Below are 230,686 nucleotides of genomic sequence, written 5' to 3' on the forward strand. Positions count from 1 at the left end.
TGCTTTATTCATTGCTTTTAAAAAGCGATCAAAACCAAATGGCTTTACTAAATAGTCAACAATAGTATCTAGTTCAAAACTACTAACTGCATAATCCGGATATGCTGTTGTGATAATAATTGCTGGCGGATTTTTAATGGTTTTAATGAAATCGATTCCAGAAATGTCTGGCAGATTAATATCTAAAAAAACCAAATCTACCGTATTGTTATTCAGAAAAGTATTTGCTTCTATTGCAGCATTAAAAGCACCTTGTAATGCTACATTAGGAAGCTTACTCAAGTAATTCTTTAAAATTTTTTGAGCAGGTATTTCGTCTTCTATTATAATGCAAGTCATATGTTTTAATCTTCATGAATTGTCAGGTCGAGCGCAGTCGAGACCTCAATAAACCTATCGACCGCGCTCGAGGAGACATGCGTATTAATGTAATTTCAATTTTAAATACACTTTATATACTTCGCCTTTAAAAACCTCTAATTTATAATCTTCTTTATAAATAAGCTGCAAGCGTTTTTCTAAGTTTTGCAATCCAATTTTAAAATCTTCCGTAGATACTTTTTCTTTAGCATAGTCATTAGTACACACACATTCTAAAACGCCTTCTTTTTCGATAATGGAAACCGAAATATCACTTCCCAACGTACTATGTTTAAAAGCATTTTCAATAATACAAATTAGCAATAAAGGAGCAATTTTCTTTTCAGAAGAATCTATCGATTTTATATAATTAATCTGCTTCACACCTTCGGTTCTAATCCCTTGAAAAGTCATGTAATTATCTATATACTGCATTTCTTTTTCCAGCGAAACGGTTTTTGCATTACTTTCATATAACACATGTTTCAAATTATCGGACAACATTAAAATAAGGTCAGGAGTTTCCTTCGGTTTTTCTAAAGCATACGAATAAATGGTATTCAGATTATTAAATAACACATGCGGATTTATTTGCGATTTCAAGAACTTTAACTCCATTTCTAAGTGTTCTTTCTTTATTTGTTCTACTTCCTCTTGCTTCGCTAAAAAACGATATAACATCCATATAAAAGAAAAGAAAATAAGAGGTACTAAGGTTTGCCATAAATAGTCACTCAGGCATTTCATTATCGAACAACCACATTGCGCAAATACATTACAATATAGTTGGGTTGCAAAAAAGGAAATAGCTGCAAAAACGAAAACATATAAAATGTATAATCGCTTTTTTATAAAGAAAGGGAGCAGTAAAAAATTATTCACATAAACAATAACCACAAGAATAGATAAGTACTGTAAAAACGGATTTTCACGCCAATAATATTGCGAAAAAACAGAAAGAGACACAAACACAAAAAGCATCCAAAATAGAATGTGCACCAATATTTGCGAAGTATGTTTTTTAAGTGTAATCAATTTTTAATTTTAATTGTCACTTCGAGTGCTTTCGATTTTTATCGAAATAGTATCGAGAAGTGAATAAAGTATTCTCCATAAAAATTACAGAAAAGCAATTTCATTGAAACATACCTAAGTTTTGTTGAAAGTACTCAGAAATGCCTTAATCCTCAAAAATTAAGTACAAAAACCTCATTTAGTATTGCAAACGACCTAAAAATTGCTGTTTGTTGTTTTAAGTCTGCTGTTTGTACTATTTATTGAATAAAATTTATAAACTATCTTATGTTTGATTCACTAAAACATCAAAATCATGAATCGAACAGTATTATTATTAACCGCAATTTTAAGTTTCTCAACAACATTTTCACAAACTATAAACCAACAAGTTCTTGATGAAAAAGGCAAAGAAATGCTATTAGGCCCCATTAACAAAGAAGGTTTAACAAAAGCACCTTTTCGCGCATGGTTTAATAAAAATTATGAGGATTATGATGTAAATGAAAAAATAGCCAAAAAACTAAAAGACTCTTTAAAGGAGTACACCATTAAAGTATTTCTTGGTACTTGGTGCGGAGATAGTAAAAAGGAGGTTCCGCAATTTTATAACATTTTAGAAACGGCTAATTTCCCAGAAACTCAATTAGAAGTTATTGCATTAGACACAAAAAGTGATGCCTACAAACAAGGTCCGAATGGAGAAGAAAAAGGCATGAATATTCACCGAGTGCCAACTTTTATTTTTTATAAAAATGGAGAAGAAGTGAATAGAATTGTAGAACATCCACAAGAAACTATAGAACGCGATATGTTAAAAATTGTGACTGGAGAACGCTACTATCCTAAGTATTATGTAGCAAATGTGCTATTTAATAATTTAGAAAAATACAGCATGGATGAAATGCAAAAAAGCAAAAATTATTATCTAACCAATTTTCCTGAATATTCGGAAGGAAGTAAAGAATTAAACACATTAGGTTATGTATATAAAAAGGATAAACAATTTGAGAAAGCACTTTATGTATTTGATTTAAATACAAAGATTTTTCCAAACAACGCTAATGTTTACGATAGTTTAGGTGAAGCTTATTTTGAAACAGAAAACTATTCCGAAGCACTAAAAAACTACAATAAAGTTTTAGAGTTAAAGCCTGAAGACAAAAATGCTCTGGAAATGATGACTAAGGTTAAGTTGAAATTAGATGCTGTTAGTAAAGAGAATTAACGCCTCTTTCTTTCTGTTAAAAAAACAGAAATTCATTCTCTTCTTAAAATAAGAGGAGAGCGTCCAAATTAACAAAAACATAAGTAGTATGTGCACCTCTCTTTCGTTACAGAGAGGTGTATTTATCGAAAAAAATCAGAGCGTTTATAATAAAAAGAACGAAGTGATTTTTATTATCTATTTTTTAAAAAAGCAATTAAACTATTAGGAAGAAAAGGAGTCTAAATAAAAAATTCAATTTTCTAATAAACCAATGCCTTTATCCATATCTAAAAATGCTATTTATTTTATTCTAATAGCCCTTTTAACCTTTAGCTGTAAAGAAGAAAAAAAGACAACGAAAGCTACTTCTACCGCAAGTGAGGTTACTCCAACCAACAGCACAATTCCTATCTATGATTTTAATGCTTTAGAACCATTACTATATACCAACACGAATAAAACCTATATCGTCAATTTTTGGGCCATGTGGTGTGCTCCTTGCGTACAAGAGCTGCCGTATATTCAGGAATATGCAAACAAAAATCCGGACGTAGAAGTTTTACTGGTAAGTATGGATTTTATAAAAGATATAGAAACCAAACTCAAACCTTTTCTAAAAGAAAGAAATATTACTTCCAAAGTTATTTTATTAGATGATCCAGATGCCAATAGTTGGATTGATAAAGTGAATCCCGATTGGTCAGGAGCAATTCCTTTTACCATTATATTCAATACTAAAACCCGTAAATATTACGAACGAACTTTTGAAAACGTAGCGGATTTAGAAAATCAAATAACTACAAATTTTTATTAATAAATAAACCAAAATCAATAATGAAAAAAATTAGTATACTAATTGCAATCATCTGTTTATCTGCAGGTGTTTTAACGTCTTGTAAAAACGATAAAAGCGAAAAAACAGTAGAAAACAAAGAACATCATCAAGATGAAAAAGGACGTCATTTACATGGTGAAAAAGGGGAACATCCAGAGCACGGAGATAGAAAAGGACCACCACGTGGAGGTTCTCCAGAGCAAACTAAAACATTAGAAGAAATTGGAGGCTATAAAATTGGGGATACTGCTGAAGATTTTTCGCTTAAAAATGTAGATGGAACCATGGTTTCTTTAGCTAGTATTAAAGATGCAAAAGGATACGTTGTAACTTTTACTTGTAATGGGTGTCCGTTTTCTAAACTATATGAAGACCGTTTAATTGCATTAAACAATACCTATGCACCAAAAGGTTATCCTGTAATTGCAATTAATGGTAATAATCATTCGAATGAAAAAGAAGGTTATGAAGCAATGCAAAAACGCGCTGAAGAAAAAGGATTTACATTTCCTTATTTAATAGATGAAGGACAAAAAGTATATCCAAAATTTGGCGCAGTTAGAACGCCACACGTATTCCTATTAGATAAAGATTTAAAAGTACAATATATTGGTACTATTGATGATAATTCAAAATCTCCAGAAAGCGTAAAAGTGAAGTATGTTGAAAATGCAATTACGGCTTTAGAAAAAGGCGAAAAACCAAATCCTAATTTCACAAAAGCGATTGGTTGTCCGATAAAATAAATTACTTTTTTAGGTGAAACAAAAAAGCAAGAACGAATAATATATTTGTTCTTGCTTTTTTCATTTAAATAATCTCCATTTTCTTTAATAAGAAACTCGCATTCATATTTTGGCAGATACCGTGTTTTAATTTGTAATCAAAAAAGAGTTCGTCGTTAATAATTTCTGCATCAAAATAGTAATTTTTAACTTCCTCTAATTCCTTTTCAATTTCGCATAAACTTAAATCGTGGGTTGCAATAATTCCTGTGGCATTTTTAGAAACTAATTTTTCTACAAACTTTCGGGAGCCAATCGCTTTATCTGTGGAATTGGTTCCTTTTAAGATTTCGTCTAGAATAATAAAATAAGAATCATTTTCTAAAGCATCCACAATAAATTTTAAGCGTGTTAATTCACTAAAGAAATACGAACTATCATCTGTAAGCGAATCGCTTGTTCGCATGCTTGTAATCAGTTTTATAGGGTTGTATTTACTCGATGTCGCACAAACTGGCAAACCAACATTTGCCATAACCACATGTAAAGAAACCGTTCGTAAAAACGTACTTTTACCAGCCATATTAGCTCCTGTAACAATAAAAAACTGTTGATCTGTAATGGTTAGATCACTGTCTACACGTTTTGAAGCATCTAATAAAGGATGTCCTAAATTTTTTGCTTCAATAACAATATCATTTGTAACGATCTCTGGGAACACAAATGCTGGATGATTAAAAACATACGTACCTAAAGTGATGTACGCATCGAAAAAGGAAACTACTTCAAACCAATCCTCTACGGTAGTTTTGTATTGCGAAATCCATTGTTCAATATGATATGTATTCTTTATATCGGATAATAAAAAACCATTACCAAAAATGGCTGAAATAAGATTATGTCTATTATCTAAAGCATCTAAATGTTTTGAGAATTGTGAGAAAATTGCGGAAGCTTCCTTTTGTTCTTGCTTAATCTGATCTTGTTTCTCTTTTAATAAGGAAGCAGAAAAATCTTCCGTTTCTATTTGCTGTAATAAAGATGCATATTGTTTAAAAGTATCTTTAACCTGATCTGTATTTGCTGCTAAAACATTTATTTTCTTAAGATATACTCCTGAAATACCGGAACCTAAAATCATCCAAAAAACTAAAAACAAAAAAGAGATGACTTCGAAGATTGCTAAAAACAGGATTATTGCAGATCCAATAGTAAACGCCATTGGTAGAATACGCATAATTTTTGGCAAAAAAGATTGATGCTCTTTTAGCCATTCTGTAATTTTTGATGCTGGAGTTTCAATTTGAATCAAGCTTGCCACTGCCGAAAAATGTTGTCGCCATTTTGGTTTTTCGGCTAATTCCTTAATCGCATCTTGACGTGCATTTATCCCTTCAATATTATTAGCAGTAAGTTCATATACTAAAGCCTTAGTACCTTCTTCTGTTGTTGTTCGATTTATAAATTGAAAAAAAGAACCTTTCCCAAAAAGATCCACATCTAAGCTAAAAGCATGGTTTGGGTTTTGAAATCCTATACCTTCTTCCCTTTCTTTAAAATCACCAGAAGCAATTTTTAATTCTTCTTCATTAATTGCAACGAGTGCTTTTTTTAGGTTGTGTTGGTATTTTAAATCGGTGTATTTTGAAAGTAAATAGATAAAAGCAATAATACCTACTACGGCAATTCCTATCGCAATTTGCAGATTATTAAAAGTAAAATAAACAGCAATTCCTGTTGCTATAAAGACAGATATTCTCGCAAAACTTAAGCTGGTAAGTTTCTTATACAAGGTCTTAACTTCTAATTGATGGACTTCTAATTCTTGGGTATAAAAGGTATTTGGGTTTTTCATTTTTATAATGCTATGGTATCTAATTTTTCAAAAACAGCAATAATAGTGGTTACTGCATTTTGATAAAAATTAGGGTGGATATTTTCAAAATCGTCTGTTGGTTGATGATAATCTTTATGGTCTTCTACTCCAAAATAAATAAAAGGAATTTTCACTTTATGAAACGAAGCATGGTCGGAAGAGTTCGTCCAATCCTCCAATGTATCACTGCCATCATGACCAATACGCAGTGTTATATTTTCGGAAGCTTGTATACTTTTAATTGCTGGTTCTAATTGTTTATAATGAAAAGACCCCACAGCAAACAATTCATTTTTAGCACTACGGCTAATCATATCCATATTGATATTCAGTTTTATATTTTCTTGCGGAATAATAGCGTTTTCCACAAAATATTTAGAACCAACCAAACCTAGTTCTTCTGCATCAACAGCTGCTAAAATAACAGAATGCTTTGGTGGATTTTTCTGAAAGTATTCCGCGAAAGCGAACAATGCGGAAATACCTGAAGCATTATCATCTGCACCGTTATAAATTTTCCCGCCTTTTACACCTTCGTGATCATAATGTGCAGAAAGCACAATGTATTCTTCTGGTTTATCCGTTCCTTTTATTAGTCCGAGAACATTAATCCCTTTATATTCTTTACCTCTACGTGTAAAGGAAAAATGCTGTTCAAAATTTTTAATAAGTGGTATCACTTGTAAATCTTGAAATTTATTTACGATATAGTTTTTTGCTTTCTCTGCTCCAGCGGTTCCAGTGCGTCTCCCTTCATAAACATTAGAAGATAAAACTTGAACATGATGTAATAGAGAATCTGCGTTAAACCAATTTTGTTCTAATACTTCGACGGCAACTTTTGGCGTTTCCGTTTGACCTTTACAACTTGTTAACGCAAAAAACACTAAAAACAAACTGGAGATATATCTATAATTCATATTCAAAAATTAAAGGTTAAAGCTAAACAAAAAATCTCAAGATTGCTCTTGAGATTTTTTGGTTTTATATACAATTCTTTACTTCGTTAAAAAGGATATTATCCTTTTAAGCTAGCTGCTAAATATTCTCTATTCATACGCGCAATATTTTCTAAAGAAATTCCTTTAGGACATTCAACTTCGCAAGCTCCAGTGTTGGTACAGTTACCAAAACCTTCTTCATCCATTTGCTTCACCATGTTTAAAACACGATCTGTAGCTTCTATTTGTCCTTGTGGTAATAGTGCAAATTGTGAAACTTTAGCACCAACGAATAACATTGCTGAAGAGTTTTTACAAGAAGCAACACAAGCACCACAACCAATACAAGTTGCAGAATCAAAAGCGGTATCTGCATCGTGTTTATTAATTGGAATTGTGTTTGCATCAATAGTATTTCCAGAAGTATTTACAGAGATAAATCCTCCTGCATGTTGAATTCTATCAAAAGAAGTTCTATCTACAATTAAATCTTTTATTACAGGAAAAGCAGTTGCTCTAAATGGCTCGATTGTAATAGTATCGCCATCTTTAAACATACGCATGTGCAACTGACAGGTTGTTACACCACGATCTGGACCATGTGCTTCTCCATTAATATATAAAGAACACATCCCACAAATTCCTTCACGACAATCGTGATCGAAAGCTACAGGTTCTTCATCTTTATTAATTAGTTGTTCGTTTAAAACGTCTAACATTTCAAGGAAAGACATATCTGGTGAAATATCGCTGACTTTATAATCAACCATTTTCCCTTTATCACTTGCGTTTTTTTGACGCCAAATCTTAAGTGTTAAATTCATCATAGCTTTCCTTATTTATAACTTCTTTGTTTTAATTCTATATCCTTGAACTCTAATTCCTCTTTATGTAAAACAGCATCACTAGGTTCTCCTTTGTATTCCCAAGCAGAAACGTAAGCAAAGTTTTCATCGTCACGTTTTGCTTCTCCTTTTTGTTCCCCATCTAATTCTACAGCATCTTCTCTAAAGTGTCCTCCACAAGATTCCTCTCTATTTAAAGCATCTTTAGCGAATAATTCCCCTAATTCTAAGAAATCTGCAACACGACCAGCTTTCGCTAATTCTTCGTTGTATTCTTCGTTAGTTCCAGGAACTTTTACTTCTTTCCAGAATTGTGCTCTAAGTTCTTTAATTTCTGAAATAGCTTCCGTTAAACCTTTAACATTTCTAGACATTCCAACTTTGTTCCACATGATTTTTCCTAATTTCTTATGGAAATAATCTACAGAATGTTGTCCTTTATTAGTAATAAAGAAGTCTAATGTTTTTCTAACTTCATTTTCCGCATCTTCAAATTCTTTAGAATCTGTTGAAATGGTTCCAGTACGAATATCATTAGATAAATAATCACCAATAGTATAAGGTAATACAAAATAACCATCTGCTAAACCTTGCATTAAAGCCGAAGCTCCAAGTCTGTTTGCACCATGATCAGAGAAATTAGCTTCTCCAATACAGTATAAACCAGGAACGGTTGTCATTAAGTTATAATCTACCCAAACACCACCCATTGTGTAATGCACCGCTGGATAAATCATCATTGGTGTGTTGTATGGATCTTGATCTACGATCTTCTCATACATTTGGAATAAGTTTCCGTATTTATTTTTGATTACTTCTTGTCCTAATTTCTTAACAAGAACAGCATCATTTTCGTTTAATCCTTTAACGTGTGCTGTTTCTTTTCCGTAACGTTGAATTGCCGAAGCAAAATCTAAGAATACAGCTTCTCCAGTTGCATTAACACCAAAACCAGCATCACAACGCTCTTTTGCTGCACGAGAGGCAACATCACGAGGTACTAAGTTTCCGAATGCAGGATATCTACGTTCTAGGTAATAATCTCTATCTTCTTCTGCTAATTCTCTAGGTTTTAATGCCCCAGATTTAATAGCTTCCACATCTTTCATGTGTTTTGGTACCCAAATACGTCCGTCATTACGTAAAGACTCCGACATTAACGTTAGTTTAGACTGATGATCTCCAGAAACAGGAATACATGTTGGATGAATTTGTGTGTAACAAGGATTTGCAAAGTAAGCACCACGTTTGTGTGCTTTCCAAGCTGCGGTTACATTCGATCCCATCGCGTTAGTTGATAAGAAGAATACGTTACCATAACCACCAGTTCCTAAAACCACAGCATGTGCTGAATGTCTTTCGATTTCTCCAGTAATTAAGTTACGTGTTATAATTCCACGAGCTTTTCCACCAACTTTAACAACGTCTAACATTTCGTGACGGTTGTACATTTTGATTTTTCCACGACCGATTTGACGGTTCATGGCAGAATATGCTCCTAATAATAATTGTTGTCCTGTTTGTCCAGCTGCGTAAAAAGTACGAGATACTAATACACCACCAAATGAACGGTTATCTAATAATCCACCATATTCTCTTGCAAAAGGAACACCTTGAGCAACACATTGGTCAATAATATTTGCAGATACCTCAGCCAAACGATATACGTTAGCTTCACGAGAACGATAATCACCACCTTTTACAGTATCATAAAATAATCTGTAGGTAGAATCACCATCTCCTTGGTAATTTTTCGCTGCGTTAATTCCTCCTTGCGCTGCAATAGAGTGTGCACGTCTTGGAGAATCTTGAAAACAGAATGCTTTTACATTATATCCAAGCTCTGCTAAAGTAGCAGCAGCAGATCCACCAGCTAAACCAGTACCAACAATAATAACATCAATGTTACGCTTGTTTGCAGGATTTACTAAGTCGATATGATTTTTATAGTCTGTCCATTTATCTTTAATTGGACCTTTTGGTATTTTTGAATCTAAAGCCATATTAGATATTTTTTAGTGATTAAAATGATGAAATAATGCAATGAAAACGAATCCTAATGGAATGATAATCGCATATGCTTTTCCGAATCCTTTTAATCCTTTTGTGTATTTATTATTTGCTCCAACCGATTGGAATGCAGAATTAAAACCGTGTAATAAGTGTAATGCTAAGAATATAAAAGCAATACAGTATAATACGACTCTCCAGATATCTACAAATTTATGTTGTAGTTCTTCAAAATATCTAAACTCACCATTAGCAAGTAATCCAGACATATCGCCTTGAATGTATTTTGTACTTATTTCTGGCAACCAAAAATCGTAAAAGTGTAAACCAATAAATGCTAGAATAGCAGCGCCACTCCAAATCATGTTTCTACTCATCCATGTTGAATTAGCAGCACCATTATTTTTAGCATAACTAATTTGTCTTGCTTTATTGTTTTTAATTTCTAGTACAAATCCCATTATAAAATGGAAAATAACACCAAAAATTAATACCGGCTGCATCACATATTGAATTGCCCAAAAGGTCCCCATAAAATGAGAAACATTGTTAAATGCATCTGGACTGAATACCGATAATAGGTTGATTACAAAATGTTGTAATAAGAAAATCATTAGGAAGAGTGCCGAAAGTGCCATGGCAAACTTTCTTCCAATCGAAGAATTTAAAATTCCGCTCATTATTTTGTGTAGTTAGATTATATATACACAAATATAGTAAGCAACGCTAACGCAAGCAAGCTAAAATGAATTTTATAAATTTATTTAGAATGGATTTAAGTAAAACAGACTACTTCATTTCAAAATTCACACGCTCTAATCCTATTTGGATAAAATATTTTCCTTTTGGCAAATAATACTTTCCATTTTTAGCTGCCTCAATATCAATGCTTGTATTCTCTTTAAGCAGTGTTTTTCTTCCTTTTTCGGTTAATGACAAATCATAATCTACGTAGTTAAACCCTTTATCTGCTTCGACAGAAATAATCTTTAAAACGGATTGTTTTTCCGAAAGGATTTTAACTTCCTTTTTCCCTGCAGTATTTCCATAAAACTTAATGATTTCTAAAGGCGTATTTGCATCAAACCATTTGCTCCAAGAGCTTCCCCATCGTGGAGAATAGCGAATATCTTCAAAAGGAAAAAGCGTTACGCTCTTACTTAAAATATTCGTATTCATTTTTTGCAAAGGCGCAATATTGGTTTTATAGATACTTCTTCCGTGTGTACCTAAAAGCAAGTCTTTAGCTTCTGGCTGAATCACCAAATCATGCACAGCAACTGCTGGTAAATTTTTATGGAATGCTTCCCATTTCACACCTTTATTAAAAGACACATAGGCACCATTATCGGTTCCTAAATAGAGTAGGTTTTCATTTTCGGGATCTTCTTTTATAACATTTACTGGTGACATTGGAATATTAGAACTAATGCTTTTCCAGGTATTTCCATAGTCTTCGGAAACATAAACATAACTATTAAAATCATCCCAGCGATAGCCATTTAAAGTTACATAAACGCGTTCTTTTTTATGTTGCGAAGCGATAACGCGAGTCACCCAAAGATTTTTTGGCAAGTTGTCTGAAATATTCTCCCAGCTGCCGCCTGCATTTTTAGTGACCTGCACCAAACCATCATCACTTCCAGTGTAAATAAGTCCGAATGCAAAAGGAGATTCACTAATAGAAGTTAACGTCCCGTAAGCTACATTTCCTTTTTTTCCACCATTGGTTAAATCATGGCTAATGGCTTTCCAATCGTCTCCTTGATTCATAGAACGCATTAATTTATTTCCACCTAAATACAGAATATCTTGATTGTGCGGCGAAATTAAAATTGGTGTTTGCCAATTAAATCGATACGGGTTTTCACCCAATTCATGTTTTGGCTGTATGTATTTCTGTGCTTTGGTTTCGCGATTAATTCTATAATAATTCCCAAACTGATAACCTGTATACAACAGATTCGCATTTCTAGAATCTATTTGAATTTGCATCCCATCACCGCCCATTAAACTCTCCCAAGGATTATGACCACTTTGCTGCCAACTTTTATCTTGTCGTGCATTATTTGCACCAACCCAAACGCCATTATCTTGCAAACCGCCATATACATTATATGGTTTTTCGTTATCTACATTTATAGTATAAAACTGTCCCACCGAATTTACATTTAGCTTCTCCCAACTTTCACCAGCATCATAACTCATATTTAATCCGCCATCATTACCATTAATTAAATGGCCCGATTTATCAGGATTTACCCAAAGGGCCTGATGGTCTGCATGTACGTTTTCTTTACTAATAGAAACAAAGGTTTTTCCGCCATCTTTAGACTTTAAGATAGGAACACCCAATACATAAACACCATTTTCATCTTGTGGATCTACGCGTATTTCTCCAAAATAATACCCATAACTATAATATAAATCATCTAGATAGTCCTCATGTGTTTTGTTCCACGTTTTCCCTCCATCTGTACTTTTATACACCTCAGCTCCAATTACTGGCGTATCAAAAAGCATGGCATTTGCATCTTCTAGATAATGTGCTATATCTGCTGGTTTCACGTTTCCGCTACGCACCATTTGCTTTACATTTTCTGCACGATACTTTTCCTGAAAACCATTCATTTTCAAAAACCCATTCAATTTTTTATCTTCTAGATTTAAGAAATCTTCTGTAGTCATGGTTTTAAAATCTTCTTTTGTAAAACCACGCTTATCTGTTTTTTTATCTTCTGTTTCTTTTCTTCGGAATTGATTATCATGCAAAGCATAAATAGTAGTTTCATCGTAAATTGCCAATCCAATTCTACCTACACCATTTCCTATTGGGAAACCACTAGATTCCGTGGAAACTTTTACCCACGTTTCACCAGCATCTATACTTTTATATATCGCGGAGTTCTTTCCGTTTCCGTTAAAATTCCAAGCTTTTCTGTCTCGTTCCCAAGCAGCAGCAAACATGATATTATAATTATTTGGTGCATGCTGTAGATCTATGATTCCGCTAACCTCATTTACAAAAAGGGTTTGTTTCCATGTTTTCCCGCCATCTATTGTTTTATAAACACCGCGTTCTGCATTGGGAGAATATAAATGTCCAATAACACCAACTGTTACTTCTTCTGGGTTATTAGGATTGATTAAAATACGACCAATATGATGGGAATCGTGCAATCCAACATTAGTCCATGTTTTTCCGCTGTCTTTCGATTTTAAAATACCAATTCCAGAATACGAGGAACGAGAAGAATTATTTTCACCAGTACCAACCCAAAGGGTTTTGTTTTTCCAATCTACAGCAATATCCCCAATATTTTGTGTTTGCGCAGTATCTAAAACCGGCATAAAAGTAGACCCATTATTAAGGGTATACCATAATCCGCCAGACGCATACGCCACATAAAACTCTACAGTGTTTTCTGGATTCACTTCTACATCCACAACGCGACCACTCATGACCGTTGGACCAATGTTTTCAAAAGGAATATTTTTAACTAGCGAATTTTCTATTAATGCTTGCTTCTCTTTTAAAGCATTCTGAACAAAGCTGGAAGTTGTTGCAGGTTGTTGCGCTTCCGCAGAAAGAATAAAACACAATAAAAACGTAAAAAAGATACTGATTTTCATAACTAGGATTTAAAGTTTCAAGATACTTATAAATGTAAAAGGTACAAAGCAATTAGAAAAAGGAAGCATATTTTAAGACGCTTTTATAACAATTGTATTTTAAACTTCTTATTTTTGATATACTTAACGGAATTCAAAAATAAAATTTCTTTTCTAAAGGGAATTTAAAACAATTTTTCAATGAAATACCATCAAATAGACAGTCAACTTTTTATAAAAAACCGTAAAAATTTTGCTTCTCAAATGAAGTCAAAAAGTCTTGCAGTTTTCAATTCTAATGATATTTATCCGGTGAGTGCAGATAGCACTTTACCTTTTGCACAACATAGAGACATCTTTTTCTTAAGCGGTGTAGATCAAGAAGAAAGCATACTCGTTCTTTTTCCGGATTGCCCAAATCCGAAACATAGAGAAGTTCTTTTTTTAAAAGAAACCAATGCGCATATTGCGGTTTGGGAAGGTGAAAAACTCACCAAAGAAGCTGCATTTAAAACTGCAGGAATACAAACAGTCTATTGGTTACAAGACTTAGAAAAAGTCCTATTCGAAATGATGACGCAATGCGAAACAGTTTACATAAATACTAATGAGCATTATAGAGCGAATGTAGAAACAGAAACTCGCGAAGATCGTTTTACAAAATGGCTAAAAGAAAAATATCCTGCACATACTGTAGCAAAAAGCAATCCTATCTTACAGCGTTTACGTTCTGTAAAAGACCAGATAGAATTAGACTTAATACAACAAGCTTGTGATATTACCGAAAAAGGTTTTAGACGCGTTTTAGGATTTACTAAACCAGGCGTTTGGGAGTACAATATTGAAGCAGAATTCATGCATGAGTTTTTAAACAATCGATCTAAAGGATTTGCATACACGCCAATTGTAGGATCGGGAAACAACGCAAACGTATTACATTACATAGAGAATAACCAACAATGTAAAGCTGGCGATTTAATTTTAATTGATGCAGGAGCAGAATACGCGAATTACTCGAGTGATATGACACGAACTATTCCTGTCTCTGGAAAATTTAACGACAGACAAAAAGCAGTTTATAACGCCGTTTTAAGAGTAAAAAACGCAGCAACCAAACTATTAGTTCCTGGAACTATTTGGGCAGAATACCATGTAGAAGTTGGCAAAATAATGACCAGCGAATTATTAGGATTGGGCTTACTAGATAAAGCGGACGTACAAAATGAAAATCCGGATTGGCCAGCATATAAGAAATACTTTATGCATGGAACCAGTCATCATATGGGATTAGACACGCATGATTACGGTTTATTACACGAGCCAATGCAAGCTAATATGGTATTCACTGTAGAACCCGGAATTTATATTCCTGACGAAGGATTTGGTATTCGTTTAGAAGACGATGTAGTGATACAAAAAACTGGAGAACCTTTTAATTTAATGCGAAATATCCCTATTGAAGCAGAAGAGATTGAGGAGATTATGAATAAATAGAATATTATTATTTAATAAAAAAAAAGCGAGCTTCACGGTTCGCTTTTTTTTTTCGACATCTAACTATTACATTTGAAAAGCGCTATGATACGCCGTTTATAAATTTAAAAAAGACCTTCAAATGAAAACGAAAAAATTAAGAGGACACAATCGTATTTTTAAAGACATCGAAAAATGGAAAAACGATAGTCTTCCTTTAGATTTAGAATATATAGCACGTTACCAAAGAAATTACGAAAAAGTTTGGGTTCGTCCATTCGGGGAGATTTCTATTACAGGAGCAGCGATTCCGAAACCAAAAAGAAAAGCTCGAAAACTTATTTTACAAAGCTTAGTAGCCATTTTCAACCATTGGGAAACGCAACTAAAAACACTAGACAAACCTTATTATTTAACTATTTGGTTAAACGAACCTTTTATAGAAAACTCACAGGTTGTTTGTGCAATAGATGGATTTTTAAACTTTTATGATACTACGTATTATCGTCCAGAAAAACAAAAATCAATGCCTACGCAAAATTATGGAAAACTAAAAAATGAGTTAGATGCTTTTCAATGGATTTATGCTTTAGACGAACATAATTTCACCACTGAAGACATAGAAGAAACCGCAGAAGTATATGCCTCTAATAAAGATTCCTACGCAATGCAAAAATGGTATAAAAAGCAACTAAAAAGAAATCCTATACTTCGTGTCGACGATAAAATCACACATTATAGAACAACAAAAGGCACGGTTTGGATTGGCACAAAAAACCAATAGTAGCTAACACTAAACCACAACGCCACTATTCTCAAAAACATAGCGCTGTAACTTCTTTAACGTTTCCACTTTATCACTTGTATTAATTAATAAGGAGATATTGTTATTACTTCCTCCATAAGAAATCATACGCACGCTAACATCTTGCAAAATTTGAAATAAATTTGGCGTGTCTGCATGAAAAATAATTGCGTTACCAACCAAGCACACAATACTCATGTGATCATCTACTTCTACAACTGCAAATTTACTTAACTCGTCTACAATAGCTTCCAAATGCTTAGTATCATCAATAGTTAACGACACCGCAATTTCGGAAGTAGTAATCATATCGATAGACGTTTCATAGCGCTCAAAGATTTCGAATACTTTCTTTAAAAAACCATGTGCCAGTAGCATTCTAGCCGATTTAATCTTTATAGCCGTAATACCATCTTTAGCGGCAATTGCTTTAATTCCTTCGCCATGAATTTGGTTTGTAATTAAGGTTCCATAAGATGCTGGAGACATGGTGTTTTTTAATCGTACAGGAATATCCAATGCTCTAACAGGCATAACAGTTTGCGGATGTAAAATTTTTGCTCCGAAATAGGCCAACTCTGCAGATTCATCAAAAGACAGATTTGAAATGGCTTTGGTATTTTCTACAAATCGGGGATCGTTATTATGAAATCCGTCAATATCCGTCCAGATTTGTACTTCTTCCGCTTTTAAAACTGCGCCAATAATTGTTGCTGTATAATCGCTTCCGCCACGTTGTAAATTTGCAACATTACCTTCGGCATCCCGACTAATAAAACCTTGTGTGATGTAAATCTCAGCATCTGGAGTTTCCGAAATAATTCGGTTTAAATTCTGCTGTATATAATAGTTATCTGGCTCGTTGGTTTTATCTATTCGCATAAAATCTAAAGCAGGCAATAAAGATGCATTAATTCCTTCTTGCTGCAAGTAACGACTAAAAATAAAAGTAGACAACAATTCGCCTTGCGCCACAATTTGGTTATATAACAAAACATCATATCTCTTATTCACTAATGCTTCCAAAGCTGTAAACACATTATTTACATACCCAAGAACTTCTTGTTGTAACTGCGGTTTTGCAATTAAGGTTTCAATGGTTTTATGATAATTATTTCTAAGGGCATCTATAACAATTAATGCTTCGTCTACGTTTCCGTTTTTAATGTACTCTGAAATTTTAACTAAAGCATTTGTAGTTCCCGACATTGCCGATAAAACCACCACTTTTTGTTGTCCGTTATTAATAATATCTTTTACATGAATCATGTTTTCTACCGATCCGACAGAAGTTCCTCCAAATTTTAATACCAACATATTGCTTTCTATTTTATAAAGTAAAACTACAAAGCAAGCTCTTGATAGCCATAAAAATGAAAAAATTATACTATTTTTACACAAATTGTTAAATAATTAACAATCTATTTAATGGATTCCGTATCTAGTTCGGAATGACAGAAGAACACAAATAAATACCGTTCTGCTTATGAAAACTATTGCCTCTTGCGTGGAAGATATATTGATCACGCAGCCTTTTTTAGAAGAAGCTTTATCCAGAAGTATCATTAACTACTCTGCTTTAGCCGAAGAATTAAACGCGCCAATTGGAGTTATGTTAGGAAAACCGGTAAAGTCTGGAGCCATTATGATGGCTTTACGTAGATACAACACGCCGAATACCTTGCGTCATTCGTTAAAACTAAAAAGTACATTACAAAAATTAGGAGATATAACGGTACGTTCTAATTTGAGTGATTTTACGTTTCAGAATTCGGAAACCCTAATACAAAGTCATACCAAAATTTTAGACCAAGTAGAAACGAATAAAGATATTTTTTACGCCTTCACTCGAGGAATTTACGAAAGTAATATCATTATTTCTAGTTCGGAAAAAAAGGCAATTTTAAAATGTTTTGCAGACGAGAACCAACTAGGAATTCAAGAAGGTTTATCTGCAATTAGTGTGCGTTTACCAAAAGACAACTCTAAAATATCTGGTTTATACTATCAGATTTTTAAGCGTTTGGCCTGGGAAAACATTCCGATTTACGAAGTAGTTTCTACCACCAACGAATTTACAGTATTAGTAGAAGATCATGTGGTGGATAAGGCGTTTTCGGTAATTAAGAACTTGAAGAATTAATGGTTTTAAATGTTGGTGAAAAACACCAACATTGGCAAGAACAATATTAAAACCACCTATAATTTGTTTCGCCTTTGTTGGTGCTTTTTTCGCCAACAAATCCATAGAAACTATATTACTCTTTAGAATCACTCTACCCATTGACAATAAACTGTTGGTGAAAAACACCAACAGTGGCAAACACTGTAGCCAAAAAACATAATTTGACTCAACAAAACTTAAAAAACATTAATAATAAAATTATCTGTAATCTGTTAAAAAACCAAATTCATCTCCTAATTCTTTATAAAATTTTGCAGACGAATACTTATAATCTTCAGAGTTTTCGCATATTCCCGCTTTTACTGGATTTTGATGTATATAGTTTAATTTCTGTTCAATAATATGATTATTATAAAGATCAACACATAAAGGATTTCGTTTCCAAAACTGGTAATTCCTATCTTTTGCCTCCACTAAAAAAAAGCGCAAAACATTCGTATAATTTTCTTCTAAATCTCTTTTAATTCGCTGTGCAGTGAATTTCATAAAACTTAGCTGTGTATGTTTTAATGAATACAATAATGTTGGTTTCCAAACAATATGAATATGATTGTCCATAATTACATAACCAAATACAATGACTCGTTTTTGGCTAACTAAATACTTTAAGGATTCTATTAATACTTGCTTGTACTTTTCAGGCTTTAAAAGGTGTTTACTATTTAAAATAGAAGCAGTATAAAACTGCGGACAATCTTCTATTTTAATAGGTTTTAATTCCATTTTAGCTTAAAATTTATATTATATATGTTGGTGAAAAACACCAATTTTGTCATAAAAAAAACAACTAGATTGATTCCGTGAAATAGTAGTTTTAAATGCTGATGACACACACCAACATTGGGAATAATCTTAAAACCGCCTTTTATTTATTTCGCATTTGTTGGTGTTTTTCACCAACAAACTTATGGAAGATTAAACTACATCTCTTGAATTTCTCTTATAAATCTAGACATCACTGTTGGTAAAAAACACCAACAGTGGCAATAACACCAATGATGATAAACACCATTCGCCTTTGTTGGTGTTTTTCACCGACAAATCTATAGAAACTATATTACTCTTTAGAATTACTCTTTCCATTGACAATACACTGTTGGTAAAAAACACCAACAGCGGCAAGAAACTCATATTATACATGCTGGTGGAAAACATCAACACTAGCAATAACATTCCAAAAATCACTGTTGATGAAAAACACCAACAGTGGCAGTAAACAACATTGACCTAACACTAAGGCTTCAACAACTCCAACTCACCAAAATCCATAGCATTTTGGTAATTCGCTTTTACATCTATATACAGTCCGAAAAACTTGGTACCATCTTTCTTTTTTAAAACGACATAGGTTTTATCCTTTTTTGTAAACACTTCTTCTACCACAACTTCATTACCAATGACGGACTTATAGCTCGCTAGTTTACCACGTTTTACTAATATATTTAATTGCGGAAATGAGATATGATTATAAAACTGACTGGAAGGCGCTTTAACAATTAATACATCGCCAACTTTTGGTGTATGGCTCGCATAAGAAAGAAAACAAACACAAATAAAGAATACGTTTAAAATGATGTTTTTCATGACTTTAAATTTTAAATCAATATCGCAAAACCCGAAAAAGAAAACAAAAAAAAGCGAGCTTTACTAAAGCTCGCTTTTACACTAAAAACTATTAATCAAACCACTACTCTACGGTTAAAGTATATTGTGGTGTTTTATTAAAAGGACAAAAATATTGGTATGTTCCTTTGGTAAGTGTTACTTCTTTTGAAGATTCTGTTTTACCGTGTTTTACCATTTGAGAAACATAAGCATCTGCAATATGGTTTTTAGGATCTGCTCCATCTTTTCCTGCTTCTATTAAAACGAGACCAACTTCTGGTGCGGCATTATTATTAGAAACTTGAAATACATAGGTACCTTCTTTAAGTGTTAATTCTTTTTGGGTGAACTCCCCTAATGTTTGTTCTAACGCAACCGTTGTTGCTGTTGTACTTTTAGTCCTTTTGTCTTGCGCGGTAGCTGTGATTGAAAATGCTACTAAAAATACTGCGATAAATAAATTTTTCATGATTTTGTGCTTTCTAATTTGTTATTACTTTTTTGATTTATTAATTGCTTGTTACTGTGAATTTCCCTGTTTCTACACTTGGAAAATCTACTTCGGTTTCTGCTATATGGTTTACATAATTGGTAAGTGTATTAGAAACTACGTTTAACACGATTTCTAAAATATCACCATCATTATAACCTGCTTCTTTTACCGCCTGTATAGCCGCTGTAGAAACTTGTCCTCTATTTTTTGTTACGTCTTGTGCAAATTGTAAACCTGCCTGCGTTTTAGCATCTGCAGCAATACCTTGTCTGCTTAATTCTGTTTGCTCTTCGGTTAAACCGTTCATTTTACCAATTGCTGTGTGTGCAGATAAGCAATAGTTACATGCATTTTCTTCGGCAATTGCTAATGCTAATTGCTCTCTAAATTTGTTACTAAAATTTCCACTTCCTGTTAACTCGCCTAAACTTAAATAGGTTTGCAAGGTTGCTGGTGAATTACCAAATACTTTAATTAAGTTTGGAATAAATCCTAATTTGTTTTGTACTGCATTAAACAATTCTTTAGCTTTTCCTGTGGTTGTTTCTGGATTTAATGTTTCAATTCTTGTGCTCATAATATTTGTTTTATATTCCTGCGAAGGCAGGGTTCTTATTTATATTTACTTTAATTATTCTTGTTTTGTTTTACTCTGGTTTTGCGCAATCGCAAATTTTGTTATCGGGCTGCTTTTCATCATATTCTTGAAATCCCCAACAATTTGGACATTGTTTATTTTCTGTTGTTTTCATATTGGTTGCGTTTTTAATGTTACTAATTAATTACACTGCAAAGATGCAACAGCAATACGCTTGAAAAAATGGACAAAAGTTCCTTATGCTTGGACAACCCTGTTTTTGTTAGGTTTTATCGGGTTTCGAATCGGTAATTATTGCGTGAAGGATGGAAGTGGCATCCTTTTTTTGCTGCCATATATGGCAAAAAAAGATATAATGTACAGCCTGACCTTTATGGTCACGCCAAAAAAACTAATGTTCTTTTTTAAACTGAAGTGGTGATTTTAATACTGCTTTTTTGAAGAATCTTGTAAAATACGCGGCGTCGTTAAATCCCAAATCGTATGCAATTTGCTTCACGGATTCATTGGAATAAATCAATTGACGTTTGGCTTCTAAAATGATTCTATTTTTAATAAAATCGCTGGGTGTCTGGCTTCCCATTTTATTAAAATGTTTGGTTAAGGATTTTGGGGAAAGTCCTAATCTATTAGCATAATCGGTTACTGCATGCAACTTCTTGTAGTTTTGCTCAACCAATACGCTAAACTCTTTAAAAAGTTTGGTTTCTGTGTCTTCCTTAATAGTAAGGTGTTCTTTTTGAACGCGAACCGCATGAATAATGAATTGTTTTAAATAGGTTTGCAGCATATCATATTGCGCAGCTTCGTTGGTTTTAAACTCTTCGATTAAACCTTCTAGTATAAACTGAAGCTTTTGCGTATCGCTGGTACAAGGTTTTACAAAAGGGGTTTCGTATACATTATTAAAAAGAACGCCATTACAAGCGACTTCTTTATCATGTGTTTGAATGCAGTAGAAATCCTTAATAAAAGATATTTTATAGGCTTCTTGAATTTTTTCAGAATCTACGGAAAACACTTGTCCGGGAGATAAAAAGAACAGCACATTATCTTGAAAATTATAACTTTCAAAATCGATGTTATAGGTCCCTTTTCCTTTTTTTATCCAATAGATATTATAGGCATCGATTTGCTCTGGTTTATTAAAAACGCAGGCTTTTTCAAACTGTACAACACTTAAAGAAAATACATCTTTATAGGAATACTTTGTTATGTCTTGTTCTGCCATGCTTCGCCTATTAGTTAGATGTGGCTTTAGTCGTAAAAGTTTTGAGATTTAACAGAATGAATCCAATAAAAGCTGGCAACACCCAACCTAAACTATGATTTGCAAATGGAATACTTGAAATTACTTGGGTTAAATCGTCTGACGGACTTAAAAAATTAAGCACATCTGGAATACTAAAAATAAAGGTTACTAAAACGACTATTCGGAATACCGCCTTGGAAGCAAATTTATTTGGGATTGCATTTAATAAAATCAATACAATAGTTATTGGATAAATAAATAATAAGACTGGTAATGCAATAACAATAATGGAATTAAAATCTAACTGACCAACTACCACACCAATGACACAAGCAATTACTGCCGAAATTACATAAACCGTTTGCGAATTTTTAATTAAGCCTTTAAAATAATCTGCTGTTCCTGTTACAATTCCTACTGCAGTTGTAAAACATGCCAACGCAATTAGCACACTTAAAATAGTATTACCAAAAGTACCTAATGCTTTTTTACTAATTCCTGTTAACAGATTTGCACGTTGCATATCACTACTTAATGCACTATTTACATCTATTTCTGATCCATAAAATGCACCAACAGCAATTAGTCCCGCATAAATAACAAACAAGCCCAATCCTGCGAGGAGACCAGATTTTTTAATTAGATCTTTTTTAGCCTCAAAAGACGCATTGGTTCTTAAATTAATAGATATAATAATTACGGCACCAACCACTACTGCTCCAATAGCATCAAAGGTTTGATACCCTTCTAAAATCCCGTTAACAAGTGGTGCTTCAAATTGCGAAGGGTTCGGAATCATTTGTGCAGAAAACAAACCAATACCTATTACCAAAAGCAACATAAGAACTATAAATGGTGTCAGATATTTACCAATAAGGTTTAATATTTTAGAGCGGTTTAATGCAAAAAGTAATACCAAAATAAAATAAATACTACTGGTTAGTAATGGCGAAGTTCCAAAGTTTGGATGTATTGCAATTTCATGTGTTGCTGCTGCGGTACGTGGTGAAGGAATTGCGACGGCAATAATATATATAAGGACACAATAAATAAGACTAAAAGTAGGCGATACTTTTTTACCAAAATCATACAAAGTACCTTGCAATTTAGCATGTGCATAAATACCTATTATAGGAATTGCAACGGCTGTTATTATAAAACCTAGAGTTACCCAAAACCAATTTCCTCCTGCATTATAACCCAAAAGTGGAGGCAACAGTAAATTCCCTGCTCCAAAAAATAACGAAAACAAGGCGAAACTTGTAATTAATAATTCTTTAGTTTTATTCATTTTAGCTAATAATATTTGGTCTTTCTTGTTAACGGCAGCAATCTCTTTATCTTTGTCGAAGATAGTTTAAATATGATTTTAGAATACAAAGGTATTAATGTTTTTTACACAGATCAAGGAGAAGGCACTGCTATAATATTATTACATGGGTTTTTAGAAAACAGCACGATGTGGAATGGTCTATTACCCGAATTAACCAAAAGAAACCGAGTAATCTGCATCGATTTATTGGGTCACGGAAAAACACCTTGCTTAGGATATGTACATACTATGGAAGAAATGGCAGAAGCTGTTCTTACCGTTTTAAAACATTTAAGATTGCGCAAGTATTATATGATTGGTCATTCTATGGGTGGCTATGCTGCTTTGGCTTTCGCCGAAAAAAACCCAGAAAATCTAAAGGGTTTATGTTTAATGAATTCTACCTACGAAGCAGATGATGAAGAACGTAAACTACTTCGCGCTCGAGCCAACAAGATGATACAAACCAACTTTAATAATATGGTACGTATGTCTTTTGCTAATTTATTTAGTGAAAAAAGTAAAACATTATATAAAACGGAATTTGACGCTGCTTTGAAGGAAGCCCTAAAAACTCCAGTTCAAGGTTATATTGCTTGTCAAGAAGGTATGCGATTAAGACCAGACAGACAAGAGCTATTTCAATCTTTAAAAGGAAAAAGAAGTATCATTATAGGGAAAAATGATCCTGTAGTAAACGGAGAAAAGTTAATTAAAGAAACTAAAGACACCCAAATTAATACGATAGTTTTTAGCGAAGGACATATGAGTCATATAGAAAATCCAATCCTACTTTTGAATGAAATAATGCATTTCATCGAATAAATCATGCGTTTCACCGTTTATGTTATTTTTTTTATTACGTTTACTATAACCAAACGCTAATAAAATGAACACACCTACCATCAAACCAGCTTTTATTCCAAAATTAGTTTGCAACATTTTTGGACACAAATATGAAGTTTCCAAAAAAGTAACCTATCATGTAAAGGAATACCAATGTGCTAATTGCAAAAAACAATTAACGACTAACAGTAATGGTAATTTAATTCCGCTTACTCCTAAATTTGAACAAATTAATTCTGTCTTAGAACGTATTTACAACAGGAAAATATCACGTTTACAGGAAAAATCTTACGCTTCGTCGATTAACTAGTCACTTATTTAATAGACCGAATAAAATCTATTAGCTTAGTTAACTCTAAACTAGCTAATTAAATTCTATGAACACTATTCATTGTAGCGTTTTTGGTCATGATTTTAAAGTTTCAAAAGATATCACAGCGCATGTGAAAGAATATCAATGCAAACATTGTAAAAAACAAATGACCACCAGTGCTAATGGTAACTTAACACCACTTACACCTAAATTTAAAAAGATTAATTCTGTTTTAAAAAGTGTGCATTATAAAAAGGTAAAACGAAAAGAGACTTATTCTTGATCGTTAAGCGCGTTCCATCCTTGTGCTTTTAAAGGAATTTTAGTTTCTCCTCTAGTTACTAAATGCATTCCTACGTTTGGTTCTGTCATATAACCAATTACCGTAAAATTAGGATTTGCTTTAATTTTCGGGTAGTCTTCTTGCGAAAGTGTAAATAGCAATTCATAATCTTCACCTCCACTTAGTGCCACCGTTGTACTATCGATATTGAATTCTTCACAAGTAGAAATAACTTGAGGATCTAATGGTAATTTGTCTTCATACAAATCACAACCAACATTACTATGTTTACATAAATGCATAATTTCGGAAGATAAGCCATCACTTACATCTATCATAGCACTTGGTTTTACCTCTAAATCTTTAAAAAGTTTAATAATATCTTTTCTAGCTTCCGGTTTTAATTGTCTTTCCATAATATAGGAATACGCATCCATATCTGGTTGGCTATTAGGGTTTACCAAAAACACTTGTTTTTCGCGTTCTAAAACTTGTAATCCCATATAAGCACCACCAATATCACCAGTTACAACTAGCAAGTCATTAGGTTTAGCACCACTTCTATACACAACATCTTCTTTTTCTACTTCACCAATAGCAGTAATAGAAATTAATAATCCGGAGGTAGATGAAGTGGTATCTCCACCAACCACATCCACATCGTAAATTTTTGCTGCAGTTGCAATTCCCGCATATAATTCTTCCAATGCTTCTAATGGAAATCGGTTAGAAACAGCAATAGAAACTGTAATTTGCGTTGCATTTGCATTCATAGCAAAAACGTCCGATAAATTAACAACAACCGCTTTATACCCCAAGTGTTTTAAAGGTACATAGCTTAAATCAAAATGTACGCCTTCTACTAATAAATCAGTAGTAACCACTATTTGTTTATTTGTAAACTCTAAAACCGCAGCATCATCTCCAATAGATTTAATGGTGGATTTATGTGAAACTTCAAACTGCGAAGTTAAGTGGTCTATTAGTCCAAATTCTCCTAAATCACTTAATGCGGTACGTTGTTGATTTTTATCTTCTATCATGCTGCAAAAATAAGAAGCTTATTTTTAATGCGTAGTTATTTTTCAATGAAAAAAGAAACAATAAAATTAGCACAAGTTTCAAATCCATATAAAACCCAATTAATCATTTTCATTTATAGCTTTTAGATGCTTTATACGTTAACAAACTAGCCGATATCTAGCAATAGATTTTTCTTATAAAAACATCACTAATATAATGTAAGCTTATATGGAAATCCATGACTTATATTGTATATTTGCAGTCTATTTAGAAATAATCTATTTAATAATATGATAAAAGTTTCAGAAACAGCTAAAAAGAAAGTTATAGAACTTATGACGGACGAAGGCTATAATGCAGTAACAGACTACGTTCGTGTTGGTGTAAAAAGTGGAGGTTGCTCTGGTTTATCTTATGATTTAAAATTTGATAAAGAAAAGCAAGAAGAAGACAAAATGTTTGAAGACAACAATGTAAAAATCATTGTCGACAAAAAAAGCTTTTTGTACCTAATAGGAACAACACTAGAGTATTCGGGAGGATTAAACGGAACAGGTTTCGTATTTAATAATCCGAATGCGAATAGAACTTGTGGTTGTGGCGAATCTTTTTCGCTATAAGCCAATCTAAATCTTCCGGTAAGGAAGACTTTAAAATTAAATTTTTGATATGAGTAAATATACAGAAGACGATCTAAGAGAAGAGCTTAAAACCAAAGAATACGAATATGGTTTTTTTACAGATATTGAATCTGAAACATTTCCTATTGGATTAAATGAAGATATTGTTCGCGCTATTTCTAAAAAGAAAAATGAGCCACAATGGATGACAGATTGGAGATTAGAAGCCTTTAAGGTTTGGCAAGAAATGGAAGAGCCAGATTGGGCGAATGTAAATTATACAAAGCCAGATTTTCAAGCGATTGCATACTACTCGGCTCCTGTAGCTGTAGATCCTAATAAAACATTAGACGATGTAGATCCAGATCTATTAGCAATGTATAAAAAACTAGGAATCTCTGTAGACGAACAAAAAAAGATGAACAATGTCGCAATGGATATTGTTGTGGATTCTGTTTCGGTTGCGACGACTTTCAAAAAGACATTAGCAGAAAAAGGTATTATTTTTATGCCTATTTCGGAAGCAATACAAGAACACCCAGAATTAGTAAGAAAATATATTGGAACTATTGTACCAATAAAAGACAACTTTTATGCGGCTTTAAATTCAGCAGTATTTAGTGATGGTTCTTTTTGTTATATTCCGAAAGGTGTAAAATGCCCAATGGAATTATCTACTTATTTCAGAATTAATCAAGGTGGAACCGGACAATTTGAACGCACATTATTGGTTGCAGACGAAGGTAGTTACGTTTCGTACCTAGAAGGTTGTACCGCGCCAAGTCGTGACGAAAACCAATTGCACGCAGCAGTTGTAGAGCTTATTGCTTTAGACGATGCAGAAATTAAATACTCTACCGTGCAAAACTGGTACCCAGGAAATGATAAAGGTGTAGGTGGTGTTTACAACTTTGTAACTAAACGTGGTTTATGCGAGAAAAACGCAAAAATCTCTTGGACACAAGTAGAAACTGGATCTGCGGTAACATGGAAATATCCTTCTTGTATTTTAAAAGGGGACAATTCGGTTGGTGAGTTTTATTCTATTGCGGTAACTAATAATTATCAGCAAGCAGATACAGGGACCAAAATGATTCATTTAGGTAAAAACACAAAATCAACTATTATTTCTAAAGGTATTTCGGCTGGAAAATCACAAAACTCATATAGAGGTTTAGTGCAAGTAAGCGCTCGTGCAGAAAATGCGCGTAACTTTAGCCAATGTGATAGTTTATTAATGGGAAATGCATGTGGAGCACACACATTTCCATACATAGAAGTTAAAAATAAAACAGCACAAATAGAGCACGAAGCAACGACAAGTAAAATTGGTGAAGACCAATTATTTTACTGTAACCAACGTGGTATTGATACCGAAAAAGCCATCGCATTAATTGTAAACGGTTTTAGTAAAGATGTATTAAATAAATTACCGATGGAATTTGCTGTAGAAGCCCAAAAGCTTTTAGAAATTTCTCTAGAAGGTTCTGTAGGATAATATAACAGACTTGACAAGTCTAAATTATATATAACCAATGTTTAATTAAAATGAGATTTCCGTTTGCACGGAAAAATAATTATGAAAAAATTAGTATTCTTATTAGTATTAGCGGTAGCATTTACAAGCTGTAAAAACGAAGCAAAAAAGGAAAATGCAGAAACCACCGAAACAGAAGATGGTAGAACAGTAAAACAAAGTGACGGTTTAACCTTACTTAAAGGAGAGTTTGTATATTATGCAGATGCTGCAGTATTACAAACTAAAAATGAGATTTACGGCGTTATTTTAAATGATAAAGTTACCGAATTAAACAAAAAAGCCAAAGACTTTAAAAAAGAAGATACCGACTTCGTAATGGTAGAAGTTCGAGGAGCTATTAAATCCAAACCAGAAGGAAAAGAAGGCTGGGATAATCAAGTAGAAATTAAAGAAATATTAAATATTTCTGCTATTGAAATGCAAGCAGAAAACGTAGTTAAATTAGGAAACAAGTAAATAAATTCTAACCAACATGTTTGCGACAGTCCCAGTGATTTTTGTGAAAAAATCCATCGAGAAGACTGTCCGAACAAAATTAATTTAGAATTTTAAACGTTCAATTATATATGTTAAAAATTAACAACTTACACGCAAGTGTAGAAGACAAGGCAATTTTAAGAGGAATTAATCTAGAAGTAAAAGCTGGAGAAGTACACGCAATCATGGGACCAAACGGTTCTGGTAAAAGTACTTTAGCTTCGGTAATTGCAGGAAAAGAAGAATATGAAGTTACCGATGGAACCATTCTTTTAAATGGGGAAGACATCGAAGAACTTGCTGCAGAAGAACGCGCACACAAAGGTATTTTTCTTTCTTTTCAATATCCTGTAGAAATTCCTGGAGTTTCGGTAACCAACTTTATTAAAACGGCTATCAACGCAAATCGTAAAGCAAAAGGTTTAGATGACATGCCTGCAAAAGACATGTTAAAAATGATTCGTGAGAAATCAGAGTTATTAGAAATAGACCGAAAATTCTTATCTAGATCTTTAAACCAAGGTTTTTCTGGTGGTGAAAAGAAACGTAATGAGATTTTTCAAATGGCCATGTTAGAGCCTAAACTTGCTATTCTGGATGAAACAGATTCTGGTTTAGATATCGATGCATTACGTATTGTAGCAAATGGGGTAAATAAGTTAAAAAGCGAAGACAATGCTGTAATTTTAATTACACATTACCAACGTTTACTAGATTATATAAAACCGGACTTTGTACACGTTTTATACAATGGTAAAATTGTAAAATCTGGAACCGCTGCTCTAGCACATGAGTTAGAAGAAAAAGGTTACGACTGGATTAAAGAAGAAGTAAACGCATAATTAGTATTTAGTAATTCGTTGTTGGCTTTTAGTTAAGCTAGATATAGTAATTACTTAAGTTAAATTAGTTTACGGTTTCATGTCGACAGTGAAAACTAGCGACCATGAACTAATAACTAACAACTAAAAAAAAATGGATTTAAAAGAAAAATTAGTTTCCTCCTTTTTAGCTTTCGAAAATCATGCAGACTTAGATAGTCCAATACATGATATTCGTACCGAAGCTATAAAAACTTTTGAAACGGAAGGCTTTCCTTCCAAAAAAGAAGAAGCTTGGAAATATACCTCGTTAAACAATATTTTAAAACATGACTATAGTGTTTTCCCAAAACAAGAAAATGCCATAGAATATAGTGATGTTAAAAAGTATTTTATTAATGACATAGACACCTATAATATTGTATTTATAGATGGTAAATTCGCTTCGCATTTATCGCAAACTACACATGATGGACTAGACGTATGTTTGATGTCTGCTGCTTTAAGCAAACCAAAATATCGTCTAATTATTGAAAACTATTTTAATAAAGTAGCTACAAAAGATAGCATCACTTCATTAAATACAGCATTTGCACAAGAAGGAGCTTATATTCATATTCCTAAAAATAAATTGGTGAATAAGCCAATTCAAATCATACACTTCTCTACAGGAAGCGAAGTTGCTTTAATGCAACAACCACGTAACTTAATTGTTGTAGACGAAAATTCGCATGTTCAAATCATTGAACGTCACCAAAGTTTAACAGACAATCCTGTTTTAACCAATAGTGTCACCGAAATTTTTGGAAACAAACGTGCCATTGTAGATTATTATAAGATTCAAAACGACAATTCTAACGCATCTTTAATAGACAGCACTTTTGTGAATCAAAAACGCGAAAGTCATGTTGCAGTGCATACTTTTAGTTTTGGCGGAAAGTTAACACGTAACAATCTTAACTTTTACCAAAATGGAGAATATATGGATTCTACATTAAATGGTATCACTATTATTGGCGACAAACAACACGTAGATCACAACACATTAGTGCATCATATAGAACCTAATTGCGAAAGTCATCAAGACTACAAAGGTATTTTTAACGATAGCGCAACAGGAGTTTTTAATGGTAAAGTAGTGGTAAATAAAGAAGCGCAAAAAACCAATGCATTTCAGTCTAATAACAATATTTTGTTAAGCGACAAAGCAACGATAAACTCAAAGCCACAACTAGAAATTTTTGCAGATGATGTAAAATGTTCACATGGTTGTACTATTGGGCAGTTAGATGAAAGCGCTATGTTTTACTTGCGTTCTCGTGGTATTCCAGAAAAAGAAGCCAAAGCTTTATTAATGTATGCATTTGCAAATAACGTTTTAGAATCGGTGAAAATTCCGGAATTAAAGAAACGTATTAACAAACTTATCGCAACTAAATTAGGTGTAAATATTGGTTTTGATTTGTAAATATCATTCAGAGTGTCACACTGAGCGCAGTCGAAGTGCAAAGCGAAGAGTCTCATAATAAATAGCATTCTTTTTTGAAGCTATTTCCAGCTTTATTCGTGCGTTACTATTTTTAGTTTTGGTACTCATGAATAAAAATTATTTTGGCAGTCGCTCTCTTCGAGGAGCTCCAACAAAGCCGCAATCTGGGCTAAAAAACAAAAACGGCAAACATTATATGTTTGCCGTTTTTGTTTTTTAATACATCTAGAAACTAAATTTTCACTCCCTGATACTTCTGATAAAAATACATTGGTATAAAACCAAAATTCAAAAACAAGAATCCAATAAAAACAACAACACCTCGATACGGCCAAGTTAAAAATTCAAACATAGCGCCAATACCAAGTATAAAAAAAGTTAAAAAGCCAACAACATAAAATGATTTTTTCATAGTTTTTAGTTTAAGAAAATGGATAAAATTTATGGAATTAAAAAAACTCCAACAGACTAATTAGGATCGATTAATACTCGCTTCTTTTTTAAAAAAAATATCTTTTATAGTACCTTCACTATACAAAAGCATTCCTATTATATGATTTTCTTTATCTCTAGTAAAACGATAAAGTGTTCTGCTATTATTTCCAAATTCGTCTAACTGAATCGGATGCAAAGGTATATTTTCATTGTTTTTATAAGATAATTTAAAAACATTATCCGCTACAAAAAAACGATAGGTAACACCAAGTTCTTCCGAAAAATAAGAACCTACAAAATCAGTACTATTCACCGTTTCTGGATCTATTAACGTAGCACGTTTAAAATAAAAAGGCGTACCACCAAATAGAATAATCATATCATGATGGCTTGCAGGTGTAAAATCATATTTCACTTGTTGACTATCTTTTCTATGAAATTTATTAGCCGCGAATTGCAGTAACGAAGTTGCACTTCTACCTATCGACCCTTTAGCTTTTAGGGTATCATTCTCCACAAATAACTGCATAGTCATATCACTATTAATTTCCTTATAATCGCCAATATATTTATCTAATCTAGCTTGCTTAAAGACTTCTTCCTCTTTATGAACTACTATATTATTATTATCATCAGATAGCAGAATATCTAAAATTTGATACGCAATACTTGGCGCATCTATAGATTGCAAATTAGTGAGTACTACGATCCCTAATTGCTTTTCAGCAATAGTAATTAATTGCGTTCTACCTCCAAAAGCATATCCGCCATGACTTACAACAATATTATCTTTATAAGTATCTATCATAATACCGCGTGCATACTTTGCTTTTTCACCATCCCTTAAAATCTCGGTAGCTTTCAAGAATTGAGACAACCCTTTAAACTCCAAAATTTGTTCATTTAGCATCTGCATCCAAATCGCCATATCGTTGATAGAAGATCCCATGCTACCAGCACCATAGCTTAATTGATTACTAGAAGAATACACAAATTCATTATTTTGTTTTTGGTAACCAACCGCTTTATTCTTAATTGTTTTACCATTTGCTACGCGCACAAAAGTAGCATGCATTTTTAGCGGATTTAAAATATTAAATTTTAAAAATTCATTTAAATTTTGCCCAGAAATTCGCTCAATAAGGATTGCTAACAAAGTATAATTCGTATTAGAATACGCTACTTTTTCACCAGGAATATGACTCAAACCTTTTTGTTTACACGCTAAGGAAAATACCATATTATTATCGTAATATGTTTTATCATAATCAAATCCAGATAAAGCCATTAGTGCATGGTAATTTCGAATACCACTGGTATGATTTAATAAATGCTTAATTTTTATAGGTTGTTGGTATTCTGGAAATTCAGGCAAATATTTACGTATATCCTCTTCTAACCCAATCTTACCTTCGTTAACTAATACCCAAATAGCAGAAGCCGTAAATTGTTTTCCTATAGAAGCCAAACTAAAAATAGTAGTGTCCGAATTTTTAATGTTATAATCCAGATTAGCCAAACCAAAACCTTTAGCATATATACTTTCCTTTCCAGATATAACGCTAACACTGAAACCTGGAGCATCTGTACTTTGATATTTTTCAAAAAGTTTATCCAACGCTGCAGTGTACTTATTTTGAGCACTTAAAAAAGTACAAATCCATAAACAGAAAATAGTAGAATACCGTTTTAAATTTTGCATTGCTTATAATTTAGAATCGTTTTTAGTCTAAGAAAATTTGTGAATAGATTTTTTATATCGACCATATAAACTAACTGGAGCAAGAAACATTACTAAAACAGCACAACTCAAAAGCATAAATAAATTGGCATAGGGCCAATGCATGATTTTAAATGTAAAACCTAATACCAGAAGTATTATTAAAAGAAGACCTCCAATAAACTGAAGCTTACTTAAAACTGTCATTTGTTGTTCTATTTTCTGAAAATTGCTTTCTAATTGTAGATTTTGAAAACTAGCATAACCACCAAACTTTTGCAAAGCTTCTTGATACAAGGCGTTAAAATCATTAGCATCTTGGCTTTCTATATAGGTACAAATATGATCTACTAAATCTTCTCTTAAGCTTTCCGATTTTACACCGTAAAGCTTCAAACTCTTTTCAATAAAATCAATATGTTTGTCTTCTATTTGCATTCTATACTAGGTTTAGGGTTAAAAATTAAATTTAAGGTGCTTATAAAATTATTTATTTCTTGTGTCATTTCTTCTGCAACCTTTCTTCCTTCCGAAGTGACCGTGTAATATTTCCGAACACGTTTTCCTATATATACCTTTTCGGTTTCTAAAACGCCTTTAGCTTCCAACTTATGTAGAATAGGATATAATGCGCCTTCCGATATATCGATCTTACCAGAAGTCAATTTCTTCACTTCTTGTGTAATCTCATAACCATACATTTTTTTGCTTTCACTAATCAGCTTTAAAATGATAGGTTGTAAGGTTCCTTTTGTTAATTCTTTGCTATACATATTTCAAAGATACATTTTATTTAAATGCATTGTTATAAAACTACAATAAATTTTATCTTTTATATTTTCTTTATACTAGTTTTATGAAACAAAACGTAAATTTGTAGCATGTTAGATTTGAAGAAAATAAGAGCCGATTTCCCAATACTTAAAAGACAAGTAAACGGTAAACCGTTGGTGTATTTTGACAATGCAGCAACATCACAAACACCGCAACAAGTAATAGATGTTATTGTGGATTACTATAGTAATTACAATGCCAACATTCATCGTGGTGTACATACATTGAGTCAAGAAGCAACCGATAAATACGAAGCAGCAAGACATACCATTCAGAAACATTTTAATGCAGCACATGCGCACGAAATCATTTATACTTCTGGTACCACACACAGTATAAATTTAGTAGCTAGTGGTTTTGCTTCTTTACTAAAAAAAGGAGATGAAATTATTGTTTCTGCTTTAGAGCATCACAGTAATATAGTGCCTTGGCAAATGTTATGTGAAAAAACGGGTGCTATTTTAAAAGTGATTCCAATGAACCAAGATGGCGAATTGGTAATGTCTGAATACGACAAATTACTGAACGAAAACACGAAACTTGTTTTTGTAAATCATATTTCTAACGCTTTAGGAACCATAAATCCTATTGAAGAAATTATAGAAAAAGCACATCAAGTTGGTGCTGCTGTTCTAATTGATGGCGCACAAGCTTGTCCGCACGTAAAACCAGATGTACAAGCTCTAGATGTAGATTTTTATGTAGCATCTGCACATAAAATGTGTGGTCCAACCGGAGTTGGTATGCTTTACGGAAAAGAAGCATGGCTAAACAAATTACCTCCGTATCAAGGTGGTGGAGAAATGATTGCTGAAGTGAGTTTTACAAAAACTACTTACGCAGGATTACCGCATAAGTTTGAAGCAGGAACACCAAATATTTGCGGTGGAATCGCGTTTGGAGCAGCCATAGATTATATGAATGCTATTGGTTTTGATGCCATAGCAACCTATGAGCATGAACTTTTAGAATACGCAACTAAAGCACTTTTAGAGATTGAAGGCTTAAAAATTTATGGGACAGCAAAAAACAAAACTTCGGTTATTTCCTTTAATTTAGAAGGGATTCATCCTTATGATGTGGGAACCATTTTAGATAAATTAGGAATTGCCGTTAGAACTGGTCATCATTGTGCACAACCAATTATGGATTACTTTAAAATTCCGGGAACGGTTCGTGCTTCTTTCGCTTTTTATAATACCAAAGAAGAAATTGATGTTTTGGTTTCCGGAGTAAAGAAAGCGAAAATGATGCTTTCGTAAAGTTTGGCGCCCTTTTTGTATATTATACTTTAAATTTTAACCAATGAAAATTATGAAATTTATTACTATACTCTTAACTTTTTTAGCTCTTGAATCCTGCGGAAATACAAAAGCTACAGCAAATACAGAAGACAATATAAAAGCGAAACAAACGGAGACACTTTCTGGAAAATATATGATTTCGTCATTTATTGACAATAAAGAATTACCAGAGAACAGCCATTTAAATTTTGATGCAACCAACAACAAAGTTTCCGGGTTTGCAGGTTGCAATAACTTTTCTGCAACGTATTCTACGGAAGGAAACACTATAAAATTTGGAACTTTTATGTCTACAAGAATGCATTGCAAACGCTATATGGATATAGAACAAAACTTTCTAAAAATATTAGAAGGAACTACAAATTTTTCCGTTGACAATAATATTCTAACTTTAAGAAACAATAAAAAGGATTTTATCTTTGCTACTAAAAATTTAAACTCAAAAATAGCCCAAGGAGATGATTATTCTATAGAGTATATCTCGTCTACAAGAGGTAGTTTTTTTAAGGTAGAGATTAAAAACGATAGCATTATTTCTCAAAAACAAAGAGGTTCTGCAACAGAAGCAAGAAAGTTTAGTGCACAAGAAACGACAGATATATTTAACAAAGTCGAAGTTTTAAACTTAGAAGAATTAGAAAATCTAGAGTCACCTTCTGCAGCGCATCAATATGATGGAGCCGCAGCAGCAACACTAAAAATCACTAAAAATGGTACAACATATAGTACTAAAACTTTTGATGCTGGAAAACCAAATTCCAAAATTGAAGATTTAGTAAATACTATTTTTAGTCTGAGTGAAAAGCAATAATTATAATGCTGAAAATAATACTTAATTGTATTTTTGCATAAAATAAAATCACGTGAATATTCAAGAAATACAAAACGAAATAATTGAGGAGTTCGCCATGTTTGAAGACTGGGAAGAACGTTATCAGTACATGATAGATCTTGGAAAAGATTTACCTTTAATTAATGCACAATATAAAACCGAAGATAACATTATTAAAGGTTGCCAAAGTAAAGTTTGGGTACATGCAGAGTTAAAAGACGATAAAATAGATTTCACTGCAGATAGTGATGCCATAATTACAAAAGGAATTATAGCAATATTAATTCGTGTGTTTTCTAATCAACATCCAAAAGATATTTTAGAAGCTAACACCGATTTCATAGACCAAATCGGACTTAAAGAACATTTGTCTCCTACCAGAGCAAACGGTTTAGTTAGTATGATTAAACAATTAAAACTGTATGCTATTGCATACCAAACACAATTACAATAAAAATACTTCTTGTACATACCAGCACGTGTTTTTATAAAAATAGATTTCCGCTTTCGCGGAAATAAAAAATAAAGATTCTCATATACATGGGAACGAAAAAAATAAAATTTCGATGAGCGAAACTATAGATACAGCAGCATTAGGAGAAAAAATTGTAACCGTTATCAAAACGATTTACGATCCAGAAATTCCTGTAGACATTTACGAATTAGGATTAATTTACGATGTTTTTGTTAATGAAGATTACGAAGTAAAAATCTTAATGACCTTAACAACACCAAACTGTCCTGTTGCAGAAACACTTCCTTTAGAAGTAGAAGAAAAAATTAAATCTATAAACGAGGTAAAAGACGCAGAAGTAGAAATTACTTTCGATCCACCTTGGAATCAAGACCTAATGAGTGAAGAAGCCAAGTTAGAGCTTGGAATGCTTTAATTAAAAAATATAAATGGCTAGACAAGCACCTAAATCTCTTAAAGATGGTAAAAAAACCAGCTTAAGAAAATCTTTTAGCGCACTAGTTTTTATTCCTAGATTCTTTAAAGAGATTTGGAAAACCAACAAAAAGCTTTTCTTATTATCTGCTTTTTGTAGAGGAATTGGTGCCGTATTACCAGTAGTGATACTTTGGTTTGGTAAAATAATTATTGATGAAATAATTCTTCAAACCAAAGTAGATGCATCCGATTTAACGTTACTTTGGACCTATGTGGCCATAGAATTTGGTTTAATTATTCTATCCGATTTAGTCAGCAGAGCCATTTCATTAACCGATAGTTTACTAGGTGATTCGTATTCCATAGATTCTTCCATAAGAATCATAAAAAAAACAAATCAAATAAACATCAGTCTTTTAGAAGATTCTGAGTTTTATGATAAGTTAGAACGCGCTAGAACACAAACCACAGGTCGCGTAGGATTAATGTCTAACGCATTAGGCGAAGTACAAAGCTTAATATCGATACTCACCTTAGTCGCTGGTTTAATTTATTTTGAACCGTATTTAATCCTCCTTTTAGTATTAAGTATTATTCCTTCGTTTATCAACGAAATTTGGTTTAGTCAACAACAATACTCTTTAGCAAGAGGTTGGACAGCAGAACGAAGAGAATTAGATTATTTACGATTTATTGGCGCAAACGATAAAACGGCAAAAGAAATAAAACTCTTTGGTTTAACCGATTTTGTAGTCGATCGTTTTAAAAACCTCTCCAATGAATATTATAATCTTAATAAAAAACTAGCGGTAAAACGTTCAGCTTTAGGATTCTTATTTAATGTCTTAGGGACTTTAAGTTATTATGGCGCATACGTTTTCATAATATATAGAGTGATTTCAGGAGTGATTACTTTAGGGGAATTGACCTTTTTATCTGGAGCATTTAACAGACTTACTAGAAACTTACAAGACTTCTTTTCTAAGTTTACAAGAATTACCGAAAGTTCTTTATACCTAAAAGATTATTTTGATTTTTTAGATATTTCTATAGCACCAGCACATAAAGAAGATATGCCACTTCCGGAAACGATTAAGGAAGGATTTGAATTTAAAAACGTACATTTTGCTTATCCAGGATCTGATAACGAAATACTAAAAGGTATTAGTTTTACTATGAAAGCTGGCGAAAAATTAGCCTTTGTAGGTCAGAATGGCGCAGGAAAAACCACATTAACCAAACTATTATTACGCTTTTACGAACCTACTTCTGGTGAAATATTATTAGATGGTATTAATATTAACAGATTTGACAAAGCAAAGTATCAAGAATATTTTGGTGTTATTTTTCAAGACTTTTTTAAGTACGAATTTACTGTTAGAGAAAATATAGCCATTGGTGATATTAGCGAGATTGACAACCAATCTAAAATTGAAAATGCAGCCGAACTTAGTTTAGCGAATGAAGTCGTGCAAGATTTAAAGTTTGGTTACGACCAACAACTTGGTAAACGTTTTTCAAAAGGACAAGAGCTTTCTGGCGGGCAATGGCAAAAAGTAGCATTAGCAAGAGCATATATGAAAGATGCTAAAGTTATGATTTTAGACGAACCAACTTCTGCACTAGATGCGAAAGCAGAAAGCGAAGTTTTTGACCGTTTTATTGGTTTAACCCAATTTAAAACGAGTGTCATTATTTCACACAGATTTAGCACCGTAAGACAAGCAGATAGAATTTTGGTTCTAGAAGAAGGACGTGTTTTAGAAATGGGAACACATGAAGAACTCATGAAAAACAAATCTTTGTATTCCGAATTATTCACACTGCAAGCAGAAGGTTACCAATAAGTTGCTAGTACTATGAAAAAACACATTCAAAACAGAAAGATTTCACTTCGATATTGTTGTTTCGTTTCCTTGATATCCATTAGTTTTTATTCTTGTATAATACAAAAACCTTATATAGCTAAAATAGCCAAATTCCAACCACTTTTTTATGGTGAGATTAAGGAAAATAATTTGAAAGGGATTGCAGACACGACAATTGTTTCTATTACCGGAAAGATGAGTAATTATGATGCACCTGTAGGAAAAGGCATGGAACTAATTTTTATTAATAAAGAAAACAACAAAGAATTTAAAACAATTACGGATTCTAATGGTGATTTTCAAAGAGAGATAGATAATGGCTTATACAAATTACAAATAATACCTTACGAATATGGTAGGACTCCAACTTTAAACTTTGAAAATTTAAATTTTAAACCTGGGGAAATACGCGAATTGAGAATTTATACGGAATCCTCTTCTGAGACTATAGCAATGGACACTATTTTTGAGAGTAAAAAAGCCTATAATAAATATCTTAAAAGCTAATAAAAAAAATTGGCTAATTGCTAATTCAATAGTTAAGCTCTATGCATTCCTTTACTAACCATAGTCAAGGCGTAATCGTTACAAAATTTATTAAATACATTTCACTCGAACAGACATAAAACTAATAATTTAAAACACGTATCTTCGTAGTATGGCTGAAGAAATTATAAATCGCGTAGCAACTAGTAAACTTGTTGTTTTTGATCTTGAGGATTATTATCCGCAAGGCAGACGCGTACTCTTTGATATTAAAGACTGGCTTTATGAAGGATTCGTTCTTCGTGAAAAAGATTTTAGAGCGATCGTTAAAAAGCACGACTGGTCGCAATACCAAGATGCGTTGGTAGCATTAACTTGCACTACAGATGCCATAGTACCAGATTGGGCATACATGCTTTTAACTATTCAGTTAGAACCATTTGCTAAAACTACTGTTTTAGGTAATTTAGAAACTTTAGAATCCTATTTATACCAAGACATTATTACCAATTTAGATATTACGACTTATAAAGACAAACCAATAATTATAAAAGGTTGTTCTAAAAAACCAGTACCTTCTAGCGCTTATATAATGATTACCAGCAAGTTAAAATCAGTTGCGAAATCCATTATGTTTGGCGAAGCTTGCTCTTCTGTACCTCTTTTTAAAAGTACTTCATCGATTAAATAAGCAGTTTCACCTATTTTAATAAGAAAAAGCAAATTCAGTTATACATTATTGTTGTCTTAATACTTATTTTTGCCCCTTCAAAAAACAAAACAAGATGAAAAAAATATTTTTATTAGCTGCATTATTTATTGGAGTAGCTTCAGTAAATGCACAGACAGATGAAAACACATTAACGAAAGAAGAATTACACGCACAAAAAGCAGAAAAGCAAGCAATCGCAGATGCGGCTCAAGCAGAAGCTAATGCTTTACAAGCTCAGATTAATGCTTTACCAGGATGGAGAAAAGGAGGTAATGTTTTAGTGACATTTAACCAATCTGCATTCAACAACGAATGGACTGGTGGAGGTATCGGTAATACTGCTGCTAACTTATTAATCAACTACGATGCAAACTTAGTTAAAGGAGATTATGTTTGGGATAACAAGTTAATTGTGGATTACGGAGTAAACAAAAACAAAGGAGCTGAAGATTTTACAAAATCGAATGACAGAATAGAATTCAACTCTATTGGTGGTAAAAAAGCAACTGGTAACTGGTATTACTCAGCATACTTTAACTTTAAAACACAAATGGATAAAGGATATTTATATGTAGACAACGCTCGTGTAGCTACTACTTCACATTTCTTCTCTCCTGCTTATTTTCAAGCTGGTCCTGGCATGTTTTGGAAAAAATCAGATAACTTAAATGTTATGATTTCTCCTGCTGCTGCTAAATTAATTTTGGTACATGATGAATTTGCTGGAAGCTTTGGTACAGATGCTGGTGATACTTCTCGATTTGAGTTAGGCGCTGCTTTAAGAGGGTACTACAAATTAAACATAGCAAAGAATATTTCTATGGAAAACATTGTAGCATTATACTCTAACTACTTAGAAGATCCTCAAAATGTAGATATCGATTACACAATGAATCTTTCTATGTCAGTTAACAAATATATTTCTGCTAACTTAGTGTTTCAAGCAATCTATGACGATAATACAAACCCTAATGGTTTTCAAATTAGAGAAGCATTTGGTGTAGGTTTTAACTACGGTTTCTAATCTATAGAAAAAGAGAATTAGTCTATTAAAAACGCGCTTCTATGAAGCGCGTTTTTTTTATTTATATGTTTCATTTTTTCTTCATGTAACTATGAAACAGTAAAAGAAGGAAACAAAAAACTAATCCTTTTTATTAAACTTACGTTCCTTCTTCTTTTTATTAAAGAGTCTCTTCAAAAAATCATCTCGTTTTTCTTCTTCACAATTTAATGCTTCAAGAACTTCATTGGAAGGATTTTCAAAACGACTTTTAGTTATAGAACTGTAATTGGAATCTGCATTTAATTTCTGGTAAAATTTAGCAAAAATTGGTAATGCAGAATTTGCACCTTGACCTAATCCGGTGGTTTTAAAACCTATATTATAATTATCGTTACCAACCCAATTGACAGTAACTAAGTTAGGAGTAATCCCAACAAACCAGCCATCCTTATTATCTTGCGTTGTTCCTGTTTTACCCGCAATATTGTTTTTTAGATTATAAGTCGATCTCAATCTAGCTGCCGTACCAGAATTAACAGTAGACTTCATCATTTGTAAGAGGACTTGCCTTGTATAATCACTATATGCTTTAGTTTCTTTTACTTCCGCTTTAAAAGACACAATTTCTACACCATTCTTATCTTCAATTTTAGTAATAAAATAAGGTTTAACAGGCTTGCTATTATTCACATAACTAGCATAAGCTCCGGCAAGTTCTTTTATATTAATTTCGGCTACACCTAAAGCTAAAGAGGGTTCTTTAGGAAGTTGTTTTGTGATTCCTAATTCTTTAGCTTGGGTTAAAACTTTATTTATACCTACTTCATTTAAAACTTTTACAGCAATAGTATTTATAGACTGACTTAATGCTTTTTCAAGATTGAAATTAATGTATGGATCTTCTTCGTTACTTCCAGAATTTGTTGGTGTCCAATTCTTATAATCGGTATAGGTAATTGCTTCTGGCGAAAAATAGGTACATGGTTTCATACCGTTTTCTATAGCTGCAGTATAAACAAAAGGTTTAAATGTGGAGCCTACCTGACGTTCACTTTGGGAAACGTGATCGTATTTAAAAAAACGATAATCTATACCTCCAATATAAGTTCTCACAGCGCCTGTTTTAGGTGCTAAAGCAATCATGCCAGTGTTTAAAAACTTTAAATAATGCTGTACACTATCTATGGTAGATATGTTTTGGGTTTTAGTTTCTTTCCAATCAAACACCTCGACTTCATGCTTCATAGAAAGTGAATCCATAATTTGTGATTCTTTTAAACCAAGTGCTTTATATTTTTTATATGAAGGAAGCTTTTTAATTACATTTTCAATTAGTTTCTTATTAACCTTCCATGGTGCATTTTTCCCATAAGAGGCTTCGAAAGCTTCTTGCAATTTTGCGAGATAGGATTGCATTGCTTCTTCTGCATATTTCTGCATTTGATAATCTAATGTCGTGTGTACAACTAGACCATCTTTATATAAATTATACGCTTCTCCATTTGGCTTTTTATAGTCTTTTAAAACAATAGCCAACTCTTTTTTTAATTCTGCTCTAAAGTAAGGCGCTACGCCCAAATCATGATTAAAAGATTGGTAATCTAAAGCTATAGATTCTTTTATAGTCGCTGTATATTGGGTTTCGGTTATGTAATTATACTTAAGCATTTGTTGCAGTACTACATCGCGTCTTTGCTTACTGTTTTCTAGATTACGTCTCGGATTATAAAAATTGTTTGCTTTTAAAGTCCCCACAAGAGTTGCTGCTTGAGATAAGTTTAAACTTGATGTAGGAACACTAAAAAATTTACGAGAAGCACTTTCTATGCCATAGGTATTATCTGGAAAAGGAACCGTGTTAAGGTACATTGTTAATATTTCTTTTTTAGAGTATATCTGTTCTATTCGTTTGGCAACTATAGATTCTTTTACCTTGTTTATTATAGTACTAAAAGCAAAGTGATTATCTCTTCCGTACAGGTTTTTAGCCAATTGTAGTGTTATTGTACTTCCACCTCCCGAAGATTTATCTTGAAATAAAATTGTTTTAAAAAAAACACGAAGCAAACTAATATTATCTACACCATCGTGCTCATAAAAACGAACATCTTCTGTAGCTATTAAAGCGCTTAAAAGGTGCTCTGGAAATTCCGGATAGGTTAATGGTTGTCTATCGTAAATATAATATTTACCAATAAGCTTACTATCTTTATCTAAAACTTGGGTTGCTTCCGCTTGTTTTAAATTACTTAATTCTCTTATGTTTGGTAATTTGCCAAATGCACCAAAATAAATACTAGCGAAAAAAATAAGGCATAAAACAAAGACTCCTGCAATTGCTATAATGGCTCTTTTTATCCATTTTCTTTTTAATAATGAAATTAATTTTTGCTTAATCATAAGTAGCTATAACGAGAAAAAACAGATTTATTTAGTTACAAAAGTATCTAATAATTATACGCCGTTAACTAACAAGTCACTATTTTAAATCGCTAAACTACAAAATAGGATTATTTGTCATGCCTCTTAAACGTATTAGCGTCCAAAAAATAAGTCATCTTCAACGATATCGTATTACTACTATTTTTTTAAGGTATTCCTAAATTATCAAAATAAGAAGAACGCACATCGCCATTAAAAAATAGTACTTCCTAATTTGCAACCTAAACTAATTTCATTAGCTGGAGCAAATAGCCATTTAGGAACTTAGCAAATGCGTAATTAAAAACGTAAAAAAAATAAATTTAACAAGTTAGCCTGCGATAACGATTGCAACCGTTCGACTATTCCTCAATAGTCTCACCCTTTTTTGAAGCATGAAAAAAAAGATACCGTGTAAAGCGTGGTTGTTTTTGGTTTTTTCTACCAAAAGCAAATTGCCCAACTTCTCGATACAATTTCTCATGCTTTGAAAGCACTCGAAGTAATGTTTTAATTACATTTTAAATTAAAATTTCGTTTGTCAAACCAAATAATTATAAACAGTAGATCTTGAAAAAATTAGACAAAAAAATCCCAAACATAAAGGCTTGGGATTTTTGATTTTGAAATTTCTATCTACACAGGAATTTACTCTTCTTCTTCGGTATAATCTGGATACAGAAAATGATTGTATGGAAAACGGGTGACATGAATTTCACGAACTTCATCATAAATTCGTTTTTTAAAGCCTTCTATGTTTTCTTTGTTTAACGCAGAAATAAACAACGCATTATCTTTACCAACTCTGTGCATCCAGGTTTTTTTCCACTCATCTAAAGAATAATGTTCTTCGGTACGTTCTGTAATTAAATCGGTTTCATCATAAGGTTCTGCTTTATAGGCATCGATCTTATTAAAAACCATAATCATTGGTTTGTCTGTACTATCTATTTCGCCCAGCGTTTTATTTACAGATTCTATGTGTTCCTCAAAATTAGGATGTGAAATATCCACAATATGCAACAGTAAATCTGCTTCTCTAACCTCGTCTAAAGTACTTTTAAAACTTTCTACCAATTGTGTTGGTAGCTTACGTATAAAACCTACGGTATCACTTAAAAGAAACGGTAAATTCTGGATTACTACTTTACGCACGGTGGTGTCTAGTGTTGCAAAAAGTTTGTTTTCGGCAAACACTTTACTTTTACTCACCACATTCATTAAAGTCGATTTCCCAACGTTTGTATACCCCACAAGCGCGACTCTTACCATTTGGCCGCGATTACCTCGCTGTACCGACATTTGTTTGTCTATGGTCTTAATTTTATCTTTCAGTAAGGTGATTCGATCTCTTACAATACGTCTATCTGTTTCAATTTCTGTTTCTCCAGGTCCGCGCATTCCAATTCCACCTTTTTGTCTTTCTAGATGCGTCCACATTCCTTTTAATCGCGGCAGTAAATATTCGCATTGTGCTAATTCTACTTGTGTTCTAGCGTAACTAGTTTGTGCTCTTTGAGCAAAAATATCTAAGATAAGATTGGTTCTGTCTAATACTTTACATTCTAATATTTTACTAATATTACGTTCTTGCGCAGAAGATAGTTCGTCATCAAAAATGGCTGTACCCACATTATTTTCTTCAATATATTTACGTACTTCTTCCATTTTCCCTTTACCAATAAAGGTTTTAGGATTAGGCATGTCCATTTTCTGGGTAAAGCGTTTTAAAACTTCTCCTCCAGCAGTAAATGTTAAAAACTCTAATTCGTCTAAATATTCTTGCGACTTGTCTTCGTTTTGACTTTTAGTTATTACTCCTATTAAAACAGCTTTTTCAAGCTCAATATCTTTCTTTTCTAGCATATGTATAATTAAAGTACAAAGTTATACCATTTCTACTTTTAAACCACTATAAAGTAAAATGATGATTTTTTTCTTTATACAAAATAGCTAAATAAAGCATAGCCTTCGTTATAATTTCTTTTTATGTTGAAGCAGAAAGGGAAAAAGAGCGTTTTATTATGGTTATTTGGAAGGAGATAGGACAATTGTAATTGTAAGCGGTTTAATTTTTATATTTTTGAGGAAAGACAAAAGACCCGTTTGCTGTTAATATGGAGCCTCAAGACTTACCTATTTGGCAAATGCCTAGTATAAAACAAATTATTTAATGATTGATTATTCCGAAATTCCTGTAAATCCTAGTGTTCATACTGTAGCTTTCTATAATGTGGAAAATTTGTTTGATGTTTTTGATGATAAACAAAAGCATGATAATGACTTTTTGCCAAAAGCAGATAAACGTTGGACCGCTAAACGTTATAAGAATAAAATCAGAAAACTAGCTTATGTAATTTCTAATATAGGAAGAAAGGAGAACGGAAAAAATCCTGCAATTATTGGTTTGGCTGAAGTGGAAAATGCAAAGGTTTTAAAAGATATCATTGCTTCAAAACATTTAGAAAACAGTAATTATAATTATGTGCATTACGACTCTAAAGATGAACGAGGCATTGATGTTGCTTTACTTTATGACAAAACCGTTTTTACTGTAGCCGCATCCGAAAATTTTTCATTAGAGTTATATAATGATGCAGGTTTACCAGATTACACAAGAGATGTTTTACTGGTTTCGGGTGTATTAGATGGTTTTAAAACACATGTTATTGTAAATCATTGGTCTTCGAGACGCGAAGGCGAAAGAGAGACAGAACACAAAAGAATGGCTGGATCGAATAAGGTTGGTGAAATTATTTCTAATTTAAAACTAAATGATCCGGAAGCTAAAATTATAGTTATTGGTGATTTTAATGATGATCCTTCCAGTAATAGTATAAAACGCTTGATTAGTGGTTTTGATTTATTTAATCCGATGGAAACCTTACGTTCTTTTACTAGAGGAACTTCAAAACATCGCAGACAATGGTTTTTGTTTGACCAAATATTTATAACAAAAAACTTTTCGGACACCACCGAAAACGGTTTAGTTTTTCAAAAAGCCAATATCTTTGATGAAGATTTTTTAAAACTCTCCACGGGGAAATACAAAGGTTCGCCTTTTAGAACTTACGTTGGCAAAAAATATCAAGGTGGTTATAGTGATCACTTTCCTGTGTACGTTACTTTGAAGAAGGTGTAAAAGAGTATTCCGTGTTCTATAAATTATACTAAAAAATTAAATCGCTTGATAAATAACTACAGATAAACCTATACAAGCAACGGGAATTAACCACAGCATAAAAATACTATATCCAGCGGATTTCTTATTTAGCATTTTAGCGTTTAGTACTTTTCGTTTTCTACCTGCATATTGCATCCAGTTTTTAAAAAATATAAATATACCTACTAATATAAATATGACAATTGCTTTGTCTTGAGACATTGTTGTCATATTCATTTGCTTGAAAAAACCAGCAAAAAACGTACCTAAAAGTAACAATAAAGCACATTGTAAAACCGAAATATAAACGGTTGCTAGCTGGTTTGCTTTTTTGCTTTTAGCATCTTTATAATGCTTAAATACGCTAAAGAATAAAGTATCGAAAAGTGTCATTTTTTAATAAATATATGGTTTAAAAAATAAAACCTGCTAATTTTTGGTTAGCAGGTTTTAAGACTAATTAGCCAATTTAATATTTTAATTAAGGAGCTAATATTTTAACATTACCTAAATCTCTTGTGGAAGAGATTGCTGCATCATTACTATCGTAAACAAAAGCAATAAAACCAGTTCCAGTTGCACCAGAAAGATCAATAAAATTAGTAGCATCATATACATTATCGAAGAATCCACCATTAATTGGTAACGCTTCAATTTGAGCTGCTCCTACTTCTACCCAAGTACCTGTAGAAGGATCACTTCCTGCAACATAATCTGTAGAATAGTAAGCTTTTAAAGGCTCTTCTCCTGCGTCACTGAAAGCATCCGCTATTTCTAATACCATTTTTTCATCCGCTTGCGCATCAAAATCAAAAGAAGGTGAGATTAACCAGCTAACCATTGTAACTGCATTAGAACCATCATAACCTGAACCTCTAACATAAGAAACTCCACCGAAAGATGCTGGATACCATTCCTGACTTCCATCCGTGTTAATAACATTCCATCCATTTAAACCACCAACAAAATCTTCTTCATAAACTACTTCAAACTCATCCAAATCTAAAGGACTACATCTTGTAGCTTCCATATCTACATCTTCCACAGCATTTAAAGCTAGAATACGTGTACTACCATCAAAAGTTTTGTTTACAATTGCTTTTATAGAACCATTACCTTCTGGTAATAAATGCTCTTTAAAATTAGCAAAAGAACTCGTTTCTAAAGACATATTTGAATAGGTAAATCCATCACAAGCTTGTAAAGTTCTTTGTGTATCATATACTTGAACCGCATCAAAATAACGCTCTCCAGCTAAGTTATCAGCAAACTGTACGCCATTAATTTGAACAAAAACACCTACCTGCTCATCTGTTAATGTAGCAAAAGTTACTTCTAAAGGAACCATTTCTTCTGTTACATCAGAACGTAAAATATTATCTCTAAATTGGTTTTCATTTACTCTGGTAACCGTACCACCATATTGATCGAATTCTGTACCTCCACCAATAGTAGTAATTCCGTTTCCAACTCTTTCTTCTCCAATATAAAGTCCTTTTAAGTAAATATATACTTCACGTCCTTGGTTATATTGGTTGTACGTATCTACTTGGTCAATAGTGATTTTTAAAGCTCCTGTTGGGTTAGAAGGCGCATCTTGAAGAAAAAATTCTTTAAAGAAGTTTCCTGATTTATCACTAGAAGACACATATCCTTTTACATACACATCATTCTCTACATGAAAAGGAACTGTTCCTTCTCCATCTTCGATATACAATGCTTTTACATAAGCCATATCTACTTCTGTAGCGGTAGCTAACATAGCAGTTAAAGCATCATTTTCATCTTGTCCTAAACTACTAGGAATTGTATAATCGTCATCTTGCACACAAGATGTGATAGCTATTGCAGCTACCATTGTTAGTATTAACGTTAAAAATTTATTCGTTCTTTTCATGGCGTATTTATTTTTAATTTTTGAATTCGTGAATGTTTTACATTTCATAATTCGTAATATTATTATAATTAATTTTTCTTTTTTTAGAATCTAAAGTACACATTTACAAAGTAGTTTGCACCACGACCATACCAATATTTTGCTCCAAACACACGTGATGGATTCGCATTATCGTCTCTTAACTCTCTGTAATTTGCATTTCTACCTTGTTCAAAACCACCAGTTTTGTACTCTTTATCCAATACATTACCTACACTAGCAAAAAAGCCAATATAGTACTGATCTATTTTCCAAGATTTACCACCAACAAGATTTACAACCATGTAGTTGTCAAATTCTTCTTGTTTTAATAACTCTGTAGCTACTTCTGGATCATAATCATTAAATGGTAATCCATCCGCATCTAAATAAAAGTTTTCTGTTCTTGTTAATGCATTCACATCTGTATATGCATTTGAGAAAAAGTTAGCTGTTGCACCAAACCACCAGTATTTAGGATCACGGTATTCAAAACCTACAGAAGCTGCACGTTGTGGGCCTCCTGCTACTTTATAATCTTTAAGATTTGCTTGTCCGTAAGAAATAGAACCATCTGCCGAATCAAAACCAGCTGAAGTTAAGTATAAATCTGGATTGTTATCATAAACATACTCACCAATAGAACCGGCAGCTTTTAATTTAATAGTAGGTGTTACTTGTGCTTCAATACCAAATTCTACACCAATATTTCTTTTATTAATTCCTGTTAAAACTTCTTGTACAAACGCTGAAGTTTCATTTTCTGCAATAGCATCACCACTTAATCCGTCTGCGTAGTAGAAACCTACTTCATTAGCATCTTTAATGGTAGAATAGAATCCTGTTAATCTCGCTTTTATAATTGGAGATCTAAAAATATAACTAGCATCAAAAGAAGTTACTTTTTCTTCTTCAATACCTCTTACCACATTATGATTCTCTCTTGAGTTAGAGAATGTATTACGTAAAGAAGGTGCTCTTTCAATATAACCAGCATTCGCATCGAATAAATGCTTTCCTGTTATTTTATACGTAAATCCTGCTTTAGCACCAAGACCATTAAAGGTAAGCTCTTTTCCTTTTCCATCTGAAGTATCTAGAAAATTACTGTGTTGCCATAAACCTTCTCTTTGGTATGTAGTACTAGAAAGGCTACCAGAAACGAAAAAGTCTATTTTATTATATTTAAACTGTGCTTGCGCATATCCAGAAAGTACATCTGCATATAAGTTATAGTTGTATCTATATTTATCACCTTCCCCAACTAAACGATCTGGGTTTTGGTTATCATATTGAAAGTTATCAAAAGAATCTACATTTAAAGCTCCTACATTAGAACCTAATAAGTCGATTATTTCTCCAAAATTTTCAGATTTTAATTTCTTATAATTAAGAGAAGCATTAATTAAAATGTTTTCATTAATTTCTGAACTTAAGATAGAATTTAAAGTAAGTTGCTTATCGTCTGCACGGTCTTCATATAATACATAAGCTGCAGGATCACTACCATTCGTTTCTATATTATTGTTTTGGTTTGCTGTAAGTATAGACTCCCAATCTATTTGACCATCATTTAAAAAGTTTTGTTCTGCTAAATATGCTCCTGCATTATCAGGACCATCATCATCTGCTAAATAATAACTTGGTAAGTTTTGGTAGTACGCTGGACTTGGATTAGAACCTCCAGAATAATCTAAACGACTATTTCCTAGTTTACCAAATTGGTAACCAACGTTGGTATTTAATGAAGTTTTAGAGCTAATATCCCAATAATGATTTAACATAATAATTGGTTCTTCTACTTCTTTGATACGTGAATTTCTTTTATCACCATCTAAATATCCCCAATACTCGTTATACTTAATACCTTTAAGGTCGTATACTTCTTGTGTATTTGGTGAAGATTTACCTCTTCTATTTGGTGCATAGATTGATGTAAAGTTTAAGCTATGTTTGTCTCCAAATTGCTTTTCAACAGATGCGAAAAAAGAATTAGAGTCATATAATGAAGCATCTTGATATCCTTCATTCCCCCAACGTCTTCCAGCCATAACTGTATATGCCCAACCACCTTCTAATGCTCCAGAAGCATAGCTAGCCATTAAACGATTTGTATAACTTCTATTAGAAGAAGAATACGTTACACGTCCACCTTCTCTATAACTAGATGCTCTTACGTTCACATTAGAAGTTCCTAAGATACCTCCAAAGTTATACGCTGACGGCGTTAAACCAGAAGTTAATTCTTGGTTACGCATTACATCGTTAAGTCCACCCCAATTGTTCCATTGTGGTCTTCCATTGTATAGCTTGTTCATTTCAATTCCATTAATTAAAACAGAACCGTTATCTGAATCTAAACCTCTTACTTTAAAGAAAGAAGAACTAAACTCGAAAGCCGCTGTACGTTGAAAAATGTCTTGTGACGAAGAAAGAAGACCAGAAATATTATCTGCTCCAGTAGTATCATCATTTAATTCATCATCAGAAAGCGTAATAGTAAACAAATCATTTCCTGATAAGTCTCTTTCCATAACCATATCATTTATGGTTAATGTTTTACCTTCATTAACTACAATAGGATAACGTTGTGGAACGAAAGCCTCTTTAGTTAATCTTAAAACTTGTTCGCCTAATGGCAAATCACTGCTAAACGTAAACACTCCTAGCTCGTTTGTAAACGTAGAAATGTTTGTTCCTTCAATAGTAACAGTAACATCTGAAATAGGCTCTAGAGAAATTGGTTGTTTCACACTTCCCGTTACCATGGTTTGCTGAGCAAATGTGGTAAAGCCTGTTAAAATTCCGAAGAAAAGAATTAGTAATCTTTTTTGCATACTTAAATTTATAGTTAGTAAACTCTTATTACATTAAATAATTATTATTTAAAGCAGACAAATTTACATTATTTATAATAAATATCTACATTTGGCAGGAGTTTTGTATTAACATAACTATAACATAACATTCACATTCATGAAAAATTTAAAATTCTGGCTTGTAGCCCTGTGTTTAACAGTCGTTTTCACCGCAGAAGCTCAAGAAAAGAAAAAATTCAAAATCCATACTGTCGGATTTTATAACCTTGAAAATTTATTTGACACTATTAATGACCCAAGTAAATTTGACGAAAGAAGTCCTATAATGGAAATGAAAACAAAGCAGTTTGAAGTTTACCAAAAGAAGATTAAAAATATGGCCCGTGTTATTTCTGAAATAGGAAAAGACGTCACCAATAACTCCCCTGTAATATTGGGTGTCTCTGAAGTGGAAAACAGAGAAGTCTTGGAAGATCTTGTTAATGACCCGGCATTAATCCATCAAGATTATGGCATTGTGCATTACAACTCACCAGATGTTAGAAGTATTGATGTTGCTCTTATATACCAAAAAAAATACTTCACTCCTTTATCTACAAGTAGTCATGAATTAAAAATTTATGATGATAAAACAAAGGAACGTAAATACTCTAGGGATCAATTACTAGTAAGTGGTAAATTAGATGATGAAATGATTCACATAATTGTAAATCACTGGCCTTCTCGTAGTGGTGGAGAAGCGCGTAGTAGACCTAAACGTGTTGCAGCGGCTAAGGTTACTAAGCGACTTTTAGACTCCTTACAATCTAATGATCCGTATGCTAAAGTATTTATCATGGGAGATTTAAATGATGATCCCACTAACGCAAGTGTTACCGATGTTTTAAAAGCACAAAATGATAAAGATAAAGTTGGCTTTAAAGGACTTTATAATCCGTATTATAATATGTTTAAAAAAGAAGGTTTAGGTACAACAGCATATAGAGATGCTTGGAGTTTATTTGACCAAATTATGGTAACAAAGCCATTAATTGAAAAAGATTATTCTTCTTTCACATTATATAAAGCTGGAATTTTTAATAAAAACTATTTAGTAAATAAAAAGGGAAGATATAAAGGATATCCAAAACGTAGCTTTGCAGATGGTGGATTTACGGACGGATTTAGCGATCACTTTCCGGTGTACACTTTTCTTGTTAAAGAAATTAAAGAATAGAAAACCACCTCGTCTCCTGTTTCTTTCCTGAAACAGAATCCACTCCTCCTTGAAAAAAGGAGAAGAGTTTTAAACTCGAGGGTTTTAATAAAATGAGAAACGACCTTAGAATACGTAATGTATTTTAAGGTCGTTTTTAGTTTCCATGCATGTGTTATAATTCGATGGACATTAAGAAAGTACCTCAATTTGACTATTATAAAAACCTATCATAATAAACCATTATTTACAGGAGATTAATAAACAAAACGCATCTTCTATTGCTTCGCTGAAGCTTTTGTAATACGTATGAAAAACGAGAAGTATTAAAAAAAACCACCTCGTCTTCTGTTTCTTTTCTGAAACAGAAGCCACTCCTCCTTGAAAAAAAGGAGGAGCGTTTTAAACTCGAGGCTTTTAATAGAATGAGAAACGACCTTAGAATACGTAATGTATTTTAAGGTCGTTTAATTATTATGTTCTGCTTACTGTTAAGCTAACCAAACACTCCAAGGAATTCTAGATAAAACCAACAATAGTGCTATGGTATAAAAGATAGCAATGGTTTTATTTTTAGGTTTAGAAGTAAGTTTCTTTTTATGTTTTGAATAACCAATAGTAATAAAAGCAACCGCTAAAATACCTACAAAAGGATGTTCTACTGCTAATAATCTAGCAAAAGGAGACAATCCGCCCATACCGTTTGCGGTAATACTTTGAAAGCCGTTTGGTGAAGTAAAGTATAACACCAACCCAATTAACAACTGAATATGTGAAACGATAAGCGTAAACAACGCAATTCTAAAATCTTTAGGTTCATACTCTTTATTAGAAAACGTCTTATATAGGCTGTTTGCTACTGCAATAATTAAAACAAGAAGCACTAAATAGGCCCAATAAGAATGGAGGTTTTTTACAATACTATACATATAATTTAAGTTTGAATTAGTTTGGTAACAAATGTACTAATTATTAGGCATAAAAAAACCTCTCCCAAAAATGGAAGAGGTTTTTAATTCTATTTTCTAATATGAATTAGAAATTAAAACGGATACTTGTGTTCCAAGTTCTTCCGTAACCAAATCTACCTGTGTTAGATTTGTTAATTCCTTTATAGTTTTCTGATCCAATTGCTGAAGCAGCAGTTGTTCCATTAACAGACTCTAAATACACTTCATCAAAAACGTTACTTACGTTTACTCTAAATTGTAATGAATTTGTTTTATTCTCACCAACTAACATTTTGTATGATAATCCAGTATCTACAGTATCATATGAAGGCATAGATAAAGGAGCTTCTCCTAATGATCCTGTTGAGAATACATCATTATACCAGTTCCATCCACCATCAATACTAAATCTTGGTAAAAACTCATAGCTACCATTAATACCAGCTGTTACTTGCGCAGCACCACCAACACTAAATCCATCAATAACAATCTCTTCATCCGCACCTACTTGGCTTCCGTCGTTATCAAAAGTTCTTTGTGTAGCATTGTCTTTAAACTGCCATTCTCCTAAAGAAACAAATCCGTTAAGTTTTACATTTTCCAAAGGACGAGTATTCACCTCTAACTCTACACCATAATGCACTTGCTTCACTCCTAATGTTTGGTAACTTAAGAAATCATCACCTGTTTCACCGTTACTGTTATACTTAGTTACGTTATCCCAAGTAGTATGGTATACGTTTAAGTTCGCAGAAATTTTTCTACCACCATTAAATTGGTAACCAGCTTCAAATCCTGTAATTTCTTCATTTTCAGCTTCAGGATCTAACAATGTATTCCCTCCTCTATTATCTTGAAATAAAGTATCATGGAAAGGTTGACGTGAATAGTAACCAGCGTTAACAAATACTTTATGCGTTTCATTAACTTCATAAGCAGCACCTAACTTTAAGTTATACCCAAGGTTATTTACTTTATCAGACTCTTCTGATTTCCCTTCAAATTCTGTGTTTAAGAATTCTGTTCTTACATGCGATTGGTTAGAAACCGCTCCTTGAAAGAATGCAGATAATTTATCTTTAGAATACTCTAATTGACCAAATACACCAGCGTAGTTAATTTGCTCTTCGTAATCATAACCAAAACGCTGTGAATGATCATCGTTTGGATTAAAGAATACATTCCATGGGTTAACACCACCATAAGAATCTGTTAATTCATAATCTCCAGAATACCCAGAAGAATTACTTACAGAATCTATAGTTATAAATTCTCTAACATCTCTAAAGTGGAAACCGTTATATAAACGTACATCTGCACCAAAGTTAAAGTTTAATGTTTCACTTAATTGGTTGTTATAGTTTGTTACTAAACCAAACCAGTCATGGTTATTATTAGAACCTCTTGCATAAGTTACATCATCTCCAGAAGTTCTTGCTTGTGCAAAACTACCACGACCCATTGAACCGTAAAGTACTGTAGACAATTCAGATTTTTCATTAATTGTCCAATCCCAGCTAATATTAGCTACTGGTTTGTGATAAATATTTCTTCCACCTGGATATTTCCCTCCATTTAAAGTATTAGGACTATCTACCCCACTAAAATTCCATGAGTTATATTTTCTTCCATTTTCTAAAAAGGATCCAATTGAACCACTTCCAGCTGCAGCATGCGATTGTGGCGCACCTGTTAATAAGAAGTTTAAGGAATGTTTTTCGTTAGGTTGGTAACCTACAGAAAAGAAATATGTTTGTCCTTCACCATCTGTATTATCTACATAACCATCACCTTGCCAGTGACCTAATAAACCTGAAAAAGACCATCCTTTTTCATTTACTCCTGTTGAGTAATATGCTGTAGTTTTTGTGTAATTATCATTACCTACCATTTGTTGTACAAAACCACCTTCTTTTCTATCAATAGTTTTAGTAACAATATTTACCGTACCACCAACAGAAGAAATCGCTAATTTAGAAGCTCCTAAACCACGTTGTACTTGAATTGCATTAGCAACATCCATTACACCAGACCAGTTAGACCAGTACATTTTACCGTCTTCCATACCATTAATTGGTTGTCCGTTTAATAAGAATGCAGTATTTGTTTGATCAAAACCACGAATAAACATTTGACCATCACCAAAACCACCAGATTTAAGGTTTTGTATAGAAGGAGTAGATTTCAATACTTCTGGTAAATCCCAGTTTCCAGCTTTTTGCTGAATCTCAGCAGCCTTAATAGTAGTAACAGCAACAGGTGTTTTTCTGTCTTCTGCTAAATCAATAACTCCAGAACCAATAATCACAACTTCCTCTAAAGAGTTATCACTAGTTAAAGTAATGTTTCCTAAATCTGTATTACCATCAAAAGATACTGTTACAGAAGTGTAACCTACATAAGAGATAACTATTTTACCAGCTTTCGCTTCTGTAGTAATAGTGAAATTACCATCAAAATCTGATGATGCTCCATTTGTAGTTCCTTTTTCAATGATGTTTGACGCAGGAAGTGGTGCGTTCATTTCGGAATCAATAACAGTACCTGTAACAGTACTTTGAGCTATTGCTCCTGTAGTAAGCACTAATGCCCCTACTAAAAATAAAAATTTTTTAATGTTTTTCATTTTATTGAATTTAATATTTGGTTTATTTTTTGGCAAAAATACATTGAATTAATGGTTTAACATTAACTTAACGTTAACAAATTTTCAATCTTAAAGATAACACAAATAAGCACGTTTTCAATAACTTAGTTAATAAAGCTATAAACAGACTTTTTAACAATTAATTTGTTAATTTTTTGTAATGATTCAATAAATTTAAGGTAGAAGTATCATGATTTGCGAAATCCTCATTTTCAAATTCTTTTAAAATTTTTCCTGCTAATTGCTTTCCAAGTTCCACACCAAACTGGTCGTAGCTAAAAATATTCCAGATAATTCCTTGTACAAATATTTTATGTTCATACATCGCAATTAGTTTTCCTAAGCTTTCTGGCGAGAGTTTATCTACAAAAATAGTGTTAGTTGGCTTATTTCCAGCGAACACTTTAAAAGGTATTAATGTTTTTTCTGTTCCTTCAGCAATAACTTCGCTTTTATCTTTTCCGTTTAAAAGCGCTTCTGTTTGTGCAAAGAAGTTAGACATAAGTTTGTCTTGATGGTCTTTATTACCATGTAACGATTTAGCAAATCCGATAAAATCTGCTGGAATAATTTTTGTTCCTTGATGAATTAGTTGAAAAAAGGCATGTTGTGCATTTGTTCCTGGTTCTCCCCAAATAATGGTTCCGGTTTGGTAATTTACTAGATTGCCATTTCTATCGACACTTTTCCCATTGCTTTCCATAATACCTTGTTGTAAATAGGTAGCAAATTGATTTAGGTATTGTGAATACGGAATTACAGCTTCACTTTCGGCTTTAAAAAAGTTATTATACCATACACTAATTAGCGCAAGCACTACTGGAATATTGCTTTTAAAATCTTCGTTTTTAAAATGGGTATCCATTTTATTTGCTCCTAGAAGTAAGTTTTCAAAATTCTCATTTCCTACCGACAAACTAATGGTTAAGCCTACAGCACTCCAAAGAGAAAAACGTCCGCCAACCCAATTCCACATTGGAAAAATATTATTTGCGTCTACACCAAAGTCTTTTACTTTTTCAATATTAGTAGAAACAGCCACAAAGTGTTTTGCGATATCTTCTTGTTTCCCACTTTTTAAAAACCAATCTTTTAATGTCGTTGCATTCGATAGGGTTTCTTGTGTTGTAAATGTTTTAGAAACAATTACGAATAGTGTAGTTTCTGGATTTAGTTTTTTTATGACTTCGTTTACATGATCGCCATCTACATTACTTACAAAATGTGTGGTTAAATGATTTTTGTAATACTGAAGCGAATCTACCACCATTGCAGGACCAAGGTCTGAACCTCCAATACCAATATTTACTATATCTGTAAATGCTTTGTTGGTATATCCTTTTTTATTTCCAGAAATAATAGTTTCCGAAAAATCTTTTATTTTTTGTTTTACCGAAAATATTTCCGGCATGACATTAACACCTTCGACTTTAATATTGGCGTCTTTCGGCGCTCTTAAAGCCGTGTGTAAAACTTCTCTTTTTTCCGTTTCGTTTATTACTTCACCAGAAAAATAAGATTGCATTGCTTCTTTTAGCTTCACCTCATCTGCTAATTTTAATAGCAGTTCGAAAGTTTCTTCGGTGATTCTGTTTTTCGAAAAGTCGACATAAAAATCTTCCCACGAAATGGTAAATTTGTCTGCTCTTTTTTCATCTTGAGCAAATAAATTTTTCATTTCAACATCTTGCACATTTTTAAAATGTTTTTCAAGATTTTTCCAAGCTGTAGTGGTGGTTGGGTTAATTTTTGGTAATGCCATAGAGTTACTTATTAACTTGCGTAATTGCATTTGTATTATCAAACACTTCTTCTAATTTCTCTTCTATTTCTGGAATTTTATATTGAATATTATCCAGTTGCAATTTTAGAGGTTTAATAAACTCTAGATATTTTACTTTTAAGCTATCTGAAATTGGTTCGGCTTCCGGAAGCTTTTGTTTAAAAGGATCTACTTCTTTTCCGTTTTTCCAGAAACGATAACACACGTGAGGTCCTCCAGTATTTCCCGTCATACCGATCCAGCCAATAACATCTCCTTGTTTTACAAACTGTCCTTTTTTAACCTTTTGGGCTTTCATGTGAAGGTATTGCGTTTCATAAGTGGCATTATGTCTTATTTTCACAAATTTCCCATTTCCTCCACGTCTGGTTGACTCTATCACTGTTCCGTTTGCGGTTGCAAGAATTGGCGTTCCAATAGCTGCTGCAAAATCGGTTCCTCTATGCGGACGTAATTTATTACCGTAATATGCAATACGACGTTTTAAATTATAACGGGATGAAATTCGGCTAAATTGAACTGGTGCTTGTAAAAAAGCACGACGTAAGTTCTTTGCTTCTTCATTAAAATAATCGGAAACTCCTGTTACGCTATCCGTTTCAAATTCAAAAGCATAAAAAGGCTCGTTATTATGCTTAAAATATGCAGCTTTAACATCTGCAATTCCAGCATAAATAGTATCATCTATATATTTATCGGTATAAATTACTTTAAAAGCATCCCCTTTTTGAAGACGTCTAAAATCTATAGTCCAAGGATAAATTTCATCTGCTAGTTTGTAGGCTAAACGCACGCTGATATCTTGATCACTTAATGCTTCGGAAATATTAGAAGTAATGACTCCTGCAACTTCTTTTTCTACATACTTTATAGGTTTCCTGCTAGTATATGCATGAATCGAATCTTGAAAGTTTATAACTACGTATTCTTCTTTATTCGGTTGGTAAATAAAGCAGTTTGGCTTTTGCAGCGAATCTCCTTTGGTACATAAAAGGGTATATGGTTTACCAACTTGTAGTTTTCGGATATCGAAAGTATCTTTAGTTTTTTCTGCTATTTGAAAGATATGCGAAAAGCTGATGCTATTTCTTTGTAATATTTCACCAAAACTATCTCCTTTCTGTATCGTATCTCTTTTAACAATATAATCATTAAGATTGAACCCAAACTCTAACGTTTGTTCTGGCTCTTCTACTATTGCTATTTCTTCTGATATTATCTCTTTTGGTTCTTGTTTACAGCTGTAAAATAAACTAATAGTTGCAAAAGCAATTATACATCTGTTCCCCAATCTTTTAATTCTTGCTCGCTCCATAGTTCCGGAAAAAATATTCTTCTTTGGTATTTAGGATGCATATACTTAACCCATTCACTTCCACCTGTTGCTTCCGCAGTTTTACCACCAATATTTAGGTAGTGATTTGCTGTATTATAATGAGCCATAACCCATTTAATATTCACAGTATGGTCATAATGACGCATTGCATCTATTAATTGTTTGTCTTCTTTAACACTTTGCGGTAATGCTTTAAACTTTGTGTAAAGATTATGTGTGTTATAAAATTTTGTAAATCTAATAAATTCGTCTTTATATCTATCTTCAAAAACTGTTAATAAATAGCTTTTCTTCCCAGTTTTATAGTCTTTTCCTGCTGCTTGCCAATATAAATGGTCAAAAGCATGTTCATACGGTGTATTTCTATCGATTGTATCTCGAAATCTATTATCGATTAGATTGATAAGTTCTGTAGAAGCGAATTCAATTTTTCTGTATTGTGCACTTTGAAATCCGCTAGCCGGTGTTAAGGTATTTCTGAATTTATTATACTGCTCGACATCCATTCCATCTTTCATAATTACAAAAGAAGAAGTAAGCATATCGAAATAACGACTTACCCGCATTAATTTGTCTGTAAAAAAAACAGCATCAAGATCTTCTTTATTTGCTACTTGATCAATCTCCCAAAGTATCATTTTAAATAACAGCTCATTAATTTGATGATACATAATAAACACCATTTCATCTGGTAAAACAGAACGTTGGGTTTGTAGATCTAATAATGCGTCTGTTTGTATATAATCCCAATAATTTATAGGCTTACTATATAACAAGCCTTGTAAATGCACGTCTAAGTCTTGGCCTATATTATCGAATTTTTCTTTAAGTTGGCTAGTTATATCTTTTTCCATCAATTATTTAGTTATCTGCAATAATTTTAAAAGGGTGTTTTAGGCCTTTAAAAGCATCTAGATCTGCTCTTAGTGAACCTACTGCTAAATCTGCCTGAATACGTAAAGGTAATTTATTTTTGTCTTTTGAAACCCAAAGCGTTAAACTTTCTTCTTCTTTAAAAACACGTCCTGCCAATACATAAGGTCTAAATTTGAGTGTTTTTACTTTCCCAAATTCTGTGTCTAAAATTTCCTCGCCCAAATACTTTATTTTAAAACCATAGTTTTCATCGTCAAAAAACATATCTGTTTTTATTTCGTCTCCCGGTTTTAGCGTCGCAATTTCTATTTTATTTCTTAAATAATAATACATAGAAACCATGTCTTGTATATTTGGTTTTGTATCTACTACCGTTTTTCTATTCTTCCTTTTATTATGTACATGTGCTTTTCTGTTTACCTGATCAAAGTCTATTTCAATGTCTTTTTTATGACCACCTTCATCGATATCTCTAATAAACTTATACGGTAATAAAGTCGTTTTATCAAAATAACTCTCATACCTATCTTTTACTTTAAAAAACCATTTAATAGCTCCTGTGGTCCAACCTTTACCAACCACGTGATACACAGGCTTTCCATCTATAGTGTCGTCTTTGACGGTTAGCGTTGCATTTCCTGCCTTTAGGAAACCACTGTAGCTCATTTCAAAACGAAACCATTCTCCTGCTTGAAAAGCGCTATCTTCTTGCGCTTGAGTAGTACCGATAGTAACCACTGCAAGTACTATTATTATTAATTTTTTCATATCCATATTGGTTGTAAATGTAACTTGCTATCTTACATTATATTGTTATGGTTTGATAATTACAATTACTATTCCAAAAGTAAAAAAACAAAAAACTCTAACGATATAAATGTTAGAGTTTTTAATGAACCGTATGTTAAATATTTGTTACAACGTTCCTCTTTTTTCTTGTTCTCTTTCAATAGACTCAAAAAGCGCTTTAAAATTTCCTGCTCCAAATCCGCGAGCTCCCATTCTTTGAATAATTTCAAAAAACAAGGTTGGTCTATCTTCTATTGGTTTTGTAAATATTTGCAATAAGTATCCTTCTTCATCTGCATCAATCATAATACCTAAACCTTTTAGTTTTTCGATATCTTCTCTTAACTCGTGACTAAACTCTTCTAATCTTCCAGGAACCGATCTATAGTATTCTTCTGGTGGCGTGGATAAAAACTCTACACCGTTTGCTTTTAACTGAGAAACGGTTTTTATAATATCGTCGGTTGCAACTGCAATATGCTGCACTCCTGCACCTTCATAAAAATCTAAATACTCTTCAATTTGAGAGCGTTTTGCTGCTTTTGCTGGCTCGTTTATTGGAAATTTTATTCTACCGTTTCCGTTAGACATTACTTTACTCATTAATGCGGAATATTCGGTGTGAATTTGCTTGTCGTCAAAGGATAAGAAATTTTCAAATCCCATAACATCTTCATACCATTTTACCCAAACATCCATTTGATTCCAACCTACATTACCAACCATATGGTCAATATATTTTAAGCCTGCACTTGGCGGATTATAATCGGATTCCCATTTTTGAAAACCAGGTAAAAAGGCTCCGTTGTAGTTTTTACGTTCTACAAACATGTGTACTGTTTCTCCGTAGGTATAAATTCCTGCTCGCACCACTTCGCCATGTTCGTCTGTTTCTACTGTTGGCTCCATGTATGATTTTGCACCTCTTGATGTTGTTTCTTTATATGCTTGTCTAGCATCTTCTACCCAAAGTGCAACTATTTTTACACCATCTCCATGTTTTACAATATGATCGTTTATTGGAGATTTGCTATTTAAAGGTGTGGTTAGCATCAACTTGATTTTGTCTTGTGTTAACACATAACTCACCGAATCTTTAGACCCCGTTTCTAAACCTTTGTATGCATGGGATTGAAAACCGAATGCTGTCTTGTAAAAATGTGCTGCTTGTTTTGCATTACCAACGTAAAACTCTACGTAGTCTGTTCCTAAAAGCGGAAGGAAATCTTGTGCTCCTTCAAATATTTTTTCTAAACCGTAGTTTACTGATTTTATTTCTTTTTTACTCATCTGTATGTTTTTTAGAGGACAGAAAAAAGAGACAAGAAAAAAGACTTTTAGAGCTTATTTTGAAAGCCCATTGTCATTTTTTGAAATTCTTGAATTTTCATCTCCATCTTTGTTAATTCTTCTTTTGTAATGTATTTTCTTTTACTTTATTATTAACTCATAAACATTGCTTCTTTACGGATGCGTTTACTTGTTTTTAGCCCTGATTGCAGTGACATCCTTTTTTATTTTCAAAAAAGATATAACGAAAAGCAGGAAATAGCTTCTAATACTTATTTTTAGTTTTCTGCTTTGACTATTTCTTTATACTTTTTTATGGAAACGGAATCTATAATAATCGAATCACTTTCTATTTCAAACAGATCCTCTTCTGGATAATATAAGGAATCGTTTTCCCATTCGTAATACGAATCATTTTCGTTATTATTATAAGTATCCATGAGTATGGTAGAGATAAGCACGCCATAAATCATAAAATATGTTATATATAACATGGTAATAAGTCCGCTTACCGCCAAAGCCACAATATTTAAAACTTTAGCGTTGTTTACATTGGTGTAACTGAAGCTGGAGTATACGTCTGGGTTTTCTTTAAATAACCTAATACTTTTGTTCGCCGAAACTAAACCTATGATGCTTAAAATTACGGAGACTATGGAAAACAAACCACAACAGCAACCTAAAAACAAAATTACTAAAGCTATAATTCCTAATGTCATTGCAGATGAATCTGCGGGTAATTTATTTTGATTCATTTTTATACTAGTCTTCCTAAAAGGAAGGAGAATTATTTTATAATTTATTCGTTTTAAAAGAAGGAAGAAAAAAGAGGTGAGAAAAAAGATATATGTACTTTTTTAAATACATTAATTAGCATTGTTCTCGTTCTATTTTCTATATTCTTACCTCTTGATTCTATTTTATTCTAACCAAGATTTAAGGTATTCTTCGTCTGCAATTTCCATCGCTTCTTGGGTAACCATTAAAGGTTTAAAAGTATCTACCATTACCGCCAACTCATCTGTTTTGGTTTTGCCAATACTGCGCTCTGTAGCTCCTGGGTGCGGACCGTGGGGTATTCCTGCAGGATGTAAACTTATGTGTCCGGCATCAATATCATTTCGACTCATAAAATCGCCATCTACATAGTATAAAACCTCATCACTATCTATATTACTATGGTTGTAAGGTGCTGGAATGGAATCTGGATGATAATCATATAATCTTGGTACAAAACTACAAACTACAAATGCATCTGTTTCAAAAGTTTGATGCACTGGAGGCGGTTGATGAATTCGTCCGGTAATAGGTTCAAAGTCATGAATAGAAAGCGCATACGGATAATTATAACCGTCATAACCTACCACATCAAAAGGATGTGTTGCGTAGACCATTTCGAAAATATCGTCTTGTTTTTTTACTTTAATGATAAAATCTCCTTTTTCATTATGCGTTTCTAGTTCTTGTGGCTGGCGAATATCACGCTCACAAAACGGGGAATGCTCTAGTAGTTGTCCGAACCAATTTCTATACCTCTTTGGTGTATAGATTGGTCTTTTAGACTCTACAATAAACAATCTATTATCTTCGGTATCGAAGTCCATTTTATAAATAACGCCTCTTGGAACTAACAGATAATCTCCATATTTAAAATCTAGATTACCAAGATGTGTTCTTAGTTTCCCGGATCCTTTATGAATAAAGATAAGTTCGTCTGCATCTGTATTTTTATAAAAATAATCTTGAGTAGCTTGTTTTGGTGCAGCAAGAATTATGGTACAATCACTATTGGTAAGTACTGCTTTCCGGCTTTCTAAATAGTCCATTTCTGGTTTTATTTGAAACCCTCTAAAACGATACGATTGTATATGATTTGCTTTTGCTATTTTTGGAGCAACGCTGTATTGCTTTCTTATTTCTTTTACCTGTGTTGGTCTATGTTCGTGGTATGAATTTGTAGACATACCGTCAAAACCGATGGTGCCAAATAATTGTTCGGCATATAAAGTTCCGTCAGGTTTTCTAAATTGCGTGTGTCTTTTAGGTGGAATTTTCCCTAGTTTATGATAAAATGGCATTCTTTTAAAATTTAAAGTTATTACTACTTCTTTTAAAATGGAATAAAATAATGCGCTATCATTCTGGATTTCTTTTCTGAAGAAACTTTAAAAAAATTAATATGTCTTGCCAAAATGGTTTCATTATTTAATTTATTGTTTTTCAATGCGCACATGTGACATCCATTGCATTCTTATTCTTTGCCATCAAGCCTTATCTATGGATGTTACCTATATTACAAATATCGTGAAAATTTTTGAGACTTTTTAAAACCAAAAACCAACGTTAAAAAACCACATTCTTTCTTTGATTTCTGGGGACCAAGAGTACTTTGCTTCTATTGGTCCGAAAAAGGTATCTAAAGAGTAACCTACTGCATAACCAGAATAATCTGGAGACGAAAACCAATTACCAGAATCAAAAAGGCCATCACCAATATTAGCATAGTTTGCCGCTAAGTTGATATGATTATTTTTAAAAATTTCATAATCTACATTTAATGTTCCTTTTACAAAACTATCTCCTACTAACGATAAAAAATCATAGCCATAGAACGATTTATAGTTATTAATGAAGTTATTTCCATAACCTCCAATTACAAAATCTAAAGACCTATTATCGTTTTCACCAATTTTAAAACCGCCTTCGGCTGTAATATTTGTGGTAATCTTATTATTAAAACTCTTTGTGTACCCAATGGTTGCTTTTCCGATAGAAAATTCTGAAAAATCGCTATTAAAATCAGAAGAATACAAGTATAAATGAAAATCACCCTCAAAGAATACACCTTCATTTGGAAAATACTTATTATCAAAAGTATCTAGTTTTAAGTTTCCGAAGAGACTAAAATAGCTACTATTATCAAAAACAGTTTCCTCCTGATTCGCATTGGTAAGTATGGTTTCTGTTTTTATTTTTAAGTGTTTATGTTCTGCACCTAATGTCAATGAGAAATCTTTTCTAAATAAGGTTTGCAAATAAAACTGATTGGTTAAATCCACTAGCTTAACATCCAGTTTATTTACATTAACAGCTAGCAGTTGCTCGTCTGTTAAAATAGTTTGTGCTTGAATATTTTGTTTAAATTGGTTGTATCTAGAATGCACACCAACACTCCAATAAAAACCTTTATCTACATAATAGTCAAAATTATATCTAATATTATCTCCAACTACAAAATCCAACGAAGCTACATCACTATTAAAAAGAATCTTTTTTTGAGTTACGTTAACTAGAACACCACTTTTATATAAGTCGTCATAATGAAGCCCTAATTTTAGCAAGGTATTTAAATTGCTTTCTTTTAGGTTCACATCCATCATATATCCATCTTTGTCTAAAGATGGTGTTAGCTTATAACTTACATTCTCAAAATTATTAGTTGCTGCAAGGTTATTTACGCCTTCTTGAAATGTGTTATAACTGATTTCTTCGTCGGGTTTAAATTTTAATTTACCCAGCACATAAGCTCTGGAGTATTTATCTATTCCATTAACATTTATTCCTTTAATTTTTAAACTGTCTATTGGTGTTATTTTGGCTAATTGCGGTTTCTTTTTTACTTGTTTGGCAACAATCTCTTTAAGCGCTTCTATATGTTTGTTTGTTTCTACTACGCCATTATCTATAATCGTTCTGCCCTCACTAAAAGACACAACACTAAAATTTGTTATATCTGGTTTAATATAAATATCTGTCTTTTTAGACTTGATTTTCATATCATTTATGGTTCTATAATTATTTATTTGAAGTAATATTTTAGTTGCAGATTGCAGTTGATCTCTCGTTGCCAAATCATCTTGCACATCTACTCCAATAATAATATCTACGCCTTTGGCTTTTAGTTCATCTATTGGATAGTTGTTTACAACACCACCATCTATTAAAACCTTATCGTCTATTCGTACTGGTTGAAACAAAGAAGGAAAAGCACCACTTGCCAGAATAGATTGCGGCAAACTGCCAGACTCTAAATACACAGCTTCTCCGTTTTCAATATTAGTGGCAACGCAGAAAAATGGAATTGGTAGTTTACTAAAATCATCAATATCACTTACATGCAAAGTTAACTTGGTAAGTAAGCTTAATGTATTTTGCCCTCGAGATAATGCTCTAGGTAATTTTACTTTAAACTTTTTAAACGGAAGTGTTATTGCATATTTTTCTGAATTATCGCGTTCATAAAACGTTTTTGCTTTACGTGGTAAGTTGTCACTAATAATATCATCAAAGTTTACACCTTTAAAAATGGAATCTATTTCTATACCAGAATAACCGGAAGCATACAAAGAACCTATAATTGCTCCCATACTTGTACCAGCAACATAATCTATTCTAATACCTAAACTATCAATAACTTTAAGCGTACCAATATGCGCAAGACCTTTTGCACCACCACCACTCAATACCAGACCTACTTTTAGATCCTCTTGTTCTAATTCTTGTGAAAAACTAAAAAGACTATAAAAAAGAAATATGAAGACTAATGCTTTGTTCATTTATTTATTATGATAATAATTATATATTTTTTCTGCTCGAGATACTCCAATAACAGCTTCCAATTCATCCAATTTCGCATTGGCAATTCGCTTTACAGATTTGAATACTTTCAATAGCTCTACTATTGTTTTGTCTCCAATTCCTGGAATACCTTCCAATTCTGTATTTAAAGCTGTTTTACTTCTTTTATTCCTGTGATGTTCTATTCCAAAACGATGTGCTTCATTACGCAACTGTTGTATAATTTTAAGCGTTTCGCTTTTTTTATCTAAATATAGTGGAATTGGATCATCTGGGTAAAATAATTCTTCCAAACGCTTCGCAATTCCGATGATCGCAATTGTTCCTCTTAAATTTAATGCATCTAAACTTTTTAAAGCCGATGAAAGTTGTCCTTTTCCACCATCAATAATAATCAGTTGTGGCAAAGGTTCTTTTTCGTCTAACAAACGTTTGTAACGTCTGTAAACCACTTCTTCCATAGAAGCAAAATCATCTGGACCAACTACCGTTTTAATATTAAAATGTCTGTAATCCTTTTTACTTGGTTTCCCATTTTTAAAAACAACACACGCAGCAACAGGATGTGTCCCTTGAATGTTGGAGTTATCAAAACATTCAATATGTCTTGGTTCTTCACTCAAGTGCAAATCGGCCTTCATTTGCGCCATGATCCTTTTCACATGTCTATCTGGATCTGTTATTTTAATTTGTTTAAAACGATCCATTCTAAAATACTTGGCATTACGAATAGACAAGTCTAGAATATGTTTTTTATCGCCTAGTTGTGGTACCGTGATTTTAAGGTTCTCGCCAACATGTACCTCAAAAGGTACATAAAGTTCTCTGGAGTTAGAGTTAAAACGTTGTCTTATCTCTGTAATTGCTAATTCTAAAAGTTGCTGATCAGACTCATCCAACTTTTTCTTAATTTCTAAAGTGTGCGAACGTATTATAGAACCATAAGAAATTTGCAAAAAATTCACATACCCAAAACTTTCATCGCTTACAATACTAAAAACATCTACATTGCTGATTTTTGGATTAATAATGGTAGATTTCGCTTGGTAATTTTCAAGCACTTCGACTTTCTCTTTTATTTTTTGCGCTTCTTCAAATTGCATTTCTTCAGCAAATTGTTTCATTTGCTGTTTAAATTGCGAAAGTGAATCTTTAAAGTTTCCTTTTAAAATTTCTCGAATTGCTATAATTTTCTCGTTATAAGCTCCTGTAGTTTCCAAACCCTCACAGGCACCTTTACAGTTTCCTAAATGATATTCTAAGCAAACTTTATATTTTCCTGTTGCAATTTTTTCCGGAGATAAATCGTATTTACAAGTCCGCAATTGGTACAACCCTTTTATTAAATCTAAAAGTGTGTACACGGTTTTCATACTGGTATAAGGCCCAAAGTACTCACTACCATCTTTAAAAACCCTTCTAGTAGTAAACACTCTAGGAAAACGTTCTTTTTTTATGCAAATCCAAGGATAGGTTTTATCATCCTTTAATAACACGTTATAGCGTGGTTTATTCTTTTTAATTAAGTTGTTTTCTAACAGTAACGCATCTGTTTCTGTCTCCACCACAATATGTTTAATGCTTGCAATTTTTTTTACAAGCACTCGCGTTTTACCGTTTTCATGTGTTTTGGTAAAGTAGGAGCTTACCCTTTTTTTTAAATTCTTAGCCTTACCAACATAAATAAGAGTATCTTCTACATCAAAGTATTGGTATACTCCTGGTGCATTTGGTAAGGTTTTAAGTTGTATTTTTAAAGCAGGTTCGCCCATCTTGTAAATGTACTTATTTTAATTTTTTATAAAGAAAAAATACCCTGATTTTAACGTATAATTTTTTAATAAAAAAGAAGGTTTTTACAAATACTTAATTATTACATTGCGCCACTTTTTGAAATAGAATAAATGATTAGAAAAACAATAGGAAGAGTAGACAAAATAGACTTTCCTAAACTAGATCTATACAACATAGATGTTAAGATAGATACAGGCGCTTATACGTCTGCAATACACTGTTCGCAAATTATTGTGGATGGTGAAAATTTAAAATGCACCTTTTACAGTAAAGGACATCCTAACTTTAGCGGTAAGGAAGTAATTTTTGAAAACTTTACAAAAACCAATGTAAAAAGCAGCAATGGTTTTAAGGAAAATAGATTTAAAGTGAAATCTGAAGTCGTTTTTTTTGGAAAAACATATAAGATTAACTTAACTTTAAGCACTAGAGAGGAAATGAGATTCCCAGTACTTATTGGTAGACAATTTTTAAAACGAAAATTTTTGGTTGATGTAGACCAAGAAAACATATCATACAATTTAAAAACATTATGAACATAGTTATTTTATCGCGTAACGCAAATTTATATTCTACAAACAGATTAGTAGAAGAAGGAGAAAAACGCGGTCACCAAGTAGAGGTTATAGATCCTTTAAAGTGTGATATTATTATTGAGCAACACAAACCAACCATTTTCTACAAAGACAGATACCTAGATTATGTAGATGCTATTATTCCTAGAATTGGAGCATCTATAACTTTCTATGGTTGTGCTGTGGTTAGACAATTTGAAGAAATGGGTGTTTTCACTATTGTAACCTCCGATGCTATACAACGCTCAAGAGACAAATTACGTAGTTTACAGCGTTTAAGTAAAGCTGGAATTGGTATGCCAAAAACCGTTTTCACTAATTATTCTAGAGATGTAGAAGAAGTTATAGAACATGTTGGTGGCGTTCCTGTAATTATTAAATTACTAGAAGGAACACAAGGACTTGGAGTGGTTTTAGCAGAAACTAAAAACGCTGCTGAATCTGTACTAGAAGCTTTTAACGGACTAGAAGCTAGAGTCATTGTTCAAGAATTTATTGGCGAAGCAAAAGGAGCAGATTTACGTGCTTTAATTGTAGACGGACAAGTGGTTGGTGCAATGAAAAGACAAGGAAAAGAAGGTGAGTTTAGATCTAATTTACACAGAGGTGGAAGCGCAAACGTGATTCAACTTAGTGAGCCAGAATTAAAATTAGCGCTCAATGCCTCTCGCGCATTAAAACTTCCAGTTTGTGGTGTAGATATGCTACAATCTAGTAGAGGTCCATTAATTTTAGAAGTCAACTCGACTCCTGGATTAGAAGGAATTGAAAGAGCTACCGAAAAAAATATTGCAAAAAGCATTATTACTTATATAGAAAAAAATAGCTAGTTAATTTATGATAAACCATAATGAAACCATTACCATTCTTGGTGAAAGTATAAAACTAGGAGAAAGTAAAGAGCTTTCTTTTGAGGTTGCAAAACTACACACTTCCAACTCTGTAGATGTTCCCGTGCTTATTTCACGTGCAAAAAAGCCAGGGCCAACGGTTTTACTAACCGCTGGAATTCATGGTGACGAAGTAAATGGTGTTGAAATTATACGTCAAGTTATTGCGAAGGGAATTAACATTCCTAAAAAAGGAACTATTATATGTATTCCAATTATTAATGTTTTTGGGTTTATAAATCTTTCTAGAGATTTTCCTGACGGAAGAGATTTAAATCGTGTTTTTCCTGGCACTTTAAAAGGGTCTTTAGCAAGTAGAGTTGCTTACAAATTGATACATGAAATTGTACAAGAAGTAGACTTTATAATGGATTTCCATACCGGTGGTTCCGGACGTTTTAATGCGCCACAAATTAGAATCATTAAAGAAGATAAAGTCTTAGATGACCTGTCTAAAAAATTTGGTGCTCCCTTTATTATATACTCTAAAAACATCAATAAATCTTTCAGAAGTACTTGTCAGAAATTAGGAAAACCAATACTTCTTTTCGAAGGCGGAAAATCTTCTCATATAGATACAACCATCACTAATCACGGTGTAAATGGTATTAAAAGAGTACTGCACAGTTTAGGAATGCTCTCTGCTAAGTTTAAAGTTTCTAAACCTAAAACAGACTGTGTTTTTATTAACGAAAGCAGATGGATTAGAGCGAAATATTCTGGGATGTTTAAAGCAACCGTAGAAATAAACAGCATGGTTAAAAAGGGAGATGTTATTGGAAACATCACAGATCCATATGGCAAGTCTAACCACTTTGTGAAAGCTGATAATGCAGGGTATATCATTAACGTAAACGAATTACCAATTGTGTATCAAGGAGATGCATTGTTTCATATATCCACAGAGTTATTATGACAAAAGCCGAGTTACGAATAGCCTATAGATTACAACGCAGAAATCTAACCGAAGCGCAATTAGACGATGCCAGTTTAGAAATTGCGAATCAACTATTGCAACTAGATATTTGGAACTTTTCTTTTTACCATATTTTTTTAAGCATTACAGAACAACACGAAGTAAACACCGATTATATTTTAAACATTTTATCTGGAAAAGATAAAAACATTATACTTTCTAAAAGCGATTTCAAAACCGGTTTGCTGAAGCACTTTTTACTAACCGATAATACCATCATTAAAAAGAATACCTACAACATACCAGAGCCCGTAGATGGAATCCCTATTCCTGCCGAAAGCATGGAAGTTGTATTTGTACCTCTTTTAGCTTTTGATACTAAAGGAAATAGAGTTGGTTATGGAAAAGGTTTTTATGATACATTCTTAGCTTCTTGCAAACCAGAAACCATAAAAATCGGACTTTCCTTTTTTGAGGCAGATGCTAAAATTTCAGATGTTTTTGAAGGAGATATCGCCTTAGATTACTGTGTTACACCAAAGCAGGTGTATCGGTTTTAGTTATAATTTCTGGTATACTTTTCTTTTTCCACCAAGTAACCAGATTTCAACCCATCCTCTAATTTAAACTTTGTTTTAACAGATTCTCTTTTTCCATCTATTCTTTGCAGATATACTGAAAAATGTAAGTGCGGACCAGAAGACCAACCAATGTTACCACTTTCGGCAATGAACTGTCCTTGTTCAATTATATCTCCAGCTTTAACTTTTGCCCCTTTTGTATTAATGTGAGCGTATTCAGAAAAAGTACCATCCTTATGATATATGATAATATAGTTATTAAACTTTTCACATTCTTGTGTACTACAGTTTTTAGTATTACTATCTACCACTTTTACAACAACACCATCACGTACCGCTAGAATTTTAGTTCCAATTGGCATAGTAAAATCTAATTGATTCTTATTTTGATGCGAAAAATGACCATTATAACCTTGAGACAAACTATGGCTTCCACCTTTTTCAAACGGCAAGTTATACTCATAATCTTTGTCGTATTCGGTTAAAAAATGATCTCCATGATTATACCAGGTTTCAGAACTAACACCATATTTTCCATTTTTAATAGTAGAAAGTGTTGTTAGCTTAATATTTTTTGTATTTGCTGGTAAAAGAAATATTTTATCATTGCCTTCCGATGATTTTAAATTTTTTAATGTAAAAGAAACTTTAATAGACACAGGAACTACCTCATTATTATCTGCATAAAACTCATAACCATTTTCAATGTTTTTAAGATGGGTTTTTACGTCCATTTGAGAAAACGTATGTAATGAAATAAAAAAAACAATGAAACTTATTCGTTTTTTCATACTTTAGAATTTGAGGTATTTATTTAATCTTCTTCTTTAGAAAAAGCTTTCTTATTAAACACAATAAGCATAATAAACCCTGCGCTTATTGCCATATCGGCCACATTAAAAACAGGCTCGAAAAAAGTAAAATACTTTCCACCATAAAACGGTAGCCATTCTGGCAAGTACCCTTTCCATAATGGAAAATAAAGCATATCTACTACTTTACCATGTAATATACCATCATAACCTCCTGCTTCTGGTAAAAAGGAAGCTACTTGGTGGTAACTATCGCTAAACAATAAACTATAAAAAGTAGAATCTATAATATTACCTAAAGCACCTGCAAAAATTAAAGCAATAGCAAGAACAAGCACGTTTGGACTTTGTTTTTTAATTGCAGAAACCAACCAATAACCAATACCTACAATGGCAACAATTCTAAAAAGGGTAAGTGCTACTTTTCCTGTTCTGTCGTTAATAAAAGAAACAAAATCGCTAATCTTGGTTCCCCAAGCCATTCCGTCATTTTCTATAAAATAGATTTTAAACCAGTCAAAAACTTCCACACTTTCTCCTAATAGGAAATGTGTTTTTATATACACTTTACTAATTTGATCTATTAGCAGAATGAGGATGATAAGTATTATCGATTTTTTTAGATTCATAGTATTCCCCATGAAAATGGGAATCTTTTTAAGTTAACTCCTATTAAAAGACCTTTTGATTGCGCTCAAGGTACCATTTTAGATAAGAAACGGTTTCTACAAAAATAGGAATATTATTGACTTTTAGTTATAGTTACATTCCCATTTATAGTTTTAATTAGCACTTCATGGCTCCCTACATCTATTTCTTCTTTTGAAATAGCACCATTTTTTGAGGTAATGCTAAGTTTTGCTTGGTTTGTTTGCAAGGCAATATTTCCATCTATGGTATATATTTTTGCATCCCCTTTATATTCCTGAAAAAAGCAATTCCCACTGGAAAGACTTAAGGTTACATTTTTATATTGTCCTTTTACGATAACAGTAGCAATATTAGAATTAATTAAAAGCTCTTTGTTTTCAGGAATCACAATAACAAGTTCTATTGAAATTACTTTATGTGCACTTAATTTATCATTTGCATCCTTAAAAAGGGGTTGTATTTTTGCAGCTATGTACAGATTTCTGTTTTTATTTTCAGCAACTAAAACAATGTCTTCGTTATTTTCGCCTTCTACTCTAGAATGTATTCTAATGGTATCTACAGGTTTCGCCTCGACAACAATTTTAAACACATTTTCACCATCCACAATAATGTTTGCTATGCCATTAGCCGCAAATGATTTTTCTGTAATATGTTGCGCTTGTAGTAAGTTTGTAAAACAAAAGAGAAATATGTAAACACTGTTTTTCATTATATTAAGATGCTTCCTTTAGACTACGCTCTGTGCAGGCTATTTTGAAAGGATAAAAAGGTTATATAAATAAAAACGCTTCAAAGAAATTGAAGCGTTTTACTATTTATTTATAATAAGATCCCTGTTTTCACAGGAATTTGTTATTGCATGTTTTTCGCTTCAATACTTAAAGTAGCATGAGGCACTAATTTTAAACGTTCTTTAGCAATAAGTTTTTTAGTTACACGACAAACACCATAGGTTTTATTTTCTATTCTAATCAAAGCATTCTTTAAATCACGAATAAACTTTTCTTGTCTAATCGCTAGTTGCGAGTTGGACTCTTTACTCATCACAGCACTACCTTCATCAAAGGCTTTAAATGTTGGCGAAGTATCTTCTGTACCATTGGTATGGTTATTCATATACGCACTTTTAATAAGCTCTAAATCGTGTTGTGATTTTTGTATTTTCTCCAAAATTAGCGCTTTAAATTCTGCTAAATCTTTATCTGGGAATCTTACGTTAATATCTGTTGCCATAATTTTAATGTTTTGTAATAAATAATTTGGTATTTATAGTGTCAAAAGCAATTTCTATACCAGTATCTATTTGTTCTACAATCTCTAACGTTTCGGTTAAGGTTTCGGTTTTAATATACTCGATATTCGCTTCCACAGCCTTAACAATTTGGTCGTCTTTTTGAATTTTTACATCTATTCTATCTGTAACTTCAAATCCGGAATCTTTACGTAAGTTTTGAATCCTATTTACTAACTCACGAGCAATTCCTTCTTCACGTAATTCTTCCGATATGGTAACATCTAAGGCAACGGTTAAATTACCTTCATTTGCTACAAGCCAACCTTCTATATCCTGCGATGTTATCTCTACATCACTTAGTTCCAAAGTAATACTTTTTCCGTTAACTTCAACATCTAAAACACCATTTTGCTCGATTTTTTTAATATCTACTGCAGTAAACTTCTGAATTTCTCCTGCAATCGCTTTCATATCCTTACCAAAACGCGGTCCTAATGTTTTAAAATTAGGCTTTATTTGTTTTACTAATATATCGGAAGCATCTTCTAAAAGTTCAATCTCTTTAATGTTTACTTCGTGTTTTATTAAATCTGCTACTGCTAAAATATCTTCCTTTTGCGTCGCTGAATCCACAGGAATCATAATTTTTTGTAATGGCTGACGTACTTTAATTTTTTCTTTAGCTCGTAACGATAAAACCAACGATGATATCGTTTGCGCTGCTTCCATTTTACGTTCTAAGGCTTTATCTATAAAAGCGGTATCACTCTTTGGAAACTCTGCCAAATGTACACTTTCAAACGTTTCTGTTTGTGTTGTTTTTGTTAAGTCTAGGTAAAGTTTATCCATAAAAAATGGTGCAATTGGCGCGCCAAGTTTCGCTATGGTTAACATACACGTATATAAAGTTTGGTATGCTGAAATTTTATCGGTTTGGTAATCGCCTTTCCAGAAACGTCTTCTGCTTAAACGTACGTACCAGTTACTTAAATATTCTTGTGTAAATTCTGAAATTGCTCTTGCTGCCTTTGTTGGCTCATATTCTGCATAAAAATCGTCTACTTTCTGAATTAAAGTGTTTAATTCGGAAAGAATCCAACGATCAATTTCAGGTCTTTCGTTTAACGGAATATCGGCTTCCGCATAACTAAACTTATCAATATTTGTATATAAAGTAAAGAAAGAATAGGTGTTATAAAGTGTTCCGAAGAACTTACGTTTCACCTCTTCAATACCATCGACATCAAACTTTAAATTATCCCACGGATTTGCATTCGCAATCATATACCAACGCGTAGCATCTGCTCCGTACGTAGATAATGTTTCAAAAGGATCTGTTGCGTTTCCTAGACGCTTCGACATTTTTTGTCCGTTTTTATCTAAAACCAATCCGTTAGAAACTACATTTTTATAGGCTACAGAATCGAAAACCATCGATGCAATTGCATGCAATGTATAAAACCAACCACGTGTTTGATCCACACCTTCGGCAATAAAATCTGCTGGAAATGCTTTATTCTCGTCTATTAATTCTTTATTTTCAAAAGGGTAATGCCATTGTGCATACGGCATAGAACCAGAATCGAACCAAACATCTATTAAATCACTTTCACGTTGCATAGGTTGTCCGCTTGGGGAAACTAATACAATTTCATCTACAATATTTTTATGTAAATCTATTTTAGCGTAGTTTTCTTCGGAGTTATTTCCAACTTCAAAATCTTCGTAAATGTCTTTCGCTAAAACGCCAGCGGTAACTGCTTTTGCCATTTCGGCTTTAAGCTCTTCCACAGAACCAATACAAATTTCTTCTTTACCATCTTCTGTTCTCCAGATTGGTAATGGAATTCCCCAATAGCGAGAACGCGATAAATTCCAATCGTTTGCATTTGCAATCCAATTTCCAAAACGTCCTTCTCCAGTGGATTTTGGTTTCCAGTTAATGGTAGTATTTAACTCATGCATTCTACCTTTTACATCGGTAATTTTAATAAACCAAGAATCTAACGGGTAATATAGAATTGGTTTATCTGTACGCCAGCAATGTGGATAGCTATGCTTATATTTTTCGACTTTAAAAGCTCTATTTTCTTCTTTTAACTTAATCGCTAACTCGACATCTATAGAACGTTCTGGAGCTTCGCCATCGTTATAATATTCGTTTTTCACATACTTACCACCAAACTCTTTCATTTCTGGTCTAAAACGACCTTGTAAATCTACCAGTGGTACTAAGTTTCCGTTTTCATCTTTCACCAATAATGGTGGTATTTCAGGAACTGCTTGCTTAGCAACTAATGCATCATCGGCTCCAAAAGTTGGTGCTGTGTGTACGATTCCTGTTCCGTCTTCGGTAGTAACAAAATCTCCAGCAATAATTCTAAAGGCATCTTGCGGATTATCATTTGGTAAAGCATACGGTAATAATTGTTCGTATTTAATGCCAACTAAATCCTTCCCTACAAACTCTTTTACTACAAAATATGGTATTTTTTTGTCTCCAGATGTATAGTCTAATAATTCTTGCTTCGTTTCAATGCGTTTAAACTTTCCATCAAACTGTTTATTAACCAAAGCTTTTGCTAAAACTACATTAATTGGCTCAAAGGTATACTGATTGTACGTTTCTACTAAAACATAATCTATTTTCGGACCAACAGTTAATGCGGTATTACTTGGTAATGTCCATGGTGTTGTAGTCCAAGCCATGAAATAAATATCGCCTTCGTTTTGTAAAAAGTCTGGCAATGTTTCTTCTAATGCTTTAAACTGTGCAACAATGGTTGTATCTGTTACATCTTGATATGCTCCAGGTTGGTTTACCTCATGCGAGCTAAGTCCTGTTCCTGCTTTTGGTGAATATGGCTGAATAGTATAGCCTTTATACATCAAATTTTTAGAATAAATCTCTTTAAGCAGCCACCAAACCGTTTCCATGTATTTAGGTTCATAGGTAATATATGGATCGTCCATATTTACCCAATACCCCATTTTATTGGTAAGGTCGTGCCAAATATCGGTATAACGCATTACTGCTTTTCTACATGCTGCATTATAATCTTCTACAGAAATAGTTTTACCAATATCTTCTTTAGTAATTCCTAGTTCTTTTTCTACGCCAAGTTCTATTGGTAAACCATGTGTATCCCAACCTGCTTTACGCTTTACTTGAAAACCTTTCATGGTTTTGTAACGCGGAAAAATATCTTTAATAGAACGAGCAAGTACGTGGTGCACTCCAGGTAATCCATTTGCTGAAGGAGGTCCTTCAAAAAACACATAAGGTTCTGCACCTTCTCTAGTAGTTACACTTTTTTCGAAGATGTTATTTTCTTGCCAATAGTTTAAGATTTCATCTGCAACTTTTGGTAAGTCAAGGCCTTTATACTCAGGAAATGTAGTGCTCATTATATCGTTTACTTTTAAGAGTTGCGAAATTAATGAATTTCGGCGAATTTGTTAAGTTTATAAAAAATAAAAGCCTCTGAAAATTTCAGAGGCTTTTTGTTTCGTATTTTAAAGTACTTATATTTTTATAAGCTTCTTTGAAATTAAAGTTTTAGTTCCTTCTGTAATACGCATAAAATAAACACCATTACTTAATTCTCCTAACCCTGTGAAATGTATTTCACTTTGGGAATTAGTTACGGTTTCACTACGAATAACTCTACCTTGCAAATCGAATAACAATACTGTTAATTCTTGATAATTAAAACCAGAAGGTAAACTAACAACCACATTATCTTTTAAAGGATTTGGATATACAGAAATATTAGTTAAAGTACTATTTGAAGTTGAAAGTGTATTATTAATAATGTTTACGGTGTAGTCTTCCACTTGACTATTATTATCATTATTAAGAATTAGACCACAAGATTCATGACCTCCATCACCACTAGGTATCCAATATTGTCTAGATGCAATACGCATTCTAGTATTTCCTGGAAAAGCACTTGCAGGAACAGCTATTGTTTTACTGTTTGGACTACTACCATATAAATTATTAGAAGCATGTTCCCAAACTTTTTCGTTTGCATCTTCAAAATCTCCATCTTGATTAAAATCTATCCAAACTGCTATTCCTATTTGATTGGTGTAGCTTGTAGAAATGGTTAAAGAATAACCACTACCAGCATTCATACTTATTGGAGAAACCCCAGTGAAATCGGTATAGCCTTCATTAGAAGAGGAAGCATTACTTATAAACGTCCCCATTTCTCCATTCATTTGCACATTACTTATTTGTCCGATGTTCTTTCCATAAGCATCACAATAAGTAACAGTTGAAGTAGTAAACAATACGGTATTACTATAAGCAGATTGTGAGGAACCACAATCGCTACGAACTTCTAATTCATAATTAGTAGACAATGTTAAACCTGTTATTGTAGTTGCATTAATTGCTGAATTAACGGTTGTCCAAGCACCAAATTCTTCACGGTATCTAATATGGAATGTTACATCGTCTATATTATCCCAAGATACATCTGCTGAAGTGGATCCAGGAGTTACAGAAACATTAGCTGGTACTGGCAATGCATTAACCATTACACTTTGTGTCGTTGAATCTGAATTTACACCATCATCAAAAAGCCATGTAATTGTTCCGCTTTGACCTGCGGCAAATGTAGTATTGTCTGATGTTGTCGCTGTTACTTCGACACACCCATTATTTATTAAAGTTGGTGTTGGCACTGTAACTTCACAATTACTTATTATATTATCTAGTGTTGGTGCCACAAATGGTGAAGGCGATGGATTAGGATTAATGGTTACTGTAGATGAACATCTACTTTCATTACCGTCATTATCTGTAACTGTTAACCAAACGGTTTGAGAAGCACCAACATGTGTACAATTAAAAGTATCTTTATCTATAACCACAGAATTTATTCCCGCAGCTCCTCCTGTGGAACCATTATCTATCTGACTAGCCATTATTGTTGCGTTTCCGTCTGGATCTAAAGTCACTGTTATGTCTTGACAATTAGCTACTGGTGGATTAGAAACTAATAAGCCAACATACTGAATTTTAACGATGGTTCCACCATTTTCGATAGAAACACCAGAACCAGAAGATGGACCAGAAGTTCCTCCGCTATTATCTGTAACGGCATAAATAGTTAATCCGTCTGGCGAAATTGCAATATCTCTATATCTATCATTGGAAGAGTGAAATTCTTCATAACCATCAATAGAACCTTGGTCATCATCGCCTACCACATCATTTCCATCTGGAGATAATTTAGCTCTATAAATAGTTCCTTTTTTTAAAGTTGGCACTAATAACGAACGTCCCCAACCTGGAATATTTCCAGCTTCATGTATATCGATACTTGAAGGTGCTACACTTGGCCATGTGAACCAACCTCCTGGAGGATCTGTTGCTACCGTACCACCATAAGTACCTATTGGCGGTTGAAAATTAGTAGGTACATCTCCTGCAGTAGGATAAGACTCATATTCTGTTGCTGTATCTGCTCCTGCTGGACAATTATGATCACTAAAATCTCCTGCGTTACAATCCACACCTAAAGAAGACCAGTTACAATAGCTATACGCCATATTATCATAGTATCCTGCAATTTCTGGCCAACCATAATTTTTACCAGTTTTAATAACATTTATTTCATCATCGACTTTTGCACCATGTTCGGAAGCATATAATGTTCCATCTTGAGAAAATATAATTCCTTGTGCATTTCTATGACCATACGTATTGACATGACTTTGTACACCATTTAAAACCGGGTTATCGGAAGGAATAGAACCATCTAAATTAATTCGTAATGTTTTCCCTGGATAATTATCATAATCTGTTGGAGATGTTGGTAACACCTGCGCTAAATTAGGATTACAAGAATAATCAAATTGATTTGCTCCTTGATCTCCAATAGTATAATATAATTTTGAATCTGGACCGAATATTAAACGTCCTGAATTATGATCTGCACTTGCAGGAAGCCCTTCTAAAATAGATCCGTTTGCATTTAGATTAATATCTTCAGATAAAGTACCTGAACTAACATCATAAACTAACCTCGCGATTCTTAATTTTAAACCATTATCTGCATAGGTATATGCTACATAGACATAATTATTAGAAGTTGCAGCAGGATTGGAATATAAAGCTGGATGAACAGCCATCCCCATTAATCCACCTTGCTTAGAATACTCTATTTTACTACTTAAATCTAGCATGGTAGTAATTGGTCCACCTGAAGTACTTATTCTAACGATTTTTTCTCCTACGCGCTCTGTTAACCATAAGTTTCCATCTGGCGCATATGTTATTTCCCAAGGAAAGTTAAAAGCCAGATCTGCTGTTAAGTTTGTAGTTGTCCAATCGGAGCCACTAGTTACCGAAGACGAAAGCGGCATCATTGGTCCTTGTGCATAAATAAAGGAAGCGCACAACATCATTAGAAAAAGTAAAGTTTTTTTCATTTAAAATATAAATTATGAGATTTATTGAATTATTATTTTTTTAGTTACAGTTAAATTACTCTTCATTTTCATAGTAACTAAATATACTCCAGTACTTGTGTTTTCAAGAGAAACACCATTCTCTAAGTCTGAAGTTTTTACATTTTCTTTAGTATATACATTTTGACCTAAAACATTATGCACAACTAATGATGCAACATCTTCTTTAAGTTGTTTTGCATAAAGTAAATTCTGATTTGAATTAAAGTAAATTATTGCATCATTATTTGCTGTTACTTCCTCTGTACTTAATCTTGCACCTTCGAAAACGATTTCAAATCTTTCATCAAATTGTCCAGCTTCGGATAAGAATGTATATGCTGCCTCTTCTCGTAAATCAAAGTACACATCTCTAAGGTTATCTTTTAAATAAACCTCTTGTTCATCAGCTATATTAATTACCTCTGTTAACTTAATACTATAGCTATTACTTCCTGATGTTTTTAATGCTAACGGCACTACTTTATCATTAGAAATTGCTGCGTATGCTTGTATTGTCATATACTCATCCTCTAACAACAGACTTAAATCATCATGATTTTCGTCCGTATTTTTAGATTCATATCCATAATCATATGCGTCTGTTGTAAAATCACTAAACCCTAATAACAATTCTCTTCGTGTTGCTTGACCGTCTAATGCATTAAACTCTAATCGTATTTTTCGCATGATATCTTCTTCCCTTTCTGAATCATCAGAACGATCCTGCGTTGCTTCTCTAAAAAACACAGAACCATTTTCTACAGTTCCATCTGCATCTGTTTCTTTAATAAATATACGTTGATTATTATTAAACTCTACAGAACCATCACTTGTTATTTCTACTACAAAACCTTGCCCGATTGGCAAGTACCAAGTAGGTCTTTTCGTACCATCTAGGGAGCCATTATTTCCACCTATACCGCCTTCAAATTGGTATGCCAGAACACTTCCTGTTTTATTAACTGTTGCATAACCTCCTTCATATTCTGTGGTAGTATGTGATGTTCCTGCCCATTGTTGCCATAAATGAATATCTCCTTGTAATACCGATTGATTATCGTCTATGAATTGCCGAACATCTAATGCCGATGGATACGGATTACCTAAAATATATTCTGTTTTGGATTCCCCTGCCACAGATCCTCCACCTCCTACATCAGACACGCTTACTTTTATGGTTCCATTGTTTGGTTTACCTTCAAAAATATATTCTTGTTCTGCTCCTTCTCCTGCTCCTTCTCCTGTTCCTTTATGAATATAACCTACACCAGAATTTATAGCTGTTGTTGTACTTAGGCTTTCATAATCATAATAGGTAACTCCGTTCTTATAAGTATACATCCAACGTGTACTTAAAGTCCCTATTTGGTTATTCGCATTTGTAAAACTTAGGCCATTGCCATCTCCATCTTTTAACATGTTGATTTTAAAAGGCGTATTATTTGTATTATTACTAGAGGTATTATTATCACTTAAAGTAGTAACTCCCGTTTCTCCTACTGGCGAACCCCAATAGTTATACCAATAATAATCTGACGTTCCTTCTTGACGTCTCAATATTTTCCCTGTTGCCGATGTTACTAAATCACTATTTGATTTTTGTATTAACTGAGAATCACTTTTTAAATCTAAAGTTCCATCTAATTGAAAGTACCAACTATTGTTTACTTCATTATCGCCATTAATTGTAAAAGTCTTATTGCTATCTATAAATAATCCGACATTTGCATGTGATGCTGTTGTTGAAATATTATTATGTAATTGAACAATACTCCAATCTTTATTATTTTCAACATCTGTAATATCCCAAACGTTTCCATGTTGCCAATTTGCTACGGTTGTCCATTCTCCATCTTGGATTGTTTTGTAAGGCAATGGTGCTGTTTGAAAATAAATTTTCTTAATATTATATAGCTTAGCGCCAGTAGATTGATCTATTGTAGGCGTTACTTTATTATCGGTTATATCATCTTTATAGCCATCCATTTTATAGTAACGCAATAGATTATTACCAATATCTGTTGTAGATATATCTTTAGGTACTATTTTTCCTTGGTTGAAGCTTTCATTTTCTTCTAGCTCTTGGTATACGGTTCTTTGTACTTCTTCTTCCGTTAAGGCAATATTAAATAATCTTACCTCATCTATTTCACCATGAAAGTAGTTTGCATCTGTATCTGGAAGTCTACCAATAGTAACTTTAGATGTAATATCATAAGGAACACCGTTAACTGAAGCGTTACCTGGTTGTGCTTCTCCATTAATATAAAGTACCGTTTCTGTATAATCTGTAGTAGCGGCAACATGTGTCCATATTGCATCTACAACCACATCTGTAGAAGTAATAACAGCAGTACCATTTAACATTATGGATACGCTATTATCTGCATCATTAACCACAATGTAAAACTTATCTTGACCTGCAATTACTCGATCTGTATTTAAGGTATTATCTCCTTCTGATTTTATCCAAGCCATTATAGTTGCTTTTCCGCTAGAAATCACATTTACATCTTCTACATAATCATTACGACCATCAAAGAAAAGGCTATACGAATCATCTAAATCTCTAGGCGAACCAAAGTTTACATCATCGGTATCAAAAGTATTTAATAAACCATCTTTATCATCATCTGTATTCCCATCAATAACACCATCACCATCGGCATCAAGGCCGGCATAAATAGTACCACTAATATCGGTACCATTGGCAGGATTATTAGTCGCATCATTACTATCTATATCTAAATAATCTGGGATACCATCACCATCACTATCTAGAGGGTCATTATAACTAAAAGTACCATGATCGGTATCAAAAACGCCATCGGTATCATCATCATTATCATCAATAGAAGGTAAAATACCATCTCCATCTGGATCATCTGTTGTATTACCTATTGATGCGTCCTGATAATCAAAACCTTCAGCTACACCATCTCCGCTAATATCTATATCTCCTAAACCATTATATTCTACATTATCAAAAATACCATCATTATCACTATCTAAATCAATATGATTAGGAACGCCATCTCCATCGGAATCTAAAGCAGTTAAACCTTCATAAGCATCATGCATACCATTACCATTTAGATCTACCCAAGGATTATCTGTATCATTATACACTGTAGCATCATAATTATTATCTACATACCCTAATTCTACGACATTGGGTATCCCGTCATTATCGTTATCTAAATCAATAACATCTGCAACACCATCTCCATCTAAATCACAAAGTGTTTGTTTTACAAAAATATCATCAATAGCTAAATCGTTTCCTGCACCTCCATCTTGCGCATTCGTTAACTCTACTGTAATTTGTGATACCGTACTTATAAAACTTGCCGAAACCTCTATCCAATCTCCAACAGAACTTGTTGCTGGAATTAAGTTAGATGATTCTGAAGCTAATACATTTCTTAAATCATCATAAATAGTAATAATAACCTCAGGTTTTTTTCTACCACCAATTCCTGGTGCATCTGTACGGTCAATATTTATAGCATAAAAACCAAACTGAATTGGCACACCAGGCGTAATACCTGTTATATCTTGGCTATAAAAAACGCCTGGATCATAACTGGCATTAAAAATTGCCATTCTACCGTTAGTATCTCCTGGAGTATGATCTAATCCATCATACCAAAATTCATTTGCCCAATTAGAAATATCGGTATCAATACCGTCTACATTACCATCATTATTGGTAATGGTATGGTGTACGGTATAATCTCCATCGTTTACACTTGTAGAATTAAATTCTGAAGGACATAAAGATCCTGAACCATCTTCATAACAATATGTTGTGGTTGCTCCTGCGTAATTTCCATTAATTTGAATACGGTTGGTACCTGCACCAAAGTTTTCATTTAAAAACACTAAATCTGTAGTAGAAGCATTAGGGTAACTCGCACAAGTAATAGACTCTTCGCTATCTGTTAATCCATCATTATCATCATCTATATCTATATTATCTGGCACGCCATCACCATCGGTATCTGGGAAGGTTTGTGCTCCTTCTCCTTCTACTGTAAAAGTAAATGGATTTTCGTCTACATCATTAGACAAGATAGAAACAACTCCAGAATAGCTTCCTATCATATCTGGATCGAAAGCAATAGTAAATATGGTAGATTCCCCTGGCATTAAAGTGGTTAATGCAGGTTGTGTCCCTACAGTAAATGCAGCAGATCCTGCCACAGTAACATAAGGCGCTTGTAATACTAAATCTGCAATACCTGAATTTTCTATAAGAAAAGATCTAGTAGTTGCACCAGAATTGATATCATAAATACCAAAATAGGTATAGTTATTTGTATCTGTAACTGTACTACCTGAAAGAATATTTATACCATTACCAGAAACTTCAATTTCTTGTGCGGTAGCGTCATTTTCTATGTTTATTATATAGTCTTCAAATTCTTCACGTTGAAAGTTTGTATTACCACAAGGGTTATCGGAATCATGATACCTTCTTACACCAACACGCATTAATACACTACCAATAACAGCTGTTCCAGGAATGGTTATATTACCATTAAAGGTATTGTCTGTATTAGATAAACTATTGTCTTCCCCATCAATAGTAGAAACTTGTTCTGCTATTGAAATTTGACCATCTCCATTTAAATCGACATACACCGTCCAACCAGATCTATTTTCACTAGCAGCAGCAGCAGACACTTCAATTTCTATTGGATATGTACTTCCTCTTATTACGTCTGCACTTGGCGTTGCTGTATAATCTGCATACCCATTATCATAAAAAGAAGCATTATTTATTCCTGGAGCATTTTCACCTGGTAAAGACACATTAGAAATATAATAATTTGCGTTTGCATTAGTAGCATTAGGCACACAAGCACTATTTACATATAATGTATTAAAAGTAGTACTTGCAGCATATGCTGAAACAACAGCACCACAAACGCTTGCTACTTGTACTTCGTAATCTGTAAAACTAGTTAAACCTGTAATCGTATACGTGTTTGTTGCTACAGCAACGGTAGTCCATACAGTATCTCCAACCGCTCTATATCTTATAGAGTAGGTTTCATTACCTAAAGCATCATCCCAAGAAACAGTTGCTTCTGTTTGTGTAATTGCAGAAACCACAATATTGGTTGGTGCTACAGAAGTTATGTTTACCGTTTGTGTTGCAGTATCTGTATTTCCGTTACCATCATCATATAACCAAGTAATAGTACCACTACTTGTTAAAGTAGTATTATCTGTTGTGGTTGGTGTAATAGTAACACAACTATAAGATATATCTGCAGGTGTTGGTACAGTATACGTACAAGCTGCATTTATAGTTGGTAAGGTTGGTGCTACTAAAGCACCTGTAAATGCTTCTACAGTAACCGTAGAAGTACAAGTCGCTGTTTGTCCTTCATCATCGGTTACGGTTAAAGTTACCGTATTAGCACCTAAATTAGTACAATCGAAAGTATCTATATCTATAGCTAAGCTTGGAGTTCCTCCATCGTCTGAAGAAGGCGTAGTAGTGTTATCAATATCTCCAGCTACTATGCTAGCATTTCCATCACTATCTAAAGTTACCGTTATATCTTGACAGTTTGCCACTGGTGGCGCAGAAGCTGGTGAAATATTCACGGTGTAATCTTCGTATTCTCCTGAAACATAATTTGCATAACAAGGAGTAGAATTAGTACCACTACTAACACCAATTCGCATTCTAGTATTACCAAAATAAGATGCTGTAGGCACAACAATACTAATAGGAATAACTACAGTATTTGATCCTGAAATATTATACTCAAACTCTTCTCCTGCATCATCTAAAACACCGTTATGGTTAAAATCTATCCAAATAAGTAACCTTCTATTATTTACATTATAAGTAGGAAGTGTTACGGTTATATTACCAGCAACTGTTGATCCAGCTGTAACATTTCCTGTTTGGCTTGTATAGTCTTGGTATTGTCCTTCAGTTCCTGTTGTTGGATAACTAATTCCTGCAAAATCTACATTAGAAATATAGTATCTATTATTATTTTGTAAATGACTCGCATCAGGCGTGCAATACACAACAGGATTTTCTTCATTTACAGTAACATTAACCGTTGCCGTTTCGCAAGTTACAATGGTAGAAAAATTACATAACTCATAAGTAAAGCTATCGGTACCAAAAAAACCAGCATTTGGTATATATTGAAAAACACCATCGCTTATTTCGGTTACGCCACCATTTACACCATTAGACACTAAACTATAATCATCTGCATCCCCACCTATGGTTCCTATATAATCGTTTGTAGATACATCTACTTGATTACTTGCACCTGCAGTACTGTTTTCTTCTACCGTTAAGGTATCATCTTCAGTTACTGGTGTTGCAGATGGTGGTGCAAAATTTAAAGTATAGTCTTCAACATCACCTCTGTATGTACCTGTAAAATCACAACCATCTGCAGATAAAATAGCTCCATTACCGCTACAAGAAGCACAAAAAGCGGCTTGTATTCTTAATTTAGAAGATGTTGATGTTACCGTATTTGCTATAGTAAAGCTACCTGTTATATTTTGTACAGCACTATTATTTGAGTTATAAGTCTGAGTGAATACTTGGGTGTAATTTTCATCATTATTATAATCGATCCAAATTCTTATTTGAGTATTCCCCCAAGTTAGACCTTGATTATTATTTTTAGTTATAGAAAAAGTATAGGTACTACCTGCAGTAGCATCTGCAGACATGCTTGTAAAATCGGAATATCTAGTATTGGTATTATCGTTATTAATTCCTGTTGCCACATTATCTCCTGCTATAGTTACATTAGAAATATAATGCCCATTCCAATCTACAAGGTCATTACCTCCTGGATTTGTTATATCATAACCACACTGCGCCGAAGCCACAACCGTATTAAGTAGAAATAGTATGGAAAATACTAGTTTAGCAAAAGAAATGCGATTCCCTTTAGTAGGTAAAGTAGAACGCTCACATAATGGGTGAACTAAAGAAGGAGTAAAATTTTTCATAACTATATGCGATTTGGGTATAATCTATTTAAACGCAAAAAAACACGCAAGATGCATTTAAGCCGCAAAGGTAGTTGAAAAATATAACATTAATAAATGTCGATTATCGATAAAAAGCACAAAAACAATACTGAAATACACAAATAATTAATATTATTTTTTTTTACCTTTTCACTACTAATCACTTTTTGTAGTCGTTACTTATTTCAATACATAACAGAAACATGCCCTTCATTTACTAAAAAAGAATATTGACACTCCAAACAATCTAAAAAACCCTATTAATAAATGATGCATATTTAAACACTATTTATTCCCTTAAAAAAAACATTCATTTAAAAGCATAAAAAAAGCCAAAACATACGTTTTGACTTTTTTTTAGTTACAGATTAATAGCACACTACTCAATAACTATCTTTTTATCTAGGATTTGATTTCCTTCTGTTTGCATGCTTACAATATAAATTCCGGTTGCTAGTTTATTTATAGCTATTCCGTTTTCTAAAGTAGTACTAGACACATTAGTTTTTGTATACACCGTTTGCCCTAACATATTAGTTAAAGCAATTTTACTTGCACTAGTGTTTAGTCCTTTTACATATAACAAGTCACTATTATTGTTATAATAAATTACGGTAGTATCATTTGCCAATACATCTTCTGTACTTAACCTTTGATTTTCTTCAAAGACTATTTCAAACCTTTCATTAAACTCTCCTGCTTCCGACGTGAATATATATGCTACCTCTTGACGTAAATCAAAATACGTATCTGTAAGATTATCTTTTAAATAAACCTCTTGGCCTTCCGCTAAATTACCTGTTTCGGTTAACTTAATACTGTAGCTATTATTTCCTGAAGTTTTTAAAGCTAACGGCACTACTTTATCATTAGTGATTGCTGCATAAGATTGAATAGTCATTGTTTCTCCATCTAATAACAGACTTAAATCGTCATGATTATCATCTGTATTTTTTGCTTCGTAACCATAATCATATCCATCTGTTGTTATATCACTAAAACCTAATAACAATTCTCTTCGTGTTGCTTGCCCATCTATAGCTTGAAACTCAATTCGCATTTTTTGTAGTACATCTTCTTCTCTTTCCGAATCTTCTGAATTACTAGAAGATGCTTCTCTAAAAAATACAGATCCCATATCATCATCTCCATTCGCATCTACTTCTTTAATAAAAACTCTTTGACTATTCTTAAATACTACAGAACCAGTACTCGCTATTTCGGCAATAAAACTCTGTCCTACAGGTAAATATTTTGTTGGTTTCATGGTACCATCTTGCGAACCATTATGTGCTCCGAGCGCTCCTACAAACTGATACGCCATAACGCTTCCTGTTTTGTTTATATGCGCATATCCTCCTTCGTACTCTGTGGTTGTGTGTGATGCACCAGCCCATTGTTGCCAAAGCTGAATACTTCCACCTCCACCTAAAACAGATTGATTATCATCTATAAATTTATGCACATCTATTGCAGATGCATACGGATTACCTAATAAATACTCCGTTTTAGATACTCCCGAAACCGAACCTGCACCTCCAGCATCTGTTACACTAATTTTTATGGTTCCGTTGTTTGGTTTTCCTTCAAATAAATATTGTTGTTCTGTACCAACACCCATTCCTTTATGAATATAACCAACACCTGGATTAATAGTTGTTGTTGGTGATACCGTTCCCCAATCGTAATAAGTAACACCGTTTTCATAGGTGTACATCCATCTTGTACTTAACTTGTTACTTTGATTATAAGCACTTGTAAATTGAATAGCACTACCATCTCCTTTTTTTAGCATATCTAAACTAAAGGCAGAATTATTTGAATTATTAGAAGAACCATTGTTGTTAGATAAGCTAGTAGCGTTAGGTGTTCCTACTGGAGAACTCCAGTAATTATACCAATAGTAGCTAGATGCTCCTTCTTGGCGTCTTAATATTTTTCCTGTTGCAGATGTCACTAAATCACTATGAATACCTTGAACTAATTGAGAATCTGCTTTGAAATCTATGGTACCGTCTAATTCTAAATACCATGAATTATTTACATGATTATCTCCATTTACTGTTAAGGTCTTATCAGCGTCTATAAACAATCCTAAGTTTTTTGCAGCATGTGCAGCAGTAACGTTATCTTTAATATGCACTATACTCCAATCTTTATTAGTTGCAGCATCTGTAATATCCCAAACATCACCATGCAACCAAGTATTTTCGTTTGTCCATGCGCCATTTGTTATTGACTCATAAGGCATTGGTGCTGTTTGCTCTACAATCGTTTTTATATTATGAAGTTTTAAATCGTTATTGTTTGAAGAATAATCGGATGTTGTACTATTAACGATATTAGACATTGGGTAATATCCTTTTAAACTACTCCAGGATACCTTTGCTGAAGTACTTAAATCCTGAATATCTTTAGGTATAATAGTACCTCTTAATACTCCAGAATTATTTTCAATTTCTTGGTACACCATTTGTTGCACTTGTTCTTCTGTTAAGGCAGCATCAAAGATTCTTACTTCATCGATATCTCCTTTAAAGTGACCCGAACCAGCAACACTTGTGTTTGTTGGGTATCTCCCTATTGTAAATTCTCTTTGTGAATAAATATGTGGGGTTCCATTAAAATTTTCAGTTATTAATTTGGAGTTTAAATTAGCATCTGTTGTGGTTCCAACTAATTTTCCATTTAAATATAACTTCACCGTTTGATCTGCAGAATTAAAGACACCAGCTACATGGTACCATAAATCATTTTTAAGCTTCACATTCAAGGAAGGATCTGGTTGTACTTGAATATTATTTGATGGGTAACTACTACCTGCAGTAACCTGATCTTGTGTTATAACATAAAACGCAGGTGTTCTACCAGCAGTTACATATAACCTCATATTTTCTTGACCAGCAATACTATATAGGTTTGGTAGATTTCCATCAGAAGTGTGCTCCAATTTAACCCAACTCATTATGGTACCATTTGTCCAATTTGTGATATAAGGATCTGTATCTAAATAATCATCTTCCCCATCAAAATCTAAAGTTGCAGATTCGATGAATACATCGATATCATCTCTATAATCTAAATCGCCTCCAGCGAATAAATCGCCATCTGTATCTGGTAAAATAAGAAGATTTGTAGGATCGTTTATTTCATCATTTACATCATAATAATCATTTACTGAACCACCTTCAAAAATATTATCTAAACCATCCTTATCTGTATCATTATTAGAAATAGCATTTGCCATCCCGTTTTCTTGAATATCTGGAATACCATCATTATCTGAATCTAAATCTAAATAATCTGGTAAATCTGTTCCATCTGTATTTACTGGCGTAATACCTGTTCCGTAATTATCCCATAAACCAGGATAAGCACCTGAAGTATTCACGGTTCCGCTTGGCGCAATATAACCTACTGTTGGTTGTGCTTCAATATTATCTGGAATACCATCATTATCATCATCTAAATCTATTTGACTACCACATAAAAAACTATATGCAAAAGTATCTAATCCGTGAGGATCATGCGTTCCGGCTGCTAAACCTCCAGAAATAACAATATGTTTTATAGTAACTTTGCTTATCATATTTTCTGTAGCAAAACCTATTGTATTTTCTCTATTTTGACCAGCAGCTATACTAGCTTTAAAAACACCATCGGCATCATATAAATTAATAGTTCCTGTTGCATCATTTCCAAAATAGGAATCACTAAAGTAAGCAACCAAAATATCGTCTACATACACTTCATAGTTAACCACAGCTGTATCTGCATTGGTATCATATATATCCACCAGATCAAAACTAAAAGAAGCAACTGGTTCTGTAAAATTAATATTTACAGAATAATAATCTCCTGTTTGATTTCCAACTTCTGGATAAACAAAAATTCCGGAACCAGAATTACCAGAAATAAAACCGTTAGAAGTTGTTGCTCTAAACTCATCAATTTCATAAGATCTATATACATAGTTATCTTCAAAATCTAAAGTTCCATTTGCAAAAGTACCAACACTTTCTGATCCAGATCCATTTACATCAGAACTAGCTGGAAATATATAATCATTCGCACCGTTTAAAACGGTTAACACTTGACCTTTACTGTAAACCTCTTGTTGAAAACCAGACTCTTGATACCCTAAACCATTGGTATTGTTTCCTATAACAAAAACATCATATTCATTTTTAGACCAACTTATTGCATCCGATTTTGGAGAAGTTGCTCCCGAAATTGCTGGACATTCTATAGTATCTAAAACACCATCATTGTCATCATCAACATCTATACTATTTAAGACGCCATCATTGTCAATATCTTTTAGATTTTGAGAATAACCAACTAAACTGCAAGTAAATAAGCTTAAAAAAAGCGCGAAGAATTGTAAGTGATTTTTCATAAGTAGGTAATCATTTTAAATATAATAGCATGAAATCAATATCAATGCTAGATATTTAGGTTTGGGTTTAAGTTTTAATAGTTTGGGACTATTTAATTTAAATCTTAAAATCTTGAGGGAAGATTTCTATAATAATAAAAGAAACAGCTCTAAACTGTTGACAAACTTATCATTATAGAAGCACAAACATCTTACTTTACTTTTTACTAAATGCATTTAATCGTTAATCTGCAATAAAAATACATTAAAGCGCACTTTTTGCATATAAAAAACTAATTGTTAAGCTTTTAAAAAGATATTAAAGCTACTAGATCTTCAATTTTGGAGACTAATTGAATTTTGATTCCTTTAGGTTTGATGGATATTTTATTATATTTTGAAACAAAAATAGTAGAAAAACCGAGTTTCTCTGCTTCTAAAATACGCTGTTCCACACGTTGTACTGGGCGAATTTCACCAGACAAACCAACTTCTGCTGCAAAACAATAATCTTTTGGCAGCGCTTCATCTTCATTAGAAGATAAAATAGCCGCTACAACCGCTAAGTCAATAGCTGGATCATCTACAGATATTCCACCTGTAATATTTAAAAAAACATCTTTTGCTCCTAGACGAAAACCAGCACGTTTTTCTAAAACGGCTAAAAGCATGTTTAATCTTTTAGCATTAAACCCAGTCGCACTTCGTTGTGGCGTACCATAAACCGCTGTACTCACCAATGCTTGTACCTCAATCATAAGTGGTCTTAATCCTTCAATTGTAGAAGCAACGGCGTTACCAGATAATTCTTCGTCTTTCTTGGATATTAATATTTCACTCGGGTTAGATACTTCTTTTAAACCAGAACCCTGCATTTCATAAATCCCAATTTCATTCGTAGATCCGAAACGATTTTTATTGGCACGAAGAATTCTAAAAATATGATTTCTATCTCCTTCAAATTGCAAAACCGTATCTACCATGTGCTCTAATATTTTTGGACCAGCAATGTTTCCATCTTTAGTAATATGACCAATTAAAATAACAGGTGTTGCCGTTTCTTTTGCAAATTTAATAAGTTCTGTAGTACATTCTTTAATTTGCGAAATACTACCAGAAGACGATTCTATATAATCACTATGAAGGGTTTGTATCGAATCTATAACCACAATATCTGGCTCTAGTGCTTCAATTTGTTTAAATATATTTTGAGTTTTGGTTTCTGTGAGTATAAAGCAGGTATCATTATTTGCATGAATACGTTCTGCTCGCATTTTTATTTGTTTCTGACTTTCTTCTCCAGAGACATATAAAGTTCTGTATGGCAGTTTTAATGCTATTTGAAGCAACAAAGTACTTTTACCAATCCCTGGTTCTCCACCTAAAAGAATTAAAGACCCTGGTACAATACCACCACCAAGCACTCTATTAAACTCTTCATCTTGTGTGTTTAGCCTTGCGTCTTCTGAAGCGTCTATTGCGTTTATAGTTAATGGCTTTGAAACGCGTTTACTTGCAGATGTTGGTGTTTTCCAATCGCTTTTTTCTGGTTTTTGAATAACCTCTTCTACTATCGTGTTCCATTCTTTACAAGAAGTACATTGTCCTTGCCATTTGGCATATTGAGATCCACAATTTTGACAAAAAAAAGTTGTTTTTACTTTAGCCATGTTTACTTTCCGTGATAACGGAAACCTTTTTAATTACTGATATAATTATTCTTACTAAAAACCTTAAAGGATAAATTAATACCCAAAATCTGCTTTAATCTCATCTGATTTTTCAAGCATTAAATCTTTTGTCAATCCTGCTATTTCTTCTAACATAAATGCAGTTTGGTATGTTTTCATCGCTTTTTTAGGCTCATTAGTTTCTTCGTAAAAACGTGCTAAATAATAGTTACCTAACATAGTTTCTGGGTATTGCTTACGTGCTAACTTCCCTAATTCTTCGTAATAATTGTATTGTTCGTTTTTATTTATAGCTGCAGATATTGCTTTAAAATCATTCACTAATATTTGTTTTTTAATTCCGAATAAATCCTCAATAGTTTGGTATTTATCTAACAAATAAGTTACTGGTGAACCTTCCAATTTAAGAATAGTCTCTTTATATTCCTTCTTACTAATTGGTTGAAAAACCAAGAAAATACTTTCTAATGCTTTTGGAATGGCATGTGCTGGTAACGCATAATGGGAAGGACCTTCAAAAGTATTAAAATTATAGAGTATATTTTTATTATCTACCGCTGCAATACTCGCATTTAGGGTTTCGGTTTTCGCTTTTATAGATTTCACATCATTAGTAGATGTTGCTAAATAATAAAAGAGTTTCGTCTCAAAACTTTTTAGCCTTTCCGGAATATAAGTAGACATCGCTGGCGCTAAATCTGGACTAATACTAATATAAGCTTGAAATAACGGCAATGGTTTTAATAGGAAATAGTTAATAAAATTTCCTGTTTCACCATGACCAATCGCTACTTTAAAGTTTTCTGTTCTGTATTTTTTTTCTAAATGCGGAACGAGTTCCATACCTACAAACTCAAAAAATGCTGCACCAGAATCTATTGGTAAAGAGCTTTGCTCAGAATAATTAGTGTCATCTCTACGCTTTTCTATTTGATTAACACCAACAACAATTGCTTCAGGCATATCCTCCCAATACGAATAATAATCTACGTTTCCCGCCACTATTTCAAACATATAATCCCCATCAAAAACTACAATTAACGGATAGCTTTTGTTGGTGTTTTCATCATAACCTCTTGGCAACTGAATTTTTATTTCTCGCGTATCATTTAGTTTTTGCGAATCAAAAGTTTCGTATTGTACTTGAGCATTAGAAAATTGAAATGTAAAAAGTAAAACTACTGCGTAGATTAATGCTTTCATTTTTTAAGAATTTGAGAATTGAAAATGCAAGTTACAAATTATTTCTTTCTATTTTCTATTAGAAAAAAACAATAAAAAAACCCCCAATACGTTGAGAGTTCCCTTATACTATAATCATTTCATTAACCTTATTTTAAAAGGTTAGTAGCTTCATCTGGAAAAACTAATGAAGGCTTAAATGTTTTCGCTTTTTTAAGTTTCATAAAAGCATACGTAATTAATATAAGCACATCTCCCGGAGATACTAACCTAGCAGCAGCACCATTTAATGTGATTTCCCCTGAGTTTCTTGGTCCAGGAATTGCGTATGTTTCTAAACGAGCTCCATTGTTATTATTTACAATTTGCACTTTTTCACCTTGAATAATGTTTGCAGCATCCATTAAATCTTCATCAATAGTTATACTACCAATATAATTTAGGTCTGCTCCTGTAACTTTTACTCTGTGAATTTTAGATTTTACTACTTGTATTTGCATGTGGCAAAGATAATTAATTAAGTGCGATATTGTCTATTAATCTAATGTCATCTGCATAGACAGCAATAAACGCTCTATAGTTTTTTTTGTTCGATTTTCTTTTTACTGTTTTCAAGGTTTTTATATCGGCAATAATGAAATATTCTAATTGTAATAAATCATGTTTAGCAAACTCTTTATAAACCCATTCTGTAACTTTATTAGCACTTTTTGTGCCAAACTTATTTTTGGCAGCCTGTAATGTTTTATAAATAAAAGGAGCCGCACTTTCATACGCTGGTTTTAACCTTATATTTCTAGAGCTCATTGCTAAACCACTAGTCTCCCTATGTATTTTACACCCATTTATTTTGACAGGAATGTGATATTTTTCAACTAGTTTTTTAACAATAGCTAATTGCTGAAAATCTTTTTCTCCAAAATAGGCATTATCCGGAGTTATAATTTCAAAAAAACGTTTCACAATAGTACCAACGCCATCAAAATGACCGTTTCTAAACTTCCCTTCCATTTCATGTTCCAAACCATCAAAACTAAAATGCGCTGCTTCTACTTTGCTTTCATAGATATCCGCAACAGAAGGTGCATATATAATAATATCTGGAGACAAGGTTTTTAATAAATCTGCATCTTTTTCTAAAGTTCTAGGGTATTTTTTTAAATCCTCGGCATTATCAAATTGCGTAGGATTAATAAAAACACTAACCACAGCAACATCATTATTAGCTAGCGCTTGCGCGACTAAAGACAGATGCCCTTGATGCAATGCTCCCATAGTTGGCACGAAACCAATCGTTTGGTTTTTGACCTTTAATTGGCCAATAAATTTCTGAATTTGTTTTATTTCGGAAAAAATCTTCATTTTTAATAAAAATTAACGTTTGCAAACTTAATATTTTACTGGCAAACTGCATAAAATTTTGTACTTTTGCGTGTTTTTTATTTTGAATTTTCAAAAGCAACAAGTATATATAACGCGCTTATTGCCATTTATTGAAACAATAAAAGTCGACTGCGAGTAAGATATTACATTAAAAAACATTAAAAACAGCTATATGAAAGATAAGAGGATATTGTATGTATCATCTGAGGTAGTACCTTATTTGCCAGAAACCGAAATTTCTTCAATGTCGTTTGAAACACCTCGAATGGTAAACCAGCAAGGTGGTCAGATTAGAATATTCATGCCTAGATATGGAAACATTAATGAAAGAAGACACCAATTACACGAAGTAATTAGACTTTCTGGAATTAATTTAGTGATTAATGATTTAGACATGCCGCTAATTATAAAAGTTGCATCGATACCAAAAGAACGTATTCAGGTTTATTTTATAGATAATGATGAATATTTTAAACGTAAAGCGACTTTAACAGACGAAGATGGAAAACTTTTTCCTGATAATGATGAACGTGCTATTTTCTTTGCAAAAGGAGTTATAGAAACGGTTAAAAAATTAAACTGGTCTCCAGATATTATTCATGTTCATGGTTGGTTAGCCTCTTTATTACCTTTATATCTTAAAGAGTATTATAAAAACGAACCATTATTTAATGAAAGTAAAATAGTTACTTCTATATACAATCAAAACTTTGAAGGAACGTTAAACAAAGACATGTCTAACAAAGTGAAATTTGACAACATTGAAGGTGATGCAATAGAAATGCTTAAAAAACCAACTTTTGTAAACCTTATGAAAGTGGCTATTGACTATTCAGATGCTTTAATCATTGGATCAGAAGAACTACCAAAAGATATTGAAAAACATTTAGAATCCTCTAAAAAACCAGTATTAGAGTACAAAAACAAAGATGAATTCAGTGAAGCTTATACCAATTTTTACAACACAGAAGTTTTAAGCTAACTGTATCCAATTACTATGAAAAAGACAATTAAAGCCCTTAAAGTAACAAGTTTACTTTCGTTTATCACATTAGCGTTTGTAGCCTGTGACAAAGATTTTTCTACACTAGAAAGTGACATCCAAGGATCTCAAAATTTTAGTACAGATTCAGAAAAACTTTCTGTAATCACATATAACAAAAAACTTGCTCCCGTTCAAACGAACGGTTTATCTTCTAATCTACTAGGTGTATACAAAGACCCTGTATACGGGATAACGACAGCAAATATTGTAACTCAAGCGACACTCCCAACGGGTTCTTATGACCCTGATTTTGGTGATTCACCAGAATTGGTATCTGTTATTTTAACGATACCCTATTTTTCGACATTGGAAAGCACAACAGATGGAGAATCCATCTATTCCATGACTGCCAAAGACTCTTTATATAACGGTGATTCTGAAATAAAACTATCTATTTATGAAAACGGTTATTTCTTAAAAGATTTTGATTCTGAAAATGTAGAGGAATTTCAAAAATACTATTCCAATGCAAATACAACCATAAACTTTGACAATCACATAGAAGCCACTTTGCTGGAAACAGATGGCAGCATTGACAACCCGCATTTCAAGCCAAGCCCGACTGAAATAACTATTACTACAGGTGAAGGTGATGACGAAGAGGAAGAAAAACTAACCCCAAGGTTTAGAAAAGAACTAAATATGCCTCTTAATTACTGGCAAAATAAGTTTTTCGCAAAAGAAGGAATGCCTGAATTGAGTAATGCAAACAATTTTAAAAATTACTTTAGAGGTCTTTATTTTAAAGCAGAAGCTATTGGTAATAATGGTAATTTGATTCTGCTTGATTTTAGCAGCGCTACGTTAGAACTTAATTACACCAATGACAGTGGCGAAGTAGATGACGACCTTAACCCAATCCGAGAAGATCAAACACTTCAGATAAATCTAACAGGAAACCGAGTAAACACATTTGAAAATGTAGACATAGACAATACCATAATCACAGCAGATGCTACAGCGAATACTGTAGATGGTGATAAAAATTTATATTTAAAAGGAGGAGAAGGTTCTATGGCGGTTATTGATTTGTTTGACACTGCTGATACCGACAATAACGGTATGTTTGATGCTTATGAAGACTTTATAGCTAGGTATAAAGACCAACGTCTTATTAACGAAGCAAATTTAGTTTTTTATGTAGACCAAGAAGCAACTGCAGATTTTACCAAAGATCAAGAACCAAATAGAGTAATCATCTATGATTTAAAAAACAACATTCCTGTTGTAGACTATTTTATTGATATTACAAATTCTTCAGATCCAGAATATTCTAGAGATTACCACTCCACTGTTTTAGAAAGAGATAGCGATGGTAATGGTGTGAAATATAAAATCAGATTAACAGAACATTTAAATAATATTCTTTTAAGAGATTCTATGAACCTTAAATTAGGGTTAATGGTTACCACCAACGTTAATGAAATTTTTCAATATAGTAGTTTTGAAAGTGACGATAAGGTAACATCTGGAACCGTAATGTCACCAAAAGGAACAGTCTTACATGGAGGAAACCCCAATGTAGCAGATGAAAAAAGAGTACAATTAGAAATTTTTTATACAGAACCAAAAAACTAAATATTTTATGTGTGGTATCGTTGGTTACATAGGTCATAGAGAAGCATATCCAATCGTTTTAGAAGGATTAAAACGTCTAGAATACAGAGGATATGATAGTGCTGGAATCGCTATTTATGATGGCGAAAACTTAAAACTATCTAAAACCAAAGGTAAGGTAGCAGATTTACAAAAAAAATTAGAAGAAGAAATATCTACTAATGGTAATTTAGCTATTGGCCATACACGTTGGGCAACACATGGTGTACCGAATGATGTAAACTCACATCCACATTTTTCCAACTCTGGAGATTTAGTAATTATCCATAACGGTATAATAGAAAACTACGCAGCTCTAAAAACCGAATTAACGAAAAGAGGTTACACCTTTAAATCCGATACGGACACAGAAGTGTTAATAAACCTTATTGAAGACGTAAAACTAAAACAAAAAGTAAAACTAGGTAAAGCAGTACAAATTGCACTAAACCAAGTCGTAGGAGCTTATGCTATTGCTGTTTTTGATAAAAATAAACCAGACGAAATAGTAATCGCTCGTCTAGGAAGTCCGTTAGCAATAGGAGTTGGTGAAGACGAATATTTTATTGCTAGTGATGCCTCTCCTTTTCTTGAATACACTAAAAATGCCATCTATTTAGAAGATGAAGAAATGGCGATTATTAGAGTAAATAAAGGCATTAAAATTAGAAAAATAAAAGATGATTCTATTGTAGCACCTTACATTCAAGAGCTTCAAATGAATTTAGAGCAGATAGAAAAAGGAGGTTATGAACACTTTATGCTTAAAGAAATCCATGAACAACCAGATGCTATAAGAGATACCTATAGAGGACGTCTTTTAGCAAAAGAAGGGATCATCAAAATGGCAGGAATAGATGATAATCTGGATAAATTTCTTCAAGCAGATAAAATAACGATTGTCGCTTGTGGTACTTCTTGGCACGCAGGATTAGTTGCAGAATACATTTTTGAAGACTTAGCAAGAATACCTGTTGAAGTAGAATATGCTTCAGAATTTAGATATAGAAACCCAGTAATTACTAATAAAGATATCGTGATTGCTATTTCGCAATCTGGTGAAACCGCAGATACTTTAGCGGCTATTAAACTTGCGAAACAAAACGGCGCATTTGTCTTTGGTGTATGTAATGTTGTTGGTTCATCTATTGCTAGAGAAACAGATGCAGGTGCTTATACACACGCTGGACCAGAAATAGGTGTAGCATCTACAAAAGCATTTACAACACAAATTACGGTATTAACATTAATTGCTTTAAAATTAGCAAAAGCAAAAGGAAAAATATCCAATTCTAATTACCACTATCATTTACAAGAATTAGAATTAATTCCTGAAAAAGTGGAAAGAGCATTACTATCAGACAAACATATTCAAGCAGTAGCAAAAATATATAAAGATGCTAAGAATTGTCTATACTTAGGAAGAGGTTATAATTTTCCAGTAGCCTTAGAAGGTGCTTTAAAATTAAAAGAAATCTCCTATATTCATGCTGAAGGATATCCTGCTGCAGAAATGAAGCATGGCCCAATTGCATTAATAGATGAACAAATGCCTGTTTTTGTTATCGCAACAAAGAAAGGTCATTATGAAAAAGTAATAAGTAATATAGAAGAAATTAAGTCTAGAGCAGGAAAAATAATTGGTATCGTAACCGAAGGAGATACCAATGTTAAAAACTTAGCAGATCACGTTATTGAGGTGCCAGAAACTTTAGAATCTTTAACGCCTTTACTTACTACAATCCCGCTTCAATTACTGTCTTACCACATTGCAGTAATGCTAGATAGAAATGTAGACCAACCTAGAAACTTAGCAAAATCTGTTACGGTAGAGTAATAAAATAGTTTTTTTTACAGAAACCTTATTCTGTCCATATTTTTTTAAGAATTTCTCAAATTTTAACTACTAGAATTGAGAAAATAATACTATGCACGCATAATTTTTAAAAAAACTTCTTAAAGTTATCATAATATTTAATTATATTGGCTCAAATAATTTAACTAAAACTAAAAAATGAGAACAATTCTTTCAATTCTATTGTTGTTTTTTTGTGGATTAACCTACGCGCAAACAACAATAACAGGAACAGTAGTTGACGATAACAACTTACCAATTCCTAGTGCAAACATTATTGTTGTTGGTGCCTCAGTTGGTACTGTTACCGATTTTGATGGTAATTTCACATTAACAGTAAATCAAAACCCTCCATTTACACTACAAGCGAGTAGTATTGGTTTTGAGCCTAACGCACAAGATGTAACGGCAAACAACCAAACCCTAAACTTTATTTTAGCAGAAGGAACTTCTTTAGATGAAGTTGTAATCTCCGCTTCTAGAACTCCAGAACGTATATTTGAGTCTCCAGTAACCGTAGAGCGTTTCGGTTTAAAAGAAATAAAAAATACAGCTTCCGCAGATTTTTATGGTGGTTTAGAAAACTTAAAAGGAGTAGATGTTAACACAAACAGTTTAACATTCAAATCTGTAAACACTAGAGGTTTTGCTTCTTTTGCAAATACACGTTTCATGCAATTAGTAGATGGAATGGATAATTCAACACCAGCATTAAACTTCCCTATTGGAAACCTAGTAGGTATGGTAGAGACGGATGTACAGAGTGTAGAATTACTACCAGGTGCATCTTCTGCTTTATATGGAGCGAATGCATTTAACGGTATTCTTTTTATGCGTAGTAAGAATCCTTTCGATCACCAAGGTATTAGAGCTTCCTTTAAAAGAGGTATCACTTCTCAAAAAGCTTCAGGAGATAATCCGTACACAGATTTAGGTGTAAGTATGGCATACAAGTTTTCAGATAAATTTGCTGCAAAAATAAACTTTGGTTACCTAAGAGGAACAGATTGGGCTGCAACTAGTGAAGTAGACACCGATAGAACTGGTGGTACTAGAGCTAATAACATAAATTATAATGGTGTTAATGTCTATGGAGATTTAGTCTCTGCTAACATCAACGTATTAGCAGGAGGAGTAGGTGTTGTTCCAGATGTTTTTGTTAGTAGAACTGGTTACAACGAAAGTGATCTAACCGAAAATAAAGCCGAAAGTGTAAAAGCCGATTGGGGTTTATATTATCGCCCAATTACAGATAGTAATTTCGAAATATCTTATGTTGGTAAAGTAGGAACTGGTACAACAATTTACCAAGGATCAAACAGATATAACATTGATGGTTTCTTCCAGCAACAACATAAATTAGAATTAAAAAACGACAATTACTTTTTAAGAGGTTATATCGTAACCGATAATGCTGGTGATTCTTATGATATGACTGTAACCGGTGTTCAAATTAACAGAGCTTGGAAAAGTGATGCGGATTGGTTTGGTGATTACATAAACACATATGTTGCTGCAACTTTAGTTGCTGGTACTACAAGTGAACAAGCACATGCAGCGGCAAGACTTGCTGCAGAAAATGGTAGATTCGAACCAGGTTCTCCAGAATTTAATGCTGCAAAACAAAGAAGTATTAATGATCCTAATTTAGTTACAGGATCTAAATTTCAAGATGAGTCTAAATACTACCATGCAGATGGTAACTATAACTTTAGCCATTTGATAGATTTTGCAGATATTCAAGTTGGTGGGTCTTTTAGAAAATATGCCTTGAATTCTGGTGGAACTATTTATACAGATACCGATGGTGAGATTGGATATTCAGAATTTGGTATCTATACGCAAATTCAAAAAGATTTAGAATTAAACGAAAACATGGATTTAAAAATAACTGGTTCTGCTCGTTATGATAAATCCGAATTCTTTGATGGTTTTGTTTCTCCTAGATTATCTTTAGGTTTAACACTTAATAGAAATCATAATATTAGAGCTTCTGTACAAACAGGTTTTAGAAACCCAACGACACAAGATTTATTTATTGGTTTAAATTCAGGACAATCTGTTTTAATTGGTTCTGCTCCCGATAATTTAGATCGTTATACTGGTGACTATGCAACAAATAATCCTGCTCAGAGTACCATTACACAAACTGGTGCTGCTGCTTATAACAATTCCTATAGCGGATCTTCTGTAGATTTATACAAACGCTCTGGAAATATCAGTGATTTAGTAGTATCCAATCCAGATATAGTAACACCAGAAAAGGTAACATCTGCAGAAATTGGATATAGAGGGAAATTTAACAAATTAGTAGTTGACTTTAGTACATACTATAATAAATACCAAGATTTTATATCTCAAGAAGTTGTTGTAGCTCCTTTATATGGTGTTGTTGGTGATGGTGCACTTTCTGTAGATGCTATCGATTTTAATGATACACGAAAATACAGTGCGTATACGAACTCCAATGTAGATGTAAACTCTTATGGTGCTTCTCTAGGTCTTTCTACTAAAATATTTGGTGATTATGATATAGGAGCAAGTTATACCTTTACTAAACAAGACTTTGATAGAAGTGCAAACCCAGATTTTGAAACAGGTTTTAACACCCCAGAACATAAGTTTAAAGCTTCATTTGGTAATACCGACTTATTTAAAAACTTTGGATTTAATGTAGCGTATAGATTTAGTGATGATTATTTTTGGGAAGCAACATTTGGTGATGGTGTAATACCAGAATTCCATACTGTGGATGCGCAAATAAACTACAAAATCCCTAGCTTAAAATCTTTAATTAAAGTTGGTGGAACTAATTTAGGAGGAAAAGAATATTTCACTGCCTTCGGTTCAGGATTTATTGGATCTATGTATTATGTTTCATGGACAATTAATAACTTATAAAATGACCAAAATGAAAAATATAAAATATATATTACTATCTGCTGTCCTTATTGGGTTTACAGCTTGTAATGACGAAGAGGATTATGAAAAATTCTTAGATAATCCTTTAGAAGAAGAGGTACTTCCTGCACTAACAGCTGGTTCTGCTAATTTTTCTAACTATGTATCTATTGGTAATTCATTAACTGCAGGATTTACAGATAATGCTTTATTTATTAAAGGACAAGAAAATTCTTTTCCTAATATGTTATCGCAAAAATTCGCTCTAGTTGGTGGTGGTGGTTTTAGCCTACCATTAATGGATGACAATATTGGTGGTTTATTATTTGGAGGAACACAAAATGCAGATGGAAGCTTTGGACCTAGACTATATTTTAATGGTGCAGGACCTGCTAGTTTACCAGCAACTTCAACAACAGAAGCTTTTGCTCCTACTTTAGGAAGCAAAAATAATATGGGTGTTCCTGGTGCAAAAAGTTTTCATTTATTATACAATGGATATGGAAATCCTGGGAATCTATTAACAGACCCTGCAACCGCAAACCCGTATTATGTACGTATCGCATCTGCACCAAATGCAACGGTTCTAGGTGATGCTTTAGCGCAAGGTCCTTCTTTTGTTTCTTTATGGATTGGTAATAATGATATATTAGGATATGCTACTTCAGGTGCTGATGCTACATTAGGAACGATTACACCTTCAGCTGGACCTCCAGGTGTAGGTTTTAATGAAACAGTTGGTTTTATTGTTGGTGCTTTACAAGCTTCAGGAACACAAGGTGTAATGGCTAACATTCCTTATGTAACGACTATTCCTCATTTTACAACGGTACCGCATAACCCTATTCCTTTAGATGCAGGAACTGCTGCATTTTTAAACAGTGCAAGCGTTTACGGTGGTTATAACGCAGGTATTCAAGGCGCATTCGCTTATTTAGTAAGTGTAAATGCAATTTCTCAAGCCGATGCAGATGCAGAAATAATAAAAAGAACAATTACGTTCTCAGCTGGCGAAGGAAATGCTGTGGTTATTATGGATGAAAACCTTACAGACTTAACAGCTGTAAATCCTGGGTTAGTAAGCATGAGACAAGCTACTGCTAATGATCTATTAGTATTACCTGCATCTAATTTTATTGGTACAGAAGCTATTCCTGGTAACCCAGCAACGGTAAATGGTGTTGCAATACCATTAGCAGATAAATGGGTTTTAACTCCGGAAGAACAAGATGAAATAAAAACAGCTACAGATCTGTTTAACGCAACATTACAATCTGCTGCATCTACTGCTGGTTTTGCTTTTGTAGACGCTAATTCTTTAATGCAACAATTACATGATGGTGGTTTTGCAGATGGCGATTTTATATTAACATCTAGTCTTGTAACAGGTGGTGCTTTCTCTTTAGATGGTGTTCACCCAACAGCAAGAGGTTATGCCTTACTAGCAAACGAATTCATGAAAGCAATAGATTTCACGTATGAATCTAACTTTGAAGCTTCAGGAAATTTAGTAGACATTGGAACATACCCAACAAACTATCCTCCTACACTTCAATAATATACATTAAATTATACTACTTAAACGCCTTCAATTTGAAGGCGTTTTTTTATGCTTAAAAATCTCAGGATTATGATATATTTTTTAAATTAAAACCACTATATTTGCAGCGCGAAAAAACCGTATACTCCTCTTTTTTGGATAAACTATTTTTCGTATTAATAATATACCAAAACATTAAATATAAAAGTAATGTCAAAAGTTACAGGTAAAGTTGCACAAATAGTAGGTCCAGTTATCGATGTAGAATTCGCCGCTGGTGCTGAACTTCCAAAGATTTATGATTCATTAGAAATCAAAAAAGCAGATGGTTCGCTTTTAGTATTAGAAGTACAATCTCACATTGGTGAAGATACAGTACGTACTATTGCAATGGACTCATCCGATGGTTTAAGTAGAGGAACAGAAGTAGTTGCTACAGGTGCTCCTATTCAAATGCCAGTTGGTGATGACGTTTATGGTCGTCTATTTAATGTAATTGGAGATGCTATTGATGGTCTTGGAGATTTACCTAAAGCAGGAGCTGCTGGGTTACCAATACACAGACAAGCACCTAGATTTGAAGATTTATCAACTTCTACGGAAGTTTTATTTACAGGTATTAAAGTAATCGATTTAATTGAGCCTTATGCAAAAGGTGGTAAAATTGGTTTATTTGGTGGTGCTGGAGTAGGTAAAACTGTATTAATTCAAGAGTTGATTAACAATATAGCAAAAGGACACGGTGGACTTTCTGTATTCGCAGGAGTAGGTGAAAGAACACGTGAAGGAAACGATTTACTTCGTGAAATGTTAGAGTCAGGAATTATCAAGTATGGTGATGACTTTATGCATTCTATGGAAGAAGGTGGTTGGGATCTTCAAAAAGTGGACAAAAATTTAATGAAAGAGTCTAAGGCAACTTTCGTATTCGGACAAATGAACGAACCACCTGGAGCACGTGCACGTGTTGCATTATCTGGTTTAACTATTGCCGAATATTTTAGAGATGGTGCTGGTGAAGGACAAGGGAAAGATGTACTTTTCTTTGTAGATAACATCTTCCGTTTTACACAAGCTGGTTCAGAGGTATCTGCATTATTAGGTCGTATGCCTTCTGCCGTAGGTTACCAACCAACATTAGCAACAGAAATGGGAGCAATGCAAGAACGTATTACTTCAACAAAAAGAGGATCTATTACATCTGTACAAGCGGTTTACGTACCTGCAGATGATTTAACAGATCCAGCTCCAGCAACAACGTTTGCGCATTTAGATGCAACAACCGTATTATCACGTAAAATCGCAGAGTTAGGTATTTATCCTGCAGTAGATCCTTTAGATTCTACTTCAAGAATTCTTACTGCTGATATTTTAGGAGATGAGCATTATGATTGTGCACAACGTGTAAAAGAGTTATTACAACGTTATAAAGAATTACAAGATATTATTGCTATTCTTGGTATGGAAGAATTATCGGAAGAAGATAAAATGGCTGTTGGTAGAGCAAGACGTGTACAACGTTTCTTATCACAACCTTTCCACGTAGCTGAGCAATTTACAGGTCTTAAAGGTGTTTTAGTAGATATTAAAGAAACTATTAAAGGATTTAACATGATTATGGATGGTGAGTTAGATCACTTACCAGAAGCTGCTTTTAACCTTAAAGGAACTATTGAAGAAGCTATCGAGTCTGGAGAGAAAATGCTTGCAGAGGCTTAATTGGTTTATAGTTTATAGTTGTTGGTTACTAGTTTTCCAACAATCATCAACTAACAACAAATAACTAAAAGAATATGTATTTAGAAATTGTATCACCAGAAGCAACTTTATTCAAAGGAGAAGTAACAAGTATTGCGCTTCCTGGAATAAACGGAGAATTTGAATTACTAAAAGATCACGCTCCTATTGTTTCTCTTTTAAAAGAAGGAAACGTGAAAATTTATGGCGATATTTCTTTAGAAGAAGAAGTAAAAGATAAATTTACTAAAGGAAAAGATAAAGGAACTTGGTTAGCAATTAACTCTGGTACTTTAGAGATCAATAACAATAAAGTGATTGTATTAGCAGACTAATTACAAACACATATTATATAAAAAAAAGCTTCAGAAATTCTGAAGCTTTTTTTTTGTTTTATATTCTTTACAATTCTATGGAAGTTATACTAAAAGATTACACCTTTTTAATCACATTCGTAACTATTCCCCAAATAACAAAATCGTTAGCATCGGTAATTCTAATAATTGGATAATTCGGATTTTCTGGTTGTAACCAAAGTCCTTCCTCATCTATTTTTAAACGCTTCACCGTAAATTCGCCATCTAAAAAACAGACTGCAATTTTGTTATGTGTTGGCTCTATGCTTCTATCTATAACCAATAAATCTTTATCGTCTAGTCCTGCTCCAATCATCGATTGTCCGCTAACTTTTGCATAAAAAGTAGTTTCCTTATTTTTTATAAGCTCCCGATCTAGACTTATTCTTTGTTCACTAAAATCTTCGGTTGGGGCCGGAAAACCAGCAGAAATTCCTGTGTCACAAAAAACAGCACCAGAATTTTCAATAACCTCTGGAGTAAAAAATGTTAGGGATTCTGAAGCATGTTGTAGCATAAGGAACTTGTTTTCTTTTCCGTGAAAACGGAAGTCTATAATTTATGTTTTAAATATACGTAATTAAAAGGTTTTTCACACTTCTACTTTTATAATATCCTTATTTAGCACTTAGCCAAGCAGCTCTAGCCTTCTTCTTGTTTTTACTTAAAGATCCTTCTTTAGTTTCTGAAACCGCAATAGCATAGCTAGGATTTGCTACAAAGGTCATTGTTGCTTCCCTTTTATGACCGAAACGTTCGTAAACCACTTTCACTACATCGTTTGGTTTAAAATTTTTCAAAATAGCATCTAGTTCTAAAGTATCGGAAAGTACATATTCCCCAATTTGAATAATGGTATCCGCATTTTCTAACCCTGCATTATAAGCAGATAATCCAATAGTAGTATTATTAGTAATAACTCCTTTTCTCACTCGTGCACCAAATGCAATTTGTGAAGTATCTTGCTCTAATTTCACACCAACCATATCGAACAATTCTTTATAATTTGGCATGCCACTTTTGTAGATATAGTCGTTAAAGAAGTGATCTCCAAATGCATTACCAGCATAGATATTTAAAGTATTTTGTAAATCTTTAATCGTATAAGGTTGTTCTATCTTTCCGAAGGTAGTCCACACCAATTTCATATAATCGTCTAATTGCAACCCTTTTTCTCTAAGCGATAAGTCTAATGCCAAGCCTAACATGCTTCCGTAAGAATAATAGGAAATAAAGGTGTTGCTTCTATTTACAGGATCTACAGAACGTGCAGCATCTACAAAAGGCGCTTGGTAACTCATCTCGATAGGATTAAAAAATTGTCTTCCTGGCGAATTCCATACATAATTAAAGGTTCCTGTCAATCCTTTTATGTATTCTTCTTGCTTAATTAATCCTGCACGACAAAGCGTTAAATCATCATAATAACTGGTAAAACCTTCCGCAAACCAAAGTTCACCACTCATGTTTGCTTCTTCAAAATCGAAAGGTTCTAAAGATTGCGGACGAATGCGTTCTACATTCCAGCAATGAAAAAACTCATGAGAAACCGTACCTATATTATTTTCTAAACCGCCATCTGCTAAAGATCGTGTGTTGGTTACAATCGTAGAATTTCGATGTTCCATACCATCACCAGAAGCGTTAGGAATATAACATGCTAAAAAAGAATATTCCCCATAATCGAATTGTGGTAACTCTCCAAAAACTGCTTTTTGTTGTAGTACCGTTTTCTTTACTTTTTCAAAATACGTATCTAATTCTGCTTCGGTTCCATTATGATGCAATACGAAGTTTACTTTTTGTCCGTCCACGTCAAAAGAACGCACACTATGGTTGCTTATTTCTGTTGGACTATCCATAAAATACTGTAAATCTCTAGCGTAATAGGTATTTCCTTTTACATGCTTTAATTGCGTAGCGACTTTCCAGTTCAGGTCTTCTCTAACCTTAAAAGTAACTTCCAATCCTTGATTAGCCAAGCTAGGTGCATACATAAATGTTGCTGGAATATTAAGGTGTGCGTGCGTTTCATCTATTTGCGCATAGGTTCCACCGCCGCGATTTCCAAATAAAGTATAACTTACTTTAATAGTACCATCATGACCAGAGATATTCCAAGAATATGGATCTGGACGACTAGTTTCTAAAGGATTTCCTTTACTATCAGTAGCTTTTACGTGGTATGCATTTTTCATAAACTCATGCAAAGCATAACGACCAGGCGATGTTCTACTCATTCTAACTTCGGTATCACCAGGTTGTAAATTGGTAAATGTAGCTTGAATATGCGCTTCATGATGCGCTGCATTTTCAAAGGAAATAGAATAACTTGTGGATACGTCTTCATTAGAAGATATATTTTCACGAGGACTTTGTGCTTCCGCGAAAGCGAATGTAAAAACAAGCAATAAGAGTAGTAACACTTTTTTCATAAGGAATCATTTAAAGCTCGAAGATAGCATTTTTAGTCTTCTTTATATTCTAAAATATCACTGGGCTGACAATCTAATGCTTTACAAATGGCTTCGAGTGTAGAAAACCGAACGGCTTTTGCTTTTCCAGATTTTAAGATGGAAAGATTTGCGGTCGTGATACCAATAATTTCAGCCAAGTCTTTACTTTTCATTTCACGCTTGGCAAGCATGATGTCTAGATTTACTATTATTGGCATAATTATATAGTTAGTTCGTTTTCATTCTGTAAAATATTTCCTTTTTTTATAATAGACGCGATAAGCAAAACAAAGGATGAAAAAATAAATATAGGAATTGCTTTTGCGACACCCATTCCAAAAACACGTCCAGAATTGTAAGGCGTAAAATCTATTAAATAAACATTTAGAATAAAACTTAAAATAAACAATCCGAATCCATAAATAATTAGCCCTTTCCCTACTTTAGTCAATTGCATAGCATTTTCACTTGAAAAATAGCTATTTTCAGAAAATGAGATAATTACTTTTCTAAAAATAAAAGCTAAATACGCCAAAAAGAAAATGAAAAGAGAACCAATAATGAGATATATCATAATAGATAGATTACTCCATGTACCTGGGAAGACTTCTCCTTCTATTGTTATTCTAGTACTAGAATCTAATGCATAATGAATTATTGCATATAATTTTGCAAAAGCACGCAGGATTAAAGAAATAATCAAGATGATAATAAATACTTTTAAAAGTTTTAATGTTGTTTTCATTTTTATATTATTATTGTTTAACGATAACAAATATATAAAAATTATCGTAAAACAATAATTTTTTAATAAAAAAATATTAATAATTTAGACCTCACAGGTTTTAAAAACCTGTGAGGTCTTTTGTATCTTTAAGAAATCATTAAGACTAACTAAAAGATCCCCGTTTATATGGGAAATTATGAGTGACATATTTAAAACCATAGCGAAATACCAATATTCTACCGAAGCGCAGATTATAAAAGGGCGTTTGGAATCGGAAGGTATTCCTGTGTTTTTAAGTGATAATTTCACCATTGAAACAGATCCTTTGGTGAGTAATGCTATTGGCGGAATAAAACTAAAAGTATATGTCGAAGATGCACTTCAAGCACAGCATATTCTAGATACTATACAAAAGTATTCTATAGACGATGAAGGCAATGCTATAAAATGTACCAACTGCAACGGGAATCATCTTGTTTTGGTTTCTACAATTACCGATTTCAAATCCTTCTTTTCTTTTCTAATAGGTTTCCTTTCTGGAACGCTTCCGTTTTACACCAAAGACAAATATAAATGTGAAGATTGCAATACCGAATTCGATATTAAATAATTTTCTGTAACAAATCCATTAAATATGCTACATATATATGTGCGTATACTATTGGAAGCTTCCAGTATGCAAAACATAAAAGAAGAGTACATACATTTCTATTCTTCTATCTAAATAAAATTGTAAGACAGGTATAAAGGTCTTATATTTCAAACTTAATCTTTAATCTCTACTCACTATGGAATGGTTTTCTGCTTTAGATTCTTTTGCGCAATTCTTTTGGATTATCGCATTTATTGGATCCTTGGTATTCACCTTTATTATCATAACAACTTTTACTGGTATAGATGGTGGAGACGATTTTGATGATATAGAAGATTTGGATTCTGGTATCGAATTTCAATTTATCACTTTTAAGAATCTAGTTGGATTTTTTACCATTTTTGGATGGATTGGTATTGCAGGCATCAACGCAGGATTTTCAAAACCAGTAACTGTAATTACCGCATTAGGTTGTGGATTATTGATGATGGCAATCATGGCAGCCATGTTTTATTCCATGAAAAAATTAACAGACAGCGGCACTTTAGATTATAAAAATGCCATTAATACCATTGGTGAAGTATATTTAACTATTGGTGCAAACCGAACTAGAATGGGAAAAGTAAGCGTAAGAGTGCAAGGTACTTTGCGCGAACTAGAAGCACTTTCCGATTCTTTCACCGATTTAAAATCAGGAACACTTATACAAGTAGTAGATGTCACAAGCAATGGTATCTTAATAGTCAATGAAACTAAAAACCCCATAGAACCAATTAAACAAGAAACATATGAACAACTACCTTCTAACACAGGAAGCCTTTAATTTAGGTTTTCCTATTGCTGTAATATTTGCAGTATTATTTATTTTTATCTTTTTTATAATTTTAGTAAAACGCTATAAACGTTGTCCTTCTGACAGAATTTTAGTGGTTTACGGTAAAGTTGGTGGCGGACAATCGGCGAAATGTATTCATGGTGGTGCCGCTTTTATTTACCCAGTAATTCAAGATTACCAATTTCTAGATTTAACACCAATTTCTATTGAGGTGAATCTTGTGAACGCATTATCAAAACAAAACATTCGTGTAAATGTACCATCTCGTTTTACGATTGGTGTTTCTACAGAACCTGGAATTATGCAAAATGCTGCGGAAAGACTTTTAGGTTTAAATCAAGATAGTATTCAAGAACTAGCGCAAGAAATTATTTTTGGTCAGTTACGTTTAGTGGTAGCTTCTATGGATATTGAAGAAATCAATAACGATAGAGACAAATTTTTAACCAACATTTCTCAAAGTGTTGAGTCGGAACTTAAAAAAGTAGGTCTTAAACTAATCAACGTAAATATTACAGATATTGTTGATGAGTCTGGATATATTGAAGCTTTAGGAAAAGAAGCTGCTGCACATGCTATTAATGCCGCTAGAAAATCGGTAGCAGAAAAAACCAGAGATGGATCTATTGGTGAGGCAAATGCAGTACAAGATGAAAGAACACAAGTAGCTGCCGCAAATGCGCAAGCTGTGGAAGGAGAAAATACAGCAAAAATTGCGGTTGCTAATTCCGATTCTTTACGTCGTCAACGAGAAGCAGAAGCAGAACGTGTAGCAATTGCTTCCGAAAAAGTACAAACAGCAAAAGCATTACAAGAATCGTATGCTGCTGAAAAAGAAGCGGAAACAGCGAGAGCAGAAAGAGAACGTTCTTCGCAAGAAGCAGATATTATTGTACCTGCGGAAATTGACAAAAGAAAAGTAGAAATTGATGCAGAAGCGGAAGCAGAACAAATTAGAAGAAGAGCAAAAGGGGAAGCAGATGCCATTCTTTTTAAAGCACAAGCAGAAGCACAAGGTCAGTTTGAAATACTAACCAAACAAGCTGCTGGTATGGAGCAAATAGTAAAAGCTGCAGGTAACAATTCTAAAGATGCGGTTCTTTTATTAATCGCAGATAAATTACCAGAATTAGTAAAAATGCAATCCGAAGCAATCAAAAATATTAAGATTGATAAAATTACCGTTTGGGAAAATGGAGGTGGAAAAGATGGAAAATCTTCTACCGCAAACTTCCTTTCCGGAATGTATAAATCGGTGCCACCATTACAAGAAATGTTTAATATGGCAGGAATGGAATTACCAGAATATTTGAAAGGTAAAGATCCAAAGTCAGACGGAACTTCAGCAGAAATCATCGAAGACACAACGAAAAAATAAAAACCACTAGTTTTAAAAGTCCGCTTTTCCAGCGGATTTTTTTTGTCCTAATATTTTCAACTAATGCTTATATTTACATAAATCTAATTCTTCATGAAGACCATATTAAAGCTATTTAGTATTACATTATTACTAGTAACTGCAAATATTTCCGCACAACAAGATCCAGAAATATTCGAGAAATTTGAATCTAAATTCTATACGATTGATGGTTACAAAATCAATGTAGAAGTTTTAGGTGCTGGAGATCCTATTTTCTTTCTTCCTGGCGGACCAGGAAATTCGCATGATTATATGCAAGGAAATTTTGGGCAATACTACAAAAGCAATACTGTGGTGTTTTTCGATTGGCTAGGTCGTGGTAAAAGTGACGATGCAAAAGATGCTTCTGAGTATTCTGTAGAAGCAGATGTAGAACTCATCGAGAAGCTTCGTATCCTTTTAAAATATGAAAAAATATCGTTAGTCGGACATTCTTACGGCACTGTTCCTGCGCAAGCATACGCCATAAAATATAAAGACAATGTAGATAAAATGGTATTGATAAATGGTTTTCATTCTGGTGCGATGTGGCAAGCCAATTGTGATAGTTACAACCATTATGCAAAAACACATTTTCCAGAAAAATGGAAAAAAGTAGATTCGCTTCGTGCTTTAGGTTACGTATCTAGCCAAGAACCTTTACAAACGGTGTATGGCGATTTTCCAACCAAATACATTTACTACCACAATACAACATTGAAACAAAATGCACCAAAGTATAAATATAGAGGTTGGGGCCACGATGTATATGTTACTATTATTGGCCGAGATGGTGATTTTGATGTTTCCGGAAGTATGATTAACCAAGATTATAGACAACAATTAAAAGATGTAAAAGCAAAAACATTAATAGTTGCTGGTCGTTATGATGGCGTTTCTACTCCAGAATTTGCAGTGCAATACAAAACCTTTATGCCACAAGCACAATTTGAAATGTTTGAACAAAGCGGCCATAATCCATATTTAGAAGAACCTGAGAAATTTTTCACTCTCTTTGATACCTTTATGAATGAATAAAATAGTTTACAAAAGAAAAGTGCCCATAATGAAGTTTATTTTTGGATTGGCTTTTTTTGCAATGGGATTATCCTGGTTGCTATCTGGTAATCTTTTCGGCATGATTATTTGCGGAATAGCTGCTTTCTTTTTTCACTCTGATGGTTCTGAAATAGATTTAAAAACAAAAAAATATAGAAATATTATTTCTTTTTTTGGACTTCATTTTGGAAAGTGGAAAGATTTACCTGAAATAGAATATGTTTCCGTTTTCGCTACTTCAGAAACTACAACAGTAAGAGCTTTAAGTGCTGAAGCAAATGTGTCTAATGCCGTTATTCAATTAAATTTATTCCACAATGGAAATCAAAAAATAACAGCTTACACCACAACAAGTAAAGTAGAAGCGTTTAAAATAGCAAAACAAATAGCCCAAATTTTAAGTATTGATATATTAGATGCTACCAAACCAGCATCTGAATGGCTATAAATAGATTATAAAGACACTTACTTAATCTACTGCACCACTTGATCAAAAGATTGCTTTAGAATTTGGATAACAATTTCTATTTCTTCGGCGTTTAAATGTCCGAAACCCAAACGTATCGCACAAATATTTTTGTTTTGATACAGTATCGTTTTAGGTAAAACCAAATCGTTTGCTTTTGCTTTTTCAGCAAGTTTAACAAGGGATATTCCGGGAGTAAAACACAACCAAACCGCCAAACCTCCCGCAGGAACTTGCCAAGTAGCATGCGCTTTAAAATGGGTTTCTAAACAGGCACATAAATAATCTCGTCTTTGTTTATATACCGTAATATTTTTTTTAATTAATCGATGTATTTCGCCTTCATCAATAAGTTCGGTAAGTATTTGCTTCTGAATCAAGTCACCTTGCTTATCGAGTATTTGCAAATAGTTTTTGGCTTCTTTAATAATATTTTCTGGAGCGACTACAAATCCGATTTGAAAACTAGGAAAAAAGGACTGTCCTAATCGTCCTAAATAAATAACAACGCCTTCACTATCTGCACTTGCCATAGGTAACATGGCAGAACCATCAAACTGAAAATCATAATCAAAATCATCTTCTATAATCGCAAATTTATACGCTTTTGCTAATTGCAATAATTTTAATCGTCGTTCGGCAGTAAGCGTTACTGCTGTTGGATATTGCCGATGCGCACAAACATACACACAACGAATACTACCTTTGGTAAAGTGTTGTTCTATAAAATCCACATCCATTCCATGTGCATCCACAGGAATCGTTTTTATATTGGCTCCTGCTTGTTGAAAAATCATATTCGATTTGTAATGACTCAAATCCCCCACAAGAACCACATCCTTTTTTTGAATGAGCAGCTGGGATACAATATATAAACTCATTTCGGTACTTCGCGTACTCACAATATTATTTGGTTGGATATAAAAACCGCGCGTAGCATTTAAATAATTGCACAACTGTTTACTAAAAGTAGTGTAAGATTGCTCTTGCCTTTGATTCCATTTTGAAATTAACGAGCCGCGTTTCATAGAAGCACTATACCATCGCGAAAATTGGTGTGTAGGATGTAATCTTAAATCTGGTTGCCCATCGTTAATCACGTATTTACGTATGGAAAAATCTTCGGTAGAAGCTAAATTAAAAGACGATTGAAATGGAAATCCAGCGGTTTCCGGGTAGGTTTCTAATTTTTCTAATCCTTGTAACACGCCTTTTATCGCTGCTGTTTTTTTTTCTTGCTTTAAAACAAACGTGCCTTTATTTGCCAAAATAGCTACCCAACCTTGCGATGCCAATTCCTCATACACCGCAACTGCCGTATTTCTGTTAATAGAAAGTAGCGCACTAAACTTCCGGGTTCCTGGCAATGCCGTACCTTCGAGTAAATAGCCACGTTGTATAGCATTAATGATTTGTTGCGCTATTTGAATATAAATCGAAGTGTTTGGCGACTTTTCAAAATGTATTAAGGATTTTAATATGTCATCAACCGGACTACTCATTGTTTTAAAACTGGACTACTTTAATGATCCGGAAAGTTACGATTTTTGCAGTCTTAAAAAACACGAATATATTTTATTATGAAATTAACTCCTTTATTCCTTTTTCTTGCTGTATTTACCATAACAACGCAAGCACAAGAATTAGAAAAAGAACAACAATTAGATTCCGTAGTGATTACCTCTACACGCATCGATTTACCGTTTTCTAAAAATTCTAGAACCATTACGGTAATTACACAAGAAGACATTAAAAAAAGTGCAACCACAAACGTTGCCGATTTATTACAACAAGTTGCCGGAGTAGATGTTAGAAGAAGAGGAACTGCTGGTATGCAAGCAGATTTATACATTCGTGGTGGTGGTTTTGACCAAACCTTACTATTAATAGATGGTATCAAAGTAGAAGATGCACAAACAGGTCATCACACCATGAACATGGCTTTACCAATAGAAGTTATAGAACGCGTAGAAATTATAAAAGGTCCTGCTGCTAGAATCTTTGGACAAAATGCATTTACCGGAGCAGTAAATATTGTTACCAAAAAGAACATTGGAAACAGTGTATCGTTAAACGCGCAAGCTGGATCTTACGGACAACTTCACGGTTCTGTAATGGTTGGTAGTCAATTAGAAAATTCTTCCCATATTGTTCAGGTTTCCCGAAATACTTCGGATGGATACCGACATAATACCGATTATGACAATCAGAATTATTTCATCAAAAGTAGTTTCAACACCAACAAAACACCAATTAACTTAATCGCTTCCTTTCAAGAAAGAAAATTTGGTGCTAACGGTTTTTATGCTAGTCCGTCTGCCATTAATCAATACGAAGAAACACAAGCTAGTTTAATTGGTATTTCTTCCGAAATTAAAAAAGACAAACTAACGCTGAAGCCAAAATTATACTGGAAACGCAACCAAGACATGTATGTTTTTGTGCGACAAGATCCTTCTATTTACAGAAATTTACACCAAACCAATAAAGTTGGTGCTGCAATAGACGCGTCTTACAGATCAAATATTGGTATCACAGGTTTTGGGGTTGATGTTGCAAAAGTGTATTTATCGAGTAACAATTTAGGTTCTAGAAATCGATTTATGACCACCATGTTTTTAGAACATCGTTTTACGTTTATGGAGGATAAACTAGACATAACTCCTGGCGTTGCTGTTAATTATTTTTCCGATTTTAAATTTCATGCCTTTCCAGGTTTAGATGTTGGTTATACATTAAATGACGAATTAAAAATCTACGGAAACATTGGTTATACCTACAGAATACCAACATACACCGATTTATATTATAGCGATCCTACTACCTTAGGAAACGAAAATTTAGATCCAGAAGAAGCAATAGCGGAAGAGTTGGGAATTAAATTCCACACCGGAAACTTCCACCTATCTTTTGCTGCTTTTAATAGAGACTCTAAAAAACTAATCGATTTTGTAAAAGAGAACGAAACCGATTTATGGCAAGCAACAAGTATTAGAGATCTAAACACAAAAGGTATTGAGTTTAACGCAGCCTATGGGTTTAAACTAGGCGCTTTTAAACAAAACATTCGAACAGGTTATACGTTTTTAGAAGACGATTTAAAAGCCGTTTCTAGTACCTTTTCTAGATATTCTATCAACTCGTTAAAACACCATGCGACAGCAAGTTTACAAACACAGTTTATAAAAAACCTATCCCAAAATATCATATACAAATATGCCGAAAGATCTTCCGGTGAAAGCTATGCGGTTGTAGATGCAAGTGTAAATTATAATTTAAAAGCATTTGAAATTTCTATAATTGCCAATAACATTTTTAATACAGAATATACAGAAACCAACTTGGTGCCAATGCCAAAAGGGAATTTGTTATTCGGCTTAAAATATAATTTTAAATAAATAGTATTACATTTAATAACTACTAAAAAGCTATATCCAGAATAAGGCAATTCTAGATATAGCTTTTTTTTATAACAATAACCAATACCAGTTTAGCGTTTTTGTTTGCTTTGGTTTTAGTAACTTTGGTCTTTTAAATCCGTTATATTGAAACTCAACCTTCAAGACATTCCTAGAGTAAAAAACATTACAAAACAGGAATTTTTAGACAACTATTATAAACCACAAAAACCTGTGGTAATAGAACGCTGTATAGAAGATTGGCCTGCTTTTACAAAATGGAATTTAGACTATATGAAGCAGGTTGCTGGTGATAAAACAGTACCGCTTTATGATGACAGGCCAGTACATTACAAAGACGGTTTTAACCAAGCACATGCCACCATGAAAATGCGTGACTATGTAGATTTGCTGCAAAGTGAACCGACAAAATATAGAATTTTTCTTTGGAATATTTTAAAGGAAGTACCTCAGCTTCAAAAAGATTTTAGCTTTCCCGATTTTGGTTTAAAATTCATGAAAGGCCTACCAATGCTTTTCTTTGGCGGAAGAGACTCGCATACATTTATGCATTATGATATCGATTTTGCCAATATTTTTCACTTTCATTTTGAAGGTACCAAACAATGCATCCTATTTAATCAAGATCAGAATAAGTACTTATATAAGATTCCGCATTCCTTAATTGTTAGAGAAGATATTGATTTTTCTAATCCGGACTTTAACAAATGGCCAGCTTTACAACATGCAAAAGGATATACTACAGAATTAAATCACGGGGAAGTTCTATATATGCCAGAAGGCTATTGGCATTATATGAAATATAAAACGCCCGGCTTTTCTATGAGTTTAAGGTCTATTTCTAAAAATCCAAAAAACTTAGCAAAAGCAGTCTATAACATTGCTATCATGAGGCATTTTGACAATGTAATGCGAAAAATAAAAGGGCAAAATTGGATAGATTATAAAAACAAGCAAGCTTTACTTAATACTAATAAAAAAATTAGCTAATTTTGCTATCGTTTTAATTTAAAAATTTTCAAATGAAAAATATATTATTATTTATTACTTTATTAAGTATTAGCTTTTTACAAGCACAATCCTTTTCAGGAAATGGCGATAAAAAAGTACAAGTTGGGGCTAATTTTCAAGACAATGCAACGGGTATTTTTGCTAGTTTTGATTATGGCTTAGGAGAAAATATTTCGGTTGGTGTTTCTTCTAGTTATTCTTTAGGAATTAACACAAACTATGTAGGTAAAGCTTTCGATGAAAGATTTGATATCAAAGCAAGAATTAATGCAAATATTGGAAACGTATTAAACATTGACGATGCCTTCGATTTATATCCTGGACTAAACCTTGGATTAAAGAATTTTGGTACACATCTTGGCGCTCGTTATTTCTTTACAGACGGTTTTGGTGTTTTCACCGAATTAAATGTACCGCTTGCTAAATACGATACGGGAAAATTAGATCCTTCAGAAAAATTACACAACCAATTTACTGTAAATGCAGGAGTCGTTTTTAATTTATAACGCGATTATTTACAACTTGTTTTGGTAAACCATAAGCCTTAAAGTACTTCTACTTTAAGGCTTATTTATTAAGGTATTTACTACGTCATACACAAGCGGACTTTCCCAACCTCGGTATAGCAAGTAATCGGCAAGTTTCTTTTTTTTCTTATAACTATTGGGTTCTTTAATAGTTTCTACTTTTTTTTCTGCCAGTGCATAAAAGGTTTCTAAATAATCGTCTGCATCAATTTCTTTAAGCGCAATATCTATAATTGTTTTAGTAATATCCTTTCTTTTAAGCTCTTGCTTTAACCTGTTTTTTCCCCATTTTTTGATTCTGAATTTCCCGCGAACAAAAGCTTTAGCAAAACGTTCTTCGTTTAAGAAGTTATTTTGAATTAAATGCACCACAATAACATCTATGGCATCGGGAATCATACGCATGTCTTTCAACTTTGTAACCACTTCTTTATGACTACGTTCCTGATATGCACAGTAAAACTCTAGTTTTTTTTGCGCTTCATCGAGAGAATAGGTTTTTTGTAGATTCATAGGAAATAACGGTAATAATTTGGTAACAAAACCATAACTTTAACAGCTTCGTTTAGACATAGTTTGCTGTATATTTACGTGCTTGTTTTTTCTAAAGGAAAGACAAAAATAAAACATTTTCCCTATGATTAAGAAATACGCCCTAGTATTAATTGTTTTTTTATGTGCTTTTGTGTCTGGTTTTGGGCAGGTAACTACCATAGATTTTGAAACTGCTGGTGATGGTTATACGCCTTCAACAACAAATGGAACTGGCTTTATTGATGTTTTTAATAGAGCAAATCCAAATATTGGTGGAAACAACACTTTTTTTTGGGCAGCTGAAGATTTAGCCGTAAATGATCCTTACATAGACATTGATCCAATTAATGTTTCTGGTGGTACAAGTTTTACTTTTTCTATTGATATGCTTGCGAATCATTTTCAAGATTGGGACTCCACAGATGAATTATTAATAACATACTCTTTAGACGGAGGTACTTATCAAAATTTAATGTGGGTACAAATGGTACCACAAGATACTTCTAATGGTCCTGCAGCCTTAGATTTAGGTTTTGATGGCAATGGAGATTGTGGAGCTACAACAACTTTACCATCTCTTACAACTGGAACAATGCATGGTTGTACAGTTTCGAATAATACTTTTGAAACATTTTCCACAGGTACCATTACTTTATCAAGCAACTCTACACTAGACATAAATTTACAGTTTAACAATCTAGATGCTGGAGACGAAGGTATCTACCTTGACAATATTGTAATTGATGTTGCAGGAGGAACACCTGTACCAAACATCACAGCAACACCAACAACAATTTCTAATTTAGATTATGTTTCTGGTGCAGGACCATCTGGGCCACAAAGCTTTGATGTTACTGGAGATTTATTAGTGGCTGGCACAACCATCACTTCTACTTCTACCAATTTTGAAATATCCTTAACCGCTGTTGGCGGCTATGGTTCTTCTGTAAATATTCCTGCAGGAACTTTAAATGGCACAACCACCATATATACACGTTTAGTAGCTGGATTAGCGGTAAACACGTATAGTAATAATACCATTACCATTGCTAATGCAACACCAGGCATAGGCACCACACCAATTATTACCGTTAGTGGCGAGGTAACTCCTGCTCCTATAAGCAATGATATTTGTAGTGGAGCCATTTCAATAATAGCTAGTACAGATGAAACCTGTAATACAACTACAGGTTCTACAACAGGCGCTACAGATAACAATGAAACAGGAGATTGTACTACAGGTACAGAAAATGCTGTTTGGTATACCTTTACCGCAACAGCAACAGATCACGATATTTTTGTAGAAGGCATTGCTAGTTTTGATGCAGTAATTAGTGTTATTTCTAATTGTAATACAAACACTGTTCCTTCTGGAGGATCTTGTACTGATGCTACTGGTGGTGGTGGAATAGAAGAGCTTAACTTAACAGGATTAACCATTGGAAATGACTACTATATCCAAGTTCACGATTATCAAGGAGACCTAACCACTAATGGTTTTACTATTTGTGTTACCACTCCAACACCTTGTGCTGCTCCAACAGTGCAACCTAGCGGATTAACTTTAACCAACATAACAGGTTCTTCTATAGATGGATCTTTTACGGCAACTACAGCCGATGAATATTTGGTCGTATCAAGTACATCATCCACCTTAAGTGGAAATCCTGTAGATGGTACTTCTTATAATACAGGAGATACTATTGGTGGTGGTACCATAATACAAAGCAGTAACGCAACTACATTTACCGCAACTGGTTTATCACAAACCACGCAATACTACTTTTTTATATTTGGTTTAAATGATTCTAGCTGTGTTGCAGGACCAACTTATAATACAACGACTCCTTTAACTGGTAATGAAACTACTATTACGGGACCTTGTGCTAGTGAATCGTTTGTTAGTATGTCAAATTATAGTTCTTATCAGACTTCAATTAATTGGACTGGTGACAATGGTATAGACTGGACTGCTACAGATTCAAGATCGGATGAAGACTTAGCTGGTGACGAAGCTATAATGCTAAGAAATGGTTCATTAACTAATGACACTTCTTTTCCTGGAGGATGCGGGGTTATTACATTTGATTATGCTCGTATTTATTCTGGAAATTCTACATTACAAGTTTATATTAATGGAACCCAATATGGAGGAAATATAGCTGTAACAGGAACAGGAAGTACAACGTTTTCAGCAACAATAAATGTTCCGGGAGCTATTGATGTAGAATTAAGAAATAGTGGAAACAGAACACTTATTTCAAACTTAAACTGGACTTGTTATTCAGGTGGAGCAAATCCAGAACTTCAACTAGTGGACGATACAGCAACTAATCAAAATTGTGGCTATACCATCGATTTTGGAACGCAAGGCAATGGTACCAATACTGATCTAACTTTTGATATTGAAAACAATGGTTCAGTAGATTTAGAAATTAGCTCCCTTGGAATAATAGGAGATTACACTATTGTTTCTCCTGCAGCTCCATTTAATGTAACTGCTGGAAATAACCAAACCGTTACCGTGCGATTCACACCAACCGTTATCGGAACAAGAACAGGAATATTAACAATAAATAACAACGATCTAGACGAAGGAGCTTGTACCGTAAACCTAACCGGTGAAGGCTTTATACCTGTTCCCGAAATTGATATAGAGCGAAATTCAGGTAACTCCATTCCGGATGGAGCAGCCGCAAACACAGCATATAATACTATTTTTGCAGCAACAACTATGGGAGATTCTTCTGCACCAAAAACTTTTCATATTAGTAATGAAGGTACAGCAGACTTAAATGTATCTAGTCTTATTTCTTCTAATAACGCAGAATTCGCCATTACTTTAAATCCCGGAGTATCTATTATTGCACCTGGAACAGAGATAGATTTCGAAATCACTTTTTCTCCAACTGCCGTTGGTCTAAGAACCGCAGTTATAACAATAAATAATGATGATGCAAACGAAGGTTCTTACCAATTTGATGTACAAGGAAACGGAAATTGTGCAGGAGCAACATTAACCTTATCCCCAGACAATGGCCCCGTGAATACCATAGTGAATGTTACCTCTAGTGGTTCTAATTTTGGAGTATCTACAACAGCATCTATAAATGGTATTGCTGCTACAGTTACTATAATTGCAGCCAACGAAATAGAAGTCACCATTCCCGCTGGTGCAAACACAGGAAGTTTAGAAATTAATGATAATCTAGGCTGCTTAAGCTCCAGTCTTTTTACGGTTATAGATCAACTTATTTCAGACTGCGAAGGAAGTACAGCTAGTACCCCTTCCGATATCTTTATTAGTGAAATCACAGACCATGGTTCTGGATCCCATTCTTATGTAGAATTGTTTAATGGTACAGGAGCCACAGTGGATTTAAGTGATTACGAATTACGTATTCATGGTAATGGAAACATGACTGCAACAGGAACCATAGCCTTAACTGGAACTTTACCTAACAACGAAGTATTTGTAGTTGCGTTTGGAAGTACACAATCCACAATTAATTACGCATCTCATGGCTATGATTTAGCGAATAACACCAGTGGTGTTAATAGTAATGACCCAATTAGATTATATAAAAACACAACTTGGGTAGATCTTTGGGGACTTGCAGATTACACTGGAGATGATTTTACTATAGCAACAAAAAACTATACATATAGAAGAAAAAATTCAGGAATTACTGCACCAAGCACAACGTGGAATACTAATGATTGGGATAGTTTTACTCCTGTAGATTACAGTGATATTGGAAACTATGATTTTTCTGTTGGTGTTCCTCCTATCGTGACTACCCAGCCTACCGATCCTAATTCTAATTGTGATCTAACCGCTACATTAAATGTAAACGCTACCGAAGGGTTTGCAGGTGGAAACCCATTAGCATACCAATGGTATTACAGCGCTCCTGGAGACACTTCTTGGACTGCAGTTACCAATAGTGCAATATATACTGGAGCAACGGGCAGCACGCTTAATATTTTAAATACGCTGACTTTAAATGACTATCAATATTACTGTGAAGTAAGAGAAGACACAGCTACTTGCTATACCGCTTCTAACAGTGTTAGAATAAAATCTGCCGCAACTACTTGGGATGGTACCGATTGGACAAACAGCACTCCTCCAGATATAAACACTATAGCAATAATTGATGGAGATTACAACACACTTAATGATGGTGGTAGCTTTAGCGCTTGCCAATTACTGGTAAATGCAGGAAACCAATTAGTTATTGCAAATGGAGATTACGTGGAAGTTGCGAACAATGTAGATGTATACGGTGATGGTACTGGTTTAGACGGTATTCTTGTAGAAGACAAAGGAAGTTTTGTACAACATGGTGATGGTGTAAATGCCGGAACTTATACGCTACACACCAATGCGGTAACACAAGTTAATAAACGAACAGCTCCTTTAAATAATTATTACGAATACACCTATTGGAGTTCTCCTGTGGAAAATGAAACTATTGGAAATGGCTTACAAGAAGCGCACCCAACAAGACGTTTTTGGTATAATGGTCAAAACTATTTAGACCGAACGAAAGAAACGGCTAATAACAATGCAACCGTATCTGGTCAAGATGATATAGATGATAATGGTGACGACTGGCAATACACCAGCAACACAGATATCATGCAACCAGCTGTTGGTTACGCAGCAATGCATAGTCAAACAGGTTTTGGTATGCCAGGAGCAAATTACGAATATACTTTTGAAGGTGCTTTACATACTGGAGACTACAGCGCACCTATCTATAGAAACGATCTAGAATCTCTAGATAATAACTGGAATCTTATAGGAAACCCGTATGCTTCTGCAATAAATGCAGATGCTTTTCTCGCTGCCAACACCGTTATTGACGATAATGTTTCTGAAATAACCTCAGGTGTTACTGATGGCGCTATCTTTTTCTGGTCTCAAAATTCCCCATATACAGATACCAATAACGGTAATCAGGTTTTAAATTTTGCACAAAGCGATTATGCGATTATCAATGGTGTAGGACAAACTTCTGGTGGAGATGGTGTTACACCAGATCGATTTATTCCTTCTGGACAAGCATTTTTTGTATCGATGTCTAATACAGCACCAGCAACAACGGTTTCTGGAGATATAAAAACAGCAGATGTTATTTTTAATAATAGCATGCGTGTTACTGGAAATAACAATCAGTTTTTTAGAACAGAAAACAGCAATCCACATGAAAAAATATGGATTAATTTAACTTCAGACAATGGTGTTTTTAACCAAATTTTAATTGGTTATGTTCCTGGTGCAACCAATGCTTATGATGGCATGTACTATGATGCGCCAAAGAATTTAGCAACAGATTCTTATTCGTCACTTTACTCGGTTATTGCCGATGCATCTGGTAAAAACAAATTAGCCATTCAAGGTAAAGCTCCGGAAAGCTTAGATCTAGATGAAATTATACCTTTAGGATTTACAACGAGTATTACGGAAGCAACTATTTACAACTTTAGCATTGCTGAAATACAAGGTGATTTCTTAATCAACAACACGGTTTATTTACACGATAAATTGATGGATGTGCTTCATGATCTAAGTGCAAGTGATTATTCTTTCACTTCGGAAACCGGTATATTTAATGATCGTTTTGAAATTGTATTTAACGATAACCGATTATCTACAAATGAAAACGAATTAAGCAATGCGCTTACCATGATAGAACAACCAGATGGTACGGTGAAATTTAGCACTTCTAATGCTTTACAAATTAAAAATGTAAAAGTGTATGATGTATTGGGTAGACTACTGTATAACCTAAGCGGAAACTCTAGTACAGAAACCTATAACTTAGATAAGTTAAGCCAAGCTGCTTATCTTGCTAAAGTCACTTTATCTAATGATGTAGTAATCACTAAAAAAGCGATTAAGAGAAACTAAATAATATCGATTTCTCGGATATGCTTAAAACAACAAAAAGCCTTTCTTTAATTAGAAAGGCTTTTTTGCGTTAAGGATGGAAATGGCATCCTTTTTATGTTATACTATAGTCCTTTGCACGAGATTAAAGCTTGTATTACTTCTTTATACTATTGTACACCTAAAGTTTTAAAACATAAAAAGATATAATGTACAGCCTGGTATTACGTAGCTTTTGCGAAGTAATAAACGCCCAAATTAAAATACGTAAATATTATAAAGCGTAACTTACTGCTATAATTAAATTTCTTCCTGGAGCAGCAATACCCGAAGAATATGTTTTATAACGCTGGTCTGTAATATTCTCTAAACTTGCCGTCACTGTAGTGTTCTTATACACCTCCATTTGTGCTCTAAAATTTAGCGTATACCAAGAAGGTGAATATGGATTTCCGTTGCTATCTAGCGCATAGATATAATCTTTTTCGGCTTCGGAAGGTGCTAAACTTAGAAACGATAACTCATTATTATATTCTGCATAAGCATCGAATTTCAATTTGTCGGATTTCCACGTTAGATGTGTATTTCCAAAATTGGGAGCAATATGTCTCACCGGAACTTCGATATCATGATCTTCTTCTGTACCACCAATCACATTGTATTGGGAAGTAAACTGTAACTTTTTAGACAGATTCATTTTCATACCAACTTCGAATCCGTAAATCCACGCTTTAGACGCATTTTGCATCGCTTGCACATTACTTAGTTCGCCATTGTACATAATTTCGCTTTCGCCGTTTAAGGTGTAATCGCGACGTACTAAGGCATCGTCTAAATAGGTATAATAGGTTGCTAAATCTAAAATGAATACATTATCAAAATCTAATTTCAAACCTAACTCTCCGCTATATGCATATTCTGGTTTTAGATTTTCGTTTGGCACTACTACCGATCCTGGTTCGCTGTCAAAAACTTTACCAACATCATCAATATTTGGCGCTCTAAATGCGGTAGATGCATTCAATTTCCATTGTATGGTTTTATTTGGTAACCAACTTATTCCTGCGGTTCCTGTAAATGCACCAAAGTCACTCTGAGTAGTATCGAATGGCAGGTCTAAAAACACATTGTTTTCGGTAAAATCTGCGGTATAAGAAACGTGGTTATAACGGATCCCCGATTGTAAAACGAACTTGGTATTTGGTTTATATTTTAAACTCGCGTACGCTGCTGCAGATTGCCAACTAGAATTATCTGGATACCTAGTCACAATAGCCTCGGTTTCGTTGGTTTCTATATTTCTTGCATATGCCTTAGAAAACACCTGGTTATAGACATATTCTACACCGTAGAATAATTCGGATTTTGGACTTAATAGTTTTTCAAAATCCAGATTTGCAGAATAGGCATCTACATGCTCTTCACTATTATCTTGTGTTGTAGATTGGTAATCTCTATCGATTCTGCTTTCCTGAAAGTTTTGATACGCGGTTACAAATTTTATTTTATCATAGAAGTCAGAACCACTACTTAATTTTGTTAATCCGAAGTTAGCCATCAACCATTTTTGTGGGCCATAATCCCATTGTGCAGAACGTAAATCATCACCTCTATAACGTATTAATCTATCGTATCTTGGATAATCTGAAGTTGCAGAATAATACAAACCTAAATCGAAGCTTAAATCATTAGATGCTTCATAGCGTACTTTTTGCATAAGATTAATTTGGTCATAGCCTGTAAATTTTTGGATCTTCGGATTGCTATTTTGCACAATAACATCTTCCCCATTATTTGTTTCTATATATTCTGGTCTTAAATAATCGTCTGGACCATGTGACCCCATTCTTAAATCGTCAAAATAGGTATAACTCGCATTGGTAAAAAACGCCCATTTTTTGAGTCCGATATTAAAATCTAAATGCCCTGTTTTTTCATTGGAAGCAGAAGCATAACGAACTGCTGCGTTGGCATTAAATTTAAGAGAATCTGTATACGATAATTTTGGCGTTTTGGTATAAAAGCTCATCACACCACCAATGGCATCACTACCATAAATAATAGAACCGGCTCCTAGCGTAACTTCGGTATTTTGAATACTAAACGGATCTACAGATATTACATTTTGAAGATTACCGCCTCTAAAAATAGCATTATTCATACGTACGCCATCTACAGAAAGCAGTAGTCTGTTGGTAGAAAAACCTCTAATCATTGGACTTCCACCACCTAATTGGCTTTTTTGAATATATACTTGACCAGATTGTTCTAATAAATCTGCACTTGTTTGCGGATTGGAAAACTGAATATTCTTGGCACTGATATTGGTTATTTTTTGCGGAATATCTCGCTTACTTTGTTTGAATTTGGAAGCAGAGATTACAACCTCTTCTAAATCTTGAGCATTAGGATGAAGCGCCACTTTGGAAGCCATTATTTTTGACTTTACAATAGAAAAAACTTCAAAGGAAAGATGTTGAAAGTATAAACGTTCTTGCGCTTCAAAGGCACCTAAATTAGCTTCACCATCCAAATTAGTGGTGGTACTTTTCGTTTTACTTTCATTATATATAGCAACACTTGGCAAGGTTTCACCGGTAGCTTTACTAATAACCTGAACTTGTTGTGCTTGTGTAAAAAGGCTTGTAAAAAGGCAAAAAATCAGAATACTAAAATACTTCATGTTAGGGACTAAATAATTGATTAAAAATTTCTAACGATTTGGGTTTTTTAAAACTGCCCAAATGTAAATCAAAATACAGCAGTAACATAGCTAAAAAGGCCTGTCTTTGTTTTGCATTTATTTTGATTTCAGATAGGTCATCAAAAATTGTGCCTAGTAGTTGTTTTAGAAGTGTTAAATTTTCGCCTGAAATACTATAAAAGTCGGTCGGTTTATCTTGAAATCTCCCATCTTTTAAATTAAAAAATGGACTATTATGAATATTTTGTTCTGGATAAAAACCAAGATGCTTGGTTAACTTTAATAAAAACAGCAAATGAAAATTAGGACAACTATCTTGCATATCTAGCCATTGCAATGTGGTCTCTAAATACGTATAAAGGGATTTGTTTTCTTCCTCTTCTTGTAATGAAGTAGATAATACCTCTGCCAAGAACATAACAATGGTACTTTTTAAAATATCATTATGTAGCGTAGTATATATTACATGGGGTTTTACTTCTTTAATATATTGAAGGGATCTATTATCTTGGTATGTAATTTCCAGTTGTAATAGTGTAAGCAACTGAAAATAGGCCTTTTTTACTTTTCCTTTTTTAGCTTTTAGAATTCCTTTTTGTAAAAAGCTTACGACACCAAATTCTTCAGTATAACACTTTATAATTAAGTCATTCTCGCCATACTTTATTTTAGATAAAACAATAGCATTGGTTTTTGCAATCATTATCTCACCACCATTATTTTTAAAACTTTAGTTTCAAAGGTGTCTAAATCGGAAAGCATAATTAAATAAACACCAGAAGCTACGGTGTTATTAGAAAGGTTTTTACCATTCCAAAAAGCAGTTCCTCCATCTATTTCTAAATTATATCCTTTATATCTTGTGTTGGTTCTTGTTTCTGCTTCTGCAACTAAATTACCTTCGATATCTGTAATTTTGATGTTTACATTTTCTGAAATATCTTTAATTTTCACTTTGTCCTGCTCCAAGTTAAATGTTGGCCTTACCGGATTAGGGTACACATAAGCATCTTCTAAACCTTCTAAAGCAGCAGATCCTCCAGCTTTAAAAGATACTAAACCATTTTGTGTTGCTATATAAACGGTTCCGTTAGAATTGTCTATAGATAAATCTATAATATTGTTTGTTGGTAAAGGCGAATTGCTTTTAGTAAAATGATAAATAGTTTCTTGTCCGTCTGAGGAGAAATAAAACACTCCTGAAGAAAGCGTTGCCACCCATTTATTATTAGATCCATCTACTTCAATATCTGTAATAAATTGCTGAAACAACAACTCTTGAGGTACTCCATCTTCTAAAATAATAATTTCACTTGCTACAGGATCTGGCTCTGTAAAAAAGGAAGATGTATTATACAATACTCTTAAACCTTTGTTTGTACCAAACCAAATTTGATTCCGACTATCCACAGCTAGCGCGGTAACTGTTGTAGAAGGCATATTTTGCTCTTCGGTATAAATGGCGTTTAACTTTTCACCAGTATTATTTTCGTTGTAGCCCATAAGTCCGAAAGTATAACCTCCAAACCATTTGGTACCATTACTATCGATTACCAAATCCCCATAACCCCATTCGTCATTTAATGGGTCTTGAATTAAGGATGAAAAATCATAGCTTTGCCATTGATCTGTGGAAGGATCATACGATTTTAAAGGTCTCTCTACTCTTGCTGTCATAGTCCATAAGACTCCGTTTCTATCAAAATTAGAAGCACCTTGCCTAATACTAACTACATTTGGATTGCTTGGTACCACTAAAGACTCCAAACCACTATTGGTTTGGTCATGCAAAATGGTTGGAACATCATCGCTTACTTCTAATAATCCATCCTGAAAAGAGCTTATAAATACATGGTTTTCTACAAACGGGTTTATAGAAATGGTATTTAGATTTCTAGTTGTTAATACACTATCGAAAGGAATGTTTTTCCATTCTTCGCCTTTTAAGTGACTAAAACCTCGTTCTCTATATGGAGTAGGAACATAATAAAAATCATATTCACCAAAGGTTGCCCAAAGGTTGTTAGCAGATGCTTTTATAGAAAATGCATTATTTAAAAGTGGTCCATTTGGCACAATTACCTCAAATACCACAGGATTTAATATTGGTGTTTTTATAAGACCGTCTGTTGTACCTATATAAATAAAATCCGTATCTATTGTTGCAGATGTAAATTCGGTATCTAACTCTTCACTAGTAGTCACTTGTGATACTAATGCAAAATCACCATCGTATATAAAAACATCATTTTTTGTAGTAACAATTAAATAACCATTAGTACTTCTAACATCTAATGGTATATCCTCATATCTAGTTAATTCTGTTAATGTAGTTCCTTCTAATTCATAAAAAATCTTATTAGTTTTACCAACATATAAATTATCATTATTTACTCCTATTACTAAATAATTTCCTGGAGCGGCTCTTCCCCATTCACTGTAATCTATTAAGTTAGCACTACTTAAAGGAGCGCTTCTAATACCATTACCCCATGCGGTATTACATGCAGCATAAAGAAAATCATTATAAACAACCGTTTGCTCTACAATAATTTGCTCTCCTTGATTACCAATATAATATGTATCTCCAAACTCTAAACGATCAAGATCATATACCGATATTCCATAATCGGAAGAGATATAAACTAATCCATCGTGCTCATTAAAATGATTAATGTTTTTATCATTAGGCGGTATGGTTGGCTTATCGAGTATATCCAAAATAGTTAAAACATTTTCTTCTGGATCATCAAAAGCGATCTCCATTAAACCATTGCTGTAACCAATAATTAATAATTCATAAACCTCACTATAATGAATCGTCGAAATAGTTTCTCCTGACAAACCATTAATAGTGGTAACTGTTTTTATTTCGTTAGTTTGTAAGTCATAACTAAAAATAGCATTTTCTGCTGCAGCATATATCTTATTGTTCCCCTGCGAAACATCTTTAATATCATAAAAAGAAAAATACCCTTGCCATTGCGCAGAATAATCTTGTGCAAATGAAAACATGGGGAATACAAAAATTAGAAACAATGCGATTTTTTTAATCATAACTTAATTCTTCAACTTCAAATATATTTATATCTAACGAGTATTGTGTTAAAATAATATATTAAAAACAAAAAAAGCTCCCTGTCTTAGGAAGCTTTTTTTAAATATTTATAAAATATTATACTACACCTTGCGCTAACATAGCATCTGCTACTTTTACAAATCCTGCAATGTTTGCTCCTTTTACATAGTCAATATAACCATCTTCTTGCGTACCATAAGTAACACAAGACTGATGAATATCATTCATTATCTGATTTAATTTAGCATCTACTTCTTCGCGTGTCCAATTGAAACGTAAAGAGTTCTGACTCATTTCTAATCCAGAAGTTGCAACACCTCCAGCATTAGATGCTTTTCCTGGTGAAAATAACACCTTTGCTTTTTGTAAAGCTTCGATTGCTTCTGGCGTTGTAGGCATATTTGCACCTTCTGCAACTGCTATAACATTGTTATTTATTAATGCTTTTGCTTCGTCTGCATTTAATTCATTTTGAGTTGCACATGGTAATGCGATATCACAATTTACACCCCAAGGTCTTTCGCCTGCATGAAAAGTTGCAGAAGTATATTTTTCGGTGTATTCACTTATTCTTCCACGTTTCACATTTTTAACCTCCATAATAAAAGCTAATTTCTCTGCATCTATACCATCGGCATCATGAATGTAACCTGAAGAATCAGACATAGTAACTACTTTACCACCAAATTCTGTAGCTTTTTCACAAGCATATTGCGCAACGTTCCCAGACCCAGAAATAACCACTGTTTTTCCTTCAAACGAATCTCCTTTAGTTGCTAGCATATTTTTAGCAAAATACACCGTTCCGTAACCTGTTGCTTCTGGACGAATTAAAGAACCTCCATAAGAAATCCCTTTTCCGGTTAAAACTCCTGTAAATTCATTACGTAATCTTTTGTACTGACCAAACATATACCCAATCTCACGTCCACCAACACCAATATCTCCTGCTGGTACATCTGTATTTGCTCCAATATGTCTAAACAACTCACTCATAAAAGATTGGCAAAAACGCATTACTTCGTTATCACTTTTCCCTTTTGGGTTAAAGTCACTTCCTCCTTTTCCTCCTCCCATTGGCAAGGTGGTTAACGAGTTTTTAAACACTTGTTCAAATCCTAAAAACTTTAAGATACTTAAGTTTACCGAAGGATGAAAACGTAATCCTCCTTTATAAGGCCCTATTGCAGAATTAAATTCCACTCTAAAAGCTCTATTAACCTGCGTATTACCTTGATCATCAATCCAAGGAACTCTAAATATTATAGTACGTTCTGGTTCTACCATGCGTTCTAATAACATTTTATTTTGATACTGAGGATTGTTTTCTATAAACGGAATTACCGTTTCTGCTACTTCATGAACAGCCTGCATAAATTCAGGTTCATGACTATTTTTTTCTTTTACTATATTTAAAAAAGCTTCAATCTTATTTTCCATTTTATGAAATTTTGAGAAATATTATATATCTAATATTGTATATGCAAATATACATTATCTTTAAAAATTACATACTTTTTTTTTGTTTTTAGCAATGCCTATTGAATAATAATTTATTAGATTTGGTTGTTATCCTAAAAGAACAACAACAATAATTCATCCTTTTACCTGTTATATTTGCAAGTTTGGAGGGAATTTATATATTTGTTGGATGTATTTTGCTCTAATCTTGAAATCATACCATGTTTAATTTGAAACAATTAGCCTTCATTTTGTTCTTTATAATAGGAACGCACGCTGCAGTTGCCCAATTAGGGTTTTCGCATGAAATAGGTGTCATTGCTGGCCCTGTAGCCATGCAATCGGATTTTGGAGTTCGAAATAATTTTGAAACCGACGCAGGAAATACCGGGATAGGAATTGGTATTGTTCACTATATAAACTTTGCATACAATGCAGATTGTAATTGCTATTCTACCGATACTTATTTTAATGATCACTTTAAATTACGAAGTGAGCTTTCTTGGAATAAAACTAAATTAGACCATTTTGGAGAATGGGTAGATAACCCTGGTTCAGGATATGATCAACTTAGAACGCATCATGGTGAATCTAATAATTTTGATATTGGTATGCAAATAGAGTACTTTCCTTTAAGTATTCGATCTTTTCAAGGTTTTGCTTACAAATTCGCCCCTTTTATTAGCTTTGGAGCACATTACACCTCGTACAACCCCAAAGTATACACCGATGAACCTGGCGGCAATATTCTAGATCCAAATAATTTTTTCGGACCTTGGGTAAATGGGCAATCTTCCGTTTCTGACGTGATTAGCGATGCTTCTGGCAGCACTTGGTCTACAGTAGCCAGTGTTGGTGTACGTTATAAACTTACTGTGGTTTCCGATTTAATGCTCGATTTAAGAACACAATATTTCTATAGCAATTGGGTCGATGGATTAAACCACACCTTAGAATCTAATAAAGCTAATGATTGGTTATTATGGCTAAACTTTGGTTACATTTATTATTTAGACTAAAAATTTAGAAACATATAAAACAAAAAAACGCTAGTATTCGCTAGCGTTTTTTTTTGTTTTTACTAAAATATAGTTTTATCCTATAGCCTGCTCTAAATCTGCTATTAAATCTGTTTCATCTTCTATACCAACACTCAAACGAATAAGCGAATCTACTACACCTATTTTTTCGCGTGCTTCTTTTGGTATGCTTGCATGGGTCATACTTGCAGGATGACCCGCTAAAGACTCCACACCTCCAAGAGATTCTGCTAGCGTAAATACTTTTAATTTTTCTATTAGTTTAATAGCTTCGTCAAAGTTGTTTCCTTTTGTTGTAAAAGAAACCATACCTCCAAAATCAAGCATTTGCGCTTTTGCAATATCATGATTTGGGTGGTTTACAAATCCGGGCCAATACACTTTATCCACCTTTGCATGCGCCGCTAAATAGCTTGCAATTGCTTTACCATTTTCGCAATGCCGTTGCATTCTTACATGTAGCGTTTTTATTCCTCTTAAAACTAAAAAACTGTCTTGCGGACCACAAATTGCGCCGCTTGCATTTTGAATAAAGTATAATTTATCTGCTAGTTCTTTATCCTTGACAACTAAACCTCCCATCACCACATCACTATGCCCGCCAAGATATTTGGTTGCAGAATGCATTACTATATCCGCTCCCAAATCTAAAGGTTGTTGTAAATATGGCGTAGCAAAGGTATTATCTACAGCTAATAAAATAGTATGCTTTTTAGCAATTGCCGAAGTAGCTTTAATATCTATAATATTTAGCATTGGATTTGTTGGCGTTTCTACCCAGATAAGTTTAGTGTTTTTATTTATATACTTTTCTATATTACTCGCGTTTTCCATACCCACAAAATGAAACTTAATACCAAAATTTTCAAAAATTTTGGTAAACAAACGATAGGTTCCTCCATATAAATCATTTGTCGAAATGACCTCATCACCAGATTTTAAAAGTTTTAGAATAGCATCTATTGCTGCAAGACCAGAACCAAATGCTAATCCGAAGTTTCCATTTTCAATACTAGCAAAAGCATTTTCTAAAGCGTTTCTGGTAGGATTATGACTTCTAGAATATGCATAGCCTTTGTGTTCTCCTGGACTGGTTTGCACATAGGTTGTAGTTTGATATATTGGAGGCATAACCGCACCATAAGCCGGGTCTGGTTTTTGTCCGCCATGTATTGCTTTTGTATTAAATTTCATTTGTACATTAATTTACAATAAAAATAAGTTTTAATTCGTTGTATTCAAACCGAAAGAATACCTTTATATTTAATTAATTATAAAATATCGTTTCAAAGCTGAAGTTATTTTTGAATATAAAAACGCTGGGATTAAATTGCATAACATGGTTTCGGAATTTTAGGAACAAGGCATTTAAATTTAAAAAGAACAAAGCGTTATGCGACATTTTATGGTTGAATAGGTCTTTATCTATCTTTAACTTTTAACACATTATTACATTGAAATTTTTTCGTCTACTTATACTTCTTCTTCTTTTTTCTTCCTGTAAAAAAGAAAGTGCAACGCTTACTTTTTCTGAAACTAATATTTTAAAGAAAACTACAACGATCATTGAAATCAACATGCCCAAAGCACAAGGCAAAGGTCCTGCGATAGAAAAAATCAATAATACGCTTCATGCTTTTGTTTGTAATGCCCTACATATTGATGCTGCTGCAGAAAAAAAAGAGACTTTGGAAGAAAGTATGCAAGGTTTCAATACTGCCTATGATAATTTTAATACTTTAATTTCTTCAGAACTAAAGGAAGAATTACCGCAATGGGAAGCTTTAATTGATGGTGAGGTTATTTATAACACAACCGATTTTGCGTGTATAGCCATGAATTCGAGTATAAACACCGGAGCTGCTAACAGTAATTTGTTATTACGTTTTTTTAATTTTGATGCCAATACTGGAAATCTTTTAACCACAAAGGATTTAATAAACAACATAGAAGCATTCACGGCTTTGGTTGAAAATTATTACAATAAAGAAGTAAATTCCACATTTACAGATGCGGATAACCTTTTAAATAACAACGAATTTAAACTACCTGAAACACTAGGATTTAGTGAGGAAGGCATTATTATTTTATATGATAATTTTAGTGTTGGCGCCTTTGAAAAAGAAATTGTAGAATTTACTATTCCGTATGAAGTAGCAAACACCTATTTAAAAATATAATTACAAAGATCTTTTAAGCGCTAGAATATACCCTAAATGAATCCCTTCATGAAAGCTATTAAAATCGATGGCCTCTTCCACATTGGTTAAAACGCCTTTTGTAGAAACCATATACTCGTTATAGTTTTTAAAGCGTTTGTTATCATAATCTTCCTTTGTTTTTTCGATAGTAGAAAATAACAAACCTTTAATTTCATTCACCTCAGCTTGGGTTACGTCGCGCTCTGTCTTTGTTCCTTTTCTATAAGTTTCTATCATTTCTTCAGATAAAACAGAAGGCAATGTCGATAATTTATACACTAATAATTGTTGGGTAACAATAGTATGTGCAATATTCCAAATCATATTATTATTAAAACCTTCAGGAACTTTATTTAGCTGCTCCAAAGTATGATTTTCCATAATGGATTCTAATAATTTTCTATTTCTTAAGGTAATATCAAAAGCCCAATTCATGTTTCTATTTTTTGTTTAAAAGTAATTATTTTTTTAGTTTAAATGACGTTCTTTGTTACTTAAACCTGTACAGTATGAAAAAAGTATACTATCTAAAAACCTGTAGTACTTGTATTCGAATTTTAAAGGAATTGAACCTTTCTTCCGAATTTATTTTACAAGACATTAAAAAAGAAGAAATTACAGAAAAAGAGCTAGAAGAAATGAAAGCATTAGCAGGAAGCTACGAAGCACTTTTTAGTAAACGTGCTACCTTGTACAAGAAAATGGATTTAAAAAATCAGACTTTAACGGAAAAAGATTACAAGCATTATATCTTAGAGCATTATACCTTTTTAAGTCGTCCGGTTTTTATAATAGATAACGCCATTTTTATAGGAAACTCTAAAGCAAATGTAGAAGCGGTAAAACAGGTTTTGAATGCATAATAGAACTTTTGCCTTAGTTGCTGTTTTTATAGTACAAGTACTTTATGGTTTAACCTTCACTTTTGCAAAGTTTATCATGAATGAAGGCTTTATAAAACCTTTTGGACTCGTTTTATTACGAATTATTGGTGCTACTATTTTATTTTGGATTTTAGATGCATTTATGCCAAAAGAAAAGATAGATAAGAAAGACTATAAAACCTTTTTTCTAGCTGCGTTATTTGGCATTGCAACAAACATGCTACTGTTTTTAGGAGGCTTAGAACTTACTACACCTATTCATGCTTCGGTAATCATGATTACTACGCCAATAATTATATTGATATTTTCTGCGCTGTTTTTAAAAGAAAGAATTACAGGTCTCAAAATAACAGGAATACTATTAGGCTTTGCAGGAGCAATAGTACTTTCGGTCTACGGGAAATCTACTCGTCTTGGAGATAATGTGCTTTTAGGAAATATCATGGTTTTTGCCAATGCTATTTCTTATAGTATATATATCATTATCATAAAAAAACTAACGGAAAAATATCACCCTTTTACCTTTATAAAATGGTTGTTTTTGATAGGTTTCGTCATGGTATTGCCTTTTGGGTACCACGATGTACAAGAAATTAAATGGGAAAATCTCACACCTTACGCTTACTTTTCTCTAGGCTTTGTAATTATAGGTGCCACTTTTTTTACCTACATGTTAAACCCTTTAGCTTTAAGAAAACTAAAAGCATCTACTGTTGGTACTTTTGTTTATTTGCAACCGGTAATAGCAGGAACCTTCGCTATTGCCATGGGAGTGGACACCATAAACATGGTAAAAATAGTTGCGATGCTTCTTATTTTTTCTGGAGTATATCTAGTAAGTAAAACGCCTAAATTAAAAGACTAAAAATTAGAGTACTAGATTTTTTGGAGCTCTTCCTGTTGCTCTAGTATCTTCTTTGGTTAGTACTTTGTAGTCTTCCGATTTTGGAAAAGCATTCGCTAAATCTAATAGCACTTCTGGTAAATCTGTCATTTTACGTGCTTTTAGGTCAATCCAAGCTCCCATCATTTCACAAAACGCAATATTTTCGCCTTTATGGTTATAAAAATTATGATCAAACTTAAAAAATTTCCCATCCTCACTTAAACCAGAAACTTCAAGACTAACTGTAATTGGTTGCCCCATAAATGCCTCTTTAAAATAATGCATGTGCTCATAAAAAACGACTGGTCCAATATTATGAATTGCTAACTCTTTCATAGTAAAGCCGTGCTCCATTAAAAAAGCCATTCTAGTGTGACTCATAAAATTAGTATATGCAGAATTTGCTAAGTGTCTATTAGCATCTACATCACTCCAACGTATTTCAAATTGTTTTGTGTACATAGTTTAAATTTTGAAGAACAAATCTACATAAATATATTATGCACGCATACTATAAATTGTGTTTTCTAAACCTATTGTTTTAGTTACCTTTGTAAAACTTAAATAAAATCTTATGATTCATTCTATGACAGGTTATGGTAAATCTGTTTTGCAATTACCAACAAAGAAAATCACTTTAGAAGTAAAATCTCTAAACAGTAAAAACCTAGACTTAAACGCTAGAATGCCTTCTATTTACAGAGAAAAGGAATTGAGCTTACGTAAACTTATTGGTAAACAACTAGAACGTGGTAAAATAGATTTTTCTATTTATGTAGAAATGACAGGAGAAGAAACTACCACACAACTTAATAAGCCTGTTGTAAAACAATACATGAATCAGTTACGCGAAGTTGTGGATGGAGATGAAACCGAGCTATTAAAAATGGCGGTTCGTTTTCCTGATGCTTTAAATACCGAAAAAGCAGAAATTGATGAAAACGAGTGGAGCACTATTTTAGCCGAAATAAAAGTAGCTTTAAGCAGAATAGATACCTACCGATTAGACGAAGGAAAAGTTCTCGAAGCAGATTTTAGAGATAGAATTGCAACCATTGCAAACTTATTAGAACAGGTTATTGAAATGGACCCAGAACGTATTGAAGGTGTTCGCGAACGTTTACGTAAAGGTGTGGACGATTTAAAAGAAAAAGTAGACGAAAACCGTTTTGAACAAGAACTGGTTTATTACATAGAAAAATTTGATATCACGGAAGAAAAAGTGCGTTTACAAAACCACTTAGAGTATTTTGTTTCTGCTTTAAATTCTGACGATTCTAACGGGAAAAAATTAGGGTTTATCGGACAAGAAATTGGTAGAGAAATAAATACTATTGGTTCTAAAAGTAATTATGCACCAATGCAAAAACTGGTAGTGCAGATGAAAGATGAGCTAGAAAAAATTAAAGAACAATTATTAAATGTCCTTTAATAAAACAAAGCGCATTCCAAACTAAATATTACACTGAGGTTCTCTCAGCGATTTAAAAAAATAGGATTTGACGAAAAATAATACAGAAAAAGGTAAACTAATAGTATTCTCTGCTCCTTCGGGATCTGGAAAAACAACCATTGTTAGGCACCTACTAAAACAAGAAGCATTAAATCTAGCATTTTCTATTTCTGCAACTTCCAGAGAAAAAAGAGGCACCGAAGCACACGCTGAAGACTACTACTTTTTATCGGCAAGTGCATTTAAACAACATATTAAAGACGATGATTTTCTGGAATGGGAAGAAGTATATAGAGATAATTTCTATGGTACTTTAAAATCTGAAGTAGAGCGTCTTTGGGCCTTAGGTAAAAACGTGATTTTTGATATTGATGTTTCTGGAGGTCTACGTATTAAAAGAAAATTTCCAGAAGAGACTTTAGCTATTTTTGTAAAACCACCAAGTATTGATGAGCTAAAAATTAGGCTTAAGAAAAGAAAAACAGAAACCGACGATAAAATTAATATGCGTGTAGCAAAAGCGAGTGCAGAATTAGCAACTGCTCCTCTTTTTGACGTAATCATTGAAAATGATAACCTAGAAAAAGCATTACTAGAAGCAGAAACTTTGGTTGGTAATTTTGTACATTCTAAAAAAGAGGCATAAAATGAAAGTTGGTTTATACTTTGGGTCTTTTAATCCTATTCATGTTGGCCATCTCATCCTTGCGAACCATCTGGCAGAACATAGTGACTTAGACCAAATATGGTTTGTTGTAACACCACACAATCCTTTTAAAAAGAAAAGTACGTTGCTAGACAACCACCAACGTTTAGAAATGGTATATCAAGCAACAAAAGACTACACAAAACTGAAACCTAGCGATATTGAGTTTGGTTTACCGCAACCAAATTACACCATTAACACGTTAACGCATCTTCAAGAAAAACACCCAGATTACGCCTTTAGTTTGATTATGGGAGAAGACAACTTAAAAAGTTTTCATAAATGGAAAAACTACGAACTGATTCTAGAAAACAATAACATTTATGTGTATCCTAGAATTTCGGAAGGAAAAGTAGCAACCCAGTTTGATAATCACGAATGTATTCATCGCATAGATGCACCAATAATACAACTTTCTTCTACCTTTATACGCAAATCTATAAAAGCTGGTAAAAACATTAAACCCATGTTACCTGAACATGTTTGGGCGTATTTGGATGAAATGAATTTTTATAGGCAATAAATAAAAAAATATGCTCAAGACACCAGTAATACATCCAACAATCATGGAAGCGCTTGCTCGTTCCGGCCATTTTGCTCAAGTTGTCATTGCAGACGGCAACTTACCAGTTGGTGCCATGACAGGTCCTAACTCTACCACTGTACATCTCAATTTTCGTCCAGGATTATTAGACGCACTCACTGTATTGGAAGGCATATTAGAAGTCTGTCCTGTTCAAGGTGCAATCGTCATGGAAAAGCCTGCTGAAGCAAATGCAGAAATACACCATGCATATAAAAAAATGCTAGGAGACGTAACTTGGGACGAGATGGAACGCTGGTCTTTCTACGACAAAATTAGAGATCCTAATACCACATTAATTATTCAAACAGGCGAACAGCGTCGTTTTGCTAATTTGATCTTAATTGTAGGAGTAGTAAAAATGCGGGAAGAAAGTGATTTCTAGGAAATTGAAATTCCGTTTTATTATACATAAAAAGCACGTTACTTTACCACCAAATTGTAAATGGTACTCGATTTTTGTAAAAAGGATGGAACGGTTTGTTTGAAATCCTTTTTTAATTTCAAAAAAGATTGAGTAGTGACAGCCTGGTTTTTTTTCTTTAAAAAATTTACCCAAATTAAAAGCACAAAAAAACGCCAACTATATAAAGCTGGCGTTTCAAATTCTATAAATATTCTAAACTTAATCTAAAGCCGGGATACGTAATACTTGACCTGGATAAATTTTATCAGGATGCTCTAACATTGGTTTGTTAGCTTCAAAAATCACAGGATATTTCATTGCATTCTCGTAATACTTCTTAGCAATTTTACCTAAAGTATCTCCGCTTACTACCGTATGAAACTGTGCTACTGGTTCTACATTTTTAACTACCATTTTATCATCTACAGTTGCAATACCATTAGAGTTTCCTACTACTAATATTACTTTCTCTCTGGTTGCTTGATCAAAAGCAAGACCAGAAATAGTTGCTGCATCATCATCAATAAATATATTTAAACCTTCTACTTGTAAGTCTAAATCTCTTACTGTTGCTTCTAATCTTTTAGCAACTAGTGTTTCTTCTTTTAGCTCTTCTGCTGTTGCTGTTGCTAATTTTTCTGCCGCTTCTTCTTCTGTAGTTTTACCTATTCCGAAAACTTTTGCTCCTGCATTTTTAATAAATGAAAATAATCCCATAATGTTTTTTTAAGTGTTAAATATTAATTAATGTAAAGATAAAAAATCTTTTTTTAAATCTAATTTAAGATTACAACTAATGTGCCAAATGCACTATAATGGTATTTCACCGATAAAAGATAACATTTTAGCTGTTTTTCTATGGGTTTCATAAGTTTGTTAATATGTATAAAAACGGAAACCGCTATAAGATTTCTCTTTAAACGGTTTCCTATTAACTAACCAACCAAAATTTTAATGAGGTAACACTATTTTGTACGTGTGTTCTCTCTTGTATTTTCCTTTTTCGCAGCACGTTGTACACGTTTCTTTTCGGTACTTGCTTTTGTTTTATCTGTTGTGGTTCCTGTTTTTAAATACGGTATATAACCTCTTCCTTTAAACTCGTATAAGGTTCCAGAAGCATTGTGAAACAATTCTATTGTACTATCATTAATAACGCTCAATTCGAAAAATTCATTGTCGAAGTAATCATAATCTAATGTTAATGTTTTTTGGTATATATTTCCGCTTACATCTCCAATGCCATAAATTCCTGAATAATCCCAATATAGATTATTAGCATTTGTTCCTGTGGCATCTTGTGAACTTCTAAAAGTAGATCCATTTCCTCCAGTTAAAAACTGCAGGTAGTTTTCGTTATCAAATTCGTTTAAAGCACCGTAGTTACTAGTGAATGTTTTTTCCCAAGCTTCATATTCTTGCATGAAATAATGAATGTTATCATAAAAAACAAAGTCATAATCAAAAGATGCACGTTGGTAACCATGTAAAAAATACGAAGTATCATTATTAGGATTATACAATTCTATCGTGTTATAATCTATTTGGTACACATCAAAGGTTTCAAAACCATCTATAGCATGATCTACATCTAAAATCATATTATAGGTATCATAATAACCAACCGAAATTCCAAAACCATTTCCTTGACTACCAATTCCTACCAAGTTATTGTTTGCGTAAAGCACTCCGTTTCTAAACGATATGGTAAAAGCCGTTTGTAAAAAACGTGTTTCTCCATATCCTACCGTTTGATTAATATCCACATACCACAATTCATAAGTCCCTAATAATTGGTTTAATGAAACTGTTGGTACCGGGTTATTGTTGTTGTTATTGTAATCGTCTACATAAACATCTTCATGATAACAGGACGTAAATAAGAATGCTATACTAGCAAATATCGAAAGTAGTTTTGTCGTTTTCATAATCGTTCGTTTTAAAGTTAATACTTTTAGATATTCAAAACCTGTGCCAAAAAAATTAAAGTATTGATTATCAATAGAATAATATGATTGATATTTTGCTTATTTTTGAAACTCTAATAATTACGTTTTCCGTTGTCACGGAAATTAAAAAGAAAATATTTTTAATGAGCAAACCTTTAAAATATGCTGTTTTTGGTAGCGGAAGTTGGGCTACTGCAATTGTAAAAATGCTATGTGAAAACCAAAAAGAAGTTGGTTGGTATATGCGAAGCATTTATATTAAAGAACATCTATTAAAAGAACAGCACAATCCAAGTTATTTAAGTTCTGTTGAGTTTCATTTAGAACAGTTAAAACTCTCGAATGACATCAATGAAATGGCTGCTTATGCAGATGTGCTAATCTTTGTGATACCTTCTGCTTTTATGCATTCGGAATTAGAAAAGCTTACCTATAATATTCAAGATAAAATTGTAGTATCTGCAGTAAAAGGCATCATTCCAGAAACCGGAAAATTAGTTGGCGAGCATTTACACGATGTGTATAAAATTCCACTAGATAATATTGCCGTAATTTCTGGACCTTGCCATGCAGAAGAAGTAGCTTTAGAGCGTTTATCCTATTTAACTATTTCATGTATAGACGCCGAAAAAGCGCAAAATATAGCAGATGCGCTATCTAGTGATTACATTAAAACCAAAATTAGTGATGATGTCATTGGTACAGAATACGCTGCAATGCTTAAAAACATTTACGCCATTGCTGCCGGAATTGCGCATGGTTTAGGTTATGGTGATAATTTTCAAAGTGTATTAATGAGTAATGCCATTCGTGAAATGAAGCGTTTTATTAAAAAAATGCACAAAATGAAACGTAATATTAACAACTCGGCGTACCTAGGCGATTTATTAGTAACTGGCTACTCTGTTTTTTCAAGAAACAGACTATTTGGAAACATGATTGGTAAAGGCTACACTGTAAAATCTGCACAGTTAGAAATGAGCATGATTGCAGAAGGTTACTACGCCACAAAATCGGCACATTTATTAAACAAAAACAACAAGAAAAAAACGCAACTACCAATTATAAATGCAGTCTACGAGATTTTATATGAAGGTAAAGACGCTAAAAAGGTGTTTCAAAAACTGACAGATAAGTTGGATTAAAACTAGGAACTTATTCTATTTTATCTAGATTATTTGGGCGTTACCATCTTTCGCTGAAAAGCTTCAAAATGGTCGCGCTTTTCGTTATATCTTTTGCAAAAAAGCAAAAGGATGCCACTGCAATCGCTAACGCACTTATTTGCTAATTGCATTTTCTGTACATAAATAGTGTGTATTTAAATAAAAACAACCACCTCGCTTTCCGATTTTTTCAGAAAGCCAAAATCCACCTTCCATTATCAAAAGAAGGTGGATTTTATGTTCCTTAGAAAACACAAAACGGAAGGGTTTTAACAGAAGTTTAATTCACTTCCTTTAAAGGGTTTGTTTGTACCACATCCATCTTTAAAATCTTTGCAAATCTATCGTTTGGATTATCAATAACATACCAAGTGTGTTTTGTTGTTCCTTCCAAGTTTTTACCATCTTTAGTTTTTCCTTTCCAGTCGAACTCCACATTCATTTCATACTCGTTTTCCATAATTTGTTTGACTTCAAAATTCTTAGGATAATGTTCGCTATTCGATAACTGCTTGGGTGTTCCGTTTAGCCATTTCTCTAAATCTGAAATAGAAGTAATTTTACTCGACGTAGAAAAATTTAATACAAAATCATCTGCTAGCACTTCTTTAAAAGGAGTTACATCACCATCTAAATTTTCCATAGATGCAATCCAATAATACATTAAAGATTTCACTCTATTAGTAGGATAGGCATCTTCAAAAACCTCGTTTGTTTCTCCAGTAGGTATTATTTCTATAGACGAAAATTTTGGCAAACCATCTTTAGTTTTAACCATTTCTGTATTATAATGTATGGTGTAGCTAGCCTTCACGCCATCGGGGCGTATATTCTGATAACGTAAATCTGCTTCTAAATGCAATCCTTTTTCCGTAGTCGTAATGTTTACATTTTCTACATGGTGTGCATTTTTCCATCCTTTATACACCGCAAGTCTTTCTGGGTAATTCGCTTTTCCTCGCATTTCGCCAGCAGACGTTTTCATATAAAGAGTATCCTCTAAAATATCCAATTGGTTATCTATACGTTGTTTATTCATCTCTCTTTCGTACAATTGATACCATCTGTGTAATTGCACTTTTGCTATATGTTGTTCTCTAGTTGTTGGTACTGTTGCTTTCATTTCTTTACTTTTTTTTTGGATAAATTCATTAATACTTGTTGCCACAACTTCTGGAACTTCTAGTTGTGGTGAATGGGAAGCATTTTCTATAATTTCAATTTCAGATAACAAGATATCTCTGTTATATCGCTCTGCTACATTAAACTTTACAACGGCATCATGCTTTCCCCAAAGAACTAAAGTAGGGGCTTTAATCTGGTTTATTTGATCTTTTAAGTCAAAATAAGAACCATTTTTTATTTGTGGAATGATGGTGTTATTTAAAAAATCACGGCTCTCATTTATTTGCGAGATGTACATTTTTTTTATTGGTCCCGGCAACTCCGGAACTTTATAAAACACACGAGATAAAACCATATTTAAATCGGCTTCATTTTTTAAAACACTACCAAATCCAGAATACACCACGTGATCGTCTAATGTTAAACCTGGCGCATTTAAAAGCACTAGTGATGTTACCGCATTTGGATAAGCAATGCTATAAGCTGCAGCAATGTGTCCTCCCATGGAATTCCCTACTAGGTTAAAATTTTCAACTTCCAAATTGGTTAAAAAACGGTGTAAAAAATCTACTTGCCCTTTAATACTTAAATCTAAAGAAGCTTCTTTTGCATTCTCTCCAGAAGCCAAAAGATCTGGAATAATTAAATAGTAATCGTTTGTTAGATACGCAGCAGACTGCACAAAGCTGTTTTTATCATCGCCAAGGCCATGAAGCAATACTAAGGTGTCTTTTGCTATCTTATTATTGTTTGTATAATAGTGCGTGTTATATCCATTTACAGTTATTGTTTTTGCTGTTAAATGTGCTGCACTTGCATTTTGTGAATACGTGAAATCCACTATTTTTTCAGGAAAGAAAAAATAAATAATTCCGACTCCAATTACAAGCAGCGAAAAAAGGGCTCCAACTATTTTTAATATCCTTTTCATAATAGTTTTATTAATTATTAGGATACAAATATCGGAAGGATACAAGGACTGTGCGTTGCCATTTGACAACAAATACTATTCGTTAACTATTTGTTTCCGAATTCTGCTTAACGAGAATTTTGTGATTCCTAAAAAGGAAGCAATATGACTTTGAGGCACTCTATTTATAATAGATGGGTTTGTATTTAATAAACTTAAATAAGAAGATTTTGCATCTTGGTTTATTAATTGCCTTTGAAAATTTGTTTTCTCAAGCAGTACTTTAGAAGTGATTTTTGCAATAATAGCATTCCAACTTGGTATTTCTGTAGTAAACAACTCCCAGGTTTGTCGATCCATCATTAAAACAACACAATCCGTTTCTGCAGCAATACTTCCAGAACTAAACGAGTATTCGTTAAAGCTAGTTATATTTGTTACAAATTGATTTTCGGACATGAAATAAGAAGTAATTTCACTGCCTTGACCATCATAAAAAAAGTATCGAAAAATCCCTTCGGTGATAAAGCCAACCTGATTTGCTATTTTTCCAGCATGTAAAAATACTTCTCCAGCTTTATATGTTTTAACGCTAACATTTTCCGCTAAACGCAACTTATCGTCAGCGGTTAAAGCGCCAAAAGTTTCTAAATATTGTATTAACTGGTTGCTCTGCATACTTTTAATGGATTTCTTTTAAAACCTTATGTAAAAGTATTCAAATAATTCACTTTACCAAAACACCTTTCGCTTCCATTAACGGAACCGGTTGCAAAGCTTTTAAATTAATGGTGTTTTTTCTAAAAGTATATGTTTTATCAAACATCTTGTTTCCTTCAAAAAAAGTGACTTTAAATTGATTATTTATAGCAAATAAATCTTCTTGTAATAGTTCTATTTTCGCGTAGCTTTTTTTAGGTAACTTGTCTAGTTTTTTTCTAAAAATAGAAGTCATTTTATCTTTAGAATAACCACTAGTAACAATGAGTACCATTTCTAGATCTACCTCTTTATCATTAATGATATACGCGTTCCAATCTTGCGTTTTATAAATATCGTTATACTCATTTACAACAGCTAAGTAAACACCTTCGACTTTTGGGATGTCAATATCTTTTTTCATACTGCAAAAATAGTAAACTATGTCAAATAAGAATTAGAATAGTTAGGTGTAATTATTCCTTTTAAATTATAGAGCACTAAATGTCTAAATAATTCTTCCTTTGGAAACATTTCAAATAGATTATTCTCTTTAAATACAAGATTATCTATTCTGAAAAAATAAATCTTTACTATTAATGCTAGATTCACTTCTGGCTTAATTTCACCAGAGTCTTGGGCTTGCTTCAATAAGTTATATACAATGTTGTTGGATAGGTTTTCAATAAAACCATTAAAAAGCGCACTGGATTTTGGATAATATTTCTCTAATCCAAAAAGAAAAGAGGGCTTAAAGTACTTTAAATACTCAAACCCTCTTCTGTAAATTAACACTACACACAAAATAGGATCGTTACCATTGCTGCTAACAATCCCATTTATATCTTCTTTATACTCGTTTAATAAACTCTCTAAACTAGCAGTAACTAGATCTTCTTTATTATTAAAAAACGTATAAATTGTTTTTTTAGAAATCCCAAGCGTATTTGCTATCTCGTCTAACGTTACATGTTTGCTTCCGCATTTTGTAAACTTTGTAATAGAACACTTTAACAATTGCGCTTTGGTAATCATCTTTATTTATTTTATCTCCATCCACCACCAAGTGCTTCGTATAAATCTACAATAGACACTAATTGATTGAGTCTACTATTGATAACATTAAGCTCTGCACTTAATGCACTTTGTCTTGCGGTTAATAAATCTAAATAGTTAGCATATCCGTTTTTAAGAAGTACTTCCGAGTTGCTTTCCGCTTGACGTAAAGCTTCCACTTCACTTTTTCTAAATTCAAACTTTTTGATTTCCGATTCATAAGAAAATAAGGCATTAGACACTTCACTTCCTGCAACTAATAATGTCTTTTTAAACTGCAGTAACGCTTGCTCTTGTTGTGCAATAGCAACTTCCTTTTGTGTTTTTAAAGCGCGTTGATTTAAAAGTGGTTGGGTTAAACCTCCAACTACTGTTGCAAATAAGGAATTCAAGTTTAATAACTTATCCAATTCTAAACTTTGCAATCCTCCGGAAGCAGTTAATGTTAACGAAGGATATAAGTTACTATTCGCGACATTCGTTAATTCAAAAGACTGTATTAAGCCATACTCTGCAGCCATAACATCGGGTCTATTACTAAGTAATGTTGCTGGCACACCAAGTGTGATATCTTCTTCTATTTTCTGAAGATCTAAACTACTTCTTTCAAAATTTCGTGGTCCTTTACCTAATAAAATACTTAACGTATTTTCTGTTTTAAAAATAGCGGTTTCAATATCTACCTGCAATGCTTTTGCATTATTGTACTGCGCTATATTTTGATCTACAGCAACTTGAGTCACTTGACCAGCATCTTTAAGTGCTTTAATAGTTTCTACACCACTTTCTCTTGTTGTAATGGTTTGCTTTGTTACTTCTAACTGTGCATCTAAAGCCAACAAGTTGTAATAGGTATTTGCGATACTAGAAATCAACTGTGTTTTCACCAATTGATGTCCGGCAACACTTTGCAAATATGCTGCCTGTGTTGCTCTTTTACCACTTCTTATTTTTCCCCAAAGATCTGCTTCCCAAGATAGATTTGCTGTGATATCATAAGTATCTGTTCCGCCACTAAATATGGATCCAAATTGACTGTTTTCAGAAAATTCTTGACGGGTATAATTAGCACCTACATTTAAGCTTGGCAAATATCCTGCTTTCCCTTGTTTTGCATACGCTTCGGCAGCTACTATTTGTTGTAGCGCAATACGCACATCCATATTATTTTGCAGACCTTCTTCTACATATTGTTGTAAGTAAGTATCTGTAAATAACGTTTTCCAAGATACATCTGCAATAGAAATGCTATCTGTTGGCAAATTATCGGTTCTGTAAAGTGCTTCCGTTTCTGTATTTAATTCTGGTCGTGTATATTCTTGCGCTACAAAACAACCTTGTAATGTTAATGCAACTACCAGTAAAAGAATCGGTTTACTAAAATTTCTATGTTTTATAATGGTTTTCATCTTTTTATTCTTCAATAGTTTGTACTGTTGGTTTACCTGAAACTTTTTCTTGTAACCACTGGAATAATATAAATAAGATAGGAATTACAAAGACTCCTAATATAGTACCGATAAGCATTCCTCCAACGGCTCCTGTACCAATAGAGTTGTTTCCTTCAGAACCAACACCTTTTGCTAATACTAATGGCATTAAACCTAATATAAAGGCAAAAGAGGTCATTAAAATTGGACGTAGACGTGATTTTGCTCCATGGATTGCAGCATCTACAATACTCTCCCCATTTTTTCGTCTAGCTAAAGCAAATTCGACAATAAGTATGGCATTTTTAGCGAGCAGACCAATTAGCATGATTAAGGCAATCTGGAAATAGATGTTGTTTTCTAATCCGAAAAGCTTCGTACTAATATATGCACCAAATACTCCAAATGGTAAAGATAATACTACTGCAAATGGTAATAAATAACTTTCATATTGTGCACTTAATAAGAAATACACAAACAGAATACTTAATATAAATATGAATGTGGTTTGATTTCCTGCACTCACTTCTTCACGAGTTAAACCAGAATAAGCAACCGTATAATTACTTGGTAGTTTTGCGACTTCTTCTTCAATCACTCTAATAGCATCTCCTGTACTAAATCCGTCGTTTGTTGCTCCAGAAATCTTAGTTGAATTAAATAAATTGAAACGCGTTACCGATTGTGGTCCATACACACGTTTTAGAGTTACAAACTGTGTAATTGGTGTCATTTCACCCGAATCTGTTCGCACATACATACTATTTAAAGCATTTTTATCTGCTCTATCTTCTGGTAAAGCCTGAATATACACTCTAAATTGTTTTCCAAATCTAGAGAAATCGGAAGCATAAATTCCTCCAATATATCCTTGCAATGTAGAAAAAATACTAGTTACAGATACTCCTTTTTCTTTTGCTAAAGGAACATTAACTTCCATTTCGTATTGCGGATAGTTTGTACTAAATGAGGACTGTGCATATTTAATTTCTGGATGACTCATTAAAGCCATAGAAAAATCTTTATTTGCTTTATCTAAATCGGCGAACTCTCCTCCATATTTATCTAATAAATTAATTTCAAAACCAGACGAGTTACCAAAACCACGAATACTAGGTGGTGAAAAGAAAATAATATTAGCATCTGGAATGGTAGCTGCTACACCAAACAATTTTCCTGTAATCGCTTGCACGGAAAGAGAAGGATCTGTACGATCTGCCCAATCTTCCAATTTTATAATACCAAAACCAAAGTTACTACCAGAACCACTAATTAAACTTCTACCTTTAATAAAGTTAAGAGCGACAATACCTTCTATGCTTTCCGCCTTTTCGTAAAGTTTTCTTGCTACTGCATCTGTTCTATCTAGTGAAGCTCCTGGAGGCAATTCGATATTAGCGAAAATAATTCCTCTATCTTCATTAGGTACAAATCCTGTTGGTGTAGTTGTTGATGCCCAATAAATTCCGACTCCAGCAATGATTAATAATAAAACAGAAATAAATTTTCTTTTGTATAAAAACTGAAGCGATCTACCGTAACGTTCTACTGTAGCGTTAAATCCGCGATTAAATAAAGTATAAAAACGTTTTAACGGACTTTTTCCTTTTAAATCTTCATCGTCTTTATGCCCTTTTAATAACAAAGCACATAATGCTGGACTTAAGGTTAAAGCGTTTACTGCCGAAATTAAAATGGCAATAATTAACGTCACACCAAATTGCTCATAAAACACACCTGTTGGACCCGTTATAAAAGTTACAGGAATAAATACTGCTGCCATTACCAAAGTAATAGAAATAATAGCACCAGAAATTTCATTCATGGCTGTTAGCGTCGCTTTTTTAGGATCCTTTTCCCCTGCATCTAATTTGGCGTGCACAGCCTCTACAACTACAATGGCATCATCTACCACAATACCAATAGCGAGGACTAACGCGAATAGCGTTAATAAGTTAATAGAATATCCAAAAACATTCAAGAAAAAGAAAGTACCTATAATAGAAACGGGCACTGCAATTGCTGGAATTAACGTCGAACGGAAATCTTGTAAGAAGATAAATACCACTAAGAAAACTAATAAAAAGGCTTCTAATAAGGTACTAATCACCTTTTCAATAGATGCGTTTAAGAATAAACTAGTATCATAAGGCACAAAAATATCTAAGCCATCAGGAAGGTCGGCCTTTACCGATTCTAAAGTAACTTTAATATTTTCAATAATCTCTTGTGCATTAGAACCTTTAGTTTGGAAAATACCCATAAATACCGCAGGATATCCCTTACTCATTGCATTCGCCGAGTACGATTGTGCATCTAACTCAATAGTTGCGACATCTTTTAATCGTAAGAACTCTCCATTTCCTAATGCTTTAATAACAATATCGCTGTATTGCGCTTCGTCTTTAAAACGTCCGCTATAAGTTAACGTATAGGAGAAAGATTCCCCATTATTCTGTCCTAAAGATCCTGCAGCTGCTTCTAAATTTTGTTCTGCTAAAGCAGCAGAAATATCAGAAGGAATTAAACCGTAGGATGCTAATTTTTCTGGATTTAACCAGATACGCATAGCATAATCTTGTTGTGAAAATACACTAACATCACCAACACCACTAATACGCTGTATTGCTGGAATAACATTAATTTTCAAGTAATTCTGAATAAAAGTAGCATCGTAATCGTCGCTTTCCGAATACATGGAAATAAACATTAACGCACTGGTTTCTTGTTTTTGCGTTATAATACCTGTTTGCGTAACCTCTGATGGTAATAAAGGTGTTGCTCTAGCAACACGATTTTGAACGTTTACAGCAGCAATATCTGCATCAATTTCTTGATCAAAATACACTGTAATTTCGGCTCCTCCTGTGTTAGATGCTGTAGAAGTAATATACGTCATCCCTTCTACACCATTAATTTGTTCTTCGATAGGAATAATTACACTTTCTAAAACGGTTTCTGCATTTGCTCCTGTATAATTTGCCGTCACCTTAATGGTTGGTGGTGCAATATCTGGATACTCCTCTATAGGCAAGCTAGTTATACTAATAACTCCAAGCAAAACTATGATAATAGAGATTACGGTCGAAAGAACGGGTCTTTCAATAAATGTTTTTAACATGACTAATATGTATTTATTTATCTAATTTCTGAATAAAGTTGCAACCGGTTTAATAGCTTCCTCAAAAGAAGTTTCTTGCGGTGAAATCACCATACCGTTTCTTAATTTACCAACCCCAGTTGTTACAATTTTATCTTTTACTTCTATACCAGACGCTACAACATATAGATTGTCTACTGTTCCTTTTACCTGTATTATGGAAGTTTCTACCTTGTTGTCTTCACTAAGTTTAAATATCATAATGTTTCCTTGTTGCTCAAAAGTAGCAGACTGAGGTACCACTATAGCATCTTTATATTCTATAGGTAACCTTATTTTACCACTATTCCCGTTCGTTAAAATTTCATTTGGATTATCAAAAGCAGCTCTAATTTTTATAGTTCCTGTACTTTGATTTATCTGACCTGTACTGGTTTGAATGCGTCCTTTTTCAGAATACATTTTACCATTAGCCAAAATCAAACTTAAGTCTGGAGAATTCTTAATACGCTCCGCTTTCGTTTTCCCTTCTGAATTTTGTAAATGGTCTATATATTGCGCTTCATTGAAACTAAAAAAAGCATATACTTCACTAATCTCACTTACCGTTGTTAATGGAGTTGTATCGCTTGGACTAATTAAAGCACCTTCTCTAAAATTAATAGAACCAACATAACCATCTATTGGACTTTTTATAGTTGCATAACCAATATTAGCAGAAACACCACTATAGTTTGCTTGCGCTTGAACCAAATTAGCTTTTGCCGTTTCTAGTTGTACAGCACTAATAATGTTTTTTTCTACAAGCGGAATTAATTTATTTACTTCCACTTGTGCTACATTAACACGTGCTTTAGCAGCTCCAGCATCCTGGCTTAAAGACTGTGTTTCTAATTTAAATAACACTTGTCCTTTTCTTACTTTTTGACCTTCGTCTACATATACTTTTTCCACATAACCTGATGTTTTTGCTCTTACATCACTGTTTACCATTCCTTCAATAGTTGCAGGGTAATCGGTGTATCCTGTTACCGTTTTTGTTTGTATTTGTGTTACTGGGAAAGAAGCAGGTGGTGCTTGTGCAGCAGGCTTCTTTTCTTCTGCTTTCCCACAACTGACAATTACTAAGAATAAACCTAGTGCTAGTATTGTATATAATTTATTATTTTTCATTTTTATCTTGGTTAAATATTGAATTTATTATTGGCTAATTTTGTTCTTAGTTCTTCTACAGAGGATGTTGCTCCATCTATAAATTTGATGTAATCATCATGAAAATTTAAATCGAATTTTTCTTCTTCATTTTCAATTTTTTGGGTGTTTATAGTTTCTTTATAATTTTTTAATTCTAAATGCATCTCACGTTCTTCTCTCCATTCATTTACTAAGTTGTCTATATGTTGAACAATAATAGTTTTATTAATTATAAAATATTTTTTGCGATCTCCAGTTTTTGTGAAATACACAATCTTATTTAAATCTTGTAAATGATTAAGGTGTGTAGAAATAGTGCTTTTACTTGCACAAAGTATCGTTACCATATCTTCAAAAGTGGTTCCTTTTTTACCAGTTAGGATGATATAAGATAATATACGTGCTGCCACAGGTGCTAACTGCTCTCTTTTTTCTAAATGCACGCCTAGTTTTTCAACCAAGCCCATTTTTATTTGACAGATATTTTCTTTCATTTTTAATTGTTTTAATACTGTTTACTGAAAATGAATCATCTTTTTTTAGTAAACGAAGCGCAAATTTACATCTTAGTTCGGAACTAACCGAACTAAACGAAGTTAATTTATTGTTAAAAAAAAGCGTTTTTAATATCGTTTTATTCTTAGATTCAAAACGCTTAAATTTGTCGCTTACTAATTGTTTAAAAAACCAACATGAAACAGCTTGTTTTCTTTATTTCCCTTTTAATAACAGCTCCAAGTATTGGGCAAACTCAAAATCAATCCATACTTACTATAGATCAAATTATGCAAGGCGAAGACTTTGTAGGTTACTTACCTACTAATCTAAGGTGGTCTGACAATAGTAAAGACATCTATTTTAGCTGGAATCCAGATAACGATACCATTCGTTCCACATATGAAATAAATATTTCTTCAAAAAAGAAACATAAACTATCTTTTGAAGAACTTAAACAAAAAACAAATACTGGCGAATATTCTATAGATGGCTTATGGAAAGTATACCAAAAAAATGGCGATTTATTTTTAATGAACACTACAAGCTTCACCAAAAAACAAATCACAAATACCAATTCTAGAGAATCGAATCCTATATTTTCAGGAGATCAAAAGTCAATTATATATAAACTAAACAACAATTTATTCCAGTGGCATATTAGCAAAGGAACCACCACGCAGCTTACCAATTTTAAAAACGGAAAGAAGAAAAAAGAACGCAAACTTAATGCACAAGACCAATGGCTAGAAGACGATCAATTACAACATTTTAATATTCTTGAAAAACGTAAAAACGAAAGGGACGCGCAACACTACAGAAACGAACAAACGATCGCTAATCGTCAAAAAACCATTTATTTAGGCGACAAAAAAATGTTTGACATGGATATTTCTCCGGATTTAAATTATGTTATTTACCGATTGTACACTGCTCCAAAGAACAAAAACACTAATGTGCCAGACTATGTTACGGAAAGTGGCTATACCAAAGATTTAAACGCAAGAACCAAAGTTGGTCGTGATTCATATACCTATGAATCTTGGATTTTAAACCTAGAAACAGAGGAAACATATCCTATAAAAACCGACGCTATTGAAGGCATTAAAGACAAGCCTAAATACTTAAAAGAGTATACTGAAAACCCTTCCGATTATCTAGCAACTTATGAAAACCCAAGAAATGTAGAAATAGGCAATCCGATATTTTCAAACGATAGTAAAGCGGTTGTGAATATTACCTCTCAAGATTATAAAGACCGTTGGATTATGTTAATAAACCTAGAAGACGGAAGCTTAAAAACTATAGACAGACAGCATGATGATGCCTGGATTGGCGGTCCTGGAGTAGGTTGGTTTTCGCCAGGTGTAATGGGCTGGATAGACAAAAACAACATTTGGTTTAAATCTGAAAAAACGGGTTATGCACACTTATATAGCGCTAATGTGAACTCCGGAAAAATTAAAGCGTTAACTAAAGGTCATTTCGAAATTTTAAATATAACCTTATCTAAAGACCAATCCACTTTCTTTTTAAATAGTAATAAGGTAAGTCCGCACGAAAATCATTTTTATCATCTACCAGTAAAAGGCGGTAAAATGACCCAAATTACTTCGCGTCAAGGAGCTCATGAAGTTACCGTTTCACCAGACGAAAAACAACTAGCCATTAGATATTCTTATACCAACAAACCTTGGGAATTGTATGTGATGCGGAACAAAGCTGGAGCTCAAATGACGCAATTAACAGAATCTACAACCGATGTTTTTAATTCTTATGAATGGATGGATTCTGAGATCATAAACTTTACAGCAAGAGATGGTGCACGAGTTCCTGCAACCTTTTACAAACCTACAGAAGCTAAAAAGAATGGTGCTGCAGTAGTTTTTGTTCATGGTGCTGGGTATTTACAAAATGTACATCATTGGTGGTCATCTTATTACCGAGAATATATGTTTCATAATTTTTTAGTCGATAATGGATATACGGTTTTAGCTATAGATTATAGAGCAAGTGCTGGTTATGGTCGCGATTGGCGTACAGCGATTTACAGACATATGGGCGGAAAAGATTTAGATGACCAAGTGGATGGTGCAAAATACTTGATCGAAAATCAAGGTATTGATAAAGACAGACTTGGTATTTATGGTGGTTCTTATGGTGGATTTATTACTTTAATGGCAATGTTTAATGCACCAGACACCTTTAAAAGTGGGGCTGCTTTGCGCTCTGTAACCGATTGGGCACATTACAATCATGGCTATACTGCGAATATTTTAAATACACCGATTGAAGACCCAATAGCTTACAAACAAAGTTCTCCCATTTATTTTGCCGAAGGTTTAAAAGGCAATCTATTAATGCTTCATGGTATGATAGATACTAATGTACACTTTCAAGATGTAGTACGTTTATCACAACGTTTAATTGAACTCAAAAAAGAAAATTGGGAACTTGCTGTTTTTCCTTTAGAATCGCATGGATTTAAGGAATCTTCCAGTTGGTCTGATGAATACCGAAGAATTTATAAGTTGTTTCAGGAGACACTGAACTAACAAAAAAAAGGCGTCATTTAAATGACGCCTTTTTTTTATTTTTATAATGCAGATTTAAACTGCTCTAAGAATCGTACATCGTTTTCACTTAGTAATCGAATATCACTAATTTGATTGAGTAACATGGCAATTCTATCTATTCCCATTCCGAATGCAAAACCGGAGTATTCTTTAGAATCGATACCACAGTTTTCTAAAACGTTTGGATCTACCATACCACAACCCATAATTTCTAACCAACCTGTTCCTTTGGTGATTTTATAGTCCGTTTCTGTTTCTAATCCCCAATATACATCGACCTCAGCACTTGGCTCAGTAAAAGGAAAGTAAGAAGGACGTAAACGTATCTTCGATTTCCCAAACATCTCTGTTGTGAAATACTGAAGTGTTTGTTTTAAATCGGCAAAGCTTACATCTTTATCAATATATAAACCTTCTACTTGATGGAAAAAACAATGGGAACGTGCTGAAATAGCTTCGTTTCTAAATACTCTTCCTGGTGAGATGGTTCTAATTGGTGGTTTATTATTTTCCATATAACGCACTTGTACAGAACTGGTATGTGTGCGTAATAAAATATCTGGATCTGTTTGTATGAAGAAGGTATCTTGCATATCTCTTGCTGGGTGATATTCTGGCAAGTTCAATGCGGTAAAGTTGTGCCAATCATCTTCTATTTCTGGACCTTCACTTACATTAAAACCGATACGAGAAAAGATATCGATAATTTCATTTTTAACAATAGAGATTGGATGTCTTGCTCCAATTTCTATTGGTTCTCCCGGACGAGATAAATCACCGTAAGCACTTTTATCTTCTTCTTTTCCTTCTAACTCCTCTTTTAAGGCGTTTACCTTTTCTTCAGCAGTTTTTTTAAGCTTGTTTATGGTTTGACCAAATTCTTTTTTCTGGTCGTTTGCTACATTTTTAAACTCCGCAAAAAAGTCGTTTAACAATCCTTTTTTACCTAAGTATTTTATTCTAAAATTTTCAACCTCTTCTATGGATTGTGCTTTAAATACTTCGGCTTCTGCTATGAGTTCTTTTATCTTGTCTATCATGGTATATATAAATAGGAGGCAAATTTAGTGAATTTTATGTACAAAAAAATCCCTTCTTCAAAAGAAAGGGATTAATTATATTAAAGAATTGTATTCTTACTAAATTTTTATAAATACCTCACGAGTTACAATGGTAGTTGAACCATTAAAAATAGTTTCTTCGTAATAGAACGTATTCCCATCAAATTGTACTTCCCAAGTTTCTGTATCGCCATCTAATGTAATATAATAAAAACCACTAGCGCCGTTACTCCAAGTTCCAGAAACAACTTCATCTAACTGACAATTTCCATTAAGATCTTCTTCATAAGAAGTAAAAACAACAGTACCATTTGCTAAAACTTGAAATGTTTCTTCACCTTCACAAGGTTCTAATGCTACTTCTACACCATCTTCAAAGTATTTATAGTATTGCCAATTTGCAACAAAAGGATCTCCAACAGGTGTACTTCCACCATCATCATCACTGCCACAAGAAGAGAACGTAAATGCAACTACACTAAAAAGTAAAATTAATTTTTTCATATTTTTTGGTTTATTTTTTTAGAAAAGTAAAATTACTAAATTTAGTACAAGACTCCAAAATGAATTGTGCTTTAATGCGTTAGTGATTGGAGCATTGTTGGAGCTCATCTTGGATAGCGACTGCGGAAAGCGCGACCATTGCGGTAACGCCCAACTTCTTCATACTATCCCGCAAAAAAGCAGTCCCTCGAAAGTACACGTTTTTAGTCTATATATTGTGTTTCCATAAAGTAGTTTACAATCGCTTCTTTCATTAAAACGCTTTGTTCTCCTGCTTTTAAGTGCGGTAATTCTGCTTTTGTGGTGTAATGTGGCCAACCTTCATCATCTACAAAATCTAACTCATAATAGCCATAAGGCGTAAGTACTTTGCAAATTGCAATGTGCATAAGGTCTAGTTTTTGGTCCTTTTTAAAGGTTCTATTTAATTGTCCAAGTTCTTGCAAACCGATTAAATAGATGATGGCATCTAAATCTAGTTTATCTCCATCTGCGAATTGATCAGATAGTTTTACGACTACCAAATCCCAGCGTTCTTTTAGTTCTTTATCTCTTGCCATATATATAATCCACGAAAGTGGAAATCTTATTTTAGTTACTATAATAAGTTACAAAGTTACTAAACCTCGCTGTGACTTCGAGACATCTCTAATTAAAAAAAGGAGAGAAGATTTGTTTTTTCTATATTTGACAAAATTCTAATTTTATGAGCGTTTTAGATATTATTTTAGGAGCATTACTTCTTTTTGGTTTGGTAAGAGGATTTATGAAAGGGCTTTTTGTAGAAGTTGCCTCACTTGCTGCCTTGGTTGCCGGTGTTTATGGCGCTATACATTTTAGTCATTTTGCTGCAACATTTTTAGAAGGTAAATTTAGTTGGGAAGAAAAATATATTAATATTGTCGCTTTTGCTATCACTTTTATAGTTATCATTTTGGTGATATCTCTGGCAGGAAAAGCACTAACTAAACTGGCAGATTTTGCAGCTTTAGGTATTATAAATAAGTTATTAGGTGGTGTTTTTGGTGCTTTAAAAATTGGTTTAATACTTAGTATCATTCTTGTCGTTTTTAGCACAATGAATAACACGATACCTTTTGTAGGTGAAGAAGATTTAAAGGATTCTGTTTTATACGAACCTGTAAAATCCATTGCACCAATATTATTCCCTAGTATTATTAAAGCCGAAGAAACGGAAGACGAAACACCTGATACGGAAGAAGTTTAAATATATTTTATTCTAATTTAAAATTAGCGTGTAGTCAATATCATCTACATTTAGATACTTATCAAAGACGTGTTTTTTATTACAGAAAAGGGCTTTTAATTCTGCGACTTCTTGTCTATTAAACATTAAAACAAGATTAGATTGTAAAGAAGGTATTGGAATTTTCCGCTTTACTTTGGCGTCTACATATTTGTTCTCCCAATATTCTGGTTCTAATGCTAAAAGATACCTTTTAAACTGTTTGTATTGTACTTCGGTAAACTCAAAATAGATATTATTAAATTCTAAATGATATATATTACAATGTGTACAAATAGATAATTCGCCACTACTAACTTTAGAAATTGTTTTAATATTCGTACACATAGACTTCTCTTTTAGGGATTAGTAACAATCTGTTTTTATCTGATTTTTTTCTATAAATGTGCTTAACGGAAGGTTTAAGTTTTCTAGCGTAATTGTATTTAAAACTTTTAATACATCGTTTTGCATCGCCAAGGAACCGCAAATCATAAGCACACCTTTATTTTTTAAAGCTTCTGCTATCGAAAAAGCATCTAATTTTAATAGATCTTGCACATAGGTTTTAGGTCCATCTTTTGAAAACGCAACGTTTAGTTTGGCTAATTGTTTCTTATTTCTATTTTCTTTTAATGCTTGATTGTAAATTTGTAACGACTCCTTTCGTCGCACACCATAATACAAATGGGTTTCTAAATTTTTGGTGTTTTCGTCAAGCATCCCTAGAAAAGGAGCGATTCCTGTTCCGTTTGCAATTAAAATTACTCTGGATGCCTTTTTAGGAAAATGAAATGCTGCATTTTTTACGACTCGTGCTTTAAAAATATCCCCTTGGTTTAGGCTATTTAAAAACCCTGAGCCTAATCCGTTTTCATGCAATTTCACACTTAACTGTATGTTTCCGTTGACTTTTCCAATAGAATACAAACGTTCTCTGTAATCATTTTTAGGATAAATAGCCAACAAATCGCCGGACTTAAATTTTGTAGAATTCGACTTTAATGTGATTAGAAAAGTAGTATCGTTATGGTCTTCTGCTTTTGCTTTTGTTACGACCGTAAGTGTGTTGTTTGGTTTTGGTTTTGCCGCGAGTTTTTCTTTGGAAATATGCATTGGAAGCTTTCTGTTTTTGTTCCATAAGTTTATCCATTCCTCAAAGGAAGCTATGGATTTATCGTTGATGGTAAAAACAGGGAATTCTTGTTGAAACGGAAGCTGCATCGCTGCATCTACATCGTAAGCAAATTGGCAAAAATCAGGATATGCTAAAGACCCAAAACCTACCACCGAATAACTAATATCTTGTTTTTGCTTTACCGTTTTTAATCGTTCTAAAAACACATTAGCATTCGCTGGTGCTTCGCCTTTGCCATAGGTAGAAGTCATCACAATAATATGTGCTGCTTTACTGTATGTATCGTAATTATTAAGTTCTGCGATGTAAACGCTTTCGCCTACTTTTATTAATTGTTGTTGTAATTGGTTGGCAAATGGCAAGGTATTTCCGTTTTCGGAACCTACTAAAATCACATACTTGCAATTGCCTTTTTTATACTTGTTTTTTAGTTTAGCCTTCCTACGCTTTAGCGTCATTGCAAATCCGGAATAGATAAAAAACAGAATATTTACGGTAGCAATGGCTAAAATAAGAGACCATAAAATACTGCCTTTTCCAGTGTGCAAAAACATGCTTAAGTCTGAAAAAACAGTAACCAAAGGATAGTTAATTTCGCTTAAAATTTCGCCTGTGAATTGGTTTACAACAACTTCTTTATCTTTAAGGGAAAGCGTAAAATAATCTTCTACATCTTCCGAAAAAGGGAATTCAATAGTTTTTACCTCGGAAAGCTTTGTGTTCTTGAAAACAGGAAAATCTGAAAGACTTTGTTTTGGTATTTCCGAAAGGGATTCAAAATCTATTTGATGATTAATGCTACTCTTAGGAAGTAAATCGAACTTTTCCGCTGATAAATAAACACCTGTAATGGTTATAATGATAATAGGAATTAAAGAAAGTCTCCCTAAAAATACATGCCAATATTGGCTAAAGTTTTCGTTCACTATTTTGGAGAAAAACTTTTTAAAACCACCTTGTCTTTTAAGTATTAAAACGGTTCCTGAAACTGCAATTAGCAATAATAAAAAGGAGCACAATCCCACAAAAAAGCGTCCGATACCTTTTAAAAATAGAGATCTATGAAAATTAGTAACCCATTTAAAAAATTTGGATACTTCTATTTTATCTCCAATAAACGCGGCTGTTTTGGGGTTTATATATCCATTTAAACTTTCGCCATCGTTAGTAATCACAGAAGCTAAAACAAAATGGTTTGCATCTACTTGCACATCGATAACTTCTGGATATTTCTCCTTTAAATTAGTAATCGTTTCGGCAACCGTTATGCTTTCAAAATTAGAAACTTTATACGGTTCTAGCTGTTCTGAAATTGGTTGGAATGCCAAAATAATTCCAGTTACAGATGCTAAAAAAATAAAAACAAAAGAAGATACAGCTAGTGTAAGGTGGCTGTATCTCCAAATGGAAATGGTCATACTATTTTCTTGTTAAGACTTCTCGACTGCGCTCGAAGTGCCATTAAATGCTGTTTTAATATCTTCTATTTTAGTTTGGTATCATGCGCACATAACGAATAAATCCTGTGCCTTCTTTTTTACTTTTCACTGTTTCAGATGTTAATTCAAATTCTACATCTTTCGTGTAATATTCTTGATCTTCCACAGCAGTTTCAAAACGAATACTATAACCTGTATCTATTTTAGAATCTTCAATTTCTAAAACGCTAATCGTTCTTGCGCCTCCAGCAATGGTTGCTCCAGTAACGGCATCAATATTGGATCGTTTCTTTCCGTAGAAATTCCACCATTCGGAGATATCGTGATACCACTCATCATCATCTCCTTGCACGTATAAGGTTTTTTCGTATGCACCTTCTGGGTTGATAAGGGAAATAACTACATATGCATTTTCCCCTGTGTAATTAATCATTTGAATCATACATTTATAAGAAGTAACTGCTGTTTTTGTTGTAAAGGATAGCATCGTTATCGCTAAAAAACAAATCGTTAATATGGATTTAAGTTTCATCTGTAATTATATTTTATGAGATTATATTTTTATGAGATTATATTTTTATGAGATCCTGAAAAGACACTTCGACTGCGCTCAGTGTGACAATTCCTGATGACAAACTCTTAAATTATCTATAGTTTTAAAAAATCTAAGTTGATTTTCTGTGCTTTTAAAATTTCGTTTTCGGATGCTAAATCAAAAGGAGTTTCCTCAAAATCTGTAGTTGCATCTTTTTTTGCTCCAATAGATAATAAATACTTTAAGATCTCTGTATCTTTTGCTTGTAAAGCTGCAAGATGTAAGGCTGTATTCCCTTCGTTATTCTTCGCATTCACATCTATTTTAAATTGTTCAATAAACTTTAAAACATAGATATCATTTTTTGCTAATGCTAAATGATATATAGTATTTCCATTTTCTTGTGTTTTAGTAAAATCTAGTCCGTTTTTAGTTAAAAGAGCCAACTTTTGCTCAAAAACATCTGATTTTTTAGCCGAAAAGGATTCTATTAAATAAGGTGTTAAGTTGTTTTTATTCGCATCTAAAACCCCAACATCTGCTTTATTTTGAATAAGAAAGGTTACCACTTCTGGAGAATTATATGCAACAGCCAAAGCTAAAGCCGATTCTCCTTTTTTATTTACTTGGTTTATGTCTTTAACTTCTTTAAATAATAAAGTAATTGCTTCTAAATTATTTCTATTTGCTGCGTTTAAAAAGGCTGTGTTTCCGTTTGCATCGATTGCATTTACATTTCCTTTTTCCATGAAATAGTTAATCAATTCTAAATCTTTACTTCTTGCTGCTAAAATATGTAATGGCGTTTGGTTTTTAATGGAAGCTTTTTCCGGATTTAATCCAACACTTTCTAAGTATTTGTAAAAATCGAAGGTATTTGTATTCCCTCTAGTACCAGCAGCTGCAAATACAAAAGCGTTATCATTTCCTTTTACACCTTTTTCAAGTAATTGATTTAATAGCTCTACATTTCCTGTTTTGGCTACGTAATTAAAGATGCCATTTCCATCGGCATCTACACTATCCATAGTTGCTCCTTTAGAAGTGAAATAGTTGATTAAGGCAAAATCTTTATCGTAAGGCGCGGCTAGTAATAAAGCATTGGCACCTTTTGGCGTTAGATCCTTTTCTACGCTTGCGCCATTAGCGATACAAAGATCATACACCTTTGTATTTGGTTGTCCGGATCCAGCTGCAAAATTTAAGATGGTATTTCCTTTATCATCAGTGATATCTGTTTTTGCACCTTTGCTAAGCAGGTATTCCATGATTTCGATATTACCTTTATAGGCAGCCCAAAAAATGTATGTTCTACCATCATGTGTTAATTTATTCGCATCATTTCCTTTTTTCGCCTGAATGTGTTTAATCGTTTCGGTTGGTGCATCTTGCAAAATAGCGTAAACAACAGCATCAAAATTGCTTTTATTTGCTTCGGCTATATTATTTCCATCTTTAATTTTAGCTTCTACAGTTTCAATAGTTGGGTTTGATATCCAAAAATCACGATCTAAAAATATATTTTCTTGCGCAAAACCTAGCATGCTTAAAAATAGCGTGACAACGGTTATTATCTTTTTTAAATATTTCATATTATTCTTTTACAAAGGATTCAATTAATGGATTAATTTCTTCTACTGTCTGGTATTTTTCTTCATCAAATAAATACTTAAACAATACTTTATTATCTACTTTTTCTTTTAATACTAAATCTTTATTTCTTGCAAAAACAGCATCCCATTTTGCTCGAACTAAGGCCCATTTATCTTTTTCTTTTGCCCAGTATTCTTGTGCTGCTATACATTTACTATCTGCTACTTTTACATACGTATTGTGTCCTTTTTCTTGGGCTAAAACCACATCTTCTTTAGCGTCTTCCCGAATAACTTTGTTGTTATCTTGATCGTGAATCCAGCCATTTTTTACAATTTCATGTCTATTGGTTCTAACCGTTACATTGTAATCGCTACGCTTGGTATACTCACGTCTTGGCAAAGGCGCTGCTGTTGTGCTTTCCCAATAACTTTTTCCATCTACATGTACCCAAGTTGCAGTACCTTCGTAACGCGGACTATCATCTACTTGAAATACTTTTTGTGTCCATTGTCCTTTTACTTCGTCTTTTGGAAGACTGACAAACGTCCATTTATTATCGTGATCAAACTCGTATAAACTGGTGTTTTCAAATTCCCAATCTTGTCTCCAATGCTTTACTATATATGGTTGCTCTTTAGAACCAACAATTAATAAATGTTGCATCGCTATTTTGTCTTTATCCTCTTCTACCAATTGCACCCATTCTAAACCTTTATCATGTTTTGTTTTAGAAGGTACATATGTAGCGTCTTCTGAATACTGAAAAGTTTCTGCAAAATTAAAACTCACTTCATAGCAACCACACATATCTTTTATGGATTTTTGATCTTGTTTTTTCTTGTTTTGTGCATTTGCTGAGAACGGAATTGCAAAAATTAAGACTACTAATACAACTAATTGTTTCATTTTTAAAGCGTTTGGTTTTGGTATTTAAAAAAAATTAAAATTACTTATCCTTATTTAGATTGAATTAAAATAAGATTCTATATTTGCAGCAAATATAAAATAGAATGAGTCTAAATAAAAATTATATTACACTTTATTTTTTACTTTTTTTAAGTGGTTCCTCTTTCGCACAAGTAGCAATAGATTCTACAAAAGCGGAACAACTTGAAGAGGTTGTGGTTACAGGACAATATAATTCGCAGTCTATAAAAAAATCGGTTCACAATGTGATTGTGATTAAAAGAGAGCAGATAGAAAACCAAGCTGCAAATAACTTAGCAGATCTACTTAATTTTAATTTAAATCTTACTATTACAGCAAACTCACAAACTGGAAAGTCTAATATTTCCTTCTTTGGTTTAGACGAGCAATACTTTAATATTTTAATAGATAACATTCCTTTAGTTAGTGAAAATGGCCTAGGAAACAACACCGATTTAACCCAAATAAACCTAGATGATGTAGAGCGCATAGAAATTGTGGAAGGCGCAATGGGAGTAGAATATGGTGCCAATGCAGTATCTGGTGTTATTAATATAATTACTAAAAAATCGATAGAAACCGATTGGCAAATTCGAGCTTCTATACAAGAAGAAACGGTTAGTGATGAATATGCTTGGTTTGATGAAGGTCGACATATTCAATCTATAAGTGTTGGACATAATATAAACGAAAAATTATTTACTAGAATTGGTTTTAATCGCAATCAATTTGCTGGTTTTTTTAACGATAAACAAGGCCTGGATTATTACCAAAATGATGGTTTACGTGGTTATGAATGGCTTCCAAAAACACAAATAAGCACGAATGCTTTATTAAACTACAAGTCTGAAAAACTTCAAATTAATTATCGTTTTGAATATTTTAATGAAGGCTTAAATTTCTACGATGCTTCCGTGAGAGCAAATATAGATGTGGATTCACAAACCAGTAATCCTTCTGCAACAGATAAAGTGTATACAACCAATCGCTTTGTCAATAACGTAAATCTTTCCGGGAAATTTAATAGTGGAATAAACTATAAAGCATCCATTTCTTATCAGCAACAAAAAAGAGATTTAAACACTTTCAACTATTATATTTTAAGCGAAGATAAAACCGACGAAACCGATGAAACGTACCAATCTAACAAGGTGTTTTTCTCTAATGGTTCTGTTAATAATTTAATTAAACGCGATAATTTCAACTTTCAACTTGGTTATGACACCAGATATATTGAAGGTTTTGATACGCAAGCCAGTGGTTTTCAATTTGAACGTGATAAAACGCAATCTATATATAGTCTTGCCGCGTATGGTTCTGCAGAATACAAATTTTCAGATGCCTTTTCCGTAAGACCTGGATTGCGTTATGAATACAATTCTAAATTTAATGCAAAAGTACTAGGTTCGTTTAGTGCTCGCTATCTAATGTCGCATGGTTTTGAGCTTAGAGGAAATATTGGAAGCTCTTACAGAACACCAAGTTTTGAAGAGCTGTATTACTATTTTGTAGATTCTAATCACGATGTACAAGGAAACGAAAAATTAGCTCCAGAAAATGGCTACTCCGCTTTTTTAAATCTGAAAAAAAGAAGCTGGATTCATGATGTTTCCCTATTAAATGCAATAAAAGTTAGCTATATACATTTAGCCGATAAAATTGAATTAGCTTTAGTAAATACAGCGCCTTTACAATACAAGTATATCAATATTGATGCGTATAAACTTTGGGGAATCACTTCAGAAAACACCATTAAAACAGACAATTGGACCTTTAATTTAGGAGCCACATTACAAGGTGTTTCGAGGGTTATTAATACGGAAGCAAATGCGAAAAATGATTTTCTATACGCATTACAATTAAACACCAGTGCTACTTACGCTATTCCAAAATGGAATACTGCTCTAACCGTTCTGTTAAAATATAACGGCGAACAACAAAATTACTTTGCCACTTCTACAGATGCAGATGGTAATTCTATGTATACAAAAGCAACAACAGAAGGATATGGTTTGTTAGATGCATCCATAAAAAAATCCTTTTTCAATTCTAAATTCCAAACCACTTTAGGAACAAGAAACCTATTAGATGTTACAGATGTTGCTGTAAATAATTCGAATACAGAAGGCACGCATTCTGCAGGAAACAATAATCTCTTATTAGGTTATGGAAGATCTTTTTACTTAAAACTATTATATAATTTAAATTTTTAAACACTAGACATTATGACTAACAAATTTTTTACCCTTATTTTAAGCATTGCTGTTTTGGCTTTTACTAGCTGCAGTAGTGATGACAATGGCTCTTCAGAACCGATTCAAATTATAATAGAAGGAGCAGCAGTTACTCCAGAAGTTGGAGGACCAAACGAGCAAAACCAAGTTTATATAGACCTAAGTACAAATACGTCTACTCTAATACAACGTGATTCTTGGGATTTAGGATTTTATTCTGGTTCTGAATTTAGAGTTGCAATTAATGGTTCTATTTATATGGCTGTGGCCGAATTGACCGAAGCGAATATTGATGCTGTACGTTCTTCAGATGCAGAAGTACAAGATTTACAAACAAGAGTCGCTGTTGGTACTTTTCAAGAGGAAACTGCTGGGTTTATTGATTCTCCAGAAGGCAATATTAACGGAACCGCCATTGCTGCAATTTCGGCTACAGATGCAGACAATAAAGTATACTTAATAAACTTAGGTTATGCGGTAGGAACAGAAACTCCTGCAACAGGAAGTGAAGCCGTAAAAGGAGATGCTAGAGGCTGGAAAAAAATTAGTGTATTACAAAATGGTAGCGATTACGTTCTACAATATGCCGATTTAGATGCTACTACGCACCAGGAAGTAACCATTTCTAAAAATACGGATTATAACTTTACCTTTTTTAGTTTTGACACAGAATCGGAAGTTAATGTAGAACCTATAAAAACAGATTGGGATTTAAATTTCACTGTTTTCACAAATGAAATTGCTGGATATGGTGCTTATGGATATGCAGATTTTATAACGAATAACACGAAAGCAAATGCAACTGCCTATAGTATAGATACAGAGGTTGATGCTTATACCTATGAAGATTTCACACTAGCGGATGTTGTAGATTTCAACTTTGATAATAATGAGCAAAGAGCTATTGGAAGCAGTTGGAGATATGGTGGCGGACCAGGATCGTTACCAACCTTAAAAGACAATGTTTTTTATATTGTTAATGATACCGATGGTAACTTGTATAAACTTCAGTTTTTAGCTTTAACTAATGCAGCTGGAGAACGTGGACATCCAGAATTTGTTTACAGTTTACTACAATAAGCATCCTTTTATTTTTAGAATTAGTTACATTAAAAATAAAAAAAGCCACTTCGATTGAAGTGGCTTTTGCATTTACTTATGCTTTCGTTTTAAAACTAATCTAAATGATATATCTCTCGAATATCATTAAGAATTTTTTCAAAATCTATTTTTAAATCTATTAGTTTTCCTGTGTGAATATCAAAAACCCAACCATGTACTACTAAACCTCTACCACGAACTGCTTTTTGAATAGCAGCTGTTTTAATAAGGTTAACACATTGTTCTTGTACATTTAACTCAATTAAACGTTCGTATTTTTTTTCTTCTTCGTTAATGGCATTCAGCTCTTCGTTGTGAATACGATATACATCACGAATGTTACGTAACCACGGATTCAATAAACCTAAATCTGCGGATTGCATAGCCGCTTTTACACCACCACAACCATAATGTCCGCAAACCACAACATGATTCACTTTTAAATGTTCTACAGCATACTCTACAACAGACATCGCGTTTAAATCGGTACCAATAACCATATTAGCAATGTTACGGTGTACAAAAACATCGCCAGGACCTAATCCCATTAATTCTTCTGCGGTAACTCTACTATCGGAACAACCAATAAATAACAATTCCGGATTTTGTCCTTCGCCTAATTTATCAAAATACGCATCGTCTTCATTTAACTTAGACTTTATCCATGCTTTATTATTTTCAAATACATTATCTAGATTCATCCTTTTACGATTTAATTTTGATCTTTCACGTTTGTTTTAATCCATTGTACACAATCATTAAAAGTCGTAAAAATGTGTTCTTTCGCTATTAATTCTGGGATAATACCAATACGCTCCATCATATATCTTGGCTGTTTTAACAAACCAACAAAGAGAACATTTATATTATTTTTGTTTAGTTCTTGCAATACGTCTTCCATAGCATATAAACCAGATTGATCCATATACTGCATACGGCCTAAACGAATAACAACCGTTTTAGCTGTAGTAGGAATTTGTGCTGCCAAACTTTGAAATTCACTAGTAGAACCAAAAAATAAAGGTCCTTTAAGATGTTTAATAAAAACTTCTTCTTTTAATTTTGTTGGAAAACTAGCTTCGTCTGCCCAAGCTTTTTCTTTTGCTAGTGTTTTAACATCACTTCGCTCTGCAGTAAGATCTCCTATTTTTTTCATAAACATTAAAGATGCAATTACTAAACCAACACCAACAGCATATACTAAGTTCCAAAAGGTAGAAAGTAATAATACCACAACCATAATTAAAACTTCAGAACTCATTTTAAAAGGTCCTATTTTCATATCTCTTGGTAATGCAGGAATAGCTTTTAAGCCTTTATAATCCATAACACCAATACCTACCGTTACTAAAATACCTGCTAAAACAGCTGCAGGAATTTGCGATGCAATTGGCGCTAAAACCAATAAGATAAACAATAACATAATACCAGCAATCATTCCTGAAAGTCTTGTTTTACCACCAGAGTTAATATTTACAACCGTTCTAATCGTTGCACCAGCTCCAGGTAAACCACCAAATAATGCGGCAATACTATTTCCTATTCCTTGTCCTATAAGTTCTTTATTTGGTTTGTGTTTTGTTTTGGTCATATTATCGGCAACCACACTTGTTAACAAAGAATCTATGGCACCTAATAAAGCTAAAGTTAATGCCGTAAAAATATAAGGCGTTACACTAGTTATACTAAAATTGGTGAAAATACTTAAATTAGGAATTGGTAATCCTGTAGGAATTTCTTCAATAGGTCTATAATCTATACCAAACCCAATAGCAATTCCTGACATGACCACTAATGCTACAAGTGTACTTGGAATAGCGGTGGTAATACGTTTAAATCCGTAAATAATAAATATAGTTCCTAGCGCAAGAATAAGCTCTAACCAATTAATTTGCTGAATCGCTTTTGGTAATGATTTTAATGCACCTAAAACACCTGAAGCTTCATTAGAAGCAAGTGTTTTTGATTCTTTTAAAATATCTTCTGCAGTAATTTCACTTCCTCTATCAATGGTTTCTTTAAAATTTTCTAAAACTAGAATACCTTCTCCCGCTTCTTCTTTTAATATATTTTCAAGAATAAGCTCTTCTGCTTGTGGTTTAAATTGCTCTACAAAAACCATGTCTTCTTTTGGATAGTATCCTAGCGCTGGAAGAACTTGAGTAATTAAAATAATGACACCAATAGCTGTCATAAATCCAGAAACCACAGGGTACGGAATGTATTTTATGTATTTCCCAAAACCTAGAACACCCAATCCTACCTGAAATAATCCAGCTAATAAAAATACGGTTAAAATTGCGGGTAAAGCTTTAGAAACATCGCCATCATTTAATGCTATTATCCCAGCAATAACAACCATACTCACTGCTGTCATTGGTGCAGTTGGCCCAGAAATTTGAGTATTAGTACCTCCAAAAAGGGCTGCAAAGAAACTTAAAAAAATCGCACCATAAAGTCCTGCGCTAGGTCCTAATCCTGATGAGACTCCAAATGCTAATGCTAATGGTAATGCTACAATTCCTGCTGTGATACCTCCAAAGGCATCTCCTTTAAAATTTGAAAAAAAGTTTTTCATTATTATGTTTATTTCTTGTACTGTTTGTATTTCTATTCCTTAAAATTAAGAAATGTAATTATATATTTAAAGATAATATGTATTACTTTATTTTTTGGTTAACGGAAAATAATTCCTAAAAATTACGAAAACGTATTTCTTTTTCAAACCATTTTTATTCGTAAAATGCTACTTCACCTGTATTCACATTATACATAGCTCCAATAATTTTAATCTCTCCGTTTTTTTCCATTTCGGTAAGTATTGGGCTTTCTGCATGAATTCTATCGATCATTAATTGCACATTCATGTGGGATACTTCATCTACAAAATCTAAATTTTTAGAGCTCCTTAAGCTTTCGTCTTTAGGCTCTGCAACCGCATTAACTGCTGGTGTAATTTTTTCAATTAACTTGGTCAGGTTACCCATTTCGGCATGATCACAAGCTCCTTTTACTGCACCACAACTAGTATGACCTAAAACTACAATAAGTTCTGTACCTGCCAATTTACATGCAAATTCCATACTCCCTAAAATGTCTTCGTTCACAATATTACCTGCTACACGAACGCTAAAAATATCTCCTAATCCTTGGTCAAAAACCAACTCCGCAGAAACTCTAGAATCAATACAGCTTAAAATAGTAGCAAATGGAAATTGCCCATCACTTGTATCATTTACTTGTTCTAAAAGGTTTCGGTTAGCCTTCAAATTATTTTGAAACCTTTGGTTTCCTTCCTTTAAGTATTGTAATGACTTTTCTGGTGTCATTGTTGCTTGTGTCTCTTTTGTATGTGCTTTCATGATTATTACTTTTAAAATTTTTATTATTTTTTTAAACTAATTTTATTCTTCGTTTAAAAAATGGTATAAAATATATGGACTCTATTAAATTATTTCTGAAAAAATAGTACTCGATTTGCTAGTACTTAATAGAATGTAAACAAAAAATAAAACAATACTTGCTCACAAGTCATTTTTTAATGTTTTAAACATTCTAAAATTAATTTTAAGACTATGGAATGTTTTATCCATAGTAGTTTTACTATTTTTTCAAGGACAGTAAATGTCGGACGAAAAAAAAATTAAATAAAATCTGGTGGTGGAGAAATGAGGTTTAAATGCGGTTTTGCGTAATTTTTAAAGAAATAACACAAGTTATTATCAACAGAAGTCAAAGCGAAATCTAACTCGTTAGTATTTTCATTTAAAAATAAAGCCTCTACATTTAAATGGTTTTGATTTTCTTCTTCTGAAATAGAGAAAACAATAGAAACGTCTAAGGTATCATCCACTATTGTAATAATAGTTGGCGCAGCTATAAACAGTAAAAAGATCACTGAAAAAATTATAGACACTCCTTTTTTAGACATTCGTTTTAATTAAATTAATTGCAAATATAATCTTTTAAAATTTTAACTTGTTAAGGAAAGATTAAATTTCATTTAATGCCTTGATATCATCATTAGAAATCCAACCCACTTTACCATCTGTAAGTTTAATTTTCTTCCAATTATTTACCGTATCTAATATTAAAACCTTTGTCCCTTCATGTAATCTAAAAGATTCTTCACTTCTTAAATTAGGTTCACTTTTAACTAAAGCTTCTTGTGAAAATACGATTGCAGGTTTGTTATTTTTATCGATACCAAATTTATGAAACGCAAAAAACAACAGGATAAAAGATAGAATTAAAAAGCTAGAACTACCAATAAACGCTAGTCTTTTTCTGTTTGTAGAATAGCTGAAGTAATACAACAAAGACAGCAACACAAACAATAACATAGCAGCAACGGAAGCATACGCCCAAGCATTAAAACTCATAGCGTTTGTTAGGTTTTTTATTAGTTTAGACACACCAATTTCTGGTACAACATCGATAGCATCTACAGTCATGTTTCTTGCAAAAGCGATATTATTTTGTATTTCTTTATCGTTAGGCGAAAGGGCTAAAGCTTTTTCAAAATAGAAAATGCTTGGTGCAATATTATTCAGTTTATAATGGGCATTACCTAGATTAAAATACAACGAAGCAGAATGTTTTTTAGCATCTAAAATACTTTCGTATTTGGTAATTGCTTCCGAAAACTTCCCTTCATTATACAACGTATTTCCTTCTTCAAAAAGCGTGTTACTTTGTGCTACACTTAATGTGGATAGTAAAAGGAATAATATGTAAATTAATTGTTTCATTTATGTTTTTGTTAAACGCTTCCGTCTGTATTCCAATGCATCGGATTAAATCCACCTCCTTATTATTCTAAGAAAGGAGTTTCAATATTTATCTAATTTGCTTATCTATTTCAGAAATTGTTCTAGCTGCTTTTTCATAATCTTGTTGCATTTCGACTTGCGTAATTGGCGTATAACGTGCCAATTCACAATTTTTTAAGATGCTAACAAATTCTAAAACAGTGGTGTTTTCTACTTCTCTTTCGTTTAATATTTCGGTAATCTTATCTTTACTAAAATCGCTAGTTTCTATTTGTAACTTGGCTTTTAAATAATTATGTAATGCCTTTTCAAGAGCTACATAAAAGGCTTCTTTTTGTCCTAAAGCACGTTTTGCTACACTTAAATACTTTTTCGCTAGTTTATCTGCTTTTCTAATTTTGTTTCCTGTAACATCAGCCATACGTTCCTCACGTTTGTTTCTAAAAACAATTGCCAATGGTATTGCTAAAAGCGGTCCTAATAATGCGGTCCAAAATCCTGTAGATTTAAAGAAATTCTTTTTTGTTGTGCTAACTAAATTAGCATTGGTTTTAATAAATGCAAATTGATCGTTACTCAAAATAGGTTGTTTATCGTTTCCGTTTGCTATTGCACCATTACTTGTTGCTTCATTATTTGTTGGACCTTCTAAAACATCTATAATTAATTCCCCTGAAGAAAGCGTTTTATAGCTTTCTGTTTTCAAATCAAAATAAGAAAACGAAATACTTGGCAAAGGATATTTACCTTTAAACTGCGGCACAATAGTATAACTTTGTCCGCGTGTCCCTTGCATGCCGTTTATGTTTGTTCTTACATTATCTTGATTCTCTGGCTCATAAACTTCTAAAGAACTAGGAAGGGTTAGCTTCGGTAATTCGAATAATTTTAAATTTCCATTACCAGAAACCGCTACAGTTGCTTGCAAAGATTCGGACGCATTTAATGCGGTTTTAGACGTTGCAACCTTAAAATCAAAATCACCAACTGCTCCTGTAAAATTTGCTGGTTTATTATTTTCTGGTAACGGTTTAACGTTAATGTTTCTACTTCCTGCCGAAATGGTTTTATGCGCTTGCGTCATTAAACGCTCTCCAAAAATATTGCGTCTATTAGTAGGAACATCTACAGTAATATCTAGGCTTAATGGTTCTATTTCTAGTTTTCCTGTTTTTTGAGGGTAAAGCACAGTTTTACGTAAAACAACATATCTATACTCTTCACCTTTGTAGGTTCCTTTTAAAATTTTAAGACCTTTGATATCTATGTTTTGTGACCAGAAGTCATTGTATCTTGGACTGTCGGTTTCTCTCCAATTGCTAACTCCGGTATTTGGGGAAACGTACAATTTGTAGACTACCGTTATTCCTTCGTTTAAATACGGACTTGTCTTAGATACTTCTGCAACTAGATGAATGTTATCTTCGATATCTATTGCTGGATTGTTAGGATCGTTTGGCTTACTTACTGCATTAGAAATTACAACTGTTATCGGAGTAGTTTTAAATATTTCTCCTTTAATTTCTATAGTTGCCTGATTAATGGTGAACTTCCCTTGTTTTTTTGGTGCTAAAAAATAACTATAGGTTTTATTGAATGATTTTTTACCATTCATCCAAGAATGACTAACCGATTGGTTTGGACCAGCTACTACAGTAAAATCTTGAAAGCTTGGCGGATTAAAATTATCGCCATCTTCGTTCATTTCAAAATCAATACGCAAACGCTCATTAACACCAAGTTTCTTCTTACTTACTTTTGCTTCAAATTTAACTTGAGCAGAAGCAATACTTGTTGCAAGTAGTATAAATAGTATTGTTATGTGTTTTATTGTTTTCATTTTGTAAAATGCTTCGACAGGCTCAGCATGACATCTGATTTGGATTTGTCTTAATATAATTTATGCTAATTTTAAAGTTTCAGTGTTTAGACTTCTAACCTTATTACCAGTCTTTTTCTGTTTGTACTTTTGCTCCTTTTGTTTTTTGAGCATTCATTTTATCTTGTACTTTTTGCTCTTGATCATTCATTGCTTCTAACAAGTTTTTCACTTGTTGTGGCGATAATTGTCCGGGCTGTGGTTTTGGTTGTTCTTTTTTCTGATCTTCTCCTTCTTTTCCTGGATCTTCTTTTTCATCTTTAGGATTGCCTTCTTCGTCTTTTTTATCGTCGCCTTCCTTTTTATCTTTTTCTCCGTCGTCTTTTGGCTCTTCGTCTTTATTTTCGTCTTCCTGATCCTTTTTATCTTCTTGATCTTTCTTGTCTTCCTTATCCTGCTCCTGATCTTTTTGATCTTCTTTATTCTCGTCCTGTTTATCTTCCTGATCTTGCTGTTCTTGTTGTTGGGCTGCACATTCTTTTGCTAAAGCATAATTATAACGAGTTTCGTTATCTGTAGGATTGTTTCGTAATGCATTTTTAAAGGCTTCTGCTGCTTCTTTGCATTGTTTGTCTTCCATTAAAACATTACCAATATTATGGAATGCTCTGTACTTTTCATCTTTAGTAGTTGCGTATTTTGCCGTTTGCTTTAAACGATATAACGCTTCGTCAAAGATTCCTTTTTTGTAATAGGAACTCCCTAAGTTATACGCACCAACTGGATAGTTTGGCTGTTCTGAAATAGCTTTTCTGTATTCCATTTCTGCGGAAACATAATCTTCATTATCGGCTAAAATATTGGCATCATACACCAAATCATTCGCTTTTTTTTGCGCAAGTAATTCCTGTTCTTCTTTGTCTTGTGCAAAAGAGGAAAGGCTAAAAAGGGCTAATATGACTATTACTATGTGTTTCATTTTAATTCTACTAAATTATAAAACTCTTGGTTTGGTTATAGTTAAAGGTTTTATAAAGTTATATTAGAAACCTACAAGGTTTTAAAAACCTACAAGGTTTACTCGGTTTAAAAATTCTCGTTAAACAGGTTTAGTTTTTTCAACCATGCTGTTTTTCGTTCTAATAAAAATATATCTACAAACAGCAATAATAAGGCTAATCCTAAAAACCATTGAAATTGGTCTTTAAAATCGGCAATCTCTTTGGCTTCAAATTCTGTTTTATCCATTTTATTTAAAATGTCTCGAATGGTTGTTACTACATCATTTGTGTTTTTACCATTAATATAAACGCCATTTGCTTCCGCCGCAATGCTTTTTAAATTCTCTTCGTTTAAACGTGTTATTACGGTTTCTCCTTGTCTATCTTTTTTATAATTCAAAACAACTCCGTTTCGTTTTATTGGTATTGGCCCTCCTTTAATATCGCCAACGCCAATGGTAAAAATTCTAATTCCGTGTTTGTTTGCTTCTTCTGCTGCACGAATTGCCGATTCCCCAAAATGATCTTCTCCATCCGAAAGAATAATTAGTACGCGATTGGTTTGCTCTTCATTATCAAAAAAGGTTTCTGCTAGTTCTATCGCGCCATTTATTGCGGTTCCTTGCGAAGACAGCATATCTGTATTCATATTTTGCAAAAACATTTTAGCTGCTGCATAATCTGTAGTTATTGGTAATTGCGGAAATGCTTTTGCTGCATACGCAATAATACCAACGCGGTCACTTGCAAGGTTATTTATAATTTGCGTTACTAATTGTTTGGTTTTATCTAGTCTGTTTGGCGCAATATCTTCTGCTAACATACTTTTAGAAACATCTACCGCAAAGACAATATCTACACCTTGACGTTTTACCGTTTCTAGTTTTGTTCCCACTTTTGGATTTACCAACGCTATTGCTAAACTGGCAAAGACTAAACACAAAATAATCACTTTTAATATGCTTTTAAAAAGGGATTGGTTCGGACTTAATTTTTTTAAGATTGCTTTATTGGCAAAGTTTTTTTGTGCTTTATGTTTCCAAAGTTGAAGCATCAAAAAGAGTAGGATTATTATTGGAATAATCACTAAAACCCAAAACCATATTTTTTCTTCTAATTGATACATATTTATTTCCTCTGAAAACAGGAATCTTTTTAATTGTTTATTAAATTTCCGTGCGCTATTTACTTCTTAACCACGAATACCCTATTATTTATGTCCATACTTCAACAAGTTCAGCATGACATTTATTATCTCATTGTAATTACACAAAACTTCTAAAAATAGTGAAGCGTAATAATAATTCTATTGCTAAAAATAATCCTGCTAATAATACTAAGGATCGATATTTTTCTTCGTAATTATAAAATTTAAATTCTTCTATTTCTGTTTTTTCTAGCTTGTTAATTTCGTCATAAATCTCAGCAAGCTTCTTATTATTAGTTGCTCTAAAATATTTTCCGCCAGTTGCATCTGCAATTTCTTTCAATAAATCTTCGTCAATTTCGACTTGTACTCTTGCATATTGAAAAGTGCCGTTCGGGTTTATTTGGTATGGAGATAATGCCATTCCGTTGGTACCTAAACCAATAGTATATACTTTAATACCATATTCTACAGCTAATTCACTTGCAATTTTAGGATCTATAAAACCAGAATTATTTACACCATCGGTTAGTAAAATAATGACTTTACTCTTGGCTTTACTATCTTTTAAACGATTTACAGAAGTTGCTAAACCCATTCCAATTGCGGTTCCTCCTTCAATAATAGTATTGTATTTTATTTCGTTTAATGAACGCAACACAATAGCTTTATCACTTGTAATTGGCGTTTTTGTATAGCTTTCTCCTGCATATTCTACCAAACCGATTCTATCGTTTGGTCTTCCCGCAATAAACTGGGAAGCCACTTCTTTTAAAGCTTCTAAACGATTAGGTCTTAAATCTTTTGCCAACATACTTGCCGAAACATCTATAGCCATCACAATATCGATTCCTCGAGTTGTTTTGGTTTTAGTAGAAACATCTACGGTTCTTGGTCTAGCCAACGCTGTTATAATTGCTGCTATTGCTACTAAACGTAATCCGAAAAGTAAGTGTCTTAATTTTGGCAACCAGGAACTGGTTACTTTAAAACCTTTTAAACTGGATATTTTTAATTCTGCTGTTTGCTTTTTGTGTTTAAAAACATACCATAGCAATGCTAATGGAAGTAATAAAAACAACCAGAAAAATTCTTTATTTAAAAATTCTATTCCTTCCAACATGGTTTACTTTTCTTCTTGTTCTTTTTTTGCTACTTCTTCTTTTACAAGCTCTACAGAATTAATAATTCTTTCTGCAATCTCTTTGGCATAGACATCGCCTTTTCTATAGGTAATAGCTATTTCTTGTATTACATTTTCTGCAGTGAAATGTAAAAGCACATATTCACCATCATAAAAATTACTTGTATTTTCCACAGGAAGACTCGCTGTTCCGTAGGTTTTTAATCCTTCTGCATTGTTAGGGGTTACAAATTTTTCTTTTTTAACAAGCATATTTGTAACGCCTTGTTTTTCTAATTGCTGAATTGCCTTTTCGGAAACTTCATTTAAATCAATTTCCGTTTTAGCTTCTGGATTCGCTGGATCTTCTTGCTGACTAATTTTTAACGTAGAAAGCTTAATACTTAAGGCTTCTGAAACATTACCGAAACCAAAAACGGTCATCTGCAGTTTTGCTTTTATCTCTTCAGGAATCGGCGGATTTTCTCTTTTTAAAACCTCTGGTGTTGCAATAGTAATTGCTGGAAAACCATAATCACTTGTTACCCAATTTCCTTCTAGCAACTCTTTACTTTCATTACCAACAATAGTATCTTTTACATATCCAAAACCGTATTTTAAACCAAAGCCTACAAAGGTCGCAATACACAAACCAATAACGATAGCTATTGTTATTATCGTTTTTCTACGTTTTTGTTTTTGTTCTTGTATTTCTTGATATTTTTGGTCTTGTAATTTTTCTTCTTCGGTTGGTTCTGGTAATGCTTCTTTTACTTGATCTATTTCTAAATCAATAGTATTTCTATCTAATTTTGCTAACTCCACATCTGGAGCAGACTTTGCAAATTTCACTAAATCTGCACGCTTTAAAATAGTTTCAATATTTCTAATATCGTCTTTAGTAATATCTATTTGATTACCATCTTTAAGTATATTTAATCGCGTTATTAACTCGTCTGTAGTACTTTCTAAAGCACGATCATATACTTTTTCGTCTAGATATTTTCTAATAATAAACGTTAACTCAGAATAGTAATCTTTTAATTCTGCATTTTGCAAATAGTTCGTTTCATCTAGATTTTGAAGGGCTAGTTTCGCTCTATCATAAGGCGGAAGCAATGCAATTTTCTCTTCTTTTGTTAGTGGCTTTGTTCTCCAAATAAACCAATATAATAAGAAGCCAACTAAAGATAAAATTAGTAAAGTTAATACTAGATATTTCCACCATTGACTAGGGCTTTTCTCTACTTCTATAAATGGTTTAATATCATATAAACCTTGTTTGGTAGTATCTACCACAATGTTTTTCACTTCTACACGTAAAGAATCTGTCTGAAATACTTTGGTACCAATTACAATTTTCTGTCTCGGAATTGTATATGCCCCAGAATCAAATTGTGTTAATCCATACTTTTTAATTAGCTTGTATTTAGCGTCTTCTTTTGTAGTATCTATGGCATAAGACTGTATCATTTCTAAAGGAAGAAATGTTTGTCCTTCAGGGAAAACAACTAGGTTTGTGGTATCTGTTTCCACCTCCACTCTAAAAGTTATTTGTTCTCCTATTTTTATAGAAGTAGAATCTATAGCTGAAGTTACTTGTGAAAAAGAAAAAAAGGATAGAAGCACGAAGACAGCAGACAGAAGGACGTTTCGTTGGAAACTTTTTTCTGCTTTTGAAATGGTATTCTTAAATCTTAAATCGTTACTTTTCATATTAAAAATAGGTTTCGACTATGCGCCACCTGAAATTTTCTTATTATTATCTTCTTTTAAAATAACCTAAAAGCTTTTTCACATAGCTTTCATCTACTCTACAATCTATGGTTCCTGCTCCAGACTTTGCAAAACTATCTTTATAATATGCTACTTTTTCATTATAGAATTTAGCATAGTTATTACGTACCATTTTAGATTGTGTATTTACTAAAAGCAACTCACCAGTTTCTTCATCTTGCATTTGCACCATACCAATGTTTGGCATTTCTGCTTCGCGTTTATCAAAAACTCTAATTCCGGTTACATCATGCTTTCCAGCTGCTATTTTTAAGGTTTGTTTATAATCGTCTGCAATAAAATCGGAAAGCACAAAAACGATCGCTTTCTTTTTCATAACGTTTCGCATAAACTTTAAAGCTTCGGCAACATTGGTACCTTTGCTTTTTGGCTTAAACTCAATTAACTCACGAATAATACGTAATACATGGGATCTTCCTTTTTTAGGCGGAATATAAAGCTCCACTTCGTCGGTAAACAAAATCAATCCTATTTTATCATTATTCTGTGTTGCAGAAAATGCTAAAGTTGCTGCAATTTCTGTTACTACTTCATTTTTAAATTGCTCTTCGGTTCCAAATAATTCAGATCCAGAAATATCGACCATAAGCATCATAATAAGCTCACGTTCTTCTTCAAAAACTTTAATATGTGGCAAATTGGTTCTTGCCGTTACATTCCAATCGATATTACGTACATCATCTCCATATTGATACTGTCTTACTTCAGAAAAAGTCATACCACGTCCCTTAAAGGTAGAATGATATTCTCCTCCAAAAATATGATCAGACAAACGACGTGTCTTAATCTCAATTTTTCGTACTTTTTTAAGAAGTTCTTTTGTGTCCATTTTTTAAAGCTGTTGGCTTTTGGCTGTTCACAATTAGCTATGCGCTAAAAGCTTAAAGCAAAAGGCTGTTTTATGGTACTTCAATCTCATTAACAATCTTGCTAATAATATCTTCTGAAGTTATATTTTCTGCTTCCGCTTCGTATGTAATTCCAATTCTATGACGCAATACATCATAAACAACAGCACGAACATCTTCTGGTATTACATAACCTCTTCGCTTAATAAACGCATAACATTTTGCAGCGGTTGCCAGGTTAATACTTCCACGAGGAGAAGCTCCAAAAGAGATTAATGGTTTTAAATCTTCTAATTTATATTTTTCTGGATAACGTGTTGCAAAGATAATATCTAGAATATATTTTTCAATTTTCTCATCCATATATACTTCACGAACCGCTTCTTGCGCTCTAAGTATTTGCGCTACAGAAACTACAGGATTTACTTTTTCCCATGCGCCTTTTAAATTCGCTCGCATAATTAATTGTTCTTCTGCTTGCTTTGGATAATCAATAACGGTTTTTAGCATAAATCGATCCACTTGCGCTTCTGGTAAAGGATACGTCCCTTCTTGCTCCACAGGATTCATCGTTGCCATTACTAAAAATGGTTTGTCTAACTTAAAAGTTTCATCACCAATAGTAACTTGTTTTTCTTGCATTGCCTCTAATAAAGCAGATTGCACTTTTGCAGGAGCTCTGTTAATCTCATCTGCTAATACAAAATTTGCAAATATTGGACCTTTCTTAATTTTGAATTCATTTTCCTTCATGTTATAAATCAGAGTTCCAGTAACATCCGCAGGTAATAAATCTGGTGTAAACTGTATTCTACTAAAACTTCCAGAAACCGCTTGAGATAGCGTATTAATCGCTAACGTTTTTGCAAGACCAGGAACACCTTCTAATAAGATATGTCCTTGACCTAATAATCCTATAAGTAAACGCTCGATCATATCTTTTTGACCAACAATTACTTTATTCATTTCTAATGTTAGTAAATCCACAAAAGCACTCTCCTTCTCTATTTTCTCGTTAATAGACTTAATATCAACTGTACTTGTATCTTCCATCATTTTTTAATTTTTAAAGGCTTGAATTTATCATTCATAATTTGGAGCTGTAAATTTGTTAAAATTTTTAATGCGTTGCTGTTAATAATTGGTTAAAAGTTGTAGTGTTTAATATATGTTTAAGAGTTTTACTTTTCTATTTTTAATGTTCAAAACAAAAAATTTACAATGAAATCATTTTCAAAAATTATTGCAGGAACCATGACTTGGGGAGATTGGGGCAAGCAACTCTCTAAAAAAGAGATGATTACAACCCTAAATCATTGTGTCTCACAAGGCATCAGTAGTTTTGACCATGCCGATATTTATGGGAGTTATACTACAGAAACTGCTTTTGGTAACGCTTTCGCGGAAAGCGGCATCGCACGAGAAAAAATGCAATTAATTAGCAAATGTGGTATTCAATTAGTCAGTGAAAATCGTAAAAATGAAGTAAAACACTACAATTTTAGTAAAAACTATATCATTTGGTCAGCAGAAGAATCGCTAAAAAACCTAAAAACGGACTATTTAGATCTCTTTTTATTACACAGACCTAGTCCTTTAATGCAACCAGATGAAATTGCAGAAGCGGTTTCTATTTTAAAAGCGCAAGGAAAAATAAAAGATTTTGGTGTTTCTAACTTTACCACATCACAAGTAGATTTAATTTCGAAATACACAGAAGTTTCGGTAAATCAAATAGCGTTTTCCTTAACAGAACACGAAGCGATGCATGATGGTATTTTAGATCAAATGATGCTAAACAATATCGTACCAATGGCTTGGTCTCCTTTAGGTGTCGTTTTTAGAGAAGATACCGAACAAACCAGACGCATACACAAACAACTTGGTGACTTATTAGAAAAGTATAATGCTACCGAAGATCAGCTTTTACTCGCTTGGACTTTAAAACATCCAGCCGGTATTCGTCCTGTAATAGGAACCACCAACGCTAAGCGAATAGAAAATGCAGTAAAAGCAACTAACATAAAATTAGAATTAGAAGATTGGTTTAAAATTTTAGAGGCTTGCCAAGGACATAAGGTACCATAATACATTCCTGCGAAGGCAGGAATCTCATAAATTGAAACTATATTCTTGCTTTGCAAAAGATTAATAACCACCTTAAAAAGGTTAGTAGTGTTTGGTCGCAGTAGGCAGTTGCTTACTCGGTTTTAATATAAAAAAGTAAAACAGTACCACTTTCGTGGAAATGAAAAATAAATTTTTAAATGAAAAAAACAGCATTAATAACAGGAGCAACCAGTGGCATTGGTAGAGCAACAGCGCATGAGTTAGCAAAACACGGTATTAACCTTATCCTTTGCGGAAGAAGACAAGATCGTTTAGACACGATACAAGAAAAGCTAAATACACAAACCAACGTGTATACTTTAAATTTTGATGTACGCGATAAAGATGCTGTTTTTAGCGCTATTGATTCGCTTCCTGAAGATTTTAAACAAATAGATATTTTAATAAATAATGCAGGAAATGCACATGGTTTAGATCCCATTGAAACTGGAAATCTAGACGATTGGGATGCGATGCTAGATATTAATGTAAAAGGATTACTGTATGTGAGTAAAGCGGTAATTCCTATAATGACAGAAAGAAATTCTGGTCATATTATAAATATTGGTTCTTCTGCTGGAAAAGAAGTGTATCCAAAAGGAAACGTGTATTGCGGTAGTAAACACGCTGTTCTAGCCATTACGGAAGGTATGCGAATGGATCTCAACCAATACGGAATAAAAGTTGGTGCTATTAATCCCGGATTAGTAGAAACCGAATTTTCGCAAGTCCGTTTTAAAGGAGATGCTATTGCAGATAACGTATACAAAGGCTACAAAGCATTGCAACCAGAAGATATTGCAGATATTATTTATTTTGCAATCACACGTCCTGCACATGTAAATATTGCAGATGTGTTGGTGTTTTGTACCGCTCAGGCTAGTAGCACTATTGTAAAGAAAAATATTTAATTAATAAGAGATTCCCACTTTTGTGGAAAGTTACCATGATCAACAAACGCTTGCTTATTAAAAACCTACTTGCTCACAACGATGAGAACAGTTTTTATGATAAAAAGCGAAAAATAAATATTGATCAAAAAGAAGGAAAAGCGAAATTTTTAAAACACGTTTGTGCACTTTCTAATAGCAATCCGAAAAACAACTCGTATATAGTAATTGGCGTAGAAGATGAAGACAATACTATTGTTGGAGTCGACTTTTTTGATGATTCTAAAATTCAGAATTTAATAAATGCATACTTAACCAATCCGCCAATAGTACAGTATGAGAATATTCCTTTTCCGCATTTGTCAGGTAATAAAGTAGTAGGCTTGGTTACCATTCGAGCGATTGATGGCTTAACATCACTTCGCAAAAACATTTGGAAATATTATGGAGGAACGGTCTTTTTTAGAGATGGAAGCATAAGCATGCCAAAGGTTTTTAAAAGTGATATTATAGATGTAAATTCTAAAATTGTTGCCGCTATTGAAAATCATTCTCAAAACAATATACAACACACGCTTGATGGTGTTTTCACTTTTTTAAATAAGCGGAAAGATTATAACCCGAAATACAAAGTGTTTAAAGAATATTTTGTGCTTTGCTGGTCCGGACAAAAGAAAATGGTAAACAAAGAAACATTTTATTCTAGAGTAGATATTGAAATGGTAAACGAGCAAGTACGTTTGTTTTTTTCCACTTTAGATGAAGTAGCAATAAGCTATAACGAAGATAGTTTTAAAATTATTGAATATGTAAACCTTAGTCTACAAAACACATCTAAACACTATCCTCTAGAAGAAACTTTAATCCATTTTGAAAACAACGCAAGCTATACTATTGAAACTAACCTGCTTTTTGAAGCGCCTCAATTAGATAAAAAAGTATTGCATCATATCTATAATGCTAACAATACTTTATTAGAAAAACTAAAAAAAGGACAAAAACTCAATAAAAACGAAGAGGCCGATTTAATGAATCTTCCAGAAACCTATTTAATCTGTTATTTAAATGATTTTCAAGAAGCTATAGATAAACTTACAGAAGCCAAACCTTTTTTAAAAACATATAGCGAAGAGGCTTACCTCTTTTTTAAAGAATCGCTACGCATTTTACGAAAAGTGAAATATAGCTAAATACCAACTATACAAAAAACAATACCAATTATATAGTTTTCACTACCAAACATATATTTAGCTTATAATTATCAAACTGACTGCCATATATTTACTCCGCTATTAATCAACAGAGTACTTTAAACCTTGTTCCTTTTTTATTTATTTAAAAATGGATTCAAGGTTTTTTTTGGCTGATTTTTAAATTTCTATTTTCAGAATACATTCCTTTTTAGGGAATCGCATCTTATTTAATTAAGGATTAAATAATGTTAACCTTCGAAAACTTCAATTATTAAAAGGAAACTTAGAAACCCAATACTATAAAAACTTTAAAACACATTACATTAAGTATATTACTTTCTATAACCTTTTTTAGCTGTGAAAGCAATGATGATAACGGAAACGAACCAGCAGCTACAACACAAGATCTATTAGCGCAGAAATGGTTTATGGTGATAGAAGGAGCTACGCCATGTAAGGCAACTTCTTATTTTGATTTTAAAACAGATGCAAACTTTGCTTCAGAAACCTTTTATGTACATAGTGGTAGTGGCGACTGTCTTTCTGGGGGATTATTAGAAGGAACCTATATTTTGTTAGCAGATAATGAAACCATTCATCTAACCTTATCTAGCTCTGCTTTAGTAGTATTCAAAATAAAAGAAATTTCAACTACAGATTTACTATTAGGATCCCTTGATGCCGATGGTGCAGAAGCGGGCGAATTCGTATTCACTAGATAAAGAATACTATCTCTTTCTAAATTAATGTTACCATATTAAATACCTTTGGTAGTTGTCATTTTAGTCTTAAACAAAAAAAAGCCACATCGAATGATGTGACCTTTATATATATGTATTTAGATTTAATAGCTACTATAAATCAAATTTAATTCCTTGTGCTAAAGGTAATTCGTCGGAATAGTTTACGGTATTTGTTTGTCTTCTCATGTATACTTTCCAAGCATCAGATCCAGACTCACGTCCACCACCTGTTTCCTTTTCACCACCAAAAGCACCACCAATCTCCGCACCAGAAGTTCCGATGTTTACATTTGCGATACCACAATCTGAACCCGCATAAGATAAAAATTTCTCTGCTTCTTTCAATTCATTGGTCATGATTGCTGAAGATAATCCTTGAACAACACCATTCTGTTTTGCAATAGCATTTTCTACTTCTCCAGAATATTTCATTAAATATAAAATTGGAGCAAATGTTTCGTGTTGTACAATTTCAAAATGGTTTTCCGCTTCAATAATTGCTGGTTTTACATAGCAACCAGATTCATATCCTTCGCCTTCTAAAACACCACCGTCAACTAATACATTTCCGCCTTCCGCTTTTGCTTTTTCAATAGCAGCCAAATACGTATTTACAGAATCGTGATCGATTAATGGTCCAATATGATTCTTTTCATCTAAAGGATTTCCAATAGTTAATTGCCCATAAGCACCAACAATAGCATCTCTTACTTTATCGTAAACCGATTCGTGAATAATTAATCTTCTTGTAGAAGTACAACGTTGTCCGCAAGTTCCAACAGCACCAAATACAGCACCAGGAACTACCACTTTTAAATCTGCAGTTGGTGTAATAATAATCGCGTTGTTTCCTCCTAATTCTAATAAAGATTTCCCAAAACGTTCTGCAACAGTTGCACCAACTATTCTTCCCATTCTTGTAGATCCTGTAGCAGACACCAATGGAATTCTTGAATCCTTTGTCATCATTTCACCTACTTTGTAATCTCCATTTATAATACTAGAAATACCTTCTGGTAAATTATTTTCTTTTAAAATTCCTGCTATAATATTTTGACACGCAACGGTACATAAAGGTGCTTTTTCAGAACCTTTCCAAACACAAACATCCCCACAAATCCAAGCTAAAGCTGTATTCCAAGCCCAAACTGCAACAGGGAAATTAAATGCAGAGATAATACCAACAACACCTATTGGATGCCATTGTTCTCTCATTACGTGTCCTGGTCTTTCTGAAGGAATCGTTTGCCCGTTTAATTGTCTAGATAAACCAACTGCAAAATCACAGATATCAATCATTTCTTGAACCTCTCCATAACCTTCTTGCAAAGATTTTCCCATTTCGTAAGAAACTAACTTTCCTAAAGGTTCTTTTAATTCTCTTAATTTATTTCCAAACTGACGAACAATTTCTCCACGTTGCGGAGCAGGCATATTTCTAAAAGATAAAAATGCTTTTGTAGCAGCATCCATCACTTTTTCATAATCTTCTTTTGTTGTCGTTTTTACTTTACCTATTAGTTTTCCATCTACTGGAGAATAGGATTCAATAACATCGCCATTAGAAAAATTATTAGAACCGGTTGAAGTTCCATTATTAACAGCTTCAACACCTAATGCTTTTAATGCTTTATCCATTCCGAAATCTGTAGAAATAGCTCCCATATATGTTTGTTTTTTATGAATTATTTAATTTCCTGCAAAGATACTAATTATTTAACCGTTGCTATTCAGAAATAAATCTTAAAAATATTCGTTTTAAAAAGTATCAAAAATTGCTTCTTTGCTTAACTTTATGAACAATTTAACAACAACCAAAATCCAAAGTGTTTATTTAAAGAGTATCTATATTAACAGGAATTGTATTACACCCTTTTAATAGTCATTCACATTAAAAATTAATTATTATGCACATCAAGAAGTTTCTTGCTATAGTTTTCCTTCTAACTTTAGCATTTTCATGTAAAAAGAAGGTTGTAGAAACAGATAATCTATTCCAATTTAAAGACTACATAAGTTATACCACTTCTGGTCGTGTTTCTGTGGCAAATGCTATTGAAATTAATTTAGCAAATGATGTAGAAGCTTGGGAAATAGACCAAGAGATCACAGAAAACATCGTTTCTATTAAACCTTCTGTTTCTGGAAAACTACTAGTAAACAATAAACATTCGTTACGTTTTGTTCCAGATGAAGCTTTAGATGCAGACACAGAATATACGGTAGATGTGAAACTGGATAAGATTTTCAATAACATTCCTCCAGACTTTAAAACATACACGTTTCAGTTTAAAACCATTACCCCAAATTTTAATATCGTTACCAATAATTTACAATCCTATAGCAAAGAGTGGCAATATTTAGAAGGGGTTGTTCGTGCTGCAGATATTATTTCTTTGGAAGAAGCAAAACAACTTGTAGAAGCATCGCAAAGCGGAAAAGATTTAGCCATAGTTTGGAATGATTCTTATAAAAAAGAGAAAATTTTCGAATTTAAAATTGACAGTATTCATCGCTTGACAGAAGACAGCCAGATACTAGTAACCTGGAACGGAAAAAGTATTAAAGCAGATAATTCTGGAGAAAACACCGTTAACATTCCTGGTAAAAACAACTTCACCATTACTAAAGTTGATGTTGTACAAACTCCAGAACAATACGTATCTATCAATTTTTCAGATCCTTTAAAGAAGCAACAAAATTTTGATGGCTTGGTAACGATTCAGAATGTGAAAAATCCGAAATATATTGTAGATGGTAATGTTTTAAAAGTATATCCAAACACTAAAATTGTTGGTAATATTCAAGTAGATGTTTTTCAAGGAATAATAAATACCGAAGGCTATAAACTAAAGAAACCATTTTCTGAAACAATTGCTTTTGAAGACGAAAAACCACAAATTAGACTCATAAGTAATGGTGTTATTTTACCAAACTCAAAAGAGCTAAAATTCAATTTTGAAGCGGTAAATTTAAAAGCGGTAGATGTTCGAATTATTAAGATTTTTGAAGACAATGTGCTTCAGTTTTTACAAGACAACAACCTAAACAATACCAATAGAAATGACGTAAGACGTGTTGGAAGAAGAATAGCAAAGCAAACCATTACATTGCAAGATGAATCACAAAACACTGGGAAATGGAAAACCTATAGCATCGATTTATCAAAATACATGAAAGCCGATCCTGGAGCAATCTATCGTGTAGAATTAGAAATGAAAAAGGAATACGCTTTGTACAATTGTGATGGCAATCAAAACATTACAAATTCGGAAGACAACGACGATTATTATGAAGACGAATACTACGAAGAAGACTATTATAATGACTATAATGAATCTTCAACCGAAGATGAAGACCTTCGCGAAGAAGCATACTGGGACAATCTAACCTACAGCTATCGCAATGATTATTACCGTTGGAACGATAGAAACAATCCCTGTAAAGAAGCGTATTACAACAACCAAACAGTTGCACAAAACTTATTGGCATCCAATATTGGTGTGATTGCTAAAAAAGGTGCAAACAACAATTATTACTTCGCCGTAACTAATATTTTAGATACCAATCCAGAAGCTGGTGCAACGGTTGCCATCTATAATTTTCAGCAACAAGAAATTGCAAAAACCAAAACAGATACAGAAGGACTAGCTACTATTCTTGTAGAAAATCATGCTGCTTTTGCAATCATCTCCAAAGGAAATAACACGAGTTATATCAAACTAAACGATGGTAATTCATTATCCTTAAGCAAGTTTGATGTTTCTGGAAACCACATACAACGTGGATTAAAAGGCTACATTTATGGCGAACGCGGTGTTTGGCGACCTGGAGATACTTTGCATTTATCTTTTATGTTGAATGATGCAGGAAACAAACTCCCAAAAGCGCATCCTGTAAAAATGGAAATTACAGATGCTAACGGGAAACTAGCGTACAGAAAGGTTACCACTAACAACCTCAACAATCTCTATACTTTTCCGATTCCTACTTCTACTGAAGATAAAACAGGAAACTGGAATGCCAAAGTTTCGGTTGGTGGAGCTACTTTTTATAAGAACTTAAACATTGAAACGGTAAAACCAAATCGTTTAAAGATTAAAATCGACTTTGAAGATGAGGTGCTTTCTGGAGAAAATCCGTTAAACGGAAAACTAGATGTAAAATGGCTACATGGTGCTCCTGCAAAAAATGTTAGAACCGAAATTAAAGCAAAATTCAGCAATGCGTATACCAGCTTTAAAAATTATTCTGATTATGTGTTTAGAGATCCTTCCCGTTCTTTTTCTACGGAAGAAATCGTCATTTTTGATAGTAATGTTAACGAAGAAGGATTGGCAGATATCACCAATAAGCTAACTGTTGGTAGTAATGCCCCAGGAATGTTAAATGCTCAATTTTTAGTCCGTGCTTTCGAAAATGGTGGCGATTTCTCTATGGATGCTTTCACCAAACAATATGCGCCTTATAATTCTTTTGTCGGTTTAAAATCACCTAAAGGAAAAGGCTACGGATCCTTTGTGACTAACGAAAATCAAAAATTTGATATTGTTGTAGTAGACGCAAAAGGAAAACCAGTAAAACGAAATGGCTTAGAGGTAAAAGTGTACAAAATAAACTGGCGTTGGTGGTGGAACTCTTCTTATGATAATTTATCCTCATACACTTCAAGCACATACCATCAAGCGTATAAAAACATGAAGCTAAATACCGATGCGAATGGTAAAACTAGTTTCACATTAAACATTCCTGAAAATGATAAAGGACGTTTCCTTATTCGTGTATTCGATCCAATAAGCGGACATGCAACAGGGCGAACAGCGTACTTTTATAAAAACTGGTATACACCTTCTGGAGACAAAGAAGCTGCAAAAATGTTAGCTTTTGCTTCCGATAAAGAAAACTATAATGTTGGTGAAACAGCTACTATTACATTTCCTTCTGGTAGCGAAGGTCGTGCATTGGTAAGCATAGAAAATGGCACAGAAGTACTAGAACATAAATGGGTAAAAACCACCAAAGGAGAAACGACAGTCACGATTCCCATCACAGCAAAAATGGCTCCTAATGTGTTTGTAAATATTTCGCTATTACAACCACACGCTATTACCGCTAACGATTTACCAATTCGTTTGTATGGTGTGATTCCAATTATGGTGGAAGATCCAAATACCAAATTAGAACCACAATTAAAAATGGCAAGTGTATTGCGTCCAGAACAAGAATTTGAAGTTTTTGTTTCTGAAAAAAACAACAAAGCAATGACCTATACTATCGCAATGGTAGAGGAAGGTTTGCTAGACTTAACACGTTTTAAAACACCAAATGCATGGAGTGAATTTTACAAACGGGAAGCTTTAGGTGTAAAAACTTGGGATGTTTTTGATGATGTAATTGGTGCCTATTCTGGAAGTATAGATCAAATATTTGCTATCGGTGGAGATGGCGCTGCTGCAGATGGGAAAAATAAAAAAGCAAATAGATTCAAACCTGTGGTAACCTTTTTAGGCCCTTTTCAACTAAATGCTGGTGACAATAAAGTGCATAAAATTAAAATGCCAAACTATATTGGCTCGGTAAGAACGATGGTAGTTGCAGGAGATATAACGAATGAAGCGTATGGTAGCACAGACAAAACCGTACAGGTAAAAAAACCTTTAATGGTATTGGCAACGCTTCCGCGGAAATTAAGTCCGGGCGAAAAAGTAACACTTCCAGTTACTGTTTTTGCTATGGAACCAAATATTAAAAACGTAAACATAAGCTTAAAATTAAGCGATGGAATCAAAGTCGTTGGTAGTAAAACCCAAGCATTAACTTTTGCAAAACCGGATGAACAAATGGTTTATTTTGAACTAGATGTTAGTAAAGCAAAAGGTATAAATACTGTAGAAGTAATTGCTAGTGGAAATGGTGAAAAATCTACATATAAAGTAGAATTAGATGTGGTAAACACCAATCCGATTTCTTCTGTAGCTTTAGATAAAACGTTAGCAGCAAATGCTTCCGAAAATATAGATTTTACAACCTTCGGAGTTGTTGGAACCAATAGTGCAACGGTTGAGTTTTCCACCATGCCGCCAATGGATTTCTCTAGAAGATTACAATATCTTGTTCAATATCCGCATGGGTGTGTAGAACAAACAACATCAGGCGTTTTTCCGCAGTTATACTTGCAAGAAATTTTTGATTTAACCTTTAAAAAGAAACAGGAAATACAATCGAATATTGAAGATGGTATTAAACGTTTAGGATTCTTTCAAAGACCAAATGGCGGAATGAGCTATTGGATGGGAGAAAATAATGCGAACGATTGGGGAACAAGTTACGCTGGACATTTTATGATAGAAGCCGAAAAGAAAGGGTTTGTGCTTCCGCTTACCTTTAAAAGTAATTGGATTGCCTACCAAAAACAAGCTGCTCGTGACTGGAGACCAAGTTATAAAAACTATAACTCCGATCTTGCGCAAGCGTATAGATTATATACGTTGGCTTTAGCTGGAAGTCCAGATTTAGCTGCGATGAATAGACTTCGTGAATTTACTGAAATCTCTAACGAAGCGAAATGGCGTTTGGCGGCTGCTTATGCGTTAGCAGGGCAGAGCGAAGCAAGTACTCAAATTTCTAAAACAGCAAATATTGAATTCTTAACCCCAAAGTATAATTACTATACCTATGGTTCTGTAAACAGAAATCGTGCAATGGCATTAGAAACTATGGTAATAGCCAAAGATCCTCGTGCAAGAGATTTAGCCAAAACAATTGCTAAAGACTTGTCTAAAGATACATGGATGAGTACACAAACCACAGCGTATAGTTTACTTGCAATGGCAAAAATGGTAGAAGCTAACGGTGGAAAAGCAATTAAATTGGAATATACGGTAAACGGAAAAACGGAAAAGATAGATACGAAAAGTGCTATTGCACAGCGAGATTTAATCGTTAAAGAAGGAAGTAATTCGATTTCCTTTAAAAACAACCAGAGCAACCTGGTTTATGTTCGTGTGTTAAATTCTGGTAAACTGCCTTTAGGAAAAGAGCTCACAGAACAACGTGGTTTGAGTGTTTCTGTGGTGTATAAAGATTTACAAGGAAATACTATTGATATTTCTAAACTACATCAAGGTCAAGATTTTGTGGCAACCGTTAAAGTGAGTAATCTTAAAAATGAAAAAGTAAATGATGTGGCGCTTACACAGATTTTTCCTTCTGGCTGGGAAATTGTAAACACACGTTTTACAGCCTTTGGAAGCAGTACTACTAGCCAAGCTAGGTTTACAGATATTCGTGATGATCGTGTGAATTTCTATTTCGATTTAAATAAAAAAGGAAAATACGATACCAACACCTTTAATGTCATGCTGAATGCAGCATACTTAGGAACGTACTATTTACCTGGAGTCCAAGCAGAAGCGATGTATGATAATGAGTTTTTAGTAAGGAATAAAGGGCGTTGGGTTGTCGTTGAGAAGTAACCAATTCCTGCGCAGGCGGGAATCTCATAACAGAAAAGCACTGGTTTTTAATTTTAAAAAAAATAAGGCTGATTAGTGCGTTAAGGATAGAACGGTTTGTTTGAGCTCCTCGCAGAGAGCGAGAAGTGAAAGCCTGACCTTTAGGTAACGCCAAAATAAATTAAAAAAATTGCACCCCATTTTAACTTGGGATAAAAAGAAATTGTCTTTATGAATAATAAACTGAAAGCCTATTACGCCGTAATTTTCACTTCCACACAAAATAAAAATACAGAAGGCTATGCCGAAATGGCTGATAAAATGGAAACACTTGCCAAACATCAAAAGGGTTTTATTGGTATAGAATCTGCTAGAAATGAAATTGGTATTACAGTAAGTTATTGGGAAACTCTAGAAGATATTAAAAACTGGAAACAACAAAGTGAACATGTACAAGCACAACGAAAAGGAAGGCAAGATTGGTACAGCCGGTATAACGTTCGGATTTGCAAAGTAGAACGTGAGTATGATTTTAATAGTTAATCCTTTTATTAGGAAAGAAACAACGTGGTAATCTTTTATATTGAAAATAATAAACTTCATAAAAAAACATAAAATAAAAACAGTAATTCTTACTGTGCTTTTACTTGCCTATTATTTCTGTTTACCAAAACAGCTTTTTAAAGATCCAACCGCAACCGTAATAACCAGTGCGAACAACGAATTGCTTGGCGCACAAATAGCTAAAGATGGACAATGGCGATTTCCACAAAATGATGTTGTACCAGAAAAATTTGAAACCTGTATTATTCAGTTTGAAGACGAATATTTTTACAAGCATCCAGGGTTCAATCCTATTTCTATTTTTAAGGCATTGAAACAAAACATGCAATCTGGAGAAGTAAAACGAGGAGGAAGTACGATTACACAGCAAGTGATCCGACTTTCTAGAAAAGGGCAGTCTAGAACCTATTTTGAAAAAATTAAAGAAATGATTCTAGCGACGCGATTAGAATTCCGCGAAAGCAAAGAACAGATTTTAGCATATTATAGTAGTCATGCTCCTTTTGGCGGAAATGTAGTTGGTATAGATGCCGCTTCTTGGCGATATTTTAATAGAAATGCTAACCAATTATCTTGGGCAGAAAGTGCCACTTTAGCTGTGTTACCAAATGCACCGAGCCTTATTTATCCCGGAAAAAATCAAGAACGTTTACTTAAAAAACGAAACCGTTTACTTAAAAAATTATTAGAAAAAGAGATTATAGATTCGTTAACCTATAATTTATCTATTGCAGAAGGTTTGCCACAAAAGCCATATCCGTTACCACAAACTGCACCACATTTATTACAAAAAGTAGCGCAAACGAATTATGGAAAACGGACACAAACGACCATTAATTCTAGATTACAAAAACAAACCAATGCCATTGTAAAAAATCATTACAACTTGTTAAAGCAAAACGAGATCTATAACATGTCTGTTTTAGTTTTAGATGTAAAAACCCGACAAGTTTTAGCTTATGTTGGTAACGCGCCAACCGATAGAGCGCATCAAAAAGATGTAGATATTATAGATAAACCGAGAAGTACAGGAAGCATTTTAAAACCCTTTTTGTATGCCGCGATGTTAGATTCTGGCGACTTGTTACCAAACACATTAATTGCCGATGTGCCAACGCAATACGGCAGCTATTCTCCAGTGAATTTTAATAAGGAATATGATGGTGCAGTTCCTGCCAGCCGAGCGTTATCGCGTTCTTTAAACGTTCCTGCTGTTCGTATGCTTCAGGAGTTTGGTTTAGATCGATTTCATCATTATTTAAAAGAATTAAAGCTGAAAGATTTAAAATACAACGCCAATCATTACGGACTCACCTTAGTTCTTGGTGGTGCAGAAAGTAATCTATGGGATTTGTGTAAAAGCTATGCATCCTTGTCCTCTACCGTAAATCATTACAGCGAAAATTCGAGTCAATATTTTACCAATGAATTTTGTGAACCTACTTTTTTAGCTTCGGAAGAGATAGATTTCGGAAAGAAAACCTCAGATAAAACCTTATTTGATGCCGCCTCAATTTACTTAACATACGAAAGTTTAAAAGAAGTAAACCGGCCAGAAAGTGATGAGAGTTGGGAGTTTTTTGACGGCTCGAAACAAATAGCTTGGAAAACAGGAACTAGTTTTGGTTTTCGGGATGCTTGGGCTATTGGAACCACCAAAGATTACGTGGTAGGCGTTTGGGTTGGAAATGCAGATGGCGAAGGACGTCCTGGTTTGGTTGGTGTGCAAACTGCTGCTCCAATTTTATTTGATGTTTTTGATGTACTACCAAATAGCGATTGGTTTGCAAAACCTTTTGATGAGATGCAAGAAGTTTCTATTTGCGCAAAAAGTGGTTACAGAGCGACAGAAAACTGTGAAGAAACCCAAAATAAATTCATACAAGTTAGCGGATTAAAAACAAAACCTTGTCCGTATCACGTGTTAGTACATTTAGATAAAAACCTGCAATACCAAGTAAATTCCTCTTGCGAAGACATTAGTAATATAGAGAACAAATCCTGGTTTGTGCTTCCCCCTTTAATGGCGTTTTATTACAAAACGAAAAACCCTTTTTACAAACCTTTACCTAGATTTAGAAGGGATTGTATGGGCGATAATAGCATTTCGATGCAGTTTATTTATCCCAAAGAAAATACCACCGTTTTTTTACCAAAAGATTTTGATGGTAATACGAATGAGTTGGTTTTAAAAATTGCACATTCTAAACCAGAAACCACTTTATTTTGGTATGTCGACGCGGTTTTTGTTGGCACTACAAAAGATATTCACGATTTGGCTATTTTGCCCAAAGTAGGAAAACATGTGATTACTGTTGTCGATACTTTTGGTAATGAAACCAAGCGCCAGATTACTATCTCTAAATAACTAGCGTAAAGATTGTCCTTTTGCACACCACCAAGGATGCATTTCAATTTTTAAACGACCAGCTTGCACCATAGGATCTAAATTAGCCAAGCTATCTGCCATTTTTTTAGTTGGTACGTTATATACAGCAATACCACGAATATCGCCATCGTCTCCAAAAGGACCTATTAAATCGGCAAAGCCTTCGTCGTACATTCTACTTAAATGTTCTAAGTGTTCTTCTTGTAACCCTTTATCTACCTCTTCATTCTGACTTCTTATTGGTCCAGTTTTTAAAAAGGCCATAAAGTATTTCTGCATGATTACGGTGTCTTGTGTTTTTTTATCTACGTAATCAAAAGTCTCATATCCTTTCGCTTTTAATTCTGCTTTAAGAGCTCCGGCAGATTGCTTTTCTTCTACAACGGCATCTATTACTTCTTCTACCACTTCGGTATTAGGAACCGTTGAAATTTGGTCTATAGCCTCTTTATTTTCTTTTTTACAAGCGACAACAGTTGCTAAAGCAAAAATTAAAATTATAAATTGTTTCATGGATTTCATTTTTATTTTTCCCAAGTAGTAAATGGTTTGCTACTTAGTTGTGAATTGTAATATTTTATATTTCCTGTAACTTCTTTACCAAGCCAATTTGGTTTTGTGAAGATTTCCTCTTCTGCTTGTAATTCTACTTCTGCTACAATTAAACCTTCGTTTTTACCGAAAAATTCGTCTACTTCAAAAATATGGTTTTCTACTTTAATTTCATATCGTATTTTATCAATAATTCCTTTTTTACATAATTTTAAAAGGTCTTCTGCTTCCATTTTAGAGATTTCTTTTTCCCATTCAAAACGAGATAAACCGTTTTTAGAAGACGCTCCTTTTATGGTTAGAAAACCTTGTTCTCCTTTTAACCTTACGCGAACGGTTCGTTTTTTATTCGTACTTAAAAACCCTTGAACAATTTTTGTATGTTTAAAGGCTTCCGTTTTAAACGCAGTAGATTTCACTAAAAACTTACGTTCTATTTCTAAATTAGATTGCTGCACTTGATTTCTTATTAATATAAATTGTAGAAAGCGAAATTAAGGTAATTGCTGTCCAATAGGTACTAGAAACCAAAAATTGTGCGATAGTAAAATCACCAATAAATTTTCTATAGGATAAAACAGCATCCGAAACCAAAAATAAAGAAACACCAATAGCGATTATTAAAAAACCATATTCTTTTTTCCACACATATACATTTATTGCTTGCCAGGCCATGAGCACAATACACGTTACATATAGAATTACTGGAATTAGTAAGTCGCCTAAATGGTCTTTTAAATTAAAAAAGATAAGACCCGCAACAAGCACTAACGGTATTAAGGTTTTTACATTCCAAGAAAATCCTCGAATGCTAGCAAATGCATATATAAAAAACACGTGACCAATTAAAAACGATGCTAAACCAAAAATAAAATACGTATCAAACATTAAAAATATATCTCCAATTAGGCAAAACACCAAACCAATAAGTATGATATTTTTATATGGCTTTAATCCGTTTTTAGCATACAACACAGGTAATAAGATAACTAGTATGGTAGACAATGGTTTAAAAATATAATGCATTATTTCAATATCCGTATAAGACGAAACGATCGTGCAGATTACAGAAATTACTATTAAAATTAGAAGAATACTTTTTTTCATGAATCGTGTCATTCTATTATTGTCTAAATTTACATCATGTCAAGCGATTTACCAATACGAAAAATTATTCATGTCGATATGGATGCATTTTATGCTTCTGTAGAGCAAATGGATAACCCAGAACTACGCGGAAAACCCGTTGCTGTTGGTGGTGGCGGAACTCGTGGTGTGGTAAGTGCTGCAAGCTATGAAGCTAGAAAATTTGGTGTACGAAGTGCTATTAGTGGCGCACAAGCAAAACGAAACTGTCCGCATCTTATTTTTGTAAAACCTAGATTTGATAGATATACCGAAATATCGAAACAAATAAAAAAGATTTTTTTCGATTATACCGATTTGGTAGAACCACTTTCTTTAGATGAAGCGTATTTAGATGTTACCGAAAATAAAAAAGGAAACCCAAGTGCTACCAAACTTGCTGAAGAAATTAGAGAACGTATTTTTAATGAGGTTGGTTTAACGGCTTCAGCAGGAATTAGCATTAATAAATTTGTGGCCAAAGTTGCTAGTGATTACAATAAACCTAACGGACAAAAAACAGTGAATCCCGAAGATGTTTTGGCCTTTTTAGAAGTATTAGATATTCGGAAATTTTATGGCGTTGGAAAAGTTACTGCGGAAAAAATGTATCAAAAAGGCATCTTTACAGGAAAGGATTTAAAATCGAAAACGCTCGAATTTCTAGATGAAAACTTCGGAAAATCGGGACGTTACTATTATTATATTGTTCGAGGAATACACAATAGTGAAGTAAAACCAAATAGAATTAGAAAATCCCTTGCTGCAGAACGTACGTTTACTGAAAACCTTTCTTCCGAAGTTTTTATGTTGGAGAAACTAGAACATATTGCCGAAGAAGTTTCTAGACGTTTAAATAAAAGTAACGTTGCCGGAAAAACGGTAACCCTAAAAATTAAATACAGTGATTTCACACTACAAACTAGAAGTAAAACCCTGCCCTACTTTATAAGTGATGCCAGTATCATTTTAGAAACTGCAAAAGATTTATTGTATCAAGAAAAAATGAGTAATTCGGTACGATTGCTTGGTATTTCTTTATCTAACCTCAATACAGAAAAAAAAGTAAAGAAGGTTGAGAAAGAGGTAAGTGTGCAGTTGCGGTTTGATTTTTAAGCAGTAGGGTTTTTGAGAAAAATATACGAACTTGGAAATAGGTGTCATTTATGAAAATTACAAACTAATTCTAAATATAAAAAAGTCAGAACCCATACAAATTCTGACCATTTTTTTAGTAGAGCGAATTTATGGTATATTATGATTTTTCACCATTTGATACTGAACCGCTGCCGTCATATCTTTTAAGTTAAAATGTCCATAAGGAACTGAACTATATTTCTTTTCTCCATCTTGCCCAGGAATTCTAGAAGTATATTTGCCGTAAACCATGTTTCCATAACCAATAATTTCATCAACAGTAGACCAAATGGAGTATACATGAGATCCTTCATAATCTGTAGTACTATTAATATCCACTAAATAGTCGGAAACACCATAAGGACCAAAACCCCACCATAAATATCCTGGATACAACCCATTATCATTATCACAAGTAGGTGTTGCACCATTTACCTGATAACAAGAAACCAAACCTTGATTTGCTCCTGCAACACCAACAAACGTATCTATAGAAGCAGTTAATGAACTTCCTAAATTGTAATTACCAACTGCAGCATCATAACCAGTTCCTCCTTTAATAGCTTTTCGACCTAAGGTAACTCCCATGGAATGCCCAATAATATCTACTTTTGAAGCTCCAGTATATGCTTTTACGGCTTGAATAAATGCTCTTATTTGCGAAAGATATGCATAGGAATGGTATTGCGAACCAGATTGATACGCATCTGCAGGACCCCAAGTAAATCCATATAATTCGACATTTTTGTAACCTTGTGACACAAAATAATCGCGAGAATCTGTCCAGCCTGATTGCCCAAAAACATCTCCAAGCGCTTTGTCTGAATTTCCATGAATAAATATAACTGGTTGATTAACAATTTGGTCTGTTGCATTAATTTTACCTCCAAAACTACCACCTACTAAATCATCTCTTAAAAAGTCATAATTCGCATAACCATTGGCTTGTAACCAGGATTGAAAATTGCTAGTAATGCCATCTTCGATTATTACACTACTTTTAAGTTGTGTGATGGCTGATTGATTTGGATTGGTAAATGCATCTTCATCGGTTTCACATCCAAGGAATACAGTTATTAATAGTAACAAATTGACAATGTAGAGATAGTTTTTCATGGCTTTTAGTTGTTTATTTCTACGTAAAATAACTTAAAATGGAGATACTAAGAATGCTTTATAAAATTAAAGAGCCTAGACTATTATAAGAAATAAAATTATTTTAAAACACAAGTCGTTGAAAAACAAAGACATACAAAATTATTGATGCTTTTATTTTTGGGCTGACTATGATTTGTGAATTTGCTAGCAAAAATCGGGTTTATTCTGAAGTGGAACCATCACTCTTAGCTTCTATAACATCATGAAATGTTGGTGGATTCTCGGTAATACTAGCTACTCCTTTTTTATTAATTTTAAAAATGACGTCCTTGGTCGTAGTAAATAAAATAATAGAGATAAAAGGCTTTGGTAAATATTGTTTTAAAAACACAAAAGCTTCTTCTAATGTAAGTTCTTGTTCTTCATCTTCTACTTCTCTAGGTCGGTATCGTAATTTTACTAAGACTTTAAAATCATCTTCGGAATAGATTGGTCTTACAAATATGTTTTTCAATTCGAGTTTCCCAATGGTTTTAGCCATGGTTAATTTTGCAAAGCGACCTTCTTGAACACTTTCTTTTACTTGTTCCCAGAAAAGAACTAAAACATCTTGGTATGGCATAAAACTATGGATTAAGGATAAACAATTTGAGTCTACAAAAGTACCATTTATAATTCAATTACTAAATGGTTTGTAATACATAGAAATGAAACAATCTAAATAATTGGTCCATTAAAACGAAAAGATAAATACCGATATGTCTAAATAAGAAATAAAGATGTTAACCTTTTAAGGTTTTTAATAATAAAGAGTAAAACCCTTACATTTTTAAATATGAAAAAAGTTTACATTAAATTATTCCTTGCCTGCTTTTGCATAATAAACGTGCATGCACAATCTATTCAAGTTACCAATTTAAATCCGGATGGACATGGTTCTAACCCAGCACATTTAACGGTATTTGGTGATGATCTTTTTTTTATGGCAAACAATGGAACCATAGGTTATGAATTATATAAACATAACGCAATGACCAATACCACAACTTTGGTACAAGACATAACTCCTGGCTCTTCTTATTCTAGTAGCGATTTAGAAAGCACCATAGAGTATAATGGAAGTCTTTATCTGGTTATCTCATCACAATTATATAAATATGAATCCAGCAGCGAGACATTAAGCTTAATTCCTAACATATATGTAATTGGAGAAATGATAATCTATAACAACAAGATCTATATGAACGGATATGAAAATGCAACCACAGATTATGAACTTTACAGCTATGATAGCGTAACGAATACAGTAGATTTAGTTAGCGATATAAATAATTTTAATGGTGAAGGAAGTTCTCCAAATGAATTTATCTTATTTAATAATAAACTATATTTTTCTGCAAAAACAGTAGTTGTTGGTAAAGAACTTTTTGAATTTGATGCAGGCACAGGAATAACCAGGCTAGTAGAAAACATTAACACAAGTAATCAAAATAATGGAGACGGAACACCAAGAGATTTTACGGTTTATAATAATGAACTATACTTTGGTGCTTTTCAAGAAGCTGTAGGATATGAATTGTTTAAATACGATCCTATTGCAGACGACGTTGTTTTAGTTGCAGATATACTTCCGGGTAATTATCAATCTTCTTTAAAGGATCTTTTTGTACATAACAACAAACTATATTATCAAGCAAAGAATAGCGTAGATACGGGTGTTGAATTTCATAGTTTTGATGCAGCAACAGGTGAAGATACTTTAGTAAGAGACCTAAGAACAGGCCAACAGAGTTCGTCTCCAAACTCCTTTTTTAGCTTTAATGGTAGACTATTTTTTAAGGCTACAAACCCAAATCTTGGACTTAATGCTTTATATGCTTACAATGACGATACCGATGTGCTTACAGAATTAGCTCCTACAGGTTTTAATAGTATTTACGTAGATGACATCGTTGAAATGGATAACAAATTATACCTTGGAGGAAGAACAGATAATAGTGCTGTTGGTCAAGAATTGTATGTTTATGATGACGTTACAGTAACATTAGTAGAAGATATTTACCCTGGTTATTCTGCTTCTTTCCCAGAATTACTTACCATTTACAATAACGAACTATACTTTAAAGCTCAAAATGCTACCTCTGGTTTTGCATTGTTTAAATACAATCCAAACACATTAAGTGTCGATAAATTTAGTAATGACATAGCTGTAAAGCATTATGATAATGCCATACACATTAAGGATAATACAAATAAAATTAACACTAAAATATATAACACATTAGGACAATTGGTATTGCAGTCTAATGCAAATAAAATAACGACAACAACTCTAAAATCTGGTGTTTATTTTGCTTTACTGACTAAAGATAATACCACGAAAACTTTAAAATTTATTAAATAAACATAGAGACTTTAGACTAGTACTAAGTTTAATAAATACAGAACAAAAAACCAGTTACAATCCTGTAACTGGTTTTTTTATATTATTATTCTGATTTCGCGTTAGCGATGGAACGGTATGTTTGAGCTCCTCGCAGAGAGCGAGTAGTGAAAGCGCGACCCTTGCGGTAACGCCCAAGTTATTTAAAAGCTACAACTTGTAATTTCGGTTACACGTAAAGTGTTCACCATTCCTTTTTCTTGTATTGGCATTGCTGCCAGACTTACTAGCATGTCTCCTGTTTCCAGATATCCTTTTTTACAGGCAATAGCATTAACATCTTCTATGGTTTCGTCTGTGCTTACAAACTTATCATAAAAGAACGCCTTCACGCCCCAAAGTAAATTTAGTTGCGTTAAAATACGTTTGTTTGAAGTAAATACTAATATGTGTGCTGATGGTCGCCAAGCGGAAATTTGAAACGCCGTATAACCACTATTTGTTAATGTTGAAATTCCTTTTGCATTAATCTCATTTGCCATATTTGCCGCGTGATAACATATCGATTTGGTGATGTATCTTTTGGTACGAATATGTGGAGGCAATTGTGGTACCTGAATAAGCGGAGAATCTTCTACACTTTTAATAATGTTAGACATTTGTGTGATTACTTGCACCGGATATTGCCCGACAGAAGTTTCACCAGAAAGCATTACTGCATCTGCGCCATCCATTACCGAGTTTGCAACATCATTAACTTCTGCTCTTGTTGGTGTAAGGCTAGAAATCATGGTTTCCATCATTTGCGTTGCAATGATTACTGGAATTCTAGCTTTTTTAGCACGTAGAACTAATTGTTTTTGAATAAGTGGCACTTGTTCTGCAGGCACTTCTACTCCTAAATCACCACGTGCAACCATTAAACCATCACAATAAGCAACAATTTTATCTATGTTTTCTACTGCTTCTGGTTTTTCAATTTTTGCTATAATTGGAATTTTATGTTCGCTATGTTTCGCTATTAAATCTTGAAGTTGCATTAAATCTTCTGCATGACGTACAAAAGATAAAGCCATCCAATCTACTTTTTGTTCGATAGCAAAAATAGCGTCTTCTATATCTTTTTCGGTTAAAGCGGGTTGTGAAATATCTGTATTTGGTAGATTAACCCCTTTTTTAGATTTAAGCGGTCCACCTTGTATTACTCTTGCTTTAACTTCGGTTTTTTTATCTGTAGAAACGACTTCAAAAATAAGTTTTCCATCGTCTAAAAGAATGCGTTCTCCTGGTTTTGCATCTTGAGGAAAACGATCATAGGTCATATAAACACGTTCTTTTGTACCTTCGAAACGTTCTCCAGTTGCAAAAATAATTTCGTCTCCAGTTTTTACAATGACATCTCCTTTCATCACTCCTACACGAAGTTTTGGCCCTTGTAAATCTCCTAAAATGGCAGCATTGTATCCAAACTCTTCATTAAGATCACGTATCATTTGAATACGTTCTTTTACATCTGCATAATCTGCATGCGAAAAATTAATTCTAAAGACATCTACTCCTTCTTCAAGCATTGCTTTTAAAACTTCTTTAGTGCTTGTTGCTGGTCCTAAAGTTGCTACTATTTTGGTTTTTTTTCTTTTTATCATATTCGTTTTCCTTGAATCCCAATAGGTATTGGGAGATAATCCTTTTAATTAAATATTAATTGGTCTGTAGTTTTTAAATCGTTTGCGTCTATAGCAAAAGCAGTTACTACTTGTGGTATTTCTAAAATTTTACTTAAGATTTGTTTTTCTAAATATTGATTCGGATCGACACTTATCTTTAAAATAAAATTCACCTTTTTATATTCGGGAATTAAGTGCTTCGTTTTTGTGAATTTCTCTTCGTTTATAAAAAGGGAAGTAACATCTACCGCAGCATTAACTTCTATTTTGCTAATGTTAGAAACTAAGTTCCAAACGGTTAATTGTGTTTCGTCTTTCCATTCAAAAATAGAATAACTAGAAGTATCTATATATTCTATATCTACTCGTTTTCTTTTAAGATTTAGACCTAAATGTTTGTTTAAAAAATAGGCTATTCTGTAGTCTTCAATAGCGCAATGTATGCCAATTAAAGCATAGTCTATGTCTTCTATAAAATCTTCAAGAATTAGTTTTCGCAAAATGTTAATTCCGTTTAATTATTGTAAATATAGTATTTAAAACGAAGAATTATGTTAAGCTAAAGGTAATATTAACAGTAGTTTTTAACGAAAACGTTATAGTAGCTATATTATTTTTTTAAACGTTAGCTCCTCTAGGAATTTGTTTTTGTAAAGCAAAAAACGCACGTTTTGAGGCTTTTTCTTCGGCTTTCTTTTTTGAAGTTGCTCGTCCTTTAGAAATCACTTTTTTATCTATAGAAAGTTTTACAGAAAAATGTCTAATTTCATCATTTCCGGTGTCTTCATAGACCTCATAATTAAAATTTTTCTTCTCTTTTTGGCACCATTCTATAAGTAAACTTTTATAGCTTATCACTTTGCCTTCTAGAGTTTCTATATCTACATGTGGTGTAATCACACGTTTGTAGATAAATTTCTCGCAATATTTATAGCCTCTATCTAGAAAAATAGCGCCTACTACAGCTTCAAATAAATTTCCATGAATATTATCACCAAATTGACCTTTTGGTATTTTACTTTCTACTAATTTTATTAGCTTAAGGTCTCTTCCTAGATCGTTTAAATGCTCACGACTAACAATTTTAGAGCGCATTTTGGTAAGATAGCCTTCATCTCCACTTGGAACTTCTATATATAGGTGATGTGCTACTACAGCGCTTAACATAGCATCTCCTAAAAATTCTAATCGCTCATAATTAATAGCATGCCCTTTGCTATTTTTTATGTTCATAGAACGATGTGTAAAGGCTGTTTGGTAAAACTTTATTTGCTTCGGCTTAAAGCTTAAAATCTTTGTTATAGACGTAAAGAAATCCCCGTTATCTTTAGAACGAGAATTAAATATGTTACGAATGTATTTCATTCAAAAATTAATCTAACTTCTTAAATAATACGCAAGCATTATGGCCACCAAAGCCAAAGGTATTACTCATAGCTACTTTAACATCTCTTTTTTGAGGTGTATTAAGTGTTAAGTTTAATTCGGGATCTATTTTGTCATCCACGGTAGTATGGTTTATTGTTGGCGGCACAATACCATGTTCCATTGCAAGTATACATGCAATCGATTCAATAGCACCTGCTGCACCTAACAAATGGCCAGTCATAGATTTTGTAGAATTAATGTTTATGTTTTTGGCATGCGCTCCAAATACTTTAGAAATAGCCTTAAGTTCTGCAACATCCCCTAAAGGTGTTGAGGTACCATGTGTATTAATATGGTCTACTTCTTCTGGTTTAACGCCTGCGTTTTCTAAACAGTTTTTCATAACAGCAATAACGCCAATTCCTTCTGGATGCGGTGCTGTCATGTGATATGCATCGGAAGACATTCCGCCTCCTAATACTTCCGCATATATTTTTGCTCCTCTTGCTTTTGCGTGCTCGTATTCTTCTAAAACAATAGCTCCTGCTCCTTCCCCTAAAACAAAACCATCTCTGGTCGCGTCAAAAGGTCTAGATGCCGTTTCTGGGCTTTCATTTCTAGTAGACAAAGCATGCATAGCATTAAAGCCACCCATTCCAGCAATAGTAACTGCTGCTTCACTTCCTCCTGTAACGATAACATCACAATGTCCTAAACGAATATAGTTTAAAGCATCTATCATAGCGTTAGCTGAAGAGGCACAAGCCGAAACTGTTGTGTAATTAGGTCCCATAAATCCATGTTTAATAGATATGTTTCCTGGTGCAATATCTGCAATCATCTTTGGGATAAAGAAAGGATTAAATCTAGGGGTACCATCTCCTTCTGCAAAGTTTAGTACTTCGTTTTGAAATGTTTCTAGACCACCAATTCCTGCTCCCCAAATAACACCAACACGTAATTTGTTGATGGTATCTAAGTTTAGCTTAGCATCTATGATAGCTTCATCGGAAGCTACCATAGCGTACTGAGCGAACTTGTCCATTTTACGCGCCTCTTTTCTATCAAAAAAATCGGTAGCGTTAAAGTTTTTTATTTCACAAGCGAACTTGGTTTTGAACTTTTCCGTATCAAAATATGTTATAGGTGCTGCCCCACTTTTACCACTTAATAAGGCCTCCCAATATTCGTCTTTGGTATTACCAATTGGTGTTAATGCGCCAAGACCCGTAACTACAACTCGCTTTAGTTCCATAAAAATTTGTTCTTATTTAGCTGCTTCGATATAAGAAACTGCTTGACCAACTGTTGCAATATTTTCTGCTTGATCGTCTGGTATTTGGATATCGAATTCTTTTTCGAACTCCATAATTAATTCTACAGTATCTAATGAATCTGCTCCTAAGTCGTTTGTAAAGCTAGCTTCAGTAACAACTTCGTTTTCATCAACTCCCAGTTTGTCTACGATAATCGCTTTTACTCTTGATGCAATGTCTGACATAATCTTTTTAATTTTAAGTTTTAATTAGATGGCAAAAATAAAAAACTTTATTTTAAAACACACCTTTAGTTTAAAAATGTGGTTGTAATTTAATAAATAAAGCTGAATATTTGTTTTTTTACCTCTAATTGTTAATAATTATTCTTTTTTTTGTTCGAATAAATTTAACATTATATCTGTAAATGAAACGTATTGTAATTTTTGCTTCCGGAAGTGGAACTAATGCTGAAAATTTAATTAAGTTTTTTCACAACAGAGAAAATGCTTCTGTTATTCAGGTTCTAACTAACAATCCCCATGCCAAAGTTTTAGATCGGTGTAAAAAACTGAATGTTAGCGCTTTATCATTCAACAAAACAGCTTTCACTAAAACGAATGATGTGCTAGATTTACTTAAAAGTAAGCAACCAGACCTAATTGTACTGGCTGGGTTTCTATGGAAATTCCCTGAAAACATACTTGCATATTTCCCTAATAAAGTGATAAATATACATCCCGCTTTGCTACCAAAATATGGTGGAAAAGGCATGTATGGGATGCATGTTCACGAAGCTGTTGTAAACAATAAAGAAAAAGAAACTGGGATCACTATTCATTACGTAAATGAACATTATGACGAAGGAGCCATCATTTTTCAAGCAAAATGTAAGGTAAAGACTACAGATTGTGCCGAAGATGTTGCAAAAAAGATTCATTTATTAGAAATGAAGCACTTTCCTGAGGTGGTAAACCAGCTTTTATCTCCAGAATAAAAATAAAACGATAAATAATGAGGTTTTCGCTAGAGTATATCTTGAGCGAAACCGAAAGGCGGAAGCTCAAGATGTCAAAAAAGAAAAAAAAATATTATACCGTCTGGAAAGGACACCATGTTGGTGTTTTTGAAACATGGAATGACTGTAAAGCACAAATAAAAGATTATCCTAGCGCACAATACAAATCTTTTGCCACTTTTGATGCTGCAAAAAAAGCTTTAAATGGAAGCTATAAAGATTATATAGGTACCAACAAGAAATTTAAAAGTGAACTTTCTGCAGAGCAATTAAAAAAAATAGGACTACCAAATTATAATTCTATTTCTGTAGATGCTGCCTCCTCTGGAAATCCTGGCATTATGGAATACCGCGGTGTAGAAACAAAATCTAAAAAACAATTATTCATTCAAGGACCTTTTGCAGAAGGCACAAATAATATTGGTGAATTTTTAGCATTGGTTCATGGATTAAGTTTTTTAAAAAAACACAATAGCGATCTCCTTATATACACCGATTCAAAAACCGCGATGAGTTGGGTGCGTAAAAAGACCTGTAATTCTAAATTAGAACGCAATGCTAAAAACAAACCTGTTTATGATTTAGTAGATCGCGCCTTGGCATGGTTAAACAATAATACATACAAAACAACCATTGTAAAATGGGAAACCAAAGCATGGGGAGAAATACCTGCAGATTTTGGCAGAAAATAAGTTATTATACTCGTCTTAAAATAACGTATATTTGCAAAAAAAATTAATATCGCTTTATGAGCAAATTAGTCATTGTAGGTACAGTAGCTTTTGACGCTATTGAAACTCCTTTTGGTAAAACCGATAAAATTCTTGGAGGCGCAGCAACATATATAGGTTTTTCTGCAGCCAATTTTGATAATGTGGATGCAGCAGCAGTTTCTGTAGTTGGAGGAGATTTTCCGCAAGAATACTTAGACCTTTTAACCGATAGGAAAATAAACATTGAAGGAATAGAAGTAGTAAAAGATGGTAAAACTTTCTTTTGGAGCGGTAAATATCATAATGATATGAACACTAGAGATACTTTAGCAACCGAATTAAATGTACTAGAACATTTTACGCCAGTTGTTCCTGAAAGTTATAAAGATGCAGATGTTGTAATGCTTGGTAACTTACATCCTTTAACACAACAGAGTGTTCTGGATCAAATGTCTAAAAAACCAAAATTAGCCATTTTAGATACCATGAACTTCTGGATGGATATTGCTATGGATGATTTAAAAGCAGTTATAAAAAATATAGATGTAATCACCATTAATGATGAAGAAGCTCGCCAGTTATCTGGAGAATATTCTTTAGTTAATGCAGCGAAGAAGATTCATGCAATGGGACCTAAATATGTCGTAATTAAAAAAGGAGAGCATGGTGCTTTACTATTTAGTGAAGGCAACATGTTTTATGCACCAGCTTTACCATTAGCCGAAGTTTTTGATCCAACAGGAGCAGGAGACACTTTTGCAGGTGGATTTGCAGGCTATATTGCTAAAACAGGAAACATTTCTTTTGAAAACATGAAGAAAGCGGTAATCTACGGCTCTGCCTTAGCCTCCTTTTGTGTAGAGAAATTTGGAACGGAACGTATGCTAACCTTAACAGATAAAGAAATCTTCGAGCGCTTGCAGCAGTTCAAGGATTTAACACAATTTGATATTGAATTAAAATAAACATAAACGCGCTCAAAATGGAGCGCGTTTTTTTATTTCCGCTAAATAAAAGATTCCTGATTTTTATATTAGGAATTCATGCGTAAAGCGACAACCTAATAAGAAACAACAAATACAACTAAAAATGAGCGATGCTTTAAAACATGAATGTGGAATTGCACACATTAGACTTTTAAAACCATTAGAATTTTACAAAGAGAAATATGGTACTGCATTTTACGGTGTAAACAAAATGTATCTACTAATGGAAAAACAGCACAATCGCGGACAAGATGGCGCTGGTTTTGCAAGTATTAAATTAGATACCAAACCGGGAGAACGCTATATAAGTAGAGTTCGCTCTATTGCGCAGCAACCTATTCAAGATATCTTTGCTCAAATAAACGGTAGAATAAATAAAGAACTTACCGAGCACCCAGAATATCAAGATGATGTTGCCTTACAAAAAAAGAACATTCCATATATAGGAGAGGTTCTTTTAGGGCATGTTCGTTATGGTACCTTTGGTAAAAATAGCGTAGAAAGTGTACATCCTTTTTTAAGACAAAATAACTGGATGCACAGAAACCTTATTCTTGCTGGAAATTTTAACATGACGAATGTTAAAGAGTTATTTAAAAACCTGATCGATTTAGGACAACATCCAAAAGAATACACAGATACCATTACTATAATGGAAAAAATTGGTCACTTCTTAGATGATGCTGTTGCCAAAATATACAAGAACCTTAAAAAAGAAGGCTATAATAAAAACGAGTGTTCGCCTCTAATCGCAGACCGACTAAACGTAGCTAAAATTTTAAGAAAAGCAGCAAAAAACTGGGATGGTGGTTATGCAATGGCTGGCCTTTTAGGGCATGGAGATTCTTTTGTGCTTCGTGATCCTGCAGGAATACGACCAACCTACTATTACCAAGATGACGAAGTGGTAGTTGTAGCTTCCGAAAGACCAGTAATACAAACTGTTTTTAATGTAGATTTTGATGACGTTAAAGAGCTAGAACCTGGCCACGCTATTATTACAAAAAAATCTGGTGAAGTTTCTATTCAACAAATATTAAAGCCTTTAGAAAGAAAAGCATGTTCGTTTGAACGTATTTATTTCTCTAGAGGAAGTGATGCAGAAATATATCAAGAACGTAAAGAACTTGGTAAATTGTTAATGCCTAAAGTTTTAGAAGCTATTGATAATGATACCGAAAATTCGGTTTTCTCATACATTCCAAATACGGCGGAAACTTCCTTTTTCGGAATGATAGAAGCTGTTGATGAACATCTAAACCAAAAGAAAACACAAGCCATTTTAGATGGAGACGGAAAACTTTCTAAAGAACGCGTTATTGAAATCTTATCGGAAAGAACAAGAATTGAAAAAATCGCGATTAAAGATGTTAAACTAAGAACCTTTATTACAGAAGATAGTAGTAGAGATGATCTAGTTGCCCACGTATACGATGTTACTTATGGGGTAATTAAACCAACAGATAATCTGGTTATTATAGATGATAGTATTGTAAGAGGTACAACATTAAAGAAGAGTATCATTAAAATGATGGATCGACTACATCCTAAAAAAATAGTGGTTGTTTCTTCTGCTCCACAAATACGTTATCCCGATTGTTATGGTATTGATATGGCAAGAATTGAAGGGTTAATAGCCTTTAAAGCAATGCTCTCTCTTTTAAAAGATAACAACAAGTATCACTTGATTGAAGAAGTCTATAAAAAGTGTAAAAAACAAATAGATATAAAAGATACGGAGGTAAAAAACTTTGTAAAAGAACTATATGATCATTTTACAGATGATGAAATTTCAGATAAAATCGCAGCGTTATTGAGCGATGAAAGTGTACATGCAGAGGTGAAAATAATATTTCAACCTGTAGCTAACTTACATAAAGCTTGCCCTAAAAACTTAGGGGATTGGTATTTTACAGGAGATTATCCAACAGCAGGAGGAAATAGAGTTGTAAATAAAGCTTTTATTAATTTCTATGAAGGAAATGAAGAACGTGCCTACTAGCATAATTTCTTACGGGTTTTCCGTATATACCTAATTTTTAAACATTTAATCTATAATAAAAGCTTTTCGTCTAAAAGATTTTATTAGAAAAATAAATAAAACTACATTAGTACTACCATAACATAAGTAGGTTAAGTTCATGGTAGATTTGGGGCAAAAAAGGTGAACGTATGTTCGCCTTTTTTCATTTCATCTCATTTTATACGACATTTCCTTCTAAAACAGACCCTTTCCTCCTTTAGACTAATATATTAGTAGTTTATCTAATAATTTCCTCTATTTCCTTAAAGCAAGCTTATATTTGCTAGACCATAACATAAGTAGGTTAAGTTTATGGTAGATTTGGGGCAAAAAAGGTGAACTCTCGTTCACCTTTTTTCATTTTCTAGAACGAAATATTTTTCTACATTTTACAATATTCACAATAAATTTACGTTATATCAATATCTCCATAATTTAAGTAGGTTAAGTTTATGGTAGATTTGGGACGAAAAAAGGTGAACGCAAGTTCACCTTTTTTTACATATGCCTATTTCCTATAGGACTTGGTACTATTTTAAAGCTTATTTAGCTTCTGCATAACGTCTTTCTACTTCATTCCAGTTAATAACATTAAAGAAAGCTTCAATATAATCTGGTCTTCTGTTTTGGTAGTTTAAATAGTAAGCATGTTCCCAAACATCTAATCCTAAAATTGGTGTTCCTTCACAAGTAACTCCCGGCATTAATGGATTATCTTGGTTTGGTGTAGAACAAACTTCTACTTTTCCTCCTTTATGTACACACAACCAAGCCCAACCAGAACCAAATTGCGTAGCAGCTGCTTTACTAAAAGTATCTTTAAAAGCATCTACAGAACCATAAGCCGCTTCAATAGCATCTTTTAAATCTCCAGACAAACGTCCTTTTCCTTCTGGATTCATTACTTCCCAAAATAAAGAATGGTTGTAAAAACCTCCTCCATTATTTCTAACCGCTCCATTTTTCATATCTAGATTACCAAGAATATCTTCAATAGATTTTCCTTCTAAATCTGTTCCTTCAATTGCAGCATTTAATTTTGTAGTATAACCTTGATGATGTTTAGTATAGTGTATTTCCATTGTGCGAGCATCAATGTTTGGTTCTAAAGCATCATAAGCATATTTTAATTTCGGTAATTCGAAAGCCATAATATTTATTTTTAGTTGTTAATATTAAATTTAATTCAAATTTACGCATAAATGCCTTCAATTAAAAATAATAAATAGTTATCAAATTATCGATAATCTTTATCTTGTCTAAAATTTAACGCATGGCTAACCAACATCCTTTCACTATTTATAATGCATCTGCAGGAAGCGGAAAAACATTTACATTAGTAAAAGAGTATTTAAAAATTTTATTACAATCTAATAATACGCTACAATACAAGAACATTCTTGCTATTACATTCACCAACAAAGCGGTTGGCGAAATGAAAGAACGTATTATCGAAATGCTTACCGCGTTTTCTTCGGAAGAAATCATAGAAAACCCAAACAGCATGTTTTCTACTCTTTTAGAAGAATTACAATTAAAACCAGAAATACTTCATAGCAAGTCTAAAAAAATATTAAACAGTATTATTTATAATTATGCCGCTTTTGATGTTTCTACTATTGACGGATTTACACACAAAATAATTAGAACTTTTGCGCACGATTTAAAACTGCCATTAAATTTTGAAGTCGAATTAGATCAAGATTCCCTTTTACAAGAAGCGGTAGATAGTCTCATTGCGAAAGCAGGAACCAATAAAGAACTGACTAAAATTTTAGTGGATTTTGCAATTGAAAAAGCAGATGATGATAAAAGCTGGGATATTTCTTTCGACTTTAATAAGATTGCAAAACTATTAGTTAAAGAAAATGATGTCGCACATATTGAAAAATTAAAAGACAAATCACTTGAAGATTTTAAAATCCTTAAAGCGAAATTAAGAAAAGATATTAAAGTTGCAGAAGAACAAATTATAGAACTTGCAAAAAAGGTTATAGATTTAATACGGGATTCTGGTTTAGAATTTAAAGATTTTTCAAGTAGTTATTTACCTAAACATTTTGAAAAATTAGCAAACAAAAATTTCAGTGTAAGTTTTGATCCGAAATGGCAAATAGCATTAGTAAGTAACGAAATGCTTTACCCTAAACGTCTGTCTCCAGAACTTGGTGCTGTTATAGACGGCATGCAACCTATTTTAATTAGCGCATTTGAAGAGAGTAAAAAACTTATTTTTCAATTAAAATTCTCGAAAGCATTTTATAGAAACATCACTCCATTATCTGTTTTAAGCGCCATAAATCAAGAGTTAACTAACATAAAAATAGATCAGAATAAATTATTAATCTCCGAATTCAACACGTTAATAAGTAAAGAAATTAAAGACCAACCAACGCCTTTTATTTATGAGCGATTAGGTGAAAAATTTAGACACTATTTTATCGATGAGTTTCAGGACACCTCCAAATTACAATGGCAGAATTTAATTCCGCTAATAGATAATTCCCTTTCAGGTCATAACTTAAAACAAGAACAGGGAACCGCAATGTTAGTTGGTGATGCCAAACAGGCTATTTATAGATGGCGAGGCGGAGAAGCAGACCAGTTTATAGACTTATATTCTAAAAAAACACATCCTTTTCAAGTAGAGCAGCATGTCGATAATTTACCAACAAACTACAGGAGCTATAAAGAGATCATTCATTTTAATAATAACTTTTTTAAACATCTAGCCGAAACTTTTTTCAGCAATCCAGCATATAGCGATTTATATCAAGAAGGCTCCAACCAAAACACCTTTAATGAAAGTGAAGGTTATATCCAATTAGAATTTTTAGATCTTAAAGACGAAGAGAGAGATGAAATCTTTCCGCAGAAAGTACTAGAAACCATTAGAACTTGTGAGACCAATGGTTTTACCTATCAAGATATTTGCATCTTAGTCCGTAAGAAAAAGGAAGGTATCGCCATTGCAGAGTATTTAAATGGAGAAGGTGTACCTATTATGTCGTCCGAAACGATGCTTATTTTTAATAGTCCTGAAGTTCAGTTTATAGACCATTTGCTAACGCTTTTGGTACAATCTGAAAATGAAGAAATAAAGGTTAAAGCGTTAAATTATTTATCCGAAAAATTCAAAATAGAAGACAAGCATGCTTTTTTTAGCACACATTTAAAGCAATCGCTTTTTCAAACCTTTAAAAGTTTAGAAGATTACAACATTTACCTAACGCCAAATCAATTACTACAATTACCATTGTATGAGTTGGCAGAAAGTATTGTTAGAAATTTCAATCTTGTAGAAACATCTAACGCCTACGTGCAGTATTACTTAGACTTTGTTTTAGAATACTCCCAAAAACAAGGCTCCAGCCTTTCTGGGTTTTTAGAACATGCAACCAATAAAAAAGGAAATCTAAGTATTGTTTCACCGCAAGGGCAAAATGCAGTGCAGATAATGACCATTCATAAATCTAAAGGCTTAGAGTTTCCGGTGGTTATTTTCCCATATGCAGATTTAAATATTTACGGAGAAATAGAAGCAAAAGAATGGTTTCCATTACAGCCAGAGAAATTCAATGGTTTTTCAAGTACCTTATTAAACTACAGTAAAGAATTTGAAAATTACGGCGAGGTTGGTTTGCAAATCCATAATAAACATCAAGCAGAATTAGAGTTAGATAATATCAACTTATTATATGTCGCATTAACCAGACCAAAAGAACAACTTTATATTATTTCGAAAAGAGATATATCTCCTAAAGAATTAGCAGAACCAAAAACCTATGCAGGCTTATTTATAAATTATTTAACACAGGCTCAAAGGTACAATGATAATGAAAGTCTGTACACTTTTGGGGCAGCCAAAAAGACATCCAAAGCAAAAAATACACATAAAAAAATCATAGAGCAACAAGAGTTTATAACCACAACCAAAGAAAGCCATAATATACATATTGTTACTAATTCCGGCTATTTATGGAACACCGCGCAACAAGAAGCTATAGAAAAAGGAAATCTTATTCACAACATTATGGCACATATTAAAACAAAGGAAGATGTATCGTTTGCCATTTCTCATTTTCAAGAATCTGCCATTATAAATAAAGAACAAGCCATAGTTTTAGAAAAAATAGTACGTCAAATTGTAGAGCATCCAGAGCTTAAAGATTATTTTGTAGAAGGAAACACCGTGTATAACGAACGTGAAATTATATCGAATCATGAAATTATAAGACCAGACAGATTTGTTATAAACTCAAAAAACGAAGCAACCATTATAGATTACAAAACCGGAGCAATAAATAAAAAATACCAATTACAATTAGAGAATTACCAACGTGTTATTGAAGAAATGCCATATAAAGTAACCCATAAAATTATTGTTTATATAAACGAAGACATTAAAATAGTTCACTTTTAATGATGGCGTTCCGCTTTTCCGCAAAAGCTTCAAAGCGTCGTGTCATCCACTATATCTTTTTTATGCCCAGCTAATCTTTTATGGTTTCTAGTTCTTAAAAACTATAGAGTAAAACGAAAAGACATTTTTAATTTCGCATAAAAAAGGATGCCGTTTCTACCACTAACGCAAAAAAACATTATAAATTTGTAAAAAAAAAAAAAAACATGTACGGAAATATACAACAACAACTACAACAAGAAATACAGGATATAAAAGATAACGGACTTTATAAAGAAGAGCGTATTATCACTTCGCCACAAGGCGCAGAAATAACCTTAAACACAGGAGAAACGGTTTTAAACTTTTGTGCAAACAACTATTTAGGCTTATCGTCACACCCAGAAGTAATTCAAGCAGCAAAAGACGCTATGGATACGCATGGTTTTGGTATGTCATCGGTTCGTTTTATTTGCGGTACACAAGACATTCACAAAGAGTTAGAACAAAAAATAGCAGATTTCTATGGTACAGAAGACACTATATTATATGCCGCAGCCTTTGATGCTAATGGCGGTGTTTTTGAACCTCTATTAGGAAAAGAAGATGCTATTATTTCCGATTCTTTAAATCACGCATCAATAATAGATGGTGTGCGTTTATGCAAAGCTGCTCGTTATCGTTATGCGAATAATGATATGGCAGATTTAGAACAACAACTAATAGATGCCAATACCAATGGAGCAAGAAATAAAATCATTGTTACAGATGGTGTTTTCTCTATGGATGGTTTGGTAGCTCCATTAGATAAAATTTGTGATTTAGCAGATAAATATGATGCCATGGTAATGATAGATGAATGCCATGCAACCGGATTTATTGGACCAAAAGGAATTGGAACACTAGAAGAAAAAGGTGTTTTAGGAAGAATAGACATCATTACAGGAACCTTAGGTAAAGCTTTAGGTGGTGCAATGGGAGGATATACTACTGCAAAAAAAGAAATTATTGAAATATTACGTCAACGTTCTAGACCATATTTATTTTCAAACTCTTTAGCTCCTGCAATAGTAGGCGCATCCATAAAAGTTTTTGATATGCTTCAAAACGATACATCCTTACGTGATAAACTAGAATGGAACACAAATTACTTCAAAAAAGGTATAAAAGCAGCTGGTTTTGACATCGTAGATGGCGATTCTGCTATTGTTCCAGTAATGTTATACGACGCCAAATTATCGCAAACTATGGCAAATATGTTACTCAAGGAAGGCATTTATGTCATTGGGTTCTTTTTTCCTGTAGTTCCAAAAGAAAAAGCAAGAATAAGAGTACAGCTTTCTGCTGCACATGAAAAAGAGCATTTAGATAAGGCTATATCTAGCTTCATTAAAGTTGGAAAAACATTAGAAATTATTTAAATTCAGTACAAACAGATAATATTAAACGTTTTTTTAAATATTTTTTTATATTTGTCTTTGTTAATAATATTTAACAACTTACTTTTGCTTATCAATTAACACTTAAAAATTAAAATATTGAATATGAAAAATCTTAGCAGATTATTGTTCGCTATGTTGCTTGTATTAGGTTTTAGCAGCACGTATGCACAAGATGAAAACAATCCTTGGGCAATTAGTTTCGGGGTAAACGCAGTTGATCTTTATCCAGTTGGAGAAGATGCTCCTCAAGGAGATTACTTTGATGAATTCTTGAATGTAGATGATCACTGGAATATACTTCCATCTTTATCGACTATTAGTGTATCTAAATACCTTAACAATGGGTTTTCTATTGGGGTAACAGGATCAATCAACAAAATTGAAAAAATTGGTGAGACAGTAGGAGTACCTAGCGTAACAGTTAGCGAAATGTCTTATTATGGTCTTGATGGAGCTGTTAAATATAGCTTTGCAGACTTATTAAACTGTACAACTATTGAACCTTATTTAGGTGTTGGTGGTGGTTACACTTGGATTGATGAAATCGGAGCTGGTACTTTAAACGGTTCTTTAGGTTTAAATTTCTGGTTAACAGAAAACATTGGTCTTAATGTACAATCTACGTATAAACATTCTTTCGAGGATTACTTATCTAAACATTTCCAACACTCTGCAGGTTTAACTGTTAAGTTTGGTGGAAAAGATACAGATGGTGACGGTGTATATGATAAAGATGATGCTTGTCCAGAAGTTCCTGGTTTAGAAGCTTTCAACGGTTGTCCTGATGCTGATGGTGATGGAATCGAAGATTCTAAAGATACTTGTCCTAATGAAGCTGGTTTAGCTGAATTTAATGGATGTCCTGATTCTGACGGAGATGGTGTACCTGACAACGAGGATAAATGTCCTACTGTTGCTGGTTTAAAAGCTTTAGCTGGTTGTCCTGATGCTGATGGTGATGGTGTAGCTGATGGAGATGATAAATGTCCTAGCGAAGCTGGTCCTGCTGCTAACAATGGTTGCCCATGGGCAGACACTGATGGTGATGGTGTATTAGACAAAGATGATAAATGTCCTAATGAAGTTGGTGTAGCTGCAAACAATGGTTGTCCAGAAGTTATTGCTGCTCCTACTGCTGAAGTTATGGCAACATTAAATAACTATGCTAGAACAATCTTATTTGCAAGTGCTAAGTCTTCTTTCAAACAAGAAACATACCCAGTATTACAAGCAATCACTGCTATCTTAAAAGAATATCCTGAATCTAACTTTACGTTAGAAGGACATACTGATAGTGATGGTCCTAAATCTTCTAATCAATTATTATCTGAAAGAAGAGCTAACGCTGTAAGAGATTACTTAATCTCTAACGGAGTTAACGCTGACAGATTAGTTGCTGCTGGATTTGGTGAAGATTACCCAATCGATTCTAACGCTACAAGAGCTGGAAAGAAAAATAACAGACGTGTTGAAGTAAAACTTAGAAAATAAGTTTCACAAAACAATCTAAATATTTTATAAAAACGCTTCGATATATCGAAGCGTTTTTTATTTTTATAGAATGACAACATTCATTCTAGATGTATTACAAGATTTACAAAAAAGGAACAAAGATTTATCTTCATTAACCTTTGTTTTACCCAGCAAACGTGCTGGTATATTCTTAAAACACCAAATTGCGCAAATAGTCAATCAGACAATTCTATCTCCAAAAATAATTAGTATTGAAGAGTTTGTAGAAGATTTATCACAATTAAAAAAAACATCCAATACAGAGCTTCTATTTGTATTTTATAAAGTCTATTTAGAATTAACTAAAAAAGAAGAACAGGAAGGCTTTGATTCTTTTTCCAATTGGGCCCAAATATTACTTCAAGATTTTAATGAAATAGATAGATATCTCATTCCGCAAGAAAAAATATTCAACTATCTAAGTGCTATCCAAGATTTAAAACATTGGTCTTTAGAAGAACCTAAATCTGATTTTATAAAAAAATATCTTTCCTTTTGGAATAAGCTAAACCAATACTATACCAAGTTTGCGGAACAGCTTTTACAAAACAAAACAGGATATCAAGGTTTAATATATAGAGAAGCTGTGGAGAACTTAGAATCCTACATTCAAAGTAACTCAGAAAAACAACATATATTTTTAGGTTTTAATGCGCTAAATAAAGCCGAAGAAAATATTATCCAAGAATTACTACAAAATGAAATGGCCGAAATTTTTTGGGATATTGACCAGAAATTTTTCGATAATCCATATCATGATGCTGGCTTATTTACTAGACAACACCATAAAAACTGGAAATACTTCACAACGCATCCTTTTCACTGGAAAACAAATAACTACACACAACAAAAAAACATAGAAGTAGTTGGTATACCTAAAAACATAGGTCAAGCCAAATACATAGGTACGCTTTTAAAAGAATTAAAAGAAAAAGATCCCGCTTTACAAAAAACGGCAGTTGTACTTGCCGACGAAAATCTACTAACGCCAACATTAAACGCGTTGCCAGAATCTATCGATGCCTTAAACATCACCATGGGTTTTCCATTACAATCCATTCCGCTAGCCTCCTTATTTGAGCAAATTTTTCAAGTACACAAAAAAGCAAGTCATACATTTTACTATAAAGATGTTATCGCTATTATTTCGCATCAATTTATTAGACCATTACTCAACACCAATAATGTAGATGTAGCTTCCAAAATCACGCAAACCATATTGAGTAATAATTTAGTGTATTTAACGGTAGATCGTTTAAAAGAACTTTCAGTTACCTCAACAGATATACTAGAATTGTTATTTGTTATAAAAGAAAATAGTGTAGAAAACATTCTTAAAAACTGTTCCGACCTAATTTTAGGTATTAAAGAAAATTTAGATCTCAACAAAGAATTAAACAAACTGTCTTTAGAATATTTATTCCGCTTTAACGAGCTCTTTAACGAACTTTCTAGCCTTAATGCTAGTTACAGTTATATTAAAGATTTAAATACACTTCACGGTATTTATAAAGAGCTTTTAAGTTCTGCAACCCTAGATTTTCAAGGTGAACCGTTACAAGGCTTACAAGTTATGGGAATGTTAGAATCTCGTGTTTTAGATTTTGAAACGGTCATTATAGCTTCCGTAAATGAAGGCGTACTTCCTTCGGGGAAAACCAACAACTCTTTTATTCCTTTTGATGTTAAAATAGAAAACGAACTACCAACATACAAAGAAAAAGATGCGGTCTACACCTATCACTTTTACAGATTGCTACAACGCGCTAAAAACGTATATATTCTATATAACACAGAAGCCGATGTATTAACTGGCGGTGAAAAAAGTAGATTTATTACGCAATTAGAATTGGAAGGAGACCATACCATAAATCACCAAATTGTAACTCCAAAAGTAGAAGCTTGTTTTACAGAATTATTAGAAATAAAGAAAACGGAAGCCATACAAAATAAGTTAAAAGCTGTTGCAGAAAAAGGTTTCTCTCCTTCTTCATTAACCAACTACATGAGGAATCCTATAGATTTCTATTATCAGAAAGTATTAGGGATTAAAGAACAGGAAGATGTGGAAGAAAGTATTGCTTTTAATACACTTGGTACCGTTGTACATAATACATTAGAAGATTTATATACCGATTTCATTGGTCAACTTTTAACTGCGGAAGGTTTAGATAAACAAAAATCTAAAATTACCGAAAGAGTTACCTATCATTTTGAAAATGAATACAAAGAAGGAGATATTAATACCGGGAAGAACCTCATCATTTTGGAAATTGCAAAACGCTATGTCCTTAATTTTTTAAATCTAGAAATTACAGATGTAAAACAAGGAAATGAAATAAAAATAATCTCTTTAGAAGCCAATAATAGAACCCCAATTTCCATACCAGAATTAGGATTTACCATTAACCTCACAGGGAAAGTAGATCGTGTAGATACGTACAATGGCGTTACCAGAATTATGGACTACAAAACAGGTAAAGTATTATCTAATCAAGTGGAAATTTCTAATTGGGAAGATCTAACCACAGACTATAAAAAATACAGTAAAAGTTTTCAAGTGCTTCTGTATGCTTATATGATGATGCAAGAAAAGAAAGTAACATTCCCGTTGGAAGCAGGTATTATTTCCTTTAAAAATTTAAGTGCAGGATTTTTAAAATTTGCGGTAAAAGAAGGAAGAGCTAAAAATCAACTTATAACGGAAGAAACGATGCAACATTTTGAAATAGAACTCAAAAAGATCATTATAGAAATCTGTAACCCAGAAACTAATTTCATTGAAAAAGAAGTCTAATGATTCATAAAAACCAAATACTACAAAGAGATTCAAAAAAACCAATAGTTTGGGATGCCTTCTTCAAAGAGAACAATCATAAAAAACCATTGGTCATTTTCTGTCATGGCTACAAAGGTTTTAAAGATTGGGGAAGTTGGGATTTAGTTGCAAAAGCTTGTAGTGCTGCGGATTTGTTTTTCGTGAAATTTAATTTTTCGCATAATGGTGGTACTATAGAAAATCCTATTGATTTTCCAGATCTTGCCGCTTTCGCCGAAAATAATTATTCCAAAGAATTAGAAGATGTAGATAGTATATTAGACTACCTTCTGTCCGAAGAAAATGAATTCAGAAATCAAATAGACACCGAAAATGTTACCTTAATCGGACATTCAAGAGGTGGCGGAATTTCAATAATTAAAGCATCTGAAGATTCTAGAATAACCAAATTAATTACTTGGGCAAGTGTTAGTGGTTTCGGCAAACGAACCACAACAACCGGTGATTTAGACCAATGGAAAAAAGATGGTGTTAAGTATGTTTTAAATGGCAGAACCAAACAACAAATGCCTCACAACTACCAGTTTTATTTAGATTTTAAAGCAAATGAAAAGCGCTTTAATATCGAATTGGCTACTAAAAAAAACAGTATTCCTTTTCTAATTATTCATGGTGAAGAAGATCCTTCCGTGAAATTTACCGAAGCACTTCAGTTAAAGGCTTGGAAACCCGAAAGCATATTACTTCCTATAAAAGACTGTAACCACGTTTTTAATAGTTCGCATCCTTGGACCGAAAACACCATGTCTTCTGCTTTACAAACGATTGTAAATTCCAGTATTTCTTTTATAAAAAATTAAGCAATTTTTAAAACTGCGGTTTGGTAACAGGCAGAAATAGTTGTTAATAAAAGATGTTTGTTAATTGGTTTGGTTAAATAATCATTCATCCCAATATCTAAAACACGCTGCCTTGTTTTTTCCATAGCATCTGCGGTAACTGCAATTATTGGTATTTAGGTAATCGATTCTTTTAATATACCGTTTCTTATACTTTCTGTTGCTTCGTAACCATCCATAATTGGCATTTGTAAATCCATTAAAATAACATTAAATATTTCATTATTTAAAGCATCTATAGCTTCCTGTCCGTTATTTACAATAGTGCAACTTACATCTGAAAAATTCTTTAAAAGTTTCCCCATCACATTTGATTAAGCCTATTGTCTTCAACTATTAATATCTAAATCTTGCTTTTTTACATTCGCAAAAAAAGCAGATTTATACAACGCATCTTCCCTTATTTCTGGATTAAATAACTCTTGAGCAATCACGGATGTGCTCACCAATAATGCTAAAATAAGTAGGTTTCTCATCGTTTTTGGGTTATGAGAATATAAAAAAAAAACGGTTTTACAAAACCCTTGATTTTAGATAAGAGACCCATAAAACCTATGAATTACCAGAAAAAGATAATTCACTACTTAAAAGATTACGACTACAATTCTTTATTCTGCTCCTTTTAAAACTAGAAGAGGTACGCGACTTTCAAAATCTATTTTTTTAATGGTGTTTTGCTCCCAAAGCTTTTTAAAGAATCCTCTTTTGCGTCTAAAAACACAGATAACATCTGGATTATGTTGGTTTAAATGCTCTAAAACGCCCTGAAATAGCGTTCCGTTTTCCGAACTATTGTAAGAAGAAGTTAAAGCTTTTAAATCGCTATTTATCTCCGCATCTGCTAACGAAAAATCTTTCGTTTTTACTTGCAATAAATGCATCGTAGATCCAAAAGTTTTTATAATCTCTTGTAATGGTAATATTGCATTATTTTTTCTAACCACACCAGATTTTACTGCTGTTAAAATCTTGGATATAGATTTAAAAGCATATGCTTCTGGTATAACTAAAACAGGAATATCTGTTTGTTTAACAATGCTTCCTGGTGTTCTTCCTAAAAAATAACTTTCTTGTAAATCATTAGGTCGCTGCCCTACAATTATTAAATCAACTCCTAATTCTTTATGTATAGCATCTATACTATCTACAACGCCTCCTTTTGCAGATATTATTTTAATAGTTACATCTTTTTTATCTATTTGGTCTACAACCTCCTTCACATTTGCAACCTGCTCCCTAGCAACAATACTATCTATATTTATAACTGTTCCTGCCTTTGGAGCCAAACTAAAGGATCTGAAAACAAAAACGTTTGCTTGCATAACTTGTGCAAAGTCAATAGCATATTGCAAAGTGAATTTTGCATTACTAGACGAACCAATAGGAACTAAAATATTCTTCATTACTTATTATTTAGACTGCAAAAATACAGATTTTATAATAAATAGTTGCGACCTTTATACTTTCTAAAATTTAAATTTAAACTATTGCCTACCAATATAAACCTGAAACAGATAAATAAACTTGCAATTCCCGCATTAATAGCAGGCGTATCAGAACCTATTCTATCTTTGACAGATACTGCTATTGTAGGTAATATACATATAAACGCCACCGAGTCTTTAGCTGCAGTAGGTATTGTTGGCGCTTTTATATCTATGCTTATTTGGGTCTTGGGACAAACAAGAAGTGCAATATCTTCTATCGTTTCACAATATGTTGGTGCAGATAATGTAGAAGCGGTTAAAAACCTTCCAGCACAAGCTATATTTATTATTACCTCTCTAAGTGTTTTAATAATTATAGGGACCTATCCTTTTGCGCAAAGTATTTTTAAACTGTATAATGCTTCGGGATTAATTCTTGACTATAGTGTAGATTATTATAAAATTCGCGTTTTCGGATTTCCTTTCACCCTATTTACCATTGCTGTTTTTGGGACTTTTAGAGGTTTACAAAACACCTATCACCCAATGCTAATTGCAATAATTGGCGCTTCGGCAAACATTATTTTAGATTTTATTTTGGTTTATGGTATCGAAGGATATATTCCTGCAATGCACATTAAAGGTGCCGCCTATGCAAGTGTTATTGCTCAGTTTTTAATGGCTATTTTTTCGGCATATTACCTACTAACAAAAACGAATATTCCACTACGTTTTAGCTTCCCTTTTCATCCGGAAATCAAACGATTTATAGGTATGATTCTTAATTTGTTTGTACGTACACTTGCCTTAAATGTTACCTTATATTTTGCGAGTGCCTTTTCTACAAGCTATGGTAAACAATATATTGCGGCCTATACCATTGCTATAAACTTATGGTTTCTTGGTGCTTTTATTATTGATGGTTATGCGAGTGCAGGAAATATTTTATCTGGAAAATTAATAGGAGGAAAAGAGTACGGAAATTTAATTCAATTGAGCAATAAGTTAATAAAATACGGCATTATTCTAGGAATCACTATTGCAATACTAGGCGCTCTTTTATATTATCCTTTAGGAACCCTATTCACGAAAGACCCGCAAGTTTTAAAAGAATTCTACAACATATTCTGGATCGTATTACTCATGCAACCACTTTGTGCATTAGCCTTTATTTTTGACGGCATGTTTAAAGGTTTAGGTAAAATGAAGATTCTTAGAAATGTACTACTCTTTTCTACCTTTGTAATCTTCTTGCCAATTCTGTTTTGGTTAGATGCTTTAGACTATAAATTATACGGTATTTTTATTGCTTTCACCCTTTGGATTATCGCCAGAGGATTACCATTAATAATAAAATTTAGAAAAGAATTTTTACCACTTTCGCAAAAGACGTAACTTTACCGAAAGTTAATAGAATATAAAATGAAGTTTTTAGCTGTTTTACAAGAAGTAGACATCAATGAAAAAATAAATAGTGCTCCAGATGCTAATTACGGAATCGGCGTATTTATTGGATCTATGCTACCTTTTGTAGTACTAGTAGCACTTGCTTATTTTATATATAGATACAATAAAAACAAAAAAGAATAACACAATAAAACATGGAAATATTAAGTTTTTTAAGCGGAAACGGTTTTTTTTTAGTGCTAGGAATAGCCTTAGTTATCATCTATTTTTATAACCGAAACAAACGCAGATAATTATCTCGTTTTTAACCAACCTGTAATACTCAATCGCTCTGTATGTACAGGTTTTACTTCGTGTTCTATAATCTGGCTTTCAAAGATTACTACACGTCCAGGAAACGGATAAATAATCTTTTCGGTTTCTACACCGTTTTCATCTAAATACAATACGAGTTCGCCACCGTTTTCTGGCATCCAACCGTCTTCGTTTAAATAACAAACAAAAGATAGTTTTCGTCTATCATCATTTTGAAACGTATCGATGTGGCGTTTATAAAATGTGTTTTTAGGATACAATGCGTAGTGAAACTCTTTATGTAAAATCCCTAAAAAACAGGTTTTGTTTAAGTAACTAACGAGGCTATTTATTTTATTGAAAAATAACTGTTCGTAAGCATCTGCTTTGCTTTCGTCCATCCACAAAATAATATCTCCACGAATAGCTTTTTCTATGGTTTCATTAACACGATTACCAATAGCCGCCTTTTTAAAAGCATCTAATTCGTGTTTTTCAATTAAAGATTGTCTAAAAATTAAAACTTCTTCTGCAGTAAAAAAATCCTCAACAATACTATATTGTTTCGCTAATAAATCTTCAATAACACCTTCATACAAAGGGTTTTCAGTAAACACAAGCTCCTCAAATATTTGCTTCATAACTTTCGCCTTTATCAACTATATTTTTAACAAAAGCGAGCAAATGTAATCTAAAAAGCGATTCCTTTTACAAAATGAATATCTTTGCATCGAAATGCACAAAACAATGAGTAATATTAGAATTACAAAACAGTTCTCTTTCGAGACAGGACACGCGCTTTATGGTTATGACGGTAAGTGTAAAAACGTACATGGCCATAGCTACAGATTATTTGTAACCGTTATTGGTAAGCCAATCACAGATGCTACCAATGCAAAATTTGGGATGGTTATCGATTTTAGCGATCTAAAAAAAATAGTGAAAGAAGATATTGTCGAAGTTTTTGATCACGCGACCGTTTTTAATAAAAACACGCCACATCTAGAACTAGCAAAAGAATTATCTGCTAGAGACCACAATGTTCTTTTGGTAGACTACCAGCCAACGAGTGAAATGATGGTGATAGACTTTGCTGCCAAAATAAAAAGACGTTTGCCAGAAAACATAAAATTACATTCTCTAAAACTGTCAGAAACAACTAGCTCTTATGCAGAGTGGTATGCTAGTGATAATCTGTAATGATTAAATCATTATGGCGTTACCTAAAGGTCAGGCTTTCGCAAGTCGCTCTTTGCAAGGAGCTCCAACAATTGCTCCATCCTTAACGCGGCATCCAGTTAACTAACAAACATTTTTTATATTTACAGTATGCAAATTCCAGAAGGAAAAAAAATATATTTCGCAAGCGATAATCATTTAGGTGCTCCTACAAAAGAAGCCTCTTTACCTCGCGAAAAAAAGTTTGTCGCTTGGTTAGATCACGTGAAAAAAGATGCAGCAGCTATTTTTCTTTTAGGAGATATGTTTGATTTCTGGGTAGAATATAAAAACGTAGTTCCAAAAGGCTTTACAAGAACCTTAGGGAAACTTGCCGAAATATCCGATTCCGGAATACCAATCTACTACTTTGTTGGTAATCATGATTTATGGATGGATGGCTATTTTGAAGAAGAACTAAACATTCCGGTGTATCACAAACCAAAAGAATTCACCTTTAACAATAAAACCTTTTTTATTGGTCATGGCGATGGTTTAGGTCCAGAAGATAAAGGCTATAAACGCATGAAAAAAGTATTTACCAACCCAATATGCCAATGGTTCTTTAAACGTGTTTTACATCCAGATTTTGCCATGCGAATCGGACAATACCTATCGGTAAAAAACAAACTTATTTCTGGTGATGATGACGCTAAATTTCTAGGGAATGATAACGAATGGTTGGTACAATATTGCAAACGAAAACTAGAAGATAAGCACAGCGATTTTTTTGTGTTTGGTCATAGACATCTTCCTTTAGATATAGACCTAGAAAACAACGCAAAATACGTGAATCTTGGCGATTGGATTCAATATTATACCTATGGTGTTTTTGATGGGGAAAATATGATTTTAAAAACCTATAATCCATAAAATCATGCTTATAACTGCTTTTATATTTATTCTTTTAGGTGCATTAATAAAGTACGGAAAATGCTATTTTTTAATTGCAGGTTACAATACCATGACTAAAGAAGAAAAAGAAAAGTACCATATAGAAGGCATTGCAACCCTTTTTAGAGATGTGATGTTTGGTATGGCTATTTTAATTATCATTGGTTATTTCGCTTCCAAATGGTTAGAAAATGCCAATCTACAGAACATCTTTTTCTATATTTCTATTGGTATCGGAATTCCTTATTTATTGATAAAATCCAATTCAAAAAAATATAAAAAATAGAAGTTTACTATAATTTATAACCTATTCGTACATGCAGGTTAACAGAAGTTCCAAAAAAATCATCATTACCATACGTAGTATCTCCTGTGCTATCATTGTATTCTGAGTTATCTACTAAAAAAGGATTAATATTACCGCCTCCTTTACTAAAATATTCGATACCAAAACCAAACCCTAATTCGAAATTAAAATTTTTGCCAATATTCTTCCTAGTTCCAATAGTTGGAACAAAAGAAACACTAAGATTTTCACTACCAGCATCTTCACGCTTTGGTAAACTGAAAAAATCTGGTTTCAAACTTAATTGAAACGCTAAAAAAGCACCGCTATTTGCATCAATACGTTTCCCTTTGGCTAATCTGCTTTCTAAATTAAAATACCAGCGTGGTTCTAAAGAAATTACTGGCACTAAAAATAATCCTTCTATAGTACCCGAATAATCCCACAAACCTAACTCGGTACGCAGCACCCATTTCGAGTTTAATTTCGATTCATTATATCCCCAAACTCCCCAAAACCCTGTTTGGATTCCGTAAAGTGATTTTTCAACACTTGCTTCTTGCGACTGCAAAGTACTAGTAGAAAGCATTAATATTAATAAGCAATATGTAGTAATGGATCGTATTTTCATTTTAAGGTTTTTTACATAATTATAATAATTAGTGTAAAAAAAATACCAAAGTAAACATGACGTATACTTAGTTCATTACATATGTATTAAAAACAAACGATATTTTAGAGAAGAAAGCCCAAAACAATAATGGGTATAAGAAAATATTACTGTTTATCACGCTCCAATTTCACCTTTACCGAGGCATAGGTAGAAACCATATAAGGCACTGAAAAAGTCACAAAAAATTTTAAAAGATTTAATTGCTTAAAATCTAAAGCAATAAGTTTTTCGCCTTGATTTATCAAATTCAAAACGCAACCAACAACTATAGCTACTTTTATGGAGGATATAACGATTTCCCGTTCAGAAGCAATTTTAACTGCTTTATTTACTTTACGTATCATGCTGCAAAGATATATACTTTAAATAAAAAAGCAACTTCCTTTTTATTGCTGTGCATAGATTTCAAATCATTCGGCATTTTCGTGTTCCTCAATATCCTTTGTTAAATCTAATTTTCTAAACGTAGGCGAAACAATTGCTGTAGTAATAACAGTAATTAAGGTCATGGTTCCTCCAAAAACAACTGCCGTTGCTGTTCCCATAAGTTTCGCTGTTACACCACTTTCAAAAGCACCAAGTTCATTACTAGAACCTACAAACATAGAGTTTACCGAAGACACACGACCTCGCATATTATCTGGCGTTTTAATTTGTAAAATCGTCTGACGTATCACCATAGAAACGCCATCGGTGACACCACTAAAAAACAAAGCACCAACCGACAACCAAAATGAAGTAGATAGCCCAAAAATAACAATACATATTCCGAAACCAAAAATAGCGACCAATAATTTCATTCCTGCATTTTTACTAATTGGTATATACGCGGTAATTAACATGGTTATAAAAGCACCAACGGATGGTGCTGCAACTAAAATACCAAATCCTTGTGGTCCAACTTTTAAGATATCTTGCGCAAAAATAGCCAACAAAGCAACTGCACCCCCAAATAATACGGAGACCATATCTAATGTTAAAGCACCTAAAACAGCTTTTGTTTTAAAAACAAAATGTACACCTTCTTTTAAACTTTGCATCATTGGCTCCCCAATTTTATCGTTAAGAATAGGCTTCCTTTTTATTTGAAATAAGAATACTAAGGAAACTAAAACGAGTGCAAAAACAATACATAAAGAATAATGTACACCAAGCCAACCAATGGAGAACCCGGCAAAAGCAACACCTAAAACACGAGACATTTGCCAAGTAGAACTATTCCATGTTGCGGCATTCGCATATATTTTTTTAGGTACAATTAAAGCAACTAATGAAAATATGGTTGGCCCGAAAAACGAACGTAAAAATCCGCCAAAAAATACCAATCCGTAAATCGTATAAAGCATACTCTTTTTAGACCAAGAGCTGGTAACTTCTGGAGAGGTTAACCAGAAAAGGCAAAAACTAATTAACGAAAAAGCAGCAATACAAATCGC

Annotated in this window: 189 protein-coding genes and 1 pseudogene (2 of these 190 only partly in view); 80 read left to right on the forward strand and 110 right to left on the reverse strand. The window is 33.2% G+C overall.

What is annotated here, in order from left to right:
- Nucleotides 1-339 carry the 5' end (the start) of a LytR/AlgR family response regulator transcription factor gene (locus ACVCZW_RS13915; RefSeq protein ID WP_452229044.1) on the reverse strand. It extends 357 nt beyond the left edge of the window, so only the first 339 of its 696 coding nucleotides appear in the window; the start codon lies at nucleotides 337-339; its stop codon lies off the left edge, out of view.
- Nucleotides 340-423: 84 nt separating this feature from the next.
- Entirely contained in the window at nucleotides 424-1,395 is a 972-nt protein-coding gene (locus tag ACVCZW_RS13920) for a sensor histidine kinase (RefSeq protein WP_452229045.1), read from the reverse strand.
- Nucleotides 1,396-1,690: 295 nt separating this feature from the next.
- On the opposite strand from ACVCZW_RS13920, the gene ACVCZW_RS13925 reads away from it, so the two are divergent.
- The 3 genes from ACVCZW_RS13925 to ACVCZW_RS13935 all read left to right on the forward strand — a co-directional run bounded on the left by ACVCZW_RS13925 (nucleotide 1,691) and on the right by ACVCZW_RS13935 (nucleotide 4,165).
- Nucleotides 1,691-2,602 carry a tetratricopeptide repeat protein gene (locus tag ACVCZW_RS13925; protein WP_452232703.1) on the forward strand — a complete coding sequence of 304 codons (912 nt, stop codon included), beginning with the start codon at nucleotides 1,691-1,693 and terminating at the stop codon, nucleotides 2,600-2,602.
- 253 nt (nucleotides 2,603-2,855) lie between these two features.
- Nucleotides 2,856-3,398, forward strand: coding sequence for a TlpA family protein disulfide reductase (locus tag ACVCZW_RS13930; RefSeq protein WP_452229047.1), 543 nt, complete (start codon nucleotides 2,856-2,858; stop codon nucleotides 3,396-3,398).
- 20 nt (nucleotides 3,399-3,418) lie between these two features.
- A complete protein-coding gene (locus ACVCZW_RS13935; RefSeq protein ID WP_452229048.1) occupies nucleotides 3,419-4,165 on the forward strand; it encodes a thioredoxin family protein in 747 nt (248 codons plus the stop codon).
- Nucleotides 4,166-4,229: 64 nt separating this feature from the next.
- On the opposite strand, the gene ACVCZW_RS13940 is transcribed toward ACVCZW_RS13935, so the two are convergent.
- The 6 genes from ACVCZW_RS13940 to ACVCZW_RS13965 form a co-directional block, all read right to left on the reverse strand.
- Complete coding sequence (locus ACVCZW_RS13940; RefSeq protein ID WP_452229049.1) at nucleotides 4,230-5,999, reverse strand: MutS-related protein; 1,770 nt, start codon at nucleotides 5,997-5,999, stop codon at nucleotides 4,230-4,232.
- 2 nt (nucleotides 6,000-6,001) lie between these two features.
- A complete protein-coding gene (locus tag ACVCZW_RS13945; protein ID WP_452232704.1) occupies nucleotides 6,002-6,940 on the reverse strand; it encodes a M28 family peptidase in 939 nt (312 codons plus the stop codon).
- A gap of 98 nt (nucleotides 6,941-7,038) precedes the next feature.
- Nucleotides 7,039-7,785 carry a succinate dehydrogenase/fumarate reductase iron-sulfur subunit gene (locus tag ACVCZW_RS13950; RefSeq protein ID WP_452229055.1) on the reverse strand — a complete coding sequence of 249 codons (747 nt, stop codon included), beginning with the start codon at nucleotides 7,783-7,785 and terminating at the stop codon, nucleotides 7,039-7,041.
- Nucleotides 7,786-7,796: 11 nt separating this feature from the next.
- Nucleotides 7,797-9,809, reverse strand: a complete 2,013-nt coding sequence (locus tag ACVCZW_RS13955; RefSeq protein ID WP_452229051.1) for a fumarate reductase/succinate dehydrogenase flavoprotein subunit — start codon at nucleotides 9,807-9,809, stop codon at nucleotides 7,797-7,799.
- Between the two features lie 12 nt (nucleotides 9,810-9,821).
- Nucleotides 9,822-10,496, reverse strand: a complete 675-nt coding sequence (locus tag ACVCZW_RS13960; RefSeq protein ID WP_452232705.1) for a succinate dehydrogenase cytochrome b subunit — start codon at nucleotides 10,494-10,496, stop codon at nucleotides 9,822-9,824.
- Nucleotides 10,497-10,605: 109 nt separating this feature from the next.
- Nucleotides 10,606-13,449 carry a WD40/YVTN/BNR-like repeat-containing protein gene (locus ACVCZW_RS13965; protein WP_452232706.1) on the reverse strand — a complete coding sequence of 948 codons (2,844 nt, stop codon included), beginning with the start codon at nucleotides 13,447-13,449 and terminating at the stop codon, nucleotides 10,606-10,608.
- 180 nt (nucleotides 13,450-13,629) lie between these two features.
- On the opposite strand from ACVCZW_RS13965, the gene ACVCZW_RS13970 reads away from it, so the two are divergent.
- On the forward strand, nucleotides 13,630-14,922 hold the full coding sequence (locus ACVCZW_RS13970) for an aminopeptidase P N-terminal domain-containing protein (RefSeq protein WP_452232707.1): 1,293 nt from the start codon (nucleotides 13,630-13,632) through the stop codon (nucleotides 14,920-14,922).
- A 121-nt stretch (nucleotides 14,923-15,043) separates the two neighbouring features.
- Nucleotides 15,044-15,685 (forward strand): hypothetical protein, encoded by a 642-nt coding sequence (locus tag ACVCZW_RS13975; RefSeq protein ID WP_452232708.1) that lies wholly within the window; start codon nucleotides 15,044-15,046, stop codon nucleotides 15,683-15,685.
- Nucleotides 15,686-15,694: 9 nt separating this feature from the next.
- On the opposite strand, the gene ACVCZW_RS13980 is transcribed toward ACVCZW_RS13975, so the two are convergent.
- Nucleotides 15,695-17,023 (reverse strand): aspartate kinase, encoded by a 1,329-nt coding sequence (locus ACVCZW_RS13980; RefSeq protein WP_452230304.1) that lies wholly within the window; start codon nucleotides 17,021-17,023, stop codon nucleotides 15,695-15,697.
- A 169-nt stretch (nucleotides 17,024-17,192) separates the two neighbouring features.
- Here ACVCZW_RS13980 and ACVCZW_RS13985 point away from each other — a divergent pair, with 169 nt between their 5' ends.
- Entirely contained in the window at nucleotides 17,193-17,849 is a 657-nt protein-coding gene (locus ACVCZW_RS13985) for a hypothetical protein (RefSeq protein WP_452230305.1), read from the forward strand.
- 240 nt (nucleotides 17,850-18,089) lie between these two features.
- On the opposite strand, the gene ACVCZW_RS13990 is transcribed toward ACVCZW_RS13985, so the two are convergent.
- The 6 genes from ACVCZW_RS13990 to brnQ form a co-directional block, all read right to left on the reverse strand.
- The gene (locus ACVCZW_RS13990; RefSeq protein ID WP_452232709.1) at nucleotides 18,090-18,614 is read right to left on the reverse strand and encodes a transposase; all 525 of its coding nucleotides are present in this window, start codon (nucleotides 18,612-18,614) and stop codon (nucleotides 18,090-18,092) included.
- 510 nt (nucleotides 18,615-19,124) lie between these two features.
- A complete protein-coding gene (locus tag ACVCZW_RS13995; RefSeq protein ID WP_452232710.1) occupies nucleotides 19,125-19,475 on the reverse strand; it encodes a hypothetical protein in 351 nt (116 codons plus the stop codon).
- A 103-nt stretch (nucleotides 19,476-19,578) separates the two neighbouring features.
- Nucleotides 19,579-19,965, reverse strand: coding sequence for a hypothetical protein (locus tag ACVCZW_RS14000; protein ID WP_452230310.1), 387 nt, complete (start codon nucleotides 19,963-19,965; stop codon nucleotides 19,579-19,581).
- 40 nt (nucleotides 19,966-20,005) lie between these two features.
- The gene (locus tag ACVCZW_RS14005; protein WP_452232711.1) at nucleotides 20,006-20,566 is read right to left on the reverse strand and encodes a carboxymuconolactone decarboxylase family protein; all 561 of its coding nucleotides are present in this window, start codon (nucleotides 20,564-20,566) and stop codon (nucleotides 20,006-20,008) included.
- A 412-nt stretch (nucleotides 20,567-20,978) separates the two neighbouring features.
- A complete protein-coding gene (locus ACVCZW_RS14010) occupies nucleotides 20,979-21,818 on the reverse strand; it encodes a helix-turn-helix domain-containing protein (RefSeq protein ID WP_452232712.1) in 840 nt (279 codons plus the stop codon).
- A 10-nt stretch (nucleotides 21,819-21,828) separates the two neighbouring features.
- A complete protein-coding gene (gene brnQ, locus ACVCZW_RS14015) occupies nucleotides 21,829-23,130 on the reverse strand; it encodes a branched-chain amino acid transport system II carrier protein (RefSeq protein ID WP_452230313.1) in 1,302 nt (433 codons plus the stop codon).
- Between the two features lie 72 nt (nucleotides 23,131-23,202).
- Here brnQ and ACVCZW_RS14020 point away from each other — a divergent pair, with 72 nt between their 5' ends.
- The 3 genes from ACVCZW_RS14020 (at nucleotide 23,203) to ACVCZW_RS14030 (ending at nucleotide 24,593) form a co-directional block, all read left to right on the forward strand.
- Nucleotides 23,203-23,976 carry an alpha/beta fold hydrolase gene (locus tag ACVCZW_RS14020; protein WP_452232713.1) on the forward strand — a complete coding sequence of 258 codons (774 nt, stop codon included), beginning with the start codon at nucleotides 23,203-23,205 and terminating at the stop codon, nucleotides 23,974-23,976.
- A 64-nt stretch (nucleotides 23,977-24,040) separates the two neighbouring features.
- A complete protein-coding gene (locus tag ACVCZW_RS14025) occupies nucleotides 24,041-24,307 on the forward strand; it encodes a DUF1660 family phage protein (RefSeq protein WP_452230315.1) in 267 nt (88 codons plus the stop codon).
- 67 nt (nucleotides 24,308-24,374) lie between these two features.
- A complete protein-coding gene (locus tag ACVCZW_RS14030) occupies nucleotides 24,375-24,593 on the forward strand; it encodes a hypothetical protein (RefSeq protein WP_452230316.1) in 219 nt (72 codons plus the stop codon).
- Here the strand turns inward: ACVCZW_RS14030 and thiL are convergent.
- Nucleotides 24,584-25,636 (reverse strand): thiamine-phosphate kinase, encoded by a 1,053-nt coding sequence (thiL, locus tag ACVCZW_RS14035; protein WP_452230317.1) that lies wholly within the window; start codon nucleotides 25,634-25,636, stop codon nucleotides 24,584-24,586. The two genes, ACVCZW_RS14030 and thiL, sit on opposite strands and share 10 nt — an antisense overlap.
- A gap of 270 nt (nucleotides 25,637-25,906) precedes the next feature.
- Here thiL and ACVCZW_RS14040 point away from each other — a divergent pair, with 270 nt between their 5' ends.
- From ACVCZW_RS14040 to sufD, 5 genes are all read left to right on the forward strand, one after another.
- The gene (locus ACVCZW_RS14040) at nucleotides 25,907-26,236 is read left to right on the forward strand and encodes a HesB/IscA family protein (RefSeq protein ID WP_452230318.1); all 330 of its coding nucleotides are present in this window, start codon (nucleotides 25,907-25,909) and stop codon (nucleotides 26,234-26,236) included.
- Between the two features lie 49 nt (nucleotides 26,237-26,285).
- Complete coding sequence (gene sufB / locus ACVCZW_RS14045; RefSeq protein WP_452230319.1) at nucleotides 26,286-27,734, forward strand: Fe-S cluster assembly protein SufB; 1,449 nt, start codon at nucleotides 26,286-26,288, stop codon at nucleotides 27,732-27,734.
- An 81-nt stretch (nucleotides 27,735-27,815) separates the two neighbouring features.
- Nucleotides 27,816-28,232 carry a hypothetical protein gene (locus tag ACVCZW_RS14050; RefSeq protein ID WP_452230320.1) on the forward strand — a complete coding sequence of 139 codons (417 nt, stop codon included), beginning with the start codon at nucleotides 27,816-27,818 and terminating at the stop codon, nucleotides 28,230-28,232.
- A 110-nt stretch (nucleotides 28,233-28,342) separates the two neighbouring features.
- Nucleotides 28,343-29,095 carry a Fe-S cluster assembly ATPase SufC gene (sufC, locus tag ACVCZW_RS14055; RefSeq protein ID WP_452230321.1) on the forward strand — a complete coding sequence of 251 codons (753 nt, stop codon included), beginning with the start codon at nucleotides 28,343-28,345 and terminating at the stop codon, nucleotides 29,093-29,095.
- 133 nt (nucleotides 29,096-29,228) lie between these two features.
- Nucleotides 29,229-30,542 carry a Fe-S cluster assembly protein SufD gene (gene sufD, locus ACVCZW_RS14060; protein ID WP_452230322.1) on the forward strand — a complete coding sequence of 438 codons (1,314 nt, stop codon included), beginning with the start codon at nucleotides 29,229-29,231 and terminating at the stop codon, nucleotides 30,540-30,542.
- A gap of 253 nt (nucleotides 30,543-30,795) precedes the next feature.
- On the opposite strand, the gene ACVCZW_RS14065 is transcribed toward sufD, so the two are convergent.
- Genes ACVCZW_RS14065 through ACVCZW_RS14080 form a run of 4 tightly spaced genes read right to left on the reverse strand, consistent with a single transcriptional unit; the run spans nucleotide 30,796 to nucleotide 33,491 of the window.
- Entirely contained in the window at nucleotides 30,796-30,975 is a 180-nt protein-coding gene (locus ACVCZW_RS14065; protein WP_452230323.1) for a hypothetical protein, read from the reverse strand.
- A 60-nt stretch (nucleotides 30,976-31,035) separates the two neighbouring features.
- Nucleotides 31,036-32,700, reverse strand: coding sequence for a serine hydrolase domain-containing protein (locus ACVCZW_RS14070; RefSeq protein WP_452232714.1), 1,665 nt, complete (start codon nucleotides 32,698-32,700; stop codon nucleotides 31,036-31,038).
- Nucleotides 32,701-32,727: 27 nt separating this feature from the next.
- A complete protein-coding gene (locus ACVCZW_RS14075) occupies nucleotides 32,728-33,156 on the reverse strand; it encodes a hypothetical protein (RefSeq protein WP_452232715.1) in 429 nt (142 codons plus the stop codon).
- A complete protein-coding gene (locus tag ACVCZW_RS14080; protein ID WP_452232716.1) occupies nucleotides 33,147-33,491 on the reverse strand; it encodes a PadR family transcriptional regulator in 345 nt (114 codons plus the stop codon). The genes ACVCZW_RS14075 and ACVCZW_RS14080 overlap by 10 nt, the downstream gene beginning before the upstream one ends.
- A 108-nt stretch (nucleotides 33,492-33,599) precedes the next feature.
- Here ACVCZW_RS14080 and ACVCZW_RS14085 point away from each other — a divergent pair, with 108 nt between their 5' ends.
- The 8 genes from ACVCZW_RS14085 to ACVCZW_RS14120 all read left to right on the forward strand — a co-directional run bounded on the left by ACVCZW_RS14085 (nucleotide 33,600) and on the right by ACVCZW_RS14120 (nucleotide 40,670).
- On the forward strand, nucleotides 33,600-34,814 hold the full coding sequence (locus ACVCZW_RS14085) for an aminotransferase class V-fold PLP-dependent enzyme (RefSeq protein ID WP_452232717.1): 1,215 nt from the start codon (nucleotides 33,600-33,602) through the stop codon (nucleotides 34,812-34,814).
- A gap of 52 nt (nucleotides 34,815-34,866) precedes the next feature.
- A complete protein-coding gene (locus ACVCZW_RS14090) occupies nucleotides 34,867-35,667 on the forward strand; it encodes an META domain-containing protein (RefSeq protein ID WP_452232718.1) in 801 nt (266 codons plus the stop codon).
- Nucleotides 35,668-35,719: 52 nt separating this feature from the next.
- Nucleotides 35,720-36,142: a SufE family protein gene (locus tag ACVCZW_RS14095; RefSeq protein WP_452230329.1), complete on the forward strand. Its 423-nt coding sequence runs from the start codon at nucleotides 35,720-35,722 to the stop codon at nucleotides 36,140-36,142.
- Nucleotides 36,143-36,254: 112 nt separating this feature from the next.
- Nucleotides 36,255-36,578: an iron-sulfur cluster assembly protein gene (locus ACVCZW_RS14100; RefSeq protein WP_055442204.1), complete on the forward strand. Its 324-nt coding sequence runs from the start codon at nucleotides 36,255-36,257 to the stop codon at nucleotides 36,576-36,578.
- A 13-nt stretch (nucleotides 36,579-36,591) separates the two neighbouring features.
- The gene (locus ACVCZW_RS14105) at nucleotides 36,592-38,427 is read left to right on the forward strand and encodes an ABC transporter ATP-binding protein (RefSeq protein WP_452232719.1); all 1,836 of its coding nucleotides are present in this window, start codon (nucleotides 36,592-36,594) and stop codon (nucleotides 38,425-38,427) included.
- 12 nt (nucleotides 38,428-38,439) lie between these two features.
- A complete protein-coding gene (locus tag ACVCZW_RS14110) occupies nucleotides 38,440-38,955 on the forward strand; it encodes a carboxypeptidase regulatory-like domain-containing protein (RefSeq protein WP_452230331.1) in 516 nt (171 codons plus the stop codon).
- Between the two features lie 151 nt (nucleotides 38,956-39,106).
- Entirely contained in the window at nucleotides 39,107-39,625 is a 519-nt protein-coding gene (locus ACVCZW_RS14115) for a DUF2480 family protein (protein ID WP_452230332.1), read from the forward strand.
- A 94-nt stretch (nucleotides 39,626-39,719) separates the two neighbouring features.
- Nucleotides 39,720-40,670, forward strand: coding sequence for a DUF3078 domain-containing protein (locus ACVCZW_RS14120; protein ID WP_452230333.1), 951 nt, complete (start codon nucleotides 39,720-39,722; stop codon nucleotides 40,668-40,670).
- A 120-nt stretch (nucleotides 40,671-40,790) separates the two neighbouring features.
- Here the strand turns inward: ACVCZW_RS14120 and ACVCZW_RS14125 are convergent, their stop codons facing one another.
- A complete protein-coding gene (locus tag ACVCZW_RS14125) occupies nucleotides 40,791-43,052 on the reverse strand; it encodes a transglycosylase domain-containing protein (protein ID WP_452230334.1) in 2,262 nt (753 codons plus the stop codon).
- 669 nt (nucleotides 43,053-43,721) lie between these two features.
- The gene (gene hflX / locus ACVCZW_RS14130) at nucleotides 43,722-44,939 is read right to left on the reverse strand and encodes a GTPase HflX (RefSeq protein WP_452230335.1); all 1,218 of its coding nucleotides are present in this window, start codon (nucleotides 44,937-44,939) and stop codon (nucleotides 43,722-43,724) included.
- 307 nt (nucleotides 44,940-45,246) lie between these two features.
- Here hflX and ACVCZW_RS14135 point away from each other — a divergent pair, with 307 nt between their 5' ends.
- Nucleotides 45,247-46,215 carry an endonuclease/exonuclease/phosphatase family protein gene (locus ACVCZW_RS14135; protein ID WP_452230336.1) on the forward strand — a complete coding sequence of 323 codons (969 nt, stop codon included), beginning with the start codon at nucleotides 45,247-45,249 and terminating at the stop codon, nucleotides 46,213-46,215.
- A 36-nt stretch (nucleotides 46,216-46,251) separates the two neighbouring features.
- Here the strand turns inward: ACVCZW_RS14135 and ACVCZW_RS14140 are convergent, their stop codons facing one another.
- The 3 genes from ACVCZW_RS14140 to ACVCZW_RS14150 all read right to left on the reverse strand — a co-directional run bounded on the left by ACVCZW_RS14140 (nucleotide 46,252) and on the right by ACVCZW_RS14150 (nucleotide 50,988).
- On the reverse strand, nucleotides 46,252-46,629 hold the full coding sequence (locus ACVCZW_RS14140; protein ID WP_452232720.1) for a hypothetical protein: 378 nt from the start codon (nucleotides 46,627-46,629) through the stop codon (nucleotides 46,252-46,254).
- An 88-nt stretch (nucleotides 46,630-46,717) separates the two neighbouring features.
- Nucleotides 46,718-48,133, reverse strand: a complete 1,416-nt coding sequence (locus tag ACVCZW_RS14145; RefSeq protein ID WP_452230338.1) for a DUF5689 domain-containing protein — start codon at nucleotides 48,131-48,133, stop codon at nucleotides 46,718-46,720.
- Between the two features lie 83 nt (nucleotides 48,134-48,216).
- Nucleotides 48,217-50,988, reverse strand: a complete 2,772-nt coding sequence (locus ACVCZW_RS14150) for a carboxypeptidase regulatory-like domain-containing protein (protein WP_452232721.1) — start codon at nucleotides 50,986-50,988, stop codon at nucleotides 48,217-48,219.
- A 139-nt stretch (nucleotides 50,989-51,127) separates the two neighbouring features.
- Between ACVCZW_RS14150 and ACVCZW_RS14155 the strand changes: the two genes are divergently transcribed.
- On the forward strand, nucleotides 51,128-52,186 hold the full coding sequence (locus ACVCZW_RS14155; protein WP_452230340.1) for an endonuclease/exonuclease/phosphatase family protein: 1,059 nt from the start codon (nucleotides 51,128-51,130) through the stop codon (nucleotides 52,184-52,186).
- 470 nt (nucleotides 52,187-52,656) lie between these two features.
- Here the strand turns inward: ACVCZW_RS14155 and ACVCZW_RS14160 are convergent, their stop codons facing one another.
- From ACVCZW_RS14160 to uvrC, 11 genes are all read right to left on the reverse strand, one after another.
- Complete coding sequence (locus ACVCZW_RS14160; RefSeq protein ID WP_452232722.1) at nucleotides 52,657-53,094, reverse strand: hypothetical protein; 438 nt, start codon at nucleotides 53,092-53,094, stop codon at nucleotides 52,657-52,659.
- 106 nt (nucleotides 53,095-53,200) lie between these two features.
- A complete protein-coding gene (locus ACVCZW_RS14165) occupies nucleotides 53,201-55,741 on the reverse strand; it encodes a TonB-dependent receptor domain-containing protein (protein WP_452232723.1) in 2,541 nt (846 codons plus the stop codon).
- Nucleotides 55,742-55,901: 160 nt separating this feature from the next.
- Nucleotides 55,902-57,524: a glucose-6-phosphate isomerase gene (gene pgi, locus ACVCZW_RS14170; RefSeq protein ID WP_452232724.1), complete on the reverse strand. Its 1,623-nt coding sequence runs from the start codon at nucleotides 57,522-57,524 to the stop codon at nucleotides 55,902-55,904.
- 4 nt (nucleotides 57,525-57,528) lie between these two features.
- Nucleotides 57,529-58,860, reverse strand: a complete 1,332-nt coding sequence (locus ACVCZW_RS14175; protein WP_452232725.1) for a peptidoglycan DD-metalloendopeptidase family protein — start codon at nucleotides 58,858-58,860, stop codon at nucleotides 57,529-57,531.
- Nucleotides 58,818-59,735: a tryptophan 2,3-dioxygenase family protein gene (locus ACVCZW_RS14180; RefSeq protein ID WP_452230345.1), complete on the reverse strand. Its 918-nt coding sequence runs from the start codon at nucleotides 59,733-59,735 to the stop codon at nucleotides 58,818-58,820. Before ACVCZW_RS14180 ends, ACVCZW_RS14175 begins: the two co-directional genes overlap by 43 nt.
- 7 nt (nucleotides 59,736-59,742) lie before the next feature.
- Nucleotides 59,743-60,525, reverse strand: a complete 783-nt coding sequence (locus ACVCZW_RS14185; protein WP_452232726.1) for a DUF3108 domain-containing protein — start codon at nucleotides 60,523-60,525, stop codon at nucleotides 59,743-59,745.
- Between the two features lie 147 nt (nucleotides 60,526-60,672).
- Entirely contained in the window at nucleotides 60,673-61,836 is a 1,164-nt protein-coding gene (hppD, locus tag ACVCZW_RS14190) for a 4-hydroxyphenylpyruvate dioxygenase (RefSeq protein WP_452230347.1), read from the reverse strand.
- Nucleotides 61,837-62,114: 278 nt separating this feature from the next.
- On the reverse strand, nucleotides 62,115-62,591 hold the full coding sequence (locus ACVCZW_RS14195; protein WP_452230348.1) for a CCC motif membrane protein: 477 nt from the start codon (nucleotides 62,589-62,591) through the stop codon (nucleotides 62,115-62,117).
- A gap of 165 nt (nucleotides 62,592-62,756) precedes the next feature.
- Nucleotides 62,757-63,914: a homogentisate 1,2-dioxygenase gene (locus ACVCZW_RS14200; protein WP_452230349.1), complete on the reverse strand. Its 1,158-nt coding sequence runs from the start codon at nucleotides 63,912-63,914 to the stop codon at nucleotides 62,757-62,759.
- A gap of 246 nt (nucleotides 63,915-64,160) precedes the next feature.
- Nucleotides 64,161-66,392 carry a patatin-like phospholipase family protein gene (locus tag ACVCZW_RS14205; protein WP_452230350.1) on the reverse strand — a complete coding sequence of 744 codons (2,232 nt, stop codon included), beginning with the start codon at nucleotides 66,390-66,392 and terminating at the stop codon, nucleotides 64,161-64,163.
- Nucleotides 66,393-68,186, reverse strand: coding sequence for an excinuclease ABC subunit UvrC (gene uvrC, locus ACVCZW_RS14210; protein ID WP_452232727.1), 1,794 nt, complete (start codon nucleotides 68,184-68,186; stop codon nucleotides 66,393-66,395).
- A gap of 132 nt (nucleotides 68,187-68,318) precedes the next feature.
- On the opposite strand from uvrC, the gene ACVCZW_RS14215 reads away from it, so the two are divergent.
- Genes ACVCZW_RS14215 through ACVCZW_RS14230 form a run of 4 tightly spaced genes read left to right on the forward strand, consistent with a single transcriptional unit; the run spans nucleotide 68,319 to nucleotide 71,149 of the window.
- The gene (locus ACVCZW_RS14215) at nucleotides 68,319-68,744 is read left to right on the forward strand and encodes an ATP-dependent zinc protease family protein (RefSeq protein ID WP_452230352.1); all 426 of its coding nucleotides are present in this window, start codon (nucleotides 68,319-68,321) and stop codon (nucleotides 68,742-68,744) included.
- Nucleotides 68,741-69,613, forward strand: coding sequence for a 30S ribosomal protein S6--L-glutamate ligase (gene rimK, locus ACVCZW_RS14220; RefSeq protein ID WP_452230353.1), 873 nt, complete (start codon nucleotides 68,741-68,743; stop codon nucleotides 69,611-69,613). The genes ACVCZW_RS14215 and rimK overlap by 4 nt, the downstream gene beginning before the upstream one ends.
- Nucleotides 69,614-69,620: 7 nt before the next feature.
- Nucleotides 69,621-70,589 (forward strand): succinylglutamate desuccinylase/aspartoacylase family protein, encoded by a 969-nt coding sequence (locus ACVCZW_RS14225; RefSeq protein WP_452230354.1) that lies wholly within the window; start codon nucleotides 69,621-69,623, stop codon nucleotides 70,587-70,589.
- Complete coding sequence (locus ACVCZW_RS14230) at nucleotides 70,586-71,149, forward strand: 5-formyltetrahydrofolate cyclo-ligase (RefSeq protein WP_452230355.1); 564 nt, start codon at nucleotides 70,586-70,588, stop codon at nucleotides 71,147-71,149. The genes ACVCZW_RS14225 and ACVCZW_RS14230 overlap by 4 nt, the downstream gene beginning before the upstream one ends.
- Here ACVCZW_RS14230 and ACVCZW_RS14235 read toward each other — a convergent pair.
- From ACVCZW_RS14235 to panC, 12 genes are all read right to left on the reverse strand, one after another.
- The gene (locus ACVCZW_RS14235; protein WP_452230356.1) at nucleotides 71,146-71,961 is read right to left on the reverse strand and encodes a M23 family metallopeptidase; all 816 of its coding nucleotides are present in this window, start codon (nucleotides 71,959-71,961) and stop codon (nucleotides 71,146-71,148) included. The two genes, ACVCZW_RS14230 and ACVCZW_RS14235, sit on opposite strands and share 4 nt — an antisense overlap.
- A gap of 23 nt (nucleotides 71,962-71,984) precedes the next feature.
- Nucleotides 71,985-72,611 (reverse strand): lipoprotein signal peptidase, encoded by a 627-nt coding sequence (locus ACVCZW_RS14240; protein WP_452231160.1) that lies wholly within the window; start codon nucleotides 72,609-72,611, stop codon nucleotides 71,985-71,987.
- Between the two features lie 113 nt (nucleotides 72,612-72,724).
- On the reverse strand, nucleotides 72,725-73,345 hold the full coding sequence (locus tag ACVCZW_RS14245; RefSeq protein ID WP_452230357.1) for a hypothetical protein: 621 nt from the start codon (nucleotides 73,343-73,345) through the stop codon (nucleotides 72,725-72,727).
- 143 nt (nucleotides 73,346-73,488) lie between these two features.
- Nucleotides 73,489-73,869 (reverse strand): TraR/DksA family transcriptional regulator, encoded by a 381-nt coding sequence (locus ACVCZW_RS14250; RefSeq protein WP_452230358.1) that lies wholly within the window; start codon nucleotides 73,867-73,869, stop codon nucleotides 73,489-73,491.
- Between the two features lie 4 nt (nucleotides 73,870-73,873).
- Nucleotides 73,874-77,278 carry an isoleucine--tRNA ligase gene (gene ileS, locus ACVCZW_RS14255; protein ID WP_452232728.1) on the reverse strand — a complete coding sequence of 1,135 codons (3,405 nt, stop codon included), beginning with the start codon at nucleotides 77,276-77,278 and terminating at the stop codon, nucleotides 73,874-73,876.
- A gap of 117 nt (nucleotides 77,279-77,395) precedes the next feature.
- Nucleotides 77,396-80,317 (reverse strand): PQQ-dependent sugar dehydrogenase, encoded by a 2,922-nt coding sequence (locus ACVCZW_RS14260; protein ID WP_452230360.1) that lies wholly within the window; start codon nucleotides 80,315-80,317, stop codon nucleotides 77,396-77,398.
- A gap of 21 nt (nucleotides 80,318-80,338) precedes the next feature.
- Nucleotides 80,339-87,349 carry a GEVED domain-containing protein gene (locus tag ACVCZW_RS14265; RefSeq protein WP_452232729.1) on the reverse strand — a complete coding sequence of 2,337 codons (7,011 nt, stop codon included), beginning with the start codon at nucleotides 87,347-87,349 and terminating at the stop codon, nucleotides 80,339-80,341.
- Nucleotides 87,350-87,749: 400 nt separating this feature from the next.
- Entirely contained in the window at nucleotides 87,750-91,769 is a 4,020-nt protein-coding gene (locus ACVCZW_RS14270; RefSeq protein WP_452232730.1) for a LamG-like jellyroll fold domain-containing protein, read from the reverse strand.
- A gap of 287 nt (nucleotides 91,770-92,056) precedes the next feature.
- The gene (radA, locus tag ACVCZW_RS14275; protein ID WP_452230363.1) at nucleotides 92,057-93,418 is read right to left on the reverse strand and encodes a DNA repair protein RadA; all 1,362 of its coding nucleotides are present in this window, start codon (nucleotides 93,416-93,418) and stop codon (nucleotides 92,057-92,059) included.
- A gap of 75 nt (nucleotides 93,419-93,493) precedes the next feature.
- On the reverse strand, nucleotides 93,494-94,642 hold the full coding sequence (locus ACVCZW_RS14280) for an alpha/beta hydrolase (RefSeq protein ID WP_452230364.1): 1,149 nt from the start codon (nucleotides 94,640-94,642) through the stop codon (nucleotides 93,494-93,496).
- 128 nt (nucleotides 94,643-94,770) lie between these two features.
- Nucleotides 94,771-95,121, reverse strand: coding sequence for an aspartate 1-decarboxylase (gene panD, locus ACVCZW_RS14285; RefSeq protein WP_055444308.1), 351 nt, complete (start codon nucleotides 95,119-95,121; stop codon nucleotides 94,771-94,773).
- 13 nt (nucleotides 95,122-95,134) lie between these two features.
- The gene (gene panC / locus ACVCZW_RS14290) at nucleotides 95,135-95,983 is read right to left on the reverse strand and encodes a pantoate--beta-alanine ligase (RefSeq protein WP_452230365.1); all 849 of its coding nucleotides are present in this window, start codon (nucleotides 95,981-95,983) and stop codon (nucleotides 95,135-95,137) included.
- Between the two features lie 193 nt (nucleotides 95,984-96,176).
- On the opposite strand from panC, the gene ACVCZW_RS14295 reads away from it, so the two are divergent.
- The 7 genes from ACVCZW_RS14295 (at nucleotide 96,177) to ACVCZW_RS14325 (ending at nucleotide 107,013) form a co-directional block, all read left to right on the forward strand.
- On the forward strand, nucleotides 96,177-96,986 hold the full coding sequence (locus ACVCZW_RS14295; protein ID WP_452230366.1) for a glycogen/starch synthase: 810 nt from the start codon (nucleotides 96,177-96,179) through the stop codon (nucleotides 96,984-96,986).
- 15 nt (nucleotides 96,987-97,001) lie between these two features.
- Nucleotides 97,002-98,627 (forward strand): DUF4270 domain-containing protein, encoded by a 1,626-nt coding sequence (locus ACVCZW_RS14300; protein WP_452230367.1) that lies wholly within the window; start codon nucleotides 97,002-97,004, stop codon nucleotides 98,625-98,627.
- 7 nt (nucleotides 98,628-98,634) lie between these two features.
- Nucleotides 98,635-100,482 carry a glutamine--fructose-6-phosphate transaminase (isomerizing) gene (glmS, locus tag ACVCZW_RS14305; protein WP_452230368.1) on the forward strand — a complete coding sequence of 616 codons (1,848 nt, stop codon included), beginning with the start codon at nucleotides 98,635-98,637 and terminating at the stop codon, nucleotides 100,480-100,482.
- A gap of 177 nt (nucleotides 100,483-100,659) precedes the next feature.
- Entirely contained in the window at nucleotides 100,660-103,401 is a 2,742-nt protein-coding gene (locus ACVCZW_RS14310; protein ID WP_452230369.1) for a TonB-dependent receptor, read from the forward strand.
- Nucleotides 103,402-103,411: 10 nt separating this feature from the next.
- Nucleotides 103,412-104,959, forward strand: coding sequence for a G-D-S-L family lipolytic protein (locus tag ACVCZW_RS14315; protein ID WP_452230370.1), 1,548 nt, complete (start codon nucleotides 103,412-103,414; stop codon nucleotides 104,957-104,959).
- Nucleotides 104,960-105,151: 192 nt separating this feature from the next.
- Nucleotides 105,152-106,660 carry a F0F1 ATP synthase subunit beta gene (atpD, locus tag ACVCZW_RS14320; RefSeq protein ID WP_452230371.1) on the forward strand — a complete coding sequence of 503 codons (1,509 nt, stop codon included), beginning with the start codon at nucleotides 105,152-105,154 and terminating at the stop codon, nucleotides 106,658-106,660.
- A gap of 74 nt (nucleotides 106,661-106,734) precedes the next feature.
- On the forward strand, nucleotides 106,735-107,013 hold the full coding sequence (locus ACVCZW_RS14325; protein ID WP_452230372.1) for a F0F1 ATP synthase subunit epsilon: 279 nt from the start codon (nucleotides 106,735-106,737) through the stop codon (nucleotides 107,011-107,013).
- Between the two features lie 97 nt (nucleotides 107,014-107,110).
- Here ACVCZW_RS14325 and ACVCZW_RS14330 read toward each other — a convergent pair whose 3' ends face one another.
- The 4 genes from ACVCZW_RS14330 to ACVCZW_RS14345 form a co-directional block, all read right to left on the reverse strand.
- Nucleotides 107,111-107,551: a LexA family protein gene (locus ACVCZW_RS14330; RefSeq protein ID WP_452230373.1), complete on the reverse strand. Its 441-nt coding sequence runs from the start codon at nucleotides 107,549-107,551 to the stop codon at nucleotides 107,111-107,113.
- Nucleotides 107,552-107,651: 100 nt separating this feature from the next.
- Nucleotides 107,652-109,469, reverse strand: a complete 1,818-nt coding sequence (locus ACVCZW_RS14335; protein WP_452232731.1) for a M61 family metallopeptidase — start codon at nucleotides 109,467-109,469, stop codon at nucleotides 107,652-107,654.
- Nucleotides 109,470-109,501: 32 nt separating this feature from the next.
- Nucleotides 109,502-109,708, reverse strand: a complete 207-nt coding sequence (locus tag ACVCZW_RS14340; protein ID WP_203460250.1) for a helix-turn-helix domain-containing protein — start codon at nucleotides 109,706-109,708, stop codon at nucleotides 109,502-109,504.
- A 2-nt stretch (nucleotides 109,709-109,710) separates the two neighbouring features.
- Nucleotides 109,711-110,235 (reverse strand): DUF2975 domain-containing protein, encoded by a 525-nt coding sequence (locus tag ACVCZW_RS14345; RefSeq protein WP_452232732.1) that lies wholly within the window; start codon nucleotides 110,233-110,235, stop codon nucleotides 109,711-109,713.
- Nucleotides 110,236-110,413: 178 nt separating this feature from the next.
- Between ACVCZW_RS14345 and ACVCZW_RS14350 the strand changes: the two genes are divergently transcribed.
- From ACVCZW_RS14350 to ACVCZW_RS14370, 5 genes are all read left to right on the forward strand, one after another.
- Nucleotides 110,414-110,827, forward strand: a complete 414-nt coding sequence (locus ACVCZW_RS14350) for a DUF2007 domain-containing protein (RefSeq protein ID WP_452232733.1) — start codon at nucleotides 110,414-110,416, stop codon at nucleotides 110,825-110,827.
- A 178-nt stretch (nucleotides 110,828-111,005) separates the two neighbouring features.
- Nucleotides 111,006-111,632, forward strand: coding sequence for a hypothetical protein (locus ACVCZW_RS14355; RefSeq protein ID WP_452232734.1), 627 nt, complete (start codon nucleotides 111,006-111,008; stop codon nucleotides 111,630-111,632).
- Nucleotides 111,598-113,022: a flotillin family protein gene (locus tag ACVCZW_RS14360; protein ID WP_452230378.1), complete on the forward strand. Its 1,425-nt coding sequence runs from the start codon at nucleotides 111,598-111,600 to the stop codon at nucleotides 113,020-113,022. Before ACVCZW_RS14355 ends, ACVCZW_RS14360 begins: the two co-directional genes overlap by 35 nt.
- 93 nt (nucleotides 113,023-113,115) lie before the next feature.
- Complete coding sequence (locus ACVCZW_RS14365; protein ID WP_452232735.1) at nucleotides 113,116-114,081, forward strand: alpha/beta fold hydrolase; 966 nt, start codon at nucleotides 113,116-113,118, stop codon at nucleotides 114,079-114,081.
- A gap of 28 nt (nucleotides 114,082-114,109) precedes the next feature.
- Nucleotides 114,110-114,550: a hypothetical protein gene (locus tag ACVCZW_RS14370; protein WP_452230380.1), complete on the forward strand. Its 441-nt coding sequence runs from the start codon at nucleotides 114,110-114,112 to the stop codon at nucleotides 114,548-114,550.
- A gap of 26 nt (nucleotides 114,551-114,576) precedes the next feature.
- Here the strand turns inward: ACVCZW_RS14370 and ACVCZW_RS14375 are convergent, their stop codons facing one another.
- Nucleotides 114,577-116,070, reverse strand: coding sequence for an aminotransferase-like domain-containing protein (locus ACVCZW_RS14375; protein WP_452232736.1), 1,494 nt, complete (start codon nucleotides 116,068-116,070; stop codon nucleotides 114,577-114,579).
- A 78-nt stretch (nucleotides 116,071-116,148) separates the two neighbouring features.
- Here ACVCZW_RS14375 and ACVCZW_RS14380 point away from each other — a divergent pair, with 78 nt between their 5' ends.
- From ACVCZW_RS14380 to ACVCZW_RS14390, 3 genes are all read left to right on the forward strand, one after another.
- Complete coding sequence (locus ACVCZW_RS14380) at nucleotides 116,149-117,966, forward strand: TonB-dependent receptor (RefSeq protein ID WP_452232737.1); 1,818 nt, start codon at nucleotides 116,149-116,151, stop codon at nucleotides 117,964-117,966.
- 147 nt (nucleotides 117,967-118,113) lie between these two features.
- Nucleotides 118,114-118,977 carry a cupin-like domain-containing protein gene (locus ACVCZW_RS14385; protein WP_452230383.1) on the forward strand — a complete coding sequence of 288 codons (864 nt, stop codon included), beginning with the start codon at nucleotides 118,114-118,116 and terminating at the stop codon, nucleotides 118,975-118,977.
- A gap of 32 nt (nucleotides 118,978-119,009) precedes the next feature.
- A complete protein-coding gene (locus ACVCZW_RS14390; protein WP_452230384.1) occupies nucleotides 119,010-119,504 on the forward strand; it encodes a DUF6646 family protein in 495 nt (164 codons plus the stop codon).
- A gap of 54 nt (nucleotides 119,505-119,558) precedes the next feature.
- Here ACVCZW_RS14390 and ACVCZW_RS14395 read toward each other — a convergent pair whose 3' ends face one another.
- On the reverse strand, nucleotides 119,559-120,038 hold the full coding sequence (locus ACVCZW_RS14395) for a regulatory protein RecX (protein WP_452232738.1): 480 nt from the start codon (nucleotides 120,036-120,038) through the stop codon (nucleotides 119,559-119,561).
- A 124-nt stretch (nucleotides 120,039-120,162) separates the two neighbouring features.
- Here ACVCZW_RS14395 and ACVCZW_RS14400 point away from each other — a divergent pair, with 124 nt between their 5' ends.
- Nucleotides 120,163-125,979, forward strand: coding sequence for a choice-of-anchor D domain-containing protein (locus ACVCZW_RS14400; protein ID WP_452232739.1), 5,817 nt, complete (start codon nucleotides 120,163-120,165; stop codon nucleotides 125,977-125,979).
- A gap of 253 nt (nucleotides 125,980-126,232) precedes the next feature.
- Here the strand turns inward: ACVCZW_RS14400 and ACVCZW_RS14405 are convergent, their stop codons facing one another.
- The 4 genes from ACVCZW_RS14405 to gdhA all read right to left on the reverse strand — a co-directional run bounded on the left by ACVCZW_RS14405 (nucleotide 126,233) and on the right by gdhA (nucleotide 133,181).
- Nucleotides 126,233-128,641 carry a TonB-dependent receptor gene (locus tag ACVCZW_RS14405; RefSeq protein WP_452232740.1) on the reverse strand — a complete coding sequence of 803 codons (2,409 nt, stop codon included), beginning with the start codon at nucleotides 128,639-128,641 and terminating at the stop codon, nucleotides 126,233-126,235.
- Between the two features lies 1 nt (nucleotide 128,642).
- Nucleotides 128,643-129,365 (reverse strand): DNA repair protein RecO, encoded by a 723-nt coding sequence (recO, locus tag ACVCZW_RS14410; RefSeq protein ID WP_452232741.1) that lies wholly within the window; start codon nucleotides 129,363-129,365, stop codon nucleotides 128,643-128,645.
- Nucleotides 129,365-131,719, reverse strand: coding sequence for a type IX secretion system anionic LPS delivery protein PorZ (porZ, locus tag ACVCZW_RS14415; RefSeq protein WP_452232742.1), 2,355 nt, complete (start codon nucleotides 131,717-131,719; stop codon nucleotides 129,365-129,367). The genes recO and porZ overlap by 1 nt, the downstream gene beginning before the upstream one ends.
- 118 nt (nucleotides 131,720-131,837) lie before the next feature.
- Nucleotides 131,838-133,181 (reverse strand): NADP-specific glutamate dehydrogenase, encoded by a 1,344-nt coding sequence (gene gdhA, locus ACVCZW_RS14420; RefSeq protein ID WP_452230390.1) that lies wholly within the window; start codon nucleotides 133,179-133,181, stop codon nucleotides 131,838-131,840.
- Between the two features lie 242 nt (nucleotides 133,182-133,423).
- Between gdhA and ACVCZW_RS14425 the strand changes: the two genes are divergently transcribed.
- Nucleotides 133,424-134,221 (forward strand): THC0290_0291 family protein, encoded by a 798-nt coding sequence (locus ACVCZW_RS14425; protein WP_452230391.1) that lies wholly within the window; start codon nucleotides 133,424-133,426, stop codon nucleotides 134,219-134,221.
- A 75-nt stretch (nucleotides 134,222-134,296) separates the two neighbouring features.
- Here the strand turns inward: ACVCZW_RS14425 and ACVCZW_RS14430 are convergent, their stop codons facing one another.
- Nucleotides 134,297-135,436, reverse strand: a complete 1,140-nt coding sequence (locus ACVCZW_RS14430; protein ID WP_452232743.1) for a cystathionine gamma-synthase — start codon at nucleotides 135,434-135,436, stop codon at nucleotides 134,297-134,299.
- Nucleotides 135,437-135,819: 383 nt separating this feature from the next.
- Here ACVCZW_RS14430 and ACVCZW_RS14435 point away from each other — a divergent pair, with 383 nt between their 5' ends.
- Nucleotides 135,820-136,422 (forward strand): RsiV family protein, encoded by a 603-nt coding sequence (locus tag ACVCZW_RS14435; protein WP_452232744.1) that lies wholly within the window; start codon nucleotides 135,820-135,822, stop codon nucleotides 136,420-136,422.
- On the opposite strand, the gene ACVCZW_RS14440 is transcribed toward ACVCZW_RS14435, so the two are convergent.
- On the reverse strand, nucleotides 136,423-136,878 hold the full coding sequence (locus ACVCZW_RS14440; protein ID WP_452230394.1) for a DinB family protein: 456 nt from the start codon (nucleotides 136,876-136,878) through the stop codon (nucleotides 136,423-136,425).
- A 74-nt stretch (nucleotides 136,879-136,952) separates the two neighbouring features.
- Here ACVCZW_RS14440 and ACVCZW_RS14445 point away from each other — a divergent pair, with 74 nt between their 5' ends.
- The gene (locus ACVCZW_RS14445) at nucleotides 136,953-137,306 is read left to right on the forward strand and encodes an arsenate reductase family protein (RefSeq protein WP_452232745.1); all 354 of its coding nucleotides are present in this window, start codon (nucleotides 136,953-136,955) and stop codon (nucleotides 137,304-137,306) included.
- Nucleotides 137,299-138,192 carry a DMT family transporter gene (locus ACVCZW_RS14450; RefSeq protein WP_452230396.1) on the forward strand — a complete coding sequence of 298 codons (894 nt, stop codon included), beginning with the start codon at nucleotides 137,299-137,301 and terminating at the stop codon, nucleotides 138,190-138,192. The genes ACVCZW_RS14445 and ACVCZW_RS14450 overlap by 8 nt, the downstream gene beginning before the upstream one ends.
- A gap of 3 nt (nucleotides 138,193-138,195) precedes the next feature.
- On the opposite strand, the gene ACVCZW_RS14455 is transcribed toward ACVCZW_RS14450, so the two are convergent.
- Nucleotides 138,196-138,675 (reverse strand): acyl-CoA thioesterase, encoded by a 480-nt coding sequence (locus ACVCZW_RS14455; RefSeq protein ID WP_452230397.1) that lies wholly within the window; start codon nucleotides 138,673-138,675, stop codon nucleotides 138,196-138,198.
- Between the two features lie 112 nt (nucleotides 138,676-138,787).
- Here ACVCZW_RS14455 and ACVCZW_RS14460 point away from each other — a divergent pair, with 112 nt between their 5' ends.
- The 4 genes from ACVCZW_RS14460 to ACVCZW_RS14475 all read left to right on the forward strand — a co-directional run bounded on the left by ACVCZW_RS14460 (nucleotide 138,788) and on the right by ACVCZW_RS14475 (nucleotide 141,340).
- Nucleotides 138,788-139,645, forward strand: coding sequence for a YicC/YloC family endoribonuclease (locus tag ACVCZW_RS14460; RefSeq protein ID WP_452230398.1), 858 nt, complete (start codon nucleotides 138,788-138,790; stop codon nucleotides 139,643-139,645).
- Between the two features lie 67 nt (nucleotides 139,646-139,712).
- A complete protein-coding gene (gene gmk / locus ACVCZW_RS14465) occupies nucleotides 139,713-140,312 on the forward strand; it encodes a guanylate kinase (RefSeq protein WP_452230399.1) in 600 nt (199 codons plus the stop codon).
- Nucleotide 140,313: 1 nt separating this feature from the next.
- Nucleotides 140,314-140,895 (forward strand): nicotinate (nicotinamide) nucleotide adenylyltransferase, encoded by a 582-nt coding sequence (gene nadD / locus ACVCZW_RS14470; RefSeq protein ID WP_452230400.1) that lies wholly within the window; start codon nucleotides 140,314-140,316, stop codon nucleotides 140,893-140,895.
- Between the two features lie 10 nt (nucleotides 140,896-140,905).
- Nucleotides 140,906-141,340 carry an RbsD/FucU domain-containing protein gene (locus tag ACVCZW_RS14475; RefSeq protein ID WP_452230401.1) on the forward strand — a complete coding sequence of 145 codons (435 nt, stop codon included), beginning with the start codon at nucleotides 140,906-140,908 and terminating at the stop codon, nucleotides 141,338-141,340.
- 240 nt (nucleotides 141,341-141,580) lie between these two features.
- Here the strand turns inward: ACVCZW_RS14475 and lysM are convergent, their stop codons facing one another.
- Both lysM and ACVCZW_RS14485 read right to left on the reverse strand, forming a co-directional pair.
- Nucleotides 141,581-142,078 carry a peptidoglycan-binding protein LysM gene (gene lysM, locus ACVCZW_RS14480; RefSeq protein ID WP_452230402.1) on the reverse strand — a complete coding sequence of 166 codons (498 nt, stop codon included), beginning with the start codon at nucleotides 142,076-142,078 and terminating at the stop codon, nucleotides 141,581-141,583.
- 248 nt (nucleotides 142,079-142,326) lie between these two features.
- Entirely contained in the window at nucleotides 142,327-143,289 is a 963-nt protein-coding gene (locus ACVCZW_RS14485; RefSeq protein ID WP_452232746.1) for a nicotinic acid mononucleotide adenyltransferase, read from the reverse strand.
- A 164-nt stretch (nucleotides 143,290-143,453) separates the two neighbouring features.
- Here ACVCZW_RS14485 and ACVCZW_RS14490 point away from each other — a divergent pair, with 164 nt between their 5' ends.
- Complete coding sequence (locus tag ACVCZW_RS14490; RefSeq protein WP_452230404.1) at nucleotides 143,454-144,455, forward strand: NAD(P)H-dependent glycerol-3-phosphate dehydrogenase; 1,002 nt, start codon at nucleotides 143,454-143,456, stop codon at nucleotides 144,453-144,455.
- 301 nt (nucleotides 144,456-144,756) lie between these two features.
- Here ACVCZW_RS14490 and ACVCZW_RS14495 read toward each other — a convergent pair whose 3' ends face one another.
- The 8 genes from ACVCZW_RS14495 to ACVCZW_RS14530 form a co-directional block, all read right to left on the reverse strand.
- The gene (locus ACVCZW_RS14495; RefSeq protein WP_452232747.1) at nucleotides 144,757-146,532 is read right to left on the reverse strand and encodes an alpha/beta fold hydrolase; all 1,776 of its coding nucleotides are present in this window, start codon (nucleotides 146,530-146,532) and stop codon (nucleotides 144,757-144,759) included.
- A 75-nt stretch (nucleotides 146,533-146,607) separates the two neighbouring features.
- Nucleotides 146,608-147,189, reverse strand: coding sequence for a Crp/Fnr family transcriptional regulator (locus ACVCZW_RS14500; RefSeq protein WP_452230406.1), 582 nt, complete (start codon nucleotides 147,187-147,189; stop codon nucleotides 146,608-146,610).
- A gap of 49 nt (nucleotides 147,190-147,238) precedes the next feature.
- Nucleotides 147,239-147,634 carry a hypothetical protein gene (locus ACVCZW_RS14505; protein WP_452230407.1) on the reverse strand — a complete coding sequence of 132 codons (396 nt, stop codon included), beginning with the start codon at nucleotides 147,632-147,634 and terminating at the stop codon, nucleotides 147,239-147,241.
- Between the two features lie 17 nt (nucleotides 147,635-147,651).
- Entirely contained in the window at nucleotides 147,652-148,245 is a 594-nt protein-coding gene (locus ACVCZW_RS14510; RefSeq protein ID WP_452232748.1) for a TetR/AcrR family transcriptional regulator, read from the reverse strand.
- Nucleotides 148,246-148,256: 11 nt separating this feature from the next.
- Nucleotides 148,257-149,675, reverse strand: a complete 1,419-nt coding sequence (locus tag ACVCZW_RS14515) for an efflux transporter outer membrane subunit (RefSeq protein ID WP_452232749.1) — start codon at nucleotides 149,673-149,675, stop codon at nucleotides 148,257-148,259.
- A gap of 4 nt (nucleotides 149,676-149,679) precedes the next feature.
- Nucleotides 149,680-152,817: an efflux RND transporter permease subunit gene (locus tag ACVCZW_RS14520; protein WP_452230410.1), complete on the reverse strand. Its 3,138-nt coding sequence runs from the start codon at nucleotides 152,815-152,817 to the stop codon at nucleotides 149,680-149,682.
- A 21-nt stretch (nucleotides 152,818-152,838) separates the two neighbouring features.
- Complete coding sequence (locus tag ACVCZW_RS14525; protein ID WP_452230411.1) at nucleotides 152,839-153,969, reverse strand: efflux RND transporter periplasmic adaptor subunit; 1,131 nt, start codon at nucleotides 153,967-153,969, stop codon at nucleotides 152,839-152,841.
- A gap of 11 nt (nucleotides 153,970-153,980) precedes the next feature.
- Entirely contained in the window at nucleotides 153,981-154,484 is a 504-nt protein-coding gene (locus ACVCZW_RS14530) for a GbsR/MarR family transcriptional regulator (RefSeq protein ID WP_452230412.1), read from the reverse strand.
- 198 nt (nucleotides 154,485-154,682) lie between these two features.
- Between ACVCZW_RS14530 and ACVCZW_RS14535 the strand changes: the two genes are divergently transcribed.
- Nucleotides 154,683-157,040: an alpha/beta fold hydrolase gene (locus tag ACVCZW_RS14535; RefSeq protein WP_452232750.1), complete on the forward strand. Its 2,358-nt coding sequence runs from the start codon at nucleotides 154,683-154,685 to the stop codon at nucleotides 157,038-157,040.
- 41 nt (nucleotides 157,041-157,081) lie between these two features.
- Here the strand turns inward: ACVCZW_RS14535 and pheS are convergent, their stop codons facing one another.
- From pheS to ACVCZW_RS14550, 3 genes are all read right to left on the reverse strand, one after another.
- The gene (pheS, locus tag ACVCZW_RS14540; RefSeq protein WP_452232751.1) at nucleotides 157,082-158,101 is read right to left on the reverse strand and encodes a phenylalanine--tRNA ligase subunit alpha; all 1,020 of its coding nucleotides are present in this window, start codon (nucleotides 158,099-158,101) and stop codon (nucleotides 157,082-157,084) included.
- Nucleotides 158,102-158,200: 99 nt separating this feature from the next.
- A complete protein-coding gene (locus ACVCZW_RS14545) occupies nucleotides 158,201-158,626 on the reverse strand; it encodes a hypothetical protein (protein ID WP_452230415.1) in 426 nt (141 codons plus the stop codon).
- 203 nt (nucleotides 158,627-158,829) lie between these two features.
- The gene (locus ACVCZW_RS14550; RefSeq protein WP_452230416.1) at nucleotides 158,830-159,186 is read right to left on the reverse strand and encodes a hypothetical protein; all 357 of its coding nucleotides are present in this window, start codon (nucleotides 159,184-159,186) and stop codon (nucleotides 158,830-158,832) included.
- 146 nt (nucleotides 159,187-159,332) lie between these two features.
- Here ACVCZW_RS14550 and ACVCZW_RS14555 point away from each other — a divergent pair, with 146 nt between their 5' ends.
- On the forward strand, nucleotides 159,333-159,854 hold the full coding sequence (locus tag ACVCZW_RS14555; RefSeq protein WP_452230417.1) for a CvpA family protein: 522 nt from the start codon (nucleotides 159,333-159,335) through the stop codon (nucleotides 159,852-159,854).
- A 12-nt stretch (nucleotides 159,855-159,866) separates the two neighbouring features.
- On the opposite strand, the gene ACVCZW_RS14560 is transcribed toward ACVCZW_RS14555, so the two are convergent.
- The 5 genes from ACVCZW_RS14560 to ACVCZW_RS14580 form a co-directional block, all read right to left on the reverse strand.
- Entirely contained in the window at nucleotides 159,867-160,220 is a 354-nt protein-coding gene (locus tag ACVCZW_RS14560) for a DUF6686 family protein (RefSeq protein ID WP_452230418.1), read from the reverse strand.
- Nucleotides 160,221-160,238: 18 nt separating this feature from the next.
- The gene (locus tag ACVCZW_RS14565) at nucleotides 160,239-162,428 is read right to left on the reverse strand and encodes a PepSY domain-containing protein (protein ID WP_452232752.1); all 2,190 of its coding nucleotides are present in this window, start codon (nucleotides 162,426-162,428) and stop codon (nucleotides 160,239-160,241) included.
- A 70-nt stretch (nucleotides 162,429-162,498) separates the two neighbouring features.
- A complete protein-coding gene (locus tag ACVCZW_RS14570) occupies nucleotides 162,499-162,981 on the reverse strand; it encodes a DUF2271 domain-containing protein (RefSeq protein ID WP_452232753.1) in 483 nt (160 codons plus the stop codon).
- A 116-nt stretch (nucleotides 162,982-163,097) separates the two neighbouring features.
- The gene (locus ACVCZW_RS14575) at nucleotides 163,098-164,576 is read right to left on the reverse strand and encodes an ankyrin repeat domain-containing protein (protein ID WP_452232754.1); all 1,479 of its coding nucleotides are present in this window, start codon (nucleotides 164,574-164,576) and stop codon (nucleotides 163,098-163,100) included.
- A gap of 1 nt (nucleotide 164,577) precedes the next feature.
- Complete coding sequence (locus tag ACVCZW_RS14580) at nucleotides 164,578-165,486, reverse strand: DUF6607 family protein (RefSeq protein WP_452232755.1); 909 nt, start codon at nucleotides 165,484-165,486, stop codon at nucleotides 164,578-164,580.
- Between the two features lie 104 nt (nucleotides 165,487-165,590).
- Between ACVCZW_RS14580 and ACVCZW_RS14585 the strand changes: the two genes are divergently transcribed.
- Nucleotides 165,591-167,720 (forward strand): TonB-dependent receptor plug domain-containing protein, encoded by a 2,130-nt coding sequence (locus ACVCZW_RS14585; protein WP_452232756.1) that lies wholly within the window; start codon nucleotides 165,591-165,593, stop codon nucleotides 167,718-167,720.
- Between the two features lie 12 nt (nucleotides 167,721-167,732).
- Nucleotides 167,733-168,821 carry an HmuY family protein gene (locus ACVCZW_RS14590; protein WP_452230424.1) on the forward strand — a complete coding sequence of 363 codons (1,089 nt, stop codon included), beginning with the start codon at nucleotides 167,733-167,735 and terminating at the stop codon, nucleotides 168,819-168,821.
- Nucleotides 168,822-168,916: 95 nt separating this feature from the next.
- Here the strand turns inward: ACVCZW_RS14590 and ACVCZW_RS14595 are convergent, their stop codons facing one another.
- The 12 genes from ACVCZW_RS14595 to ACVCZW_RS14650 form a co-directional block, all read right to left on the reverse strand.
- Nucleotides 168,917-169,543: a carbonic anhydrase gene (locus ACVCZW_RS14595; protein WP_452230425.1), complete on the reverse strand. Its 627-nt coding sequence runs from the start codon at nucleotides 169,541-169,543 to the stop codon at nucleotides 168,917-168,919.
- A gap of 11 nt (nucleotides 169,544-169,554) precedes the next feature.
- Nucleotides 169,555-171,420 carry a SulP family inorganic anion transporter gene (locus tag ACVCZW_RS14600; RefSeq protein ID WP_452230426.1) on the reverse strand — a complete coding sequence of 622 codons (1,866 nt, stop codon included), beginning with the start codon at nucleotides 171,418-171,420 and terminating at the stop codon, nucleotides 169,555-169,557.
- Nucleotides 171,421-171,574: 154 nt separating this feature from the next.
- The gene (locus ACVCZW_RS14605; protein ID WP_452230427.1) at nucleotides 171,575-172,204 is read right to left on the reverse strand and encodes a carbonic anhydrase family protein; all 630 of its coding nucleotides are present in this window, start codon (nucleotides 172,202-172,204) and stop codon (nucleotides 171,575-171,577) included.
- Between the two features lie 281 nt (nucleotides 172,205-172,485).
- The gene (locus ACVCZW_RS14610) at nucleotides 172,486-172,773 is read right to left on the reverse strand and encodes a hypothetical protein (RefSeq protein ID WP_452230428.1); all 288 of its coding nucleotides are present in this window, start codon (nucleotides 172,771-172,773) and stop codon (nucleotides 172,486-172,488) included.
- Between the two features lie 61 nt (nucleotides 172,774-172,834).
- The gene (locus ACVCZW_RS14615; protein WP_452230429.1) at nucleotides 172,835-173,593 is read right to left on the reverse strand and encodes a tetratricopeptide repeat protein; all 759 of its coding nucleotides are present in this window, start codon (nucleotides 173,591-173,593) and stop codon (nucleotides 172,835-172,837) included.
- Between the two features lie 88 nt (nucleotides 173,594-173,681).
- Nucleotides 173,682-175,454 carry a BatD family protein gene (locus tag ACVCZW_RS14620; protein ID WP_452230430.1) on the reverse strand — a complete coding sequence of 591 codons (1,773 nt, stop codon included), beginning with the start codon at nucleotides 175,452-175,454 and terminating at the stop codon, nucleotides 173,682-173,684.
- A 103-nt stretch (nucleotides 175,455-175,557) separates the two neighbouring features.
- Nucleotides 175,558-176,412, reverse strand: coding sequence for a tetratricopeptide repeat protein (locus tag ACVCZW_RS14625; RefSeq protein ID WP_452230431.1), 855 nt, complete (start codon nucleotides 176,410-176,412; stop codon nucleotides 175,558-175,560).
- Between the two features lie 107 nt (nucleotides 176,413-176,519).
- Entirely contained in the window at nucleotides 176,520-177,560 is a 1,041-nt protein-coding gene (locus tag ACVCZW_RS14630; protein WP_452230432.1) for a VWA domain-containing protein, read from the reverse strand.
- 139 nt (nucleotides 177,561-177,699) lie between these two features.
- Nucleotides 177,700-178,704 carry a vWA domain-containing protein gene (locus ACVCZW_RS14635; protein ID WP_452230433.1) on the reverse strand — a complete coding sequence of 335 codons (1,005 nt, stop codon included), beginning with the start codon at nucleotides 178,702-178,704 and terminating at the stop codon, nucleotides 177,700-177,702.
- 3 nt (nucleotides 178,705-178,707) lie between these two features.
- The gene (locus ACVCZW_RS14640) at nucleotides 178,708-180,420 is read right to left on the reverse strand and encodes a hypothetical protein (RefSeq protein ID WP_452232757.1); all 1,713 of its coding nucleotides are present in this window, start codon (nucleotides 180,418-180,420) and stop codon (nucleotides 178,708-178,710) included.
- A gap of 46 nt (nucleotides 180,421-180,466) precedes the next feature.
- Nucleotides 180,467-181,330 carry a DUF58 domain-containing protein gene (locus tag ACVCZW_RS14645; protein ID WP_452230435.1) on the reverse strand — a complete coding sequence of 288 codons (864 nt, stop codon included), beginning with the start codon at nucleotides 181,328-181,330 and terminating at the stop codon, nucleotides 180,467-180,469.
- 70 nt (nucleotides 181,331-181,400) lie between these two features.
- Nucleotides 181,401-182,405, reverse strand: coding sequence for an AAA family ATPase (locus ACVCZW_RS14650; protein ID WP_452230436.1), 1,005 nt, complete (start codon nucleotides 182,403-182,405; stop codon nucleotides 181,401-181,403).
- 165 nt (nucleotides 182,406-182,570) lie between these two features.
- Between ACVCZW_RS14650 and ACVCZW_RS14655 the strand changes: the two genes are divergently transcribed.
- The 4 genes from ACVCZW_RS14655 (at nucleotide 182,571) to ACVCZW_RS14670 (ending at nucleotide 186,263) form a co-directional block, all read left to right on the forward strand.
- Nucleotides 182,571-183,437 (forward strand): aldo/keto reductase, encoded by an 867-nt coding sequence (locus ACVCZW_RS14655; protein ID WP_452232758.1) that lies wholly within the window; start codon nucleotides 182,571-182,573, stop codon nucleotides 183,435-183,437.
- A gap of 179 nt (nucleotides 183,438-183,616) precedes the next feature.
- Nucleotides 183,617-184,369 carry an SDR family NAD(P)-dependent oxidoreductase gene (locus tag ACVCZW_RS14660; RefSeq protein ID WP_452230438.1) on the forward strand — a complete coding sequence of 251 codons (753 nt, stop codon included), beginning with the start codon at nucleotides 183,617-183,619 and terminating at the stop codon, nucleotides 184,367-184,369.
- Nucleotides 184,370-184,404: 35 nt separating this feature from the next.
- Nucleotides 184,405-185,538 (forward strand): DUF5929 domain-containing protein, encoded by a 1,134-nt coding sequence (locus tag ACVCZW_RS14665; protein ID WP_452230439.1) that lies wholly within the window; start codon nucleotides 184,405-184,407, stop codon nucleotides 185,536-185,538.
- 431 nt (nucleotides 185,539-185,969) lie between these two features.
- Complete coding sequence (locus tag ACVCZW_RS14670; protein WP_452232759.1) at nucleotides 185,970-186,263, forward strand: hypothetical protein; 294 nt, start codon at nucleotides 185,970-185,972, stop codon at nucleotides 186,261-186,263.
- Between the two features lie 132 nt (nucleotides 186,264-186,395).
- Here ACVCZW_RS14670 and amaB read toward each other — a convergent pair whose 3' ends face one another.
- Nucleotides 186,396-187,949 carry an L-piperidine-6-carboxylate dehydrogenase gene (gene amaB, locus ACVCZW_RS14675; RefSeq protein ID WP_452232760.1) on the reverse strand — a complete coding sequence of 518 codons (1,554 nt, stop codon included), beginning with the start codon at nucleotides 187,947-187,949 and terminating at the stop codon, nucleotides 186,396-186,398.
- Nucleotides 187,950-188,191: 242 nt separating this feature from the next.
- Here amaB and ACVCZW_RS14680 point away from each other — a divergent pair, with 242 nt between their 5' ends.
- The 3 genes from ACVCZW_RS14680 (at nucleotide 188,192) to pbpC (ending at nucleotide 196,670) form a co-directional block, all read left to right on the forward strand.
- On the forward strand, nucleotides 188,192-193,759 hold the full coding sequence (locus ACVCZW_RS14680; protein ID WP_452232761.1) for an alpha-2-macroglobulin family protein: 5,568 nt from the start codon (nucleotides 188,192-188,194) through the stop codon (nucleotides 193,757-193,759).
- A 210-nt stretch (nucleotides 193,760-193,969) separates the two neighbouring features.
- Nucleotides 193,970-194,281: an antibiotic biosynthesis monooxygenase family protein gene (locus tag ACVCZW_RS14685; protein WP_452230443.1), complete on the forward strand. Its 312-nt coding sequence runs from the start codon at nucleotides 193,970-193,972 to the stop codon at nucleotides 194,279-194,281.
- Between the two features lie 40 nt (nucleotides 194,282-194,321).
- A complete protein-coding gene (pbpC, locus tag ACVCZW_RS14690) occupies nucleotides 194,322-196,670 on the forward strand; it encodes a penicillin-binding protein 1C (RefSeq protein ID WP_452232762.1) in 2,349 nt (782 codons plus the stop codon).
- On the opposite strand, the gene ACVCZW_RS14695 is transcribed toward pbpC, so the two are convergent.
- The 3 genes from ACVCZW_RS14695 to ACVCZW_RS14705 are packed head-to-tail and all read right to left on the reverse strand — an operon-like array spanning nucleotide 196,671 to nucleotide 198,350.
- Nucleotides 196,671-197,204, reverse strand: coding sequence for a YciI family protein (locus tag ACVCZW_RS14695; protein WP_452232763.1), 534 nt, complete (start codon nucleotides 197,202-197,204; stop codon nucleotides 196,671-196,673).
- 11 nt (nucleotides 197,205-197,215) lie between these two features.
- Nucleotides 197,216-197,701 carry a CYTH domain-containing protein gene (locus ACVCZW_RS14700; protein ID WP_452232764.1) on the reverse strand — a complete coding sequence of 162 codons (486 nt, stop codon included), beginning with the start codon at nucleotides 197,699-197,701 and terminating at the stop codon, nucleotides 197,216-197,218.
- Nucleotides 197,688-198,350, reverse strand: coding sequence for a lysoplasmalogenase (locus tag ACVCZW_RS14705; RefSeq protein ID WP_452232765.1), 663 nt, complete (start codon nucleotides 198,348-198,350; stop codon nucleotides 197,688-197,690). The genes ACVCZW_RS14700 and ACVCZW_RS14705 overlap by 14 nt, the downstream gene beginning before the upstream one ends.
- Nucleotides 198,351-198,386: 36 nt before the next feature.
- Between ACVCZW_RS14705 and dinB the strand changes: the two genes are divergently transcribed.
- Nucleotides 198,387-199,484: a DNA polymerase IV gene (dinB, locus tag ACVCZW_RS14710; RefSeq protein WP_452232766.1), complete on the forward strand. Its 1,098-nt coding sequence runs from the start codon at nucleotides 198,387-198,389 to the stop codon at nucleotides 199,482-199,484.
- Between the two features lie 129 nt (nucleotides 199,485-199,613).
- Here dinB and ACVCZW_RS14715 read toward each other — a convergent pair whose 3' ends face one another.
- Together ACVCZW_RS14715 and ACVCZW_RS14720 are read right to left on the reverse strand one after the other, a co-directional pair.
- Entirely contained in the window at nucleotides 199,614-200,621 is a 1,008-nt protein-coding gene (locus ACVCZW_RS14715) for a lipase family protein (protein ID WP_452230449.1), read from the reverse strand.
- A gap of 202 nt (nucleotides 200,622-200,823) precedes the next feature.
- The gene (locus tag ACVCZW_RS14720; protein WP_452230450.1) at nucleotides 200,824-201,225 is read right to left on the reverse strand and encodes a hypothetical protein; all 402 of its coding nucleotides are present in this window, start codon (nucleotides 201,223-201,225) and stop codon (nucleotides 200,824-200,826) included.
- A 213-nt stretch (nucleotides 201,226-201,438) separates the two neighbouring features.
- Between ACVCZW_RS14720 and ACVCZW_RS14725 the strand changes: the two genes are divergently transcribed.
- On the forward strand, nucleotides 201,439-203,007 hold the full coding sequence (locus ACVCZW_RS14725) for a T9SS type A sorting domain-containing protein (protein ID WP_452232767.1): 1,569 nt from the start codon (nucleotides 201,439-201,441) through the stop codon (nucleotides 203,005-203,007).
- Nucleotides 203,008-203,189: 182 nt separating this feature from the next.
- Here the strand turns inward: ACVCZW_RS14725 and pyk are convergent, their stop codons facing one another.
- From pyk to ACVCZW_RS14750, 5 genes are all read right to left on the reverse strand, one after another.
- Nucleotides 203,190-204,632, reverse strand: a complete 1,443-nt coding sequence (pyk, locus tag ACVCZW_RS14730) for a pyruvate kinase (RefSeq protein ID WP_452230452.1) — start codon at nucleotides 204,630-204,632, stop codon at nucleotides 203,190-203,192.
- A 44-nt stretch (nucleotides 204,633-204,676) separates the two neighbouring features.
- On the reverse strand, nucleotides 204,677-205,153 hold the full coding sequence (locus tag ACVCZW_RS14735) for an IPExxxVDY family protein (RefSeq protein ID WP_452230453.1): 477 nt from the start codon (nucleotides 205,151-205,153) through the stop codon (nucleotides 204,677-204,679).
- Nucleotides 205,154-205,271: 118 nt separating this feature from the next.
- Complete coding sequence (rnc, locus tag ACVCZW_RS14740) at nucleotides 205,272-206,018, reverse strand: ribonuclease III (protein WP_452230454.1); 747 nt, start codon at nucleotides 206,016-206,018, stop codon at nucleotides 205,272-205,274.
- A gap of 7 nt (nucleotides 206,019-206,025) precedes the next feature.
- Nucleotides 206,026-207,276: a beta-ketoacyl-ACP synthase II gene (gene fabF, locus ACVCZW_RS14745; RefSeq protein WP_452230455.1), complete on the reverse strand. Its 1,251-nt coding sequence runs from the start codon at nucleotides 207,274-207,276 to the stop codon at nucleotides 206,026-206,028.
- Nucleotides 207,277-207,288: 12 nt separating this feature from the next.
- Nucleotides 207,289-207,522, reverse strand: a complete 234-nt coding sequence (locus tag ACVCZW_RS14750; RefSeq protein WP_013869581.1) for an acyl carrier protein — start codon at nucleotides 207,520-207,522, stop codon at nucleotides 207,289-207,291.
- A 182-nt stretch (nucleotides 207,523-207,704) separates the two neighbouring features.
- On the opposite strand from ACVCZW_RS14750, the gene purN reads away from it, so the two are divergent.
- The 4 genes from purN to ACVCZW_RS14770 all read left to right on the forward strand — a co-directional run bounded on the left by purN (nucleotide 207,705) and on the right by ACVCZW_RS14770 (nucleotide 211,996).
- Complete coding sequence (gene purN, locus ACVCZW_RS14755) at nucleotides 207,705-208,274, forward strand: phosphoribosylglycinamide formyltransferase (protein WP_452230456.1); 570 nt, start codon at nucleotides 207,705-207,707, stop codon at nucleotides 208,272-208,274.
- 71 nt (nucleotides 208,275-208,345) lie between these two features.
- Nucleotides 208,346-208,987: a ribonuclease H1 domain-containing protein gene (locus ACVCZW_RS14760; protein WP_452230457.1), complete on the forward strand. Its 642-nt coding sequence runs from the start codon at nucleotides 208,346-208,348 to the stop codon at nucleotides 208,985-208,987.
- Nucleotides 208,988-209,043: 56 nt separating this feature from the next.
- On the forward strand, nucleotides 209,044-209,973 hold the full coding sequence (locus tag ACVCZW_RS14765) for a PfkB family carbohydrate kinase (RefSeq protein WP_452230458.1): 930 nt from the start codon (nucleotides 209,044-209,046) through the stop codon (nucleotides 209,971-209,973).
- Between the two features lie 124 nt (nucleotides 209,974-210,097).
- A complete protein-coding gene (locus tag ACVCZW_RS14770; RefSeq protein WP_452230459.1) occupies nucleotides 210,098-211,996 on the forward strand; it encodes an amidophosphoribosyltransferase in 1,899 nt (632 codons plus the stop codon).
- A 563-nt stretch (nucleotides 211,997-212,559) separates the two neighbouring features.
- On the opposite strand, the gene ACVCZW_RS14775 is transcribed toward ACVCZW_RS14770, so the two are convergent.
- Nucleotides 212,560-213,168, reverse strand: a complete 609-nt coding sequence (locus tag ACVCZW_RS14775; RefSeq protein WP_452230460.1) for a superoxide dismutase — start codon at nucleotides 213,166-213,168, stop codon at nucleotides 212,560-212,562.
- A 122-nt stretch (nucleotides 213,169-213,290) separates the two neighbouring features.
- Here ACVCZW_RS14775 and ACVCZW_RS14780 point away from each other — a divergent pair, with 122 nt between their 5' ends.
- The 5 genes from ACVCZW_RS14780 to ACVCZW_RS14800 all read left to right on the forward strand — a co-directional run bounded on the left by ACVCZW_RS14780 (nucleotide 213,291) and on the right by ACVCZW_RS14800 (nucleotide 223,012).
- On the forward strand, nucleotides 213,291-216,440 hold the full coding sequence (locus tag ACVCZW_RS14780; protein ID WP_452232768.1) for a UvrD-helicase domain-containing protein: 3,150 nt from the start codon (nucleotides 213,291-213,293) through the stop codon (nucleotides 216,438-216,440).
- Nucleotides 216,441-216,646: 206 nt separating this feature from the next.
- Nucleotides 216,647-217,840 (forward strand): glycine C-acetyltransferase, encoded by a 1,194-nt coding sequence (gene kbl / locus ACVCZW_RS14785; RefSeq protein ID WP_452232769.1) that lies wholly within the window; start codon nucleotides 216,647-216,649, stop codon nucleotides 217,838-217,840.
- A gap of 123 nt (nucleotides 217,841-217,963) precedes the next feature.
- Nucleotides 217,964-219,352, forward strand: a complete 1,389-nt coding sequence (locus ACVCZW_RS14790; RefSeq protein WP_452230463.1) for an OmpA family protein — start codon at nucleotides 217,964-217,966, stop codon at nucleotides 219,350-219,352.
- A gap of 70 nt (nucleotides 219,353-219,422) precedes the next feature.
- Nucleotides 219,423-222,170, forward strand: a complete 2,748-nt coding sequence (locus tag ACVCZW_RS14795) for a PD-(D/E)XK nuclease family protein (protein ID WP_452232770.1) — start codon at nucleotides 219,423-219,425, stop codon at nucleotides 222,168-222,170.
- Entirely contained in the window at nucleotides 222,170-223,012 is an 843-nt protein-coding gene (locus ACVCZW_RS14800; protein ID WP_452230465.1) for an alpha/beta hydrolase family protein, read from the forward strand. The genes ACVCZW_RS14795 and ACVCZW_RS14800 overlap by 1 nt, the downstream gene beginning before the upstream one ends.
- Here ACVCZW_RS14800 and ACVCZW_RS14805 read toward each other — a convergent pair.
- From ACVCZW_RS14805 to ACVCZW_RS14815, 3 genes and pseudogenes are all read right to left on the reverse strand, one after another.
- A pseudogene (locus ACVCZW_RS14805) lies at nucleotides 223,009-223,356 on the reverse strand (response regulator). The gene ACVCZW_RS14800 and the pseudogene ACVCZW_RS14805 sit on opposite strands and share 4 nt — an antisense overlap.
- Before the next feature lie 24 nt (nucleotides 223,357-223,380).
- Complete coding sequence (locus ACVCZW_RS14810; RefSeq protein WP_452232771.1) at nucleotides 223,381-223,527, reverse strand: hypothetical protein; 147 nt, start codon at nucleotides 223,525-223,527, stop codon at nucleotides 223,381-223,383.
- Between the two features lie 132 nt (nucleotides 223,528-223,659).
- Entirely contained in the window at nucleotides 223,660-224,454 is a 795-nt protein-coding gene (locus ACVCZW_RS14815) for a universal stress protein (RefSeq protein ID WP_452230467.1), read from the reverse strand.
- An 84-nt stretch (nucleotides 224,455-224,538) separates the two neighbouring features.
- Here ACVCZW_RS14815 and ACVCZW_RS14820 point away from each other — a divergent pair, with 84 nt between their 5' ends.
- The gene (locus tag ACVCZW_RS14820) at nucleotides 224,539-225,873 is read left to right on the forward strand and encodes an MATE family efflux transporter (RefSeq protein WP_452230468.1); all 1,335 of its coding nucleotides are present in this window, start codon (nucleotides 224,539-224,541) and stop codon (nucleotides 225,871-225,873) included.
- Between the two features lie 27 nt (nucleotides 225,874-225,900).
- The gene (locus tag ACVCZW_RS14825; protein WP_162838502.1) at nucleotides 225,901-226,068 is read left to right on the forward strand and encodes a hypothetical protein; all 168 of its coding nucleotides are present in this window, start codon (nucleotides 225,901-225,903) and stop codon (nucleotides 226,066-226,068) included.
- 110 nt (nucleotides 226,069-226,178) lie between these two features.
- Here ACVCZW_RS14825 and ACVCZW_RS14830 read toward each other — a convergent pair whose 3' ends face one another.
- Entirely contained in the window at nucleotides 226,179-226,820 is a 642-nt protein-coding gene (locus ACVCZW_RS14830) for a 2OG-Fe(II) oxygenase (RefSeq protein ID WP_452230469.1), read from the reverse strand.
- A gap of 106 nt (nucleotides 226,821-226,926) precedes the next feature.
- Between ACVCZW_RS14830 and ACVCZW_RS14835 the strand changes: the two genes are divergently transcribed.
- From ACVCZW_RS14835 to ACVCZW_RS14845, 3 genes are all read left to right on the forward strand, one after another.
- Nucleotides 226,927-227,379 carry a 6-pyruvoyl trahydropterin synthase family protein gene (locus ACVCZW_RS14835; protein ID WP_452230470.1) on the forward strand — a complete coding sequence of 151 codons (453 nt, stop codon included), beginning with the start codon at nucleotides 226,927-226,929 and terminating at the stop codon, nucleotides 227,377-227,379.
- Between the two features lie 129 nt (nucleotides 227,380-227,508).
- Nucleotides 227,509-228,270, forward strand: a complete 762-nt coding sequence (locus ACVCZW_RS14840; RefSeq protein ID WP_452230471.1) for a UDP-2,3-diacylglucosamine diphosphatase — start codon at nucleotides 227,509-227,511, stop codon at nucleotides 228,268-228,270.
- 4 nt (nucleotides 228,271-228,274) lie between these two features.
- The gene (locus ACVCZW_RS14845) at nucleotides 228,275-228,577 is read left to right on the forward strand and encodes a DUF3784 domain-containing protein (protein WP_452232772.1); all 303 of its coding nucleotides are present in this window, start codon (nucleotides 228,275-228,277) and stop codon (nucleotides 228,575-228,577) included.
- Nucleotides 228,578-228,584: 7 nt separating this feature from the next.
- Here the strand turns inward: ACVCZW_RS14845 and ACVCZW_RS14850 are convergent, their stop codons facing one another.
- The 3 genes from ACVCZW_RS14850 to ACVCZW_RS14860 all read right to left on the reverse strand — a co-directional run.
- Entirely contained in the window at nucleotides 228,585-229,208 is a 624-nt protein-coding gene (locus ACVCZW_RS14850) for a hypothetical protein (RefSeq protein WP_452232773.1), read from the reverse strand.
- Between the two features lie 146 nt (nucleotides 229,209-229,354).
- A complete protein-coding gene (gene nrtS, locus ACVCZW_RS14855) occupies nucleotides 229,355-229,594 on the reverse strand; it encodes a nitrate/nitrite transporter NrtS (RefSeq protein ID WP_452230474.1) in 240 nt (79 codons plus the stop codon).
- A 66-nt stretch (nucleotides 229,595-229,660) separates the two neighbouring features.
- Nucleotides 229,661-230,686, reverse strand: partial view of an MFS transporter gene (locus ACVCZW_RS14860; RefSeq protein ID WP_452232774.1) — the 3' portion only. It continues 243 nt past the right edge of the window; 1,026 of the gene's 1,269 nt are visible here — the last part of the coding sequence; its start codon lies beyond the right edge, outside the window — the gene reads right to left on this strand; it ends in the stop codon at nucleotides 229,661-229,663.

The organism is Lacinutrix sp. MEBiC02595, assembly GCF_053601555.1.

What these genes read in the sequence shown, in the direction of transcription:
- ACVCZW_RS13925 (WP_452232703.1), top strand. Translation starts at nt 1,691, where the DNA reads ATGAATCGAACAGTATTATTATTAACCGCAATTTTAAGTTTCTCAACA.
- ACVCZW_RS13930 (WP_452229047.1), top strand. Translation starts at nt 2,856, where the DNA reads ATGCCTTTATCCATATCTAAAAATGCTATTTATTTTATTCTAATAGCC.
- ACVCZW_RS13935 (WP_452229048.1), top strand. Translation starts at nt 3,419, where the DNA reads ATGAAAAAAATTAGTATACTAATTGCAATCATCTGTTTATCTGCAGGT.
- ACVCZW_RS13940 (WP_452229049.1), bottom strand. Translation starts at nt 5,999, where the DNA reads ATGAAAAACCCAAATACCTTTTATACCCAAGAATTAGAAGTCCATCAA.
- ACVCZW_RS13945 (WP_452232704.1), bottom strand. Translation starts at nt 6,940, where the DNA reads ATGAATTATAGATATATCTCCAGTTTGTTTTTAGTGTTTTTTGCGTTA.
- ACVCZW_RS13950 (WP_452229055.1), bottom strand. Translation starts at nt 7,785, where the DNA reads ATGAATTTAACACTTAAGATTTGGCGTCAAAAAAACGCAAGTGATAAA.
- ACVCZW_RS13955 (WP_452229051.1), bottom strand. Translation starts at nt 9,809, where the DNA reads ATGGCTTTAGATTCAAAAATACCAAAAGGTCCAATTAAAGATAAATGG.
- ACVCZW_RS13960 (WP_452232705.1), bottom strand. Translation starts at nt 10,496, where the DNA reads ATGAGCGGAATTTTAAATTCTTCGATTGGAAGAAAGTTTGCCATGGCA.
- ACVCZW_RS13965 (WP_452232706.1), bottom strand. Translation starts at nt 13,449, where the DNA reads ATGAAAATCAGTATCTTTTTTACGTTTTTATTGTGTTTTATTCTTTCT.
- ACVCZW_RS13970 (WP_452232707.1), top strand. Translation starts at nt 13,630, where the DNA reads ATGAAATACCATCAAATAGACAGTCAACTTTTTATAAAAAACCGTAAA.
- ACVCZW_RS13975 (WP_452232708.1), top strand. Translation starts at nt 15,044, where the DNA reads ATGAAAACGAAAAAATTAAGAGGACACAATCGTATTTTTAAAGACATC.
- ACVCZW_RS13980 (WP_452230304.1), bottom strand. Translation starts at nt 17,023, where the DNA reads ATGTTGGTATTAAAATTTGGAGGAACTTCTGTCGGATCGGTAGAAAAC.
- ACVCZW_RS13985 (WP_452230305.1), top strand. Translation starts at nt 17,193, where the DNA reads ATGAAAACTATTGCCTCTTGCGTGGAAGATATATTGATCACGCAGCCT.
- ACVCZW_RS13990 (WP_452232709.1), bottom strand. Translation starts at nt 18,614, where the DNA reads ATGGAATTAAAACCTATTAAAATAGAAGATTGTCCGCAGTTTTATACT.
- ACVCZW_RS13995 (WP_452232710.1), bottom strand. Translation starts at nt 19,475, where the DNA reads ATGAAAAACATCATTTTAAACGTATTCTTTATTTGTGTTTGTTTTCTT.
- ACVCZW_RS14000 (WP_452230310.1), bottom strand. Translation starts at nt 19,965, where the DNA reads ATGAAAAATTTATTTATCGCAGTATTTTTAGTAGCATTTTCAATCACA.
- ACVCZW_RS14005 (WP_452232711.1), bottom strand. Translation starts at nt 20,566, where the DNA reads ATGAGCACAAGAATTGAAACATTAAATCCAGAAACAACCACAGGAAAA.
- ACVCZW_RS14010 (WP_452232712.1), bottom strand. Translation starts at nt 21,818, where the DNA reads ATGGCAGAACAAGACATAACAAAGTATTCCTATAAAGATGTATTTTCT.
- brnQ (WP_452230313.1), bottom strand. Translation starts at nt 23,130, where the DNA reads ATGAATAAAACTAAAGAATTATTAATTACAAGTTTCGCCTTGTTTTCG.
- ACVCZW_RS14020 (WP_452232713.1), top strand. Translation starts at nt 23,203, where the DNA reads ATGATTTTAGAATACAAAGGTATTAATGTTTTTTACACAGATCAAGGA.
- ACVCZW_RS14025 (WP_452230315.1), top strand. Translation starts at nt 24,041, where the DNA reads ATGAACACACCTACCATCAAACCAGCTTTTATTCCAAAATTAGTTTGC.
- ACVCZW_RS14030 (WP_452230316.1), top strand. Translation starts at nt 24,375, where the DNA reads ATGAACACTATTCATTGTAGCGTTTTTGGTCATGATTTTAAAGTTTCA.
- thiL (WP_452230317.1), bottom strand. Translation starts at nt 25,636, where the DNA reads ATGATAGAAGATAAAAATCAACAACGTACCGCATTAAGTGATTTAGGA.
- ACVCZW_RS14040 (WP_452230318.1), top strand. Translation starts at nt 25,907, where the DNA reads ATGATAAAAGTTTCAGAAACAGCTAAAAAGAAAGTTATAGAACTTATG.
- sufB (WP_452230319.1), top strand. Translation starts at nt 26,286, where the DNA reads ATGAGTAAATATACAGAAGACGATCTAAGAGAAGAGCTTAAAACCAAA.
- ACVCZW_RS14050 (WP_452230320.1), top strand. Translation starts at nt 27,816, where the DNA reads ATGAAAAAATTAGTATTCTTATTAGTATTAGCGGTAGCATTTACAAGC.
- sufC (WP_452230321.1), top strand. Translation starts at nt 28,343, where the DNA reads ATGTTAAAAATTAACAACTTACACGCAAGTGTAGAAGACAAGGCAATT.
- sufD (WP_452230322.1), top strand. Translation starts at nt 29,229, where the DNA reads ATGGATTTAAAAGAAAAATTAGTTTCCTCCTTTTTAGCTTTCGAAAAT.
- ACVCZW_RS14065 (WP_452230323.1), bottom strand. Translation starts at nt 30,975, where the DNA reads ATGAAAAAATCATTTTATGTTGTTGGCTTTTTAACTTTTTTTATACTT.
- ACVCZW_RS14070 (WP_452232714.1), bottom strand. Translation starts at nt 32,700, where the DNA reads ATGCAAAATTTAAAACGGTATTCTACTATTTTCTGTTTATGGATTTGT.
- ACVCZW_RS14075 (WP_452232715.1), bottom strand. Translation starts at nt 33,156, where the DNA reads ATGCAAATAGAAGACAAACATATTGATTTTATTGAAAAGAGTTTGAAG.
- ACVCZW_RS14080 (WP_452232716.1), bottom strand. Translation starts at nt 33,491, where the DNA reads ATGTATAGCAAAGAATTAACAAAAGGAACCTTACAACCTATCATTTTA.
- ACVCZW_RS14085 (WP_452232717.1), top strand. Translation starts at nt 33,600, where the DNA reads ATGTTAGATTTGAAGAAAATAAGAGCCGATTTCCCAATACTTAAAAGA.
- ACVCZW_RS14090 (WP_452232718.1), top strand. Translation starts at nt 34,867, where the DNA reads ATGAAATTTATTACTATACTCTTAACTTTTTTAGCTCTTGAATCCTGC.
- ACVCZW_RS14100 (WP_055442204.1), top strand. Translation starts at nt 36,255, where the DNA reads ATGAGCGAAACTATAGATACAGCAGCATTAGGAGAAAAAATTGTAACC.
- ACVCZW_RS14105 (WP_452232719.1), top strand. Translation starts at nt 36,592, where the DNA reads ATGGCTAGACAAGCACCTAAATCTCTTAAAGATGGTAAAAAAACCAGC.
- ACVCZW_RS14110 (WP_452230331.1), top strand. Translation starts at nt 38,440, where the DNA reads ATGAAAAAACACATTCAAAACAGAAAGATTTCACTTCGATATTGTTGT.
- ACVCZW_RS14115 (WP_452230332.1), top strand. Translation starts at nt 39,107, where the DNA reads ATGGCTGAAGAAATTATAAATCGCGTAGCAACTAGTAAACTTGTTGTT.
- ACVCZW_RS14120 (WP_452230333.1), top strand. Translation starts at nt 39,720, where the DNA reads ATGAAAAAAATATTTTTATTAGCTGCATTATTTATTGGAGTAGCTTCA.
- ACVCZW_RS14125 (WP_452230334.1), bottom strand. Translation starts at nt 43,052, where the DNA reads ATGATTAAGCAAAAATTAATTTCATTATTAAAAAGAAAATGGATAAAA.
- hflX (WP_452230335.1), bottom strand. Translation starts at nt 44,939, where the DNA reads ATGCTAGAAAAGAAAGATATTGAGCTTGAAAAAGCTGTTTTAATAGGA.
- ACVCZW_RS14135 (WP_452230336.1), top strand. Translation starts at nt 45,247, where the DNA reads ATGATTGATTATTCCGAAATTCCTGTAAATCCTAGTGTTCATACTGTA.
- ACVCZW_RS14140 (WP_452232720.1), bottom strand. Translation starts at nt 46,629, where the DNA reads ATGACACTTTTCGATACTTTATTCTTTAGCGTATTTAAGCATTATAAA.
- ACVCZW_RS14145 (WP_452230338.1), bottom strand. Translation starts at nt 48,133, where the DNA reads ATGAAAAGAACGAATAAATTTTTAACGTTAATACTAACAATGGTAGCT.
- ACVCZW_RS14150 (WP_452232721.1), bottom strand. Translation starts at nt 50,988, where the DNA reads ATGCAAAAAAGATTACTAATTCTTTTCTTCGGAATTTTAACAGGCTTT.
- ACVCZW_RS14155 (WP_452230340.1), top strand. Translation starts at nt 51,128, where the DNA reads ATGAAAAATTTAAAATTCTGGCTTGTAGCCCTGTGTTTAACAGTCGTT.
- ACVCZW_RS14160 (WP_452232722.1), bottom strand. Translation starts at nt 53,094, where the DNA reads ATGTATAGTATTGTAAAAAACCTCCATTCTTATTGGGCCTATTTAGTG.
- ACVCZW_RS14165 (WP_452232723.1), bottom strand. Translation starts at nt 55,741, where the DNA reads ATGAAAAACATTAAAAAATTTTTATTTTTAGTAGGGGCATTAGTGCTT.
- pgi (WP_452232724.1), bottom strand. Translation starts at nt 57,524, where the DNA reads ATGGCATTACCAAAAATTAACCCAACCACCACTACAGCTTGGAAAAAT.
- ACVCZW_RS14175 (WP_452232725.1), bottom strand. Translation starts at nt 58,860, where the DNA reads ATGGAGCGAGCAAGAATTAAAAGATTGGGGAACAGATGTATAATTGCT.
- ACVCZW_RS14180 (WP_452230345.1), bottom strand. Translation starts at nt 59,735, where the DNA reads ATGGAAAAAGATATAACTAGCCAACTTAAAGAAAAATTCGATAATATA.
- ACVCZW_RS14185 (WP_452232726.1), bottom strand. Translation starts at nt 60,525, where the DNA reads ATGAAAAAATTAATAATAATAGTACTTGCAGTGGTTACTATCGGTACT.
- hppD (WP_452230347.1), bottom strand. Translation starts at nt 61,836, where the DNA reads ATGAGTAAAAAAGAAATAAAATCAGTAAACTACGGTTTAGAAAAAATA.
- ACVCZW_RS14195 (WP_452230348.1), bottom strand. Translation starts at nt 62,591, where the DNA reads ATGAATCAAAATAAATTACCCGCAGATTCATCTGCAATGACATTAGGA.
- ACVCZW_RS14200 (WP_452230349.1), bottom strand. Translation starts at nt 63,914, where the DNA reads ATGCCATTTTATCATAAACTAGGGAAAATTCCACCTAAAAGACACACG.
- ACVCZW_RS14205 (WP_452230350.1), bottom strand. Translation starts at nt 66,392, where the DNA reads ATGAACAAAGCATTAGTCTTCATATTTCTTTTTTATAGTCTTTTTAGT.
- uvrC (WP_452232727.1), bottom strand. Translation starts at nt 68,186, where the DNA reads ATGGGCGAACCTGCTTTAAAAATACAACTTAAAACCTTACCAAATGCA.
- ACVCZW_RS14215 (WP_452230352.1), top strand. Translation starts at nt 68,319, where the DNA reads ATGATTAGAAAAACAATAGGAAGAGTAGACAAAATAGACTTTCCTAAA.
- rimK (WP_452230353.1), top strand. Translation starts at nt 68,741, where the DNA reads ATGAACATAGTTATTTTATCGCGTAACGCAAATTTATATTCTACAAAC.
- ACVCZW_RS14225 (WP_452230354.1), top strand. Translation starts at nt 69,621, where the DNA reads ATGATAAACCATAATGAAACCATTACCATTCTTGGTGAAAGTATAAAA.
- ACVCZW_RS14230 (WP_452230355.1), top strand. Translation starts at nt 70,586, where the DNA reads ATGACAAAAGCCGAGTTACGAATAGCCTATAGATTACAACGCAGAAAT.
- ACVCZW_RS14235 (WP_452230356.1), bottom strand. Translation starts at nt 71,961, where the DNA reads ATGAAAAAACGAATAAGTTTCATTGTTTTTTTTATTTCATTACATACG.
- ACVCZW_RS14240 (WP_452231160.1), bottom strand. Translation starts at nt 72,611, where the DNA reads ATGAATCTAAAAAAATCGATAATACTTATCATCCTCATTCTGCTAATA.
- ACVCZW_RS14245 (WP_452230357.1), bottom strand. Translation starts at nt 73,345, where the DNA reads ATGAAAAACAGTGTTTACATATTTCTCTTTTGTTTTACAAACTTACTA.
- ACVCZW_RS14250 (WP_452230358.1), bottom strand. Translation starts at nt 73,869, where the DNA reads ATGGCAACAGATATTAACGTAAGATTCCCAGATAAAGATTTAGCAGAA.
- ileS (WP_452232728.1), bottom strand. Translation starts at nt 77,278, where the DNA reads ATGAGCACTACATTTCCTGAGTATAAAGGCCTTGACTTACCAAAAGTT.
- ACVCZW_RS14260 (WP_452230360.1), bottom strand. Translation starts at nt 80,317, where the DNA reads ATGAAAAAAACTTTACTTTTTCTAATGATGTTGTGCGCTTCCTTTATT.
- ACVCZW_RS14265 (WP_452232729.1), bottom strand. Translation starts at nt 87,349, where the DNA reads ATGAAAAATTTTACTCCTTCTTTAGTTCACCCATTATGTGAGCGTTCT.
- ACVCZW_RS14270 (WP_452232730.1), bottom strand. Translation starts at nt 91,769, where the DNA reads ATGAAAAATCACTTACAATTCTTCGCGCTTTTTTTAAGCTTATTTACT.
- radA (WP_452230363.1), bottom strand. Translation starts at nt 93,418, where the DNA reads ATGGCTAAAGTAAAAACAACTTTTTTTTGTCAAAATTGTGGATCTCAA.
- ACVCZW_RS14280 (WP_452230364.1), bottom strand. Translation starts at nt 94,642, where the DNA reads ATGAAAGCATTAATCTACGCAGTAGTTTTACTTTTTACATTTCAATTT.
- panD (WP_055444308.1), bottom strand. Translation starts at nt 95,121, where the DNA reads ATGCAAATACAAGTAGTAAAATCTAAAATTCACAGAGTAAAAGTTACA.
- panC (WP_452230365.1), bottom strand. Translation starts at nt 95,983, where the DNA reads ATGAAGATTTTTTCCGAAATAAAACAAATTCAGAAATTTATTGGCCAA.
- ACVCZW_RS14295 (WP_452230366.1), top strand. Translation starts at nt 96,177, where the DNA reads ATGAAAGATAAGAGGATATTGTATGTATCATCTGAGGTAGTACCTTAT.
- ACVCZW_RS14300 (WP_452230367.1), top strand. Translation starts at nt 97,002, where the DNA reads ATGAAAAAGACAATTAAAGCCCTTAAAGTAACAAGTTTACTTTCGTTT.
- glmS (WP_452230368.1), top strand. Translation starts at nt 98,635, where the DNA reads ATGTGTGGTATCGTTGGTTACATAGGTCATAGAGAAGCATATCCAATC.
- ACVCZW_RS14310 (WP_452230369.1), top strand. Translation starts at nt 100,660, where the DNA reads ATGAGAACAATTCTTTCAATTCTATTGTTGTTTTTTTGTGGATTAACC.
- ACVCZW_RS14315 (WP_452230370.1), top strand. Translation starts at nt 103,412, where the DNA reads ATGAAAAATATAAAATATATATTACTATCTGCTGTCCTTATTGGGTTT.
- atpD (WP_452230371.1), top strand. Translation starts at nt 105,152, where the DNA reads ATGTCAAAAGTTACAGGTAAAGTTGCACAAATAGTAGGTCCAGTTATC.
- ACVCZW_RS14325 (WP_452230372.1), top strand. Translation starts at nt 106,735, where the DNA reads ATGTATTTAGAAATTGTATCACCAGAAGCAACTTTATTCAAAGGAGAA.
- ACVCZW_RS14330 (WP_452230373.1), bottom strand. Translation starts at nt 107,551, where the DNA reads ATGCTACAACATGCTTCAGAATCCCTAACATTTTTTACTCCAGAGGTT.
- ACVCZW_RS14335 (WP_452232731.1), bottom strand. Translation starts at nt 109,469, where the DNA reads ATGAAAAAAGTGTTACTACTCTTATTGCTTGTTTTTACATTCGCTTTC.
- ACVCZW_RS14340 (WP_203460250.1), bottom strand. Translation starts at nt 109,708, where the DNA reads ATGCCAATAATAGTAAATCTAGACATCATGCTTGCCAAGCGTGAAATG.
- ACVCZW_RS14345 (WP_452232732.1), bottom strand. Translation starts at nt 110,235, where the DNA reads ATGAAAACAACATTAAAACTTTTAAAAGTATTTATTATCATCTTGATT.
- ACVCZW_RS14350 (WP_452232733.1), top strand. Translation starts at nt 110,414, where the DNA reads ATGAGTGACATATTTAAAACCATAGCGAAATACCAATATTCTACCGAA.
- ACVCZW_RS14355 (WP_452232734.1), top strand. Translation starts at nt 111,006, where the DNA reads ATGGAATGGTTTTCTGCTTTAGATTCTTTTGCGCAATTCTTTTGGATT.
- ACVCZW_RS14360 (WP_452230378.1), top strand. Translation starts at nt 111,598, where the DNA reads ATGAACAACTACCTTCTAACACAGGAAGCCTTTAATTTAGGTTTTCCT.
- ACVCZW_RS14365 (WP_452232735.1), top strand. Translation starts at nt 113,116, where the DNA reads ATGAAGACCATATTAAAGCTATTTAGTATTACATTATTACTAGTAACT.
- ACVCZW_RS14370 (WP_452230380.1), top strand. Translation starts at nt 114,110, where the DNA reads ATGAAGTTTATTTTTGGATTGGCTTTTTTTGCAATGGGATTATCCTGG.
- ACVCZW_RS14375 (WP_452232736.1), bottom strand. Translation starts at nt 116,070, where the DNA reads ATGAGTAGTCCGGTTGATGACATATTAAAATCCTTAATACATTTTGAA.
- ACVCZW_RS14380 (WP_452232737.1), top strand. Translation starts at nt 116,149, where the DNA reads ATGAAATTAACTCCTTTATTCCTTTTTCTTGCTGTATTTACCATAACA.
- ACVCZW_RS14390 (WP_452230384.1), top strand. Translation starts at nt 119,010, where the DNA reads ATGAAAAATATATTATTATTTATTACTTTATTAAGTATTAGCTTTTTA.
- ACVCZW_RS14395 (WP_452232738.1), bottom strand. Translation starts at nt 120,038, where the DNA reads ATGAATCTACAAAAAACCTATTCTCTCGATGAAGCGCAAAAAAAACTA.
- ACVCZW_RS14400 (WP_452232739.1), top strand. Translation starts at nt 120,163, where the DNA reads ATGATTAAGAAATACGCCCTAGTATTAATTGTTTTTTTATGTGCTTTT.
- ACVCZW_RS14405 (WP_452232740.1), bottom strand. Translation starts at nt 128,641, where the DNA reads ATGAAGTATTTTAGTATTCTGATTTTTTGCCTTTTTACAAGCCTTTTT.
- recO (WP_452232741.1), bottom strand. Translation starts at nt 129,365, where the DNA reads ATGATTGCAAAAACCAATGCTATTGTTTTATCTAAAATAAAGTATGGC.
- porZ (WP_452232742.1), bottom strand. Translation starts at nt 131,719, where the DNA reads ATGATTAAAAAAATCGCATTGTTTCTAATTTTTGTATTCCCCATGTTT.
- gdhA (WP_452230390.1), bottom strand. Translation starts at nt 133,181, where the DNA reads ATGGAAAATAAGATTGAAGCTTTTTTAAATATAGTAAAAGAAAAAAAT.
- ACVCZW_RS14425 (WP_452230391.1), top strand. Translation starts at nt 133,424, where the DNA reads ATGTTTAATTTGAAACAATTAGCCTTCATTTTGTTCTTTATAATAGGA.
- ACVCZW_RS14430 (WP_452232743.1), bottom strand. Translation starts at nt 135,436, where the DNA reads ATGAAATTTAATACAAAAGCAATACATGGCGGACAAAAACCAGACCCG.
- ACVCZW_RS14435 (WP_452232744.1), top strand. Translation starts at nt 135,820, where the DNA reads ATGCCCAAAGCACAAGGCAAAGGTCCTGCGATAGAAAAAATCAATAAT.
- ACVCZW_RS14440 (WP_452230394.1), bottom strand. Translation starts at nt 136,878, where the DNA reads ATGAATTGGGCTTTTGATATTACCTTAAGAAATAGAAAATTATTAGAA.
- ACVCZW_RS14445 (WP_452232745.1), top strand. Translation starts at nt 136,953, where the DNA reads ATGAAAAAAGTATACTATCTAAAAACCTGTAGTACTTGTATTCGAATT.
- ACVCZW_RS14450 (WP_452230396.1), top strand. Translation starts at nt 137,299, where the DNA reads ATGCATAATAGAACTTTTGCCTTAGTTGCTGTTTTTATAGTACAAGTA.
- ACVCZW_RS14455 (WP_452230397.1), bottom strand. Translation starts at nt 138,675, where the DNA reads ATGTACACAAAACAATTTGAAATACGTTGGAGTGATGTAGATGCTAAT.
- ACVCZW_RS14460 (WP_452230398.1), top strand. Translation starts at nt 138,788, where the DNA reads ATGATTCATTCTATGACAGGTTATGGTAAATCTGTTTTGCAATTACCA.
- nadD (WP_452230400.1), top strand. Translation starts at nt 140,314, where the DNA reads ATGAAAGTTGGTTTATACTTTGGGTCTTTTAATCCTATTCATGTTGGC.
- ACVCZW_RS14475 (WP_452230401.1), top strand. Translation starts at nt 140,906, where the DNA reads ATGCTCAAGACACCAGTAATACATCCAACAATCATGGAAGCGCTTGCT.
- lysM (WP_452230402.1), bottom strand. Translation starts at nt 142,078, where the DNA reads ATGGGATTATTTTCATTTATTAAAAATGCAGGAGCAAAAGTTTTCGGA.
- ACVCZW_RS14485 (WP_452232746.1), bottom strand. Translation starts at nt 143,289, where the DNA reads ATGAAAACGACAAAACTACTTTCGATATTTGCTAGTATAGCATTCTTA.
- ACVCZW_RS14490 (WP_452230404.1), top strand. Translation starts at nt 143,454, where the DNA reads ATGAGCAAACCTTTAAAATATGCTGTTTTTGGTAGCGGAAGTTGGGCT.
- ACVCZW_RS14495 (WP_452232747.1), bottom strand. Translation starts at nt 146,532, where the DNA reads ATGAAAAGGATATTAAAAATAGTTGGAGCCCTTTTTTCGCTGCTTGTA.
- ACVCZW_RS14500 (WP_452230406.1), bottom strand. Translation starts at nt 147,189, where the DNA reads ATGCAGAGCAACCAGTTAATACAATATTTAGAAACTTTTGGCGCTTTA.
- ACVCZW_RS14505 (WP_452230407.1), bottom strand. Translation starts at nt 147,634, where the DNA reads ATGAAAAAAGATATTGACATCCCAAAAGTCGAAGGTGTTTACTTAGCT.
- ACVCZW_RS14510 (WP_452232748.1), bottom strand. Translation starts at nt 148,245, where the DNA reads ATGATTACCAAAGCGCAATTGTTAAAGTGTTCTATTACAAAGTTTACA.
- ACVCZW_RS14515 (WP_452232749.1), bottom strand. Translation starts at nt 149,675, where the DNA reads ATGAAAACCATTATAAAACATAGAAATTTTAGTAAACCGATTCTTTTA.
- ACVCZW_RS14520 (WP_452230410.1), bottom strand. Translation starts at nt 152,817, where the DNA reads ATGTTAAAAACATTTATTGAAAGACCCGTTCTTTCGACCGTAATCTCT.
- ACVCZW_RS14525 (WP_452230411.1), bottom strand. Translation starts at nt 153,969, where the DNA reads ATGAAAAATAATAAATTATATACAATACTAGCACTAGGTTTATTCTTA.
- ACVCZW_RS14530 (WP_452230412.1), bottom strand. Translation starts at nt 154,484, where the DNA reads ATGAAAGAAAATATCTGTCAAATAAAAATGGGCTTGGTTGAAAAACTA.
- ACVCZW_RS14535 (WP_452232750.1), top strand. Translation starts at nt 154,683, where the DNA reads ATGAAACAGCTTGTTTTCTTTATTTCCCTTTTAATAACAGCTCCAAGT.
- pheS (WP_452232751.1), bottom strand. Translation starts at nt 158,101, where the DNA reads ATGATAGACAAGATAAAAGAACTCATAGCAGAAGCCGAAGTATTTAAA.
- ACVCZW_RS14545 (WP_452230415.1), bottom strand. Translation starts at nt 158,626, where the DNA reads ATGAAAAAATTAATTTTACTTTTTAGTGTAGTTGCATTTACGTTCTCT.
- ACVCZW_RS14550 (WP_452230416.1), bottom strand. Translation starts at nt 159,186, where the DNA reads ATGGCAAGAGATAAAGAACTAAAAGAACGCTGGGATTTGGTAGTCGTA.
- ACVCZW_RS14555 (WP_452230417.1), top strand. Translation starts at nt 159,333, where the DNA reads ATGAGCGTTTTAGATATTATTTTAGGAGCATTACTTCTTTTTGGTTTG.
- ACVCZW_RS14560 (WP_452230418.1), bottom strand. Translation starts at nt 160,220, where the DNA reads ATGTGTACGAATATTAAAACAATTTCTAAAGTTAGTAGTGGCGAATTA.
- ACVCZW_RS14565 (WP_452232752.1), bottom strand. Translation starts at nt 162,428, where the DNA reads ATGACCATTTCCATTTGGAGATACAGCCACCTTACACTAGCTGTATCT.
- ACVCZW_RS14570 (WP_452232753.1), bottom strand. Translation starts at nt 162,981, where the DNA reads ATGAAACTTAAATCCATATTAACGATTTGTTTTTTAGCGATAACGATG.
- ACVCZW_RS14575 (WP_452232754.1), bottom strand. Translation starts at nt 164,576, where the DNA reads ATGAAATATTTAAAAAAGATAATAACCGTTGTCACGCTATTTTTAAGC.
- ACVCZW_RS14580 (WP_452232755.1), bottom strand. Translation starts at nt 165,486, where the DNA reads ATGAAACAATTAGTTGTATTAGTAGTCTTAATTTTTGCAATTCCGTTC.
- ACVCZW_RS14585 (WP_452232756.1), top strand. Translation starts at nt 165,591, where the DNA reads ATGAGTCTAAATAAAAATTATATTACACTTTATTTTTTACTTTTTTTA.
- ACVCZW_RS14590 (WP_452230424.1), top strand. Translation starts at nt 167,733, where the DNA reads ATGACTAACAAATTTTTTACCCTTATTTTAAGCATTGCTGTTTTGGCT.
- ACVCZW_RS14595 (WP_452230425.1), bottom strand. Translation starts at nt 169,543, where the DNA reads ATGAATCTAGATAATGTATTTGAAAATAATAAAGCATGGATAAAGTCT.
- ACVCZW_RS14600 (WP_452230426.1), bottom strand. Translation starts at nt 171,420, where the DNA reads ATGAAAAACTTTTTTTCAAATTTTAAAGGAGATGCCTTTGGAGGTATC.
- ACVCZW_RS14605 (WP_452230427.1), bottom strand. Translation starts at nt 172,204, where the DNA reads ATGAAAGCACATACAAAAGAGACACAAGCAACAATGACACCAGAAAAG.
- ACVCZW_RS14610 (WP_452230428.1), bottom strand. Translation starts at nt 172,773, where the DNA reads ATGTCTAAAAAAGGAGTGTCTATAATTTTTTCAGTGATCTTTTTACTG.
- ACVCZW_RS14615 (WP_452230429.1), bottom strand. Translation starts at nt 173,593, where the DNA reads ATGAAACAATTAATTTACATATTATTCCTTTTACTATCCACATTAAGT.
- ACVCZW_RS14620 (WP_452230430.1), bottom strand. Translation starts at nt 175,454, where the DNA reads ATGAAAACAATAAAACACATAACAATACTATTTATACTACTTGCAACA.
- ACVCZW_RS14625 (WP_452230431.1), bottom strand. Translation starts at nt 176,412, where the DNA reads ATGAAACACATAGTAATAGTCATATTAGCCCTTTTTAGCCTTTCCTCT.
- ACVCZW_RS14630 (WP_452230432.1), bottom strand. Translation starts at nt 177,560, where the DNA reads ATGTATCAATTAGAAGAAAAAATATGGTTTTGGGTTTTAGTGATTATT.
- ACVCZW_RS14635 (WP_452230433.1), bottom strand. Translation starts at nt 178,704, where the DNA reads ATGTTGGAAGGAATAGAATTTTTAAATAAAGAATTTTTCTGGTTGTTT.
- ACVCZW_RS14640 (WP_452232757.1), bottom strand. Translation starts at nt 180,420, where the DNA reads ATGAAAAGTAACGATTTAAGATTTAAGAATACCATTTCAAAAGCAGAA.
- ACVCZW_RS14645 (WP_452230435.1), bottom strand. Translation starts at nt 181,330, where the DNA reads ATGGACACAAAAGAACTTCTTAAAAAAGTACGAAAAATTGAGATTAAG.
- ACVCZW_RS14650 (WP_452230436.1), bottom strand. Translation starts at nt 182,405, where the DNA reads ATGATGGAAGATACAAGTACAGTTGATATTAAGTCTATTAACGAGAAA.
- ACVCZW_RS14655 (WP_452232758.1), top strand. Translation starts at nt 182,571, where the DNA reads ATGAAATCATTTTCAAAAATTATTGCAGGAACCATGACTTGGGGAGAT.
- ACVCZW_RS14660 (WP_452230438.1), top strand. Translation starts at nt 183,617, where the DNA reads ATGAAAAAAACAGCATTAATAACAGGAGCAACCAGTGGCATTGGTAGA.
- ACVCZW_RS14665 (WP_452230439.1), top strand. Translation starts at nt 184,405, where the DNA reads ATGATCAACAAACGCTTGCTTATTAAAAACCTACTTGCTCACAACGAT.
- ACVCZW_RS14670 (WP_452232759.1), top strand. Translation starts at nt 185,970, where the DNA reads ATGGTGATAGAAGGAGCTACGCCATGTAAGGCAACTTCTTATTTTGAT.
- amaB (WP_452232760.1), bottom strand. Translation starts at nt 187,949, where the DNA reads ATGGGAGCTATTTCTACAGATTTCGGAATGGATAAAGCATTAAAAGCA.
- ACVCZW_RS14680 (WP_452232761.1), top strand. Translation starts at nt 188,192, where the DNA reads ATGCACATCAAGAAGTTTCTTGCTATAGTTTTCCTTCTAACTTTAGCA.
- ACVCZW_RS14685 (WP_452230443.1), top strand. Translation starts at nt 193,970, where the DNA reads ATGAATAATAAACTGAAAGCCTATTACGCCGTAATTTTCACTTCCACA.
- ACVCZW_RS14695 (WP_452232763.1), bottom strand. Translation starts at nt 197,204, where the DNA reads ATGAAACAATTTATAATTTTAATTTTTGCTTTAGCAACTGTTGTCGCT.
- ACVCZW_RS14705 (WP_452232765.1), bottom strand. Translation starts at nt 198,350, where the DNA reads ATGAAAAAAAGTATTCTTCTAATTTTAATAGTAATTTCTGTAATCTGC.
- dinB (WP_452232766.1), top strand. Translation starts at nt 198,387, where the DNA reads ATGTCAAGCGATTTACCAATACGAAAAATTATTCATGTCGATATGGAT.
- ACVCZW_RS14715 (WP_452230449.1), bottom strand. Translation starts at nt 200,621, where the DNA reads ATGAAAAACTATCTCTACATTGTCAATTTGTTACTATTAATAACTGTA.
- ACVCZW_RS14720 (WP_452230450.1), bottom strand. Translation starts at nt 201,225, where the DNA reads ATGCCATACCAAGATGTTTTAGTTCTTTTCTGGGAACAAGTAAAAGAA.
- ACVCZW_RS14725 (WP_452232767.1), top strand. Translation starts at nt 201,439, where the DNA reads ATGAAAAAAGTTTACATTAAATTATTCCTTGCCTGCTTTTGCATAATA.
- pyk (WP_452230452.1), bottom strand. Translation starts at nt 204,632, where the DNA reads ATGATAAAAAGAAAAAAAACCAAAATAGTAGCAACTTTAGGACCAGCA.
- rnc (WP_452230454.1), bottom strand. Translation starts at nt 206,018, where the DNA reads ATGAAATACATTCGTAACATATTTAATTCTCGTTCTAAAGATAACGGG.
- fabF (WP_452230455.1), bottom strand. Translation starts at nt 207,276, where the DNA reads ATGGAACTAAAGCGAGTTGTAGTTACGGGTCTTGGCGCATTAACACCA.
- ACVCZW_RS14750 (WP_013869581.1), bottom strand. Translation starts at nt 207,522, where the DNA reads ATGTCAGACATTGCATCAAGAGTAAAAGCGATTATCGTAGACAAACTG.
- purN (WP_452230456.1), top strand. Translation starts at nt 207,705, where the DNA reads ATGAAACGTATTGTAATTTTTGCTTCCGGAAGTGGAACTAATGCTGAA.
- ACVCZW_RS14760 (WP_452230457.1), top strand. Translation starts at nt 208,346, where the DNA reads ATGTCAAAAAAGAAAAAAAAATATTATACCGTCTGGAAAGGACACCAT.
- ACVCZW_RS14765 (WP_452230458.1), top strand. Translation starts at nt 209,044, where the DNA reads ATGAGCAAATTAGTCATTGTAGGTACAGTAGCTTTTGACGCTATTGAA.
- ACVCZW_RS14770 (WP_452230459.1), top strand. Translation starts at nt 210,098, where the DNA reads ATGAGCGATGCTTTAAAACATGAATGTGGAATTGCACACATTAGACTT.
- ACVCZW_RS14775 (WP_452230460.1), bottom strand. Translation starts at nt 213,168, where the DNA reads ATGGCTTTCGAATTACCGAAATTAAAATATGCTTATGATGCTTTAGAA.
- ACVCZW_RS14780 (WP_452232768.1), top strand. Translation starts at nt 213,291, where the DNA reads ATGGCTAACCAACATCCTTTCACTATTTATAATGCATCTGCAGGAAGC.
- kbl (WP_452232769.1), top strand. Translation starts at nt 216,647, where the DNA reads ATGTACGGAAATATACAACAACAACTACAACAAGAAATACAGGATATA.
- ACVCZW_RS14790 (WP_452230463.1), top strand. Translation starts at nt 217,964, where the DNA reads ATGAAAAATCTTAGCAGATTATTGTTCGCTATGTTGCTTGTATTAGGT.
- ACVCZW_RS14795 (WP_452232770.1), top strand. Translation starts at nt 219,423, where the DNA reads ATGACAACATTCATTCTAGATGTATTACAAGATTTACAAAAAAGGAAC.
- ACVCZW_RS14800 (WP_452230465.1), top strand. Translation starts at nt 222,170, where the DNA reads ATGATTCATAAAAACCAAATACTACAAAGAGATTCAAAAAAACCAATA.
- ACVCZW_RS14810 (WP_452232771.1), bottom strand. Translation starts at nt 223,527, where the DNA reads ATGAGAAACCTACTTATTTTAGCATTATTGGTGAGCACATCCGTGATT.
- ACVCZW_RS14815 (WP_452230467.1), bottom strand. Translation starts at nt 224,454, where the DNA reads ATGAAGAATATTTTAGTTCCTATTGGTTCGTCTAGTAATGCAAAATTC.
- ACVCZW_RS14825 (WP_162838502.1), top strand. Translation starts at nt 225,901, where the DNA reads ATGAAGTTTTTAGCTGTTTTACAAGAAGTAGACATCAATGAAAAAATA.
- ACVCZW_RS14830 (WP_452230469.1), bottom strand. Translation starts at nt 226,820, where the DNA reads ATGAAGCAAATATTTGAGGAGCTTGTGTTTACTGAAAACCCTTTGTAT.
- ACVCZW_RS14835 (WP_452230470.1), top strand. Translation starts at nt 226,927, where the DNA reads ATGAGTAATATTAGAATTACAAAACAGTTCTCTTTCGAGACAGGACAC.
- ACVCZW_RS14840 (WP_452230471.1), top strand. Translation starts at nt 227,509, where the DNA reads ATGCAAATTCCAGAAGGAAAAAAAATATATTTCGCAAGCGATAATCAT.
- ACVCZW_RS14845 (WP_452232772.1), top strand. Translation starts at nt 228,275, where the DNA reads ATGCTTATAACTGCTTTTATATTTATTCTTTTAGGTGCATTAATAAAG.
- ACVCZW_RS14850 (WP_452232773.1), bottom strand. Translation starts at nt 229,208, where the DNA reads ATGAAAATACGATCCATTACTACATATTGCTTATTAATATTAATGCTT.
- nrtS (WP_452230474.1), bottom strand. Translation starts at nt 229,594, where the DNA reads ATGATACGTAAAGTAAATAAAGCAGTTAAAATTGCTTCTGAACGGGAA.